The sequence below is a fragment of the Pseudomonas sp. RT6P73 genome, assembly GCF_054897715.1.
The window spans coordinates 6063747-6294432 of the sequence record NZ_JBUBUV010000002.1 but is presented as its reverse complement, the minus strand read 5'-3'; the positions used below and the strand labels follow the sequence as shown (position 1 = coordinate 6294432).

Genomic DNA, 230686 nt, shown 5'->3' with positions numbered 1-230686 from the left:
CTTCCAGGCTCCGCCCTGCCCGCCATTCGCACTACTTTTCCAGGACATTTCAATGGCGTTGTTTGTTCGCAGGTTCTCAATCGTTGGAATGGTTAGAACAACGCCATCGGGATGTCGATCAATCTCCAGAACTCCCTCCGAGACACCCTCAATAGAAATGGGGGCGGTTTGAGTCAGTGCCGGGGCGAACGTCATGAACAACGAAGCGGAAGTTAGCGTGATCTCCCCCCTTTCGATCACAAAAATCACCTCGACGCAGTCCCCTTCAAACTGCCTGGCCGTTTCGTCGGTAACAGTGAAGTGCAGCGAGGTGAAGCTCACTGCGGGCTGGGAGGGTGACCGGTAACTGTTCCCGGTCCCGCCAAACGCCTGCCACTGCACGCGAACTTGATCGCCGATTTGAAATTCTGTTTCGTTGACGGCCACCACCACACGTAGCGAATCAACAAAAATAGGTCCGCCGGTGAAAATCTCCATGGGCACCACGCATCCCCATGGACCGAGGCTCGGAATGAAGTGGAAGAGCCCCGACTGGCTTTCACAGCCAATGAGCGGCACTCCTGTCAATCCGGTAATTAGGTGCTTGGTGCCAAAATGCTTCTCCGAAAAGCCGACAATCCCACCGGCCGCAGTGTTTCTCATGACAAGGCTCCAAGAACAAAAAAGGGTGTTGCTGACCACGGCCTGATGGCCTCGGTGATCAGTCAAACACCCTCTCATTTCTTCGCCTACTGTCAGAAATGACAGTCAGATAGATCTTTTTCTAATAACAACGCCCTACCCGCCAAACGATCAGACCGCCATCGGCGCGGTCATCGGCGCGTGGTGTTGATAACCCTCAAGCGAGAAATCGCCCGGCTCGATCAACTCCAGCCACTCCGGCTGATAAACACCGGTCTTGGCAAACTCCGGCACACGGTCGCTGATCACCAGTTTCGGCATCGGGAACGGCTCGCGAGTGAGCTGTTCGTTCAGCATGTCCAAATGGTTTTCGTAAACGTGGGCATCACCGATGAAATAGGTGAACCAGCGCGGCGTGTAGCCGGTCAGGCGCCCGATCAGGCTCAGCAGAGCCGCACCTTCGGTGAGGTTGAACGGCGTGCCCAGGCCCAGGTCGTTGGAGCGGATGTAGAGGGTCAGGGAGATTTCCTTGGTCTCGACATTCGGGTGGAACTGGTAAAGCAGATGGCACGGCGGCAAGGCCATTTCATCGAGCTGGGCGACGTTCCAGCCGTGGAACAGGATGCGGCGGCTGCCCGGGTCCTTGATGATGGTGTCGACGCACTGGCGGATCTGGTCGATCGCCTTGTACAGAACGACGTAGGCCTGACCGTCTTCTTCGCCTTCGGCGATTTGTCGGTAGCCCTGACTCAGAGTCTGTTCAATGGCAGCTTGGTTGCTGACCGGGATCTGCTTGTACGCTGGCCATTTGCGCCATTGCACACCGTAGATTTCGCCGAGGTCGTCTTCACCCTGACGAAACGGGTTGGCCAGCCACTGCGCGTTTTCGTTGGCGTTCTGGTCCCAGACCTTGCAGCCCAGGGCGCGGAACTCGGCGGCGTTGTTCACGCCACGCAGGAAACCGCACATCTCGCCGATGGCCGACTTGAAGGCCATCTTGCGCGTGGTGATCGCCGGGAAACCTTCTTTCAGGTCATAACGCAGCATCGCGCCCGGAAAGCTGATGGTGTTCACGCCGGTGCGGTTGGCTTGCTTGGTGCCGTTCTTGATGACGTGGGCGACCAGTTCGAGATATTGCTTCATGAGTTACCTGTGTCCTTGAACCCGGGGTCGTCACCCCGGGATTCGAATTTATACGGCGGCCGCTGGAGTTGCCGGCGCGCGGTGATACGCCAGCCAGATCAGGAACAGCCCGCCGACGATCATTGGTACGCAAAGTACCTGGCCCATGGTCAGCCAGTTCCAGGCCAGATAGCCCAGTTGCGCGTCCGGTACGCGGACGAATTCCACAATGAAACGGAAGATGCCGTAGAACAGCGCGAACATCCCGGACACGGCCATGGTCGGCCGCGGCTTGCGCGAGAACAACCAGAGAATGGCGAACAGCGCCACGCCTTCCAGGGCGAACTGATACAACTGCGACGGGTGACGCGGCAGCTGCGCCGGGTCGCTGAACGGCGGGAAAATCATTGCCCACGGCACGTCGGTCGCCTTGCCCCACAACTCGGCGTTGATGAAGTTGCCGATGCGCCCGGCGCCCAGGCCGATTGGCACCATTGGCGCGACGAAGTCCATCAGCTGGAAGAACGACTTGTTGTTCTTCTTGCCGAACCACAATGCCGCCAGCATCACGCCGATAAAGCCACCGTGGAACGACATGCCACCCTTCCACACCTCGAAAATCAGTGTCGGGTTGGCCAGGTAAGCGTGCAGATCGTAGAACAGCACATAGCCCAGGCGTCCGCCGACGATAACGCCCATCGACATCCAGAAGACCATGTCGGAGAGTTTCTCCTTGGTCCAGGTCGGGTCGAAGCGGTTGAGCCGGCGCGATGCCAACAGCCAGGCGCCGCCGATGCCGATCAGGTACATCAGACCGTACCAGTGGATTTTCAGCGGACCGATGGCCAGGGCCACCGGGTCGATCTGCGGGTAAGGCAGCATTGCGACTCCTTGTTAAATTGAAACCAGAATTCCCGGGCGACGCTGCCACCTCAGGATTAAGCCAGCATTGCGAGCTAGAGCAGAAAGCTCAGGCCTACGCAGAACAGCAAAGCGGCGAACAGCCTTTTCAGCAACTTCGGCGACAGCCTGTGGGCCAATCGAGCGCCGATGCGAGCGAAGAACATGCTGGTCAGGGCGATCCCCAGCAGCGCCGGCAAATAAATAAAACCAAGACTATGGGCCGGCAGCAAGGGATCGTGCCAGCCCAGAATCATGAAACTTAATGCACTGGCCAAGGCGATGGGCAGACCGCATGCGGATGACGTCGCCACGGCTTGCTGCATCGGCACGCTGCGCCAGGTCAGGAACGGCACGGTCAACGAGCCGCCGCCAATGCCGAAAATCGCCGAGGCCCAGCCAATCACGCTGCCGGCCACGGTGAGACCGAGTTTACCGGGCACGGTTCGGCTGGCCTTGGGTTTGACGTCCAGCGCCAGTTGCACGGCGATGATCAATGCAAACACACCGATGATTTTCTGCAGGTTCGGGCCGGAGATCGCTTCGGCCGTCAGCGCACCGAAACCGGCGCCCATCAGAATGCCAACGGTCATCCACACGAATATCGGCCAACGCACTGCGCCGCGACGTTGATGCTCACGGACGGCATTGACCGAGGTAAAGATGATCGTCGCCAGGGAGGTGCCGACCGCCAGGTGGGTCAGGATCGAGGCATCGAAGCCCTGCAGGGTGAAACTGAACACCAGCACCGGGACGATGATGATCCCGCCACCAACCCCGAACAGCCCGGCCAGCACGCCTGCGCAGGCGCCCAGCGCCAGATAGAGCAGAAATTCCATGGACGATCCCAATGCTTAGCCAAAACCGGAGCGGCATGGTAACGGATGCGTGGCCTCGGGCTCCACTGCGGATGGCAATGGATCGACAAGCGACGACTGCGTAGAGTGAGCAAAAAAACACACAAGGACCACCTTATGTGCCTGATTGTTTTCGCCTGGCGACCGGGCCACGCCCAGCCGCTGATCGTGGCGGCCAACCGCGACGAATTTTATGCCCGCCCCAGCCTACCCTTGGCGCAATGGCCCGAAGCGCCTCAGGTCCATGCCGGTCGCGACCTGGAAGCCGGCGGCACCTGGCTCGGTATCGGGGCCAACGGGCGCTTCGCTGCGTTGACCAATATCCGTGATCCGCATCAGCCGCCGTCGCGAAAATCGCGAGGTGAACTGGTGGCGGGTTTTCTTCTAGGCAATATGCCGATTGATGATTACTTGAACGACGTTGTCAGACGTTCGCTGGAATATGCCGGGTTCAACCTGCTGATCGGTAATACCAACGAACTGTGGCACTTCAATGCGCGGGCGTCTGAGGCGGTGATGCTGCCACCTGGGGTTTACGGGTTGTCGAACGCCGGTCTGGACACGCCGTGGCCGAAACTGCTCAAGGCGCGGGCGGCGCTGGAGGAAGTGCTGGAGGATCCGCAGCCAGAGGCGTTATTGGCTTTGCTGAACGATCCGCAGACAGCGCCGTTTGCCGAGTTGCCGGATACCGGGGTGGGGTTGGCGACCGAGACGTTGTTGTCGAGTGTATTTATTGCCAGTCCCACGTATGGGACGCGGGCGAGTACGGCGTTGATTGTTCAGGCGGATGGGACGCGGCATATGGTCGAAAGGAGTTTTGGACCGTATGGCGGGCATTTGGGGGAAGTGGAGATCAGACTTTAGATTTGCGGCGTATTTGAGGACGCCTTCGCGGGCAAGCCTCGCTCCTACAGGTGACAGCGTGATCCTGTAGGAGCGAGGCTTGCCCGCGAAGGGGCCATCAGCCTTTTAAAGGGCTTTGACCGCAGCCGGATTGACCATCTTCGCCAACCCAAGGTTCTTCAGCGCCAGTTGCAGCGAGCTGTGGATAACTTGCGGGTTGTCGATGGTCATCAGTTCTGCCAGCAGTTCCTTTGCCATGCTGAGGTTGACCTGACGCAGCATCCACTTCACTTTCGGCAGGTTAGTGGCGTTCATCGACAGGCTGTCGAAGCCCATCGCCATCAACAACACCGCCGCCGCCGGGTCACCGGCCATCTCGCCGCAGATACTCACAGGCTTGCCTTCGGCGTGGGCATCACGCACCACGTTCTGCAAAGCTTGCAGCACCGCCGGGTGCAGGTAGTCGTAGAGGTCGGCCACCCGCGGGTTGTTACGGTCCACCGCCAGCAGGTACTGGGTCAGGTCGTTGGAGCCGACGGACAGGAAGTCCACTTGCCGCGCCAGCTCCTTGGTCTGATAAACAGCCGCCGGAATCTCGATCATCACGCCAATCGGCGGCATCGGCACGTCGGTGCCTTCGTCGCGGACTTCGCCCCAGGCCCGGTGAATCAGGTGCAGGGCTTCTTCGAGTTCGTGGGTGCCGGAGATCATCGGCAGCAGAATCCGCAGGTTGTTCAGGCCTTCGCTGGCCTTGAGCATCGCGCGGGTCTGCACCAGGAAGATTTCCGGGTGGTCGAGAGTGACGCGAATGCCGCGCCAGCCGAGAAACGGGTTGTCTTCCTTGATCGGGAAGTACGACAGCGACTTGTCGCCGCCGATGTCCAGGCTGCGCATGGTCACCGGTTGCGGGTGGAACGCGGCGAGTTGCTCGCGGTAGATCGCCAACTGCTCCTTTTCGCTCGGGAACCTCTGATTGATCATGAACGGCACTTCTGTGCGGTACAAGCCGACGCCTTCGGCGCCACGCTTCTGCGCACGCGCAACGTCCGCCAGCAGGCCGGTGTTGACCCACAGCGGCATGCGGTGGCCATCGAGGGTCACGCACGGCAGGTCGCGCAGGGTATCAAGACCGAGCGCCAGTTGTTTCTCCTCTTCCACCACCTCGGCGAACTGCTTGCGCAGCACGTCGCTGGGGTTGGTGTAGACCTCGCCGCGATTGCCATCGACGATCAATTCGATGCCGTCGACCTTGGCATAGGGCAGGTCGACCAGGCCCATCACCGTCGGAATGCCCATCGCCCGAGCGAGGATCGCGACGTGAGAGTTACCTGAGCCGAGGACCGAGACCAGACCGACCAGCGTGCCTTCCGGCACCTCGCCGAGCATCGCCGGCGTCAGTTCTTCGCTGACCAGAATGGTTTTTTCCGGGTAGACCAGATTCTGCTGGCGCTCTTCCTGCAGATACGCCAGCAAACGCCGGCCAAGGTCCTTGACGTCCGAGGCACGCTCACGCAGGTAGGCGTCGTCCATCAATTCAAAACGGTTGACGTGTTCAGTGACCACCTGGCGCAACGCGCCCTGGGCCCACTGACCGGTCTTGATCACCGTGGTCACTTCGTTGCCCAGCGCCTCGTCGGCGAGCATCATCAGGTAGACGTCGAACAAGGCCCGCTCTTCGGGGCGCAGCTGCGAGGCCAATTTGGCGGACAAGGCGCGCATGTCGGCGCGCACGCCTTCGATGGCGGTCTTGAACAGGCCGAGCTCGGCTTCGATGTCGGTGATGGTCTTGTCGGGCACCACGTCCAGATCGGCCGGCGGCAGCATGACCACCGCGGTACCGACCGCAGCACCCGGCGAGCCCGGTACGCCGACGAACTTGGCTTCCTGGATGCCTTTGCCCTGACGGCCCAGGCCACGGATCGAACCGGTGGCTTCGGCGTGGGCGATGACACCGGCGAGCTGTGCGCTCATGGTCACGAGGAAGGCTTCTTCACCTTCATCGAACTGGCGGCGTTCTTTTTGCTGAATGACCAACACGCCGACGACGCGACGGTGGTGAATGATCGGCGCCCCGAGGAAGGAGGCGTAGCGTTCTTCACCGGTCTCGGCGAAGTAACGGTAGCGCGGGTGATCCGCGGCGTTTTCGAGGTTCAGGGGTTCTTCACGCGTGCCGACCAGGCCGACCAGACCTTCGTTGGGTGCCATGCTGACTTTGCCGATCGAGCGCTTGTTCAAGCCCTCGGTGGCCATCAGCACGAAGCGGTTGGTCTCAGGATCAAGCAGGTAGACCGAGCAGACCTGGCTGCCCATGGCCTCTTTGACGCGCAACACAATAATCCCCAACGCCGCCTTGAGATCCTTGGCGGAGTTAACTTCCTGGACGATCTTGCGCAGCGTATTGAGCATGGCTCGGGGTCGAACTCCGTCGTCAGTCGCGCGTTAAAAGGCGCGGGGCAAGCTCTTTGAGAGCGCGTCGATACACCTCGCGCTTGAATGTCACCACCTGGCCCAACGGATACCAATAACTGACCCAGCGCCAGCCATCGAACTCCGGTTTACCGGTCAAATCCATCCGCACCCGCTGCTCGTTGGAGATCAGGCGCAGGAGAAACCATTTCTGTTTCTGGCCGATGCACAGCGGTTGGCTGTGCGTCCTGACCAGACGTTGCGGCAAACGATAGCGCAACCAGCCCCGGGTGCAGGCGAGAATTTCAACATCTTCGCGCTCAAGACCCACTTCTTCGTTCAACTCGCGATACAAGGCGTCTTCCGGCGTCTCCTGGGGGTTGATCCCGCCCTGTGGAAACTGCCAGGCATCTTGATTGATACGGCGAGCCCATAGCACCTGTCCGGCATCATTCGTGAGAATGATCCCGACATTGGGGCGGAAACCATCGGGGTCGATCACGGCAACAACCTCGCAAACGCATGTCGCCGCATTGTTCCACAAAGGTTGTGAAGGCAGCAACGAGCCGACCTACCTTATGTGCACTCTTGTGAAAAGTCCGTATTCTGGACGCCTTTCTACAGACTTTTCAGTGAGTAACTGCAATGCGGCTGGCTTTATTCGACTTGGACAACACGCTTTTGGGCGGCGACAGTGACCACGCCTGGGGCGATTACCTGTGCGAACGCGGCTTCCTCGACGCCGTCGCCTACAAGGCACGCAACGACGAGTTTTATCAGGACTACCTGGCCGGCAAGCTGGATAACGATGCCTACCTGAACTTCTGCCTGGAGGTCCTCGGCCGCACCGAGATGGCCACGCTGGATCAATGGCACCTGGATTACATGCGCGATTGCATCGAACCGATTGTGTTGCCCAAGGCTATTGAATTGCTGGCCAAGCATCGTGAGGCTGGCGACAAACTGGTGATCATCACCGCGACCAACCGTTTTGTGACCGGGCCGATTGCCGAGCGTTTGGGCGTTGAAACATTGATCGCCACCGAGTGCGAGATGGTCGATGGCCGATATACCGGACGCAGCACCGATGTTCCGTGCTTCCGTGAAGGCAAGGTCTCGCGGTTGAATCGTTGGCTGGAAGAGACTGGGTATTCGCTGGAAGACAGTTACTTCTATAGCGACTCGATGAATGATTTGCCGCTGCTTGAGCAGGTGGCGAATCCGGTGGCGGTCGATCCTGATCCGAATCTGCGCGCTGAAGCCGAGAAGCGTGGTTGGCCGGTAATGTCGTTGCGCGACTGATATCGCCTGTAATTGGATGGACTCGCCCAAGCCGAGGCGTCAATGCGCCACGGTGGCAGTCTAAACAGCCAACGACAGCGAGGGCGAGTCCATGAAAAAGCATACTTCGGTTGATCAATCCCTGTCTTCTTCCGATTTGTCGGCCTGCACAACCGTAGCGGTCGATCTGGCCAAGCAGGTCTTTCAGGTCGCCGGGGAGGATGTCCTCGGCCAGGTGCACTACGAGCAGCGGATCAAGTCGCGCGAGGCGTTTTATGCGTTTCTCCGCCAGTTGCCGCCTCATGTCGTGGTTCTGATGGAGACCGGTCCGGGTGCTCAAGCCTGGGCCCGGCAGCTGCAAGACCAAGGCAATCTGGCGCGGATTCTTCCAGCCCGTTTGGTGGCCACACATCGCAGCGGGCCTAAAAATGATCGCAACGATGCGCTGGCGATTCTGCGGGCTGGTCGCGATGAAAAGATCTACGCAGTGCCGGTCAAAAGCGTTGCGGCGCTGGCAATGCAGGCGTTGCATCGCGCCCGCCAGGGCTATGTGCGTCGACGCACGGCGGTGAGCAATCAGATGCGCGGCCTGCTGCTCGAGCATGGCGTGGCCTTGGCGCAGGGCGATGTTGCGATCAGCCAGAAAATTCCGCGGGTACTGGAAGATGCCACCCAGCCGGTGCCGGGCGTGCTGCGTGAACTGATCGACGAACTGTTGGCCGAGTGGCGCCATTTGGGCGAACGCATCAGCGTGCTGACGGGGCGCCTGGAAGTGGCCGCCAACGCCGACATGACGGCGAAGCGACTGATGACTGTGCGCGGCATCGGCCCAGTCACTGCCACGGCACTGGTGGCCAAGGAAACCAAGCCTGAGCGATTTCCCAATGCCCGCAAGTTTGCCGCGTACTTTGGCATGGTGCCTGACCAGCACAGCAGCGGGCAGACGGTCCGGCTGGGGGACATGACCAAGCGAGGCGATGTTTATTTACGCAGCCTGATGATCCAGGGAGCCCATGCCGTGCTGCAACAACTACGACCTGATTCCCAGCAACCCGATGACCGCCGCTTGTTGCGCTGGATGAGCCGACTGGGCCGTAAGGAGGCTGCGGTCAGGTTGGCCAACCGCAACCTGCGAATCGTCTGGGTGCTTCTACAGAATGACCAGACTTATCGTCGCCAGGCGGGTGATGGCCAGCAAGCGACGATGAGCCACTGAGCGACAGAGTTCTGCCACCGAGGTACTAACTGTCCGGCCCTTTGCTGAAAAAAAATTGACCCCAGGTAAGACCGGCGTGGATTGATGCCTAAGCTGCTACTGGCCTTCGAGGCCTGACTGTAATCGGCATACCACGAGCTCTTCCAATTTTGGCCAGAAGCCGAAGACGGCTTCCTCGAATAGGCCTAATACATAGATGCAACGGGGCGGCGGTTTTTCAAAAGCGGGTAGACAGTGGGGGCGAGTCCATACATAGCAGCTGCCGAGGTACGAGGCTGCGTTGCGGTCCGCAGGACCGCCCATGGGGCCGCTTCGCAGCCCATCGCAGCCTCGTACCTCGGCAGCTGCTACAGATTCTGCGTTAAACAGGCTTGGCGCCCATCAATCCCGCAATCGCGACAAAACAAACAAAGCTGAACAGTGCGAGGGCAAAGGTGAACTTACCGCTGCCTCCCGGCGCCTTGCGCAACTTGTTAAGCCGCACCAACAACCAAAACCACCCCAACGCCGCCACGGTGTAAAGCACACTCGACGCCAGCAACCAGGTCTGCCCCAGCGGCCAGCCCACCAGATGCACCATCCACCAGCCGGTAAACGGCATGCTCAGCAATGCCAGGCCCATCAACAGCCAGACAAACACCCGTGGCCGCTGCAGCGTGCGTACCGCAGCAGTCGCATCGCCACTACGCCGCGTTTGCCAAACCCATATCCCCAAGCCCAGCGCACAGCCCAACAATATGGCCGTCGCCGCAGTGTGCGCCATTTTCAGGGCGGTTAACGTTTCCATGGTTCGATTTCCTTATGACTTGCCCATCAGCGTAGCCGCTCAGCCAAGAAACAACTGATAGGCCGGGTTGTCGCTTTCATCCCAATACGGGTAGCCGATTTCCTCAAGCGCCGCAGGAACCAGATGACGTTCGTCGTGAGGTACTTGCAGCCCCGCGACCACGCGACCATCCGCCGCGCCATGATTGCGGTAGTGGAACATCGAGATGTTCCAGCGCCCGCCGAGCTTGTTGAGGAAGTTGAACAGCGCGCCCGGACGCTCTGGAAATTCGAAGCGCAGAATCACTTCATCGACCACGTGGGCCGCACGACCGCCCACCATGTGGCGAATGTGCAACTTGGCCAGTTCGTTATCGGTCAGGTCCAGCACCGGGAAGCCCTGCTCGCCGAGGCTGGCAATCAGCGCACTGCGCGGGTCGGTTTCCGGATGCGTCTGCACGCCGACGAAGATGTGCGCTTCGCTGCCGGTGTTGTAGCGGTAGTTGAATTCGGTGATCTGGCGCTTGCCGATGGCTTCGCAGAACGCCTTGAAGCTGCCCGGCTTCTCGGGGATGGTCACGGCGATGATCGCCTCGCGACCTTCGCCCAGTTCGGCGCGCTCGGCGACATGGCGCAGGCGATCGAAGTTGACGTTGGCGCCGGAGTCGATGGCCACGAAGGTGTGGCCGGTGACGCCGTTCTGTTCGACGTACTTCTTGATCCCGGCCACGCCCAGGGCGCCGGCAGGTTCAGTGATCGAGCGGGTATCGTCGTAGATGTCCTTGATCGCCGCGCAGATTTCGTCGGTGCTGACGGTGATGACGTCATCGACGTAGTCTTTGCAGATGTCAAAGGTGTGCTGACCGATCTGTGCCACCGCCACGCCGTCGGCGAAGAGGCCCACGGTCGGCAGCACCACGCGCTCGCCGGCCGCCATCGCCACTTGCAGGCAGTTGGAATCGTCCGGCTCGACGCCGATGATTTTGATTTCAGGCCGCAAATACTTAACGTACGCCGCGATCCCGGCGATCAGCCCGCCACCGCCGACCGGGACGAAGATCGCATCCAGACGCCCAGGGTGCTGGCGCAGAATCTCCATCGCCACGGTGCCCTGCCCGGCAATGGTGTGGGGATCATCATAAGGGTGAATGTAGACGTAGCCTTTTTCGTCGACCAGTTTCAGCGAGTAGGCCAGGGCTTCCGGGAACGAATCACCGTGCAGCACCACTTTGCCACCGCGCGAACGCACGCCTTCGACTTTGATTTCCGGGGTGGTCTTGGGCATCACGATGGTGGCCTTCACACCCAACACCTTGGCCGCCAGGGCCAGGCCCTGCGCGTGGTTGCCCGCCGACGCGGTGACGACGCCGCGAGCGCGTTCTTCATCGCTCAGCTGAGTGAGCTTGTTGTAGGCGCCACGAATCTTGAACGAGAACACCGGCTGCAAGTCTTCGCGCTTGAGCCAAATACTGTTGCCCAGCCGCTCGGAGAGCTGGCGGGCCGTCTGCAATGGGGTTTCTACGGCAACGTCATAAACGCGCGAGGTGAGGATCTTTTTGACGTACTGTTCGAGCATCGGAAAGCATCACTGAGCGGGTTGGGCAGGGCCAAGGAGTCTAACCCGGCTTTCGGGCGGACGACCACACTAAACAGGTGGTTTTAAGGTTACCCACGATCCCTGTGGCGAGGGGGCTTGCCCCCGTTCGGCTGCGCAGCAGTCGTATAACCAGTGCATGCGGTGTAACTGAAGGAATGCTGGGGAGTGCTTCGCACTCCAACGGGGGCAAGCCCCCTCGCCACAGGCAAGCCCCCTCGCCACAAAAGCAACCTGCCAATCGGGCAATGACCTTCCCTGCCCCGAGGCCTATAATGCCGGCCTTTCGTTCCCTCCTTCGGCACCTCGGAGCCCGCATGACCCAGGATCAACTCAAACAGGCAGTGGCTCAGGCCGCCGTCGACTTCATCCTCCCGAAGCTCGACGACAAGAGCATCGTCGGGGTCGGCACCGGCTCCACCGCCAACTGCTTTATCGATGCCCTGGCCAAGCACAAAGGCGCGTTCGATGGTGCAGTCGCCAGCTCTGAAGCCACCGCCGCCCGCCTCAAGGGCCACGGTATTCCGGTGTATGAGCTGAACACCGTCAGCGATCTGGAGTTCTACGTCGACGGCGCCGATGAAAGCGACGAGCACCTGAACCTGATCAAGGGCGGCGGCGCAGCCCTGACCCGCGAGAAGATTGTCGCGGCCGTGGCCAAGACCTTCATCTGCATCGCCGATGGCAGCAAACTGGTGCCGGTGCTCGGTGCGTTCCCGCTGCCGGTCGAAGTGATCCCGATGGCCCGCAGCCACGTGGCTCGCGCGCTGGTGAAACTGGGCGGCGACCCGGTTTACCGTGAAGGCGTGCTGACTGACAACGGCAACATCATCCTCGACGTGTTCAACATGCAGATCACCAACCCGGTGGAGCTGGAGACGCAGATCAACGCGATTGTTGGCGTGGTCACCAATGGCTTGTTCGCGGCGCGTCCGGCGGATTTGCTGTTGTTGGGTACCAGCGAAGGCGTGAAAACCCTGCGGGCTCAGTAAGAAATACGCCACTCCTTGTAGGAGCCGGCTTGCTGGCGATGAGGACATAACAGTCAACATCCATGTTGGCTGTTAAACCGCTATCGCCAGCAAGCCGGCTCCTACAGGAGGTTGGGGTGTTGGTCAGGGTTGTGCTGGTTTTTTGAAGACGTAGAACAGGTTCGGCTCGCTCACCAGGTACATCGTGCCGTCGTCATCCATGGCGATGCCTTCTGCTTGCGGGACGGTCTTTTGCAACCCCTGACGCCCTTTACTCAGTGACATGGTGCTCAGTGGTCGCCCGTCCACATCCAGTTCCAGAATCAACCGCGACTCGTCGGACAGCGCCAGCAAATGGCCGCTGCGCTCGTCGTATTGCAGGCTCGACAGGTCACGCACGAACATCCCGGCATCGCGCTTGGGGTTGTTGACCACGTGCACCGCGTAGGATTTCTCCGGGTTGTAATGCGGGAAACCCTGCACTTCGTAGATCAGCATCGGGTCGCGCTCCTTGGCGACAAACAGGCGCTTGCCCACCGAATCGTAGGCCAGGCCTTCGAAACCCTTGTTGCCGCTCATGTGCACACCGAGGGTCATCTGCTCGGCATCCGCCGCGTCGAGGAACGTGGTGTCCTTCTCCAGATGAATCTTGATCAGTCGTTGCTCGCGTTCGTCGGTGATCACGTAAGTGTCGGCGCTGATGAACTCCACCGCCTCAGGGTCACCGAAGCCAACCAGCGAAATGCGTCGAATGATCCGCCCGTCCAGCGACATCTCGATCAGCTCGGCGTTTTTGTTGGTGACGGTGAACAGGCTTTTGCGCACCGGATCGAAGGTCAGCGCCGACACATCGTCGTTCAGCCCGTCGATGACCCGGGCTTCGATCTCAACCCGGTATTGATCCAGGCCGATGGACTCGCTGCTTAACGGTTGCCAGAGGGTGTGCAGGTTGAACCAGGCGCGCTCGAACAGACGCATGTATTGGCCGACCGCAACCAGTGCGGTCAGTGCAATCACTGCCAGGATCAGAATGAGGGGTTTGGGACGGGCAAGTCGGCGCATTCAGGCGAGCTCGGAAACAGAAACAGGCGGATGAAATATCACGCCTGTATGAATTCAAGCTTAATGGCCAGTAGCCTTTGACCACAACTCTTGGATTCGGGCGGCTATTTCTGCTTTTCGAAACGGTAGAACAGGTTCGGCTCACTCACCATGTACAAGTTGCCCGCGTCGTCCATGGTCACGCCTTCGGCACGCGGAATGGTCTTCTTCAGGCCGTTGAAGCCGCCCAGCAAGGTCATGAAGCTGACCTGCTCGCCCTTCTCGTCCAGTTCCAGAAGCAAGTGGGAATCGGCGGACAGCACGAGGGTGTGGCCGGTGCGCGGGTCGATGGCCAGCCCCGACAGGTTGCGGATGTCCAGTTCGTCATTGGCGAGTTTCTGCTTGTCGCCCTTGAGGATCTGGCTGCCGTCGCTTTTCCAGCTGAACAGCGCCGGCGGACGCTCCTCACCCAGCAGAATTTGTTGATTGCGCGGGTCATAGACGATGGCTTCGAAGGCCTTGTTCTGGTCTTTCGAAGGGCCGAGGTCATATTTAGGGAAGTTATCGCGGTTTAGTTCGCGAGTGTCGGCATCGACCTTGACGATGGAGAGCATGTGCTCACGCTCATCGACGATGGCCAGCAGACCGTTGCCCATCACGGTCACGCCTTCCGGGTTGCTCCAGCCCACCAGCGGCATCTTGCGCAGGACGTCGCCCTGCAAGGTCAGCTCAACGAGGAACGGGTTTTTGCCCATGACCGAAAACAGGGTTTTGGTTTGCGGGTCGTAAGCCAGGTCCGACGCTTCATCCTTCTCCATGCCCGGTAGCAGCTTGGCGTCGATCACCGCGCGGTAATCCGGCAGCCAGATACTTTCCTGACGCTCGGCCGGGCTTTCAAAACGCTCATGCAGCCAGAGCACACCGCGATCATCCCAATGCATCGCAAAGGCGAGGCCATATGCGGCGGCAGCCACCAGCAAAAGCCAGGAATACCAACGCATGACAAAGCGCGGGCGGCGGGCGGTTTTGACAGTGGGCAGCGGTCGGGTGGCCATTCAGGATGCGTTCCAGAAATTCAGGCTACGGGTAATAGCACAATTGGGACCGGCTCAGACGCCAGAATCCGCGGAATTATCCAGACAAGATGTGAAAAAAACGGGAAATGGCGGGATTGCCCTGCATGAGTGGCGCTTTGCATGAGACAGATACACAACTCCCTGTAGGAGCCGGCTTGCTGGCGATGGCGGTGTCACATTCAACATCTATATCGAATGTTGTACCGCCATCGCCAGCAAGCCGGCTCCTAAAAGGTTTGCGTTGCGTTAGCGGACGCTGCTGGTGAAGCTGCTGGCGCCCGGCAATTCGATCACCAGTTCATCACCGACATTCAGCGGGCCAACGCCCACCGGCGTGCCGGTCAGGATCACGTCACCGGCCTGCAGCGAGAAGCAGCCGGCCATGTGCTGGATCATCGGCACGATCGGGTTGAGCATCGCGCTGCTGTTGCCATCCTGGCGCACTTCGCCATTGATGGTCAGCCGGATGCCAATGTCAGTCAGATCGGCAAAGGTGCTGCCGGCCACGAACGGCGCAATCACCGCCGCGCCATCGAAAGACTTGGCGATTTCCCACGGCAAGCCCTTGGATTTCAACTCGGCCTGTTTGTCACGCAACGTCAGGTCCAGGGCCGGGGCGAAGCCGGAGATGGCATCCAGCACTTCTTCACGGCTCGGTTTGGTCGACAAAGGCTTGCCGATCAACACCGCGATTTCCGCTTCGTAATGCACCGAGCCACGCTCGGTCGGAATGCTGAAACTTCCTTCCAGCGGCACCACGCAACTGCCCGGCTTGATGAACAGCAGCGGCTCGGTAGGCACCGGGTTGTCCAGTTCCTTGGCGTGTTCGGCGTAGTTGCGGCCGATGCACACCACCTTCCCGAGCGGGAAGTGAATACGCGTACCGTCGACATACTGGTGCTGATAGCTCATTTCCGACTCCTGTTTCGTAGCGCTTAAGTTCGAAAGTCAAACAGCGAAGATTTTGCCCGGGTTCATGATGCCGTTCGGATCGAACACCGCTTTAACCGCTTTCATGTACTCGATCTCAACCGGCGAGCGGCTGTAGGTCAAGTAATCGCGCTTGGTCATGCCCACGCCGTGTTCAGCGGAAATCGAGCCGTTGTACTTCTCGACGGTTTCGAACACCCACTTGTTGACGGTCGCGCACTTGGCGAAGAACTCGTCCTTGCTCAGATTTTCTGGCTTGAGGATGTTCAAGTGCAGGTTGCCGTCACCGATGTGGCCGAACCAGACGATTTCGAAGTCCGGGTAGTGTTCGCCGACGATCGCGTCGATTTCCTTCAGGAAAGCCGGGACTTTCGACACAGTGACCGAAATGTCGTTCTTGTACGGCGTCCAGTGGGAAATGGTTTCGGAGATGTACTCGCGCAGCTTCCACAGGTTTTGCAGTTGGGTTTCGCTCTGGCTCATCACGCCGTCCAGCACCCAGCCCTGCTCGACGCAGTGCTCGAAGGTTTCCAGGGCGTGGTTGGCCACTTCTTCAGTCGTCGCTTCGAATTCCAGCAGCGCGTAGAACGGGCAATCGGTTTCAAACGCCGCCGGCACGTCGCCGCGGGCCATGACCTTGGCCAGGGCTTTATCGGAGAAGAATTCGAAGGCGGTCAGGTCGAGTTTGCTCTGGAACGCGTGCAGTACCGGCATGATCGAGTCGAAATCGGCGGTGCCGAGGACCATCGCGGTGAGGTTTTTCGGCGCACGGTCCAGACGCATGGTTGCCTCGACCACAAATCCGAGGGTGCCTTCGGCGCCGATGAACAGTTGGCGCAGGTCGTAACCGGTGGCGTTCTTGATCAGGTCGCGGTTCAGCTCCAGCAAATCGCCTTTGCCGGTGACGACTTTCATGCCAGCGACCCAATTGCGGGTCATGCCGTAGCGAATCACCTTGATCCCGCCGGCATTGGTGCCGATATTGCCGCCAATCTGACTCGAACCTGCCGAAGCGAAGTCCACCGGGTAGTACAGGCCTTTTTCTTCGGCGACGTTCTGCAAATGCTCGGTGACCACGCCCGGCTGGCACACAGCCGTGCGGTCAGTCATGTTCACGTCGAGAATCTGGTTCATGTAGTCGAACGACACGACCACTTCACCATTCGCGGCCACGGCAGCGGCGGACAGGCCGGTGCGACCGCCAGAAGGCACCAGCGCCACCTTGTGCTCGTTGGCCCAACGCACAATGGCCTGGACCTGCTTGGTGGTCTTGGGAAACACGATGGCCGTCGGGGCCGGGGCGAAATGCTTGGTCCAATCCTTGCCGTAAGCATTCAGGGAGTCGGCGTCGGTCAGCACCTTGCCAGGCTCAACCAGGGTCTTCAGCTCATCAATCAGGGCAGGATTGGTCATCGACAGAACTCTCGAACAATTCATGGTCATCCTGAGAACGCTTCACGTCGCAGGAATGAGTGTTTAGCGGGGTGCGTATGCTAGCATACCGACCCCGCAGCATAGAGCCCAACGGCTATTCTGCGGCGACGGCTTTCTTGCCGTCGGGGTCAGCATCTGTTGACCATTTCCTGCCATTTTTCTCCGGGATACAGGTTTACGCAGATGAGCAAGACTTCTCTCGATAAGAGCAAGATCAAGTTCCTTCTTCTCGAAGGCGTCCACCAATCGGCTGTCGACGTTCTCAAGTCGGCGGGCTACACCAGCATCGAGTACCTCACCGGTTCTCTGCCGGAAGCCCAGCTGAAGGAAAAGATCGCTGATGCGCACTTCATCGGCATTCGCTCCCGCACTCAACTGACCGAAGAGATCTTCGATCAGGCGAAGAAACTGGTGGCTGTCGGCTGTTTCTGCATCGGCACCAACCAGGTCGACCTGAACGCGGCTCGCGAACGCGGCATCGCGGTGTTCAACGCACCGTACTCCAACACTCGCTCCGTTGCCGAGCTGGTGCTGGCAGAAGCGATCCTGTTGCTGCGCGGCATTCCTGAGAAAAACGCTTCCTGCCACCGTGGCGGCTGGATCAAGAGCGCAGCCAACTCCTTCGAGATCCGCGGCAAGAAGCTGGGCATCGTCGGTTACGGCTCGATCGGTACTCAACTGTCGGTCCTGGCTGAAGGCTTAGGGATGCAGGTGTACTTCTACGACACCGTGACCAAGCTGCCACTGGGCAACGCAACCCAGGTCGGCAACCTGCACGATCTGCTGGGCATGTCCGACATCGTCACCCTGCACGTTCCGGAAACCGCTGCGACCCAGTGGATGATCGGCGAGAAGGAAATCCGCGCCATCAAGAAGGGCGGCATCCTGATAAACGCGGCTCGCGGCACGGTCGTTGAACTGCAAGCCCTGGCGGACGCAATCAAGGACAAGCACCTGATCGGCGCGGCCATCGACGTATTCCCGGTGGAGCCTCGCTCCAACGACGAAGAGTTCGAAAGCCCGCTGCGTGGCCTGGACAACGTGATCCTGACCCCGCACATCGGTGGTTCCACCGCTGAAGCGCAGGCCAACATCGGTCTGGAAGTGGCAGAGAAACTGGTCAAGTACAGCGATAACGGTACCTCGGTATCGTCCGTGAACTTCCCGGAAGTGGCCCTGCCGGCTCACCCTGGCAAGCACCGCCTGCTGCACATCCACGAGAACATTCCGGGTGTGATGAGCGAGATCAACAAGGTCTTCGCCGAAAACGGCATCAACATCTCCGGTCAGTTCCTGCAGACCAACGAGAAAGTCGGCTACGTGGTGATCGACGTCGACGCCGATTACTCGGAAATTGCCCAAGAGAAGCTGCAGCACATCAACGGCACCATTCGTTGCCGCGTGTTGTTCTGATAGCGACTTGAGCGACAAAAAAAGGAGCCCTTCGGGGCTCCTTTTTCATGGGTACTACACTGTCATTTAACGTTGACGGTGATTTTCTCTGACACGATCGGTGGATCGAAGGCCATATGGTTCATGTCGCCCAACTCCAACTGCAAGGTGTGCTTGCCTGGTGTCAGCGTCAGCTCGGTTTCTGTCTGCGCCTTGCCGAAATGAACGTGATTGGCATCTGCCGGGATGACTGCCCCTGCTGCCACTACCTCCTTGGCATCGACCAGCAAATGGTGGTGGCCAGTGTTCTTGGTGGTATCGCCCGCTGGCGCCAACGCAACGTTCTCAACAGCGAATTTGATTTTGAAAGTTTGCGGGACAGTTCCACCATCTTCAGGAGAAACGATGGACACTTCGGCGCCTTTGGGGGCCGGTGTTGCAGCACTGGCCAGCACCGAAACGCCCATCAATAGGCCAGCCAATGCTGCTCGTGACATAAACGTTTTCATTCTCTTCTCCAGTTTTTCCGTAAAATCCGCGTGGCCGAGACAACTTCACGGCCATTCGTTGTCGAAGGATCTCGACAACCATAGCAAAGCGAGCCTGAACCAGCGCATCGCAATAATGAATTCAAAGGAGTGACCATGCGCTTTTTGCCTGGCCTGATCTGCCTGCTACCCCTTTTGAGCCCTTTGGCTCATGCCGAACTGATTGACGATGTCTTCGATCGTGGCGAACTGCGCATTGCTATCGAGGCTAATACACCGCCCTTCAATTTCAAGGACGACGGCAAACTCACTGGCTTCGAAGTCGAGTTGGGGCAAATGCTGGCCAACGAACTGGATGTGCGCGCCGACTTTGTCGTCACTGATTCCACCGATCTGTTGCCCGGTGTTGAAACCGGCAAATACGATATCGCCATCAACCACATAGCAATGACCCCGGAACTGAAGGATCGTTTCGACTTCACCGAGCCTTACATTCACACCAATGCGCAATTGATCGCGCAGAAAGAAGAAGAGCCGCGTTCAATCCTGCTGGTGCAGTCGCTGACAGAAGAAAAGCCGAAAGCCGCCCCGGCTGTGGACCTGGCGATTCCGTTTCAGAAGGGTAATCCGGCGTTTCACGCCAGCCTGGAGAGTGCGTTGGCACGGATCAAGGCGGATGGACGACTGGAGGCGCTGGAGCAGAAGTGGTTTGGGGCGGATACGAGTGTGGCGCCCAAGCCTTAGAAGTTGTCGGCCTCTGGATCCACCCCTCACCCTAACCCTCTCCCCAGGGGGGCGAGGGGACTGACTGTGGAAATTTGAAGAAAATTTGCGACCTGAGAGTTTTGTATTGAATCCATAATCGACTCGATCTTTCAGGTCGATGGATAGCGTCTGACACCTCGGTCAGTCCCCTCGCCCCTTGGGAGAGGGTTAGGGTGAGGGGATGAATTCTGGATCAACCCAAAGCCCCCAAAGCCACCGCTGCCTCAACCAACTCCAGCTCACTGAAGACCTGAACCCCATTGCGCTTGAGCAACGCCGCCGTCACCCCTTCACCACTGACCTTCACACCGCTGAAGCTTCCGTCATACGTCAGCACATTCCCGCAGGAAGGGCTGTTGGCCTTGAGCACCGCAATCCGGATACCGTGCTGTCGCACCAACTCCAACGCCTGATAAGCCCCCGACAGAAACTGCGCACTGACATCCTCGCCCTCGGTTGTCATGACCGAAGCCTGGCCATCCAGCACTTCACCACCCTGCCCGCCCGGTATCTCCGCCGCGGCCCTGGGCGTCGGCAAACCACCGGCCACTTCCGGACACAGCGGCACCACCCGGCCTTCATCAAGCCATTGTTGAAGCTGATCGAACGGCCCGCTCGCCCCGCCGTCGTAACGCACGCGGTGGCCGAGCAGGCAGCGGCTTACCAGAATTTTTTGCATGATCAGAACGGCTCGTTACCACGACGCCGGAACCAGCCCGTCAACGACAGGCGATCCCGGGTCGCGGGCAGGACTTCGTGGGGCACCTCGCCCGACAAAAACACCACCAGGCATCCGCCGGTGGGCACCACGTCGTGTTCGATGCCTTCATTCAGGTACATGCGCAACTGGCCACCGTGCTCGGGCAGCCAGGCGTCATTGAGGTAGATCACCGCCGAGACCATGCGCCGGTCGTCGTCACGAAAACGATCGACATGCTTGAGGTAAAAAGCACCGGGCGGGTACAGCGCGAAATGGCTTTCGAAATCTTCCAGGCCCAGATACAAGCCGCGATTCATTGCCTCACGCAGGCTGTCCATCAAACCCAGGTAACTGTCGCACGCCAACGCCTGGCCGGGTTCGATCCACTGGATGTGGTCGCCGCGAATCCCCTCGCGAATCTCCGATGTCGGCCCCCGCCCCACGGCCGCCGGGGCCAATTCGCCCTCGGCTGCACGTTTACGGCACTCAGCCGCCAGTTCCCGGGTCAGACCCAGAGGCAGGAAAATATTCTGCTGCGACCAGCCGCGCTCGGCCAGGTCGTCGACGATACGTAACAGCAGCGGGTGATCAGAGGATATTTGCATGGCGCGCATAGTATGCCTGTGCCTGCAAATCCGACAGAGCCGCGCAGCGGAGGATTTGTCGGATTACTGATACGAATTCTCGACAAGTACGGAAGCCGCACGGAGAATAGTCGCCTGCTGACAGGAGTCCCTATGCGCCGTTTGCTTTTTTCACTGCTGATGCTCTGTGTTTTGCCCGCTTGGGCAGACGGCCACGACCAGTTGTACAAGGTCGCCGGTTGGCCAGATCAGCGCGCGCATTTTAACGACGCCCTTTCAGCCGCCCAGCAGCGCTACCAGAACAGCCTGCCGCCGGCAGTGTTTCAGGCCCTGGTGAACAACAGCAATCAACGTTTTGCCCCCCAGGCCGTGGACCAACGCGCCGAAGCGCAATTGCGCAAAAGCCTCTCCGACCCAAAACCCGCACTGGCCTTCTTTCAATCGCCCCTGGGCAAGAAAATCGTCGCCGCCGAATTGCTGGCGACCCGTCGCGATCAGCTGGCGAAAAACGCCAAGGGTCTGCCGAAGATTCAAGCCAGCGACAGCCGCATGCTGATCATCGGTCATCTGGCCCAGGCCCTGCCCGCTCGCGAGGCTGGCGCGGAAGTCAGCCTGGCGATTGCCGGTGTTGCGGCTGACAGCCTGAGTTCGATGATCCCCGGTTTGCTCGGTGGTGGACAGGCGCAGGGCATGTTGAACGGACAGCGCCAGCGCTTGATGGACCAGATCGGGGCTGATCTGAACAACACGTTGCTGTACGTCTATCGCGACTTGTCGGATGAAGAGCTGGAAGAGTTCGCCACGTTTGCCGAGTCCACCGAGGGCAAGGCGTATTACCAGGCAGCGCTGGCGGCGATTCGGGCGGGGTTGGCAGTGGGGCAAAGCACCTCGAACCTCAGCCAGTAATCTTCGGCGTCTGATACACCGCCATCGCGGGCAAGCCCGCTCCCACATGAAATGCGTCGATCACAAAACCTGTGGGAGCGGGCTTGCCCGCGATGGGGCCCTAACGGTCGCTAAAGATTCCGGCCTTTGATCCGCTTACTCAAAAACCCGAAATACTCCCGCCGCATCTCCACCGTCTCATTCGCCAAATGATGCCGCGCCTCCGGCAACATCAGCACCTGCGGCCGATCGAACTTGGCCTTCAACACCTCAAGGTTATGCTCCCAATCCACCGTCATGTCCGCCTGCCCCTGCACAATCAGCGGTTGCCGTGGACTGTTCGGCGCCGCCTCGATTCGCTTGATCCACCGCGCCAATGCGCCAACCCAGGCCGTCGGTAATCGCAGCGGTTGCAATGGATCGGCTTGCAGGAACGGCAAGAAGTCAGGGTCGTTGGAGTTCTCGCTGAAGCGCCGGGCGATGCCTTTCACGAAGGGCTTGAGCAGGTAATAACTGAGCTGCGACCAGCCCCAGGCGCGCGGCCGCACCAGCGGTGACAACAGAATCACCTGGCCTTGCGCCGGACTGTTCGCGCCTTGATTGAGCACGTGATCGATCACGATTGCTCCGCCGGTACTCTGCCCGCACAGATGCCACGGCTGCGGAAGGTCCAGCGACTGCGCCTCGGCAAGCAACCCTTCCAGCGTGTGCTGATACTCGGCGAAATCCTTGATGCTCGCCCGTTCACCGCTGGACAGACCATGCCCGGGCAAGTCGCAGGCAATCACCGCAAAGCCCTGATCCAGCGCCCACTCGATCACATGCCGGTAGAGCCCGGTGTGGTCGTAGAAGCCGTGGAAAAGAAACAGCGTCGCCTTCGCCTGCTCAGGCCACCAGACCTGACTGACCACTTCATAGCCATCGACCTCGAAACGCCCCAACCCGCTGCGCTGGGTTCGCCCCGGAAAATCCAGCCCGTAAAATCGCTGATAGGCCAGCGCCTCCACCGAAAGCGGCTGCCACTCGGCCAGTGGCCGCAGGCTGGCACGCAAATGATCGGGGTCGAAAGTGGCAGACATGGGCTAATCCAGAGCGCTAAACAGACTTTATGGGCCTGCGATATTCATCTGTCGCGGCAAGCATGGCAAGCTAGCCGACCTTCGAGGATTGAAATCCATGCGTCCGGCCTACCGCACCACACTGCTTGCCAGCCTGCTCGCCCTCGTGTGCGCCGGCGTCTTGTGGGCGGCTTATGACTGGTTTCAGGGGCGCTACCTGCGCGCCTTCAGTTCACACACCGCGGTATTTTCCGGCGATCCGCTGCGCCTGCCCGACGACCTCGCCGGCCCCGGCGCCATTCGCCTGGTGCACTTCTGGGATCCCGCCTGCCCGTGCAATGTCGGCAACCAACAACACCTGACCGAACTGGTTGAGCACTACGTGCCGCAAGGCGTGGAGTTTTACGCGGTACAAAAACCCGGCAGCCACGGTCAGTTGCCCAGCACTTTGAGCAGCCTGAAAACCATCACCGTGCTCCCGGGTTCCGAACAGATCCCCGCCAGCCCGGCTGTGGCGATCTGGGACCGCAGCGGCAAACTGGCGTATTTCGGTCCGTACAGCGAAGGCCTGACCTGCAATTCGAACAACAGCTTTATCGAACCCATCCTGCAAGCACTCAGCGAAGGTCGGGCGGTGGGCGCCACCCATACGCTGGCGGTCGGTTGCTACTGCCCTTGGCCGGAGGAAGTGAAGTAAGGCAATCCTGACTTTTCCAGGACCGCGATGCCCGGCACAGGAGGTCTGTGCTACATGTTTGCAGCCCGCACGGGCGGCAATCCCGAAGAACAAGGAGTCACCATGAAACGCGTCCTGACCGTACTGGTATTGCTGATCGTCACGCTCGTCATCGGGGTCGGCGGGTACGTGTACATCAAGCAGCCGACGCGCCAGGGCCAAGTGGAGTTGCAGCACCTTCAGGGTTCGGTGACCGTGCGCTACGACGAGCGCGGCGTGCCGCATATCCGCGCCGAAAACGAGATCGACCTCTACCGGACCCTCGGCTACGTGCAGGCCCAGGACCGCTTGTTCCAGATGGAAGCCATGCGCCGCCTCGCCCGGGGCGAGCTGGCAGAAATCCTCGGCCCGAAACTGGTCGACACCGACAAACTGTTCCGCAGCCTGCGCATACGCGAACGCGCCGAGAGCTACGTGGCCGCGCTGGATCGTCAGTCACCGGCGTGGAAAGCGCTGGAAGCCTATCTGGATGGCATCAATCAATATCAAGACACTCACGCGGCGCCCATGGAGTTCGACGTGCTGGGCATCCACAAGCGCCCTTTCACCGCCGAAGACAGCATCAGCGTCGCCGGTTACATGGCCTACAGTTTTGCCGCCGCGTTTCGCACCGAACCGTTACTGACGTTTGTGCGCGACCAGTTGGGCGCCGAGTATCTGAACATTTTCGACCTCGACTGGCAGCCCAACGGTGTATTGGCCAAATCCCGTTCAACACCCGGCCCCACCCTCGCCGCCGATGACTGGAAAGACCTGAACGCCCTCGCCCGCCTGAGCGAACAAGCGTTGGCCGACAACGGCCTGCCGCAATTCGAAGGCAGCAACGCCTGGGTGATTTCCGGCAACCGCAGCAAAAGCACCAAACCGTTGCTGGCTGGTGACCCGCACATTCGCTTCTCGGTGCCGTCGGTGTGGTACGAGGCGCAATTGTCGGCGCCGGGCTTCGACCTGTACGGCCATCATCAAGCACTGGTGCCGTTTGCCTTTCTCGGCCACAACCTGGATTTCGGCTGGAGCCTGACGATGTTCCAGAACGACGACCTCGACCTGATCGCCGAGAAGGTCAACCCGGACAACCCGAACCAGGTCTGGTATCGCGGCAATTGGGTCGACATGGTCAACACCGAGCAACAGATCGCGGTGAAGGGCCAGGCGCCGGTCTCCCTGACGCTGCGCCAGTCGCCCCACGGCCCGATCATCAACGATGCACTCGGCACCGCCGCCGGCAAGACGCCGGTGGCCATGTGGTGGGCGTTCCTTGAAACGCCGAACCCGATCCTCGAGGGTTTCTACCAACTCAATCGCGCCGACACTCTGGCCAAGGCTCGCGCCGCAGCGGCCAAGGTTCAGGCACCGGGGTTGAACATCGTTTACGCCAACGCCAAAGGTGACATCGGCTGGTGGGCCTCGGCGCTGCTACCGAAACGCCCCGCCGGAGTGAAACCCGGATTCATCCTCGACGGCAGCACCCATCAGGCGGACAAGGAAGGTTTCTACCCGTTCAGCGCCAACCCGCAGGAAGAGAACCCGGCGCGCGGCTACATCGTCTCGGCCAACTTCCAGCCCGTGTCGCCGACCGGCATGGAGATTCCCGGCTACTACAACCTCGCCGATCGTGGCCAGCAACTCAATCGCCAGCTCAGCGACAAGAACGTGAAGTGGGACAACGAGGCGAACCAGAAGCTGCAACTGGGCACCACCACCGCCTACGGCCCGCGTCTATTGGCGCCGCTACTGCCGGTGCTGCGTGAAGTGGTCAGCGATCCCGCCGAGCTGAAACTGGTGGAGCAACTGGCGCAATGGAAAGGCGACTACCCGCTGGATTCCACCAGCGCCACGCTGTTCAACCAGTTCCTGTTCAACCTGGCCGACGCGACAATGCACGATGAGCTGGGCAATGACTTTTTCGAAATCCTGCTCTCGACCCGCGTGATCGACGCTGCGCTGCCACGCCTGGCCGCGACTGCCGACTCGCCGTGGTGGGACAACCGCAACACCCTCGGCAAGGAAACCCGGGCCGACACGGTGAAGGTGGCCTGGCAAGCGAGCATCGCCCATCTCAAGACCACCCTTGGCGCTGACTTCGCGCAATGGCAGTGGGGCAAGGCGCACACCCTGACCCATGGTCATCCATTGGGCATGCAGAAGCCGCTGGACCGGATCTTCAACGTCGGCCCGTTCGCGGCGCCCGGCACTCACGAGGTGCCGAACAACCTCTCGGCCAAAATCGGCCCGGCACCGTGGCCCGTGACTTATGGTCCGTCGACGCGGCGGCTGATCGACTTCGCCGACCCGGCCCACAGCCTGACTATCAACCCGGTCGGCCAGAGCGGCGTGCCGTTTAACAACCACTACGACGATCAGGCTGAGGCGTATGTCGAAGGGATTTACTACGAGGCGCATTTCAATGACGAAGAAGTCACGGCCAATACGCGCAGTACATTGAAGTTTTTGCCGGCGCGGGCTGCGCCGTAGATTTTGGTTGCCTGGGCTGACGCCTTCGCGGGCAAGCCTCGCTCCTACAGATGACCGCATACCCCTGTAGGAGCGAGGCTTGCCCGCGAAGAGGCCCTCAAGGACAACACAAATTCCTGCTCAAACCATCGCCGCAAAATTCAGCCTGAACTGCTGCGGTGTCACTCCCAACCTGCGATTGAACACCGTGCGCATATGCTGGGCATCGCGAAATCCGCACTGATACGCCACCGTCTTGAGCGGCGAATGGGTGCTTTCAAGCAGCACCCGCGCCGCATCCACCCTCGCCCGCTCGACGAATTCCGCCGGGGTGATTTTCGCTTCCTTGGCGAACACCCGGGAAAAGTTGCGCGCGCTCATGTTGGCCGCGTTCGCCAGATCGGCAATGGCCAAGTCACCGGAGAGGTTGGCCAGGACGTAAAGCTGCACCAGCGCCACCGCCGACGTCGGTTCGGCGTGCGGCGTGAGAAACGGACTGAACTGCGATTGCCCGCCCGAGCGCTGGGTGAACACCACCAGCCGCTTGGCCACGCTCAACGCCACTTCCGGTCCGTGGTCCTGCGCCAGCAAGTACAGCGACAAATCGATCCCTGCCGTCACCCCGGCCGAGGTGAAGAGCTCGTCGTCCTGAACGTAGAGGCGATCGGCTTCAACCTGAGTCGAGGGGCACAACGCGGCCAGCGCCGCTGCATCGCCCCAGTGGGTGGTGACTGTCCGCCCCTCGAGCAATCCGGCGCGGGCCAGCATGAATGCGCCGTTGCAGATCGAGCCAAACCGTTGCGCCAACGCGCTGGCATCACGCAACCAGGCATCGAATGCCGCGCCAAAATCCAGGAACGGCAACTGCGGCCCGCCGGCCACCAGCAGCAAATCATAAGCGTCCAGCGCTTCGCTGAAATGCCGATGGGCATTGAGTGACAAACCGTTGGAGCACGGCATCACCCCGCGCTCGACACCGATCACCTCCAAGCGGTAATGGTCTTGCGGTTCGAGAAAACGGTTGGCTTCGGAAAACACATCCATGGGACCGGTGACGTCCAGCGACTGGACGCCTGCGAACACCACGATGGCAACGGTTTTACTCATGGCAGGAATCGCCTCAAATGTGAGCCATCACACGATCCGTAGCAGCTGCCGAGCCTGCGAGGCTGCGAGGCTGCGTTCGGCTGCGGAGCAGTCGTAAACCCTGTGCATGCGGTTTGTCTGGAATACCGAGGCGTCTGATTTTACGACTGCTCCGCAGCCGAACGCAGCCTCGCAGGCTCGGCAGCTGCTACAGGGCATGCGTACAACCCGGGTTATCTGCGTCAACCCTAGCCAATCCGGGCGCAACAAGCGAGGTTGGCGCGATATGCCTGCTCATTGGCCGGGATCGCAGCCATGGATCGATTGTCCGGTTGGGGAGGCGGGAACAGACTTGCTCCATCAGCGCCGCCACGGCGTTCCCCAAGAGGAAAGCACTATGAGCAGCAACATTGCCGGTATCAAAATCCCCGACAGCGCGTTGGCCAGGGCCACCACTGAATACATTCGCGACGCCGAGTCAGACCTGCTTTTCCACCACTCGCGTCGGGTGTTTCTGTTCGGCGCCCTGAGCGGTGAGCGCAAGCAGTTGGCCTACGATCCGGAAATGCTCTACGTCGGCGCCATGTTCCATGACCTGGGCCTGGTGGAAGGTCATCGCACGGACGCCGAGCGCTTCGAAGTCGATAGCGCCAACGCCGCCAAAGCGTTCCTCAAGCCTTATGGTTTGTCGGATGGCGATATCGAGCAGGTGTGGCTGTCGATTGCCCTGCACACCACGCCGGGCGTGCCGCAACACTTGCGGCCTAACGTTGCGCTGGTCACGGCCGGTGTGGAAATGGATGTGCTGGGCATCGACTACGCCGCGTTTTCCACGGTGCAGCGGGAAGCGGTGGTGCATGCGCATCCACGGGGCGAAGGGTTCAAGGAATGCATTCTGTGTGCGTTCGCCAATGGCTTCAAACACAAGCCGGACACCACGTTCGGCACGGTGAACGCGGATGTGCTGGTGGACAGCGAGCCGGGGTTCAAGCCGATGAACTTTGTCGAGATCATCCGCAAATCTCCCTGGGTTTCCTAAAAACCTGTGGGAGCGAGCCTGCTCGCGATGAGGCCATTACAGCCACCAGTGATGGTGACTGTAATACCGCTATCGCGAGCAGGCTCACTCCCACATTGGTACCGGGTTGATCACGAATCTGTGGCCAACCTTTAAGCCGCTTCCGGCGCCTGCGCGCGACGCACGTCCGGTTGTTTCCAGGAGTCGGCAGCGCTTTCTTCGATCGCTTGCTGGATCGCACGCTTGCGCGCTTCTTCGGCACGGCGGCTGAAGAACCAGACCAGGAAGGTCATCAGCGATACCGCCAGCAGAATCAGGCTGGCCACGGCGTTGATCTCGGGTTTAACCCCCAGACGCACCGCCGAGAACACTTCCATCGGCAGGGTCGTGGAACCCGGGCCCGACACGAAGCTCGCCAACACCAGGTCATCCAGGGACAGGGCGAACGACATCATGCCGCCGGCCCCCAGGGAAGGCGCGATCATCGGGATGGTGATCAGGAAGAACACCTTCCACGGCCGCGCACCGAGGTCCATGGCTGCCTCTTCGATGGACAGGTCCAGCTCACGCAACCGCGCCGACACCACCACCGCCACATACGCCGCACAGAACGTTGTGTGGGCGATCCAGATGGTGACGATGCCGCGCTCCTGTGGCCAACCGATCATCTGCGCCATGGCCACGAACAGCAGCAACAGCGACAGACCGGTAATCACTTCGGGCATTACCAGCGGCGCGGTGACCAGGCCACCGAACAGCGTGCGACCCTTGAAGTGGGTGATACGGGTCAGGACGAAGGCCGCCAATGTACCCAGTGCCACCGCCGCCACCGCCGTGTAGCAGGCGATTTCCAGCGAGCGCACCACCGAGCCCATCAGTTGGGTGTTGTCCATCAACCCGACGTACCACTTGATCGACCAACCGCCCCACACCGTCACCAGTTTCGAGGCGTTGAATGAGTAGATCACCAGGATCAGCATCGGCGCGTAGATGAACAGCAAACCGGCTACCAGCATGAAACTCGAGAAACGGAAGCGCTTCATTCCTTGCCCTCCATTTCTTTGGCCTGACTACGGTTGAACAGGATGATTGGCACAATCAGGATCAGCAACATCACCACTGCCAGGGCAGACGCCACCGGCCAGTCGCGGTTGTTGAAGAACTCTTGCCACAGCACTTTACCGATCATCAGGGTTTCCGGACCGCCGAGCAGTTCCGGGATCACGAACTCACCCACGACCGGAATGAACACCAGCATGCAGCCGGCGACGATACCGTTCTTGGACAGCGGAATGGTGATCTTCCAGAAGCTGTTGAAGGTGCTCGAACCCAGGTCCGATGCGGCTTCCAGCAGACTGTTGTCGTGCTTCACCAGGTTGGCGTAGAGCGGCAGGATCATGAACGGCAGGTACGAATAAACCACGCCGATATACACCGCCAGGTTGGTGTTGAGGATCTGCAACGGCTCGTCGATCCAGCCCATGGTCATCAGGAAACCATTGAGCAGACCGTTGTTGCTGAGGATGCCCATCCACGCATACACGCGGATCAGGATCGCGGTCCAGGTCGGCATCATGATCAGCAGCACCAGCACCGTTTGCATCTCTTTACGGGCACTGGCAATGGCGTAGGCCATCGGGTAGCCGATCAGCAGACAGAGGACGGTGCTGATCAGCGCCATCTTCAGCGAGCCGAGGTAGGCGGCGATGTACAGCTCATCACCGGCCAGCATCGCGTAGTTGCCCAGGTTAAGCAGCACCTGGAGCTTCTGGTCGATGAAGCTGTAGATCTCGGTGTACGGCGGAATGGCCACGTCGGCTTCGGCGAAGCTGATCTTCAGAACGATGAAGAACGGCAACATGAAGAACAGGAACAGCCAGATGAACGGAACCCCGATGACCAGTTGGCGGCCACCGGGAATTATTCGATTGAGGCGGCGTTTGAATTTGCGCATGTTCATGAGCGAAGTACCACGCCGCTGTCGTCTTCCCAGTACACGTAAACCTGGTCACCCCAGGTTGGGCGCTGGCCACGACGTTCGGCGTTGGCGACGAAAGACTGGACGATCTTGCCGCTCGGCAGTTCGACGTAGAACACCGAGTGCCCGCCCAGATAGGCGATGTCGTGCACCTTGCCGCTGGACCAGTTGTATTCGCAGGTCGGCATGGTCGGCGTCACCAGCAGTTTTTCCGGACGGATCGCGTAGGTCACGGATTTGTCCTGCACCGAGGTGCTGATGCCGTGACCGACGTAGATCTGGCGATCCAGGTCCTTGCAGGTAATGGTCGCGTAGCCTTCGGCGTCGTCGATCACTTCACCGTCGAAGATGTTGACGTTGCCGATGAACTCGCAGACCAGCCGGCTGGTCGGGGTTTCGTAGATGTCGATCGGGCTGCCGATCTGGGCGATCCAGCCCAGGTGCATGATCGCGATGCGCTCGGCCATGGTCATGGCTTCTTCCTGGTCGTGGGTCACCATGACGCAGGTAACGCCAACGCGTTCGATGATCTCGACCAGCTCCAGCTGCATTTGCGAGCGCAGTTTCTTGTCCAGCGCACCCATCGGTTCGTCGAGCAGCAACAGCTTCGGCCGCTTGGCCAGGGAACGCGCCAGGGCCACACGCTGACGCTGGCCACCGGACAACTGATGCGGCTTGCGCTTGGCGTACTGGGTCATCTGCACCAGCTTGAGCATGTCGGCCACACGCGCATCGACTTCAGCGGCGGGGATTTTGTCCTGCTTGAGGCCGAAGGCGATGTTCTGCGCCACGGTCATGTGCGGGAACAAGGCGTAGGACTGGAACATCATGTTGATCGGCCGCTCATACGGCGGCATGTCAGTGATGTCTACGCCATCGAGGAAAATGCGCCCCTCCGTGGGCCGTTCGAAGCCTGCGAGCATGCGCAGCAACGTGGATTTGCCCGATCCCGAACCGCCGAGCAGGGCGAAAATCTCGCCTTTCTTGATTTCCAGGGACACATCGTCCACGGCAATCGTCTCGTCGAACTTCTTCGTGACCCGGTCGATTTTGACCAACACCTGTTTAGGTGTCTGGTCGCCCTCGAGGGCTTTCTTATAGGCGCCGGAGGCAACTGCCATTTACGAAACTCCCAGAAAAAAAAGAGTGCAGTTCGCTCAAGGTGAGCGAACTTTGGATAGTTTGAGCCTTGTCGCTATTTACCCGTCTTGACCTTGGTCCAGCTGCGGGTCATCAAACGTTGAATGTTTGGTGGTAACTCAACGGACACGTAAGTCTTGTCGAGGACGGCTTGCGGTGGATAAACCGACTCGTCGGTGCGGATGGACTGTTCCATCAATTTGTCCGAGCCAGGGTTGGGGTTCGCATAGCCAACGGAATCACTGACCTGTGCGATCACCTCGGGCTTCAACAAATAGTTGATGAAGGCGTGGGCCTCTTTGACGTTGGCCGCATCCTTGGGGATCGCCAGCATGTCGAACCAGAGCGCGCCGCCCTCTTTCGGAATCAAGTAGGCGATGTTCATGCCCTTGCCGGCTTCTTCCGCGCGGGCCTTGGCCTGGAACATGTCGCCGGAGAAACCGATGGCGATGCAGATGTCGCCGTTGGCGAGGTCCGCGATGTATTTGGAGGAGTGGAAGTACGTCACGTAAGGGCGCACCGCCAGCAACTTGGCTTCGGCCTTTTTGTAATCTTCGGGGTTGGTGCTGTTGGCGTTGAGGCCCATGTAGTTGAGGACGGTCGGCATCATTTCATCGGCGGAATCGAGAAACGCCACGCCGCAAGCGTGCAGCTTCTTGATGTTCTCCGGTTCGAATACCACAGCCCAGGAATCGATCTTGTCGACGCCCAGTACAGCCTTGATCTTGTCGACGTTGTAACCGATGCCGTTGGTGCCCCACAGATACGGCACGGCGTACAGGTTACCCGGATCGTTTTGCTCAAGACGCTTGAGCAATACCGGGTCGAGGTTGGCATAGTCCGGCAGCTTCGACTTGTCGAGCTTCTGGAAAGCGCCCGCCTTGATCTGCTTGCCGAGGAAGTGGTTGGACGGCACGACCACGTCATATCCGGTACGCCCGGCCAGCAACTTGCCTTCCAGGGTTTCGTTGGAGTCGAAGACGTCATAAACCGGTTTGATGCCGGTCTCTTTCTGGAAGTCGGCCAGGGTGGTCGCACCGATGTAGTCCGACCAGTTATAAATATGCACAGTGCCGGCCGCCTGGACACTGACAGCGAGTGTCAGCCCGGCGCCGACCAGCATGGCATTGCGCAACAAAGAAAAAATAGGCAAGTGGAGGTCCTCAAAAATTAGTTGGGCCCAAGTTGCCCCGCGTTACATGACAGGCATGGCTGCCCAGCAACAAAACCGGCGCGCAACTTACCCTCGAAAAACCGTTCCAGCAAACTTTATGAAGATCTGTAGCAGCTGCCGCAGGCTGCGTTCAACTGCGGAGCAGTTGTGCTGTTGAAAAAGCGGAGGTCCTTCGGACCTCAACGCAGCCTTCGGCAGCTGCTACAGGGTTTTACTTATTTACCCGATTTGATCTTGGTCCAGCTGCGGGTCATGATCCGCTGGGTCGCGGCCGGCAAGTCTGCAATCGCGTACAGCTTGGCCAGCACGTCTGCCGGCGGGTAGATGCCCGGGTCGGCAGTGATTTCTTTATCAACCAATGCAGTGGCGGCCGCGTTACCGTTCGGGAAGCGTACGGCGTTGGTGATTTCGGCCATGATTTCCGGCTTCTGCAGGAAGGTCATGAACTTGTAGGCGCCTTCGACGTTTTCGGCATCTTTAGGGATGGCGACCATGTCGTAGAAGCTGCCGGCACCTTCTTTCGGAATGTTGTAGCTGACTTTTACCTTGTCACCGGCTTCAGCCGCACGGGACTTGGCCTGGTAGATATCACCCGAGTAACCCACGGCCACGCAGATGTTGCCGTTGGCCAGGTCGGAGATGTACTTGGACGAGTGGAAGTAGCCCACCGAAGGACGAATCTTCAGGAACAGTGCTTCAGCTTCGGCCAGTTGTTTTTTGTCCTGGCTGTCGGTTGGATAGCCCAGGTAGTGCAACGCCACCGGAATCATCTCGGTTGGCGAATCGAGGAAACTGATACCGCACGACTTCAACTTGGCGGCGTTTTCAGGTTTGAACAGCAGGTCCCAGGAGTTGGTCGGCGCATCGGCACCCAGTGCAGCCTTGACCTTCTCGGCGTTGAAGCCGATACCGATCGAACCCCACATGTACGGGAAAGCATGCTCGTTGCCCGGGTCGCTCACCGACACCGCTTTGAGCAGGTCAGTGTTCAGGTTCTTCCAGTTAGGCAGCTTGGACTTGTCCAGCTTCTGGTAAACGCCAGCCTTGATCTGCTTGGCCAGGAAGTTGTTCGACGGTACGACGATGTCGTAGCCGGACTTGCCTGCCAGCAACTTGGCTTCCAGGGTTTCATTACTGTCGAATACGTCGTAGACGACTTTGATGCCAGACTCGGTTTCGAACTTCTTGATGGTGTCCGGAGCGATGTAGTCGGACCAGTTATAGACGTGCAACACCTTGTCGTCCGCCTGTACCGCACCCGCCATCATGCCCATCAGGGACATGGCGAGGAGAGTCTTGCCAGCAAGCTTTTTTCCTAATGCCTTCATGCGTAATGCTCCAAATTTTTCTTTTTAGAACCACTTTGTTCAGTGGCCGAACCCGGACAACTGGAACCGCGGCTAGTCTGGCAAGATCCGAGGCGGTCTTTCAAGGAAAGGCCTCCCTTTAGAACTGCTCTGAGCGAAAGTTTCATGACTCCCGCCCAGAGCCTAGCACTTAGCCCTGCAGCGCACTCAGGGTCAGGTCCAGGCACTTGCGTGCCTTGGTCACCAGCTCATCGATTTCAGCCTTGGTAATCACCAGCGGCGGAGCAATGATCATGGTGTCGCCCACGGCGCGCATGATCAGGCCGTTGTCGAAGCAGAACGTGCGGCAGATCATGCCAACGCCCTTGCCTTCGTAACGCTTGCGAGTGGCCTTGTCCTGAACCAGTTCGATGGCCCCCAACAGACCGACACCACGCACTTCCCCCACCAACGGATGATCGTTCAGTTCCCGTAGACGCTTTTGCAAATAGGGTGCCGTTTCTGCATGAACGCGCTCGATAATTTTTTCTTCGCGCAGGATGCGGATGTTTTCCAGTGCCACCGCAGCGGCTACCGGGTGCCCGGAATAAGTGAAACCGTGGTTGAAATCGCCGCCTTCGTTGAGCACCGCGACCACTTCGTCACGCACGATCAGGCCACCCATCGGGATGTAGCCGGAGGTCAGGCCTTTGGCGATGGTCATCATGTCGGGTTTGAGGCCGTAGAAATCGGTACCGAACCACTCACCGGTGCGGCCGAAACCACAGATCACTTCGTCCGCCACGAACAGGATGTCGTACTTGGCGAGGATTTCCTTGATGCGCGGCCAGTAGGTGTCTGGCGGAATGATCACGCCGCCGGCGCCCTGGATCGGCTCGGCAATAAAGGCACCGACGTTGTCCACGCCGATTTCCAGAATCTTTTCTTCCAACTGATTGGCCGCCCACACACCGAACTCTTCCGGTGTCATGTCGCCGCCTTCAGCAAACCAATACGGCTGGGCGATGTGGACGATGCCCGGGATCGGCAAGTCGCCTTGTTCGTGCATGTAGGTCATGCCACCCAGGCTCGCGCCGGCCACGGTGGAACCGTGATAGCCGTTCTTGCGGCTGATGATGACTTTCTTCTTCGGCTGGCCCTTGATCGCCCAATAGTGGCGGACCATCCGCAGCATGGTGTCGTTGCCTTCGGAACCGGAACCGGTGAAGAACACGTGGTTCATGCCTTCAGGCGCGATGTCGGCGATGGCCTTGGCCAGTTCCAGTACCGGCGGGTGAGCGGTCTGGAAGAACAGGTTGTAGTAAGGCAGTTCGCGCATCTGTTTGCTGGCGGCATCGGCCAGTTCATCGCGACCGTAGCCGATCGCTACGCACCACAGGCCGGCCATGCCGTCGAGGATCTTGTTGCCTTCGCTGTCCCAGAGGTAAACGCCCTTGGCGTTGGTGATGATCCGCGGGCCTTTCTCTTTCAGCTGCTTGAAGTCGCTGAACGGGGCCAGGTGGTGATCGTTGCTCAGGGTTTGCCATTCACGGGTTTGCGGGTTGTTGCTGGTCATGCGAATTCTCCTAAAGTTCCAGTGAGGGCGCCGCCAAGAGCAGCAGCGCCCGGCGCATCAGACGGCGAAGAGCAGGAATTCCCGCTCCCACGAACTGATCACGCGCTTGAAGTTTTCATGCTCGGCCCGCTTGACCGCGACGTAGCCAGTGATGAATTTTTTGCCCAGGTATTTCTCGACGGTCGCGCTGTTTTCCATGCGTTCCAGCGCGTCTTCGATGGTCAGCGGCAGGCGCAGGTTGCGGCGTTCATAGCCACGGCCCACCACCGGCGCACTCGGGTTCAGGCCTTCGACCATGCCGATGTAACCGCAGAGCAGGCTCGCGGCGATCGCCAGGTACGGGTTGGCGTCAGCGCCCGGCAGGCGGTTTTCCACCCGACGGTTTTGCGGCCCGGCATCCGGAACCCGCAGGCCCACGGTGCGGTTCTCTTCGCCCCACTCCACGTTCACCGGCGCCGAGGTGTCCGGCAGGAAGCGGCGGAACGAATTGACGTTGGGCGCAAACAGCGGCAACAACTCGGGGATCAGCTTCTGCAAGCCACCGATGTGGTTCAAGAACAACTGACTCATAGTCCCGTCTTCATTGGAGAAGACGTTCTTGCCGGTTTCCATGCAGATGATGCTTTGGTGCAAGTGCATTGCGCTGCCGGGTTCGCCGGTCATGGGCTTGGCCATGAAGGTCGCCGCCACGTTGTGCTTGAGTGCGGCTTCACGCATGGTGCGCTTGAAGATCAGGATCTGGTCGGCCAGGGACAGGGCATCGCCGTGACGGAAGTTGATTTCCATCTGCGCCGTGCCGTCCTCGTGGATCAGCGTGTCGAGGTCCAGCTCCTGCAATTCACACCAGTCGTAAACGTCCTCGAACAGCGGATCGAATTCGTTCGCCGCTTCAATGGAGAACGACTGACGACCAGTTTCCGGGCGCCCGGAACGGCCGATCGGCGGTTGCAGCGGGTAGTCCGGGTCGTCACTGCGCTTGGTCAGGTAAAACTCCATTTCCGGCGCCACGATCGGCTGCCAGCCCCTGTCGGCATAGAGCTTCAGGACCTTTTTGAGCACGTTGCGCGGCGACAGCTCGATCGGGTTGCCTTGCTTGTCGTAGGTGTCGTGGATCACCTGGGCGGTCGGCTCGATGGACCACGGCACCACGTAAACCGCGTTCTGGTCGGGGCGGCAGATCATGTCGATGTCGGCCGGGTCGAGCAGTTCGTAATAGATGTCGTCTTCGACATAGTCGCCGGTCACGGTCTGCAACAGAACGCTCTCGGGTAGACGCATGCCTTTTTCGGCAATGAACTTGTTGGTCGGCGAAATCTTGCCCCGGGTGATCCCGGTCAAGTCGGCGATCATGCATTCGACTTCTGTGATCTTGTGGTCTTTCAACCAATCGGTGAGCTGGTCGAGGTTGTGACTCATAAATGCCTCTTAGGCTGAGTTTCCTGACTCTTATAAGTCAGGCGTTGTTTGACGCATGGGCGTCGCGTGATACAGATTGCCACTGCAATGGCCGCGCGCAAGTACCCACATGGGTAATGGCGTGGGTCAGCGAGAGCGTTGAGGAACGTGCAGAATCACGAGCAGAAGCCGACGCATTGGTCGGGCTGCCAGTGTGAAACGGTTCTATATTGAAGAGAGAGCCAGTAAAGAGAATGTCGCGCAGACCGTCCAGAATATCGGACGGTGACAGCAGATTCGCCGGGGAAGGAAGCGTCGACGCCACGCCTTTGGCAACGCTTGCCTTGGCGTGAACGCAACGATCGCCACTGATGTGATAAGCATGCAGACCGATCTGCCTTGAGCAGATGGCGACGCCGATTAACGGCAGGCGAGACATGAAGCACCCCGGTATTATTGCTGTTATGGGTTTGAATCGAGCTTAGCCTTGTTCATTTTTTTACACAACACCCCCGTAAAAAATACAACACGGCCCGCTCAAGCCCGCGGGCGCTAAAGCGCTCAAAGGCATAAAAACGCCCCAAACTGCCTCAAAAAAGCCCTACGAGCGCTTTTTTAGGGCAAAAAAGGCCTCGCTTGACTTCGGCAGGCCGTTCGGGTTGACTGAAACCCGAAGAGATCAATGATTGATATTTTTAACAACAAAGGTGTTGCATCATGTCGGTACCCCCGCGTGCCGTTCAGCTTAACGAAGCGAACGCGTTCCTTAAGGAACATCCTGAGGTTCTGTACGTTGACCTTCTGATTGCGGATATGAATGGTGTGGTGCGCGGCAAGCGCATTGAACGCACCAGCCTCCACAAGGTTTACGAGAAAGGCATCAACCTGCCGGCCTCTCTATTTGCTCTGGATATCAATGGCTCGACGGTGGAAAGCACCGGCCTGGGCCTGGACATCGGCGATGCTGACCGAATCTGCTATCCAATCCCTGACACCCTGTGCAATGAGCCCTGGCAGAAGCGCCCTACCGCGCAACTGTTGATGACCATGCACGAACTTGAAGGCCAGCCGTTCTTTGCCGACCCGCGAGAAGTGCTGGCTAATGTAGTGCGCAAGTTCGACGACATGGGCCTGACCATCTGCGCCGCGTTCGAACTGGAGTTCTACCTGATTGACCAGGAGAACGTGAACGGCCGTCCGCAACCGCCACGCTCGCCAGTGTCCGGCAAACGCCCGCACTCGACACAGGTCTACCTGATCGACGACCTCGACGAATACGTCGACTGCCTCCAGGACATTCTGGAAGGTGCGAAAGAGCAAGGCATCCCTGCCGACGCGATCGTCAAGGAAAGTGCCCCGGCGCAGTTCGAAGTGAACCTGCACCACGTGGCCGACCCGATCAAGGCCTGCGACTACGCGGTCCTGCTCAAGCGTCTGATCAAGAACATCGCCTACGACCATGAGATGGACACCACCTTCATGGCCAAGCCTTATCCAGGCCAGGCGGGCAACGGTCTGCACGTACACATTTCGATTCTTGATAAAGAAGGCAAAAATATTTTTGCCAGCGAGGATCCCGAGCAGAACGCCGCACTGCGTCACGCGATCGGCGGTGTGCTCGAGACCCTACCGGCGCAGATGGCTTTCCTCTGCCCGAACGTCAACTCCTACCGTCGTTTCGGCGCACAGTTCTACGTGCCGAACTCGCCGTGCTGGGGCCTGGACAACCGTACCGTGGCGATCCGCGTACCGACCGGTTCCTCCGATGCCGTGCGCATCGAACACCGTGTGGCCGGCGCCGACGCCAACCCGTATCTGTTGATGGCTTCGGTTCTGGCAGGCGTGCACCACGGCCTGACCAACAAGATCGAGCCAGGCGCCCCCGTGGAAGGCAACTCCTACGAGCAGAACGAGCAAAGCCTGCCGAACAACCTGCGCGATGCATTGCGCGAGCTGGACGACAGTGAAGTCATGGCCAAGTACATCGATCCAAAATACATCGATATCTTTGTCGCGTGCAAAGAGAGTGAGCTGGAGGAGTTTGAACACTCCATCTCTGACCTTGAGTACAACTGGTACCTGCATACTGTGTAAGTGGTTGCAGTAAAGAAACGCCGCCGGCTTCACAGCCAGCGGCGTTTTTTTATGCCCGCCTGCGGCGGATCGCTAGCAGGCTAGCTCCCACAGTTGATCTCCAGTGAATATAAATTCTGTGTACACCGGAAATCCCTGTGGGAGCTAGCCTGCTAGCGATGGCGTCCTGGCAGACAACACAGATGCCTGCTCGTACAATGCCCCCTGCCCCGCAGGAGGACTCCAATGACGCGCACCGCCACTATTCGCAAACCCCGCGCCCGCAGCCAGGCCCGGATCGATTCGATACTCGATGCCGCCCGCACGCTGCTGGCCGCCGAGGGTGTGGCCAGTCTGTCTATCTACAGCGTCGCCGAACGCGCGGAGATCCCGCCCTCCTCCGTCTACCATTTTTTCGCCAGCGTCCCGGCGCTGCTCGAAGCCCTGACGGCCGACGTCCACGCGGCGTTCCGCGCCTGCCTGCAAGCACCCATCGACCACAAAGCCCTCGGCGGCTGGCGCGACCTGTCGCGGCTGGTTGAACAACGCATGCTCGACATCTACGACGAAGACGCCGCCGCCCGGCAACTGATCCTCGCCCAGCACGGCCTGACCGAAGTCACCCAGGCCGACCGCCAACACGACATCGAACTCGGCGACCTGATGCACAAGCTGTTCGATCATCACTTCGAACTGCCGAAGTTGCCGAGTGATGTCGATGTGTTTGCGCTGGCGATGGAGCTGGGGGATCGGGTGTATGCGCGTTCGGTGCAGCAGCATGGACAGATTACGCCGCGCATGGCTGAAGAAGGGATGCGGGTGTTTGATGCGTATCTGGGGCTGTATTTGCCGCCGTATTTGCCCAAGCGCAGTATCCCTGTCTGAGATCTTTGTTGACCTTACTGGCCTATTCGCGGGCAAGCCCGCTCCCACAGGTTTATTTGTCGCTCAAAAAATCTGCGTTCCCTGGAGATCCTTGTGGGAGCGGGCTTGCCCGCGATGGCCACACCGCAAAATTCACTGATCCACACCCATAAAAAAAAACCCGAAGGGTTCGCACCCTCCGGGGTTGTGCGCAGTGCACGCCCTTACAACTTGGCGATCGACACCTCGGTGGATTTCACAAACGCGATCACTTCGCTGCCGACCACCAGTTCCAGCTCTTTCACTGAGCGGGTGGTGATCACCGAAGTCACGATGCCGGAAGCGGTCTGCACGTCAATTTCCGAGAGCACGTCACCCAATACGATTTCCTTGATCGAGCCTTTGAACTGGTTACGAACGTTGATGGCTTTGATAGTCATACGATTTCTCCTAGGGTCGAAATGAGCTGCAAGCGGCAAGCCTCAAGCTGCAAGTAAAAGCGCTCTGCCTCTTCTTGCCGCTTGCAGCTTGCAACTTGCCGCTGCGTCTATTGCGCCCAACGCAATTGCGTAGGCAAGGGTGAAACAGGTTCCGGTGCCGGCGGTTCGCCGGGCAGTGACAGCACACGATTGAGCACTTCGGTTTCCAGCGCCGCCAGCCGATGGGAGCCACGGACCCGAGGGCGCGGCAGCTCAACGTGCAGGTCGAGGCCGACTTCGCCCTCTTCGATCAGGATCACCCGATCGGCAATCGCCACCGCTTCACTGACGTCGTGGGTGACCAGCAACACAGTGAAGCCGTGCTTCTGCCAGAGCCGTTCGATCAGTTGCTGCATTTCAATTCGGGTCAGGGCGTCCAGCGCACCCAGGGGTTCGTCCAGCAGTAGCAAGCGCGGTTGGTGGATCAGCGCGCGGGCCAGGGCCACCCGTTGCTTCTGGCCACCGGACAGCGCCGCTGGCCACTCATTGGCGCGATCTGCCAGGCCCACCGACTCCAACGCTTCCAGCGCTTGCGGCCGCCAGTTGCCCTTGAGCCCGAGACCGACGTTGTCGATGACCTTTTTCCACGGCAGCAAGCGTGCTTCCTGGAACATCAATCGGGTGTCTTCCCGCGCATCGCTCAGCGGCGCGGAGCCGGCCAGCAATTCACCATCGGTGGGTTTGTCGAGGCCGGCGAGCAACCGCAGCAAGGTACTTTTGCCACAACCACTGCGACCGACCACGGCAACAAACTGACCGGCCGGAATGTGCAGGTCGATCTCACGCAACACCTGTCGCGAACCAAAGGTCTTCTGCAGCTTGCGCACCACCAGCGGAATCCCGCGCAGCAGGCGTGGAGGTTGTTGAGCGGTCATGCGGCACCTCCTTTGGCAACCTGATACGCCGGATGCCAGCGCAGCCAAACACGCTCAAGTCCACGGGCCGCGAGGTCGGCAAGTTTGCCGAGCACGGCGTACATCAGGATCGCCAGCACCACCACGTCCGTCTGCAAAAACTCCCGGGCATTCATCGCCAGGTAGCCTATGCCGGAGCTCGCGGAAATGGTTTCCGCGACGATCAGCGTCAGCCACATGAAGCCAAGGGCGAAGCGCACGCCAACCAGAATCGAAGGTAATGCACCCGGCAGAATCACCTGACGAAACAGGCTGAAACCGGACAAGCCATAACTGCGCGACATTTCCACCAACGCCGGGTCGACGTTGCGAATGCCGTGATAGGTGTTCAGGTAGATCGGGAACAACGTGCCCAACGCCACCAGGAAAATCTTCGCCGACTCATCGATGCCGAACCACAGGATCACCAGTGGAATCAGCGCCAGGTGCGGTACGTTGCGGATCATCTGCACCGAACTGTCGAGCAGGCGTTCGCCCCATTTCGACAGGCCGGTGATGAAGCCCAGAACCAGACCGATGCTGCCGCCAATGGTGAAGCCGAGCGCGGCACGCCAGCCGCTGATTGCCAGGTGCGTCCAGATTTCACCGCTGCGCACCAGGTTCACGCCGGCCTCGATGACGGCGATCGGCGCGGGCAGAATGCGTGTCGACAACCAGCCCGCTGACACCGACAACTGCCATACCGCCAGCAGCAACACCGGCAACGCCCAGGGCGCGAGGCTGTGGATAATTTTCTTCATGGCGCGCCTCAGCTCTGGGACGCGGCTTTGGGAAGAATGTCGTTGGCGACCATTTCACCGAACGGGCTGACGAAGTTCGCGCCTTGAGGTTGCTCCGGACGCTGCACGTCAATGTGCGGGAACAGCAACTCGGCGACGCGATACGCCTCTTCCAAGTGTGGATAACCGGAGAAAATGAAAGTGTCGATGCCCAGGTCCGCGTACTCCTTCACGCGGGCAGCCACGGTTGGACCATCGCCCACCAGCGCCGTACCGGCACCACCACGCACCAGGCCGACGCCGGCCCACAGGTTGGGGCTGACTTCCAGGTTGTCGCGGCTGCCGCCATGCAGCGCGGCCATGCGTTGCTGGCCCACCGAATCGAAACGCGCCAGAGAAGCCTGGGCACGCGCGATGGTTTCGTCATCCACATGAGAGATCAGGCGATCCGCCGCTTGCCAGGCTTCGGCGTTGGTTTCGCGGACGATCACATGCAAGCGAATGCCGAAGCGCACGGTGCGACCCAGCTTCGCGGCTTTGGCGCGCACTTGTTCAATCTTCTCGGCAACGGCTGCCGGCGGTTCGCCCCAGGTCAGGACCATTTCCACCTGCTCGGCCGCGAGGTCTTGCGCCGCTTCCGACGAGCCGCCGAAGTACAGCGGCGGACGCGGTTGCTGGATCGGCGGATAGAGCAATTTGGCGCCCTTCACGCTGATGTGCTGACCGTCGTAATCAACGGTTTCGCCTTCCAGCACGCGGCGCCAGATGCGGGTGAATTCCACCGAGGCTTGATAGCGTTCTTCGTGAGTCAGGAACAAACCGTCGCCGGCCAATTCTTCCGGATCACCACCAGTAACCAGGTTGAACAGCGCACGGCCGCCGGACAGGCGATCCAGTGTCGCCGCCTGACGCGCGGCCACCGTCGGGGAAATGATCCCGGGGCGCAGCGCGACAAGGAATTTCAACCGCTGGGTCACCGGGATCAGCGACGCCGCCACCAGCCACGAGTCTTCGCATGAGCGGCCGGTAGGAATCAACACCCCGCCGAAGCCCAAGCGGTCCGCCGCTTGGGCGATTTGTTGCAGGTAACCGTGGTCGACGGCGCGAGCGCCCTCGGCGGTGCCAAGGTAATGGCCGTCGCCGTGGGTAGGCAGGAACCAGAAAATATTGAGGCTCATGGAGTGGTCTCCTTGGGGAATCGAATTACTGCGCGCTGGCAACGGCTGCCGGTGGCGTCCAGATCACGTCTTTGATGCTCAACTGTTTCGGGATCAGCTTGAGTTGGTAAAAGCTGTCGGCGATTTTCTGTTGGGCGGCGACGACTTCCGGGGTCAGGAACAGCGCACCGTAGCCTTGGCGTTTCATCGAGGTCAGGGTGATGTCCGCCGGCAAGCCGATCAGTGGCGAAACCTGTTGAGTCACGTCTTCAGGGTTGGCTTTGGCCCATTCGCCGACCGCGCGCACTTCTTCCACGAGGGTCTTGATCACCTCAGGATTTTTCTGTGCGTAGGGCTTGGTTGCCAGGTAGAACTGGTGGTTGTCGACGATGCCCTGGCCATCGCGCAGGGTGCGCGCATGCAGTTGCTGTTCAGCGGCGGCCTGGTACGGGTCCCAGATCACCCAGGCATCGACGCTGCCACGTTCGAACGCGGCGCGGGCATCGGCCGGCGGCAGGAAAACGGTCTGGATGTCGGTGTATTTGAGGCCGGCGTCATCCAAAGCACGGACCAGCAAGTAGTGAACGTTGGAGCCTTTGTTCAAGACGACTTTCTTGCCCTTGAGGTCCTGCACCGATTTGATCGGCGAGTCCTTCGGCACCAGGATCGCTTCGCCTTGGGGCGCTGGCGGTTCGTAGGCAACGTAGAGCAGGTCGGCGCCGGCAGCCTGTGCGAAAACCGGGGGCGTTTCGCCGGTGACACCGAAATCGATGGAGCCGACGTTCAGGCCTTCAAGCAGTTGCGGGCCTCCGGGGAATTCAGTCCATTTCACATCAACGCCTTGAGCGGCGAGGCGTTTTTCGAGGGTGCCTTTGGCTTTTAGCAGCACCAAAGTACCGTATTTCTGATAGCCGATTCGTAGAGTCTCGGCTTGAGCTTGAGTAATGGCGCCGAAGGTGACAGCCGCTGCAAACAGAGCGACCAGACCACGACGCAAAATGACAGTGCGCATGGCGCTCTCCTTTTTGCAGTTGGGTTTTGGCTGCACCTGCTTGCCCGTTAGCGGGCGAGTAAGGCCAGTACATCAATTTCGGGTAGGCTCAAATGCTCCAGCGAGCACTCAACAAACGTTCGTTCAACAGGTTCGGATCGATCGGCTTGGGCCGTCGAGCCATGGCGCTGAAAAACAACTCCAGCGACTCGTTCAATCGTTGTTCCAGCTCCGGCGCCAACTGCGCCTGGGCGCTGCCTTCGCCGTAAGCGATCTGGCTGTCTACCGCGAAAATCCCATGCAACATCTCTTGGGCTTTCAACGCGGACAGCACGGGCTTGAGCGCGTAATCCACCGCCAGCATGTGGGCGATGCTGCCGCCAGTGGCCATGGGCAAAACCACTTTGTGGTCCAACGCACGCTCGGGCAGCAGGTCCAGCACGGTTTTCAGCGCGCCGGAAAACGACGCCTTGTAAACCGGGGTGGCGATCAGCAGGCCGTCGGCATTTTCAATCTGTTGCAGCAGGTCGATCACCTTTGGGCTGTCGAAGCGTGCATGCAGCAAGTCTTCGGCCGGGAAGTCCCGTACCTGGTAACTCACCACCTCCACACCTTGCGCTTGCAACCAGCGTTGAGAGCGCTCCAGCAGCACCCCGGAACGGGAGCGTTGGCTGGGACTGCCACCGAGTGAGACGACCAGCATTCAGGCGATTCCTTGAACGGTGTTGGCGATTCGCGGCTTGCGATCTCGCTTTGATGGGAGTGACCTTAACAGGTGATTGTTATATCCATAAATCATATTTATTCATTTGGTTATGCGTTGTAGGTCTATACAAACGGCATTGTCTAGGCAAAAAAATGGGCCGTAAAAACGGCCCGAAATCCCCTGCTTTTTGGAATGCGCATAGCTGTCCTGTAGGAGCGAGGCTTGCCCGCGAAGGCGCTGTCACAGCCACTATCAGTGTTGGATATGATGGCCTCTTCGCGGGCAAGCCTCGCTCCTACAGGGAACAGGTTTCACTCAACGGTTGGGCTGCGGCGTCAGGCGCAGGTACGGCTTCACCGCGCGATAACCCTTGGGAAAGCGTTTCTTGATTTCGTCTTCATCCTTGAGCGACGGCACGATCACCACTTCATCACCGTCCTGCCAGTTGGCCGGGGTGGCCACCTTGTAGTTGTCGGTGAGTTGCAGCGAGTCGATCACCCGCAGGATCTCGTGGAAATTGCGACCGGTACTCGCCGGGTAGGTGATGGTCAGCCGAACCTTTTTGTTGGGGTCGATCACAAACAGCGAGCGCACGGTCAGTGTGTCATTGGCGTTCGGGTGAATCAGGTCGTAGAGGTCCGAGACCTTGCGATCGGCATCCGCCAGAATCGGGAAGTTGACGACTGCGTTCTGGGTTTCATTGATGTCCTCGATCCACTTGTGGTGCGAGTCCACCGGGTCCACGGACAGGGCGATGGCTTTCACACCGCGATTGGCAAACTCTTCCTTGAGCCTGGCGGTAAAGCCCAGTTCGGTGGTGCACACCGGCGTGAAGTCCGCCGGATGGGAAAACAGCACGCCCCAGCTATCGCCCAGCCATTCGTGAAAACGGAGGGTGCCGGCGCTGGAATCCTGTTCGAAGTCGGGGGCGATATCGCCCAGTCTGAGGCTCATGGTGCTGCTCCTGGTGAGTGCTTGTTGAGCTCAACTGTGCCTGCGTTCCTTATGGATTAAAAAGAATAAATATCGATTTATTTAGATCATAAGTGAATATTAAAAATCTGTTCACTGGACCTGCGGTCGCATCCCGTCCAACATCGCCGACAAGGTTCGAGAAGGCCTTGAGTTGCTGCAAAGAGGGAAATATTCAAGGCGGGATTACGGGGGTGACTCCGCCTTGAAAACGCAAAAGCCCCGCCCGGCGAGATGCCGGGCGGGGCTTTTTTTCTTCGGTTACGCGAGCGTTATTACAACAGCGGGATCGAGTAGCTGACGATCAAGCGGTTTTCGTCCTGGTCGCGCTGACCTGGAACGTCGTTGCGCCACATGGCGTTTTTCCACATGAAGCCGAGGTTTTTCAGCGGGCCTTCCTGAACTACGTAAGCCAGGGTCAGGTCACGTTCCCACTCGGAACGGCCGGAGCCGGCCACTGCGGTGCTGGTGCTGCTGATGGTGTCGATGTTGTCACCACGCAGGTAAACGATGCCGGCAGTAGCGCCTGGCAGGCCAACCTTGGCGAAGTCATACGAGTAGCGAGCTTGCCAGGTACGTTCACCGGCGCGGGCGAACTTGGCGATCTGCATGTCGGTAGTGATGTAAGCCGACGAGCCGTCACCCTGGTTCAGCCAAGGGAAGTCGCTGCTGCCGTTGCTGACCTGGTAACCACCACCAAAGGTGTGACCGGCAACGGTGTACAGGAACAGGCCGCTGTACAGGTTGTTGTCGACCTTGCCTTTACCAGCGCGGAAGCCCTGGTAGTTGCCGCTGCTGAAGTAAGACGAGTCGTGACCGTTGGCACCGTCATCGGAGCTGTTGAAGTAACGGAAATCAGACTTCAATACGCCCGGGCCGATTGCCCAGTTGTGTACCAGACCCAGGAAGTGCTGCTTGTAGAAGTCTTCCAGGTTGCCGTAGTAGTACTGGGCAGTCAGGTCTTTGGTGATTTTGTAGTCACCGCCACCGTAGATGAACTTGTTGCTGTCACGGCCAGCAGCCGTGTGAGCGTTCGAACCAGCAATCGACAACTCTTCGTTGTTGCTGGAGTTACGACCCTTGGCGTGCTCGATCTGACCACCGACCAGTGTCAGGTCCTTGACCTCGTTCGAGGTGATCTGGCCACCCTGGAAGGTTTGCGGCAGCAGACGGCCATCGTTGGTCACGATAACCGGCAGTTTTGGCTGCAGGGTGCCCAACTTCAGTTCAGTCTGGGAGATCTTGGCTTTGGCAGTCAGGCCCAGGCTGGAGAAGTTATCAACCGCTTCGCCGTTGGACTTGCTTGGGAAAACAGTGCCGCCGTAAGAAGTCGACGTGGCGCCGTTAGTGCCGCCGCCCGAATCCAGACGCACGCCCAGCAGGCCGATGGCATCGATACCGAAGCCAACAGTGCCTTGGGTGTAGCCGGAGGTGAAGCGCAGATCGAAGCCTTGGCCCCATTCTTCGTTCTTGTTTTGAGCGCCGGCAGCTTTGGTGCCCGAATCACGGTTATCGTTGTTGATGTAGAAGTTGCGCAGCCCCAATGTTGCCTTGCTGTCTTCGATGAAACCGGCGGCGCTTGCCTGCTGCGCCAAAACCCCTACGGCCACAGCCAGGGCCAAGGTGGACTTGTTCATTTGTTTCGCTCCTATCGTTTCTAATTTCTTCGGTCCTGAGTCGAATGCTCTGGATCCTGAATGTGCGGATACCGCCAACCGCAATCCGCGCGCCACTCAACTGATGCATCTAAGTCAAGGGTCTGAGCGCGGCGAATGGGCCGGCATGGTAAACGTAAATACATTTATTTCATTCTTTTTCATGCCGTAAAGGAATAAAAAACGGCATTTTAATCGCTGCAGGACACTAGGTATCGGCCCCGGCGGAATGCACTTTAGGGGTTTATTTTAAAAACAAAAAAGAATAATAAATTCCTAAGTAATGCCTAATTAGAATATGAAAAAAAATGCAAAAAAAACCTCGCCAAACGGCGAGGCTCTTTTGCGAAGCTTGTTACAGGAAGCTGTAGGTGTAGTTGAAGATCAGACGGGTCTGATCCTGATCAAGGGTGCTGGTGTTGCCGCGATACATACCGTGACGCAGCGTCGTGCCAAACCCTTTAAGCGGACCCGTTTGAATCACGTAATCCACACGCAGGTCGGTTTCCCGCTCGTTCAGGTCCTTACCCACACCGTTGGTGGCCTTGATGTCCTGGCCATATAAGTAAGCAGCCGAAGCTTTCAAGCCTGGCACACCCAACGAAGCGAAGTCATAGGAATACTGGCCATACGAGGTATTTTCACCGGCACGGATAAAGCTGCCGACCGTGGCGTCGGTGAACGAGTAGAAGCTGGCGCCGCCAGCACCTTCGTTTCGCCCTCTACCGTCAACCACGTTGCCCTGGTTCAGGAAAACGAAGCCGCCGTCATCGCTGACACGCTGATGCCCGAGCAGAAACGCGCTGCCACCCAGGGTATAGGTGAATGTGGCGCTCCAGGTCTTGTTATCGACCACGCCCCTTTCCTTGGCGTAGCCGCTGTTGTTGTTGAACTGGTAGCCGGCGTCGCCGTTCTTGCCGTCGGAGCTGCTGTCGAAGAAACGAAGATCGGTCTTGAACGACTGGTTTGGGGCGATCGGGTAGACGTGCACCAGGCCGAGGAAGTTCTGCTTGTAGTAGTTTTCCAGGTTCGCGTAGTAGTACTGCAGCGTCAGCTCTTTGGTGACCGCCCAGTCTGCACCGGCGTAGCGGAACTGGTTACTGTCCTCTGTGCCACCCGCCACGGCCAGGCCAGTGCTGTTGGAGGATGCCCGACCTGTCGCGTGCTCCAACTGACCTACGTTAAAGGTGAAGTTGTCAATTTCCTTCGAGGTGATGGTGCCACCTTCAAAGGTCTGTGGCAGCACGCGGCTGTCGTTCGCAATCAGGATCGGCATGTTTGGTTGCAGAGCGCCACCGTAGTGGGCCTCTGTCTTCGAGAATCGTGCCTTGACGTTGCCCGCCACACGGCTCCATGAACTCTCTGCCGAACCATCGGAATCGCTAGGGCTGAAGGAGTTATTGTCCGGGTGATGGCCCTTGCCACCGTCCAGATGGATACCGACCATTGCCTGGGCGTCGAAACCGAAACCTACGACACCTTGAGTGAAGCCCGACCGGTAATCGAACTTCAGACCCTCAGCAGTCTCTCGCTGCCGGTTAGCAGGAATCTTGGCACCTTCACGGTTGTCGGCGTCGAAATAATAGGTACGCGAACTAACGGAAGCCTTGCTGTCTTCGATGAAACCGGCGGCGCCTGCCTGCTGCGCCAAAACCCCTACAGCCACGGCCAAGGCCAAGGTCGACTTGTTCATTGCTTCACTCCTCTCGATTCTAATTCTTGTATTCCTGGCCCGGAGTCAATGCCCCAGATCCTAAGATGCGCGATTAGCGCCAGACCGTGACCCACAAGTCAATCGTAACTATGTGTGTCTACGACCAAGGTCTAATCCCCGTTTTTTGGTCCTTGCGGGGTCATGCGTTCGTCATAAACCCAAAAAGAATTGGTCAGTTCTTTTTTCATACCCTTTAGGAATACGCTCACTGTCCCGCGCCAGAGCGGTCGGCTCATAAGCTAATTCCTAAAAGGTATTTGTTAGCCTTTTTTTAGATCGATTAGCGTTGACGCAATTCGGAAACATTCCCCTACCGAAAGGCGACGCCATGACGACCAAACGCGCACTATCCAGACCATTTATTACAGTTTGTGTATCGCTTGTACTTTCTGTTTCCGCTCACGCGGCGAACCTCACCGTCGGCTATCAAACCGGCATCGACCCCAGCAAAGTCCCCCAGGCCGACGGGGTCTACGAAAAGACCATCGGCGAGAAAATCGACTGGCGTCGTTTCAACAGTGGCCCGGAAGTAGTGACAGCCATTGCGTCCGGCGACGTGCAGATCGGCAACCTCGGCTCAAGCCCGCTGGCGGCGGCCGCTTCGCGCAATCTGCCGATTGTTGCGTTCATAGTTTCTGCACAGATCAACGCTGCCGAAGCGTTGGTGGTGCGTAATGGCAGCGGCATCGATAAACCGGAAGATCTGATCGGCAAGACGATCGCCACCCCGTTCGTTTCAACCTCCCATTACAGTCTGCTCGGCGCGCTGAAGCACTGGGGCCTGGACGCCTCGAAGGTCAAAGTGGTGAACCTGCAACCGGCGGAAATTGCTGCCGCGTGGAAGCGTGGCGACATCGACGGCGCGTTTGTCTGGTCGCCGGCGCTTGGGGAAATTCGCAAGACAGGCAAGACCTTGACCGACGCGGCACAGGTGGGTCAGTGGGGCGCGCCGACGTTCGAGGTGTGGGTTGCGCGTAAGGATTACGCCGAGAGGCATCCGGACGTTGTGGCCAAATTCGCCAAGGTCACCCTGGATTCGTTCGCCGATTATGCCGCGCATAAAGACAGCTGGACCGCGGACTCGGTACCAGTGCAGAAAATCGCCAAATTGACCGGTGCCAATGCGGCTGATGTGCCGGAGTTGCTGGCCGGTTCAGCGTTCCCGGATGCGAAGGCCCAACAGACCACCGCGCTGCTGGACGGCGGCACGGCCAAGGCGATTGGCGAGACGGCGAAGTTCTTGAAGGAGCAAGGGAAGGTAGAGACAGTGCTGCCGGATTATTCGGCGTATGTCAGCGCGAAATTTGTCGCTGAATAACACCGCGCCTTTGTAGGAGCGAGGCTTGCCCGCGAAGGCGTCATCAAGGACAACCGTTAATTCGAGTCGTCTGCTTCGCGGGCAAGCCTCGCTCCTACAGGAGATCTGGGTTACAGGGTTTTTTCGAAGATCTTCGAATTACGCTGATAGTTGTACAGCGACGCCCGCGCCGATGGCAGGCGCTCAACGCTGCTCGGCACAAACCCACGCTCACGGAACCAGTGAGCGGTCCGGGTCGTCAGCACGAACAAGGTGTTCAAGCCCTGGGCCCGGGCGCGGGTTTCGATGCGCTCCAGCAGCTCGTCACCGCGACCGCCATGGCGGTACTCCGGGTTCACCGCCAGACAGGCCAGCTCCCCGGCATCCGAATCGGCAATCTGATACAACGCCGCACAGGCGATGATCATGCCTTCACGCTCGACCACGCTGAACTGCTCGATCTCGCGCTCCAGCACCTCGCGGGAACGACGCACCAGAATCCCCTGCTCTTCCAGCGGGCTGATCAGGTCCAGCAAACCACCGACATCTTCAATGGCCGCTTCGCGCACAATCTCGAATTGTTCCTGGGCCACCAGCGTTCCGCCACCGTCGCGGGTGAACAGTTCGGTCAGTAGCGCGCCGTCTTCGGCGTAGCTGACGATATGGCTGCGTGCGACGCCACCGCGGCAAGCTTCGGCCGCCGCATCCAGCAGCTCCGCCTGATAGTTGCTGCCCAAGCGTTGCAAATGCGCCGGGACTTGTTGCGGACGCAGTTCGCGAACCAGTCGACCGTTTTCATCGATCAAGCCCAGGTCAGCGCCAAACAGAAGAAGCTTATCCGCACCCAGGTCGATGGCCGCGCGCGTGGCGACGTCTTCGCAGGCGAGGTTGAAGATCTCACCGGTCGGCGAGTAGCCCAACGGCGACAACAACACGATGGAGCGCTCATCCAGCAAACGGTTGATGCCCTTGCGGTCGACCCGGCGAACTTCGCCGGTGTGGTGATAGTCGACGCCTTCGAGCACGCCGATCGGCCGTGCCGTCACCAGGTTGCCGCCGGCCACCCGCAGACGCGAGCCCTGCATCGGCGATGAGGCCATGTCCATGGACAGCCGCGCTTCGATGGCGATGCGCAGCTGGCCGACGGCATCGATCACACACTCGAGGGTCGCGGCATCAGTGATGCGCATCCCGTGGTGGTAATGCGGGGTCAGACCACGCGCGGCGAGGCGGGTCTCGATTTGCGGACGGGAACCGTGAACCAGCACCAGTCGCACGCCGAGACTGTGCAGCAGCACCAGGTCGTGGACGATGTTGCCGAAGTTCGGGTGCTCAACGCCGTCGCCGGGCAGCATGACGACAAAGGTGCAATCGCGGTGGGCGTTGATGTACGGCGAAGCGTGACGAAGCCAATTAACGTATTCGGGCATGAACCTGGGCCTGTAATAAATAGCAGCCAAAAAATGGGCGAAACTGAAAACGCACAGCGGGCTGATGGTTATCGTCGGAACAGGCTTGGCGACACGCGCGCTCTCCTCATGAATACGGGTTGGGACACTGGCAATTTAGAGCTGTAGGAGCCGGCTTGCTGCGGGCGGCGTTCCGACGATGAACGATAACGCGGTTCATCTGATGAACCGCAGCGTCCGCATCGCCAGCAAGCCGGCTCCTACACAGGTCACATTTTGGCCGGCGTCAGGCAGTAATGTTCAATCAGTTGTCGTAATAGATGCACCGTAGGCTGCAAACGTGACATTTCGAGGTATTCCCCCGGTTGGTGCGCACAGGCGATATCGCCCGGGCCCAGCACCAGTGTTTCGCAGCCAAGTCGCTGAAGATAAGGCGCTTCGGTGCCGAACGCTACTGCTTCGGCGCGATGGCCAGTCAGCTTTTCGGCGACCCGGACCAATTCGGCGTCCTCGGCCTGCTCGAACGGCGGTACTTCAGGGAACAGCGGCGCGTAATCGATCTTAACCTGATGGCGTTCGGCAACCGGCTTGAGCCTCTGCAGAATCTCCGCTCGCAGGGCTTTGGGGTCCATGCCCGGCAACGGCCGCAAGTCGAATTCCAGCGAGCACTGGCCGCAGATACGGTTGGGGTTGTCGCCGCCATGGATGCAGCCGAAGTTCAGGGTCGGTGTCGGCACACCGAACTGCGGATTACGGAATTCACGCTGCCACAACAGGCGCAAGCCACGCAGTTCACCGATGGCATCGTGCATGGCTTCGAGGGCACTGTGGCCCAGACGCGGGTCCGAGGAATGGCCGCTCTGCCCGAGGATGTCGATGCGCTCCATCATGATGCCTTTGTGCATGCGGATCGGCTTCAGACCGGTCGGTTCGCCAATCACTGCCGCACGCCCCAACGGACGGCCGGCTTCGGCCAGGGCACGCGCACCGGACATGGAGCTTTCTTCATCGCAGGTGGCGAGGATCAGCAGCGGCTGTTTGAACGGCTGATCGAGCAGCGGAATCACCGCTTCGATGGCCAGGGCGAAAAAACCTTTCATGTCGCAACTGCCCAAGCCCACCCAGCGGCCATCGACTTCAGTCAGTTTCAGCGGGTCGGTCTGCCACAACGCGCCATCGAACGGCACCGTATCGCTATGACCGGCCAGCACCAGGCCGCCGGGGCCGGAACCGAAACTGGCCAGCAGGTTGAACTTGCCGGGGCTGACCTGCTGGATGTCGCAGGCGAAACCCAAGTCACCGAGCCACGTCGCCAGCAGGTCGATAACCGGACGATTGGATTGATCAAGGCTGGGCTGGGTACAGCTGACCGACGGCGCGGCAATCAGCGCAGCGAACTGATCTTTCATGGACGGCAAAGGCATCGCAGACTCCAACTCGCGAATTGAAGTCCATCATAGAACCATCTGGCGACAGGAATAAACCGCCGCGGCGCGTAGGATGGACGAGTCCTGTACACTGCACGACCTTGGCAGCCACACATTCCCCCGGCTGCGCTCCCGATCCTGGATTTTCCGGCCATGCAGAAAGAAACCGAAATCAAACTCCGCGTCAGCCGCGAAACCCTCGCTGCTCTGCGCGAGCACCCGCTTCTGAAAAAACGCAACAAAAGTGGCTGGGAACGCCGTGAGTTGATGAACCAGTACTTCGACACGCCTGAGCGCGACTTGGCCCGCGCCAAGGTTGCCCTGCGCCTGCGCAAGGATGGCGAAGAAGTGATTCAAACGCTCAAGACCCGTGGCCAGAGCGTCGCCGGTCTGTCCGAGCGTAACGAATACGACTGGAACCTGCCCAAAGCCAAGCTCGATGTGAAAAAACTCGACGGCGAATGCTGGCCTGAAGAGTTGGCCGAGCTGGACAAGAAAACCCTGAAACCGATCTTCACCACCGATTTCGTTCGCGAACGCGCTGAAATCGCTTGGGGACGTGGCAAGACCAAAGTGGTCATCGAAGCCGCGCTGGACCTGGGCCACGTGGTGGTCGGCAAGCAGAAAGAAGAAATCTGCGAGCTGGAACTGGAACTGCGCGAAGGCGAACCGGCCGCGCTGCTGGAACTGGCCGCCGAACTGGCCGCGACCCTGGCCCTGATGCCGTGTGACATCAGCAAGGCCGAGCGCGGTTATCGTTTGTACGACGCCAACAGCTATTCGCTGAGCCTGCCGGCGCCGCAAATCACGGCTGAAATGCCGCTGGATGATGCGTTCGCCGCGCTGAGCTGGCATTTGCTGAGCAGCAGCCAGCGTCTGGCCGAGCAGTACCGTTTCAACGGTCACTGGCGCCTGTTGCTGGACTGGGTAGAGAACCTCGCTGAATTGCGCGCGTTGCTCAGCAGCCTGGGTCAAGCCGCACCGCGTCAGTCGACGCACGACCTGCGCGTCGCACTGGATACCTTGCTCGAAGACTGGCGTCCACTGGTGCAAGCCGGAATCGACGACGAAGACGTGCGCAAAGCCGCGCCGGAGCAGTTCCTCGAAGAACTGGAAGACCCGCGTTGGGGCCTGTTCTCGCTGAACACTTCGCGTTGGTTGCTGGCTCGCACGTGGGCTGCCGATCGCAACGTCCGTGGCAATCGCCAGGGCGCTGCGCAATTGGGCAGCTGGTTGCCGCGTTTGCTGGGTGAAGAAGCGACGTCCTTGCAATTGCAGCGTTATCAGCAACAGCCGGAAGATTTGGCCGAGCAACTGCCGCGCATAGAACGCATCCAGGCCTGGCTGCACCATGCCCGTGGTGTGCTGGACATCCCGGAAATGGATCGCCTTTACGGTGAGCTGAAACAGCTTGCTCAATTGGCGAATGAGCCGATCACCGATGAATCGCTGGACGCGCGCAAGCAGCAGGCGATTGCGGTTTATCAGAACCGTGCCTGGAAAATGCTGCTGCGTATGTAAGATCGCCTTCGCGGGCAAGCCTCGCTCCTACAGGATTTACGCAACCCCCTGTAGGAGCGAGGCTTGCCCGCGAAGAGGCCCAAACATTCACCACAAAAATTCAAACAGGCAAACTCGTCGTGGATTTGATTTCTGACAACGCCACTATTGAGTTCACTTCCTGAATCCCCGGCACCATCGACAGCTTTTCAAAGAAAAACCGCTCATACGCCTCGATGTCCGCCGTGACAATCCGCAGCAAGAAATCCACCGACCCCATCAACACATAACATTCCAGCACTTCGGGAAAACCGCGAATCGCCTCGGTGAACTCGGTGAAGTTCGAACGCCCATGCGCGTTGAGTTTGATCTCGGCAAAGATCTGCGTGTTAAGCCCGATCTTCTTCCGGTCCAGCAACGTCACCTGCCCCCGAATGATCCCCTCCTCCTTCATCCGCTGAATCCGCCGCCAGCATGGCGACTGTGAAAGCCCTACCTGTTCGGCGATCTGCGCGCTGGAGAGCGAAGCGTCTTCTTGCAGCAACGCGAGAATCTTGCGGTCGTAGCCATCCAGCTCGTTTTGCATAAATAAACCCGTGATTGATAGTCTGCCGAATCAAACAATTCGAAAAATAGGCAATAAGCCCAATCATAGATAAGAAATGCCCCGCACCGAATGTAAAAATTTCTCCATTGATTTGGAGACCGACCATGCCGCACCTGGAAGCTGTAAACACCTCGCCCACCCGCGCCGATGTCTGGAACGCCGGCAACGCTCACTGCCGTGTCCATTACCAACTGCTGGCCGAAGCCGAGCCGGACCTGCTGTGTCGGGCGCTCAACTTTTTCGCTTTACAGTTTCTGACGCCGCAGCAGGTCAATGCGCAGCGAATGGACGATCTGATGTCGATCGACATCGTCATGGACGGACTGAGCTGGCATCGCGCCGAAGTGATTGCGGAAAAATTACGTAACCTGATCAGCGTGTGTTCGGTCGACCTGCAAGCGGCTGATTCCATGCGGGATGCACCGGCTCAGGCGGCGGGCTGACAAACCTCGACACGGCTTCGTCGGGTAGTGGCCCAACGGTCGGCGGGTCCGCGACTATCCTTTGCGGACTGTTGTTCATGAGGAGCCCGCATGTCCGTTCAACTTGCCATTCAGGACCGCTGGCTGGATCTCAATGATTTGCTGCGTGAACTGGTCGCCCAGGGCTTTATCAGCCAGGACTCGGCCGAACACGCGCTCAATGCCCGTCGCCGCCACGCCGCCAATGGCCAGATGCATCCACTGGAATTCATCGCCAGCCAACACCTGGACGACCTCAGCCGTCCGGGTAAACACCTCGACCTGGAAAGCCTGACCCTGTGGCTGTCACAACAGGCCGGTCAGCCTTACTTGCGCATCGATCCACTGAAGATCAATGTGGCGGCCATCACCCCGCTGATGTCTTACGCTTTCGCCCAGCGCCACAAGATTCTGGCGGTGTCCGTCGACCGCGATGCGGTGACCGTGGCCAGCGCCCAGCCCTATGTCACCGGCTGGGAAGCCGACCTGACCCACGTGCTGAAACTGCCGATCAAGCGTGTGGTGGCCAACCCCGTCGACATCCAGCGCTTCAGCGTCGAGTTTTTCCGCCTGGCCAAATCGGTCAGCGGCGCGACCAATGCCGATCAGCAAACCAATACCCTGGGCAACTTCGAACAACTGCTTAACCTCGGTGCCAGCGATCAGGAACCGGACGCCAACGACGCGCACATCGTCAACATCGTCGACTGGCTGTTCCAGTACGCCTTCCAGCAGCGCGCCAGTGATATCCACATCGAACCCCGGCGCGAGCAAGGCACCGTCCGTTTTCGCATCGACGGCGTGCTGCACAACGTCTATCAATTCCCGCCGCAAGTGACCATGGCCATCGTCAGCCGCCTGAAAAGCCTCGGGCGGATGAACGTCGCGGAAAAGCGCAAACCCCAGGACGGCCGGGTGAAAACCAAGACCCCGGACGGCGGCGAAGTCGAGCTGCGGCTGTCGACTTTGCCGACGGCGTTTGGCGAAAAAATGGTCATGCGGATCTTCGACCCGGAAGTGTTGCTCAAGAATTTCGATCAGCTGGGTTTCTCCGCCGAAGACCTGCGCCGCTGGCAGGACATGACGAGCCAGCCGAACGGCATCATTCTGGTCACCGGGCCCACTGGGTCGGGGAAAACCACCACGCTTTACACCACGCTCAAGAAACTGGCGACGCCGGAGGTCAACCTCTGCACCATCGAAGACCCGATTGAAATGGTCGAGCCGGCGTTCAACCAGATGCAGGTCCAGCACAACATCGACCTGACCTTTGCTGCCGGCGTGCGCGCGCTGATGCGGCAGGATCCGGACATCATCATGATCGGCGAGATCCGCGACCTCGAAACCGCGGAAATGGCGATCCAGGCTGCACTGACCGGTCACTTGGTGCTGTCGACGCTGCACACCAACGATGCGCCCAGCGCCATCAGCCGCCTGCTGGAACTCGGCGTGCCGCATTACCTGATCAAAGCCACGGTGCTCGGCGTCATGGCTCAACGACTGGTGCGCACCTTGTGTCCGCACTGCAAGGCACCGCTGACGTTGAGTGAAGAAGACTGGCAAACCCTGACCAAACCCTGGCAAGCGCCGCTGCCCACCAACGCCCAGCGCGCCATCGGCTGCCTGGAATGCCGCGACACCGGCTATCGCGGACGCGCCGGGGTGTACGAAATCATGCAGCTGACCGATGGGGTAAAAGCGCTGATCAATCCCGACACCGATTTGCTGGCGGTAAGGCGTCAGGCGTTCAAGGAAGGCATGCGCAGTTTGCGTTTGTCGGGGGCGCAAAAAGTGGCCGCCGGGTTGACGACGATTGAGGAAGTATTGCGAGTGACGCCGCAGAGCGAACAAAAGTAGGCGCGGACATCACGGAACTGGATTGGGGGAATGGCGATCCAACCCCGTAGTTAATCAGTGGAGTCACCCATCATGCGTCTCAAACTTGCTGTCGCTACCATCGCCTTGTTGTCCCTTCCAGTTGGTTCGGCGATGGCCGATAGCTTTTGGCGTAACGTCATCTCGTCCGGTGCAACCACCGGTTCGACCTACCTGACCTTCAAGGATCACAAGCTGATCGTTGCCGCGCAGGACGATGCCGGCAGCTTCGTCGCCAGCGACGGCGGCATCCGCGGCCCTTATCTGGAGGCCGCAATGCAGAAAGTCCGCGCCGACAACCCGGGCCTGCAGGCGACTGATATGGAACTGGCGAACGCGATCCTGGCGAAGAATGCCGTTGCATCGGAATAAGCTTCTCAGCTGAATGAAAATGCCGCTCACATGAGCGGCATTTTTTTGCCCCGACACAAACCCCTGTAGGAGCGAGCGGGCGGCGATCCGACTTGCCCGCGAAAGCGGTGTATCAGTCAACGTAAATGTTGAATAGTAAATCGCCTTCGCGGGCAAGCCTCGCTCCTACAGGGTACGGGGCTATTAGCGGTAATCGTCGACAGGGACGCACGCACAAAACAGATTACGGTCGCCATACACGTTATCCACCCGATTCACCACCGGCCAATACTTGTGCGCCTTGGTGTGCCCATCCGGCGTCACCGCTTGCTCAATGCTGTAAGGCCGCTCCCAAACCCCGGTGATATCAGCCAAGGTATGCGGCGCTCGCTTCAGCGGATTGTCCTCGGCTGGCCAGTTACCGTTCTGCACCTCGGTGATTTCCGCGCGAATGCTCAGCATCGCCCCGATAAACCGGTCCAGTTCTGCCTTTGACTCACTCTCGGTCGGCTCGACCATCAGCGTTCCCGGCACCGGAAACGACATGGTCGGTGCATGGAAACCGTAATCCATCAGGCGCTTGGCCACATCCTCTTCGCTGATCCCGGTCAGAGCCTTGAGTGGTCGCAAATCCAGGATGCATTCGTGCGCCACCCGCTCGTTGCGCCCGGTATAGAGCACGGGAAACGCGCCGGACAAATGCTGCGCCAGGTAATTCGCGGCGAGGATCGCCACCTCACTGGCATCCGCCAACTGCGGCCCCATCATCGCGATGTACATCCAGCTGATCGGCAGAATGCTTGCACTGCCCCAGGGCGCTGCACTGACCGCGCCGTTCTGGGGCAGCGGTCCTTCAATCGGCACCACCGGGTGATTGGCAACGAACGGCGCCAGGTGCGCGCGCACACCAATCGGCCCCATGCCCGGCCCGCCGCCGCCATGGGGAATGCAGAAGGTCTTGTGCAGGTTCATGTGGGACACGTCGGCGCCAATGTCCGCCGGCCGCGCCAAACCGACTTGCGCGTTAAGGTTGGCCCCATCCATGTACACCTGGCCGCCGTGGCTGTGGATAACTTCACAGATTTCGCTGATGCCTTCCTCGTACACGCCGTGAGTCGATGGATACGTCGCCATCAGGCAGGCGAGTTTGTCCCCCGCCTCCGCGGCCTTGCCCTTGAGGTCATCCAGATCGACGTTACCCGCCTCGTCGCATTCGACAATCACCACGCGCATCCCGGCCATCTGCGCCGACGCCGGGTTAGTGCCGTGGGCCGAGGACGGGATCAGGCAGATGTCTCGCGCCCCTTCATGACGGCTCTCGTTGTATTTGCGGATTGCCAGCAGCCCGGCGTACTCGCCCTGGGCGCCGGAGTTGGGTTGCATGCAGATCGCGTCGAAACCGGTGATCGCGCAGAGCCAGCGCTCCAGCTCCTCGATCATCAGCGAATAACCCACCGCCTGCTCTTTCGGCACAAACGGGTGCAGGTGCGCGAACTGCGGCCAAGTGATGGGGATCATCTCGCTGGTGGCATTGAGTTTCATGGTGCAGGAGCCCAGCGGGATCATCGACTGATTGAGCGCCAGGTCTTTGTTCTCCAGCTGCTTGAGGTAGCGCAGCATCTCGGTTTCGCTGTGATGGGCGCTGAACACCGGATGACGCAGATAAGGCGAGGTGCGCAGCAGGCCTGCGGGAATGCCGGAAGCAAGGACTTCAGCATCCAGTTCATCGACGTTCAGCCCATGATCGGCACCAAGGAATACATCAAACAGTTTCGCTACCGTAGATTCGTCAGAGGTTTCGTCGAGGCTCAGCCCCAACTGCCCGCGCCCGAGAATGCGCAAATTGATCTGTGCAGCCTGGGCGCTTTCGATGATTGCCGTCTGTGTGCCACCGACCTCCAGCGTCAGCGTGTCGAAAAAGTGTGTATTGAGGCGGTTGATGCCGTGGCGCTCCAGGCCAGTGGCGAGGATGCAGGTCAGCCGGTGGACGCGCTGGGCAATCTGCTTCAACCCTTCCGGACCGTGGTAGACCGCATAAAAACTGGCGATGTTGGCCAGCAGCACTTGGGCGGTGCAGATGTTCGAATTGGCCTTCTCCCGGCGAATATGCTGCTCGCGTGTTTGCAGGGCCATGCGCAACGCGACATTGCCGCGAGCATCTTTCGAGACGCCGATGATCCGCCCGGGAATCGCCCGTTTGTACTCATCGCGGCTGGCAAAAAACGCCGCGTGCGGTCCGCCGTAACCCATCGGCACGCCGAACCGCTGGGATGAGCCGAATACCACGTCGGCGCCCAATTCCCCCGGCGGGGTCAGCAACAGCAGGCTCAGCAGATCCGTCGCCACACAGGCCAGCGCCTGCTGAGCATGCAGATGATCGATCAACGGCCGCAGATCGCGGATCTCGCCATGGGTGTCGGGGTATTGCAGCAGCGCGCCAAACACCTGGTGCTGCTTCAAGTTATCCACAGCGTCGATGATCAGCTCGAAACCAAAGCCTTCGGCGCGGGTCTGCACCACGGAGATGGTTTGTGGATGGCAGTTTTCATCGACGAAGAACAGATTGCTTCTGGACTTGGCGACCCGCTTGGCCAGCGCCATGGCTTCCGCCGCCGCCGTGGCTTCATCGAGCAGCGAAGCGTTGGCCAGTTCGAGCCCCGTGAGGTCGATGGTCAATTGCTGGAAATTCAGCAGCGCTTCGAGCCGGCCTTGGGCGATCTCCGGTTGATAAGGCGTGTAGGCGGTGTACCAACCAGGATTTTCCAGCACGTTGCGCAGAATGACTGTCGGTGTAAGGGTGCCGTGGTAGCCCATGCCGATCAGGCTGGTCCAGACCTGGTTCTGCTCGGCGTACCCGCGCAGCTTGGCCAGCGCGGCTTCTTCGTCGAGGGCGGGCGGCAAATCGAGCGGCCGGTTCAGGCGGATTCCCGGCGGCACTGTCTGCTCGATCAGCTCGACCCGGCTGCCGAGGCCGAGGCTGTCGAGCATCGCCTGTTGCTCGGCGGCATCGGGCCCGAGGTGGCGGCGAAGGAAGGCATTGGGGTCGCGTAACTGGCTCAAGGACGGCAACTGGGACATGACGGGCTCTCTCTTGACTGGCGCTCAACGTCGATGCAACACGGTCAAACCAGCATAGCAGCCGATGTCGCTGTGCCCCTGACGATCAAAAGATCGCAGCCTCGTTTCACTCGACAGCTGCTACATCCGAATGCGATCCCCTGTAGCAGCTGTCGAGTGAAACGAGGCTGCGATCTTTTGATCTTGAGAATGAAAAAGCCCCGACAAGTCGGGGCTTTGGGGATGACGCTCAAGGCTTACTCGCCGATGGCGGCCTTGTAACCAGCTGCATCGTGCAGCTTGTCCAGTTCAGCCTTGTCGCTAGGCTTCAGTTTGAAGATCCATGCGCCGTACGGATCGGAGTTGAGCTTTTCAGGTTCACCGTTCAGGTCCTCGTTGATCGCAATCACTTCACCGGATACCGGGGAATAAATGTCAGATGCAGCTTTAACCGACTCAACCACACCGGATTGTTCACCGGCAGCAAAGACTTTTCCGACTTCCGTCAGCTCAACGAACACCACATCGCCCAAAGCTTCCTGAGCGTGATCGCTGATGCCCACGGTGACGGTGCCATCGGCTTCCAGTCGGGCCCATTCGTGACTTTCGGCAAAACGCAGGTCGGCAGGGATATCGCTCATGTTCTGTGTCCTCAAGAAATTGTCAGCGGTCGTTGCCCGCCAAAAAAGGTTAGATCAAGGTTTTGCCATGGCGTACGAAGGTCGGTTTGACCACTCGGACCGGGTACCACTTGCCACGGATTTCCACTTCTGCGCGGTCGGCAGTTGCCATCGGCACGCGCGCCAGTGCTATCGATTTGCTAAGCGTAGGAGAGAAACTACCACTGGTGATCTCTCCTTCGCCAACATTGGCGATACGGACCACTTGATGAGCGCGCAAAACCCCACGCTCCTCAAGGACCAGACCGACCAGTTTGTGCTGCACGCCACCCGCCCGCTCGGCTTCCAGGGCACTGCGACCGATGAACTGGCGAGTGGCCGGTTCCCAGGCAATGCTCCAGGCCATGTTCGAGGCCAGTGGTGAAACGTCTTGATGAATGTCCTGGCCGTACAAATTCATGCCGGCTTCGACACGCAAGGTATCCCGGGCGCCCAGACCGATAGGTGAAATGCCCGCGCCCACCAGGTCGTTGAAAAACCCTGGGGCCTGATTGGCCGGCAGTACGATCTCCAGGCCATCTTCACCGGTATAACCGGTGCGCGCGATAAACCAGTCGCCATCAGGCTGGCCTTCGAAAGGCTTGAGCATCTGGATCAGGTTGCCGCGGGACTGGGTGACCAGTTCGGAGATTTTGTGCCGGGCATGGGGGCCTTGAATCGCCAGCATCGCCAGTTCGCTGCGCTCATTGAGCTGCACATCGAAACCATCGATATGGGCCTGCATCCAGGCAAGATCCTGATTGCGAGTGGAGGCGTTGACCACCAAACGATAACCATCGTCGAGGCGATAGACGATCATGTCGTCGACGATGCCGCCGCGCTCGTTGAGCATGGTGCTGTACAAGGCACGGCCGGGGCTGTGCAGGCGTTCGACGTCATTGGCCAGCAAATGCTGGAGCCAGGCTTTGGCCTGAGGGCCGTCGACATCGATCACGGTCATGTGGGATACATCGAAAACCCCGCAATCGCGGCGCACCTGATGGTGTTCCTCGACCTGCGAGCCGTAATGCAGAGGCATATCCCAACCGCCAAAATCGACCATCTTCGCGCCGAGGGCGAGATGAAGGTCATACAGAGGCGTACGCTGTCCCATGGGTTTCTCCTTCCGGGCGTGGCGAAGGTGCGGGCAAGTGCTTCACGGGCGAAAGCCTTGAAATAGAAGGCTTTCAGCCGATTTCAGCTACCAGGTCCGTAGGACGGACCGCACCGAATGCCGCGCATTGTAGCCTCAAGGTGTAGGACTGACACCTAGGCGTTTCGATGCGCCGAACGTCGAATCAATCCGATGACCGGTAACAACCCGACCAAAACCAGGGTCAGGGCCGGCAACGATGCCCTCGCCCACTCGCCTTCGCTGGTCATTTCAAAGATCCGAACAGCTAACGTATCCCAGCCAAACGGGCGCATCAGAAGGGTCGCGGGCATTTCCTTGAGCACATCGACGAACACCAGCAACGCGGCGCTCAACGTGCCGGGCAGCAATAACGGCAGATACACTTTGAAAAACAGTCGTGGCCCACTCACGCCAAGGCTACGTGCCGCTTCGGGCAAAGATGGCCGTATTCGCGCCAGGCTGCTTTCCAGCGGCCCGTAAGCCACCGCGATGAAACGCACCAGATAGGCCAGCAATAACGCCGACAGACTGCCCAGCAGCAATGGCTTGCCGGCGCCGCCGAGCCACCCCGAAACCGGGATCACCAGCTCGCGATCCAGATAACTGAACGCCAGCATGATCGACACCGCCAGTACCGACCCCGGCAGGGCGTAGCCGAGATTGGCCAGGCTGACACCGGAGCGGATCGCCCGGGTCGGCGCCAGTCGCCGGGCAAAGGCCAGCACCAGAGCAACGCTGACGGTGATCAACGCCGCCATGCCGCCCAGGTACAAGGTGTGGACGATCAGGCCGGCGTAACGTTCATCCAGATCGAAGCGCCCACGCTGCCAGAACCACACCACCAGTTGCAGCATCGGAATGACGAAGGCACAGGCGAACACCAGGCCACACCAACTCATGGCCGCCAATGCCTTGAAACCACGCAGGTGGTACAGCGCCTTGACCCGGGGTCGCTCATTACTCGTGCGGTTGGCCCCGCGAGCACGACGTTCGCCGTACAACACGATCATCACCACCAGCAGTAACAGGCTGGCCAGTTGCGCGGCGGTGGAGAGGCTGAAGAATCCGTACCAGGTTTTGTAGATGGCCGTGGTGAACGTGTCGAAGTTGAACACCGACACCGCACCGAAGTCCGCCAGGGTTTCCATCAGCGCCAACGCCACGCCGGCACCAATGGCCGGCCGCGCCATGGGCAAGGCGACTCGCCAGAACGCCTGCCACGGGGATTGCCCCAGCACACGCGCTGCTTCCATCAAGCCTTTGCCCTGAGCCAGGAACGCGGTGCGCGCCAGCAGGTAAACGTAGGGATAGAAAACCAGTACCAGCACCAGAATGACGCCGCCGGTGGAACGCACTCGCGGCAACCGGAGGCCGGTGCCGAACCATTCGCGCAACAGGGTTTGCACGGGACCGGCGAAATCCAGCAGGCCGACGAAGACGAAGGCCAGTACATAAGCAGGGATCGCAAAAGGCAGCATCAGCGCCCAGTCCAGCCAACGGCGACCCGGGAATTCGCAGAGGCTGGTCAGCCAGGCGAGACTGACGCCCAAGAGCGTGACGCCGATACCGACGCCGAGCACCAACGTCAGCGTGTTGCCTAGCAGGCGCGGCATCTGGGTGTCCCAGAGGTGGGACCAGATTTGGTGATCGATGGTTTGCCAGGAGAAAAGCAGGACGCTCAGGGGCAGCAGGACCAGCGCGGCGATGGCGAAGACCAGGGGATACCAGCGGCGTTGGGCGGGGTGGGCCACGTTAAGGTCTCTGAAACGGTGAGATTTGTGTGTGGTTCAAGATCGACCCCTCACCCTAACCCTCTCCCCAAAGGGGCGAGGGGACTGACTGAGTTGTTGGTTGGAAATACTGCGACTTGAGATATCGAGTCGAACTCAGGATTTGAAAATCATAGAGATCGGCTCCCTTTCCCCCCTCTCTCCCCTGGGGAGAGGGCTGGGGTGAGGGGTGGATCTTGAATCCAACAACGTAATAACGACAGACTCAGTTCCAGCCAGCCCGATCCATCATGCGGATCGCTTCAGCCTGACGCTTGCCGGCAATTTCCACCGGCAGCGTATCTGCCACAAACTTGCCCCAGCTCGCTACTTCAGCAGACGGCTGAACGGCGGGGTTGGCCGGGAATTCCTGGTTCACGTCAGCGAAGATCTTCTGCGCTTCAGCGGTGGTCATCCATTCAACCAATGCCTTGGCCGCTTCCGGGTGCGGTGCATGCTTGGTCAGGCCGATGCCCGACAGGTTGACGTGTACGCCACGATCACTCTGGTTCGGCCAGAACAGCTTCACCGCCAAGTCAGGCTTTTGCTTGTGCAGACGGCCATAGTAGTAAGTGTTGACGATGCCGACGTCGCATTGCCCGGCATTGATCGCTTCCAGCACCGCAATGTCATCGGAGAACACATCGGTGGACAGGTTGTTGACCCAGCCCTTGAGGATCTTCTCGGTTTTGTCAGCGCCGTGCACTTCGATCATGGTGGCCGTCAGGGACTGGTTGTAGACCTTCTTCGCCGTGCGCAGGCACAGGCGACCTTCCCAGTTTTTGTCGGCCAGCCCTTCGTAAGTAGTCAGTTCACCCGGTTTCACCCGATCGGTGGAATAGGCGATGGTCCGCGCCCGCAGGCTCAAACCAGTCCAGGCGTGAGCGGAGGAGCGGTATTGCAGCGGGATGTTGGCGTCGATCACCTTGGAGGTGAACGGCTGCAGGATGCCCATTTGCTCGGCCTGCCAGAGGTTGCCGGCATCGACGGTCAGCAGCAGGTCGGCGGTAGCGTTCTCGCCCTCGGCCTTGATCCGCTGCATCAACGGCGCTTCCTTGTCGGTGATGAACTTCACCTGCACACCGGTTTTCGCGGTGTAGGCATCGAAGACCGGCTTGATCAGCTCGTCGATACGCGAGGAGTAAACCACCACCTCGTCAGCGGCCTGAGCAGCGGTGCTGCCGATCAGGGTCAGGGCGAGTGCGGTCAGTAGACGCTTCGATGCCAACATGGGAGCGATCTCTCGATTGGAAAAAGTGAGGCCAAATGATAAAGACTCACATTTACCATCTCAATCGATCAGTTGGCGGAGGCGTTACCAGATGTTGCACAGGCAAGGATTTATGGTGAACGTACCGACGCCTTCGCGGGCAAGCCTCGCTCCTACAGGATTCAGCGTGGACATGTAGGAGCGAGCGATGCGGCGACCCGACTTGCCCGCGAAGAGGCCATTAGCCTCACCGCAAAATTCAGGCCTTGGCAAGCGCCGGCAAATCCCCGATCAACCCCAGTGCTTCTCGCACGAACAACGCCTTGGCTTCCGGCATCTGGTCGACCATCTTCAACCCGGCATTGCGCAACCAGCGAACCGGCAACGGATCCGCCTGGAATAAACGCTCAAAGCCTTCCATCGCCGCCATCAACGCCAGGTTGTGCGGCATGCGCCGACGCTCATAACGACTGAGCACCTTCACGTCCGCCAACCGCTCACCGCGCTCCGCCGCTTGCAGCAACACTTCGGCCAGCACGGCGGCATCGAGGAACCCCAGGTTCACGCCCTGCCCGGCCAATGGGTGAATGGTGTGCGCCGCATCGCCGATCAGCGCCAGGCCTTCAGCCACGTAACGCTTGGCGTGGCGCTGACGCAGCGGTACGCACAGACGCGGGTCGGCACTGAGCACCGTGCCGAGTCGGCCTTCAAAGGCGCGTTCCAATTCGAGACAAAATTCTGCGTCACCCAGTGCCATCAGCCGTTCGGCTTCGCTCGGCGTGGTCGACCAGACAATCGAACACCAATCCTGCTGACCGTCTCGCTCCAGCGGCAGGAACGCCAGCGGACCGTTGTCGGTGAAGCGCTGCCAAGCGGTCATTTGATGGGGTTTTGCGCTGCGCACGCTGGTGACGATCGCGTGATGCAGGTAATCCCACTCCCGCGTTGCCACCCCGGTCAGACGCCGAACCGCCGAATTGGCGCCATCCGCGGCAATCACCAGCGGCGCACGCAAGGTGCGGCCATCGGCCAGGGTCAGCAGCCAGTCATCGCCGGAGCGGCGCATCTGCTCCAGGCGTGCATTGGCGAGCATCCCGAGGTCGCAGTCGTGCAGACGATCCAGCAAGGCATCCTGAACCACGCGGTTCTCGACGATATGCCCGAGTACTTCGGAGTGCACACTGGTCGCCGAAAAATGAATTTGCCCGGTGCCGCTGCCGTCCCAGACGTGCATGTCGGTATACGGGCTGCTGCGCCGGCTGGCGATGCCGTCCCAGACTCCGAGGCGTTCGAGAATCCGATGGCTGGCCGTCGACAAGGCGCTCACTCGCGGTTCGAACGGCGCTTGTTCGTCGAAAGGCTTGACGCTCATCGGGCTGCCGTCCAGCAGCAGGACTTCCAGCCCGCTGTCCTGCAACGCCAGCGCCAGGGCGCTACCGACCATTCCAGCCCCGACAATCAGCAGATCTGCGCGCATTTCCATGCTTTAAGCCTGTCTCGCTTGCGGCTTGAGCCGCACATAAAGGGTTTTCTGCACCCGCGCCACCAAGGCGCCGGCGCCGTCGTGAATATCGACCTGCAACTGCGGCAGGTATTTTTCGCCGCTCGCCGTCTGCCGGCGGATCTCGTCGAGCAAGGTCTCGTCGATGCTGAACCGGGCGAACACCGGGCCTTTGCCCGGCGCGATGAAATCGATGTCGGCGGCTTTGTCCCAGACGATGTACCGGTGACCGAGGTTTTCCAGCAGCATCAGCATGAAAAACGGATCGACCATCGAATACAGACTGCCGCCAAACTGGGTGCCGACGTAATTGCGGTTGTACCAGCTCAGGCCCATGGACACTTGAACGTCCCGGAAGTCATCGCTGATGTGCCGCACCCGAACCCCGGCGCCCAGGTACGGCGGGTAGAAGCTCATGAACCAACGCATCAATCGCGCTTTGCCGAACTTGCCAACCAGCCACTTAAGCATCGGGACGCGTACCCAGGCCCATGGCTTGCCGGGCGAACCAGCGCTTGGCCGGCGGCAGCAGATCGAGGCCGAGCAGCCCAATGTTACGGCCCAACGAAACCAATGGCTGGGTGCTGCCGAACAAGCGGGTCACCTGATCGGAGAAGCCCACGGTCAGGTTCTGATCCATGCGCTGACGCTCGCGATAGGCCTGCAAGGTCGCGAAATCGCCGGGCGAGGTCTCGCTCGCCAGCAGCGCATCGGCCAAAGCCTGTGCATCACGCAGCGACAGGTTGAAACCCTGGCCGGCAATCGGGTGCAGGCTGTGGGCAGCGTTGCCGAGGATCGCCAGATGCGGTCGCACCTGTTCTTCGGCTTCGATCAGCGTCAACGGGTAAAGATGCCGCGCGCCGACCTGCTTCAATGTGCCGAGGCGATAACCGAACACGCCCTGCAATTCGCTGAGGAAACTGCGTTCATCCAGCGCCGCCAGTCGTTGCGCGTCCATGCCCAATCGGGTCCAGACCAGGGCGCAGCGGTTTTCCGGCAGCGGCAACAACGCCATCGGGCCGTCATCGGTAAAGCGCTCGAAGGCCATGCCGTTGTGCGCTTCGCTCGGCGTGATGTTGGCGATCAGCGCGCTCTGGTTGTACGGACGCTTTTTGATGCCGACCCCCAGTTGCTCGCGCAGGCCCGAACGGCCGCCATCAGCAAGCACCGCAAGGTCGCATTCCAGCGTGATTTCATCGTTGAGGGTCAGGCGATAGCCATCGGTCAACGGCTCCATGCGCGTGACTTCCGCTGGGCAGCGCCAAGTGACCACGTCCTTGTCCAGGCCTTGCCAGAGGCATTGGCCGAGCCAGGCGTTTTCCACCACATAACCCAGCGCCGGAACGCCCTCTTCCATCGCCGACAGCCGTGCCGTGGAAAAACGCCCACGGTCGGAGACATGAATCTGTTTGATCGGCTCGGCGCGGCGGGAGATTTCCTGCCATACGCCCAACCGTTGATAAATCTGCTTGGCACCGTAGGACAACGCCGAAGAACGGGCGTCGTAGCTCGGTTGATAGGTGTGGCCCGGCGCGAATGGCTCGATCAATACGATCTTCCAGCCCCGGGCCTTGGCCCCGGCCTGCAACGCCAATGCGAGGCTGGCGCCAACCAGACCGCCACCGATGATTGCCAGATTGACTCGACTCATGCGGCTTGTGCCCGCGCGGCGGCCATCAAGGCCTCAATCTCGGCGACCGTTTTCGGCACGCCTTGGGTCAGGATTTCACAGCCGTTTTTGGTGACCACCACGTCGTCCTCGATGCGCACGCCAATGCCGCGCCATTTCTTCGCTACGTTCTGGTTGTCCGGGGCGATGTAGATGCCCGGTTCCACAGTCAGCGCCATGCCGACTTCCAGCACGCGCCACTCGCCGCCAACCTTGTATTCGCCGACGTCATGCACATCCATGCCCAGCCAATGGCCGGCGCGGTGCATGTAAAACGCCTTATAGGCTTCGTTGGCGATCAACTCGTCGACGTCGCCCTGCAACAGGCCCAATTTCACCAGCCCGGTGGTAATCACCCGGACCGTGGCTTCGTGCGCCTGATTCCAGTGTTTGTTCGGGGCGATTTCTGCAAATGCGGCTTCTTGCGACGCCAGCACCAACTCGTAGATCGCCTTCTGTTCCGCTGAATACTTTCCATTGACCGGCCAGGTGCGGGTGATGTCGCTGGCGTAGCAGTCGATCTCGCAACCGGCGTCGATCAGCACCAGGTCGCCATCCTTGAGCACCGCGTCATTCTGCTGGTAATGCAGGATGCAGCTGTTGCGTCCGGCGGCGACGATCGAGCCGTAAGCCGGCATCTTCGCCCCGCCCTTGCGGAACTCGTAATCGAGTTCGGCTTCGAGGCTGAACTCGTGCAGCCCGGCCCGGCTGGCCTGCATCGCCCGGATATGCGCCTGGGCGGAAATCCGTGCGGCTTCGCGCATCACCTTCACTTCTGCCGCCGATTTATACAGGCGCATGTCGTGCAGCAGATGATCCAGGGCAACGTATTCGTTCGGCGGCTGGGCGCCGAGGTGCGCTTTAGAGCGGATCACGTTGATCCACTCCATCAGGTGCCGGTCGAATTCCGGGTTACTGCCCATGGCCGAATACACCCGGTCGCGCCCTTCGATCAGGCCCGGCAGAATGTCGTCGATGTCGGTGATGGGAAACGCATCGTCGGCGCCGAAGTCGCGGATCGCGCCTTCCTGGCCGGCGCGCAGGCCGTCCCACAGTTCTCGTTCGGCGTTGCGTTCACGGCAGAACAGAATGTATTCGCCGTGTTCGCGACCGGGCATCAGGACGATGACGGCCTGAGGCTCGGGGAAGCCGCTGAGGTACTGGAAGTCGCTGTCCTGCCGGTAAACGTGCTCGACGTCACGGTTGCGAATGGCCACTGCGGCGGCGGGCAGGATGGCGATGCTGTTGGGTTCCATCTGCGCCATCAGGGCCTTACGGCGACGGCTGTATTCCGATTTCGGGATATGAATCATGGGCAGATGGCTTTTCCTGGCTCGCGATTAATGCAACGACGGCTTGGCCGCAGCCGGCGCATCTGCTTTTTTGGTTTCGGAGAACAGCAGCAGCGGCGCAACCCGCAGGTATTCCATGACTTCCATATAGTCGCTTTCGCCGTCTTCGGACTCTTCCAGGGCGTCTTGCACCTGAGAAATGGCGGCCAGATCCTGCAACACTTCGGTGGCTTCAGTGCTGAGCATGCTGCTGTCACGGCAGTTCAGGCCGAAACCGCTGAGGAAGCCCTGGCACCATTCGCCCAGTGCAGCGGCACGGTCAGCCAGCGGCTCGTCATCGGTCGGCAGCAGCAGAACGACGGTCACGTCGTCGCCGGTGAGTTCGCCTTTGACCATCTCCTGCAGGCCGATCAGGGCATTGCGGACATTGTCCTGTGGCTCGCTTTCGAGCAGCTCGGCGGCATCGATCAACCATTCTTCTGCAGTGAAGCCGGCACCGGCGCAACTGCGGCCGAGCAACAGGCCATGCAGTTCGGCAGGCGAGACGTTATGACCGCTGGAAGTCAGCAGCGTGGCGAAGGCTTGGTACGGGGAATTCTGAATGGGCATGGGCAGCTAGGCGCCAGACGGCGCTATGTCTAGAATGAAGGCCTTGTATCCTACATCGACAGACTCGCCAAGACTATTAAAGGCTGTCCGCCCGTTACCACCCATCAGACTATTCAGTGGACACAATGGAAGACACCGACCTGCAAGCGCTGATGGCCAGACTCGAACTGCTAATTAATCGGGTCGAGCAACTTAAGAGTCAAAACGGACTCCTATTAGCTCAGGAAAAAACCTGGCGCGAGGAACGCGCTCACCTCATTGAAAAGAACGAAATCGCCCGGCGTAAGGTCGAATCAATGATTTCGCGCCTCAAGGCCCTGGAGCAAGACTCATGAGTTCAAGCAATAGCGTTACCGTGCAGATTCTCGATAAAGAGTATTCGATCATTTGCCCCCAGGAAGAGCGCAGCAATCTGGTGAGCGCCGCCCGTTACCTGGACGGCAAGATGCGCGAAATCCGCAGCAGCGGCAAAGTCATCGGTGCCGATCGCATCGCCGTGATGGCCGCGCTGAACATCACCCACGATCTTCTGCACAAGGAAGAACGCCCGGATGTGCAGGCCAGCGGCTCGACTCGCGAGCAGGTTCGCGACCTGCTGGATCGCGTCGATCTGGTGCTCGCCACCGACCCGGACGTCACCAAGGGCTGAAACACGAAACCGCTTGGGGTATACTCGCAACACTCCCTGGGGTGCTTGCCAGTTGACCACGTCCCTGAGCCGATTCGCACTACCCTGGAGGCTGCACGTTGGGCTGGTGTGCATGTCCGCTAGACGGAAAGCCTTAAAGCCTACTGCATCTTCCACCTTGAACTTTCGGGTTCAAGGGCTAAGTCAGCAGCGGTTCATCCGGGGAGCCTGATTCCAGTCCGATGCCGGTTTAAATACCGGCATCGGCTTTTTTACGGGTACGCTTTATGTATCCGCCCTGTCGAAGCCTGAATCCATGACCGAACCTGCGTTGCTGCCCCGCCCGCAACTTCGACGCATGCTGCGCAAGGCCCGCCGCGCACTGACAGCCAGTCAGCAGCGCCAGGCTGCTCGCGGGCTGTACAAGCAATTGGCCCAGCACCCGCTGTTCCGCCGCGCAAAACACATCTCCCTGTATCTGCCCACTGACGGTGAAATCGATCCGCGTGTTTTGCTGCGTGCAGCTCAACGTCGGGGAAAAGCGACTTATCTACCGGTGCTCAGTGCCTGGCCGCGAACCAAGATGGTGTTCCAGCGGATTCGTCCGGGTGAAAAACTGAAACCCAACCGCTTTCGTATTCTCGAACCCCGGCACAATCTCGCCCGCCAACGCAAAGTCTGGGCGCTGGACTTGGTGCTGATGCCATTGGTGGGGTTTGATGACGTTGGCGGCCGCCTGGGAATGGGCGGTGGCTTCTACGATCGAAGCCTCGCTTACCTGGCGCGGCGAAAAAACTGGCGCAAGCCGACGCTGCTGGGGCTGGCCCATGAATGTCAGAAAGTAGAACGATTGGCTCAGGCGAGCTGGGATGTGCCGTTGCAAGGAACGGTTACAGACAAGGCGGGGTATTTCGCCGGCTAGACGCCACTGGAATCAGCGGCGTCCAGAAAACAGGCTCAGCGCTTGAAGGCCGACGGCTGTTGTTGCTGCGCGATTTCGATCGGTGCATCGGTCTTGTTGGCCCACAGGCTTTGGGCATAGCCGGTGGTCACGACGCCGAGGCCGAACAAAATAACCAAAATCCATAGTAAATCCGGTTTGCGTTTCATCGATTGCCCCCCAAAGGCACATCAACACGATGACAGCAGCGGTTTCCGTTGTAGGTGTAGGCCGTGCAGCAGCGTCAAGCTTAGAAGGCCGGCATTTTGCGACAACGTGAACTGACACGCAAACGCTGGCGTCAACCGACTGTCGGTTTGTCATCAAATTGCCCGACAACTTGCCCACTCACCTCGCAAGGAGCAAAAACCATGGCCTATTGGCTGATGAAATCCGAGCCCGATGAACTCTCGATCAAAGACCTCGCGAAGCTTGGCAAAGCGCGCTGGGATGGGGTTCGCAACTATCAGGCGCGTAACTTTTTGCGGGCGATGGCGGTGGGCGACGAGTTTTTCTTCTATCACTCCAGTTGCCCGGAGCCCGGAATTGCCGGCATCGGAAAGATAGTTGAAGCGGCGTATCCGGACCCGACGGCGCTGGAGCCGGAAAGTCATTACTACGATCCAAAGGCCACGGCAGAGAAAAACGCCTGGAGCGCGATTGATGTGGCGCATGTCGAGACGTTTGCGAAGGTGTTGAAGCTGGATTATTTGAAGCAGCAGACGGCGTTGGCCGAGATGCCTTTGGTGCAGAAGGGGTCGCGGCTTTCGGTGATGCCTGTTACCGCTGAGCAATGGGCGGCGGTGATGGCACTCAAACCGTAAAATTTCCAGCGCTACTCCGAATGTCATCGCGGGCAAGCCCGCTCCCACAGGGATCCGGGGTGGATGCAAAAGCTGCATTCACTGGAGATCATTGTGGGAGCGGGCTTGCTCCGGGCGGCGTTCCGACGATGGGGCCAGCCCAAGCAGCGAGAGACTTACTGGATGATGAGGTTGTTGAACAACAAATCCTCAACCACCGGCTTGCCGGTCTCATCGTTCATCACTTGCTGGGTCTGCTTCAAGGCTTCCTGACGCAGCTTTTCCTTGGCTTCAACATTGCTCATCGCTTCGGTTGTCTGCTGCGCAAACAACGCCACCAGCTGATTACGGATCAACGGCTCATTGGCCTTCACCGCTTTGGTCGCCTCGTCGCCGGTCACCCGCAATGCCACATCGGCCTTGTAGACTTTGAGCTTCGGCGTACCGTCCAGCCCATAGTTGCCCACGAACGGCGGGCTCAGGGTGATGTAATTGACCTTCGGAGCTTCACCTTCTTTGGCTTCTTCGGCCATCGCTGCAACGGGCAGAGAGAGGGCCAGCAACAACATGATCCACGCTTTCACAATTCGCTCCTTATCCGGTTTGCGGCCTAGCATAACGACCCGCCGCTCAAGCACAAGCTTATGGCTGGCTATCAGGGTCGGGCATGCTCGTTGACCCATCGACTCACACACCTACACTTATCGGCCATCACTCCCAAAGGAATAGCCCTGATGAAAGCCGTGCTGTGCAAAGCCTTCGGCCCTGCCGAATCGCTGGTGCTGGAAGACGTCGCCAGTCCTGTCGCGAAGAAGAACGAAATCCTGCTGGACGTGCATGCCGCCGGGGTGAATTTCCCGGACACGCTGATCATCGAGGGCAAATATCAGTTCAAGCCGCCCTTCCCGTTTTCCCCGGGTGGCGAAGCGGCTGGTGTAGTCAGCGAAGTAGGCGAAAAGGTCAGCCACCTCAAGGTCGGTGACCGGGTCATGGCCCTGACCGGCTGGGGCAGCTTCGCCGAACAGGTCGCCGTGCCGGGTTACAACGTGCTGCCGATCCCGCCATCGATGGACTTCAACACCGCCGCTGCTTTCAGCATGACCTACGGCACCTCGATGCACGCACTCAAGCAACGGGCCAACCTGCAACCGGGTGAAACCCTGCTGGTGCTCGGCGCTTCCGGCGGTGTTGGCCTGGCCGCCGTGGAAATCGGCAAAGCCATGGGCGCCCGCGTGATCGCCGCCGCCAGCAGCGCCGAAAAACTCGCGGTGGCCAAGGCTGCCGGTGCCGATGAGCTGATCAACTACAGCGAAACCAGCCTCAAGGACGAAATCAAACGCCTGACCGACGGCCAGGGCGCGGACGTGATCTACGACCCGGTCGGCGGTGACCTGTTCGACCAGGCCATCCGCGCTATCGCCTGGAATGGACGACTGCTGGTCGTCGGTTTCGCCAGCGGACGCATCCCGGAACTGCCGGTGAACCTAGCGCTGCTCAAGGGCGCGGCCGTGGTCGGCGTGTTCTGGGGTTCGTTTGCCCAACGTCAGCCGCAGGACAACGCGGCTAACTTCCAGCAATTGTTTGGCTGGTTTGCCGAGGGCAAATTGAAACCGTTGGTGTCGCAGGTGTATCCACTGAGTAATGCGGCGCAGGCGATCAATGATCTAGGCCAGCGCAAGGCGGTCGGGAAGGTGGTGGTTCAGGTTCGCTGAGCCTGAAAAAAGCGGTCTGGATAGTCCAGGCCGCTTTTTTATTGCGTTGGGCTAAAGCAACTTCTGAATATCCTCCGGCAGCAAGCTCATGTACTTGCGAACCGGACTCGCCCGACAATCCCTGACAATTTTCGGTACGCGCTTATTCAACTTGGCAATCAATGCCAGGCGCTCCTCGTTTTGTAACTGCGTCGTATAAATCACGTTCGACAAATAGGCACGCGTGTAATCAAACACGGCTGAATCAACCCACGCGTACTCCGGAAAATCGTTCAACGCTTCATTGATGTCACGGCACCTCAACTGCTTGAGCCGCTTGTTAGTGTGAATGGGCGTGTCCAGGTCCAGTCGGAAAACCATTGGCGCAGTCACTTCCTGCTCAGAAGGTATGTCGCCTTCGACCGTCCACGGCTTGAAGCGCCACTGCGCAATCGCCTTGCGGGCCGCTTCAGCGAGATCGGGATGGTCGCTTTGCAAAATGCTCAATTTGTTGACCGAGCCATCGGCATACACCGTGAACCTGACCCTGACTTCACCCGTAATCCCGGCTCTGAACAGCTCTCTCGGGTAAATCGGCTTCGGATTGTTTTCAGGAATCAGAAACACCTCCCCAGCCCAAACGCCCACCGACCCAATCAACAACAGCACAAACGCCAACCACCGCATAACCCCTCCCCTTCACCACTGAAATGCCAATCCCGGCACCAGCACAAAGGTTAAGACCCGGCGACCCGAAACAGAACGCCGCGACTTCCTGTTCGGTCGCAGGACATTTCCCAAAGCCCCGTCCTACCCAAGACCGAAATGCGTCATCAACGGCCACTCGGGACGTTTCCCACAACGCCCTTCACTTATACCTGTGCGACATGTTCATAAAGGAACACGCGATCTCCCACATTTCCGCTGTTTAGGCGATGCGAACCGGTGCTATTTTCGGTAACGAAACTGTAACATTCGCATCCGCAGTCAAAACAAGAAATCTGGAGCTCTTGAATGTTTGCTTTCTTTCGTCCTGCCGCACATCAGGCTCCATTGCCTGAAGAAAAAATCGATGACACGTACAAGCGCCTTCGCTGGCAGATCTTCGCCGGTATCTTCATTGGCTACGCGGGTTACTACCTGCTGCGCAAAAACTTTTCCCTGGCCATGCCCTACCTGATCGAAGAGGGCTATACCCGCGGCGAGCTGGGCCTGGCGTTGTCAGCGATTGCCATCGCCTACGGCTTGTCCAAGTTCCTGATGGGCATTGTTTCCGACCGCTCCAACCCGCGCTTCTTCCTGCCATTCGGGCTGCTGGTATCGGCCGGCGTGATGTTCATTTTCGGATTTGCGCCTTGGGCGACGTCCAGCGTGACCATCATGTTCATCCTGCTGTTTATCAACGGCTGGGCCCAGGGCATGGGTTGGCCGCCAAGTGGACGGACCATGGTCCACTGGTGGTCGCAAAAGGAACGCGGCGGCGTAGTGTCCCTGTGGAACGTCGCGCATAACGTTGGCGGTGGCCTGATCGGCCCGCTGTTCCTGCTGGGCATGGGCTTGTTCAATGACTGGCACGCGGCGTTCTATGTGCCGGCGGCCGTTGCCATGGCGGTGGCGGTATTTGCCTTCGTCACCATGCGCGACACACCGCAATCGGTTGGCCTGCCGCCAATCGAGAAGTACAAGAACGACTACCCGGAAGGCTACGACGCCAGTCACGAAGAAGAATTCAGCGCCAAGGAAATCTTCGTCAAATACGTGCTGCGCAACAAAATGCTCTGGTACATCGCAATGGCCAACGTCTTTGTCTACCTGCTGCGCTACGGCGTGCTGGACTGGGCACCGACCTACCTTAAGGAAGCCAAAGGCTTCAGCGTGGACAAAACGTCGTGGGCGTATTTCCTCTACGAGTGGGCAGGTATTCCCGGGACACTGTTGTGCGGTTGGATGTCGGACAAGATCTTCCGTGGCAACCGCGGCCTGACCGGCATGGTGTTCATGGCGTTGGTAACCGTGGCGACGCTGGTCTATTGGCTCAACCCGGCCGGCAACCCGACTGTCGACATGATCGCGCTGATCTCAATTGGTTTCCTGATCTACGGTCCGGTGATGCTGATCGGCCTGCAAGCGCTGGAACTGGCACCGAAAAAAGCCGCCGGTACGGCAGCGGGTTTCACGGGTCTGTTCGGGTATCTGGGTGGTTCGGTCGCGGCCAGTGCAGCGATGGGCTACACCGTGGACCACTTTGGCTGGGACGGCGGTTTTGTACTACTGATCGGCGCGTGCCTGCTGGCGATGGCCTTCCTTGCACCGACGCTGTGGCACAAGCAAGTCGCCAGTCAGAGCCGCGAAGCGATCGCCTGATCAGCTTTTGATTTGCAGCGCTTGAGTCGCGCCTCCAGATTCCGGTCTGGCATGGCGTGACTGCGCAGGGCGTTGGCGGTCTGCTCGACATAATCGCGAGTAGTGCCGTAACGCCCGCAAGCGTTTTCGAACACGTGGCTCAGCACATGATCCGGTAAGTTGCCGGCATAACTGGGCAGGTGTCGCTCCAAGACAAATCCCAATGCCTGAACCTGGCTTCCGTCTTCGAGACGGCAGTTGAGCCAGTGTGGGCGATAGGACGGGAACGGCATTTCGCGCTGCCAAAGCGCATAAAGGGATGCTTCCAGTTGTTCTTCGGGCAAACGATAAGCGAAGCCGCTGCACGAGCCGCCGCGATCCAGGCCAAACACTAGCCCTGGGACTTCCGGCGTGCCGCGGTGTTCGTGGGACCACAGGTACAAGCCGCGATGGTAGCCATGCACTCGACCGCGCACTCGCTCCACCGCCGCGCATTCAGGGCGCCAGATCAGCGAACCATAAGCGAACAACCAGACCGGCCCGCCCTTGTGACGTGCCATAGTCGACTGCATCGAGCTGAGCAATTGTTCGTGCGTAAGCTGCGGCCCCAGATCGAGCCGCGGAGGGTAAGCCAGATTCAAAAATGAAGATTCAATGGCGCTCATGGCGAATAGCGTTCAGCTCCCCGCGGATAATGAATTACTTAATAGAACGCACCGCTGTAACAATAAGGCACATATGTTTTAAGGCAATTTAAGTGCCATGGCACAGTTCTTAAATAATTGCCTTACTGAGATATAACCTACCGGCATTTATATAAAGTTATAAATACCGATCGGCTATATGGGAAGTTATAACGATCAGGATGCGGCTCAAGAGCGCGGCGCGTACGCAAACACATCCGCGCGCATCTGATGAGCATCCATTCCCGCGTCAACCAAAGCATCCAGCGTGCCGTACACCATGGCCGGTGAGCCGCTGGCATACACATGCAAGGATTTCAGATCAGGGAAATCCTCACACACCGCCTCATGCAGCATCCCGCAGCGCCCCTGCCAGCCGCATTGATCGCTGACGACTTTATGCAGGAACAAATTCGGCAGTTTCAGCCACTCATCCCAATGCTCGATCTCATAAAAGTCTTCAGGCCGACGCACGCCCCAATACAGATGCACCGGGTGCTTGAAGCCCGCAGCCCGGCAATGTTCGATCAGGCTGTGGATCTGGCCCATACCGGTGCCAGCGGCGATCAGCACCAGCGGACCGTCCGGCAGTTCCGCCAGATGGGTATCGCCGAACGGCATCTCGACCCGCACCAGCGGGTTGCGCTGCAGTTGTTCGATCAGGTTCTGCGCACTGCTTTCGCGCGCCAGCACATGGATTTCCAGGTCTCGCCCGGCATGGGGTGCCGAGGCAAGGGAAAAGGCGGATTTCTCGCCGTTCTCACGCTCGATCATCAAATACTGGCCGGCGTGATAACGCGGCGGTTTGCCGGCCGGCGCTCGCAGGTGCACGCGAAAGGTATCGCCGCCAACATCCCTGCACTCAATGACCTGACACGACAAGCTGCGCACCGGCAATTCTCCCAGCGCGAGCACGCCATCCCACAGCACGATGCAGTCTTCCAGCGGCTCTGCTATGCAAGTGTAGAACTCGCCGTGGTCGCGCACATGGCCTGCCTGTTCGACCCGACCTTCCACCAGCAACGCCGCGCACACGTGGCAATTACCGTTGCGGCAGCTTTGCGGGCAGTCAAAGCCCAGGCGCCGCGCGCCATCGAGAATCCGCTCGCCGGGCAGAATCTCTAGCACTGCTCCGGAGGGCTGCAAGGTTACACGCATCAATCTATTCCTAATTGATTCCAGATGGCATCGATCCGCTGGGTTACGGCGTCGTCCTTGACGATTACCCGGCCCCACTCGCGAGTGGTTTCGCCCGGCCATTTATGCGTGGCATCGAGCCCCATCTTCGAGCCTAAGCCTGAGACCGGCGAGGCGAAGTCGAGGTAGTCGATCGGCGTGTTGTCGATCATCACCGTGTCGCGCTTGGGGTCCATGCGCGTGGTGATGGCCCAGATCACGTCATTCCAGTCCCGCGCATTGATGTCGTCATCAGTGACGATAACGAACTTGGTGTACATGAACTGTCGTAAAAACGACCAGACACCGAGCATTACCCGCTTGGCGTGGCCCGGATACGACTTCTTCATGGTCACGATGGCCATGCGGTACGAGCAACCTTCCGGCGGCAGGTAGAAGTCGGTGATTTCCGGGAACTGCTTCTGCAGGATCGGCACGAACACTTCGTTCAGCGCCACGCCGAGAATCGCCGGCTCATCCGGCGGACGGCCGGTGTAAGTGCTGTGGTAGATCGGTTTGATCCGGTGGGTGATGCGTTCGACGGTAAACACCGGGAAGCTGTCGACTTCGTTGTAGTAACCGGTGTGGTCGCCGTACGGGCCTTCGTCGGCCATCTCGCCTGGATGGATCACGCCTTCAAGGATGATCTCGGCGGTGGCCGGCACTTGCAGGTCGTTGCCGCGGCATTTCACCAGTTCGGTGCGGTTGCCGCGCAGCAGTCCGGCGAAGGCGTATTCGGAGAGGCTGTCCGGTACCGGCGTTACGGCGCCGAGGATGGTCGCCGGGTCAGCGCCCAATGCCACGGAGACCGGGAACGGCTGGCCGGGATGCTTCTCGCACCACTCGCGGTAATCCAGCGCGCCGCCACGGTGGCTCAGCCAGCGCATGATGACTTTGTTGCGGCCAATGACTTGCTGGCGGTAGATGCCGAGGTTCTGGCGGTCCTTGTTCGGACCTTTGGTGACCGTCAGGCCCCAGGTGATCAGCGGGCCGACGTCGCCCGGCCAGCAGGTCTGCACCGGCAGCATCGCCAGGTCGACATCGTCGCCTTCGATGACCACTTCCTGGCACACCGCGTCCTTGACGACTTTCGGCGCCATCGCAATGATCTTGCGGAAGATCGGCAGCTTGGACCAGGCGTCCTTCAAGCCCTTTGGCGGTTCAGGCTCTTTGAGGAAGGCCAGCAGCTTGCCGATCTCGCGCAGTTCGCTGACCGCCTCGGCGCCCATGCCCATGGCGACCCGCTCGGGGGTGCCGAACAGGTTGCCGAGCACCGGAATGTCGTAGCCGGTCGGGTTTTCGAACAACAGCGCCGGGCCTTTTGCCCGCAGCGTACGATCACAGACTTCGGTCATCTCCAGCACTGGAGAGACGGGGATCTGGATGCGTTTCAACTCTCCGCGCTGCTCAAGCTGCTGCACGAAATCCCGAAGATCCTTGAATTTCATTGACGATGGCACCCCTAAAATAGGCGTACATCCTACCTGCTCTGCCGTCCGCTGGCAGCTTATCGCTGCTTACCTGGCCGCATTTGCGTTGCCATCGCCGGTGGTGTCTGGGTTTGCAACCGCTTGAACAGTGGCTCAAGCACCGGCGCGATGAAACATGCACCGACCTCCGACAGGTGATTGTCATCGGTATACAGCGAATGGCCGTCGAGCTCGACACGGCACAGGCCCGCCTGATCACACAGCAACGGTGCCGGATCCACCACGGTCACGTCCGAGTTGGCCGCCGCAATGCTCGCGAACAGCTGGCTGATGAAGGCTTGACGCTTGTAGTGCCTGGCCACTGCCAGCCCGACATCATCGGTCGGACGATGCAGCATGGCCAGGCGGCTGAGGCGGTAAGGCGGGCTGAATTGTTGCAGCGGCGCTTCCTTGATCAGCCACACGCGATGCCCGCCATTGCGCAATTGCCGGACGGTCGCCTGTAATCCATCGGCCAGTTGCTGCTCGGCATTGGCCCGGTCGTAACGACCACGGGAATTTTTCAGTGCATGCCCGAGATCGCCTTTCGCGTCGCCATAGAGATACAGGCTCCAGCGCGCGACCAGCACCACGTCGCTCACTGATTGCGGCTTCAAGGCCTGCTCGACCCGGCGATTGAAACGGGCACATCGCTGATCGTGCTCAAGCCCTTCAACCGGAATGCAGCCCGGGGAACTGGTGAGAATCACGCTGATGCCATGCTGTTGCGCCCCCTCATCGAACACCGGAATCAGCGCGGTCGCGTGACTGTCGCCCCAGACCAGCACCCGTGAGGACAGCGCTGACGCCCCGTAGTGACAGAAGAGCTTGTCGTCAGGGGTTTTGTCGTCGGCCAGGCACCGCATCAGTTCCGGTCGCCATTCCTTCGCTGTGGCGTACTGCAACGCTTGATCGGACAGGCGTGAGGGCAAGCCATCGGTCCAGCGCAACGTTTGACCGACCAGGCCCAGCACCACCACACCGACGCCCGCCGCCAGCAGAATCTGCCGACGCCCCGCCAACAACCGTCGCTCACGGAACGGCGTCTCGACGAAACGCCACGACAAGTAACCCAGCACCAGGCTGAGCAAAATCAATCCAGCGACATCAAACGGACCGGGCTCATCGACACTGGCGTAGCTGGAGAACACAAACACTGGCCAATGCCACAGGTACCAGGAATAGGAGATCAGCCCGAGGCCGACCAGCACCCGACTGGCCAGCAACCCACCCACCAAGGTCTGCCGATGGCCGTTGGCCCAGATCAACGCAACCACGCCCAATGTCGGCAACAACCCCGCTACACCAGGGAATGGCGTGGTTCTGTCGTAGCACGCTACCGCCAGCAGAATCAGCCCGAACCCGCCCAGGCTGACCACTTGAGCCCCGACGGTTGTCAGGCGCCATTGGCTTCTGGGGGCAACGGCCAGCATGGCGCCGGCCAATAACTCCCAGGCACGCATCGGCAACAGGAAAAACGCTTTTTCAGGGTGATGCGCAACGGCCCAGACACTGAGCCCGAAGGACACCAGCAACACGGAGAACAGCGCCAGACGCCAATGCTTGAGACGACTCGACAACAGCGTCAGCAACAGCGGGAAGACAATATAGAACTGCTCTTCAACCGCCAGCGACCACGTGTGCAGTAACGGTTTGAGATCGGAAGCAGCGTCAAAGTAGCCGTCCTGACGCATGAACAGGATGTTGGAAACGAACATCACCTGGTAGCGCACCGAGCGCCCCAGTTCTTCATAGTCCTTGGGGGCCAGCAGGAACCAGCCCACCGCCAGCACGGCAATGATCATCGCAAACAGCGCAGGGAGAATCCGTCGGGCGCGACGGGCCCAGAAATCGACGAAGCTGAAGCGCCCGGCCTGACGCTGGTTCCAGATGATCGAGGTGATCAGGTAGCCGGAAATCACAAAGAAGACGTCAACGCCGACGAATCCGCCGGTAAACCCTGGGACACCAAAATGGAAAAGCACCACAGCAATCACGGCGATTGCACGTAAGCCGTCGATATCCCTTCGGTAAGCAAGCGTACTCATAAACAGTAAGGCCAGTCAGTTGATTGTTTTTTTGTTTTCTAACTGACTGAAGTTAGTCACAAACCTCCCATTTTTCGAGCAAAAAAAATGGCGCCCCGAAGGACGCCATCTTTAGCGGATGTAAAACCGCCTTACTTACGCTTCATCGACAAGAAGAACTCGTCGTTGGTCTTGGTCGTTTTCAGCTTGTCGACCAGGAACTCGATGGCAGCGATTTCGTCCATCGGGTGCAGCAGCTTGCGCAGGATCCACATGCGCTGCAACTCGTCGTCGGCCGTCAGCAACTCTTCGCGGCGGGTACCGGAACGGTTGATGTTGATGGCCGGGAAGACGCGTTTTTCAGCGATACGACGGTCCAGAGGCAGTTCCATGTTGCCGGTGCCTTTGAATTCTTCGTAGATCACTTCGTCCATCTTCGAGCCGGTTTCAACCAGCGCGGTGGCGATGATGGTCAGCGAACCGCCTTCTTCGATGTTCCGCGCGGCGCCGAAGAAACGTTTCGGTTTCTCCAGGGCGTGGGCATCGACACCACCGGTGAGCACTTTGCCGGAGCTCGGGATCACGGTGTTGTAGGCGCGAGCCAGACGGGTGATGGAGTCGAGCAGGATCACCACGTCCTTCTTGTGTTCGACCAGGCGCTTGGCCTTCTCGATCACCATTTCGGCAACCTGAACGTGGCGGGTTGGCGGCTCGTCGAACGTCGAGGCAACCACTTCGCCGCGCACGGTGCGCTGCATTTCGGTTACTTCTTCCGGACGTTCGTCGATCAGCAATACGATCAGATGAACTTCAGGGTTGTTACGAGCGATGTTTGCCGCGATGTTCTGCAGCATGATCGTTTTACCGGCTTTCGGCGGTGCAACGATCAGACCGCGCTGGCCTTTGCCGATCGGGGCGCACAGGTCGATGACACGACCGGTCAAGTCTTCGGTGGAACCGTTGCCGGCTTCCATCTTCATGCGCACAGTCGGGAACAGCGGAGTCAGGTTCTCGAAGAGAATCTTGTTTTTCGCATTCTCGGGACGATCGTAGTTGATCGTGTCGACCTTGAGCAGCGCGAAATAACGCTCGCCTTCCTTGGGAGGGCGGATCTTGCCAACGATGGTGTCACCGGTGCGCAAGTTGAAGCGACGGATCTGGCTCGGCGAGACGTAAATGTCATCCGGGCCGGCGAGATAGGAAGCGTCAGCGGAGCGCAGGAAGCCGAAGCCGTCCTGGAGAATCTCCAGCACGCCATCACCGGAGATTTCCTCGCCGCTTTTAGCGTGCTTTTTGAGCAGGGAGAAAATCACGTCCTGCTTGCGCGAACGGGCCATATTTTCTATGCCCATCTGTTCGGCCAATTCGAGCAGTTCGGTAATCGGCTTTTGCTTGAGTTCAGTCAGATTCATATAGGAATGACGTAATCATTTATGGAGGGGGGGAAATTAAGCTTTTGGCTTAATGAGGCCGCGCCGCAGAGAAGGCGACAGGATCGCGTACTTATTCGAAAAGGAGTGCGTCGGCGACGGCTAGCAGGGGGCAATGGAGAAACCAGTGCGGGGCCGAATGTACCACCTGAGTTTCAGAGCGTCTAGCCCTCAATAACGAAAAGGCCCCGCAATATGCGGGGCCTTTTCCTGACGCTTTATAACAACGCTTAGATGTTGGCGTCGAGGAAGGCAGCCAGTTGCGACTTCGACAGTGCGCCGACCTTGGTCGCTTCAACGTTGCCGTTCTTGAACAGCATCAGCGTCGGGATACCACGCACGCCATGCTTGGCCGGGGTTTCCTGGTTCTCGTCGATGTTCAGCTTGGCAACGGTCAGTTTGCCTTTGTAGGTTTCAGCAATCTCGTCCAGAACAGGAGCGATCATTTTGCAAGGGCCGCACCATTCAGCCCAGTAGTCGACCAGTACAGCGCCTTCGGCCTTGAGGACGTCGACGTCGAAGCTAGCGTCGGTGACGTGTTTGATAAGATCGCTGCTCATGGAAGTCTCCAGGTTGTAAGCAAAAAAACGTGGCCCATCATAGCCGCCCTTCCCTCGTTCAGGAAGGTGCAGTTGATTGAGTCTCGCTATGGTGCCGCATGACTTTGGGTATAGCTCAAGTCACGGGGTGGCGGGAGCGACGAAGGCAATTCCGGTGCGCAGGCTGGCATTGCGCACATGTTCCTGCATGGCCTTCTGCGCCGCGCCGGACGAGCGCCGGGCCAGTGCGCGGAGGATTTTGCGGTGCTCCTGCCAGGTTTCCATGGCCCGTTCGGCCCGGATGAACGGTAGCTTCTGGCTCTCCAGAAAAATGTCGGCGCTGGCCGTAAGGATGCTCAGCATCGCCTGATTGCCGCTGGCCAGCAGAATGCGTCGGTGAAAATCGAAATCAAGTCGCGCCGCTGCTTCGAAGTCGCCGGCCTTCAATTCGTTGCGCATGGCGGCAACATTGTCTTCCAGCGTATCGAGCTCGTGCGTGCTCAGGGTCACCGCGGCCAAACCGGCGGCAAAGCCTTCCAGGGCATAGCGCAACTGGAAAATATCCAACGGCGATGCCTGGGCCGCGAATGGCCAGCTCAGCGCCGCATCACCGCGCGGCAAATCGACCGGCGACTGCACGAATACGCCCTTGCCCGGCTGGATGCTGATCACGCCCAACGCACTCAGCGACGATAACGCCTCACGCAGCGACGCCCGACTGACCCCCAACTGCACCGCCAGGTCCCGCTGCGAGGGCAAGGCATCACCCGGCGTGAAACCCTGTTCGGTAATCAGTTTCCGGATGGCTTGCAGCGCCACTTCAGGTACGGCTCGGGAAATCGAATTCATGGTTTTTCAGACGAACCAGGACAATGAGCGGCTAGTTGTAAAGCTATTCGCAGAGTCCGGCAAGTCGTGCCCCATGGGGGTTCGGCACGTTTCACGGATGCGCTATGAGGGTGCGAAACGCCGCCGCACTGTTCAGACCAGTAAGACCGAATGAATCCAGCAAAACCGTGGCCTGGGGCACCCAAAATCGCTTCTTGGCATGGCCCATGCTCTGTCGATCCGCAGAAATCACTTCTCGCCGATCCGGAGATTTGCCATGACCCTGCGTTACAGCGCCCTGCTCACCGCCCTGTTTGCCAGCCTGATGTTGAGCCAGGCGCCCGCTCACGCCGACGGTCTGGAGGATGTGGTCAAACGCGGCGTCCTCAAGGTGGCCGTGCCTCAGGACTTTCCACCGTTCGGCTCGGTCGGCCCGGACATGAAACCTCGCGGCCTCGATATCGACACCGCCAAACTGCTGGCCGACCAACTCAAGGTCAAACTCGAACTGACCCCGGTCAACAGCACCAACCGCATCCCGTTCCTGACCACCGGCAAGGTCGATCTGGTGATCTCCAGCCTGGGCAAGAACCCCGAGCGCGAGAAGGTCATCGATTTCTCCAGCGCCTATGCGCCGTTCTACCTCGCCGTATTCGGCCCGCCAGATGCCGACATCAAAAGCCTGGACGACCTCAAGGGCAAAACCATCAGCGTGACCCGTGGCGCCATCGAAGACATCGAACTGACCAAAGTCGCTCCCGAAGGCGTGACCATCAAACGCTTTGAAGACAACAACTCGACCATCGCCGCTTACCTCGCCGGGCAAGTCGACCTGATCGCCAGCGGCAACGTGGTGATGGTGGCGATCAGCGAGAAAAACCCGAAACGCGTACCAGCGCTGAAAGTGAAGCTCAAGGACTCGCCGGTCTATGTCGGCGTTAACAAGAACGAGCCGGCGCTGCTGGGCAAGGTCAATCAGATCCTCGCCACCGCCAAGACCGACGGCGCGCTGGAGAAGAACTCCCGGACCTGGCTGAAAGAGCCGTTGCCGGCCGATCTCTGATCGTCGCTCGGGAGATTTGATATGGCCTATCAGTTCGACTTTCTGCCGGTGGTGCAAAACACCGACCTGCTGCTGCGCGGTGCGCTGTTCACCCTTGAACTGACGGCCATTGGCGCAGTGCTTGGGGTGGGGCTGGGCATTGTCGGGGCGTTGGTGCGGGCGTGGAATATCCGCCCGTTCTCGACGATCTTCGGGGTCTACGTCGAGTTGATCCGCAACACGCCGTTTCTGGTGCAGCTGTTTTTCATCTTCTTCGGTTTGCCGTCGCTGGGCGTGCAGATTTCCGAATGGCAGGCAGCGGTGCTGGCGATGGTGATCAACCTCGGGGCCTACTCGACCGAGATCATCCGCGCCGGCATCCAGGCAATCCCCCGAGGACAGCTGGAAGCCGCTGCTGCCTTGGCGATGAGCCGATTCGAAGCGTTCCGCCACGTGATCCTGCAGCCAGCGCTGGGCAAAGTCTGGCCGGCCCTGAGCAGCCAGATCATCATCGTCATGCTCGGCTCGGCGGTTTGCTCGCAGATCGCCACCGAGGAGCTGAGCTTTGCCGCCAACTTCATTCAATCGCGCAATTTCCGCGCCTTTGAAACCTATGCCCTGACCACGCTGCTCTACCTGTGCATGGCGCTGTTGATCCGTCAGTTGCTGAACTGGATCGGCCGTCGTTACATATCGAGGAGCAGCCAATGAGCGATTTCACGTTCTGGGACGTCGTGCGCAACCTGCTCACCGGCCTGCAATGGACCTTGGCGCTGTCGCTGGTGGCATTTATCGGCGGCGGACTCATCGGATTGCTGATCATGGTCATGCGCATCTCGAAAAAACCCCTGCCGCGCAACGTTGCCCGCACCTACATCGAGCTGTTCCAGGGCACGCCGCTGTTGATGCAGCTGTTTTTGGTGTTTTTCGGCGTGTCGCTGGCTGGCGTGGAGATTTCGCCGTGGATGGCCGCGGCGCTGGCCCTGACGCTGTTCACCAGCGCGTATCTGGCAGAGATCTGGCGCGGTTGCGTCGAATCGATACCCAACGGTCAGTGGGAAGCTTCGTCGAGCCTGGCGCTCAATCCGCTGGAGCAACTGCGCTACGTGATTCTGCCGCAAGCGTTGCGGATTGCAGTGGCACCGACCGTGGGCTTCTCGGTGCAAGTGGTCAAAGGCACCGCCGTGACCTCGATCATCGGCTTCACCGAATTGACCAAGACCGGCGGCATGCTCGCCAACGCGACCTTCGAGCCCTTCATGGTCTACGGCCTCGTGGCCCTCGGTTACTTCCTGCTTTGCTACCCCTTGTCCCTCAGTGCGCGCTACCTGGAAAGGAGACTGCATGCCTCTGCTTAGAATTTCCGCCCTGCATAAATATTACGGCGACCACCATGTGCTCAAAGGCATCGACCTGAGCGTCGAGGAAGGCCAGGTGGTGGCGATCATCGGTCGCAGCGGCTCGGGCAAATCCACCTTGCTGCGCACCCTCAATGGCCTGGAATCGATCAACGACGGCGTGATCGAAGTCGACGGCGAATACCTCGACGCCGCCCGTGCCGATCTGCGCAGCCTGCGGCAGAAAGTCGGGATGGTGTTTCAGCAATTCAACCTGTTCCCGCACCTGACCGTGGGCGAGAACGTGATGCTCGCGCCGCAAGTGGTGCAGAAAGTGCCGAAGGCCAAGGCTGTCGAACTGGCGCGGGAAATGCTGGAACGGGTCGGGCTGGGGGAGAAATTCGATGCCTTCCCGGATCGGTTGTCTGGCGGGCAGCAACAGCGCGTGGCGATTGCCCGGGCGCTGGCGATGTCGCCAAAGGTGCTGCTGTGCGACGAGATCACCTCGGCGCTGGATCCGGAATTGGTTAATGAAGTGCTGAGCGTGGTCCGGCAACTGGCTAAAGAAGGGATGACGTTGATCATGGTCACCCACGAAATGCGTTTTGCCCGGGAGGTGGGGGATAAGTTGGTGTTCATGCATCAGGGTAAGGTGCATGAGGTGGGGGATCCGAGGGTGCTGTTTGCGAACCCGCAGACGGCGGAGTTGGCGAATTTCATTGGGACGGTTGAAGCGACAGCCTGAAAGAACCTCAGTGTCCTTAATGCCTTCATCGCTAGCAGGCTAGCTCCCACAGGGGGTACGCATTCCAATGTGGGAGCTAGCCTGCTAGCGATTGACCGCGCAGCGGTCACCTGCAGGACTGCGCTGGATCAAGGCTTTGAACGCTGCGCGTTGGCGTCAGCCTTTGATCGTGGCACGATGTCGAGGTTATCGACCGAGACCCCATGACCATGCCGCAATCCCAAGCCAAGAATCTGTCCCTGATCGCCGCAATCGACCTGGGCTCCAACAGCTTTCACATGGTCGTGGCCAAGGCCCAGAACGGCGAAATCCGTATTCTCGAACGTCTCGGGGAGAAGGTTCAGCTGGCCGCCGGCATCGACGAAGAGCGCCACCTCAACGAAGAATCCATGCAGCGCGGGCTCGATTGCCTGAAGCGTTTTGCCCAACTGATCAACGGTATGCCCCCTGGCGCCGTGCGGATCGTCGGCACCAACGCCCTGCGTGAAGCCCGCAACCGTGGCGAATTCATCCGCCGCGCCGAAGAAATCCTCGGGCATTCGGTGGAAGTCATCTCCGGTCGTGAAGAAGCGCGCCTGATTTACCTCGGCGTGTCCCACACCCTAGCTGACACCCCGGGTAAACGCCTGGTCGCCGACATCGGCGGCGGCAGTACCGAATTCATTATCGGCCAGCGCTTCGAACCGCTGCTGCGCGAAAGCCTGCAAATGGGCTGCGTCAGTTATACCCAGCGCTACTTCAAGGACGGCAAGATCACCCCGGCCCGCTACGCCCAGGCGTACACCGCAGCGCGGCTGGAGATCATGAGCATCGAACACGCCCTGCACCGCCTGACCTGGGATGAAGCCATCGGCTCCTCAGGCACCATCCGCGCTATCGGCCTGGCGCTGAAGGCCGGCGGTCATGGCACGGGCGAGGTCAATGCCGAAGGCCTGGCCTGGCTCAAGCGCAAACTGATCAAGCTGGGCGATGTCGAGAAAATCGATTTCGAAGGCATCAAGCCCGACCGCCGAGCGATCTTTCCTGCGGGTCTGGCGATTCTCGAAGCGATCTTCGACGCCCTCGAACTGCAACGCATGGACCACTGCGAAGGCGCCCTGCGCGAAGGCGTGCTCTATGACCTGCTGGGCCGTCATCACCACGAAGACGTCCGTGAGCGCACCCTCAGTTCGCTGATGGAGCGTTATCACGTCGATCTGGAACAAGCGGCGCGGGTCGAACGCAAAGCCCTGCATGCCTTCGATCAAGTGGCCAAGGATTGGGACCTGGACGACGGCGTCTGGCGCGAACTGCTCGGCTGGGCCGCCAAGGTCCATGAAGTGGGCCTGGACATCGCTCACTATCAGTACCACAAGCACGGCGCCTACCTGATCGAGCACTCGGACCTGGCCGGGTTCTCCCGCGAAGACCAACTGATGCTCGCGCTACTGGTGCGTGGCCACCGCCGCAATATTCCCCGGGACCGATTTGCCGATTTTGGCGATGACGGCATCAAGCTGATTCGCCTGTGCGTGCTGCTGCGCTTTGCGATCCTGTTTCATCACATCCGCGGCACCCAGGAAATGCCGCAGGTGGTATTGCACGCCAACCGCGACAGCCTCGATGTGTTGTTCCCGGAAAACTGGCTGGACGAAAACCAACTGACCCAGGCCGACTTCGCCCTGGAAGCGGAATGGCTGACCCGGGTCAGCTTTACCCTGAACGTGCGCTAAACCTGAAACTGGAAAAGGCCTTCTTCAAGAAGGCCTTTTTTGTGCCTGCAATTCAGCAGACCACACAATTCCCATGTGGGAGCGAGCCTTTGTGGCGAGGGGGCTTGCCCCCGTTCGGCTGCGAAGCAGTCGTAAAGAATGCTACTCGGTATGACTGAAGATCGCAGGGGGCCGCTTCGCGACCCAACGGGGGCAAGCCCCCTCGCCACAAGAGCCCGCTCCCACAGGTCTTGCGTGTTATCGGACGGTCAGGATCGGGCTACCCAAACGCTCCAGCAGCGTCGCCTGCGCACTGCGCGGGTTCTGGTTGCCGGTCGGCGTGTTGCGGATGTAGCGACCGTCCGCCTGCAGGCTCCAGCTGTGGGTGTTGTCGGTGAGATAAAGCTCCAGCTCTTTCTTGACCCGCATGATCAGCTTCTTGCCCTCGACCGGGAAGCAAGTCTCGACGCGCTTGTCGAGGTTGCGCTCCATCCAGTCGGCGCTCGACAGGAACATCTGCTCTTCGCCGCCATTGAGGAAGTAGAAGACCCGGGTGTGTTCCAGGAAACGGCCGATGATCGAGCGCACGTGGATGTTGTGCGAAACCCCGGCGATGCCCGGCCGCAGGCAGCACATGCCGCGCACCACTAGGTCGATACGCACACCGGACTGACTGGCCTTGTACAACGCGCGAATGATCTTCGGATCGGTCAGCGAGTTGAACTTTGCGATGATGTGCGCCGGTTTGCCGTCGAGGGCGAACTGGGTTTCGCGGGCAATCATGTCGAGCATGCCCTTCTTCAACGTGAACGGCGCGTGCAGAAGCTTCTTCATGCGCAGGGTTTTGCCCATGCCGATCAGCTGGCTGAACAGTTTGCCCACGTCTTCGCACAGAGCATCGTCGGAGGTCAGCAAGCTGTAGTCGGTATACAGACGGGCGTTGGCCGCGTGGTAGTTGCCCGTACCCAAATGCGCGTAACGCACGATCTCGCCGGCCTCGCGACGCAGAATCAGCATCATCTTGGCGTGGGTCTTGAAGCCGACCACGCCGTAAATCACTACCGCACCGGCCGCTTGCAGACGGCTGGCCAGTTGCAGGTTGGACTCTTCATCGAACCGCGCGCGCAATTCGATCACCGCCGTGACCTCTTTGCCGTTACGCGCCGCATCCACCAGCGCATCGACGATTTCCGAGTTGGCGCCGGAGCGATACAGGGTCTGACGGACCGCCAATACATGCGGGTCCTTGGCAGCCTGACGCAGCAGGTCGACCACCGGGGTAAACGACTCGAACGGGTGCAGCAACAGGATGTCCTGCTTGCTGATCACGCTGAAGATGTTCTCGCTGTTCTGCAGCAGTTTCGGGATCTGCGGGGTGAACGGCATGTATTGCAGCTCACGCTGACTGTCCAGACCGGTGATGCTGAACAGGCGGGTCAGGTTGACCGGACCGTTGACCTGATACAGCTCGGTCTCGTGCAGGTTGAACTGCTTGAGCAAGTAGTCGGACAACTGTTTCGGGCAGGTATCGGCCACTTCAAGACGCACCGCGTCGCCGTAGCGACGGGAGAACAACTCGCCGCGCAGGGCGCGGGCCAGGTCTTCTACATCTTCGGTGTCGACGGAAAGGTCGGCGTTCCGGGTCAGGCGGAACTGGTAGCAGCCCTTGACCTTCATGCCCTGGAACAGGTCATCGGCGTGCGCGTGGATCATCGACGACAGGAACACATAGTTGTCGCCCGCGCCGCCCACTTCTTCCGGCAACTTGATGACGCGCGGCAACAGGCGTGGCGCCGGGATGATCGCCAGACCGGAATCGCGACCGAAGGCGTCGATGCCTTCGAGCTCGACGATGAAGTTCAGGCTCTTGTTCACCAGCAACGGGAACGGGTGCGTCGGGTCGAGGCCGATCGGGGTAATGATCGGCGCGATCTCGTCGCGGAAATAGCGGCGCACCCAGGTTTTGATCTTGGTGGTCCAGTGGCGCCGACGGATGAAGCGGACCTGATGTTTTTCCAGTTCCGGCAACAGAATATCGTTGAGGATCGCGTACTGGCGGTCAACGTGACCGTGCACCAGCTCACTGATGCGGGCCAGGGCCTGGTGCGGTTGCAGGCCATCGGCGCCGGCCTGTTCACGGGCGAAGGTGATCTGCTTCTTCAGACCGGCCACGCGAATCTCGAAGAACTCGTCCAGGTTGCTGGAGAAGATCAGCAGAAACTTCAGCCGCTCCAGCAACGGGTAGGACTCATCCAGCGCCTGTTCCAGCACGCGGATGTTGAACTGCAGTTGCGAGAGCTCGCGATGGATATACAGGCTGCTGTCATCCAGACCGGGAATGGCAATCGCCGGTGCCGCTGTCGCGGTTTCGGTCACCGCCACGGGCGGAGCGGTCTCCAGCTCCGGCGGTGTCTCGGCGATTTGCTCGACCACGGGTTGAGCTTCTTTTACGGCAACTTCAGTGAGTCCTTCGGTATTCATGGAATGTTCCTGGGAGGGCTATTTCTGCTCTCGTAACAATTGAGCGGCACGCACGGCAAAGTAAGTCAGGATGCCATCAGCACCTGCACGTTTGAAAGCGGTCAGGGATTCGAGGATAACCCCTTCACTCAACCAGCCATTCTGGATTGCCGCCATGTGCATGGCGTATTCACCGCTGACCTGATAAACAAAGGTCGGCACTTTAAATTCTTCTTTGACCCGGTAAAGGATGTCCAGATACGGCATGCCTGGCTTGACCATGACCATGTCCGCGCCTTCTGACAAGTCGGCCGCCACTTCGTGCAGGGCTTCGTTGCTGTTGGCCGGGTCCATCTGATAAGAGGCCTTGTTGGCCTTGCCCAGGTTCAGCGCCGAACCCACCGCATCACGGAAAGGGCCGTAATAGGCGCTGGCGTATTTGGCAGAGTAGGCCATGATCCGCACGTTGACGTGATCGGCCAGTTCCAGCGCTTCTCGGATCGCCTGGATGCGACCGTCCATCATATCCGACGGGGCCACCACCTGAGCGCCAGCCTCGGCGTGGGACAGGGCCTGCTTGACCAGTGCGTCGACGGTAATGTCGTTCTGCACGTAGCCTTCTTCATCGAGGATGCCATCCTGACCGTGGGTGGTAAACGGGTCGAGCGCAACGTCGGTGATCACCCCCAGCTCCGGGAACTGCGCACGCAAGGCGCGAGTGGCGCGTTGTGCAATGCCGTTCGGATTCCAGGCTTCGGCGGCGTCCAGCGACTTGAGCTCCGGAGGCGTGACCGGGAACAGCGCCAGCGCCGGAATCCCCAGCTCGACCCACTTGGCCGCTTCTTCCAGCAACAGATCGATAGTCAGGCGCTCGACGCCCGGCATCGACGCCACCGCTTCGCGACGGTTTTCACCGTCCAGCACGAACACCGGCAGGATCAGGTCATCGACGGTCAGAACGTTTTCACGGACCAGTCGACGCGAGAAATCATCACGACGGTTGCGACGCAGGCGGGTTGCAGGGAACAAACGGTTGGCGGGGGTAAAGCTCACGGCAGACTCCTGAGCCCGCGCTGGGGGCGAGCGTGACAGTTATAAGCGGCCATTATGACCAACGTATGACAGTTATGTGCATCCCTGCGTCACGTAGCCGCATTCCATTGTCCTTGTAGGAAATGTTCACGTCGAGACACATTTGGACACTTTCATGAATGTGCACGAAGGGTTAGGCTGCGCGTTCATTTCGCCAGCATCCAGACAATGCTCCAACAATTTCTTCAGGAATTCGGCTACTTCGCCCTCTTTCTCGGCACGTTCTTCGAAGGCGAAACCATCCTGGTGCTCGCAGGCTTCCTCGCGTTCCGCGGATACATGGACATCAAGATCGTCACGATCGTGGCGTTCTGTGGCAGTTATGCCGGCGATCAGCTGTGGTACTTCCTCGGGCGCAAACACGGCCGCAAATTGCTCGCGCGCAAACCGCGCTGGCAAATGATGGGTGACCGGGCGCTGGAACACATCCGCAAACACCCGGACATCTGGGTGCTGAGCTTCCGCTTCGTCTATGGTCTGCGCACGGTGATGCCGGTGGCGATCGGCCTGTCGGGTTATCCGCCGGGACGTTATCTGCTGCTCAACGGGATTGGTGCTGCGATCTGGGCTGCCGCACTGGCCGCAGCGGCTTATCACTTCGGCGCGGTGCTCGAGGGCATGCTGGGCAGCGTCAAGAAGTACGAGCTATGGGTGCTTGGCGCTCTGCTGTTGCTGGGTCTGGGCCTGTGGCTGCGCCGGCGCTTCAAGAATGCCCGTCTGGCGAAGAAGATCTACGCCGACGAGCAAGCCGAGCTGGCCAAGGCCGCCGAGACTAAGACGCCAATCGAGTGAAGCGGTCTCTGCAGCAGTAGAGACCGATGCCACTGAGCAGGCTGTAGCTGAGCAGGCCGATCCAGCCCACCGCGCCGGCCGGCCACAGCCCGACCACCGGCGCCAGCCACACCAGCGGCACATTCGATGCCAGCCGCAACAGCTCCAGCTTCAATGCCTGCGGGCGATTCTCCAGGGCCATGCCCAACGTAAACAAGCCCAATGCCACCGCGCTCCAGCCCAACACCAGCGCTGCGGTCGGCAAACGCGGCTCCAGGTTCATCAAGTAGCTGCCCAGCGCAATGTAGACGCAGAACTGCAGCGCCACATACAGCTGCTGACGCCCGTCCAGCGGCACTTCGAATTTGCGGAACTGGCTCAGGTCCGGCTTGTTCATCGGGTATTTGGCCGCCACGTCCGCCGGCCGCCAACCGGTGCGCATGAACCAGATCCGCAGCTTGTCCCACTTGCTTTCAGCCCGCCGCGCGTCATCCCAGAGCTGCGCGTAAAACTGCACGTTCGCCCACAGCGGATTCCAGCTCGCCAACGGCGTGGTCACGCCGAAAATCACAGGCTCGTTGTCGTCCTCTTCCTGGAACGAGCCGAATAGACGGTCCCAAATAATGAACACCCCGCCGTAGTTGCGATCCATGTAGAGAGCGTTCTGTGCATGGTGTGCCCGATGATTGGACGGCGTGACAAAGAACCACTCGAACCAGCCGAGCTTGGGAATGTGTTTGGTATGCACCCAGAATTGATACAGCAGGTTCAGCGCGGCGACGCTGATGAACACCAGCAGCGGCACGCCGAACACCGCCATCGGCAGATAGAAAATCCAGCTCAGCAGGAAGCCGGTACTGGTCTGGCGCAGGGCCGTGGAGAGGTTGTAGTCCTCGCTCTGGTGATGCACCGAATGCGCGGCCCAGAGGATGTTGCGCTCATGGCCCATGCGATGCAGCCAGTAGTAGCAGAAGTCGTAAAGGACGAAGGCAAACACCCAGACCCAGACACTGTCGGCGGAGAGTTCGAACAGCGCCAGATGCTTGAGGGCAAACGCATAAGTCACCAGGCCGACGCCTTTGGTCAACAGGCCCGTGGTGGTCGACAACACCCCGGTGCTGATGCTGTTGATCGCATCCGCCAGCCGATAATTGCTTAACCCGCGCCAACGATCCGCCAGCAGCTCGACGGCAATCAGCACAAAGAAAAACGGCACCGCATACAGAATGAAGTCCATTGACGCGCCCTGATCGGAATCTTGAGGACAGATGCTAGGTGTAGCCGCGAATTAACCCTATGGCAACGAGTGACAAATTAGTGGACATTTAACGCCATGAATCTGGAGAAAAACCCATGAGCAAAAAAATTGCAGTGATCCTTTCCGGCTGTGGCGTGTACGACGGCGCCGAGATCCACGAAAGTGTGATTACCTTGCTGCGCCTGGACCAGCGTGGCGCTCAGGTGCAGTGCTTTGCCCCCAATATCTCGCAATTGCATGTGATCAATCACCTGACTGGCGACGAAATGCCCGAGTCGCGTAACGTGCTGGTGGAATCGGCGCGGATCGCCCGGGGCGACATCAAGGATATTCGTGAGGCCAGCGTCGAAGACTTCGACGCGCTGATCGTGCCCGGCGGTTTCGGCGCGGCCAAGAACCTGTCGAACTTCGCCATCGAAGGCGCCGGCTGCACGGTTCAACCGGACGTCCTGGCGTTGACCGAAGCGTTTGCCGAAGCGGGCAAACCGGTGGGGTTGATCTGCATTTCACCGGCGCTGGCGGCGAAAATCTATGGACCGGGCGTGACCTGCACCATCGGCAACGACGCCGAAACGGCCGCCGCCATGAACAAGATGGGCGCCACCCACCAGGAATGCGCGGTGAGCGACATCGTCGAAGACAAGGCCCGCAAACTGGTGTGCACCCCGGCGTACATGCTGGCGCAGAGCATCAGTGAAGCGGCATCGGGGATCAACAAACTGGTCGACCGCGTCCTCGAATTGACCCACGAAAACGACGCCTGAACCGATTCAAATGTGGGAGCGAGCCTGCTCGCGATGAGGCCATAAGATTCAACGCATATGTTGACTGTTAAACCGCCATCGCGAGCAGGCTCGCTCCCACAGGGTTCTTTGTAAGGCTCAGGTTTTGCGGGTCAGCCGCGTGAGTATCCGGTCCAGCGCATTGGCAAATGCCTGCTTCTCGCGCTCGCCAAACGGCGCCGGTCCGCCGTTCATCTGGCCCTGTTCACGCAGATCGGTGAACAGGTTACGCACCGCCAACCGATCGCCCATGTTCTGCGCATCGAACTCCTTGCCCCGCGGATCCAGCGCGGCAACGCCCTTTTTCACCAGCCGATCGGCCAGCGGCACGTCGCTGCAAATCACCAGCTCACCCGGCACCGCGTGTTCCACCAGATAGTCATCGGCGGCATCCGGGCCGCTTGGCACCACGATCAGCTTCACCAGGGTCAGCCCCGGTTTGATCTGCGGCTGCCCGGCCACCAGCACCACTTCGAACTGACGCTTGAGGGCAAACTTCACCACCAGATCCTTGGCCGCCCGAGGGCAGGCGTCGGCATCGATCCAGACACGCATAGACTTTTTCCTCTTCTAAAAGCTTCGCGGGCAAGTCGGGTCGCCGCATCGCTCGCCCCTACAGATATCACAATCCGTAGGAGCGAGGCTTGCCCACGAATATGAGCGAAGCGAATGCCTTTTAAGAAACCTGCACCCGCCGCTTCTCCGCCACCCAGCTACGGCCATACAGCACGATAATCGCAACGATCGCCACCGCCTGAGCACTCAGCGAATACGCATCCGCGTGAATCCCCAGCCAGTCGAAGTCAAAGAACGGCACCGGCCGCGTGCCGAAGATCCCGGCTTCCTGCAACGCCTTCACGCCATGCCCGGCAAACACCACCGACAACGCGCACAGCAGACCGGCGTTGATGCTGAAGAACAACGACAGCGGCAGTTTCTGCGAGCCGCGCAGGATCACCCACGCCAGCCCGACCAGCAACACCAGCGCCGTCGCACCACCGGCCAGCACCGCGTTATGCCCCGCAGGACCCGCCTGCAACCACAGGGTTTCGTAGAACAGAATCACTTCAAACAGCTCGCGATACACCGAGAAAAACGCCAGGGTCGCAAAGCCGAAGCGTCCACCGCCGCCCACCAGGCTGCTCTTGATGTAGTCCTGCCACGCCGCCGCGTGGCGACGGTCGTGCATCCACACGCCGAGCCAGAGCACCATCACGGCAGCGAACAACGCCGTCGTACCTTCCAGCAACTCGCGCTGCGAACCGCTGACATCGATCACGTACGCCGCCAGTGCCCAGGTAGCCAGACCAGCGACCAACGCCAGGCCCCAACCAACGTTGACGCTGCGCACCGCCGACTGCTGGCCGGTATTGCGCAGGAACGCCAGAATCGCTGCCAGCACCAGAATCGCTTCCAGGCCTTCGCGCAGCAGAATCAGCAAACCGGAGATGTAGCTCAGGGACCAGCTCAAGCCGTCGCTGCCCAGCAACCCGGCGGACTCCTTCAACTTGGCCTTGGCCGCGTCCAGACGCTGCTGGGCCTGAGCCACCGGCAAACCGTCCTGCAACGACTGACGGTAAGCCATCAGGGATTTTTCGGTGTCCTTGCGCACGTTGGCGTCGACGTTGTCCAGCGAGCTTTCGACCAACTCGAAGCCTTCCAGATAGGCCGCTACCGACAAGTCATAGGCTTGATCGTGATCGCCGGCACGGTAGGCCGCGATGCTTTTATCCAGGGTTGCCGCGGTGTAGTCGAGCAACTGCGCCGGGCCCCGCTTGACCTGCGGCGGCTGCGCTCGCTGCGCACGGAAAGTCGCGGCGGCTTGTGGACCATCGGCGGCTTGCACTTCGGCCGGCGTCTGACGTGACAGGTCGGCGATGTTGTAGGTCTTTTCGGATTTTGCTGCGGCCGGATCGGCGCTGAAACTGGCGATGTAGGTCGCCAGGTCCCAACGCTGGCGATCGTCCAGCTGATCGGCGAAGGCCGGCATGTCCGTGCCTTCGACGCCCAGGCCCAAGGTGCTGTAAATCGCGTAGAGGCTCAGGTGGTCCAGGCGCGCCGTGTCACGCAGATTAGCTGGCGGCGGCGTCAGGCCAACACCCGCCGGACCGTCGCCGGCACCCGTATCGCCGTGGCAGACCGAGCAATGCTGGGCGTACAGCGGCGCACCACGAGTCGGATCCGGGGTAATGATCGGCGCCTGGCTGACTTCATAGGTTACGGCCAGTTTCGCGCCGAGTTGCCGAGCCTGACGGGCCACGTCTGCGCCGTCCTGACGGGCAGCGATGGCGTTGCGCAGCGCACTGACGCCCTGCTCCAGCCCGGCTTTTTCGGGTTTGGCAGGCAACGCGGCGATCAAGCCTTGCAACACCTTGATGAATTCCAGCTGCTCGCGGTATTCGGACTCGTCGGTGACGTTGCCCCCTTGCACCGTCTGCGGGTAATCCGCGCCGATGTAATCAAGCAAATGCAGGGCTTGCGGCGCGCCTTCCACGGTGTCGGCCAGCAGATTGAAACTGCACAAGGCAAACAGCGGCAACACCAGCCAGGCCAGGAAACGGGACGGGGCAGTCATGAATGAATCTCAATTGGAAATACGAAGTAACACATTGTTCACTTCCAATGACTTTCACTCAAGCTTTGTTAGCAAGTGCCGGTGTTTCTCAGCGGATTCGGGGCATGAAAAAGGCGACCTCAAGAGTCGCCTTTTTCGTACCTGAGCGTTTTACACCGCAGCTTTGCGCAGCGTCGCCATAAACGCCGCAGCACCGATGAACAGCCCCGCAAAGGTCCGGTTCATGCGTTTTTGCTGCTTGGGCGTGCGCAACAGGCGCAGCACCTTCGATGCCAACCCGGTGTAACCGGCCATGACGATCAGGTCGACGCAGACCATGGTCACGCCGATGATCAGGTACTGGGCCAGCAGCGGCGCGTGGGGATCAATGAACTGCGGCAGCACCGCCAGCATGAACACCAGCGCCTTGGGGTTGCTGATGTTGACCAGGAAACCGCGGAACACCAGGGCCAGCGGCTTGCCGATCTGACGCACTGCGGCGTCGTCACTCATGTCGCTGGGCAGCGCGCGCCATTGCTTGATCGCAAGGTAAACCAGGTACGCCACGCCGAACCATTTGATCGCATAGAAAGCCGTGGCCGATGCCGTGAGAATCGCGCCAACCCCGGCGCCGACAATCGCGATCTGTACCGCCAGGCCAAGCTGCAAGCCCAAAGCATTCCAGTAACCGCGCCAGAAACCGTATTGCAGACCGCTGGACATCGACGCAATGGCGCCGGCACCGGGAGACAGACTGATCACCCAGCAGGCGGCAAAAAACGCCAGCCATGTTTGAAGCTCCATTGCACACCTCGACTCAGACTCGTGACAGACGTCTAAGCTAATGCGGCTTTGGGCGCATGACTACCGATTTTTTGTCGGACAGAGCGCCTGCCGACCAGCGTTTTCGGCTTTAGGGCCCCATCGCGAGCAGGCTCGCTCCCACAGATGACCGCGTACTTGTTTAGCTACGCGGTCTAATGTGGGAGCGAGCCTGCTCGCGATGGCGGTGTTTCATGCGAAAGAAGGTTTACTTTTCGATCCCGCTCAACGAAAACACATCCGTACCGCGCCAGCGTCGAACCGAACGCTGGAAGAACAAGCTGTTGGGCACTTGGACCATGGCGCTGCCGGTGCCAAGTTCTTCGGCTTCGATCAACGTGGTGTAAAGCAGATTGATCGCCACCACCCGACCTTTGACGCCGGGCTTGTCGGTGGTGTCCACCAACTCAACAACATCACCGATACGGAACGGGCCGACGGTGAAGATCAGGATCGCGCAGAGCAGGTTGGAGAGCACGCTCCACATGGCGAAGAACGCCACCGCCGCGACCGCTACAAACCCGGACAACGCGGTCCAGAGTACGGTGGCCGAGACCCCGAGGCGTTCCAGCACGAAAATCAGCGCACTGCCCATGATCAGCCAGCGCAAACCGCCGCGCAGCGGCATCAGCAACTGCGGCGGAAACGGATAGCGCTCGCTCAGGCGAGTCAGGCATTTGGCGATGAAGCGTTGGGCGAAGTAACCCGCCAACAGGATCAGCAGGATTTGCGCGGCGAACCAGATCGGCTCGCCCCACCCCGCCGGCAGCGGCAGCTTGAAGGCTTCCATCAGGACAGCGCCTCCAGCTCCGCCTGCATGCTTTCGAGCAGTTCCAGGGCTTCCATCCAGGCTTCTTCGAGTTCGGCTTCACGTACCTTAAGCTTGGCCTGTTCAGCCAGCAGATCGCGCAAATCGTTCTTGCGCATCGGTTCGTAAATGTCGCTGTCGCCGAGGCTGGTATCGATCTTCGCCAGTTTCTCGTGCAGCTTGCCCAACTCGGCTTCCAGCTTGTCAGCCTCACGCTTGTGCGGTGCCAGTTGCTGACGCAACGCAGCAGCGGCCTGGCGCTGGGCTTTCTTGTCGGTCTTGTCCGGATTGACCGGGGTGTTGCTGACCGGGGCATTGCGCTGACGGTAGTCGACCAGCCAACGGGCATAGTCTTCCAGGTCGCCGTCGAACTCCTCGACCTTGCCGTCAGCCACCAGATAGAAATTGTCGGTGGTGCTTTTGAGCAGATGACGATCGTGGGAAACCACCAGCACTGCGCCACTGAATTCCTGCAGGGCCATGGTCAGCGCCAGGCGCATTTCCAGGTCCAGGTGGTTGGTCGGTTCGTCGAGCAGCAACAGGTTCGGCCGATCCCAGGCGATCAATGCCAGGGCCAGACGGGCCTTTTCGCCACCGGAGAAATTCAGCACCGGCTCATCGATGCGCGCGCCACGGAAGTCGAAACCACCGAGGAAGTCGCGCAGAGTCTGTTCACGCTCGGTGGGCGCCAGACGCTGCAAGTGCAGCAACGGGCTGGCCTTGGCATCCAGCGAATCCAGCTGATGCTGGGCGAAGTAGCCCACGACGGTGTTCTCGCCACGGGTCAAGCGACCGGCCAACGGCGAGAGTTCACCGGCAAGGTTTTTGATCAGGGTCGATTTACCGGCGCCGTTCGGGCCGAGCAAACCGATCCGCGCGCCGGGGGTCAGTTGCAGCTTGACCTTCTCCAGCACGGCTTTGTCGCCATAACCCAGGCGAGCATCCGACAGATCGATCAGCGGGCTGGAGATTTTCTGTGATTCGCGGAAGACGAAGTCAAACGGCGAGTCGACGTGGGCGGCGGACAACTCTTCCATCCGCTCCAGCGCCTTGATCCGGCTTTGGGCCTGACGGGCCTTGGTGGCCTGGGCCTTGAAGCGGGCGATGTAGCTTTCCATGTGCGCACGTTGCACCTGCTGCTTCTCGTAGGCCTGCTGTTGCTGGGCCAGGCGTTCGGCACGGGCGCGTTCAAACGCGCTATAGCCACCGCGATACAGGGTGATCTTGCGCTGATCGACGTGGGCCACGTGATCGACCACGGCATCGAGGAAGTCCCGGTCGTGGGAAATCAGGAGCAAGGTGCCGGGATAGCTTTTGAGCCATTCTTCGAGCCAGATGATGGCGTCGAGGTCCAGGTGGTTGGTCGGTTCGTCGAGCAGCAGAAGGTCTGAGGGGCACATCAAAGCCTGCGCCAGGTTCAGACGCATCCGCCAACCACCAGAGAAATCTCCTACCGGGCGATCCATCTGCTCGTTAGTAAACCCAAGACCGGCCAGCAGCTTGCGGGCCCGGGCGTCGGCGGTGTACCCGTCGGCGCTGTCGAGTTCCGCGTGCAGGCGGGCCTGAGCCGCGCCGTCATGCGATGCTTCGGCCGCCGCGAGGTCACGTTGCACCTCACGCAGGCGCAGGTCGCCATCGAGCACGTAGTCGACCGCCAGGCGTTCGAGGGTCTCGATTTCCTGACGCATGTGGGCGATGCGCCAGTCGGCCGGCAGGAAGCAGTCACCCGAGTCCGGGTGCAGCTCACCCCGGATCAAGGCGAACAGGCTCGATTTGCCGGCGCCGTTGGCACCGATGAGGCCGGCTTTGTGGCCGGCGTGCAGGGTCAGCTCGGCGTCTTCTAGCAGACGTTGCGGGCCACGCTGTAAAGTCAGGTTCTGAAGTCGAATCATAATGGCGGCGGAGTCTACCAGCTTCGCTCGCAACTGGCGCGAGTAGCACTATGTCCTCTGACCTGTGGAGCTTTTCCCTTACCACTTATGCCCGTCCCGGCGTTGAAGACGCGTGCCTGCAATTGCAGTCGGCAGGCGTGAATGTGTGCCTGCTGCTCTGTGGGGTATGGCTGGGAGACCGAGGTGTCACCTGCAATGAGCAACGATTGCAGCAACTTCGCGACGTGACCGAGCCCTGGGACGCCGATGTCGTGCGGCCGCTGCGAGCATTGCGCCTGCAATGGAAAACCGTCGCGACTGAGGACGCCGAGCTGAATACCTTGCGCGAACAAGTGAAGACAATGGAACTGGAAGCCGAGCGACATCTGTTGTTGCGACTGGAGCGATCGGCCCAGAGTTGGCCGCAGTGTGAGGCGACCGATCTAACGGCCTGGCTGGAAGGTGTGACGGCGAGCGCCGCCCACCTGGACCGCGACGCGCTGCATCAGCTGCGCGTCGCGGTAACCGGCGCTTAGGAAGCGCTGGTTGGGGTGGTTGCTGCGATCGATGCGGCGGCCGGCGTTGGCGCTGGCGTAGCTGTCGAGGTGGCTGCTGCTAAAGCAGACGTCGCTGCCGGAGCCGGGTTGGCTGGCTTGGCAACTGGCGCGGCGGCCGGCTTGGCGGCAACAGGTTTTTTCACTGCTGGTGTTGCAGCTGGCTTCGCCGCCGCTGGCTTGGCAGCGGGTTTGGCGGTGGCCGGTTTGGCAGCAGCGGCAGGTTTAGCCGCAGCAGGTTTGGCTGCGGGTTTCGCTGCAGCAGGTTTTGCGGCAGCCGTTTTGGCAGCGGGTTTAGCCGCTGCTTTTACAGCGGGTTTCGCAGCCGGTTTTGCCGCAGCTTTTGCTGCAGGTTTCGCCGCTGGTTTTGCGGCTGGCTTGGCTGCAGCGGTTCTAGCCGCGACAGGTTTTGCGGCAGCCTTGGCAGCAGGTTTGGCAGCGGCAGTTTTGGCAGCCGGTTTTGCTGTCGATTTTGCAGCTGGTTTTGCAGCTGGTTTTGCAGCTGCGGTTCTTGCAGCAGGTTTAGCGGCTGCTGTTTTTGCAGCGACTGGCTTGGCGGCAGTTTTGGCAGCCGTCGTTTTAGCAGCCGGTTTTGCAGCACTGGCAGCGACTGGTTTTTTCGCCGCAGGTTTTGCGACAGGTTTGGCTGCGGCTTTCACCGGTGCCTTGGCAGCAGGTTTGGCCGGTGCTTTTGCAGCAGCCGGTTTGGCAGCGGCTTTCTTGGCAGGTGCCGCAGCAGGCTTGGCCGAACGCAGGGACAACGCCTTGCCGACAGCCTCTTGTACACGACCGACACCCTGGGCCAGTTTCAGGCTTTCTTGAGCATCGCGCTTGAGTTGCAGAATGTAGCTGCGAGTTTCGGATTGACGATCCTTGAGGGCATCGAGCAAGTCCTCAAGTTCTTTCACCGCACCCTTCGCCTTGGTTTGTGCCTTGGCTTTACCGGCTGCCGCAGCGTCCTGCAATTTGGTACGGGACTTGTGCAATTTTTCCTGCGCTTTTCCGCGCTGCTTTTCCAGTTTGGCGAGCAGTTTTTCAGCATCAGCCAAGGCTTGGGAACAAGCGTTTTCCAAATGCTCGAGCAGGCTGCCCGAGAGTTGTTGGAGTAAGTGCAACGGGGTATTTACAGGCTTCTTGGTGGCCGACATGGTTTACCTCCTGGCTGACGTGGGTGCGGCTCATACTAGACCTCTGATGACACCGCCGCTAGGGCATGTTGACAGTATCGAAAGCGCTGCGTTGCAACAGATTGAAATTCTTCTGCGCTGGTGCAAAACCAGTTCACCTTTGAGCGCATTCACACTGGCATAATCCACCGCATCTCAGATCGGAGTGTGCCCATGTCGCGCTACTTTTTTTTATCGTTGTGTGTGTGTTTTTCCGTGGCTCAGGCCGCCGAAAAAACCACCCCAAATGAGGCTCACGATCTTGCTTACAGCCTGGGTGCGAGCCTGGGCGAGCGCTTGCGCCAAGAGGTGCCGGATCTGCAACTCCAGGCATTGCTAGAAGGTCTGCAACAAGCCTATCAAGGCAAGCCGCTGGCATTGAAAGACGAGCAGATCGAACAGATTCTGGCCGAGCACGAAGCCCAGGTCGCCGAGCAACCCGCCCTCCCGCAAAGTGAAGTCGCACTCGAAAAAGAGCAACGTTTTCTCACCGAGGAAAAAGCCAAGCCAGGTGTTCGTGAATTGGCGGATGGAATTCTGCTGACCGAGTTGGCACCGGGTACGGGCGCCAAAGCTGGCCCTAACGGCAAGGTCGAAGTTTTATACATCGGACGCCTTCCCGACGGCACGGTGTTCGACCAGAACAGCAAGCCGCAGTGGTTCAGTCTCGATAGCGTAATCAGCGGCTGGCGCAGCGCATTGCAAAACATGCCGGTCGGTGCCAAATGGCGCCTGGTGATTCCTTCTTCGCAAGCCTATGGCGCGGACGGTGCCGGCGACCTGATCGCCCCATTCACGCCGCTGGTGTTCGAAGTTGAATTGCGCGGTGCCACAAGCTGAAAACCGGAAACGAAAAACGGCGCGCATAGCGCACCGTTTTTAGTTTCTCGCTGGAGACGAGGGTCTTGCAGGAAGAGGTTCAGGCCTGAACCGGGTCCTCTTCCTTGTGAGCCGTATGCAGCACTTCGATCAGGCAATCTTCCAGTTCGAAGCGTTCGTGCAACAGCCCGCCCAGCTCCTTGAATTTCTCCGCGACACACTTGCCTGCGTCACACAGGTCATTGAACGCCAGCAGCTTCTCGGTGATGACGTCGATGCGCGGGTAAATCGTCTCGGCCAACTCCAGCCCGCGAGTATCACCAAATGCCTTGGCTTCGCCGGTCAGTTGTTCGTAGATCTCGAAGTGCCCGGCAGATACGTAATCAACCAGCACGCCGCAGAATTCCTGCAACGGCTTACGGTTCTCGCCCAGAGACTCGGGCTTGGCACCGAGAGCATCGTAGGCCCGAACCAGTTCGTGACGCTCCTGCAACCAGCGATCGATCAGCAGATGCACTCCACCCCAACGTTCCTGAGCATTCTGACAACTTTCGAGCATGGTGATCTCTCTTCCCTTATGGGTCATGCTGCCCTACACCTGTCGCAGACTTGAAAATCAAGAATCGGCCAGGCAGAGCGTCATCGAGCAACATAATTCCAATGACACGTGCGGGCCAGATTATGCCCGCGCGACAATGGCTTCAAGGTACGCAGGAGATAAAGTTCATACAAGTGTTTAATCACCCGTCAATCCCCGGTGCGACGACATGCCGCTGAGCGGTCGTTCGCAGGCAAGCCAGACAACGCGCAGCAGCTGATAAACACCCAGAATCGACAACGCCACGAAGAGCAGCAAACTCCACTCCGGGATGCTCAGGTCGAACAGCGTCCAGGAAATTTCTGCGCAATCTTCGTCCCCTTTGAACATCCGCGTCACCTGACACAACCAGGGCAAGTTCTCGTAAAGGGCTTCTGGATGGGCTGAGCAAGTCGATAGCTGATGCGCCGGATCGCTTTGCAACAACACCTGCCGCGACGCCGTGACCATGCCCGCCAGACTGCATGACAGACCGAGCAGCCAATAAAGAAAAGTCCCGAAGCGGCCGGGGCCATGCACCGAAGCCACCAGACAGACACCGGTAAACAATGCCAGGCAGACTCGCTGCAACAGGCATAACCCGCAAGGCTTGAGGCCGATTGCATATTCCAGGTAATAGGAAACGCCCAGGGCCAGGGCACCTGCAATAAAAGCCATGAAAAACAAGGAGCGTGAGCAGGCCAAAAACATGGCTTATCCGTAACAGTAGAGACAGGCGGTTACGGTAGAGGAAAGCGCGCCAGCCTTTCAAGGCAGACCAGCACGGACACTTCACCAGAAGTGTAGGGAATTCCCGACAGTGTCGAGAGGACTTGATGTAGTCCTTTGTAGGACGATGCCGATCAGGGACCACAATGCTAAACATTCAAGCATCAAACAACGGCTCCCGCCCCTGTAGCAGCTGGCGCAGCCTGCGTCCGGCTGCGGAGCAGTCGTCATAAATTTACACGCGATTTGCCGATGCATCCGTGGCGCCTGTTTTACGACTGCTTCGCAGCCGGACGCAGGCTGCGCCAGCTGCTATGTATGGACTCGCCCCCACTGTCTACCCGCTTTTGAAAAACCGCCGCCCCGTTGCATCTATGTATAAGGCCTATTCGAGGAAGCCGTCTTCGGCTTCTGGCCAAAATTGGAAGAGCTCGTGGTATGCCGATTACAGTCAGGCCTCGAAGGCCAGTAGCAGCTTAGGCATCAATCCACGCCGGTCTTACCTGGGGTCAATTTTTTTTCAGCAAAGGGCCGGACAGTTAGTACCTCGGTGGCAGAACTCTGTCGCTCAGTGGCTCATCGTCGCTTGCTGGCCATCACCCGCCTGGCGACGATAAGTCTGGTCATTCTGTAGAAGCACCCAGACGATTCGCAGGTTGCGGTTGGCCAACCTGATCGCAGCCTCCTTACGGCCCAGTCGGCTCATCCAGCGCAACAAGCGGCGGTCATCGGGTTGCTGGGAATCAGGTCGTAGTTGTTGCAGTACGGCATGGGCTCCCTGGATCATCAGGCTGCGTAAATAAACATCGCCTCGCTTGGTCATGTCCCCCAGCCGGACCGTCTGCCCGCTGCTGTGCTGGTCAGGCACCATGCCAAAGTACGCGGCAAACTTGCGGGCATTGGGAAATCGCTCAGGCTTGGTTTCCTTGGCCACCAGTGCCGTGGCAGTGACTGGGCCGATGCCGCGCACAGTCATCAGTCGCTTCGCCGTCATGTCGGCGTTGGCGGCCACTTCCAGGCGCCCCGTCAGCACGCTGATGCGCTCGCCCAAATGGCGCCACTCGGCCAACAGTTCGTCGATCAGTTCACGCAGCACGCCCGGCACCGGCTGGGTGGCATCTTCCAGTACCCGCGGAATTTTCTGGCTGATCGCAACATCGCCCTGCGCCAAGGCCACGCCATGCTCGAGCAGCAGGCCGCGCATCTGATTGCTCACCGCCGTGCGTCGACGCACATAGCCCTGGCGGGCGCGATGCAACGCCTGCATTGCCAGCGCCGCAACGCTTTTGACCGGCACTGCGTAGATCTTTTCATCGCGACCAGCCCGCAGAATCGCCAGCGCATCGTTGCGATCATTTTTAGGCCCGCTGCGATGTGTGGCCACCAAACGGGCTGGAAGAATCCGCGCCAGATTGCCTTGGTCTTGCAGCTGCCGGGCCCAGGCTTGAGCACCCGGACCGGTCTCCATCAGAACCACGACATGAGGTGGCAACTGGCGGAGAAACGCATAAAACGCCTCGCGCGACTTGATCCGCTGCTCGTAGTGCACCTGGCCGAGGACATCTTCCCCGGCGACCTGAAAGACCTGCTTGGCCAGATCGACCGCCACGGTTGTGCAGGCCGACAAATCGGAAGAAGACAGGGATTGATCAACCGAAGTATGCTTTTTCATGGACTCGCCCTCGCTGTCGTTGGCTGTTTAGACTGCCACCGTGGCGCATTGACGCCTCGGCTTGGGCGAGTCCATCCAATTACAGGGGACCACAGTGTTTGTGACAATAAGGCAAACTGGCGGCCTCTGCAGCAGGAAGCTTCCCATGCTTAAAACCCTCGCGGTGGCCAATTACCGCTCGATCAACAAATTGGTGATTCCGCTGGGCCGGTTGAACCTGATCACCGGCCCCAACGGCAGCGGCAAATCCAACCTCTACCGCGCGTTGCGGCTGCTGGCGGAAACTGCTCAGGGCGGCGTCGTCAATGCCTTGGCCCGTGAGGGCGGGCTGGATTCGACGTTCTGGGCCGGGCCGGAAACCATCACCCGGCGCATGCGCAACGGTGAAGTCCCGATCGAGGCCACCGTGCGCCACGGCGTAAAACGGCTGCGCCTGGGGTTTGCCGGTGAGGATTTCAGCTATTCGATCGCGCTGGGCTTGCCGGAGCCGAGCCTGTCCGCGTTTTCCCTGGACCCGGAAATCAAAAAGGAATGCATCTGGAACGGCCCGGTTTACCGCCCGGCCAGTCTCATGGTGGAACGTAACGGCCCGATGATCCGCGTCCGGGTCGGTCGAGACTGGGATGTGCTGGCCCAGCACACACCGAATTTCGACAGCCTGTTCGATCAGGTCGGCAGCTTCCGCACCTCGCCGGAAGTCATGCAATTACGTGAGTTCATCCGCCGCTGGCGCTTTTACGATCACTTTCGCAGCGATGCCGATGCACCGGTGCGCCAACCGCAACTGGGTACTCGCACGCCGGTGTTGCACCACGACGGTCGCGACCTCGCCGCCGCATTGCAGACGATTCGTGAAATCGGCGACCCCGAGGCGTTGCAGTCGGCGATCAGTGACGCGTTCCCCGGTGCGCGACTGAATATCGCGCCGTTGCAGGGCGGGCGGTTTGCGATTGAGTTTTTCCAGGAAGGGCTGCTGCGACCGTTGTCCGCAGCCGAACTGTCAGACGGGACGTTGCGTTATTTGCTGCTGGTGGCGGCGCTGCTGACGCCTCGGCCGCCGACGCTGATGGTGCTGAACGAGCCGGAAACCAGTTTGCACCCGGACCTGTTGCCGGCGTTGGCGCGGTTGATTATCCGGGCGTCGGAGCAGTGCCAGGTATGGGTGGTTTCCCATGCGCGGCGGTTGATCTCGGCGTTGCAGGAAGATCCGGAATGCAATTGCATTGTGCTGGAGAAGAACCTCGGCCAGACCGGGATTGTGGGGCAGCGGTTGCTGGATGAGCCGGCGTGGCATTGGCCGGACTAGTCGGCGCCTGAGAAACCGAATCGCGGGCAAGCCCGCTCCCACAATGATCTTCAGTGGACATATATTCTGTGTCCAGACCCAAATCCTGTGGGAGCGGGCTTGCCCGCGATGAGGACCGAAAGATCGATGAAAAAGTTAGAGTCTCACCCCTGCCACTTCCCACCCTCAACAATCACACTCTCAGGCTTGGTGTCATCGCTCAGCTCTTTACGCACATATTGGTCATACAGCTTCAGCAAATACTTCTCCTCACCCAGTTTCGCCAACTCGGCATTCACCCAATCACGCAGTTCGATATTGCCCTTCTTCACCGCCGGTGCAATCGGTGCTTCTGCGCCCAGTGTCTGGGTCAGCACGCGGTAGCCAGGGTTTTGCTTGGCCCAGCTGAACAGCACCAGATTGTCCTGTGCATAAGCATCGCCGCGCCCATTGGCCAGCGCTTGCAGAGACTCGGAGTTTTTCTCGAACTTCAGCAGTTTCCAGTCCGGGTGATTCTTGGTCAGCCAGATATCGGCCGTGGTGCCCGTGGTCACGATGGTGGTGCGAGTCGCCAGGTCATCGAGGTTTTTCACCGTGCTGGCTTGCGGAACCAGTGCCTGCACCGCGACCTTGAGGTTCGGGTTGGTGAATTCCACCGCTTCCTTGCGCTCCGGGGTGACGGTCATGTTGGCCAGGATCAGGTCGACCTTGTCGCTTTGCAGGAACGGAATCCGGCTGGCAGGTTCCACTGCGACGAACTCGACTTTGTTCTCGTCGCCCAACAGGTCTTTGGCGAATTGACGGCCGATGTCGGTATCGAAACCCACATAGCGCCCGGCCTCATTGACGAAGCCGAAGGGCGGTTTGTCGGTGAAGACGCCGACGATCAGCTTATCCCGCGCCTTGATTTTTTCCAGGTAGCTGGCGGTGGCCGCAGGCTTGGCGGGTTCATCGGTTTTGTTGCAACCGGCCAGCAACGCGAGGCCGAGCAGCGGGAGTAGCAGCAGTGAAGTCTTGGCAGTTTTCATAGCGGTTCCAGTTCCTTTGTTTGAGTCGTTTTGGGTAGTGCGGCGACGTAGGAGAACTTCTCCAGGAACTGCTGCGCTCGTGCGGTTTGCGGGTTCGTAAAGAAAATCTCGGGTGGGTTTTGTTCGAGGATTCGCCCGGCATCCATGAACACAATTCGGTCCGCCACGGCGCGGGCAAAGGCCATTTCGTGGGTGACGATCAGCAGGGTCATGCCCTCGCGGGCCAGGCCTTGAATGACTTCCAGCACTTCCTTGACCATTTCGGGGTCAAGGGCGGCGGTGACTTCGTCGAAGAGCATGACTTTGGGGTTCATGCACAACGAACGGACGATGGCTATGCGTTGCTGCTGGCCACCGGAGAGCTGACGCGGGAAGGCGTCGCGCTTGTCCAGCAAGCCCACGCGCGCCAACAAGGCTTCGGCCTGATCCCGGGCTTCGCGGCGGTCGCGTTTCTGCACTTTGACCGGGCCGAGCAGCAAGTTGTCGAGCACGCTCATGTGCGGGAACAGGTGATAACTCTGGAACACCATGCCGATCTGCTGCCGCACTTCGCGCCAGTCGGTGCCCTTGTTCAGCAACTCGCGCCCGTTGAATTTCAAGCTGCCGCTGTGCGCCACTTCCAGGCCGTTGAGGCAGCGCAGCAAGGTGCTCTTGCCACAGCCGCTGGGGCCGAGGATGACGATCACTTCGCCTGACTTCACTTGCAGGTCGATACCGTCTAGCACTTGCTGCTCGCCGAAAAACTTGTTGAAACCCTTGAACTCGATCAATGCGCTCATGCTTGCGTCCAGCGCCGCTCCAGCACGCGCGAGGCGGCCGACAGCGGGTAGCAGATGAAAAAGAAAAACAGGAACAGCGCGCCGTAGATCAGCACGGACTCGTAGGTGCGCTCGATGATTTGCTGGCCGACCTTGATCACGTCCACCACGCCGATCAGCACCGCGAGGGAGCTGGTCTTGATGATTCGCGTGTAGACGTTGATGGTCGGCGGCGTCATGCGTTTCAACGCCTGGGGCAGCAGCACGTAGCCGTAGAGTTGCGGGCCATCCAAGCCAATCGACAACCCAGCCTCACGCTGCCCGCGCGGCAACGAATGCAACGCGCCACGCACCACTTCGCCGACTTCGCTGGCGCCCCACAGCGACAGCACCAGCACCGCGCACCAGAAGCTCGGAATGCTCAGGCCGAAAAAGATCGGCAGGCCAAAAAACAGCAGGTACAGCCACACCAGCACCGGAATCGCCCGGAACAATTCCAGGTAGACCCGCAGGATCGCGTTCAGCCATTTGATGCTCAGTGTGCGCAGCACACCATAAAGCACGCCGCCAACGGTGCTGATGGCGATGCTCAGAAAAGAGATCGACAGGGTTTGCGCCGCACCCTTGCCCAGTTGCGGCAACGACACCCAGAGCAATTCAAGACCCGAACTGGCCATGCTGGAGCCTCCTTTCCAGACGGCTGAGCAGCAGCGACAGCGGCAAGAACAACAGCACGCAAATCAGCGTCAGCACGGCGAGCATTTCGTAGGTTTTGTAATAGAGCGCGATGTAGCTTTTGGTGGTGTAGAGAATCTCCGGCACCGCCACCGCCGAGACCACGGTGGTCTCCTTGAGCAGGAAGATGAAATTGGCGAACAGCGACGGCAGGCTGAGGATCCCGGCTTGCGGCAGGATCACGTAGCGCAGCAATTGCCCGTGGGACAAGCCGATGGAGCGGCCGGATTCGAGTTGTGCCTGGGGCACCGCATCGACGCCGGCGCGCAGCACTTCGGTCAGGTAAGCGCCGCCGAGAAAGGTCATGGTGATGATCGCCGCGGCAAACCCCGAGACCTTGATACCCAGCGCCGGCAAGGCGAAGTACACGAAGAACAGCTGGATCAGCAGCGGCGTGTTGCGCGCCAGTTCGACATAGAGGCCGACCAGCCGCTGCAGGTAGGGCGTGCGAAACACCAGAATCGTTGCGTTGATCAGGGCCACCAGCAGCGAGGTGCCGATGGCGATAAAGCCGACCTGCAGCGTCACGCCCACGGCTTTGAGAAACGCCGGCAGGGTGCTGAGGATGAAAGCGTAATCGAAGTTCATTGACCATCCTGGACGTCGCGGGGGTAAGCGACGGTGGTGCAGTCCATGGGCAGTGGATAACCGCCCGGCAGGCATCGACTTTAAAGGTATAAAAAGAAGAATTTAAATACCGTTAAAGCATATTGATATCACGCAAGAAACTATCCACCGGATTTGCTCAGGCGAAGGAAGACGACTATTTTCCTTGCAGCTGTAGGAGGGATCTTTTTTTCAAAAAGCCCCTCCAAGGACGCACAGCTTTTGGCCAGACTCCCTGGCCGAACCATCACAAGGAAGAGAAAAATGGCTGACGAGAAAGTGCCACAGCGGCTGGATCCGCAAGAAATCGTGAAATTGTTGGTGGCGTTGCGCCGGGCGCTGGAGGCCAGGGTGGCCTAAAGCCCCGAGGCGCGCAGTTTCACCTGTGGCGAGGGAGCTTGCCCCCGTTGGGCTGCGAAGCAGCCCCAAAATCTGCCAACCTGGTTTGCCTGACACACCTCTTGGAATGGATTGGGGGCTGCTTCGCAGCCCAACGGGGGCAAGCCCCCTCGCCACAAAAGCTCCCTCGCCACAGGTTTCTCGAACGCAAAAAAACGCCGACGCTATTGCTAGCCGTCGGCGCTCGAAACCTTGAAGGGGTTTACCTCGCGCATCAGAACGCCGGCAGTACCGCGCCGCTGTACTTCTTCTCGATGAATGCTTTCACTTCCGGGCTGGTCAAGGCTTTGGCCAGTTTCTGGATGGCAACGCTGTCCTTGTTGTCCGGACGAGCCACCAGGAAGTTCACGTAAGGCGAATCTGCACCTTCGATCACCAGCGCGTCTTTAGCCGGGTTCAGACCCGCTTCCAGCGCGTAGTTGGTGTTGATCATGTCCAGGTCGACCTGGTCCAGAACACGCGGCAGCATCGCGGACTCAAGCTCCTTGAACTTGAAGTTGTGCGGGTTCTTGGCGATGTCTTTCGGGGTGGCCAGAGCGTTTTTCGGGTCTTTCAACTCGATCAGGCCAGCCTTCTGCAGCAGGATCAGGGCACGGCCGCTGTTGCTGCCTTCGTTAGGGATGGCAATGGTCGCGCCGTCTTTGAGCTCAGCCAGGGATTTGACTTTCTTCGAGTAGCCGCCGAACGGTTCGACGTGAACGCCGATCACGGTCACCAGGTTAGTGCCTTTGCCTTCGTTGAAGCTTTTCAGGTACGGCAGGGTCTGGAAGTAGTTGGCGTCCAGACGCTTCTGGTCAACCTGTACGTTTGGCTGAACGTAGTCGGTGAACACTTTGATTTCCAGGTCCACGCCTTCTTTGGCGAGGGTTGGCTTGATCAGTTCAAGAATCTCGGCGTGTGGAACAGGGGTCGCCGCAACCACCAGTTTCTCGCCAGCCTGTGCCAGGCCCGCAGTCAGGGCAGCCGCCAGTGCGGTGAACAACAGAACCTTTTTCATGCAGTGTCCTTATCGAAAATCACGGTCGTCATCGACGACGGCTTGTTTAGTACGAGTGCCAGTGAAGTGCTATCGCTGGCGTGACGCGGACAATACCGGGATTTTTTATTCCCGAACAATATCTTTTATTCACTTTCATATTCCATTTTGTTCATACAGCTCTAGCCCGCGTTCTTTACCTGTAGGAGCGAAGCTTGCTCGCGAAAGCGTCTTTCCTGACACACCGCATCGCCTGCTTCGCGAGCAAGCATCGCTCCTACAAAAGCCCGGTCTGTTTGAGCAGTTGTTTCAAGGCTTCTTTCTCGGCGGCGGAACCGCTTCCGATAATCCGTTGAAGTTGCTGCTCGATCTGCACCCACGACACAGGCACTTCCGGCAGATTCAGATGCTCCGGCAAAATTTCGTCCCCGGTGCTGACCAGCAGCGCGAAGTGAATGACGTTTTCCAGCTCCCGGGTGTTGCCCGGCCAACTGTGCCGCTCCAGCACCATCTGCGCTGCCTCGCTGATCAGCGGCACCGGCAGGTCGAGACGCTGGCTGTAGATACCGAGGAAATACTCGGACAGCGACAGAATATCGCCGACCCGCTCGCGCAACGCCGGCAGTTCGAGCTGGCCTTCGCTGAGGTAGTGATAAAGCCGTTCATGGAATTTTCCAGCCGCCACCGCTTGCGCCAGATCGATGCTGGTGGCGGCGACGAGGCGCACATCCACCGGGCTCGGCTGAGGCGCGCCAACGCGGGTGACTTCGTGATTTTCCAGGGCGGCGAGCAATTTGATCTGGATCGGCAGCGGCAAGTCGCCGATCTCATCCAGATAGAGCGTTCCACCGTTGGCCGAACCGAACCAGCCCGCGCGGCTGCTGGCCGCACCGCTGTAACTGCCGGCGGCATAACCGAAGAGTTCAGCGTCGGCATAGGTCGGGCTGATGGCACCGCAATTGACCGAGACGAACAACCCGCCGCGATCACTCGCACGATGGATGTGCCGCGCGAGCAATTCCTTGCCGCTGCCGGTCTCGCCACGGATTAACACCGAGATCGAACGCGGCGCCAGTTGCTCCAGCTCCTGGCGCAATTGACGGGAGCGTGGATCGACAAACACCAGCGCCTTGGCGCGAATGCTGAGGGGGCTTTTTTCTGCGTCGGGAAAGGTCAGCAGTGGCTGACCAAAGGCTTCAAAACTCATGGCAGACTCCCGCCCCAAACCGCCGGGAGACGGGGGCGTTGTTTTAAAAAACAAAAACAAAAAAGAAAAGGTTTAAGCACGTCGCAGGGCGTGGTGTTCCATTCGGTTTTGCAGGCGGTAGAGATAGGCAAAACCCTGCTCCCAGCGCTGGTGTCCGGACTTCACATTGATGTGTCCGGCACCCGCCAGAATCCCCGCCTCGGCGCCCCAGTTGCGGGCCAGCTCAAGGGCTCGCGGCGCACTCACGGCGCTATCGTTGTCGGAGCTGACAACCTGGCTTGGGAAGGGCAACAAGTGGCTCGGGATCGGTGCGAAGTTACGCAGCGCCGGCGAGCAGGCCGGGCGCTCGACGTCCGCGGGTGCGACCAGCAAGGCCCCGCGAACCTGACGCAAAAAATGCAGCGGTGCAGTGGCGGCCCAATGGGCGACCGTAATGCAGCCCAGGCTGTGCGCAATCAAGATCACTGGCGTGCTGTCGGCGGCAATCGCTTCAGCCAGCGCCGCGACCCAGTCTTCACGACGGGGCGTCAGCCAATCGGCCTGCTCCACCCGCGCGCTGTTCGGCAGGCTGTTCTGCCAGTGGCTTTGCCAATGATCTTCCGGCGATCCTTGCCAGCCCGGCACAATCAGGTAGCGAATTGATTCGTTGCGCATGGGGGAACTCTCCTGCTGCGTGTCTGTTCCCGATCGAGTATAGGGAGGAGAGTTATATTCGTTAAGGAATAAGAAGCTATTTATTAAGACTCAAAAAGAATATATGAGCCGTTTCAAGCAACAGAAGTTCAAGCTGATCATCCTCAGATTAATACGCCAGGAAAGGCCCCGAATCAGGAGGACGCAACACGCTTATCCAGTTGGCTCGTCTCTTTTGAACAGCACGCTCCGGGTTTTGGTTTTACCGTTCGCGAAGGTCTGTGTGCATTTCCCGACAAGCGAAATGCACCTGGTATCGAACATGAGTGACCACAACTCCCTGACCTGACGGGTACCATCCAACGTCACAAATTCAATGCTTCGCCCACACCGATAGCGGACCTTCCCGTCGCTGATGTCTCGATGAGACTGAGGACAATCAGGCGCTCCTTGCACATTCTCAAAATCTAAATACCCCGCTATCGAGTCCTCGTCTTCTATCACCAAATGAGTCCCTGACTTGTCCATCGTGTAATGGCCGGCGAAATAGTTCATACGATTTCTCCCTGAAAACGTTTCCTGGCCCACCAAGGTTGCCCGCAAGGACAACATCATCAGTTTAGAATCGCGCCTCAACCTGTCTACTGTCAGAAATAACAGGTCTCTAGAGAGATCAGCGATTAGTCCTATAACGCCAGGAAAAACAGAGGACAAAAAAAGGGACCGCACCCTGCCAAGGAGACGGCCCCGGAAACTCAAAATCTGTTAGCGCTGATCAACCTCGCTGGAATGTGATGATTGGCTGAAACGGTTATCTATTAAAGGAATATTTAATTACTTTATTAGGCCGAAATTGCATATGCCAATCACTCCTTGCTTCACAACGTAACGTCCCTTTGGGTCAAATTGATGACCAGCGTTTGAGTTTCCGAGTGCATCGATCAAGCCTGAGCGGCACGAACCTCCTGCGCCTCTGTTGTATCCTCACGCACAAACCGGTTCGCCCGCCCAAACGTCCCGAAATCATTAAACCGCACGCCCATCTCGCGCATCACTTCATGCGCCACCGGCACGGTCATCTGGCGAATGTAAAACGGTTCCTTCACCACAAAGTGATGAATCCCGTGACTGCTGCCGAAGTTGAAGCAGAACGCCTGCATCGGCCACATCCACCAAGGGTTCAGCACTTGGGTTTGCTGAATCACATTGCCCGGCTCCACATCTCCGTAGTAGTGCATGTTGGAGCTGACAAAGTGCAGGCAAAACGTACGCAACACGTTCGGGCCGATGATCACCACCGCCGCGATGTCGATCACCTGCATCACCGCCAATGTCGTTGCCGACCATTCGATCGGTGTACCCAGCAGATAGGCGACACCATTCGCCGCATGGAAACCGAGGAACACATACCACGCCCCCCAATGCACCAGCGCCAGCGGCGCGTAGACCTTCAGTGCGCGCTTGATGATGCTGATCTTATGAGTCCAGGTCTTGGCCCGCAGCATGCGAATGAACGCCGACATCACGTTATCGCCGACCATCAGCAGCCGCGCAAAACCCCAAGGCTCGCCATTGGTGATCGCGCGTTCTTCCATGTCGGCTTCCGTACCGGACACCTTGTGGTGATTGAGGTGCAGATGCCGGCGAATCCACGGATTGATCGTGCTCGGCCGCGCCAGCCACACCAGGCCCATCATCAGGTTGTGCGGCACGCGCTGCTTGCGAAAGTACATGCTATGAATCAGGTCGTGTTCCAGCTCGTGGGTCAACGAGGCGAAAAACGCATTGAGCAACAGGCACGCCCACCAGGCCATGTGCCCGGTCATGTAGAGCGCCGCCGAACCGATCATTCCAGCCAACGCGAAGGCCAGAATGCCCGCGCCCAAGGCGTCTTGATGGTTGAGAATCGGGTAGCGTTTGCGCAGTTCAACCCCTCTGGCCAGCACCACTTCGCGAATATGGGCTGATCGTTGCGCTGCATTCAGTCGCTGGGGACTTGCAGAAGTACCGTCCATGCTTCCATCCTCTGGTTATTGATGTTCGCATCCTGCCTTGTGAACCCTCACAACGCGGTAGCCGTGAACGCCAACCTGTTGACCGGAAGCGCCAATCAGCATGACTGAACCGACCTCCCTCGCCAGCTGGACCCGCGCCCTGCGCAAGCAACTCGATGCGCTGGGCCTCGACAGCACCGCCCTGTGCCAACAGGCGGGGCTCGACCCGCAATTGATGGACGACCCGAACGCCCGTTACCCGTTGTCGGGCACCACGCGCCTGTGGGAAATCGCGGTGCAGGTCAGCGGCGACCCGGCGATCGGCCTGCGGGTGTCGCGCTTTGTCAGCCCGACCACGTTTCATGCGCTCGGCTATGCGCTGGTGGCCAGCGGCAGTCTGCGCGAAGTGTTCGAGCGCATCGTGCGTTATCACCAGGTGGTCAGCGATGCGCTGGAACTGGAGCTGACCCGCGCCGAGGATCGCTACCGTTTCCGCCTCAAAATCCCCGCAGGCAACCCCGCGCCGGCGCTGGAGGCTATCGACGCGTTCGCAGCGATTTATGTGCGCACCTGCCGCAATCGCCTGGGCCGCGACTATGCACCACTGGCGGTGTACCTGCGCCGCCCCGAACCTGCGGACCCGCATCAATGGCACAAAGTCTTTCGTTCGCCGGTGTATTTCGCCGCCGACGAAGACCGACTGGAATTTGCGCTCGTGGACTTCGACAGTCACCTGGACGATGCCAACCCGGAACTGGCCGAACACAACGAAGCGGTGCTCAAACGCACCCTTGCCCAACTCAAACCGCTGACCTGGGAGCGCAAGGTCCGCGATGCCATTGAGGAGCAGTTGCCCGAAGGCGAACCCAGCGCCGAACACATCGCCAAGGCCTTGCACCTGAGCTTGCGCAGCCTGCAACGGCACCTGGCGGACGAAGGCTGTCGATTCGACACGCTGCTCAATGAAAGCCGCGAAAACCTGGCGCTGCTGCACCTGCGTGATCCGCAATGCTCGTTGAGCGAAATCAGCTATTTGTTGGGATTCGCCGATACGAGCAGCTTCAGCCGCGCGTTCAAACGCTGGACCGGGATGACGCCAGGGCAGTTTCGGGATGGGTTGCGGTGACAGGATCCTGAAGGTGTGCCGAATGTTCCGGCCTCATCGCGAGCAGGCTCGCTCCCACAATTGATCTCAGCTTTTGACCAGACTTCGTGCAACACCTGATGTCCACTGTTCTATCATCGCGTTGCCAACCTCGGCAAAACCGTTGTTGGCCCGAATGTAGTGAGCCATCTCACCCATCGCCACATCCATCCCATGAGCAACCTGTTGCAGCAGCTCATTGCAGCGCCCTTCCGTCAGGTTGCAGGCCGAACGACCAAATCGCATCAACATTTTGTACTTGGGCCAAGCCTTTGATCCACCTAACAGCAATGCCATGCTGTCGGACTTGATATAGACCGATGTCGTGACGATGTCGTAGGCCGGAGCAAGGCTGATCTGTGCATCGTTGGCGCAATGTTCGTACAGCACGCCGAAGTTCTTGAGGTGAGCGTCGCCATTCTTCACACCGGACGAGAGCGCGACGATCTTGAAAAAAGATTCAAGCGCCTGGTTGAGCATTGGCGGGGAAACGAATTCTTTGATTTGCTTCGCAGCACCTTCATACGAGCCATCGTATTTAGCCTTCGACGGCCAGGCATTGAGGACACAAAAATCCTCAAACCCCAAATACCCTTGATCATTGAGATCGAAACGTTCGACGACCAGAAATTTGCCGTGTTCACTGAGTTCAAATGTCGGCACTTCAAGTCCGCAATGCAACGCGGCACGCATGCAGAAATATTCGTTGGCCGCGAGTTCGGGGTATTCCTCTGGACGAAAGGATTTGACCAGGTGGGTTGCGCCTCGATGGGTCAGCCGGTCGACCGTTGTCGCACTGTCCCGGACAAGTACTTTCGGCTGCACACCCGAAACACCCGAATACTGGCCATAAGTGTGCAACAGATCATCGAACAAACCTTGCGCGCCGTCATGCACCAGAAGATCCGCGAGGCTGGTTTCAGGGGGACGGTCACTCGCCTCTTGCGCGTTCGCAATGCCCACTCGTCCAAGCTGGTACGGGCCGACTATCGCCAGCATCGCGAAATCATCAAACCCGCGGACCGCTTTGCTGAAACGACGAACCAATTCATCGCGCAGAGCACCCTCTGGCAGGTTCATTTCGAAAATGGGCGGTACACCTTGCTCCCACGTGTAACTCTCAAGACGAGTCGGCATGGTCAGCGAGACTGCGTTTTCCTCATGCGCGTTTTCGGCGTAGGTAAAAACCGAATCGCCGCGAGGCTGACCACGACCGAGAGTGCCGACTGCCACTCCGGAAACACTAATGTGCAGCCTGTCCTTTTCCTGCTGCTCACTCATGGAAGTTAACCTTCTTCAGAGAATCCAGGGTTGGACGCTTCGACTGACGGGGTACGGCGGTCAGCTCGTATCCGAAGCCGTTCAGGATCGCCTCAACCTTGCGCAGACCGATTTCCGAGATGGTGTTGTTCTCGATACCTGAAATTGTGGAACGGCTCATACCGTACTGTTTTGCCAGTGCATCCTGAGAAAGCTTTCGCTCTTTGCGTAAAGATCGGATGAGTTCGCCAAGGTTTTCCATTGCTTTACCTGCATCGTATACCGTGCAATTTTCCACAAACTGTGGATGTGCATTGTATTTAGTGCAGATTTAAGAAGATGTCCAGCTCATTTTTTAACCAGCTTAGAGAAACTACCGCCCCCGATCCCGCCGCAACAACTTGCGCACCCGCTTCACCAGATCACTCATGTCAAACGGCTTGAGCAAGTAATCATCCTCATGCAGCTCCAACCCGCGCAGGCGATCTTCGATGCCGTCCTTGGTGGTTAGCAACAGCACTGGCGTGTCCCCAAGCTTGCGAATCTGCTGCAGCAACTGCCAGCCGTTGAGCCCCGGCAGCATCACGTCGAGGATGATCAGTTCGTAATGGCCGGACTCGATAAAGCGCCGGCCGTCCATTCCATTAAGCGCCACGTCGACCGTATAACTCGCCTCGTTCAGGCCGTTGGCCAGGCGTTTGGCGATCTCCGGTTCGTCTTCTACTAACAGCACACGCATGGCACACCTCGATTGTCGTCGTCACAGGCTAGGCGCGTTCGCGGACAAAGCCCATCATTAACGCTGTGTTTTAAAGAATCGCCAGTGCCCGCAACCGCTCGGCATCGACAATCTCGATCTCGCCGTACTTCAAATTCAGAATGCCCTGCCCTTGCAAGTCCTTGAGGATCTGGTTGGTGGTCTGGCGCGACAGCGACAACATCGACGCCAATTGTTCCTGGGGCAGTTGCAGCACCCGGCGCGGCGGATCGAATTCGCCGTAACCCTTGGCAATCATCAGCAAGCGATGAGCCAACCGTGCCGGGGCGGGCATCAGGCTCAGCTGTTCGAGGCTGATGAAGGTCAGGCGCAGCTTGTGGCTCATCAGCAGCGCCAGTTGCCGCCAGTACACCGGTTGTTCATCGAGCAACGCCAGCAGCGCAGCCTGCGGGATGTGCAGCAGGGTGCACTGGCCCACGCCAAAGGCATCGTGGGTGCGTGGCTGGCCGTCGAACAGACATATTTCGCCGAACCAATGGGGCGATTCCACGAGGCTCAACAACGCTTCCTTGCCCTGCTCGCTGACCGCGCCGATGCGCACCGAGCCTTCGAGCACCGCGTACAACCCGCACGGCGGATCACCGCGTTTAAACAGCAGTTGCCCCGTCGACAACCGCCGCACCCGGGCCGCAGCCAGCAGACTATTCTGTAAGGGAACAGGTAAATGACTGAACCACTGCCCCGACTCCAGGCGCGCACGCCAAACCTGCATGTCCATGAAAACTCCTGGAGATTGTCGCCTGCCTGACAGAGCGAAAAGTGAACCCGAGGCATGATCAATCACCCTACAGGAGGAATAACAATGAAAAGCCTCGTTGACCATCTCAGTCAATACGCCGCTTACCACCGTGACCCGCGCAATATTGCCAGCCACTTTATCGGGATTCCGCTGATTGTGGTGGCGGTGGCGGTTCTGCTGTCGCGGCCGCAATGGGCCGGAGGCTTGGTTTCGCCGGCGGTGCTGGTCGCGCTGGCATCGGCGTGGTTTTACCTGCGCCTGGAGGTGCGGCTTGGGGTGTTGATGACGGTGTTGCTGGGGCTGTGTGTTTGGGCGGGCCAGGTTCTTGCGCAGCAAAGTACGCTGGTGTGGCTGGCGAGCGGGATCGGGATGTTTGTGGTGGGCTGGGCGATTCAGTTTGTCGGTCATCATTACGAAGGGCGCAAACCGGCGTTCGTCGATGATGTGACGGGGTTGATTGTCGGGCCGTTGTTTGTGGTGGTTGAACTAGCGTTTTGGCTGGGGATGCGGCGGGATCTTAAAGAGCAGATCGAGGCGCGGGTTGGAGGAGTGCGGATCAATCCGAATCGCGCTGCGGCATAAGACGCCTTCGCGGGCAAGCCTCGCTCCTACAGGGGTCGATGTACGCCATAGATTCCCTGTAGGAGCGAAGCTTGCTCGCGAAGCTTTTGCTCTTAGATGTTGGCGAGTTTCTGCCAGACCTTGGGTTTGAAGAACAACGTCTCGCCCTTCGCCAAACCGATCAGGCTGTCGTGATCCTTCACCACTTCAGCTTCGATCAACTCGCTCTGGCCTTCGACCTTCAACGTCACTCGAGTCGTCGCGCCCAATGGACGGATATCCCGCACTTCCGCCGCGTGATGGTCTTCCAGCTCATGCCGCGACAGCGACACTTCGTGCGGGCGGAACAGCACGTGGTTGTCTTCACCCAAATGCAGACGGTTCGAATCACCAAGGAAGTGATAAACGAAATCGCTGGCCGGGTTTTCGTAGACATCGCCCGGTGAGCCGATCTGTTCGATCACGCCTTTGTTCATCACCACGATACGGTCGGCGACTTCCATGGCCTCTTCCTGGTCGTGGGTCACGAATACCGAGGTCAGGTTGATGTCTTCGTGCAGCCGCGCCAACCAGCGACGCAGCTCCTTGCGGACCTTGGCGTCGAGTGCACCGAACGGTTCGTCGAGCAGCAGAACTTTCGGTTCAACCGCCAGGGCACGGGCCAACGCGATGCGCTGCCGCTGACCACCGGAAAGTTGCTCCGGGTAGCGATCCGACAGCCAGTCCAGCTGCACCATATTCAGCAGTTCATGAACCTTCACCGCGATCTGGCTTTCGCTAGGGCGCTGGTTTTTTGGCTTCATGCGTAGACCGAACGCGACGTTGTCGAACACGGTCATGTGGCGGAACAGCGCGTAGTGCTGGAACACGAAACCGACGTTGCGATCACGCACGTCATGTCCGGAAACGTCTTCACCGTGGAACACGATGTTGCCCTTATCCGGGGTTTCCAGGCCGGCGATGATCCGCAGCAGCGTGGTTTTGCCGCAACCCGACGGGCCGAGCAGCGCCACGAGCTCGCCGCTTTGAATGTCCAGGCTGATGTTGTCCAGCGCCTTGAACGCATTGAAATTCTTGCTGACGTTACGCACTTCGATCGACATGAATTATTCCTCCGCGGCGCTGGTGCGCAGGCGGTTAATACGGTTTTCGCTCCACTGCTTAAGCAGCAGGATGAAGAGCGCCATGATCAGCAACAGGCTCGCTACCGCGAACGCGGCCACGTGGTTGTATTCGTTGTAGAGGATCTCGACGTGCAGCGGCAAGGTGTTGGTCACCCCGCGAATGTGCCCGGAAACCACCGACACCGCACCGAATTCACCCATCGCCCGCGCAGTACACAACACCACGCCGTAGATCAGGCCCCATTTGATATTGGGAACGGTGACGTGCCAGAACATCTGCCAGCCATTAGCCCCGAGCAAGCGCGCGGCCTCTTCTTCCTGGGTGCCTTGTTCCTGCATCAGCGGGATCAGCTCACGCGCCACGAACGGTACGGTGACGAAGATCGTCGCCAATACGATGCCCGGCAAGGCGAAGACGATCTGGATGTCGTGATCCTGCAGCCACGGCCCGAAAAGACCTTGGGCGCCGAACATCAGCACGTAGACCAGACCGGCAATAACCGGCGAGACCGAGAACGGCAAGTCGATCAGAGTCACCAAAATGCTTTTACCGCGGAACGAGTACTTGCTCACGCACCACGCGGCGCTGACGCCGAACACGAGGTTCAGCGGGACCGAAATCAACACGGCGATGACCGTGAGTTTCAGCGCCGACAGCGCGTCGGGTTCAAGGATCGCGGTGAAGAACGAACCCAGACCATTCTTCAAACCCTGGGACACCACGATCACTAGCGGCAGCAACAGGAAAAGGGCAAACACCAGCCAGCCAAGACCGATCAGGATCCGCCGTGAATTGGCACTGCCACGGCGGGCAGCGTTCGAGGAAGCAGCAGCAATAGATGATTGGGACATTTCTGCGCCTCCTTATGGGGTTTCAATACGGCGTTGCAGCAAGTTGATCAGCAGCAACAGGACGAAGGAAACCACCAGCATCAGTACACCAATGGACGTAGCGCCGGTGTAATCGTACTGGTCAAGCTTGACCATGATCAGCAGCGGCAGAATTTCTGTTTTCATCGGCATGTTGCCGGCGATGAAAATCACCGAACCGTACTCGCCGACCCCGCGGGCAAAGGCCAACGCGAAACCGGTCAACCACGCTGGCAGAAGCGCAGGCACCAGAATATGGCGGAAAACCTGCAAGGGTTTGGCACCCAGACAAGCCGCCGCCTCTTCCACTTCACGGGGGATATCGGCCAGTACTGGCTGTACGGTACGTACTACGAATGGAAGCGTCACAAAAGTGAGGGCAAGCGTGATGCCGAGGGGGGTATACGCGATCTTGAAACCCAGGTCCGCAGCAAATTGACCCACCCAACCATTCGGCGCGTACAGCGCAGTCAGCGCGATACCGGCCACGGCAGTGGGCAATGCGAACGGTAGGTCGATCATCGCGTCGATGATCTTGCGACCCGGGAAGGAGTAGCGCACCAGCACCCAGGCCAGCAGCGTGCCGATGATGCCGTTGATGATCGCGGCATAGAGCGCGGTGCCGAAGCTCAGCTTCAACGCCGCCAGCACCCGTGGTGCCGAGATAATCGCCCAGAACTGATCCCAGGTGAGTTGAGCGGCATGCACGAACATCGCCGCCAGTGGAATGAGCACAATCAGGCTGAGGTACACCAAGGTGTAGCCCAGCGTCAGCCCGAAGCCGGGTATGACGGGGGAGATACGACGCGACATAAAAGTCCTTGGTTGAGAACGCGCAAAGCCCCGAATGTAAATCCGGGGCTCGTTGATGGCTATTTAAAACTATTGCGCCTGGTAGATCTGGTCGAACACGCCTCCATCGTTGAAGAATTTCGGCTGCGCGGATTTCCAGCCGCCGAAGTCCTTGTCGATGGTCACCAGGTCCAGTGTCGGGAACTGTTTGGCGTACTTGGCGGCCACATCCTTGTCACGTGGACGATAGAAGTTTTTCGCCGCAATTTCCTGGCCGGCCGGGCTGTACAGGTGCTTGAGGTACGCTTCGGCGATCTGCTCGTTGCCCTTTTTCTCGGCGTTCTTGTCGACCACAGCCACCGGTGGTTCTGCGAGAATCGACAGCGAAGGCACGACGATTTCGAACTTGTCAGCGCCGCCATCTTCTTTCAGCGCCAGGAAGGCTTCGTTTTCCCAGGCCAGCAACACGTCGCCCTGACCGTTGTTGACGAAGGTGATGGTCGAACCGCGAGCACCTGTATCCAGCACCGGAACGTGTTTGAACAGGGTCTGCACGTATTCCTTGGCCTTGGCTTCGTCACCGCCGTTGGCTTTCAGGCCATAAGCCCAGGCCGCGAGGAAGTTCCAGCGCGCACCGCCGGAGGTTTTCGGGTTCGGCGTGATCACCGACACGTCATTCTTGACCAGATCGCCCCAGTCCTTGATGCCTTTAGGGTTGCCCTTGCGCACCAGGAACACGATGGTCGAGGTGTAAGGCGTGCTCGCCTCGGGAAGACGCTTCTGCCAGTCGGCCGGCAGGGTCTTGCCGAGTTTGGCGATTTCGTCGATGTCACCGGCCAGGGCCAGGGTCACCACGTCGGCGCGCAGACCGTCGATCACCGCCCGGCCTTGCTTGCCCGAACCACCGTGGGATTGCTGGATTTTCACGTTGTCGCCAGCGTGGTCTTTCTTCCAGAAGTTGACGAACTCGGCGTTGTAGTCCTGGTACAGCTCGCGAGTCGGGTCATACGACACGTTAAGCAGCTCGTAATCCTTGGCAACCGCGGAACCAGCAAAAAGGGCACTGGCCAGGGCGGCCAAAGCGAAATGACGAATCGACGACATGGTGAAAGCTCCTGGAATTCTTGGTGTGTTGGCTTTTTTTTATGGTGTGCTGGAATCGGGTTGCCGGTTTTTAGCTCGGTTTGTTGCTCGGGTTCTGCAAACGGAATTTCTCTTTACGTTCGATCTGCACCACCTGGGCGTTATGCACGGTGATTTCCACGGCGCCAAAACGCAGATCGCGCAATGCGCTCTGGATCTCACGCAAGATGGTGGCTTCGTCTTGACCGTCAACACTACGTAGGGATGCGCTCATGGTGCTGCTCCTTCAACTGAGAGGTTGCCTGGCAGTGGCGGCACTGCTTGCGGCGTGAGAGCAATAGTAGAGACGCGCAGATATTCTTAAAAAGACTATTTAAGAATGTTTATATAACCAAAGGTGATTATTTGACGAAGCGTGGTTTGGCAGGGAGGTTAATGGCTTGTACATCAAAAGATTGCCTGAGCGCGGTCCAAATCTGGTGCCGCATCTGCTCAGGACTTCAGGGGGGCTGGTAATGCGCCAATAACGGCGTTAAACGTTCCTTTCGGTAGAACGCAAACGCTTTTCCAGTCGTTCCAACTCTACAATTTCTTCGGCATCACAGGCTTCAGATTCGGCTCTTTTACGCTCCTGATCGAATTGCCCATAGCGCTCATGAACTATCTGCGTCATTTGGCTTCGGCTGATTTTGCCGGATGACTCCAACAATGGCTGCTCATTGAATGCCATGAAACTGTCCACATATTGGCGCCACGCATCGAGTGTCAGATGCTTTTTTTGTTTGACCCTCAATTCAGCAAACTCGAAAAACATGCTGACTAGCCGATTCAGGTGATCCAGCTCTTCACCATTCAAATAGTTTTTGGCAATGACTACATCAGCTTTGCGGACCCTCCCCCCTTTAAAACTCAACAAATTCATGTTTGGTTGACCCGCATCCGAGCGACTGACAATCAGCTCGGCTGCGGTATGCCCCGTCACGGCAAAAAACAGTTTGTTCTGGACTTCGGCAAACAGCAGACCTGTTTCCTCGGCATTGGCCCGATAGTCTTCAGCCAATACAAAGAGCTCTCGAACCTTCTGGTAAAACCGCTTCTCCGAGGACCGGATGTCGCGGATGCGCTCCAGAAGCTCATCGAAGTAATCCCACCGAGGATCCTTCAATCGCACGTCATCCATCACAAACCCCTTGAGCATGAACTCACCCAGGGTTCGTGTTGCCCACTGCCGGAATTGTGTCCCTCGCGTCGAACGCACTCGATAACCCACTGCGATTATCATGGGGAGAGCGTAAAGCTGGGTCAGGTACTCCTTGCCGTCGGCGGCAGTTGTAAACTTCTGGTTTACAACTGCCACTTCAGCCAGCTCCCCGTCGGCGAGAACACCTTTAATATGCTTGCCGATATTTTGCTTCGAGCTCTGGTAAAGCTCAGCCATTTCAAGCTGTGTAAGCCATACCTGACCACCCAATTCGCGCAATACGAATTGCGAAAGACCGTCGTCAGTCAGGTACAGAATCAGGTCGTTATCAGTCATTTTCGGCAGCAAGCCTCAACAATCGTTTTATTTTCACCGTTGGCCAGCTTTGAAGCTGAGCTCAACATCACCATCCATTTGTGAGGCGCATTATGTTGCAAATCCGGGAGGCATAGCCGCCCCGACACATCACTGAACATTTCAGTTACCAATACATAAACGAAGGTCACTGTCGCTCAATCACCGGAGCGTGTACCCAATCCAGCAGCACGGCCGGAACTGGTCGACCAAACCAGTAGCCCTGCCCCAGATCGCAGTCCTGTTCGAGCAGGAAACGCGCCTGGTCGACCTGCTCGATCCCTTCGGCATGCACTTGCATCCCCATGCTTTGCGCCAGCGCGATAATCACTCGCACGATCGCCGCGTCATCCTCGTCCCACGGCAAGCCTGCGACAAAACCCTGATCGATCTTGAGCTTCTGCACCGGCAGACGCTTGAGCCGCAGCAACGACGAATAGCCTGTGCCGAAATCATCGATGGCCAGCCGCACACCCAACTCGCGCAGACGATGCATCTGCTCCAGCGCCACCTCAGGGTCTTCCATCACCGCGCTTTCAGTGACTTCCAGCTCCAGATACGCCGGATCCAGGCCGGTTTCGTGCAGCACCTGAGCCACCTGTTGATACAGCTCGCGACGGGCGAACAACCGCGATGAAACATTCACCGCGACGAATGACAACGCCACGCCGACGGCTTGCCACTGGCACATCTGCTGGCAGGCCTGGCGCATGACCCAGGCATCGATCTCGGCAATCAGCCCGGTGCGCTCGGCGATGGGGATGAACTCTGCCGGCGATACCAAACCGCGCTGCGGATGCTCCCAACGCACCAGCGCCTCAACGCCGATCAGTCGGCTGGTCTTGAGGTCATGCACAGGTTGGTAATGAACCCGCAATTCCTGCTTTTCCAGAGCGCGGCGCAGCTCGAATCCGATCTCTACCCGTTGCTGGGCATGCGCAGTCAATTCTTCGGTGTACAGGGCGTAGCCGTCGCGGCCGGCGCTCTTGGCCTTGAACAGTGCCGAATCGGCGTTGCGCAACAACTGCTCGGCGCTCAAGGCATCGCTGGGAAACAGGCTGATGCCGATACTGGCGTTAATAAAAAGCCGATGCCCCTCGATATGCAGGGGCTCGCGCAGGCCATCGATGATCCGCTGGGCCAGCGCCCCGGCGTGCACCAGTTGCGGACAGCTTTCAGCGAGCACCGCAAATTCGTCACCGCCCAGACGGGCCAACGTGATACCTGGGCCAAACATGGCTTTCAACCGTCCGGCCACGGCTTTGAGCAGTTGATCACCGATCGTGTGCCCGAGGCTGTCGTTGATCATCTTGAAGTGATCCAAATCGACCAGCAGCAACGCGCAGCCGCGTTTGTGGAGTTGCGCCGACGCCAGGGCCTGTTCGGCGCGGTCGGTGAATAGCAGACGGTTTGGCAGCGTGGTCAGCGGATCGTGGTGGGCCAGGTGCTTGAGTTCATTCTCCGAGTTCTTGATCGCGCTGATGTCGGAAAACACTGCAACGTATTGGCTGACCTGCCTCTGATCATCGTGAATGATCCGGATGGTCTGCCACTGCGGGTAGATCTCGCCACTTTTGCGCCGGTTCCAGATTTCCCCGCTCCACTCGCCGGTACTGTCCAGCGTGGCGAACATCGACTGATAGAACGCCGGGGGATGATGACCGGACTTGAACAGGCTCGGCCGCTGCCCGAGCACTTCCTCGCGCTGGTAGCCGGTAATTTCCATGAACGCACGGTTTACATGGACGATCAGCCCTTTATTGTCAGTGACCAGCACGCCTTCACGGGTGCAATCGAACACCGCGGCCGCCTGACGCAAGCGCTCCCGATCTTCACTGCGCTCGCGCAGCTTGGCGCCAATCCCCAGACACCGGAACAATCGTGCTCGGGCGATGAAGATCAACCCGGCACTAAACGTGACCCAGACGTAACCGTTGATCAGTTGCCATCGCAGTAACTCAGAGGAGTTATCGAAGAACCTGTTCAATAAGTAGCCGCTAAACTGCAGCCAGACTGCAGAAAGCAACAGGTAAAGCAGCGCTGCACGCAAGGCATCGCGATAGGTGGCAGACATTCGGCCGTCCATGTCCCTACAAAATGGTTGGGATTATAGGTTAAAGAAACATCCGGGCACTCTTATCTGAAAGGGCGACTGGTTTTATCTGTGGGCTTAGTGATAATGCAACGGCTGTTTTTTTCTTTTTCGAGGGCCCTATAGCCTATGTGGTACGAAGGTTTTCTCGGCTTGTCGCCCTGGTCACTGGTGGCAGTCACCCTGCTGATGACCCACGTCACGATTATCGGCGTCACGGTCTATCTGCATCGTTATTCAGCCCATCGCTCGCTTGAGCTCAATGCCGGCTTGAAACATTTCTTCCGCTTCTGGCTGTGGTTGACCACGGCGCAGAACACCCGCGAGTGGACCGCTATCCACCGCAAGCATCACGCCAAATGCGAAACCGTCGATGACCCGCACAGCCCGGTCATCAAGGGCCTGTCCACCGTTCTGCGCAAAGGTGCCGAGCTGTACCGCGCCGAAGCGGAAAACCCGGAGACCCTGCGCATCTACGGCAAGAACTGCCCCGAAGACTGGATCGAACGCAACCTCTACAGCCGCTACCCGCTGCTGGGTGTGGCGATCATGGCTGTCATCGACCTGCTGCTGTTCGGCACCATCGGCATCACCATCTGGGCCATCCAGATGATGTGGATCCCGGTGTGGGCCGCCGGCGTGGTCAATGGCCTGGGCCATGCCATCGGTTACCGCAACTTCGAATGCCGCGACGCGGCAACCAATCTGGTGCCTTGGGGCATCCTGATCGGCGGTGAAGAACTGCATAACAACCATCACACCTACCCGAACTCGGCAAAATTGTCGGTGAAGAAGTGGGAGTTCGACCTTGGTTGGGCCTGGATCCAGGTCTTCAGTTTCTTCCGTCTGGCCAAGGTCCAGCGGGTTGCGCCGATCGCCCACCGCGTCGAAGGCAAAGGCAGCCTGGACATGGACACTGCCATGGCGATCCTCAACAACCGTTTCCAGATCATGGCCCAGTACCGCAAATTGGTGATCGCGCCGCTGGTCCAGCAAGAGCTGGAAAAAGTCGATCACTCGGTCCGTCACCAGTTTCACCGGGCCAAGCGCCTGCTTTCCCGGGAAACCAGCCTGCTGGACGAAAAACACCACGTTCGCATCCAGACCATGCTCGAGCACAGCCAGGCGCTGAAGGTAATTTACGAGAAACGCCTGGCCTTGCAGCAGATCTGGGTCAAGACCAGCTCAAATGGTCACGACATGCTGGCCGCCATCAAGGATTGGGTTCACGAAGCAGAAGCCAGCGGAATTCAATCCCTGCGCGACTTCGCCGACCAGCTGAAAACCTACTCCTTGCGCCCTGCCGCTGTCTGACCCTGCTGATCAGCCTCCCTGTGGCAATGGGGCTTACCTGTGGCGAGGGGATTTATCCCCGTTCGGTTGCGAAGCAACCGCAAAACCGGCGACGCGTTTTAACTGACTGAACGCGTCGCCTATACCGCCCGGCGGGAGCCAGCTACCACGCCCCAAAGGCCGGGAACCAATCTCCAAATCCCCTATCTCAAAGACACTTCGCCACCCGGCGGGCTTTGCTGTAGCCGCTTTCGAAACTCAAGCGGCGCACGCCCTTTGAGATTTGTCCCAATGGTCCCCAAAACCCCTCAAGACTCAACCCTTCCTCAGTGGCCGGATGCCGCTCAAACCCTGATGGCACTCATGCATGCCCAGGGCGAAGTGGCACGCCTGAGCGAACGCGAGCAGCTGTTCAGCTCCCTGCTGGTGAGCGTCAACGCGGTGCTTTGGGCATTCAATTGGGAAACCCGTCAGGTGCTCTACGTCAGCCCGGCCTATGAACGGATTTTTGGCCGTTCCGCAGGCCTGTTGCTGTCCGACTACAACGAATGGCGCGACAGCATTTACCCAGACGACCTGGACTATGCCGAGCACAGCCTGGCCGAAGTCCTGGTCAAAGGCGCCGTTGAAGACCGCGAATACCGCATCATCGCCGCCGACGGCCAGGTGCGATGGCTCAGCGACAAATGCTTCATCAACCGTCAGGCCGAGCCGGGCCAACCGGTGATCATCGTCGGCATTGCCGAAGACATCACCGAAAAGAAACGGATGGAGGCCGAGCTGCAGCGCCTGGCGACCACCGACGTGCTGACGCAAAGCAGCAATCGCCGACACTTCTTCGAATGCGCCCAGCGCGAGTTTGCGCAAGCGCGCAAGCAAGGCGCACCGATGGCGTTCCTATTGCTGGACATCGATGACTTCAAAGTGGTCAACGACACCTACGGTCATCAAGCCGGCGACAACGTACTGCAACGAATCGCCGAGAGCGGTCGTGCCGCCTTACGCCGGGGGGATTTTTTCGGACGGATCGGTGGCGAGGAATTCGCAGCGGTGTTCCCGGGATGCGCACCCGACATGGCCATGCAAGTCGCCGAACGCCTGCAACGGCAGATTCAGCAATTGAGCTTCAGCCATGACGACCAGACGTTCGGCATAACCATCAGCCAAGGCTTGACCAGCCTGACCCCGGAGGACGATTCCCTCGACAGCGTGTTCGCCCGCGCGGATGCCGCGATGTATGAAGCCAAGCGCCAGGGCAAAAACCGCATTATCTCCGGCTGACCCAAAACCCGAATCGACACGTCACCCCTGTAGGAGCGAGCCTGCTCGCGATAGCGGTGTATCAGTCAACCTCTACGCTGGCTGACACGCCGCTATCGCCGGCAAGCCGGTCTCACTCCTACAGGGGGTTCGTGTGAAGTTCATTTTTTGCGCAAACGCATCAATTCCGGCAACCCAATCTTGAGCAACCGCGCGGTCCGGCACTTGGCCAATTCCTCAATGCCCTCATGCTCGGTCAGACGCGCCAGTTGCGCAGCAATGTTCATCACCAGCGCTTCGCGAGAGTAAACCCCGCCACCGAGCTGGTAGACCGCTGCAATCAGCTCTCGCAACTCCAGCGGCAGGCGCCAGCGGGTGCGCAGCGCCGAACCGTAAGCCGCGCCGAAGTCGGCCAAGGCCTCTCCCACCTCCTCCCATTCATCCAGCTCGCCGCCGGCCTGCTTCCATTCCTGCAAACACCTCAGCAAAGCGAGGTCGCCGAGGCAATGCAGCATGCCCGCGCAATAGCAGCGCTCCTGATCCAGGTCCAGCAAGCGCGCCAGTGTGCGGGCGTATTCGGCGGTGTGCAGCGACAACTCCCAGAAACGCTCGGCGTAGTCCGCCAGGTACGGATCGCTGAGCCGGGCGCTGCGCTTGAGCGCCAGCCCCAGAATCAGGTTCATGCTTTGCCCGGTGCCCAAGCGATGCAATGCCTGGGACAAGGTTTGTACGGCGTCACCCAGGTGATGAGCCGCGCTGTTGGCAGCGGCGATCAGCACGGCGGTGACCTGCGGATCGGTGCGGATTTCGTCTCCCAGCCGGGTCAGATCAAGGCCATTGGGATTAAGGCTGCGCTTGATCGCCACCTGCACATCGGTCATCAACGGCGCACCCTCTGCCAGTTCACGGCGACGCTCCAGGTACACCGACAAGGTCATGCCGGGTGCCAGCGTTGGCACCTCGCAGGCAACCTCCTCTCCGGCGTTCACCAGCAATTCCTGCAGGCGATGGGTCAGGCCTTCCATGTCCAGGGGTTTGGTCAGGTACGCCGTGGGCGCCAGAGGCAAGGCTTCGCGCACGCTGGCGCTGTCGTTGCGGCTGCTCATCAGAATGAACGGCAGCGGCGGATTGCGCTTGCGTTGACGCACGTTGCGCAAAACATTTAGGCCATCAACGCCTGGCAGTTCCCAGTCGACGATCACCAAGTCGTAGGGATTTTCCGCCAACAACTCCAGCGCCTGCTGGCCATCGGCACACACATCCAGCCGTGCGTCGCAACGCACATTCAACAACACATGCTTGAGCAGGTCGCGAGACCAGGGGTCGGCCTCGGCAATCAAGACTCTCGGTACAGCGGGTAAATCAACGGCAGTCATGCAACACGCTCCCTCGCAATGCTTGAACCTTAGCCAACGCTTGCCGTTCGATACAGCGCCAATGCCTCAATGTGTTTCAAGAGGCGAAAAAAAACCCGCCGAAGCGGGTTTTTGTCGATCAGATCACACATCGATCAGTGCCCGGACATCACAGTTCCGAGAAGCACTCTTCGATGATTGCCAGACCTTGGTCCAGTTGCTCATCCGGCGAAGTCAGCGGTACCAGGACGCGCAGAACGTTGCCGTAAGTGCCGCAAGACAGCAGGATCAGGCCCTTGTCGCGAGCCTTGGCCACAACCGATGCCACAGCGGCAGCGTTTGGCTTGTGGCTGTCGCCGTCGACGAACAGCTCGACCGCAATCATCGCGCCCAGGGCACGGACTTCGCCGATCACCGGGTATTTGGCCTGGATGGCTTTCAGGCCAGTGACCAGACGCTCGCCGACAGCCTTGCAGCGATCCAGCAGGTGCTCTTCTTCGAACACTTCCATCACGGCCAGGGCCGCGGCGCAAGCGATCGGGCTACCGGCGTAAGTGCCGCCCAGGCCGCCTGGAGCAATGGCGTCCATGTATTCGGCTTTACCGCACACACCGGCCAACGGGAAACCGCCAGCGATGGATTTGGCGAAAGTGGTCAGGTCGGCAGCAACGCCCATCTGTTCCATGGCGAAGAACGTGCCGGTACGGCCAGCGCCAGTCTGCACTTCATCAGCGATCAGCAGGATGCCGTGCTGGTCGCACAGGGCACGCAGACGCTTCATGAACTCTTTCGGCGCGACGTAGAAACCACCTTCGCCCTGAACCGGCTCGATGATGATGGCAGCGATGTCACGCGGCTCGGCGTCGTTCTTGAAGATGCGTTCGATGCTGGCGATCGAATCGTCGATGCTCACACCGTGCAGTTCGTTCGGGTACAGCGCGCGGAACACGCCGCCTGGCATCAGGCCCATGCCGGCCGAGTAAGGCACGACTTTACCGGTCAGGCCCAGGGTCATCATGGTGCGACCGTGGTAAGCGCCGGTGAAAGCGATCACACCGGCACGGCCAGTGGCGGCACGGGCGATTTTCACGGCGTTTTCTACGGCTTCGGAACCGGTGGTCACTAGCAGGGTTTTCTTGGCGAAATCACCTGGCACCTTGGCGTTGATTTTTTCGCACACTTCAACGTACGGCTCGTAAGCCAGTACCTGGAAGCAGGTGTGAGTCAGCTTGTTCAGTTGCTCGGTCACGGCGGCGATGATTTTCGGGTGCACATGGCCGGTGTTCAGCACGGCGATACCGCCGGCGAAGTCGATGAACTCGCGACCTTCAACGTCGGTCACGGTGGCGTTCTTCGCGGACTCGGCGAAGATCGGGTGAATCTGGCCAACACCGCGCGGTACAGCGGCTTCGCGGCGTTTCATCAGGGATGCGTTAGTCTTGCTCATAAAGTCCTCATTCACCGCTCATCGGGCGGCGTGGTTCAAGGAAAATGCGGCGGGGAGGCAACTACGGCAGCATGCGATGATCGACTGCCACAGCGTTCCCGGCCACAGAGAAAATTCCGTTTGAAGCGCAGAAAGGGACAGCGCTCTCGTGCCCTTTCCGCTTGTTGCATTTCCGTCTGCCAGGCTTAGATGCCCAGGCAGAGGTATTTGATTTCCAGGTAATCTTCGATGCCGTACTTGGAGCCTTCACGGCCCAGGCCCGACGCCTTGATGCCGCCGAACGGCGCGACTTCGTTGGAGATCAACCCGGTGTTGACGCCGACCATGCCGTATTCCAGGGCTTCCGCCACACGGAACACACGACCCAGGTCGCGGGCATAGAAGTACGAAGCCAGGCCGAACTCGGTGTCGTTGGACATCGCGATCACTTCGGCTTCGTCTTTGAAGCGGAACAGCGGCGCCAATGGACCGAAGGTTTCTTCCTTGGCCACGGCAGCGTTTTTCGGCACGTTGGTCAGAATGGTCGGCTCGAAGAAGTTACCTTCCATAACCTTGCCACCCGCCAGAACGGTCGCACCTTTGCTGATCGCATCAGCAATGTGTTCTTGAACCTTGGCCACGGCTTTTTCGTCGATCAGCGGACCCGTGGTGGTGCCTTCTTCCAGGCCGTTGCCGATCTTGAGTTTGGCCACGGCCACTTTCAGCTTCTCGGCGAACGCGTCATAGACCGAATCCTGAATGTACAGACGGTTGGCGCAGACGCAGGTCTGGCCGTTGTTGCGGTACTTGGAAATGATCGCGCCTTCTACGGCCTTATCCAGGTCCGCGTCGTCGAACACGATGAACGGCGCGTTGCCGCCCAATTCCAGGGACACTTTCTTGATGTCCTTGGCGCATTCAGCCATCAGCTGACGACCGATTTCGGTCGAGCCAGTGAAGGACAATTTACGCACGATCGGGTTGCTGGTCAGCTCGCTGCCGATGTCGCCGGCGCTGCCGGTCACAACGCTGAACACACCGGCAGGAATGCCGGCACGCTGGGCCAGTTCAGCCAAAGCGAATGCGGAGAATGGGGTTTGCGAAGCAGGCTTGAGCACCATGGTGCAACCAGCGGCGAGTGCCGGGCCGGCTTTACGGGTGATCATCGCGGCAGGGAAGTTCCACGGGGTGATGGCAGCGGTCACGCCGATCGGCTGCTTGATCACGATCAGGCGCTTGTCTGGCTGGTGGCCCGGAATCACGTCACCGTAGATGCGCTTGGCTTCTTCGGCGAACCACTCGATAAAGGAAGCCGCGTAAACGATTTCGCCCTTGGCTTCGGCCAATGGCTTGCCCTGTTCCAGGGTCATCAGGCGAGCCAGGTCATCCTGGTTTTCGATGATCAGTTCGAACCAGCGACGCAGCTTGTTCGCGCGGTCCTTGGCGGTCAGGGCACGCCAGGCCGGCAGCGCTTTGTCAGCGGCTTCGATTGCACGGCGGGTTTCGGCAGCGCCCATTTTCGGCACAGTGCCCAGAATTTCGCCCGTTGCCGGGTTGTTGACCTTGATCGTCAGACCATTGTCCGCATCAACCCAAGTGCCATCGATAAAGGCTTGCTGGCGGAACAACTGGGTGTCTTTAAGCTGCATGTCGGCTTTCCTTAACAGCACCGCGACCAGCGCGGAGCGAATTATGATTGTAGAAAGGCGCCTCGTAGGCTGCCGTCAGGGAAATCATTCACCGGGCTGAAGCACATAAATAGCGCACTGTTCGAAACTCGTGCGGTTCAGCACCCAGACAAGAGCGTTTGAAATCTCAAACGGATCGTAGGATCAAAGCGCCTAAAGGACAATACTCTGTTCGAAAAAAAGAACGAAAACGGCGCATTTGCCTAATTTTTCTGATCAACGTAGCAAACGGTTGTTACGGTTGCGAAAACCACAGTCGATTCAGCAGCATGGACGCCTGCAGTGCATATGAGTATCATGGCGCCCGCTTGCACCAGTAGCTCAGCTGGATAGAGTACTGCCCTCCGAAGGCAGGGGTCGTGGGTTCGAATCCCGCCTGGTGCACCATATTAGTAGAAACGAGAAAGCCTCAGATCTTAGGGTCTGGGGCTTTTTTGTGGGTCACCCACACTCCAATGCTACCAGCGCTGCTTGGAACCACTGGTAGCTAACGTACTCCTGCTCCAACCGCAAGCCATTCTGGATTCGGTTATCCCTCAGCTCATCGAAAAGAGCCCCTTCTTTTTCGGTGAGGTTCGGCAGGTCATGTAAAATCTGATCGGCCTCCTCTCCCCATAGATCTTTATGGGCCACCAGCGTGTTGTGGTCCATCAGAAAAGACTCAACATGATCAAAGCGGCGGCGCAGTTGGTCCAGAATAGCGAACCCATGCGTGTCGATGTCCCCCCAATAATGAATGGAGCAGCGCGAGAGCCAACGCGCTCGCCCCAGTGATTCCCAGCCATAACCCGCTCCAAAAATCACAATGGAGTTCGATATGGGAGGGAAAGCCAGAAAGTTGGTTTCGTTCTCAGTAATGAACACATGTTCCACGGATAAATCCAGCCTGGCAAAATTATCCGAGTCCAACGTAATGTCGGGCAATATTGAGCCGCGCATTAAAGCAACCCGATCATCCAGCACTCGAAAGCGTATTCGTACCGGCTTACCTAGAAAGCCATAGCGAGCGGAAAATTTCCCGATACCCGCTTGCTCAAGTGAGACGGCTTCCTCCGGCAACACCAAATCGAATAGCTCACAAAGCACTCCCCTGTACCTTTCGATGAATTTGCTATGAATACCCGGAATGTCCACCTGCCTCAGGTAAATTCCCGGACGTGGATGCTCGGTGATCCAGTTAACTACTTTCAGAAAATGAGGCCACTGCGCTGCAAGCTCGATAGCGAGCAACGGCCGCGCGCTCAGCCATTTGACCAATGAAGGTTGTTCTTGGCGTGTAAGAGCGAGCACCTCCGCAAAACGCCTCAAATCTTCGCTCTTTCCAATCAGCGCAGTTGCAGCTTCTAGCGTGTCCACCCAGATGGTGTTTGGCAGGCGTTGAGCACCTAAAACCCGGTGATTGACGTCACGCCATTCAATTCGGATATAGGGAATGGTGGTGATACTGGTAAGCCATAACCTTACCGAGTCGAATTGTCGGCTTAACTCCCCAGAGCTTGGTACTTTCAGCGTTAATCGTCGTGGTATCCATGCATCACCCATTACAAGGGAACGCAGCAAATCACCGCGCTCCCAATGACGTCGAAGTTGATCCTCAAAATCCTTTGCTTTTGACCAGCTCATGATGAGAAGTCTGCCTTGTTCAACCGATACTCTTCGATTGATAGGTTGCGCAGTTTGGATGCCCGACCACCGTCGTTCTGAACAAAACCCACACTGGAGACGAAAGGTTCGATGATGTGGATTTTCTGCAAGGGTGTGACGATGAGTAGTTGCAAGTTGAGTTGCTGAAAGAGCCTCAAACCGTACTGTGCAGACTCGTCAGAACCACGCCCAAAGGCTTCATCGATAACGACAAAGCGGAACGAGCGCGAACGCACGGCTCCCCACTCCAAACCGAACTGATACGCAAGGCTTGCCGCTAGGATGGTATAGGCAAGCTTTTCCTTTTGACCTCCGGACTTGCCGCCAGAATCGGAGTAGTGCTCATGCTCTCGGTGGTCCTCGCGCCAACGTTCGCTGGCGGCAAACAGAAACCAATTTCGCACGTCAGTGACTTTCGTCGTCCAGCGCCGATCCTGCTCAGAAAGACCCTCTCGACCACGAAATCGATCGATGATGGTTTTGACCTGCAGAAATTTAACCTCAGAGTACTGAGCGTCGTCGGAACCAGTTAGAGCTCCTTCGGTGCAAGCCCGCAGCTCAGTCTGGAAGTCTCGAATCTCGGCATCTGGACTGACCTGCGACTCAAGTACGATATAGCGTCCTGGGTTGTAGTCGATCTGCCCTAAAGACTCGTTGATTCTCGCAATGCGCTCTTTGATGGTTTCACGTTCGCGCGCGAGCTGACCATTGAAATTAGCGATTTCATTTATCGTATTGACGTTAAGCAATTCCTTGAAACGCAACTCGAAGCGCGGCAGATCGTCTCGGTTCAGTTGATCAAGAAGATCTCGATATTCAGGAGCAGCGCTCAAGTCTGCATCAAACTCACTCGTCTCAAGTTTGTAGGCCTCTTTGAAGGCCGCCATCGCCTTGATGATCTTATCTCTAAGCCGTTCCAGCACCTTTGCTTCGGCGTCTATCCTTTCCTGCAGTGCCTTGCGCATCTCGCTTTCACGATTGTCACAGGACTCAACAGATAGCTGGTGATCGCCCAGTACGTCCGTACGCAGCTCATCTAACCGAGAGCGGGTTTCGGTCAAGATGTCAGTCAGTAGATTGCTCGTTTCGAGGTGCAGTGCCGTAGCAGACTCATGTTTCGACTCGACGCTACCGAGCTCCTTGTCCAGATTCGACAAGTCGCTCTCGATGACACTCAACTCAGCTTGCACCTTTACGAGCTGGGCACTAAGTTGCAACAAGGTGTCACTGGCAGCTTCCAGCTGCGCCTTCTCATCCTGTAATCGCGCGACGACGGCAGCGCAGCTAGCCCAGTCGAGATCCCGGTAATCATTGAACTCGTTAAGCGCGGCCAATGCTTCCAGTTGCTGACGCCATTGCCCTCGACGCTTTTCGCCCTCAGCTATGTCTGAGCCGATTTTGCTCAACCGTAGTTCAAGCGTGCCTTTCGTAGTCTCCAGCGCGGCTATTTTGGCGGCGTTGCTCCAACCCAGGACGAAGCGACTACGGTCATCCAGTCGATGACGGTCATCTTTTTCATGACGTTCACCAGGCGTCTTGATCTGGCCAGACTTGGAGATAGCTCGAGTTTCTCGGCGAAATTGCTCTGATGTCTCACAGCAGGCATAGTTGAAGCGATAAGCGAGTTCACGCTCCAACCAGTGATAAAAAGTCGAAGCGGGTTTGACGCTTAATTTCCTGACCAATGATTCCGGGTGTAAATCTGGCGTATCAGCCTGACGTGGCGACCGAACCCTAAAGTACACCAGCCGACCCCCCAAATGAGTTCGGTCGACCCATTCTGCTACTTGGGCGTAGTACTCGTCCGGGACCAATAAGGCCAAACCGAAGTTATGCAGGACGCGCTCAATAGCACCCTCCCAGCCAAAATGCTCCTCTCGAACCTGAAGCAATTCACCGACGAAGGGCATAGATTCTTCATCGAATCCCAGCGTATTGCACATGGATGCGCGCATGTTGATCTGGGCCGACGGGATATTGCTGCGCCTTGCCTTGAGGCTGTTGATTTCGCGGAGCAACAGATCATGCTCACGCTTGCCCTCACGCAGTGATACACCCCATTCAGTGATCTGATTCTGTAGATCGGCTTCCTGCTGACCGATCTCTTCGCGGTGAACCGATGTACGCAGCCTCAGTCGGATGAATTCATTTTCATCATTGCCGGGAGACTCGCCCAATGCGGAAAGTAGTTGTGCATAACGCTTTGCACGTTGTTGTCGCCGACCACGTTCGCTTTCCTGCTCGTGTATTTCCGCAGCTAACTCCTCCAGCCGCGCACCGCCGTGATCTGCCACCGCACGCTTGAGAGACTCCACCTCTTTACGCCGCCCGTCTCGTTGTTCAGTGCCACGCTCTTTTTTCTTGGCCAACCGCACCAAATCCTCAGCCAACGATTGCAACCGCTTATCTAACAAACTGAGTTTGAGCTCCGAGAACCATGGCTTAAGGGCCTCGCGGCATTTACGTAAGCTTTCATGTTCCGCTGCTTGCATTCGGTGTCGGTCGCAATCAGTCACCAAAGGCACAAGCAACTCCACTTGATGCTTAGCTTTAAGCACGGCCTCATGGGCCCGGCTCAAGTCATCGAAGTGAGTGATCAAGGCACTGATACGTTGCGCCGCATCGAACGGTTCAAGCATATGACTACGCACGAAGTCGGTAAGATTGCCTACTGACTTCATCGACACCGTTTGATGGAAGAGCTCTAACGCCTGATCATTATCTATACCAAGGCGGCGCCGAAACCAGGCGCCATACTTGGGAAAACTGTCCTCGATATCGGCGCCCAGAGTTCGAAGTCTTTTACGTAGCAGCGCGAAATCCGAATCGAAATTGGCAAAGTCCTTGGCGATAGACAGATCTCTTTCGGCTCCAACAAAGAAGCGAGCTGGCTGGCCTTGGGCTTCCTTCATCCAAAATACTTGGGCTAAGGTGACCGTCTGGTCATACCCAGTGTTGTGGAATACGCCAAGAATCACCGAATAGTTATTGTGATTGCGCAAGGCAACAGGTTTGGCCGTACCCGTCACTTCATTGCGTTCTGACTTATAATGCCCAAGGACGTAAGAGCGCAGCGTTCGCTCCTTGTTATCGGCACCTGCAGCTTTGTTGTAGGCGATACGATGGGCAGGTACCAGCAATGTAGTGATCGCATCCACCAGGGTGGATTTTCCGGAACCTATATCACCTGTGAGCAAACTGTTTTTGCCATCGGGCGATAACGTCCAGACCCGGTTGTCGAAAGTGCCCCAGTTGAACACTTCCAGCCGCTGCAGACGAAAGCCTGACAACGTGTCATCGCCGACAAAGTCCAACCCTAACGGTTGCGGTTCATTCATTGTGTATCTCCTTAAGTATGTACAGCTATCCGCAGATGCACTTCCATGTCCTTCTGCACTCCCGCTTTTCTAATCCTTACCACCCTCCAACCCCACGAACTCACTCGCGAGGCGGGTTTGATACTGCGCCAACCGAGCGTCGAATTCCGCCAACCATTGAGCATCGACGAAAGCCTTGAGAATGCGTCGTACCTCATAGCTGGCCGATCCACTTGCCGTCTTAAGACGACGCAAAAAGCCCAGTTCAACAATCTTGGTGATGTGAGTGTCAATCTGGTCGATAAGCTTTGTCTCGTTACTGCTCTCAGGCAGGAATACTCGTATCAGCTCGACAATGTCGTCACGCGTCAGGACTAGCCGTGTATCACCGCCACTGGCATCGAACTCGGCAAGCTTCTTGCGCAGTAGGGCCAATAGCAGGCTGACAGGGAAAGACAAGGGGCGACGGGCGACCAGTCGGGGAATCTTCAGAGCAACGTCTTCTTCGCAGAGTTCGGGGCGGCTCTTGAGGAAAGCGTAGCCCTCAGCCTCATCGAGCATCAGGTCAAGTCCCAAAACAGCTACGTAATCACGAATACGAGCCTGCAATTCGAGAAGCCTCCCCCACAAACGCTCATCGCCTTCACGGTAAATAACTCCCTTTAGCAGCGAAACTACCAGTGTAGAAAGGTCCATCTGAGCAGGGTGTACAGGAGCGCCAAGAGCGGTTTGCTCTTCGTTCATTCTCACCTCACAAAAATAATGCGTGGCAGCAGAGCCTGCTTGCTCACTAATGCGCCATCGCGGGCCGTCGCATGCCAATCAATAGACTCAGGTGTAGTTTCGTCCACTACCGTTTTGAACGAATCAGTGCCTAACTGGAGATAAGCAATCAGCTCTGCCAACCCCTGCTGTAAGGGCTGTAACTCGGTCAGCTCACGCAGTGTGATTTGTGAACGATCCTGCAATGCGTGACGGATATGGCTTGCCAACCGTGCAGCATCAACCACCACTTGTGAATACAATGCATCCGCATCCAGATCCTCTTCTCCAGTTTGCAAAGCAATTTCAGCAAACACCGGTTTGAGGGATGGCGTATACAGGGGCCGCTCCATGGTCAGCTCAATATCGGCAGCCAATTCGGCGATGGTCATGAACTCGGCCAAGGGTGGGTCATCACGTGCATTCAAGGCTTTGGCTTCAATGCCACGCAGGATGTCCATAATCCGACGGTTTTCCAACCAAACCTGATCGTCCAGAAAACGCCGCAGTTGTTGTGAAAGTTGAGCGACCGTTCGTTGCGTGTGCTCGCCCGCCTCTAGCCAGTCGTAATGTACTCGTCGAGTGCGGATGTCTGGGTTTAGCTCGGCTACGGGCGCCAACGCAAGAACACGATCAAGCAGTTCAGTCAATTCCTCCTGACGACGGCTTGACATCAGAAAACCCCAAAAAGCTCTAAAGCTGCGTCCTTGATCAGAGTCCGAGATCGCGTCTCGCTCACCCATTATTTCTTCCAACAGGGCACCCTTGGCTCCATCCCACAGTGCTATCCGCTCGCGCACATGCCGATCAAGCAAACGGAAGTTATGCTCGACCTCTCGGAAATCGGAGAGTAACTCTCGTGCCAACTGAGTGAACTGCTGAAACCGATCCTTTAATGCAGTGTCATCCAGAAACGGGATGTTGCCTGCCAGGATTTGTGCAATTTCTACATCGAGGTCATCACGCCGCTTTTGCAATTCGGTGATGCGTTTGCCAGGATCGGCTTCGCTGCCTTCGCTCATTTGCTTCAGCAGCTCGAACAAGGTTAATAGTCGTGACTCAGTACCGACGAAGCCACGCTCAGTCAGGGTGTCCAACCACGAAATGGCTTTCTCGGTTGAGGGTGTCAGATCGAATTGCGGCTCGTCAGACCCCTGACGATAGAACTTGCGTAACCAACCCTTCTCCGGGCTAGCCCATTCATTCAGGTAGTACAGTGCCGGCTTGGGAAAGGCATCGTCGTCCAACCGTCGGCGCAATACGTACAGCTCATCCTCCAACGCTTCAGCCAAGTCGGTAGCGGATATGACACGTACATTAGTAGTTACAAACACTCTATGCAGAAAGCTGACCACCAGCGGCGCATGATCCGAACGCAATAACCGCCACGCTGGATGGTGCGCTCGCATGGCATCTAGGGTGGCGTAATCGATCACTGATTGATTCCTGAGCGGCAGTCGGCGACTCGACAATGTCCCCCCTCTGCTGAATTTGCCAGCGCTGAATTGTTTCACCATCCGTATAGACAATTACAGAATGGTGAACAGATTTATGTCGGTTATCTTTGAGCCTAGGCCATCCCAAACACCTTTCAACAAGCGCCAGTTGCGGATGATGGAATACTTCTGAAACATGTGTTTCAAGCAGACTGGCGTTCATTGTCCAGCCTTTGAGGCACCATGATCTGCTGAGCCGCGCCAGCAAATTGATGAATCTTATCGAGTCCATACACCCAAGGGTAAAGCTAAAACAAGGACGTTTTGCCACGCTCCAGTGTGCGTGGAATGACTTATTAATTGAGGCTCGGGGGAGCAGCGAAGCTGCCATTCTTCAGGAGGTGTTGCATTGGGTGGCACAAAAGCAAAAACGCAACATATGAAGCCCGGTGGCGAGCCGAATTGGCAGAACATGCGCTAGCACAGTTTCCTTACCCCTATTGGCTTCGGCAATCTGACCAGCGGAGGCCAATTGAAAATTCCACGTTTCAACCATCGATTTAACAAAAAACATAATGCGCCACTGGCGATAAGGATGATGACCACATGACGCACGGCTATCCCAAACCGTGGCAGAGCTATAAAGAGCAACTTGAATTGCTACTGGCTCGCGGGATGGTGGTGACGGATCAACCCAAAGCGCTGGAATATCTGGAGCGTATTGGTTACTACCGCCTCAGTGGCTATTGGTTTGCCTTTCGCGAGCGGACTGAACTCTGCTGTCCACTCGATCCGCAGGGCAGTAAAAAGCCATCCAAAACGAAGCCGACTCGCCTACCGCTCGATGATTTCAAGCCTGGGACTACCTTCCAGAATGCGGTCGACCTGTACGTGTTCGATAAGAAGCTGCGGCTATTGATACTGGATGCCCTGGAGCGCATCGAAATTGCATTACGAGTGGACATTTCCCACGGGCTTGGCAAACACGAAAAGTTTGCCTACCTGCGGCCTGAGTTGTTCCATGAAAGCTTTTCAACCCGCCTGGATAGCCAAACAGGCCTGACTAAACATCATGTCTGGCTCGGTAAACACGCCGCGTTGATCAATCGCTCGAACGAAGACTTTATTCGCCACAACAAGGAAAAGTACGGACTTCCGTTGGCGGTCTGGGTGGCGTGTGAGGTTTGGGATTTCGGTACGCTTTCGACCCTTTATGCCGGCATGACAGAGGCTGATCAAGACGCTATTTCGCAGGAATACGGCGTCAGCAACGGCAGGATCTTCGCCAGTTGGCTCCGAAGCCTGAACTATCTACGCAACGTGTGCGCCCATCACAGTCGCCTGTGGAATCGAAACATCGTAGATCAACCGAAACTGCCCCCAGCAGAGCAGGCCCCGGCATTATCTACCTTCCATGACGAAGTACATCGTCGAGCTCGTCCGTTCATGCTTTTGTGCATCACCCAGCACCTGATGAAGGTCATAAACCCATCATCGAGCTGGGGTAAACGCTTGAAAGCACTGCTAGAAGATGATTTCCCGGATTTGACTCATCTGGATCTCAGCCTGGACGGTATGGGGATCGATCAAGACTGGCAGCAACGCGACTGGTAAGGCGGAAAAATTCAGGCAAAAAAAACCCCTGAGCAGTCTCAGCGCCGAAGCGCATCAACCGACAGGGGCCGTGTTGTGGGCGATTATAAGGGTTGAAGAGGTCTCGTCAACTACAGATAAGCAGTGGTGCCCCTATGAACGCAGAGGCAACAATCAAGGAATACTTGACAGTTCAGTTCGACGTCTCGTGCCAAGTTCGCCCCATTTCTTGGGTAGTTCCAGGGTGGTTCTAGGGTAGTTTTCTTGGGTGGTTTCTTGGGTGGTTTCTTGGGTAGTGCGCAAGAATTGCTGCTGAAATCTTAAATTCGACCTCCCCCCTGCGCAATTTCGAATCGATGGAGATATCTACGTAACGTTTTGCTCAGCTTCGATGCCATCAATGAGCGCATAAAGCTCCGCAAACACTATTTCGGCAGCAAAATCTGGTCGCGGATCACTACGACAAGCTGCAATGGGCTCAGCTTGAGCCCGACCAAGCACCTGCTGCGAGTCCGTGTATGACGCGCGCTTAGCCTCCAAGCCGTCATGATCGGGAAGGTGCTTAATGCGGCTTTTCATTCAGTCGTCCAATCAAACTCGTCGTACTCATCATCCTCTTCGTCCTCAACCTCTTCCTCATCAAGAACGTCTTCCTCCAGCGCTTCCTCTGCCTGCTTCGCCAGAAGAAACTCCTTTCGACTCTCCGTCACTGCTCGCCGCAATTCCTCACCCTTCACAGGGCAGTTGAGCATTTGGGCGATGCGATCGATTTTTTTCGCCACGGCATCCTCCAACGCATCGGCTATGGCCCGATAGTGCGCGCTTTCGGGTGTTGATGCCAAATCGCTGACCGCTTTGCCTCTCAGTTTTTCTGCAGATTCTTGAGTCGGGCGGCGAGGTCTTCCTTGGGAAAGCGTTTGTGCAACGTCGCCATCAGGTCGTCGGCCGCTTTAGTTTGACCGGCATTTTGCAGGCGTATGACTTCCCGTAATTGATCGTCGAGAAACTTCGGTGGGGCCGCGAAGCGTTTGCTGACCTGCGCTTCTTCAGCCATATCAGCGCTGATCGATTCGTTCTGTGCGGGCGCGGCAAAATCGGCCATTGGCGCCACAGGCGCAGGCGCGGACATCGCGCCAGCCGGGGCAGCCATTGAACGGGCAACCGATTCCGGCGCTTCTGCGGCTTCTTTCTTGGCCGCAAAAGATGAGGTTTTGGGTGCAGGGCTGGAATCGTAGGTCGGCACTTGCTCTGGCGTACGTTGCACCAGCGCCAACATCAGCGCGACACCAACGAGGCTGGCGAACGCGACTTGCCAACGGGGTTTCTGGCAAGCCTGGACCCAGCGTTGCCAAAGGTTCAGTTTCGGCGCGGGCGCTTCACGGTGCGCGGCGGCCAGAATGAAAGCGTCGAGATGGGCCGGTGGTTCGCCAGCCGCGTGTTCACGAAAATGCTTCACCACATCGTCATCCGGTGTTTTGCGGGCGTCAGTCATGTCAGTACCTCCTCGGCCAGCAGCCGACGCAGTTTTTGCTGGGCGTAGCGCAAGCGACTCTTGACGGTTTCCAGGGGTGTTTCGGTGAGGGTGGCAATCTGCGGCAGGTCGAGATCGCCGTGGGCGCGCAGCAGGAAGACTTCGCGCTGGTCGGCGGGCAGGTTTTGCAGGGCGGCTTCGAGGCGCTGGCTGTCGCGGCTCAGGCTCAGCAGTTGCTCCGGATCGGTCGCCTCATCAATCACGGCGTGGGTCTGTTCGTCATAGCTGTCGTGCAAGGGATTGTGGATTCCATGTTTGCGCCAGTGGTCGATCAATCGATTGCGGGCAATTTGAAACAGCCACGTACGAAAATTCGCCCGGCCTTGTGGCTGACTGGTGCTGCGGATCAGGCTCAACCAGGTTTCCTGGTAGACCTCTTCGGCCAGTTCCGGTTTGCCGCTCAAACCGAAGAGGAATCGGTAGAGGCCCTGGCGATGACGGGCGTACAAGATCTCGAACGCTGGCCCGTCGCCTGCGCGATACCGGGCCAGCAGCGATTCGTCGCTCGGTTCAGGCGCTGACATGTCAGTTGTAATCTCCTTTATGCGGCTGACTGTTGGAGGCGGTGGTGGTGGTCCGCAGGCTCTGCGCCAACTCGACTAACTGCACGAACTCTGCCCGCAGACCGAATCGGTCGTCACCCCGTGCACCGCGTGCCAATGCCTCGGTGTCCTTCAGGCTGAAATCACCGGTATAGCGCCCATCCTTCAATTGCTGGGAAAACGCTGCCACGGCCGCCGCAAATCGCAGGTCATCACTGGCTTTGTCGACCGAACCACCCGCGATCGGCCGCTCGATCAAGCGACTGTTCCCACCTTCAGGCAACTGATAACGCACACGCAGCATCGCTAATTCCCCGCTTGTACCGGAAGCAGCCGACTCAGACTTGCCATACCGCAGCGGCTCCAACCAGCCCTTCTCGCCCTTGGGCACAATTTCATACAGTGCTGTCACCGTGTGTCCTGCACCGATTTCACCGGCATCGACTTTGTCATTGCTGAAATCCTCACGCTTCAACGCACGATTCTCATACCCCAGCAGCCGATATTCGCTGACCTGCGCCGGGTTGAACTCCACTTGCAGCTTCACGTTTTTCGCCACCACCGCGAGGGTCGAACCGAGTTGATCCACCAGCACCTTGCGCGCCTCGCGCAGGTTGTCGATGTAGGCGTAATTGCCATCGCCGGCATCGGCCAGTTGTTCCATCAGGTGTTCATTGTAGTTATCCACACCAAAACCCAGTGTGGTCAGGGAAACGCCGGTCTTGCGTTTATCCACAGCCATTTGCTTGAGGCTGTCGAAGTCGCTGATGCCAACGTTGAAGTCACCATCAGTGGCCAACAGGATGCGGTTGATGCCTTTAGCGATGAAGGCCTGCTGTGCCATCTGATAAGCCAGTTCAATGCCCGAGGCTCCCGCCGTCGAGCCACCGGCGGTTAATTGATCGATCGCTGTACGAATTTTCGCTTTTTCCCGTCCGGAAGTCGGCTCGAGTACCACACGCGAATCGCCGGCATAGACCACCAGCGACACCCGGTCCTGCTCGCGCAGTTGATCGACCAGCAGTTTCAGCGTGCTTTTGACCAACGGCAGACCTTCGCGACGGTCCATCGAGCCGGAGACGTCCACCAGAAACACCAGGTTCGCCGGGGCCAGATCCGCGGCCGCACGGTCCGAAGCCTTGATGCCGATGCGCAGCAAACGGGTATGCGGGTTCCACGGCGAGGGTGCGAGCTCGGTGGTCACGCCAAACGGCGAGCCATCGGTGGGCAACGCGTAGTCGTAGGGAAAATAATTGACCATTTCCTCCAGCCGCACCGCGCCTTCGGGCGGCAGGCGTCCCTGATTCAGCAAGCGACGGACATTGGCGTAAGCGCCGGTATCGACGTCGGCACTGAAGGTCGAGACCGGCGCCTCGGCCACGCTGTGAATCGGGTTATCCGCCAGCGCCTGATATTGCTCGCGCTGCTCATCCCGATAACCCGGCGCAGCCATTTCAGGTGCAAAACCCGCTATGGGTGCCGGACGCACACTACGCTTGGCCATCGAGGCATCCGCCGCAACGGACTCATTGCGCACCAGCGCCTCAGTCTTGATTGCACCTTGAGCCGGAGGCGACACCACAGCGGAATCAGGTTTAGAGGAAACACCGCAACCGGCAACGGCCAGCAGCAACCCGACTGTGAAACCCTGGGCGGCCGGGTGGAGGAAGTGCAGAGGGAGGGACATGGGGGCTGACCTCAGGAGGAAATTGATCCATTCATCCTCTGAGACGAGCCCCCCTTCAGGTTCGGGTTAAACCGGCCGGAAATTAATTTCAGCGGTGATAACGCCGCACCACGCTGCTGTTTTTCAGCACATGGCCTTTGATTTTTTCCAGCAATTGCGCGCGTGTCAGGCCGGCGGGCAAGACGTCCGGAGCGAGGTCCAGGGCGTAGAGCTGAATAATGTAGTGATGCGCACTGTCGCCAACCGGCGGGCAAGGACCGACGTAACCCGTGGAACCTTTGCTGTTGGTGCCACCAACGCCTTCAAGGGCAGATTTTGCGCCGACACCGGCCGCAATCTGGTGCGTCGTGGCTTTGATGCCGTAATGCACCCAGTGATCGACACCTTGACCTCTCTGGCCGTCCGGATCGTGCATGACGATGGCATAGCTCAAGGTGCCTGCCGGGCCAGTGTTCCAGTTCAGCGCCGGTGACGCGTTGTGCCCGCCGCAACCCGGGGCATCGCTGGCGGCGGCCGAGGTGAATAGCCGGTCATCCGTGACACCCGGGATATTCAGGGTGAAACGCTCCTGGGCCTGTGCCGGAAATTGCACGCAAAAGGCGACTGCAACGGCCGCCAGCCAAGGGTTCAGAGAGGTCAATCGGGTCATTCCGGAGCACCTTGTGCGGAGGGGGACTTTTTCGGCTTGCGAACTATAGCTGTACCGTTCGTGCGGTGGCAGTGGGAATTGGCTGAACCTCGGGTTACGCGCCAAACTCTTAAGTGAATCGCCTGCCTGGAGAGTGATCATGGCCCTGCACCGCGTCGCCCGTTTCGCCGATGTGCCCGAAAACCGAGGCCTGGAAGTGCGAATCGCGGACACCAAAATCGTTTTGCTGCGGGTCGGCGATCAATTGCGCGCCTATCAAGGCGAATGCCCCCACGCCGGGGCGCCGCTGGCCGAGGGTGCGCTGTGTCATGGACGCCTGATCTGCCCGTGGCACAAGGCCGCGTATCGGATCGAGGATGGCGGGTTGTGTGAACCGCCGGCACTGGACAGTCTCAAGCGCTATCCCCTGGAAATGCGCGATGACGAGGTCTGGGTCGACGATCAGCCGCTGTCCGACCCACACACCCCGCCGGCCGATGACGAGCGCACGTTTGTGATCGTCGGTGCCGGTGCCGCCGGCACGGCCGGTGCGGCGGCATTGCGCGAGAAAGGCTTCGGCGGCCGCGTCGTGTTGATCGACCGTGAAGCCGATGCCGGTTACGACCGGACGGTGCTGAGCAAATTCGTAATTGCCGGGGAAATGCCGCCAGAAGAAGTCCCGCCGCTACGAGAAGAAAGCTTTTACCGAGAGCAGCGGATCGAACGCATCAACGGTGAAGTGGCAAACCTGGATGCAGCCAACAAAACACTGCGCCTGGCCGACGGTCAGTCGCTGACGTATGACGCGGCATTGCTCGCAACCGGCGGCACACCCAACCCCCTCACGCTGCCCGGCGCCGACTTGCAGCAAGTCTTTTTGCTGCGCTCCAAGGATCAGGCGGCGCGGATTCTGAGCGCTGCGAAACCAGGCCAGCGGGTGGTGATCATCGGCGACAGCTTCATTGCCCTGGAGTCCGCATCGGCCCTGCGCCAATACGGTCTGGAGGTTACCGTTCTGGCCCGCCACGCGGTGCCGTTCGCCAAGCAGTTCGGCGAGGCGGTCGGCAAGGCGATTCGTGCCCTGCATGAAGCGAACGGCGTGGTGTTCCATACCGACAGCGAAGCCGCCCAGATCGAAGGCACGGACAAGGTCGAAGCGGTGAAACTGGAAAACGGTCAACGTTTGCCGGCAGACCTGGTGCTGGTCGGCATCGGCGTCAGCCCGGCAACGGAACCGTTTGCCGATTTGCCCAAAGAAAAAGATCGCTCACTGCAGGCAGACGGCGGCATGCGCGTGGCCGAAGGGCTCTGGGCGGCGGGTGATATCGCGACCTTCCCGCTTAACGGCCAGCCGCAACGGATCGAGCACTGGCGCCTGGCCCAGCAACAGGCGCGGATCGCCGCAGCGAACATGCTGAGCGGCGACGAACACTACCTCGACGTACCGTATTTCTGGACCTGGCACTTCGGAAAAAACTACGACTACCTCGGCCATGCCGAAACCTGGGACGAAGTCGAGTTCAAGGGCAACCCGGACCATCCTCCTTTTATTGGCCTGTTCAGCAGGAACGGCGTGGTCGCGGCGGCTGTCGCCTGCGACAAAGAGCGAGCGATGGCGATGCTCGCTGAACGGATGAAACAACCGTTGCCGGTGGATGAGGCGTGGCGGCTGATTCGGGACGAGGATTAGATTTTAGACGCCACACAGCAAAACGCCCGGCGTCTGCATAGCGCAGAGGCCGGGCGTTACGTTGAAGCGAGCGGTTTTACTGAATCGGTGCAACGCCGCCGAGCTTGCTCATCACGAAGCCGACAAATTGCTCAACGGTCATTTTCTGGCCATTGAATTCCACCTGATTGTTGGCGTAGTGCAATTGGGTGACGATGTCGTTGCCTTCCAGTTTGGCCAATTGCGTACCAACGGCCATGCTGCTGAACATGTCCGCGGTCGCCGTCGCCTGATCGGCAACGAGCTTGACGTCGGTCTGACCCTCGATCTGCGACTGCACGGTGAGCAGGTCAACGAGCATTGGCTTGGACACTTTCAGGTTGAAATCCAGCAGCGCAATCAACTGTTGGGTCAGCTGGTCTGGCGGCAGGTCCATGGACTGCGGCTTGGTCAGGTCGAGTACCAAATTGGCGCGGCTTTCACCGTTGGTGGATTTGAACGACAGATTTTCCAGAGCCACTTGCGGGCCTGCCGCGAGCAGTTTTTCCAAGCCGGTTTTGACCTGCGCCTCTTCGGCCGGGGTCAACACCAGTTCCGGGGCCGGTTCACCGGCGGCAGCGGCTTCAGCGGCGGCTTTCTCGTACGGCTGCAGTTTGGTCTGGTAGACCTGCATCAGCGACATAGTCGCCGGGATGTCGAGGTTTTTCAGGCTCATGGCCATTTGCGCAGAGCCGACAGTCTTGCCATTCAACGACACTTCGCCAACCTTGTAATCGGCACGCCCCGAAGCGTTGGTGCCCGATTCTTCGGTCTGGTTCTTCATTTCAAATTTCTTGAAACCCAATACCGATTGCTTGGCGCCGAAGGTGGTTTTGCTGTCGGTCAGCTCGACGGTGTTCTCGCCGGTGTAGTAGCCGTAGGTACTTTTTGTCAGGTTGCTGGCCAGGGTCAGGCCGTTCAGTTCTACCTTCACTGGCGTCTGGTCTTCGGCGACCGTGCTCAGGGTCAGGCTGTCCATGTAACCGTCGGCCTTGACCTTCTGCGCTTGAGCGCTGGCGGCGACATCGAGGTTCAACCCGGAGAATTTGAGGCTGGACTTGTCGTCCAGCGCCACGTCCAGCGGCAGCAATTGCAGGGTGCCGTTGGTGGCATTGTCGTAACCGATGTTGACCACGCCCGTGAGTGGGGACTTGTCCTTGGCAGCGGCGAACCATTTCTCGGTGGTCGGGGTTCTTTCCAGTTCGTAGTGACTGGTGGCCATGACCGGCAGCCATTTCAGCGACACCAGGCGCGAGAACGGCAGCGGACCGTGTTCGAGACGGTCGACAAACAGCAACTCGACCGGCGCTTCGCCGAACATTTCACCTTCGCCCTTGAGGCGGTAGTGCGCGGTGCTGCTGAAAATGTGACGCTCCAGCGACACCAGTTCCAGCGTCGCTGTGCCGTTGGAACCGACCAGCGCGGCTTTCAGCTCTTTGTTGGCGTCGGCGATCGAAGTGTTTAGCACGCCTTCGATTTTGGTGCCGGTATACCAGGCACCACCGGCGCTGATTGCACCGATGGCAACGACGATTCCAAGAAGCACGCCTGCTGATTTATTCATGAATTACCCGATCAATGTCCGTTGTTGAAAATGTGGTCGTCTTCCCTGAACCCATGACGGGTTGCGGTCGCGACTGCGCTGAAAGTGCGAGGCAGATTAGCATCAGGCGCACCGGGCGACCCAATGTTTAAAGGTTAAAGAGTGTCTATGGACCGCGTGCAAGGGTCGAGAGTTTCGGCGCTCATGAAATCGCCTTCGCGGGCAAGCCTCGCTCCTACAGGGTCAGCGCAATCCTTGTAGGAGCGAGGCTTGCCCGCGAAGGCGTCGGCCGAGGCAACATCAATTCAGGAATACTGCACTTCCATCTCATCCAGCTGATGATCAAAGCTCTTGAGCCGCGCCGTCCACGTATACACCAGCACTTCAAAATCGCGATTGATCACCGCCCCGCCCGTCACTTCCGCACGCGGATCGCAGAAGTCCAGCTGATAGCGTTCACGGGCCATGGCAGTGGCAACATCGGAGAGTTCACGGGCATTGTTGAGCCAGTGCCTATCGTCGTCGGAGACTTGTTTGTCCAGTTCAAGGCACTGTTTTTTCAGGGTCTCGAGGCTTTTTTCCAGCGGCGTGCCGGTAAGTTCGCCCATGACTTCCTGGAACGTGCGCCCCGGTTGCCAGTAACTGCCCCAGAAATACCGGTCAAACACCGTTTCGACCCGACGCAAAGCCACCTTGGTGTCCCAGATCCGCACCAGGGTCTTGCCTTGTTCGAGTTGTCTTTTTTTGATGCGCTGGCCCTGGACTGAAGCCCAGGCCACGACGACGATTGCCATCACGGCAATCAGCGCGGCAGCGCTGTCCAGGAACACCAGCGCCTTGTCGATCTGGTGGGCCAGCATGATGCCGTAGAAATAGGTGGCCGACAGCAGAACCAATGCTGCGATAGCGCACCAGAAGCCGGGAGCATAAGGGTTTTTCATTATTAGATCCCCATGACCAACGCGAGCCTTGATCGATGAAATCGACGCGCGACTTCATCAAATCAAAGCATAGCAACGGCCTCAGGGTTTGCCGGGCTGTGACGCTTGCGTTCGTCCGCTTTCCCAACCACCGCCCAAGGCGAGGAACAAATCGATCTGGCTCATGGCAACTTGGGTGTTGGCGGCAGCCAATTGGGCCCGCACATCGGTGTAAGTGCGGGTGGCTTGCAGGTCCGCCAGGAACGACGCGCGACCGGCCTGAAAGAAGCGGTGGGTCTGGTCGGCGGCCAGTTGCGCCGATTGTTCGGCGTCGGCCAACGCATCGCGGCGTTGCAGCAGCGCGGAGTACTGCGCCAGGCTGGTCTGGGTCTCGCGGATGGCGTTGAGCACCACGCCATCGAAATGCGCCAGCGTGCCTTGGGTCGTCGCTTCAGCCTCGCGGATTCGCGCCCGAGAGCCGTTGGACGGCACGGTCCAGGTCAGCAGCGGACCGAAGCCCCAGCGGTTGGTCGCCGGTTTGCCGAGGTTTTCCAGGATACCGACGGTGCCGACGGTCGCGCCGATGCTGATGTCCGGGTACAACTCGCCCGTGGCGATGCCGATGCCGGCGGTCGCGGCGGCCAGTCGGCGTTCGGCCTGGCGCACATCGGGTCGGCGCTTGAGCAAGGTGGCGCCGTCACCGACCGGCAACAATTGGGTGATTTTCGGCAATTCGGCGCAAGTGGCAGTCCCGACAGGCAACTGCTCGACCGGTTTGGCCAACAGCATCGACAAGCGGAACAACCCGGCCTGACGCGCGGCTTCATAACGCGGCATGTCGGCGCGCAAGGATTTGAATTGGGTTTGCGAGCGAGTGACCTGAGTTTCATCGCCGCGCCCGGCGTCGCGCAAACGCTGTATCAGCGTGGTGCCTTGGGCTTGCAGGTCGAGGGAATGCTGGGCGATTTCCTGCTCTTCATTGGCCGCGCAGACTTGGGTATAAGCCCGAACCACATCGGCCACCAGGGTGATGCGTGCGGTATCGGCGGCGGCCTGAGTCGCATCGGCATTGGCCTTGGCCGCTTCGATACCGCGCTGCAAGGTGCCGAACAAATCGAACTGATAGGACGTGGTAATGCCGATGTCGCCGACGTTGGCCACCGGCACTTTCTCTGGTAACAGGAAGGCTTCGCCGGACTCCTGCAAACGCTGGGCCCCCATCTTCACACCGCCGCTCCAGCCGCCTGCCGCCTGCGCTTCGTCAACCTGAGCACGGGCCCGGGAAAGACTCGCCGCCGCCACGCGCAAATCGGTGTTGCTGGCCATGGCCTGCTGCACCAATTGGTCCAGGCGCGGATCCTGATACAAGCGCCACCAATCGGCGGGCACCGGGGCTGAAACAACATTTTTACCGTTGACTGCCAGGTCGCCCTGCAAGTCTTCACGGTGGATGGCGGCCTCGTCCGGCAGGCGATAATCCGGCCCGACCACCTGACAGGCCGACAGCAACAGGCCTAATCCGGCGACGGCCAAACCCGAGGCCCTGCTCATTTCGCCGGCTCCTGCGGTTGGTCATCCATGATCGACACCGTCGCGGTCCGTCCGGCGATCATGCGAAAGTCCGCCGGCACGTCATCGAAGGCAATCCGCACCGGAATCCGCTGGGCCAGCCGCACCCAGCTGAACGCCGGATTGACGTTGGGCAGCAGGTTGCTGCCGCTGCTGCGGTCGCGGTCTTCGATGCCGGCGACGATGCTTTCCACATGGCCGCGCAAACGCGCGCGGTCGCCGACCACCCGGATGTCGACCGACTGGCCGACATGAATGCCGTCGAGCTTGGTTTCTTCGAAATAGCCGTCGATGTGGAACGAATTGCTATCCACCACCGACAGTACCGGGCGCCCGGCGGTGACGAATTCCTGTGCTCGCGGCGCACGGTCGTTGACGTAACCGTCCACGGGGCTGCGGATGGTCGAGCGGTCGAGGTTGAGCTGGGCGCTGTCCACCGCCACCTGAGCTTCCATCAAGGCCACTTCGGCGCGGGCCACCCGCGACTGGCTTTCTTCCAATTGCTCGCCCGGCACCAGATTGCCGAGGCCACGGTTACGCTTGGCTTCGCGTTGCGCCTGAGCCAGGGTTTCCTGACGGTCGGCGACCGCGGCCTTGGCCTGACGCAAGGCCAGTTTGAAACGGTCCTGGTCGATGCTGAACAGCACCTGGCCGCGTTTCACCAACTGGTTGTCGCGCACTTCCACTTGCTGGATCAGCCCGGACACGTCCGGGGCGATCTGCACGATGTCGGCACGGATGTGCCCGTCCCGGGTCCAGGGCGCGAACATGTAATACATCACCATGCGCCAGACCACGACGACGGCGAAGGTCACGATCAGCAGGGTCAGGACCACGCGACCGAGGGTCAAAAAAGGTTTTTTCATGTCATCAGGTATCGACTGAGTGAGTCCACGGCGCCGAGCAGCAAGGCGTAGAGAGCCACGTTAAACAATGCCCGGTGCCAGACCAGACGGTAAAAGTGCAGGCGCGTCAGCAACCCGTGCACCAACAGGAACAGCACGTACGTAATGCCCATCAGCACCAGCAGCGTGGGCAGGAATACCCCGCTGATATCCAGATCACCGATCATAAAGGCGCTCCATCGATGCCATGGGGAAGCGGTTCTTCGAGTTCACCCGAGGCGACGAATTCCACCCCTGGCAGCAGCGACAGACGCAGACCGCTCAAGGCATGCAACAAGTGCAGACGCGCGCCGTCATCGCACTCGGTGTTGAGGGCGCGACGGGTGCGGTCGAGGGTCATCAGCAGCGGGCTCGGTGCCGGCAATCGCTCGCCTGCCTTGAGGCAGGCTTTGAAATACTCACCGACTTCGGCCACCACTTGCTGCAGCAGCATTCGCGGTATGCCTTGTACTCGCGGCGTGTAAGCCAGCAGATCGAGCAAGTTCAGCGCTACACGCACTTCCCGCAGCGCGATGCCGGTGTCTTGCCCGGTCATGGCCAATCGCGGCAGATGCTGCATCAAGCGGTCGAGCATCTGCACGCCGAGGTGGCGGTGTTCGGCCAACGTGGCTGGCTCGGTCAGGCTGACAATGTCGCGCCAGCTGAAACGGGTCAGGCGCTTGGCCGCCAGTTCCGCACCGAACGGCCGGGCGATCAGCGTCCAGACAAAAGCGAACAGCAAGCCGACGGGGCCGGCCAGGTTGGAGTTGGCGAAGCTGAGGAAGTCCGCGTCGTAAGCGCCCTGAATACTGATGAACGACGAGGTGTTGACCAGGGTCAGCAGCATGCCCAGGTAAAACTGCGGCTTGACCGTCAGGGTGCCGATGCAAATGAACGGCACGGCAAACGCCAGCACCAGCATCGGGAAGTCATGCAGGTTGGGCAGGACCAAAAACAGATAAAGACTGGCGAACAGCACCGACATCGCGGTCCAGAAAAAGAACCGGAAAATCTGCGGCGCCGGGTCGTCCATCGAGGCGAAGAAGCTGCACGCCACTGCGGCCAGAATTACTGCGGCACCACCGTCGGTCCAGCCGAGCAGAATCCACAGCACTGACGCGACGATGATTGCGGTCACCGTGGACGCCGCCGAATAAAGCATGAGCCCACGGTCGAGAAACGGCGACAGGCGACCCAGACGCCAATGCCGGTACACCGCACGCCAGCTGTCCTGGCTTTCGCACTGAATGGCGAATTGCAGGCTGCGGCAGTCTTGCCACACATCGATCCACTCGCCGAGGCGATACAAGGCGTTGGAGAACAGCAGCTGTTTGCGGTCATCCAGCGCTTCGGCGGACGGTTGCAAAGCCTCAAGTTGATCTTTCAGCGCCTGCCAGCGACCGAGGTCGGCATCTTTGTGATCCAGCCATTCGGCGGTCGCGGTCAGCAGCGGCGCGAACTTATCCACAAGCTCGGGGGTTCTTCGCTCAAGGGCATAAAGCGCGTCGTCGAGCGCGTCGATCACCGGCAACAGGTGAATCATCCGCCCGCGCAGTTCCTTGGTGTTGCGCACCGTCTTCGGCCGCGCACCCTCGTGGGGCAACTGACCGATCATCAGTTCCAGACTGTTAAAGGTCGCCACCATCGCCGAGCGCAGGGCACTGACTTCATCAGGTTGCACGTTGCGGCTGAGGAAACGCAGGCTGTACGTCGAGGCATCGGCGAACCATTTATTCACCGAATCGTTGAACACCGGCGCCAGCCGCCGTGGCCAGAACATCGCACCGACCACCGCCGCAACGGCGATGCCGAGGAAGATTTCTTCGGTTCGCGCTTCCGCCACATCCCACACCGCCAGCGGGTTATCCACCACTGGCAAGGCGATCAGCGGCAAGGTGTAGCCGGCGAGCATCAGCGCGTAACTGTTGGCCGTGCGCAGATGCAGGGACAGAAACAGCAGCGTTCCGGTCCACAGCGCGATCACCACCACCAGCACATACGGGCTCTGGACAAACATCGGCACGAAAAAAACCGCTGCCGCCGCACCGAGAAAGGTGCCGACCGCGCGGTATAAAGCCTTGGAACTGGTAGGGCCGACAAACGGGCTGGAAACGATATACACCGTGGCCATCGCCCAATACGGACGCGGCATTTGCATGAGCATGGCGATGTACAGCGCAATCATCGACGCCGCGAACGTGCGCACCCCATAGAACCAGTCCCGCGCCGGAGGAACGCCGGTAAAAAATCCGCTCAAGGGTTAGCCACCGACGGCGCGTTGGCCGCTTCAAAGGCTCTCAGCACCCGCAACGTCGCTTCAAGATCACTGCGGTCGATGCCTTCGAGCACTTCATTGCGCAACCGCACCAATTCGACCTCGACAGCCTGCACCAACTCCCGACCGGTATCCGTCAGGCTCAGGCATTTGGCGCGCCGGTCATGGGCGTCTTCGGTGCGACGAACGTAGCCGGCATGACACAACTGATCGAGCAGCCGCACCAGCGACGGACTCTCCATCCCCGCCGCCTGGGCTACCGTCACCTGCCGCACACCCTCGCCCAGACGCCCGATCATCAACAACGGGACGGCGCAGGCTTCGGAGATTCCATAGTTGACCAGCGTGGTCTGGCAGATCTTCCGCCAATGCCTGGCGGCCACCACCATGGAGCTGCTGATGTTCATCTGGAGAGCGTCGAGGTTTTTCGGCACGAGGGGAAACACACACTGTTAGTTTGCTAACTATCAATATGGCATTGGAGGGGAAAGTTGGTCAAGTTTTGAAACAATTCTGTGACCGGAGGGATGCCTCCCCTTAGTCATCACCCAACAATCTTCTCGCTTCTCTCTCAATAAAATCCAAAACCTCCTCCGACACGCTGTACTGAAATTGCTTGCGTCGGTGTTTTGAAACCTTGCCGTCGTTGTCCAGGCACATCATCACCAGCTTCGACAGATCGCTACCCCGTACATCGAAACGCTGATTGACCGCTTTGACCACACGGTCGTAACGGTCCAGAAACTCGGTCTCCTCCCGCAGTTCGATTTCCAGCGCACGGCGTGCCATCTGCAACGTGAATTCGACGCAACGGGTGGCGTCCCAGAAGCGATAAATGGACGGGTGGCCGATGAATTCGAAGGCCATTTGATCGGCGTCCAGCCAGGTGACGTTCCAGAAGTCGCGAGCAGGTTTTGAGAATTCCTTCAGCGCTTCCAAGTAGTTCGCCTCCTCGTGTTTCATGGCTACGGAGACGGGTAACAGCAAACCATTTTCCAAGGCCCCGGAATGGCAAAGGGTTTGATGAATCAGGAAACGTGAAAGTCGACCATTACCATCCATGAACGGATGAAGGAAGACAAATCCGAACGCGGTCACGGCAGCCGCTACCAGTGGGTCGACTTGCCTTGATGACTGATTGGCGAAGGTCATCAACTCATCCATCAGTTCACGGCACAGGTCCGGGGCGGGTGGGACATAGCTGACGCCAGCAGCGCCCCGCAAACCGTTATGCAAGTGATTCTGTTCATGACGAAACAGGACGGCTTTGTCGAAAGGATTGGAAACGGTGCTGTTCTGCAACTCGACCAGATAGTCTTCACTCAACTCGCGCCCTTCATGGGCCTGGCGCAGCAGTTGAACAAAGCGACGTGATTTTTCTTCGCTGGGTTCTTCTTTCTCGATGGCGAAGGAATCGCGGGTTTCGTGCAGGTAAGCCCAGTTAATGGTTCGGTCCATCATTGCGGGCGGTAATGTCGCCATAAAGGCTTTAGCTCGGCCGAGAATGTCGAGACTGAGCAAGGCTTCGAGTTCAGGCGTTCGTTCTACGGTGGCGCAGTAACGCAGAGAGCCAAGCCCATTGAACTCAATACGCCAACGCGTGTTTCTAATAATCGGGCCAGTTACATAACGTGCGGGGTCGAAAAGCGGCGCAAACCTGCTGTTTATCGGGATTGCATAATCGAGTCGCCGATTCGTCAACTCTTCCCAGAGAAAGCAAGCCTTTCGAACAAAGACGCCATTCGGTGCTTTTGCCAGTTCTTGAAGCAATTGCCCGGCAGCAACAGCTTCAAGCGCGGCGGCCAGAATTCCGAGATTGATGCCTTCGTGTTTCAGCGCAAAAAAAATGTGTTCAAGAGTCGAATCGGTTGACGGTGCTACCGATTGAGGAACAGCCAGGCATTCCCCAATCATCGAGATGCGCGTGACAGGTTTGACCATAGCCACACGCGTCGGCGCGATAACTTTGAGTTTTAAAGCATCATGGAGGTGTGCGTATCCAACCAGGGGCATTGTGCGCGTCCACAGAAAAAGTTCACAAACGCGATTAAAGCCCAGATTTCTGCAACGCCTGTAAGTTTTTTGCACATTTCAGTCGTTTCGCTAAGATTTTTACACCCCGCCAGCGTTTTTTGGCACGCGTAAATGGTTCGATCTTAGAGATCATCCAGATTTACTGAAATCGGTTTTTCATGCCGGCGTGAACGAATAATTTCCAACAACTCACGGTCATCGAGGCGTTCCATCGCGCACTCGAAAACATCGGCCGGAACCAATGTCACAGGCTCGCCAGGTGAACATTTCAGTACCGCTGATGGATTTTTCTTCACTTCAGACATTATTTTTTAACCCCCGATGCTGACCGGTTCGGTGCCTGGGCCAAATTGGTTTTGAACAGAAAAGGCAGGCTGCGGGCACCGCGCGTCGCGTCGATTCCCCTCAGGCTATGGTTTGTACTGACGACGTATATACTTCGTCAGTACATCAGTCGAGGATGCAAACCATGTCAAAACAAGCCGTCTTTACAATGAAACTCGAACCGGAATTGCGCGAGCAGTTCATGGCCGAAGCCGAAGCGTCGCATCGCCCTGCTTCGCAGATTGTTCGTGACATGATGCGGCAATTCGTTCAAAAACAGCGCGAGTCGCGTGAGTACGAAGCGTTTTTACAACGCAAAGTAGACAGCGCGCGATTGTCCATGAATGCAGGTGAAGGCCTGCCGAATGATGAAGTTGAGGCAGAATTCGCCGCCAGGCGTGCGAGGGCTGCTAAAGGATGAGGATTATTTGGACGCCTGCTGCAGCACAGGATCGTGCAGAAATTTGGGATTATCTCCATGCCGTCAATCCAAAAGCAGCCATCGACATGGACACCCGTTTCACTCACTCAATATCTCAGCTGTCCCAATACCCTGAAAGCGGCCCCGCCGGAATCATTGCCGGCACACGAGAGCTGATTCCGCACCAGAGTTATCGCATCGTCTATGAAATGGGACAGGACGCGATCTGGATACTCGCGCTGGTTCACACTTCTCGACAGTGGCCGCTGGAGAGTTGAAGTACTCCTCAGATTTATACCCCACGCCCCTTCCTCATCAACACATCCAGTTGATCCACCACCTCTGCCCAATCTGCATCATCCAGAATTTCCTCCCGCAATAACTGCGCTTGGCCCTCGCTCCAGAAAAATGCATCGGCCAAATGCAATTCGGGCTTGAGCGGTGAATGGGTGGCGATGAATTTATCGATGCTTTCGGCGTCGTCCGGCAGGCCGAGTTGTTTGAACAGGGAAGGAAGGCTGTGGGTTGGGGATTCCATGTCGGGCTCCTTTTTATGGCAGACGATTGGGTGACTGCTTTGCAGTCAATCGCGGGCAAGCCACGCTCCTACAGGATTGCGAGAACCCAGTGGGAGCGTGGCTTGCCCGCGATGACGGTATCACTGACGGCGCAAAACTCACTGGCTCAACTCTCGCACCTCGGCATGCGGCACCATTTTCAGAAACTCCGGCATGTTCATGTGCAACAGATTGTTGTGGTTGCCGGCTTCGAGGTAGATGTCTTTCTGCCGGGTCAGCAGTGGGTCGATGACCATGTCCAGGCCATAGGATTCACCGAGCGCGGGCACGGCGCCCCGTTCGCAGTCCTCGAACAGATGCGCCAGGGTGCTTTCCCGGGTGATCTGCCATTCGCCGCTGGCGCGAACTTTACTCAGGTCAAGGTGACGGCTCGCTGGCAGCACAGCCATCAGGAAATGACCGTGGTGGTCGTCGAGGATCACCGATTTGGCCACCCGTTCGGCAGGAATGCCCGCGACCCGCGCCGTTTCAAGGCTGCTGGCCGAGTGTGGGTGGGTGACAACGTCATATTCGCAGTGCGCCTTGTCCAGGCTGCTCTGCAGGGTTCTTGCCATACGCATGATGCACCTCGGTGTCCGCAAACACTGTTTGGCGGACGATGGTTAACACTTTTCTTCGTACTGAAAGTCTAGGCCTGCTGGCGCGTTCCGGAGTGAAATCCGCCCGCCGGGCCAGCGTCAACAACTGGTCAAAATTCGTACAATCCACAGCTCAGCTAGACTGTATAAAGAACGATCAATGACTCTCCCGGAGGGTCACGTGAACACTCGTTGCTGGGTAATTGCGCTGTTGTTGGCCTTGAGCGGATCGGTCTTCGCGGCGGACACCGTCGTCCTGCTGGCTCCCAACCCCATGGGGATCTGGCTGATCACGTTCGGCATCGCCTTTCTGATCGCCGAGGCAGCGCTGCCCAATTACGGTGTGATCGGGCTGGGCGGCATTGTGATGTTCGTGATCGGTGCGGTGATCATGACTAACACCGAGGTGCCTGTGCCGTTGATGATCGGCCTGGGATTGATCAGTGCGCTGCTGCTGGTTTTCCTGCTGATCCACGCCCTGAAAACCCGACCGCGCGAAAACGTCAGTGGGGATGCAGGACTGGTGGGCAGCGTCACCCCGGTGATGTCGCTGGCCGGTAATGACTACAACGGCTGGGTACACCTGCAAGGAGAAAAGTGGCAAGTCCTCAGCACCACGCCGTTGCAACCCGGGCAAAGGGTCCGGGTGGTGGCGCGCAAGGGATTACTGCTGGAAGTGGCCGCGGCTGATGCGGCGTCGAAGGGAGAATAGACATGGGCCTGCAACTGGGTTTTGCCGCGCTGCTGTTACTGCTGATCGCACTGGCGGGGTCGACCTTCCGCATCCTGCGCGAATACGAGCGCGGGGTGGTGTTCCAGCTCGGGCGCTTCTGGCAGGTCAAGGGCCCTGGCCTGATCCTGCTGATTCCGGTGGTCCAGCAAATGGTCCGCGTCGACCTGCGGACCGTGGTCCTCGATGTACCGCCACAAGACGTGATCACCCGCGACAACGTCTCGGTCAAGGTCAACGCCGTGCTGTATTTCCGCGTGCTCGACCCTCAGAAAGCCATCATCCAGGTCGAAGACTTCCTCATGGCCACCAGCCAACTGGCCCAGACCACGCTGCGGGCGGTGCTCGGGAAACATGAACTCGATGAACTGCTGGCCGAACGGGAACGGCTGAACATCGACATCCAGCAAGTCCTCGACGCCCAGACCGATGCCTGGGGCATCAAGGTGGCGAACGTCGAGATCAAGCACGTGGACCTCAACGAATCGATGGTCCGCGCCATCGCCAAACAGGCCGAAGCCGAACGGGAACGCCGGGCTAAGGTGATTCACGCCGAAGGTGAATTGCAGGCCTCGGAAAAACTCATGCAAGCGGCCGAGATGTTGGGGCGTCAGCCGGGGGCGATGCAGTTGCGGTACATGCAGACGCTGAGTTCGATTGCCGGAGACAAGACATCGACGATTGTCTTTCCGCTGCCGATCGAGCTGCTCAAGGGGATGGCGGATTTGTCGTCCAGACCCTGACCTTCCGCGAAAACACCAACGTCTGGTAACTCCGTCGGAGATTTCCTTCAAGTTGTAGTGGTGTTGGTGAACTTGTTCCGGCCTGAACCCAGGTCTAGTCTGGGTTTGTCACTGAATAAACGGTGACACGGACGTGCAAGTCCGACGAAACTGTTTAGGTCGCAATTGCCATATCTCTCATTGAGCATTTAAGTGCTCACTGTTTTATGGCGGCTGCGCGCAGGAGATCCTCGGATCTGCTGGGTGTCCTAAACAGTCCCGGTCTTGCACACCTGCGCACGGCCGCCACCCCATTCGCGTGCAAGCGAACGGTGACGGCTCTCACATACTGTTTAGGATTTTTTATATATGCACAAAATTACGCCGAATCCGCCAGGTAACCCTGGCACCGATTCCGAAGATTCTCTCGAAACTGAAAAACTCAAAGAAGCCGCTGACCGCGCCTTTGCCCACTACTTTCCCCCGGCTGACGGAAAACCAGCCAGGCGCCGCAAAGGCGCGCTCTTCTCAGTTTCCCCCGACATCGACACCGAGGCTCTTCTGGCCAACGCCTCCGAAGACCTGCTGTCCATCAGCGCCATTGCGGCCGATCTGGCAGACGACGTGGACGGGACACGGCGCTCGGTAGCCCTGGCACTCAGCCGTATGGCCGATGGTGTGCAGTTACTCGTAGAGCGGGCGCTGGATCATTGGGAGGCGGTGCAGATCCAGCAGGCTCAGGCCAAGGTTTAGCCGGGTAGTTTTGTGGTGAGTTGAAGATCGTCATCGCGGGCAAGCCCGCTCCCACAGGGATCGCAGTCGTACAAAAATCTTGTGTTCACTGAAGATCACCTGTGGGAGCGGGCTTGCCCGCGATGGCGTCAGTACTGTCAATGCATGACTTGGCAACTAGCGCGTCATAAGGCACCCGCGCCCAACGCTCCACCCGCTCACACAAAAGCGTCGAAGCCTCACGACGCTTCTCATCACCGTCCCCGACAAACACCGCTGAAGGCTGTTTGGCATGCTGCCCCACCGCCGCAAACACTTGCTCACGCTGCACATCATCCAACCCGAAAAACCCAGCCAACCGCCCCGCCATTGCGCCCGGCAATTCACTGTAGTTCACCGCCACCCCGCCAAACGCCCGACATTGCGCCAACCCCAATTCCAGCAACCGCCCCAACCGCCGCGCTATGAAATCCTCGCGGCTGTCGAACGGCAATTCGTCATCCAATCCACTCACCCCGATCATCCCCGGCACCATGTGCATGCCCGGGCGGCGTAGGTGGGAAACGGCGATTTCCAGCGGATTGCGGTACACAAACAACCAAGGCGTGTCGGGAAAACAATCGCGCAACAGGGGCAATTCAGCGATGTTCCAGGCATCGAGCTTGATCACCAACCGTTGCTCCGAACCGAGCCGACGCTGCCCGTAGGCAGACAACAACCCTTTGATGGCGGCACGCCGTTCGACGACTGGCAAACCACTGCGCAACAAGGCATCCAGCGGCGGCGGTTCGCTGATGACGATGTGGTTATCAAGTTGCGCGAGCATCTGGCTGATGAGGGTCGAGCCGCAACGGGAAGCATGAAAAATAAATGCACTCGGCGCCAAACCGGGACTGCTGGTCTGCCAGTCGCCGAGAACAGCCAACGGCGTTTGCCGACGAAACGCCTGGTTGAAGGACAGTCGCAGCGCCTCTTCCACGGCATCGCGAAAAAACGGCTGATGCAGCGGCGTGTCGCCGAACCAGCACCAATCGACCTGCCACTCGCCGGCCTGCTGCCAGACCCGAATCGGCAGCCAACCTTCCAGGCTCAGGCGCTCCATTGTTCATTCCAGCGGCGACGGCCGTTGCGCATGGCCGCAAGCAGTTCTTCCCGGGAGAAAAACAGGCCTCGCTCAGCCGCCAGTTCCAGAGTACGGGTGATGAAAACCTCAGTGTCCGGCAAGCCCTGCAACATCTTCGACAGCTGCAAATCACTGGCCACCAGACGCTGAAACTGCAGCAAGGCGCCGTCACCCACGCCAGGCGACGGCGTGGTCGATACGCCGTCAACAATCGCCTGCTCCAGCCAGACACCCGGTCGGCAATCGAGCACCAGATGAACCCGCGCCTGAGTACCACGATTGTCCACACGATGCGGCCGCGACAGGTCGAGAAACCAGCACTCGCCCGCCGCCATTGGCATGCGCTGGCCGTCGAGCATGAAGTCCACTCGAGGCGGGCTGAGCAGCGGGATGTGCAGGCGCAGATCGGCGTCTGGCTCGCCAAGGTCGTAGTCACGATGTTCATGAATCTGCCCACCCGGACCGAGGCGCAGCAGGCGCGCACTGACGATCTCCAGCGGCAGTTCTCGCAAGCCTTGCTGCCATCGCAAATCCCGCAACCAAGGCCCGCGCAACAGCGGCTCGCCGCGCCCCGGTGACAGTTCCGTCAACGCATCCGCCGCCGACACCAGCGCCACACCACTCCAATCCCCGGCGTAGTAATCGCTGTTGAAATGCGCGTGCCAGGCATCCTCGTCGATGGCCGCGAGCGCCTGCAACAACAGCGGCAAATCCACCGTCACCGGCAAGCGAGAGAAGGCCGGTCGGCTCATCGTTTCGGCAGCACTGCACACTCGCCGAGCCAGGTCAGCAACCGGTCGAGGCAGGCCTCAACCGACTGCACACCGGTGTCGAGCACCAAGGACGCCGACGGCGGCGGTTCATAGGGCGCGGACACACCGGTAAACCCGGCCAGATCACCGCGACGGGCCCGTGCGTAATGACCTTTGGGATCACGTTGCTCGCACACCGCCAACGAAGCGCTGCACCAGACCTCACGGTAATCCTCACCCAAGCGCCGAGCGAACACCTCACGCAACTCCACCAGCGGCGCGATCATCGCGAGGATGACAATCTGCCCGTTCTCCACTAACAGCGCCGCGAGTTCGCTGGCGCGGCGGATGTTCTCCAGGCGATCGCTGTCGGAAAAACCGAGGTCGCGATTGAGCCCGACCCGAAGCCCATCGCCATCGAGCACCACACTTTGCACGCCGTGTTCGAACAGCTCGGCGTGCAGCGCCTGGGCCAGCGTCGATTTGCCCGCCGCCGGTAAACCGGTCAGCAGGATCGCCGCGCCGTGGTGACCGTTGCGGGCCTCCCGTTGTTCGCGATTGATGCTCGCGGTCGGCACCCGCAGATTATTGGACTGGGGCATGGGTCACCGGCACGGCGATGTTGCCCGACGCCCACGCCGCTTCGCGGTTGGCCAAGGCGGTGGCGATGGACTGGACTTCAGTGGATTGCACCTCATCCGGCATCGGGTCGAGGCCGGCGCTGGCGAAAATCTGACCGTAAGCGTTACGCAGATCGGCGTAGGACAGGTCGCGGCGCAAATCCGCCTGCAAGGTGTTCAGTTCACCTTGGATCAGGTCCAGCTCACCGAGGCCCGCGGCCTGATGTCGGTTACGCAACTGCCCGAGAATCTGCCCGTCGATGCTCGACAACTCCTGGTTGGTCTGGAACTGATGCAGTGCTTCCTGATAGTTGGCGTTGGCCACGTAGAGCTGGGCCAGCACCGCAATCGACATGGCCTGACGCCGTGCCTTGGCGACTTCTTCGCCAGCCTTGGCCACGTTGATCGCGGCCGGTGCGGAAATCACGTTGAACAGGTTCCAGGTCAATTTCACCCCGTAGTCGGCCCACTTGTCGTTGACCAGAAACGAGTTGCTGTCGTAATGCCCGCCCGCCGAAAACTCCAACCCCGGCAACAGTCGCAGCATGGCTTTACGGGTTTCGGCGGTGCTGATGCGGGTCTGGTAATCCTGCTCGCGCAGTTCCGGACGGCTGGCCAGGGCTTCATGCTCGAGGCTGGCCATGCCGACTTTCAACTGCGGAATCGAGTAGTCATCCGGGGTCGCCAGTTTCAGATCGGTGCCCATCGGCAGATTGATCAGGGTCGCCAGTTCGGTTTTGGCCAACGACAAGGCGCGGCGCTGCTCTTGCAACTGGCGGGTCGCCTCGATCAGTGAGCGCTGATAACCCAACGCCTGGATCGGATCGCCGATGCGTTGTGTGCTCATGCTTTGGCTGTTGCTGCGCGCCGTATCGACCCGCGCCATCAGGCTATCGATCTGCGTGAGCAAGCGTTCGGCAGCCACCGCTCGCCAATAGGCCGAGCGCACGTCCTGGACGATGGTGTTGATCACCTTGCGCCGACGCTCCTGAACGATCAATCGCTGGTCGCCCTGCTGCTTGGCACTGATGTAACTGACGCCGAAGTCGAGGACGTTCCACACCATGGTCAGGTCGGCAACCCGGCGGTCGCGGTCCTGGGAGGTCGACGGTTCCAGGGACTGGGTGTCGGTCAGCACGCTCTGGCTGCTGGAGGCGCTGACGTTGCTACGCCCGGCATAGCCTGCCGCCAGGGCCATGCGCGGCAGCATGTCGAAACTGGCGAGGTCGAGTTGGCGTTTGGCCAACGCCTCTTCCATGATCTTGAGCCGGCCTTCGAGGTTGTATTTCACCGCGCGGGCCATGGCCTGGTGCAAGGTCAGCGGACCACTGAGGGGCTCCTGACCGGTGTACATATTCTGCAGATCGCTCTTGGCGCGCTGTTCGCTGACGCTGCGCTCGATCGGTTCACTTTTGACGGCACATCCGCTTATCGCAAGCGCCAGCAGGCTGGCGCCGAACAACATGTGACTTCTATTCATCCTTGACTGCCCCTGGGTGCTGCACTGTTTTAAGGCTTTTTCAGGCCTGCATTTCGCTGATGCCGACCTGTTTCAACGCCGCGGCCAGGCTGTCGACCTGCCGTTGCTCGGTGTCTTTGATTTGTTGCAATTGCTGGTTGAGCGTTAGCGCGCCAAACACGCCGCGCAGTCCTTGGGAAACATCCCCGCCCCTGATCGAATGACTGCCGAAAGAGTTCTGCGACCCGCGTTCGCTGCCGGTGTCCTGATTGAACAGGCTCGACAGCGTACTGGTGCTGAACACCCCGCCATCGCCACCACCAAAGCCGAGGAAACCCTGGCCCGAGCCTTCGCCACCGCTGTCACTGCTGCCGAATACCTGGGCGATGAAGCTTGGCGCCAGCGCGCCGCGGTTGATGAAAATATCGCCCAGCGGCCGAATGCCGTCGCCGATCACCCGCTGTTCGAACAACGGCGCAAAAGTCAGCGGCGAGCCAAGCGTGCCCGTTGGCGGGGTGAAAATGATCGGCTGCAGCGGCACGTTCGGTTGATCAGGAACGATCACGGGTTGCGGGGCGCGGAACTCCGGATCCGCCGGCACCAGCACAATCGGCGACGATGGCACCGGCACGGTGTTGATCGCATAACTGTTCGACTGGCTAGAGCCGCTGCCGGCATTGCCCGAACCGTCACTGACGCCCGTAATGTTCAAGCTGATCGCGTTGTTGCCGTTGCTGGTATTGCTGGTGGGCGTCAGCGTCGCGGTCCAGGTGGTGCCGCCGTCGCTGCTGGACAGGTTGGACAACGTGCCGTTGGCCACACTGATGTCGGACAGGTCGAAACCGGTCACCGTCTCATTGAAGGTGAAGGTCACCAGCGAAGTCTGGCCGACGCCAATGTTCGGGTTGGCGACGACGATGGTGGCGGTCGGCGGTTCGCCGTCGATGGCGTAATTGTTGGAAACCGCCACACCATTGCCGGTATTGCCGGCAAGGTCCGAGACGTTGCTGGTGTCGAGGGCGATGAAGTTGCTCGGGTCGGACAGGTTCGCGGTCGGTGTGAAGGTCGCGGTCCAAGTCTTGCCGCCATCGCTGCTGGCCAGATTGGTCAACTCGCCGTTGGTCACGCTCAAATCCGACAGGTCGAAATCGCTCACCGCCTCACTGAAGGTGAAGGTCACGAGCGTCGTCTGGCCGATGCCCAAATGCGGATTGGCGACCACGATGGTGGCGGTCGGGCGCGTGGCATCGAGGGCATAGTTGTTGGAGATCGCAATCGCGGCACCGGCGTTGCCCGCAGCGTCGACCACGTTGCCGGTGTCGAGCAGGATCAGGTTGGTGGTGTCGTTGATGTTCGCCGTCGGCGTCAGGGTCGCCGTCCAGGTCACGCCACCGTTGCTGCTGACCAGGTTGGACAGCACACCGTTAGCCACGCTGAGGTCTGACAAGTCGAAACCGGACACTGCCTCGTTGAAGGTGATCGTAACGGTGGTGGTCTCGCCGATACCGAGGCGATTGTCCGCGACCACAATGGTCGCAGTCGGCCGCGCCGTGTCGATGGCGTAGTTGTTCGAATCGGTCACGCCAACGCCGCTGTTGCCCGAGGCGTTTTGCACACCGCCGTTGTCGAGGCGGATCAGGTTGGTGCTGTCCGTTACGTCGACCGTTGGCGTGAACGTCGCGGTCCAGGTGATGCCGCCGTCGCTGGACGACACATTGCTCAACGTGCCGTTGGCGATGGTCAGGTCGGCGTTGGTGAAACCGCTCACCGCTTCACTGAAGGTGATGATCACGCCTGAGGTTTCACCGGCCTTGAGGGCGTTGTCGGCGATCACAATGGTCGCGGTCGGCACCTGGGTTTCCACCACGTAGTTGGCGGAGTTGGTTGTGCCGGTACCGGCGTTACCGGCCAGGTCCGCGATACCGGAGTTGTTCAGGGTGATGAGGTTAGTCGCATCGGTTACACCGAGGGTCGGGGTGAAAGTCGCGGTCCAGGTGATCCCGCCGTCGCTGCTGCTGACCGCGCTCAACGTGCCGTTGGCAATGCTCAGATCGCTGTTGTCGAAACCGCTGACGGCCTCGCTGAAGGTGATAGTCACCAACGCGGTTTCGCCCGGTTTCAGGGTCGTATCGCTCAACACGATGGTGGCGGTCGGGCGTTGGCTGTCGATCACGTAGTTATTGGAATCGGTGGTGCCGCTGCCAGTGTTGCCGGCCAGATCCTGAACCCCGGCGTTGTCCAGCCGGACAATGTTGCTGGTGTCGGTCATGCCAGCCAACGGTGTCAATGTGGCCGTCCAGGTGATTCCGCCGTCGCTGCTGCTGACATTGCTCAGGGTGGCGTTGTCGATGGTCAGGTCGGCGTTGGTAAAACCACTGACCGCCTCGCTGAACGTGATGGTCACCAGCGTGGTCTGGCCAACGCCCAGCGCCGCGTCAGTCACCACAATCGTCGCGGTTGGACGCTGGGTGTCGATGGCGTAGTTGTTGGAATCGGTGCTGCCACTGCCGACGTTGCCCGAGGCGTTTTGCACACCAGTGTTGTCCAGGGTGATCAGGTTGGTCGTGTCGGTAATAGCGTTGGTCGGCGTAAAGGTCGCCGTCCAGGTGATACCGCCATCGCTACTGCTCACCGCGCTCAACGTACCGTTGGCAATCGTCAGGTCGGCGTTGCTGAAACCGGTCACCGCCTCGGAGAAGGTAATCGTCACCAGGGAGGTTTCACCGATTTTCAGGGCATTGTCGGCCACCACGATGGTGGCCGTCGGCAGCACCGTATCAATCGTGTAGTTCGCCGAACTGGTGGTGCCGCTGCCCGCGTTGCCGGCAATGTCCGCCACCCCGGTGTTGTTCAGAGTGATGACGTTGCTGGTGTCCCTGACGCCGACCGTTGGTGTGAACGTCGCGGTCCAGGTGATGCCGCCATCGCTGCTGCTGACCGCGCTCAACGTACCGTTAGGGATGCTCAGGTCACTGTTGTCGAACCCGCTGACCGCCTCGCTGAAGGTGATGGTCACCAACGAGGTTTCGCCCGCGCTGAGCGTGCTGTCGGCGACCACGATGGTGGCGGTCGGACGCAGGCTGTCGATCACGTAGTTGTTCGAATCGGTGGTGCCCGCACCCGCGTTGCCGGCCAGGTCAGCAATCCCGGTGTTGTCCAGCGTGATGAGGTTGGTCGCATCGTTGACGCTCACGGTCGGCGTGAACGTCGCCGTCCAGGTGATGCCGCCATCGCTGCTGCTCACCGCGCTCAGTGTGCCGTTGGCGATGGTCAAATCCGCGTTGGTGAAACCGCTGACCGCCTCGGAGAAGGTGATGGTCACCAGAGAGGTTTGGCCCAGCGCCAGCGTGGTGTCCGCCACGACGATAGTGGCCGTCGGGCGCACGGTGTCGATGGCGTAATTGTTGGAGTCGGTGGTGCCGCTGCCAACGTTGCCCGAGGCGTTTTGCACACCGGTGTTGTCCAGGGTGATCAGGTTGCTGGCGTCGGTGATGGTGTTGGTCGGCGTGAAGGTCGCGGTCCATGTCACGCCGCCGTCGCTGCTGCTCACCGCGCTGAGCGTGCCGTTGGCGATGGTCAGGTCGGCGTTGGTGAGACCGGTTACCGCCTCGGAGAAGGTAATGGTGACGAGGGACGTCTCGCCAACTCTCAGCGCGTTGTCGGCGACCACGATAGTCGCGGTAGGAATCACGGTATCGATCGTGTAATTGCCGGAATTGGTGGTGCCGCTGCCCGTATTGCCGGCAAGGTCGGCCACCCCGGTATTGGCCAGGGTGATGACGTTGGTCACGTCATTCACGCCCACCGTCGGCGTGAAGGTCGCGGTCCAGGTGATGCCGCCATCGCTGCTGCTGACGGCGCTCAACGTGCCATTGGCAATCGCCAGGTCAGCGTTGGTGAAACCGCTCACCGCTTCGGAGAAGGTAATGGTTACCAGCGACGTTTCGCCGGCACTCAGGGTCGGGTCGGCCAGGACGATGGTCGCGGTGGGGCGAAGCGTATCGATGGCATAGTTATTGGAATCGGTGGTGCCGCTGCCGGCGTTGCCCGACACGTCGCTGATGCCGGAGTTGTCCAGGGTGATCAGGTTGGTCGTGTCGTTGATGCTGGCGCTCGGGGTGAAGGTCGCGGTCCAGGTGATACCACCGTCGCTGCTGCTCACCGCGCTCAATGTGCCGTTGGCAATCGTCAGGTCCGCATTGGTGAAACCGCTGACCGCTTCACTGAAAGTGATCGTGACCAGCGAGGTCTCGCCGATTCTCAGTGCAGTGTCCGCCACCACGACTGTTGCCGTCGGGCGCACGGTGTCGATGGCGTAGTTGTTGGAATTGCTGGTGCCGCTGCCGACGTTGCCGCTGCTGGCTGCCTGCACGCCGCTGTTGTCGAGGATGATCAGGTTGGTCGCATCGGTAATGCTGGCGGTCGGTGTGAACGTGGCCGTCCAGGTGATGCCGCCGTCGCTGCTGCTCACCGCACTGAGTGTGCCGTTGGCAATCGTTAGATCGGCGTTGGTGAAACCGGTCACTGCTTCAGAGAACGTAATGGTCACAAGGGACGTTTCGCCAATTCTCAGCGCATTGTCGGCGACCACGATGGTGGCCGTCGGCGCCACAGTGTCGATCGTGTAGTTGCCGGAATTGGTGGTGCCGCTGCCCGTATTGCCGGACAAATCGGCCACCCCGGTGTTGGCCAGGGTGATGACGTTGGTCAGGTCATTCACGCCAACGGTTGGGGTGAAGGTTGCGGTCCAGGTAATGCCGCCATCGCTGCTGCTCACCGCGCTCAAGGTCCCATTGGCAATCGCCAGGTCGGCGTTGCTGAAACCGCTCACCGCCTCGGAGAACGTAATGGTCACCAGCGACGTTTCGCCCGCGGTCAGCGTGGGGTCGGCCAGCACAATCGTGGCGGTCGGACGCACCGTGTCGATGACGTAGTTGTTAGAGTCAGTGGTGCCGCTACCCGCGTTGCCCGACAGGTCACTGACTCCGGTGTTGTTCAGGGTGATCAGGTTGGTCGTGTCGTTGATGCTGGCGCTCGGGGTAAAGGTCGCGGTCCAGGTGATGCCGCCGTCGCTGCTGCTCACGGCCGTTAACGTGCCGTTGGCAATCGTCAGGTCGGCATTGGTGAAACCGCTGACCGCTTCGCTGAAGGTGATCGTGACCAGCGAGGTTTCACCGATTCTCAGTGCTGTGTCCGTCACGACGATGGATGCCGTTGGCCGCACCGTGTCGATGGCGTAGTTGTTTGAGTCGGTGGTGCCGCTGCCGGCGTTGCCCGACAGGTCACTGACTCCGGTGTTGTCGAGGGTGATCAGGTTGGTCGTGTCAGTAATGCTGGCGGTCGGCGTGAACGTCGCGGTCCAGGTGATGCCGCCGTCGCTGCTGCTCACGGCCGTCAAGGTGCCGTTGGCAATGGTCAGGTCCGCGTTGGTGAATCCGCTGACCGCTTCGCTGAGGGTGATCGTCACCAGCGAGGTTTCGCCGATTCTCAACGCAGTATCCGCCACCACGATGGTTGCCGTCGGCCGCACCGTGTCGATGGCGTAGTTGTTTGAATCGGTGGTGCCGCTGCCGGCGTTACCCGCCAAGTCAGCAACCCCGGTGTTGTTCAGGGTGATCAGGTTGGTCGTGTCATTGATGCTCGCGTTCGGGGTGAAGGTCGCCGTCCAGGTGATGCCGCCATCGCTGCTGCTCACGGCGGTTAACGTGCCGTTGGCAATCGTCAGGTCCGCGTTGGTGAAACCGCTGACGGCTTCACTGAAGGTGATGGTGACCAGCGAGGTTTCGCCGATTCTCAGCGCCGTGTCGGTCACGACAATGGTCGCGGTCGGGCGCACGGTGTCGATGGCGTAGTTGTTCGAGTTGGTGGTGCCGCTCCCGGCGTTGCCGGCCAGGTCGCTGAGCCCTGTGTTGTCCAGGGTGATCAGGTTGGTCGCGTCAGTAATGCTGGCGGTCGGCGTGAAGGTTGCCGTCCAGGTGATGCCGCCATCGCTGCTGCTCACCGCGCTCAACGTGCCGTTGGCGATCGTCAGGTCGGCGTTGGTGAAACCGCTCACGGCTTCGTTGAAGGTGAACGTCACCACCGAGGTTTCGCCAACCTTCAGCGCGGTGTCGGTGAACACGATGCCGACGGTCGGGCGTGCGGTGTCGACGACGTAGTTATTGGAGTTGGTGGTACCGACGCCGGCAGTGCCCAGGCCGTTGATCACCCCGGTGTTGTCCAGGGTGATGAGGTTGGTCGTATCGGAAATACTGGCGGTCGGCGTGAACGTTGCCGTCCAGGTGATGCCGCCGTCGCTGCTGCTGACGGCGCTCAGGGTGCCATTGGCGATGGTCAGGTCGGCATTGGTGAAACCGGTCACGGCCTCGGAAAAGGTGAACGTCACCAAGGACGTTTCGCCGATGCTCAGCGCGGTGTCAGCGACCACAATGGTCGCGGTCGGCGGTGGCGCATACGCGGTGTTGAGTACGCCGCCGTCGTTGTAGATGGTCGCGACCGCGGTGGGCGAGGTGCCGGTTGTCCCGCCACCCAACGCGGCACCACCTGAACCACTGCCCGCCGCATTGCCGGCCAGTGCCGCGAAATTGGCGGCCGTGATCAGCAGCGTGCCTTTGTTCCAGATCGCGCCGACGCCCCGGCCGCCGATACCGCCATTGGAGGCATTGCTGCCGTAACCACCACCACCGCCGCCACCACCGCCGGCGCCGATGTTGTTGGTGATGCTCGACGTGCCGATGATGGTCATCGTGCCGGTAGAGGCGTTGTAGATCCCGCCCGCCGCGTTGCCACCGGCGCCACCGACCTTGTCCCAGCCGGCGCCGCCGCCCCCGCCGCCAATGGAAATCGTGCCATTGGTGGCCGTCGAGCCGTTACCGCCGTTGCTGTAATAGGAAACGCCCAGACCGCCCGTGCCGCCGGTGCTGGTACCGCCGCGACCGCCCATGTGGGTCGCGTCATAACCGCCGCCGTAACCACCAGCATTCGCGCTGCCCGCCTGGCCGCCCAATGTGCCTGTGCCCGGTCCGGCCGAGCCACCATGCCCGCCGTTCTGGCCGCCCAGACCGCCGCCGCCACCACCGCCACCGCCGTAAAAAGCGCCCGTGACACCGCCACCACCGCCGCCGCCGGATGCGGCATTGGAGGTCACGCTGACGTTGTTCAGGGTCAGGATCCCTGCGTTGAAAATCCCCCCGGCCATCGCCCCCGTGGCGCCGTAGCCACCGTTACCGCCCGTTCCCGCCACCAGGCCACGGGTAATCACCAGGCCATCAAGGGTCACGGTTCTGCCCGCCGCAATTTCAATCACCCGCGTCCTGTACTGACCATCGAGAATCACGTCAGCCGCGCCGTCGTTGTTCAGGTCGCCATCAACGGTGATGTTCTTGTTGATCAGCAATTCGGACGTCAACTGCACCGTCATGCTGCTGTTGAAGGTGACGATATCGCCGTTCTGCGCCGAGGCGATGGCGGCACGCAACGAGCCGACACCGGTGTTGGCGTTGTTGGTGGCGGTCCAGGTCGCCAGGCCCCACTGATACTCGCTCATGGCCGTGGTCGACAGCACGTTGGCGCTTTCGATGTTGCCGGTGACAATTTCCAGATTCCAGTCGCCGCCGATCCCGGTGCGGTTGCTGGACGCGGCCACATCACGGTCGGTCATTTGCGCCAGCGAGTCGACGAAACTCAAGCCGCGCTGGCCTTCGGCGGTGTAACAGCCGTAGATCATGATGTCGCCGCCGACATTCATGTCCTTGCCGATTTCTGCCAGCACCGTGCTGCGGGCTGCGACGTTGTCGGCCGACAGATAGCTGTCGCCCAGCCACAGATCGCCCGCGTTGCCGTGGGCAATGATTTGTACCGAACTGGTGCCCTGATGGGTGTCCAGATAATCGGCAATCTGCTGCAAGCCATCCCGGCTCGCATCCAGCTGAACCACCTGAGTGCCGGGCGTCACACCTTTGAGCAGGCTGTCGGCATCCTTGACCCGGGAATCGACGAACACCACGCTCTGGCCCGGCACCGCAGCTGGAGTTGTCGCTGGCGTGGCATCGGCCTGGCCGTGGGTGTCTTTGCTGGCGACCGGCTGATCGGTCACGGGTGCTTTCGCGGCGTCGGCCGTGGGATGGCTCTCAGGCTGGGCGGCATCCGCCACCGTGGCGGCGACCGCGCCGTCGAACAGCATGCGCGGCTCCAAGGACATGATCATTGGCGAGGCCAGCGCCCGTGCGCCTTGGGTAACCCGTGACTTGCCTTTGCTCCACCACATGCTGCTCACCCGGACTCGAACTTTCGTGACGCGAAAATGAAAATGCCGCGATCAACTGATCGCGGCATCGGCTTTCATGCGAATGACATTGGCGGCGCTGGCTGAGCCATCGAGCCAAAAGGACAATTCCGAGTACTGCTTGAACAAGTCTGGCGGCAGGATTGTGCGCCGCGATTGCAGTTCGACCCTCGGCTTGACCTTGTGCAGGCCCGAGACCCCAAGAGCCTGGTCGAACTCCGGCGCGTCGTAGGCGAGGTTGTCAAAGTCATGCGCGAACCAGGGTTCGCCGATGAAATCGTAGACCAGCCGCATCACCCGGTCAGGCGCCTGGGTCAGCAGGTCGTAGTCGACGATCAGTAGCGAGTCGGCGTGCTCGCCGTAATAGGCTTCCTTGAGCGCCGCCCAGGCAAAACCCACCAGGCGATTACGCTGAGCGAGGGTTTCGCAACGGCTGTAAACCGTGTTGCGCTCGACCGCGTCGCCGAACAGCTTGGTGTTTTCAAAGGGGTTGGCGCGATACAAACGCTCGATGCTGTCCATGACCCAGGCGACATTGCGCACACAGGCAATGACCTTGGCTTGCGGGAACAGATCGCTGATGGCCGGCAGGCGCGAACTCCATAACCGATTGGTGTCGAACACCACCGGTTTGTCGGCCTTGTCGGCGTAGAAGGAATCGAACAGACCGCGCAGCAAACGGCGGCGCAGATCGGTATCGATCACCGCGCCAAACTCGCTGCCGGCGCTGCACTGTTCCAGAACTCCGGAAAACAGCGCGCCAACGGGGCTGGTCATGCCGGCATGAAAGCGCGGGTTCTGCAAAAGGATTGCAGAAAGCAGGGTCGAGCCTGAGCGCGGCAAGCCGGAGATAAAGTGGTACTGCTGCATCCCTTCACCTGGTCATAAGTCCTTTATGTATGACGGAGCGTAGACTATGAATGGCCGTACCAGTAGTAGTGTTTTGATATCAAATCGAAGCTAAATCATCTGAAAAGGATGATTTTTGTTACTGATTCAATGCATCACGAACAAGCGCGCATTGGCGCCGCCTGCCTGGGTTTCACCGACGCTCTGCCAGCCTGCGGGCAACGGCGCGAACTCGTCCGGCACACCGACGGTACCGACCAACCACACGCGTCCTGTGCCTTTGGGCAAGCTGCCAAGGCTGTCGAGGTAAATGTCCTGGGCCACCAACGTGCCGAAGCCATAGGCATTCGGCCGGCTCGAAGCACCACCGGGCAACGGTGGCGTGTACAGCAGCGGCTTGGCGTCGGTGCGGTTGTAGTAGACGTAGCTGAGGTACCAGAGCATGTCGCTGGTGAGGATCCGGTCACCGGCAACGAAGTGCTGGTTGACGTAGTTGACCATGACGTTGAACTGATCGTTGCTATCGACCGTGGCGTTGTTATTCAGGCCAACCAATTCGACACCGACAAACAACACCAGCACCGTCAGGGCCAACACCCGGAAGCCCGAGTACAGGCGATCAATAGCCAGTGCGGCAATCATCGGCAGTCCAAGAGCGTAGGCGGTGAAGTAACGTTCGATAAACACCGGCGAGATCAACGACACCGAAAACACCAGCAGCAACGGCAAAACGGTGTAGATCACCACCAGCGCACTGCCACGAATGACACTGCGATCACGCACCAGCGCCACCCACACCAAGGCCAGCAATGCCAAGGGCAACGCGATGAAAATCGTCTTCGGCAGGTTCTCACCATCGTCCTGGATCAGAAACGACCAGATCATCGATGGCAACGAGCCGAGCGTGACCGGCGCCTCCCACCCGACATCGCCATTGGCTTTGAGCTGATCCATGTGCTGGATCAGATCGATCAGGCTCGGCACCCAAGGCAAGTACAACAACACGATGGCCACGTTCGCCAGCCACCAGCCGGGGCGTTGAATATGCCGCAAGCGGTAGCCAGGCTGCAGGCGGATCACGCCCAGATACAGCCAGTGGCAAAGCACGCACAGGGCGGTGAAGTAATGGGTGTAGAACGCCGCACTCATGAGCAGCACATACGCCACCAGATAACGTGTGCGCCGGGGGTATTTGATCCAGTAGACCAGGGCAATCGTGGCGCCGATCAGCCACAGGCCCAGCAGCGAGTACATCCGCACTTCCTGGCTGTAACGCACCGCGGTGGGCAGCAGCGCCAGTAGCAAACCGGTCAGCAACGCGGCGCGCCGGGTGGCAATCAAGTCCATCAGCCAGACACCGAGCCACACCGTGGCAATCCCGGGCAACGCGCTGAGCGTGCGGATGGAAAATATACCGTCGCCGAACAGCTCGACCCAACCATGCAGCAGCATGAAATACAGCGGCGGGTGGACATCGTGGGCAGCGTGCACCCAGATCCTGCCGAGAGAATATTGGCTGAGCAGCAGGCTTGAGCCTTCGTCGCCCCAAATCGCCGCCGCCGTCAGGTCGTAGAAACGTACCAGCGCAGCCAAGGCCAGGATCGGCAACAGCCAATGCTCGTGTGCCCATCGAAGCAGACGCAAAACAGCCGCCCAGGCGCCGGGGGCTGCGTGCGGGCCTTGGGTGCCGTCAAGCGACAATTCTCTGTGCGCCTCCATTGCCTCCCCCTCAGGATTGCCGGAAAAAAACATGAAGCTCGCAATCAATGTAAGACAGCGGCAGCGCCGTCGTCGATGCTGGCTTTGCGACCAACGACATTCGGCAATCTTGCGGATCTACTACGCTCTGGCTTGGCGTGACCCAGCCACGGAGATGAATGGAGTCGGCTGTTCGCAACGATGTGCCCGGAGGTCCGGGCCACCTGCGTGGCGCGCCAGACAACTAACCTGAGGGATGAGGAACTATGGAAGTATTCATGGGCACTATTCAGCCTTTCGCCTTTAACTTCGCCCCCAACGGCTGGGCACTGTGCAACGGCCAGACGCTGGCGGTCCAACAATACAACGCGCTATTCGCCCTGCTGGGCGTCAACTTCGGAGGCAATGGCTCCACCAACTTCATGCTACCCAACCTGCAAGGCCGAATGCCGGTCTGCATGGGTAACGGCCTGAACCTGACTCCGCGCGTCATCGGCGAATTCTCCGGGACCGAGAACGTCACCGCGACCATCACCAACCTGCCTAATCACACCCACGCCTTGTCCGGGCTCACGGCCACCACCACCCTGCAACTGGCCAGCCCGGCGAGCAACCCGGTCACCACGCCAACCGCCACCAACTCGTACATCGGCGCTTCGGGCGGCGGCCCGGGTTCGGCGAGCATCTTCTCCGACGCACAAGGCGCTGCGGCCGTACCGCTCAAGGGCGTGGCGACCGCCGTGACGGGTGAAATCTCGTCTGCGGGTAACGGCTTGCCCATGGAAACGATGAACCCGTTTCTGGTGCTCAACTTCAGCATAGCCTTGAACGGGTTGTTCCCTTCGCGCAACTGAGGTCTGGCCGGGGGATGCCAATCCCCCGGCCACTTTTGAATTTTGGAGTGACGCCATGCTGCATCAGGTTCAAAGCCAACACTTTCAGGCTCTGCTGGGCAAGACGCGGGTGCTGCGGCTGCCGGATGGCAGTGAATTGCCGATCCACATCGACACGCTTGAAGAAACGCCCCGTTCGCGGATGCCGAACAGCGAGCGTGTGCCGTTCAGTGTCGAGTTCAATAGCCTGGAACCCACAGCGTTTGTTGATGGGTTGTGCGCGTTGGAGTTGCCCGAGCTGGGTCCGGTGGAAGACATTTTTGTCTCCCGAGTGCCGGCCATGGGACGTGACCCGGGCGTGGGGTATTTCTACATCGCCTTCAACTGAACACACCGAATCCTAATGTAGGAGTGAGCCTGCTCGCGATAGCGGAGTGTCAGTCACCATAAATGTGAATGAACCACCGCCATCGCGAGCAGGCTCGCTCCCACAGGGGTTGGTGGTGGTTTCAAACTTGTGGGTACCACACCAACCGCTCCGCCGCCGGGTTTTGCTCTTCAACCTGAAACCCCAGCGCCAGGTAATGCTGGCGTGCATGGGGATTGTTGGCCCAGACCACCGTGGCCACCGGGCAGCGAATCTGTTGCGCGGCTTTCTGCACGCCTTGCAGCACCGTGCGGCCATAACCCTGGCCGCGGGCCTGCGGAATGAACGCCAGGTACAACACACGAATTTCATTGGGGCCAAAATCAGTGGTCAGCGCACCGATGGCCGTGTCGAGCTTTTCAATCACGTAATGCATTGCGTTGGGAAAACGCTCGCCCAAACCCTGTTCCTGCACCTGAAACTGCAGGGCGACTACCTGCTCCACCACTTCCTGCTCACCGTCGATCCACTGCAGATCCGGCCGCGCTGCCTGGTAAAGACGCTGCAGAAAAGGTCCATCACTGGTCCGCGAGGGCCGAACCACCAAGCCATCGGCCGCCACTGAATCGGTATTCGCCATCGCTGCTCTCCTTAGAAACCACTTTCCCTGACACCCAGCGCAGCCATGCGTCGCCAGGCCACGCCCAACAACGACTCGCCACTGCCCTGCAACACCACCACGCCGCGCAAGGGCTGCCTCGGCGTCGGTGCGTCTTCGAGGGTGCTCAACCGCGCCCCGTATTGTCCCTGCACCGGCTCAGCCCGTTGATGCGCATCCCGGCGGACGGCAATCGGCCCGTGGTGATCGGACGTCAGCGCCTCCTGATCGACATAGGCCGCGCCATTGGTATCGATTTCGGTCAATTGCACGGCGATCGCCGGGTGCATCGGATCATCGGCGATGAACCGCCCGGTGGCCCCCGGCGCAACGCGCCACAGTTCAGCTTCGGCCAGATAGCCGCGCAACCGCGCCCCGTCTTCGACGACCCGCGCCAGGGGATCTTTGGTCGACAGCCAGCGACCGACCATCAATTGGGGCAACAGATCGCGCACGGTGCCGGCATGGGGCGCGCGTAGCAGCAGACGTTCACGCTGGGCGGCCAGCCCGCGATAGTCGGCCACCGCCTCAGCCAGGCGTTGCTCGACGATACCGGCGTCCGCCGCGGTTTCGGTACGACTGGCCTGACGGCGCATCTGCAACTGCTGGATCTGGATTTCGCGACGTACGATGGCCTGGCGCGAGTCCAGATCCGGTGACTCCAGCTCGATCAGCACCTCGCCCTGCGCAACCACCTGGCCGTCATGCACATTCACCGTTTTGACTCGCGCCGCGACCGGCGCGTGCAATGCACTGGCGCGTCCCGCTTCCAGCATCGTCGGCAGCTCCACCGCGCTGCGCCACGGCAATACCAGCAGTAACATCAGCCCGAGCAAGGCCAGACCACTGAGCAACACGCGGGAGGCATGCGCCTGCTCCCGTCGGCTCCACCATTGCCGCCACTCGCTGAAGATCGGCAGGAAGATGAACCACACCAGCTCCACCAGCATCAGGAAAATCCCCAACACCTTGAAGAACAGGTGATAGACCGCAAGGGCAATCCCGAAAAACAACGCCGCACGCCACAGCCACGCGCCATAGCCCCAGATCAGCAATCGGCGCTGCATCTTCGGCGACCACGGCTCCGGCGCGGCGACTCCATAACCAAACAAAAACTCACGCAGCCGCCAGCGACACAAGGCAAAGGCTCGCCCTTGAAGGTTGTCCACTTCCCAGAAGTCACTGAGCAAAAAATAGCCATCGAAACGCATGAACGGGTTGAGGTTGATCACCAGCGTGGTGATCCAGGTCGCACTGGCGAGCATGAACGCGGCGGTACGTCCGGGGCCGTCCGGCAGCAGTGACCAGATCAGCAGCGCGATGCTGGCCAGCAGCAATTCCGCCAACACCCCGCCGGCGCCGATCAGCAACCGCGCGCGGCGATCATTGACCCGCCAGGCGTCGCTGACGTCGGTGTAAAACATCGGCAGCAACACCATGAACGCCACGCCCATGCTCTGCACCCGACAACCCGCGCGCTTGGCCATGAAGGCGTGGCCGAACTCGTGACAGAGCTTGGCGAAAAACAGCGCCACACCGAACGCTAGCGCGCCGCCGAGGCTGAACAGATGCGGGAAGGTGGCGATAAACCGCTGCCAGTCCTGGGACACAAGAAACACTCCGAGCACCAACGTCGCCGGCAGCCCATAGCGCAGCGCTCGCGGGCCGAAGCGTTCCAGCCACGGCCAGGCACGATTGAGAAAAGCGTCGGGGCGCCACAGCGGAATGCGGAAAAACAGGTACTGGTGCAGCAGAATCTGCCACAACGTCTGACGCTGGGCCGCCGCCTTCAGGCTGTAACTGGCACGCTGTTGCGGATCGAGCGCGCTGATCAGATCGTGGCCACGCAAAAAGCCCAGCAACTGCTCAAGCTCCGCGCCATCCAGCGGCAACCCGGGCTCGCGGTTGGCGGCGCGCAGCACTTGCTCGGGATCACCCAACGACCAATGACGCAGCAAACGCATCGCGGCGGCGCCGAGTTTGAAATAACGCCCGCACACCGGGTCGGCCAGGGTCCAGCGGGGCGAACCATCGAGGGCCGGGGTCGCCACGGACAATTGCAAGTCGGCCCGCAGGCTCGGCAGGCTCATCTAAAGCCCCACACTCTGGCGTAACCCGGCCAGTGGTCGACGCAACAGGTACAACGCGAGCGGTGCACGGTCACCGAAAATCTTCGCGGTTCCGCGCAGGCCGATACGCGGCGGTGCGCCCTCGAAATTCGCATCCAGACGATAAGCCAATTGTCCGGCAGCGGTAGGTTGCGCCTCATAGGCCGAGCGTTCGAGTTTGGCCAGGTGCCGTTGCAAAGGATCACTGTCGAGAAACAATGCGACTTGTGCGCCCGGTTCAAGGGCAATCGCATCGCCCACCGCCAGCTCGATGCGCAACTCGGCTTGGGTCGGGTCAGCAATTTCCATCAGCCGCTCTCCGGTCTGCACCGGTTTACCGGTCCAGCGCTCGGCGTCGGCGAACACCGCGATACCGCCCCGCTCGGCGCGGACTTCACTGCGTTTGAGCAGTTCGCGGGCGTAATCCCGTTCGGCGCGTTTTTGCTCGACTCGCGCAGCCAACAGATCGATTTTCGAGCTGGATTCGGCGTCTGCGAACGAGCGTTGGGAATTGGCTTTCAACTCAGCTTCAGCCACACCCAAGGCGCGCTCGGCCACGTCGGCCTGGGCCTTGAGCGTCGTGCTTTCGAAGCGCAGCAACAGGTCGCCGGCTTTTACCGTCTGATTGGGTTTGACCAGGAACTCGGCAATCACTCCATCCAGTGGCGCAGCCACCACGCGGCCACCCAACGGAACAACTTCCGCCGGCGCCAGCACCGATTGGCGTACCGGGATCAGCAACGCGAGCAACAGCGCTGCGACCAGTGCTACCTGACGTTTGCGGGTCCAGCGCAGCCGCCACGGTTTGCGCGGTTGCAGCGCCAGCCAGGCGTGGCTGTAGGTGTCGCCCAGTTGCGACAGCAGCACTTGCTCGGAAGGATTCCACGGCAGATCCCGCGCCAGCCACAGACCGCCAAACATCTCGCCCTGGTGATCGATCAGCGGCAGCCAAAACACCTGAGCTGCGGAAAGACTTTGCCAATCGGCTTGAATAGCTTCGCTGAGCCCACTCGCTGGAATCACCCGTGCCTGCTTCAGCACACCGGACTTGAACAGTTGCGCCACGGCCTGCTCGACGAACGCCACGAACGGCGCATTCGGGTCCACCGCACTGACACCCGTCACCGCTTGCACTTTGCCGGCAATCAGAAGCGCCGCGTGACGAAAACCAAACAACGCCTGCCCGTCATTGACCAGGCTGTAGGCCAATTGTGCAGGCGTGCGAGCGGCGCGGGTCAGGTGTTCGAGATCAAGAAACCTGGCGAAGACTTGTTCAGCACCGCCCGTAACGGGCGCGTTCATTTAAGCTCCGCGAAACGCGCCGTGCCGCTCATGCCGGCCAGCAAACCGTTGGCATTGGGCAGCGTCGCGACCAGCAGCAAGGTCTGGCTGCCTTCGTCAATTCGAGCACCAAGGCGCTTGACCGTGGCATCCAGCGGCTGACCGGTTTCATCGGGGACAAAGCTGAAAGTCTCGCCAGGCTTGAGCCGGGCCATCCAGCGTGACGGCACCAGCAGATGAATTTCCAGGGTGCGGTTGTCGACCACGTCCAGCAACGGCGTACCGGCAGCCACGCTTTCATAGCGCTTGACCTTGCGCTCGACGACCTGGCCATCGAACGGCGCCAGCACGCTGCAGCGTTTGACCTGAACCTGATAAACCTGAGACTGCGCCTGGGTCTCGCTGACCTTGGCTTCGGCCCGCGCCACTTCAAAACGCCCAACCGAATTCAACGCCGCCAGCTGTTTGTTGTGGGACAACTCTTCACCCGCGCCACGGCTGGCCGCCTGCGCCGCATTGAGCTGGGCCTGATAAGCCGAGCAATCGAAACGCGCCAGCGTATCGCCCTTCTTGAACGACTCGCCCTCACTGAACGGCAACTCGACAAGACGCCCGGATAACTCGCTGGCAAGCACCGCCTGATCCCGGGCACGCAACACACCACGGGCTTCGCTGCTGGCCGTCGCATTGCTGCCAGTGGCGCTGTTGTCCAACAGCGGATCCTCTGACGCGGGCGTTTGCGCTTGAACGGCGCATGCAACCAAGGTCAATCCAATAACCCAAAAACGAACACGCCGCATAACCGTATCTCCCTGACGGATGAGCGGAGTCTATGACAGGGTGGGTGGGCGTCAAGTGGATAGATGGCATTGGATGGAAATGTGCTGTTTCAAAATAGCCAGATTTCTCAGCACAGATACTTGGGCTTTCCTTTAGTACCCCTCGGTAATAAATCCCACATCAAATTGGGAACATACATTCAGTCGTTACGGAGAGCAGCGGTCGACAATTCAAACTTATATCGAAATGCAGCACATCATCACTTTTCCTGTAGCAATCACTAACAACTCAGGCCAACAACGCCTTGACCATCGCCTAGGCCGGTGATCAAAACTGACTCGCCGGCGTTGGAGCGCATGCCGTCGTGTAGCGCCTGGTCAATCGGTGATTGACGTGCGTGGCGAGCACCACTTAGGATTGCTCCAACTCAACCCCGTACGCAGAGATTCAGTTCTCTGGCCGTTGGGGTGAAAAAACCGGCTTAGGCCGGTTTTTTCGTTTTTGAGGATTAAGTTTGTGCGCACCGCTTTTTTTGTTGATGGCTACAATCTGTTTTACGGGTTGCTCGCCGGCACTCCCTATAAGTGGCTAAACCTCAAAGGCCTGCTGGCCCATGTCGCACATATCGAAAACCCGCAAAGCTCAATCATCTCCGTTGATTACTTCACTTCCTCCGTCAAACCGATACTCGCCACTCGAGGCAGAATCTCGAAAGAGGCTCAAGACTCCTATGTGCGAGCACTGAAAGCGACCAAAGTAGTAGTGCACTATGGCCGGCACTCGCTCGAACCGGCGAAAGCTCCGCGCTTCATAGACAGGAAAACAGGTGCTTCCCGTCAAGACAAGGTCGACATTTGGAAGCTTGAAGAGAAAGAAACGGATGTTCACATCGCGATCAGTATGTACCGCACTGCTACCAAGCAAGCCGCTCTTGAAGTGCATGACCGTATTGAACAACTCGTACTGGTTTCCAGCGACACAGACATGACTCCAGCCCTTAAAGCTATTCGCGAAGATTTTCCTGACATAACTATCGGGGTCATTCTTCCGCATCGAGCTGAATTGAACTGTCCTTCACCAGGTTCGCTAAAGGAACATTCCCATTGGATGCGTCGAGTCATCTCTGCAGAAGAGTTGCAGTCACACCAGTTCCCGGGACGCGTGCCAACCCGTAAAACACCTGCCATCAAACCGGATTACTGGTAACGACGCCAGCCAACGGATACACCGACTCCCATCCCCCGCCCAACGCCTTATACAAACCCACCATCGCCAGCGAAACCCCGGTCGAGCTCTCCACAAACTGCTCCTGAGTCGCCAATAACGCGCCCTGAACGGTCAGCACGTTGACGAAATCCACCACCCCTTCCACATATTGCTGCTGCGCAGTGCGCAGGGCGATCTGGTTCTGGCGGACGGCTTCGGCGAGGCTGTCGCGGCGCAGTTGGCTGGCGTTGTAGGCGGTCAGTTGATCGTCGATTTCATGCCATGCGCGTAGTACGGTTTGCTGGTAGGCGATGGCGGCCTCCTGTTGCTGAGCTTCGCGCAGATTCAGGACCCCGCGCAAACGGCCGCCGTCGAACAGCGGCAGACTGAATTGCGGGCCAATGCCAAACGCGCGCGAGCCCCAGGAGCCGAAATCGCTCAGCTGCATGGCTTGTGAACCGATGTTGCCGGACAGGGTAATCCGCGGATAGAAGTCACCCTTGGCCACGCCAATGCTCGCGGTGGCGGCATGCAAGCGGGCTTCGGCCTGACGGATATCCGGGCGGCGCTCGGCCAGCTGCGACGGCAGCCCGATGGCGACCTGACGCGGGGTTGGCGGCACGGGAGTGTCTGTGGATAACTCGGCGTGCAGCGCTTGCGGCGGTTCGCCCATCAGCAAGCTCAGGGCGTTGATCAGTTGCGACTGACGCTGTTCCAACGCGGGCAGGCGCGATTCGATGGCGGCGACTTGGGCGGCCGCTTCGGCGACGTCCAGGTCAGTGGCGACGCCGTCGGCCAGACGCAGTTGCGAGAGTTTCAGGCTGTGGCGGGCGACGTCGAGGTTTTGTTCGGTGACAGCCCGGGTGCTTTGTACGCCGCGCAGTTGTATGTAGTCCTGAGCGGTTTCGGCGAGCACCGACAGCAGCACACCGCGGCGATCGTTTTCCGCGACTTCCAGGGTCGCATCGGCGGCTTCGGTTTCGCGGCGCACGCGGCCCCAAAAATCCAGTTCCCAGGACGCGGAGAAACCTGCGTCCCAGAGGTTGAACGCCGAGTCGCCGTTGTGGCCCGATGGGTCGTTCAGGCCTTCGCCACTGTTGCGTTTGCGCCCGTAACTGCCGGTGGCGGCGGTGTTCGGATAACGGTCGGCGGTGATCACCTGACGTGCGGCGCGACTTTGCTGCAAGCGGCTGCTGGCGAGTTTCAGGTCGAGGTTGTCGGTCAGGGCACGCTGGGTCAGGGCCGAGAGTTTCGGGTCGTTGAAGACTTCCCACCAGCGCTCGTTCATGTCGGTGGGTACGGCTTCACTGGCGGCGGTTTTGGACGGTTTTGACCACTCGGCGATTTGTTGGGGTTGAGGTTTCTGGAAGTCGGGGCCCACGGTGCAGGCTGTAAGGCTCATGACCAGCAAGGCGCACAAGGTGAGTTGAGGCCACCGGCCTCTTCGCGAGCAGGCTCGCTCCCACATTGGATCTGTGTAATGCAAAAAATCTCTGGTCAAAAGGAGATCTCCTGTGGGAGCGAGCCTGCTCGCGATGACGTCAGCCCAGTCAACAAAGACCTTCATCGCTTAGTCACCTCACGCGACACCACGCTCGCCGTATCAATCCTCGCCTCCACCGACATCCCCACCCGCAACCGCTCGGCCAATGCCTGACCCGGTTCCAGAACAATCTTCACCGGAATCCGCTGCACAACCTTGGTGAAGTTGCCTGTGGCGTTGTCCGGTTTGATCGAAGCAAAGGTCACCCCGGTGGCCGGCGCGATGCTCTCGACGCGCCCCGTCAAAACCTCTCCACCGAGGCTGTCGACATGCACCTGCACGTCCTGTCCCGGCTTCACGTCAGTCAATTGTGTTTCCTGGAAATTGGCCACCACGTAAGCCTGCGCCAGCGGCACCACCGCCAGAATCTTGCTGCCCGGCGTCACGTAGGCGCCGACCCGCACCGCCCGCTCGCCCACCATGCCGTCCTGAGGGGCAACGATGCGCGTGTAAGACAGCTCGTAGCTGGCCATTTCCAGCGCCGCTTGCGCCCGCTTCAATCCGCCGTCAGCCGCATCGCGCTGAGCCGTGAGGATCTCCACCTGCTTGCGCTCCGCTGCCAGCACCGCCGTGACGTTGGCCAACCGCGCGGCGGCCTGATCGATGCGCGTGCGCGCTTGCTGAGCATTCTGCACCGTGCCGGCACCGACCCCGGCGAGGTGGTTGTAGCGGTTCAATTCATGCTCGGCAAAGGCCATTTCAGCCTTGGCCGACACCACCGTGGCCTGGGCCTGGGCGATCACCGAAGCCTGGCGCTCAAGGGTCGCCCGAGCGTTTTGCAATTGCGCCCTGGCCACCAGTGTCTCGGCGTCGGCGGCTTGGGCGGCGGCGCGCAGGTCGCGGTCATCGATCAATGCCAGCAACTGCCCGGCTTTGACCTGCTGGTTGTCTTCCACCAGCACCTCCTTGATGAACCCGGCTACGCGAGGCACCACCAGGGTGAAGTCCGCCGAGACAAACGCATCGTTGGTGTTCTGCTGCGTGCGTTTGCCGAAAAGGCCTGGCGCCAGCAGATAAATCAGCACGCCGACCGCCACCACTGCGGCGACGCCGACAGTCACTTTTTGCTTTGTTTGAGTCGTCATAAAAACCTTCTGTTTCAGTGAAGCGTTCATGTCGGTGCGCGCGGTGGATAAATCCGCGTCGGCAGCCAGAAAATCAGCAGGATCAGCGCCAGCGCGACGCCGGTCATGCACAGATAAAGATCTGATGAAGTCAGCACCACCGCTTGCTCATGCAGACGATGGGCAAGGCCAGCGCTGTCGCTGTCGGCCAGAGGGGAGTTGCCGAGGTTGTCCACCAGCATGGTCGAATGGAAATGCAGTCTCGATGTGGTCAACGCCTCAATCACCCCGGTGGCCACCACCGCGGACAGGCCTTTCACGGTGTTGAACCAAGCCGAGGCGTACGGGCCTTCCATCGGTGTGATGCTGCCGGTGGAGAGCATCAACAGCGGCAGCACGGCCATGGGCTGACCGAAGATTTGCAGCCATTGCAGCGCGTAAAAATCATCACGAATCCACACCGACGTCAGCTGTGAACCACCGATGCACGACAGCGCCAACATGCTCAGACCAAGCCCCAGTACCCAACGGCAATCGACCCAGCGCAGGTTGCACAACGCCGCCACCAACGGCAGCGCAATCAACTGTGGCAGGGCTGCCAACAACATGATCGGCGCGGTCTGGACCGGGCGATAACCCTGGACCTGCGCCAGGTAGCTGGACGGAATAATGATCACCGCCAGCAACACCACCAACACCCCGGCCAATGTCAGCAAGGCGAACGCCAGGTTGCGGATGCCGAGCATCTGCATCTTGAAAAACGGGATCGGCTGCGACCATTCGTTGATCAGGAAAAGCACCAGCATCAACAGCCCGCCGCCGAGCAATGCGCAGATCAGGCTCGACTCGAACCAATCCAGCGGATTGCCTTGCAGAATGCCGATTACCAGCATGCAGATCGCCGGAAACCCCAGCAGCAAACCGCGCCAGTTGAACTGCTTGAAGCGCTCCAGACGCAGTGGGTCCTGCGGCAAGCCGTAGGCCACGGCCGCCATGGCAATCAGGCACGGAGCGATGATTTGCCAGAAGGTCCATTGCCAGCCGACGTACTCGGTCCACAAACCGGCCAGAGGGGTGCCGAGCCCTGGGCCGAAGGTGGCCGTCAGCGCATAGCCCGCCAGACCGTAAAGTTTCACGTTGGCCGGTAAAAAGCGCAGCGCGACAGTCATCAGCATCGGCGGAAGTGCGCCGCCGGCCAAGCCTTGCAAGGTACGTAAAAGCAGCAGGCTTTCGTAATTCGGGGCGAACGGGCACAACACGCCCAACAGGGTGAAGGCGCTGATGGCGCAGAGGGTGAAGCGCCGCAGCGAGAACGTCACCGAGCACCATGGCGCAAAGGCCATGGCCGCTACCGAGGTCGCCGTGTAGCTGGCGACCAGCCAGGTGCCTTCGTCATAGCCGATGGCCAATGCGCCGCGAATGTCCGCCAGCGCGACCTTGGTCACCATCTCGTTGAGGCCCGACACCAGCACTGCCAGCAACACGCCTACCAAACCGATGATGATCCGCGGGCCGAAGACGGGCGGCGTAACGGCGGCTGGACTGGCCGCGGCGAGAGGTGCCGTGACCGTGAGGGAAATCATTGACTGCAAGCTCCGGGGGTTGAATACCGGAGCATTTTAAGAAGCGCGGGACCTTACGAAAATTGACTTATTGGCAGGTTATAAGTGCGCCCGACGCAGCAATACAGAACCCTCTGTAGGAGCGAGCCTGCTCGCGATAGCGGTGGATCAGTCAACATCCATGTTGAATGTGATGGCCCTATCGCGAGCAGGCTCACTCCCACAGGGATTGGGGGTGAACTTCAAGATGGTTGTGCGGCCAGCCAGGTCTCGTCGCAGCAGGCTTTGAGCGTTTCACGCAGCCAGCGATGCGCCGGGTCCTTGTCGAAGCGCGGGTGCCAGGCCTGGGTCAGCATCAGGGTGGGCAGGGGAATCGGCAGGGTAAACGAGCGCAGCTTCAAACCCAGACGTCGCACACTCAACAACGCTTCCTTGGGCACCGGCAAAATCAGGTCGGAATCCGGCAACGCAAACATCGCTGCGTGGAAACTCGGCGCAATCACCGCCACCCGCCGCTCCAGCCCAAGGGCATTGAGTGCGGCATCGATCGGCCCGCGAGCAATGCCGCGACGGGACATGCTGATGTGGGAGAAACCAGCGAAGCGCTCGGCTGTAATCTCTTCGTCGAACAGCGGATGGTCCTCGCGAACCAGACCAACGAAATGAGTGGAGAACAGATTCTGAACCTTCACTTCCGGGGTCAGCGGCCGGGTATTGCTGATGCTCAGGTCGATCCGCCCTTCGCGCAGCGCTTCATCGTCGCCATCGCCTTCGGGGACGAAGCGCAACTCGCAATGCGGCGCCTGGCGGTCCAGGGTGTCAAACAGCTTGCCGCCGTAGACGCCGACGAAAAAGTCATTGGCCCGTATGCTGAACCGACGGCGCAACGAACCCAACTCCACCGCATCGGCCGAGCGGAACAGCAACGCGGCCTGCTCCACGACCTCGCGTACTTGCTCGCGAAGCTCCAGCGCCTTGGGCGTCGGGACTAAACCACGACCGGCGCGCACCAGAATCGGGTCACCGATGGCCTCTCGGATACGCGTGAGTGTCCGGCTCATGGCCGCCGGGCTGAGGTTCATCCGCCGCGCGGCGCCCACCACACTGCCCTCATCGAGCAAGGCGTCGAGGGCGACTAACAGGTTCATGTCCGGGAGTTGCATGCTGAGCACTCGTGTCTGGGCTGGGTTGATTCAGACGCAATGCTAGCAAACAACCCTCAAGTGATGTGTTGGTAGTACCGGCCCCATCGCGGGCAAGCCCGCTCCCACAGTGATCTCCGATGGATGCAGACTTTGGGTTCGACACAGAACCCTGTGGGAGCGGGCTTGCCCGCGATGGGGCCGGTTCAGACGCTGCGAAACTTAGCGCTGCATTCCCCAGCGCTTAACGGTCACTCGCTCCAGCGTGTCAAACACTAGGTTCTCCACCAGCAACCCAATCAAAATCACCACCGCCAACCCGGCAAACACCTTGTCGGTGTACAGCTCATTACGATTCTGAAAGATGTACCAGCCCAACCCACCCTTGCCGCTGGTAGCGCCAAACACCAGTTCAGCGGCAATCAGCGTACGCCACGCAAACGCCCAGCCGATTTTCAACCCGGCAAGGATCGACGGCAGCGCCGCCGGGATCAGGATGAACAGCACGAAGCGCATGCCCTTGAGGCCGTAGTTGCGCCCGGCCATGCGCAGGGTTTCCGAGACGCCGAGAAACCCGGCATAGGTATTCAGCGCCAGGGCCCAAAGTACTGAATGCACCAACACGAAAATCAGGCTGTTCTGCCCCAGCCCAAACCACAGCAGCGCCAACGGCAACAACGCAATCGCCGGCAGCGGATTGAACATCGAGGTCAACGTGCTCAGCAGATCGCGCCCGAACTGCGTCGACACCGCCAACGTGGTCAGGGCAAACGCCAGGACGATGCCGATCAAGTAACCCTTGAGCAACACCACCAGCGAAATCCAGACCTTGCCCAGCAACTCGCCGCTGAGCAAACCGTCATACAGCGCGCTGCCGGTTTGCAGAAAACTCGGCAGCAGCAGGTCGTTGTTCTGAACGCGGGCAACCACCTCCCACAGCACTGCGAGCAAAATCAGGATCAGGCTTTTGCGCAGCCAGGCCTGTTGCCAGAGGCGCTGGCCGAGGGGCAATTCCCGCTCCACCGGCACACTGGTCAATGGCTGCAAAACGGTTTCGAATTCTTCACGCACAGATGATAAATGGCTCATCGGGCAATCCTCTCAAAGGCTCAATAAGCGATGCGAATGTCGGAAAAATCCAGCTCACGCTCGGTTTCCGGCGACTGGCCTTCATCGAACAACAAGCGATGAATCCGTCGCGCCGATTCCTGAAACGCCACGCCGCCGAGACTGTGCAAATCGTATTGATGGCTGTGGACTTCCGCGCGCACCCGCCCCGGATGCGGCGACAGCAACAGAATGCGATTGCCCACCACCAGCGCTTCTTCGATGGAGTGCGTGACGAACAGCAGCGTGAAGCGCACCTCTTCCCAGAGCAGCAGCAATTCTTCCTGCATCTTGCGCCGGGTCAGCGCATCGAGGGCGGCGAAGGGTTCGTCCATCAGGAGGATTTTCGGCTGCATCGCCAACGCCCGGGCGATCGCCACGCGCGCCTTCATGCCGCCGGACAAGGTGTGCGGATAGGCATCGGCAAACGCCGCCAGACCGACCTTGTCCAGGTAGTGCAGCGCCCGTTCTTCGGCCTCTTTGCGCTTGAGGGTTTTCGAGGCCAGCAGCGGAAACATGACGTTCTGTTTGACGGTCTTCCAGGGCGGTAGTTGATCGAATTCCTGGAACACCACAATCCGGTCGGGCCCCGGCGCATGAACGGTTTGCCCTTGCAGCCGAATCTCGCCCTCGCACGGTTGAATGAATCCGGCGACCGCTTTGAGCAGTGTCGATTTACCGCAACCCGACGGCCCCAGCAACACAAAACGGTCCGCCGGATCGATTTCAAAACTCACTTGATGCGTCGCCCGAACCACACGTTGCGGCGTGCGGTATTCCAGGCTGACATGGTCGACGGACAGCAGCGCCTCGGCTGCTGCGATCGGGTTGCTGGCCGTGTAGCCTGGCAAAGGGGCGTTCATCTCGATCAGCTCCCTTGCAACGGTTTGGCGTCCTGGAAGAAGTAATCCTTCCACGAATCCGGTTTGGTTTTGATTGCGCCGACGCGGTACAGGAATTCGGCCAATGGGTAAGTATTTTTCGGCGTGACGCTGAATTCGAACTGCGGGTTATCGATGATTTTCAGCAACGCGGCACGGTCAATTTTTGCCTTGGTGACGCGGATGTAGGTGTCGGCTGCGGCGCCTTTATCGTTCTGGGCAAACTGCGCCGCTTCGGTCAGTGCTTCGACGAACGCCTTGTAGGTTTTCGGGTTCTCATCGCGGAATTTCTCGGTGGCGAAAAGCACCGTAGGCGAGTTCGGGCCGAGCAGGTCATAGGTGTTGAGCACAACATGAACGTTGGGGTTGGCCAGCGCCTGATCCTGGAATGGCGGATTGGAGAAGTGCCCGCTCAACTCGGTGCCGCCGGCGATGAGCGCGGCCGTGGCGTCTGGATGCGGTACGGCAATGGTGTACTTGTCGAGGCGATTGAACTCCTTGTCACCCCACTGCTTGGCGGCCGCGTATTGCAGGAAGCGCGACTGCACCGAAACGCCGACCGCCGGTACCGCGATGCGGTCCTTTTCGGTGAAGTCGGCGATGGTTTTAACCTTTGGATTGTTGCTCACCAGGTAGTACGGGAAGTTGCCGAGGGAGGCGACGGCTTTGACGTTTTGCTTGCCGTGAGTGCGATCCCAGATGGTCAACAGCGGACCGACGCCTGCACCAGCAATATCAATCGAGCCTGAGAGCAGCGCGTCGTTGACCGCCGCGCCACCGGACAACTGGGTCCAGTCGACTTTGATATCGATGCCTTCCTGCTTGCCGTACTTCTCGATCAGGTTCTGATCACGCACCACATTGAGCAACAAATAGACGATGCCGAACTGCTCGGCGATGCGGATTTCACCCTCGGCGTGGGCCACGGTCGGCGCCACCAGACTGCCAGCGATCAGGCTGAATCCCAAACCGATGGCAGCGGCCAGCGGCGCGAAAGGAAGACGTTTGGACATGGGAGTTCTCCGACAAATCAGAAAGGCGCGTCGCCCTGGATGGTGGTGCGATACAGCTTGCGGCGCAGATGGCTTGGGCATCCGGCGGCGAGGTGGATCAGCGAGCGGTTGTCCCAGAACACCAGGTCGTGGGCCTGCCATTGATGGCGGTAGATGTTTTGCGGCAGCACGCTGTGGGCATAGAGTTCTTCCAGCAGTTGCTTGCTCTCGTCTTCCGGCAAACCAACGATGCGGGTGGTGAAACCTTCGCTGACGAACAACGCCTTGCGGCCGTTTTCCGGATGCGTGCGGACGATCGGGTGGACCACTTCGGCCACTTGAGCCAGTTGCTCCGGCGTAAGGGTCGGGCGCCAGTTGCCTTCGAATTTGGTCTCGCTGTAGCGCGCCGTGTAGGAATGCGCCGCCGAACGACCTTCAACGGCTTTGCGCAGCGCGTCGGGCAGGTTGTCCCAGGCTTTGTGCATGTCGGCGAACAACGTGTCACCGCCTTCGGAGGGCAGTTCCTGGGCGTGCAGCATCGAACCCAGGCTCGGCAATTCTTTATAGGAAAGATCGGAGTGCCAGAACTTGCCGGCGTCACCGAGGCCAATGGATTGGCCGTTTTCGATGATGTTGGAAACGATGAGGATTTCCGGGTGGCCGGCCAGCAGGAACTGCTTGAGCACATGGATCTGCAATACGCCGAATCGACGGCTGAAAGCAATTTGCTGCTCGGGGGTTATGCGCTGGTCGCGGAACACCACGACATGATGATCAAGATGCGCGCGGTGGATACGGGCGAAATCCTGATCATTGATCTGGCGGGACAGGTCCAGACCGATGATTTCGGCACCGACAGCGCCGCTGAACGGGCGAATATCGAAGGTTTGTGGCGCGATTGCGGGTGACGCAGAGACGGCTGACATAAAAATCACTCCCACGCACGGCACGCTTCAAAGCGCGCACGTCGATCAAGAAACTCACGGAGGCCCCGTGTTGGTTCGTGTCGTGCGGCGCGCCGATTGGTCGGCAGGTACGCAGGAGAGTGACTTTATAGGTATAAGAATTGAAATTTAAATACCGTTAGCGAATAACGATATGGCAGAACAGGCAATGAATCACCTGTGGCGAGGGAGCTTGCTCCCGTTTGACTGCGAAGCAGTCCCTTTTTTGGGATCAAGAGGGGGCCGCTTCGCGTCCCAGCGGGAGCAAGCTCCCTCGCCACTGGTTTGTTTTCTTACCGCTCGTGCAGTGCTTCAGCCCGAGCCCGGATAATCGGCTTGAGCAGATAGCTCAGCACGGTCTTCTTGCCAGTAATGATATCCACCGAAGCCACCATCCCCGGGATGATCAGCAAAGGCTGTTCATCCGTCCCCAGGTGACTGCGATCCGTGCGCAGCTTGATGATGTAGTACGTGGTCTTCTTGTCTTCATCGGTGATGGTGTCAGCACCAATCTGTTCAAGCCTGGCCTTCAACCCACCATAAATGGTGTAGTCGTACGCCGTGAACTTCACCGTCGCTTCCTGGCCCGGATGCAGGAACGCGATGTCTTGCGGGCGAATTTTCGCTTCCACCAGCAAGGTGTCGTCCAGCGGTACGATTTCCACCAGGTCGCTGCCCGGTTGGATCACGCCGCCAATGGTATTCACCAAAAGCTTGTTGACGATGCCGCGCACTGGCGAAGTGACCAGCGTCCGGCTGACCCGGTCTTCCAGCGCTTTGCCGGTGGCCTGGGCCTTGTTCAGGTCGGTGCGGGCTTCGTTGAGTTGGGTCAGGGCTTCGCTGCGAAACTTGCCGCGCGTCTCGTCGATCTTGCGCTGCACTTCCTTGATCGCCGATTCGGCACGAGGGATCGCCAGTGTCGTGGCGTCCAGTTGCCCACGGGTTTCGACCTCGGCACGCTTGAGCCGCAACACCTCAACCGGCGACACCGCGCCCTGGGCCACCAGCGGCTCGGACATGGCGATTTCCTGACGCTGCAACGACAGCCCATTACGGTACTGCGATTGTTTGGAGGTGAATTCGCGCAGCTCTTGCTGACGCTGGATCAACTGTTCCTGCAAACCACCGATCTCATCGTGCAGTTGCTGACGACGGCTGATGTACAGCGACTCTTCACTGGCCGCTTGACCGGGAACTGCCTTCAGCACATCGGCGGGGAAGTTCAGCGGACGGTCATCGACCTCGGCGCTCAAGCGCTCCACGCGCAGCAGCATCGACAGCCGATCGGCTTCGGTCTCGCCAACGTTGGAGGCAAAGCGTGTGTCGTCTAGACGAATCAGCGGCGCGCCGGCGTCGACAATCTGCCCTTCGGTGACGTACAGCTCCGAAACGATACCGCCCTCAAGGTTCTGGATTTTCTGGATCTTCGACGACGGAATCGCCTTGCCGTCGCCCTTGGTGACTTCGTCGATCACCGCGTAATTGGCCCAGAGCATCAGGAACACGAAGAAACCGATGATCGCCCAGATCGTCAGCCGCACTACACGCGGAGCGTCTTCGATAAGGGCTTTATTGACCTCGGGAAGAGGCTGGCCATGCAGCGACTCGGAGCCTTTGAAATAACGGCGGATCGAATCCTTGAAACCCGACTTAAGCAACACTGATCTGCCCCTTTTTCAACGCTTCCATCACGGCGGCTTTCGGGCCATCGGCGAGAATTTGTCCACGGTCGATGACGATCAAGCGATCCACCAGCGACAGCAGCGATGCCCGGTGCGTCACCAGCACCACGGTCTTGTTTTCGATCACTGCGGCGAGGCGTTGCTTGAGACGTTCTTCGCCGGTGTTATCCATGGCGCTGGTCGGTTCATCGAGTAGCAGGATCGGTGGATTGAGCAGCAACGCACGGGCCAGGGCGACGTTCTGGCGTTGACCGCCGGACAGGTTCTGCCCGCGCTCACCGACTTGCAGTTCATAGCCTTGGGGGTGCAGACGGGCGAACTCGTGCACGCCGGCCAGTTCGGCGGCTTGCAGCACCATTTCATCCTCTACATAGCGCGCACCCGAGACCAGGTTGTCGCGCAGGGTGCCGGCCAGCAGCTGGATGTCCTGCGCCACGTAGCCGATGTTGTGGCGCAATTCGCTGACGTCGATCTGACGGATGTCGACGCCGTCCACCAGCAAGGCGCCATCGTCCGGTTGATAGAGACCCACCAGCAGTTTGGCCAGGGAGCTTTTGCCCGAGCCGCTGCGACCGATGATGCCGATTTTCTCGCCCGGCTTGATGCTCAGGTTGATGTTGTTCAGCGCCGCGTTCTGCTGGTTCGGGTAAGTGAAGTTCATCTGCCGGCATTCGATGGCGCCTTGCAGCACCTTGCGGCTCAACGGGCGCTCTTCGAAGTTGCGCTCTTGCGGCAGCTCCATCATTTGATCGACCGAGGTCATGGTCACCCGGGCTTGCTGGTAGCGGGTCAGCAGGCCGGACAACGAAGCCAGCGGGCTGAGCGCGCGACCACTGAGCATGTAGCAGGCAATCAGACCGCCCATGCTCAGGTTGCCGGCGATGATCTGGTACACGCCGAAGACAATCATGATCACCCCGGCCAGTTGCTGGATCAGCAAGGTGATGTTCATCGCCAACCCGGAGAGCATTTTCACCCGCAGCTCGAGGCGGCTGAGGGTGCCGATGGTCTGTTCCCACTGATACTGGCGTTCGCTTTCGGCGTTGTTGACCTTCACCGCATCGAGGCCGGCGAGGGTTTCGATCAGGCTCGACTGGCGCTCGGCGCCCAGGGCCATGGTTCGCTCCATGGTCGCCACCAACGGCTTCTGCAGCGCATAGCCGATCAGCAAGGCAATCGGGAACGCCAGCACCGGAATCCACACCAAGTGCCCGCCGAGAATGGCGATGACCATGAAGATCAGCAGCGTAAACGGCAGGTCGATCAGGCTGGTCAGGGTCAGCGAGGCGAGGAAGTCGCGCAGGCTCTGAAACTCATGGATGTTCTGGGCGAAGCTGCCGACCCGGGCCGGGCGGTACTTCATGGCCATGCCGACGATGCGTTCGAACAACGTCGCCGAGATGATCAGGTCGGTTTTCTTCCCGGCCAGGTCGAGGCACAAACTGCGCAGGCTCTTGAGGATCAGGTCGAACAGGTAAGCGCCAGTGATGCCGATGGCCAGCACCCACAGCGTCGATTCAGCCTGGTTCGGCACCACGCGGTCGTAGACGTTCATCACGAACAGCGGCGCGGCCATGGCGATGATGTTGATCAGGAAACTGGCGGCGATGGCGTCGGCATACAGCCAGCGCGAACGCTTGAGGGTATCGCGGAACCACGAGCGCGCGCGCGGGATCAGCGTGCCGTGATTGACGTCGAATTTGTGCTGGGGTTGAGCGAAGAACACCTTGCCGATGTAATCGTCGGCCAGCAGTTCGCGACTGACGAGGCTTTCGCCACCGTCGCTTTCGCTGATCAGCAGGCGGGCCTGGTCTTCACCGTGCCAGCCAAGCAGCACGGCACTGCGACCATCCTTGAGCAGCAACAGCGCCGGCATCGCTATCGCCGGAATCTGCTCCAGCTTGCGCACCAGCACGCGCCCTTGCAGGCCGGCGCGAGCGGCGGCGCGGGGCAGCAGTTCAACGCTCAGGCGCTGCTTGGGCAACGGCAGGCCGGTGGTCAACATCGCGGCGCTGGCCGGCTTTTGGTGCAGGGTGCAAAGGGCTAGCAGACCATCCAGTAGCGGATCGTCGTGCAGCGCGCGTGGATCATGAATGAGTTGAACTCGACTGACTTCTGATTCCACGCTCGGCACTCTTGGCTAACAGTAAAAAAGGGAAGACTCAATTCATCCCGGGTAGCTGGACCCTGGGCTTCACGTCGTTTTGCACAACGGATGCCAACGGTGCGACCACTCCCTGGCTCCTGAGCAACTCGCCCATGGTCGCCTTGATTCGGTACTGAGTAAATAACTGAATGTTTTTGATCTCCGCCAGGCGACGGGCAGCGGTAAACAGTTCGTTTTCACTGTCGAGCAGGTCGAGCAAAGTGCGCTCGCCAAGGCTGAACTGCTTCTGGTACGCAGTGCGCACGCTGGTGCTGTGATCGACATATTGCTGAGCGATCGGCACTTGAGCGTTGGCGTTGTTCAACGCGTTCCAGGCCAGGCCCAGCTCTTCGTTCAATACGCGCAGGGCGTTATTACGGATATCCAGCGCCTGGTTGGACAGGTAGGACTTGGATTCCAGATCAGCCTTGTTGCTGCCGCCGGCATACAGGTTGAAGCGCATGCGCAACATGGCCTGCCATTCGTTGCTGTGACCGTTCTGACCGTCGAGATCGTTGTCGGCGGAGCGACCCAGTTCAGCATCGAAGCGCGGATAGAAGGACGATTTGGCAGCGTCGTACTGTTTCTCCGCTGCGGCGATGTCGGACTCGGCAGAACGCAGGATCGGGCTGTTTTCCAGCATTTGCGCGCGGGCTTCATTCAAGTTGGCCGGCAACAGCGCGAGGAAATCCGCAGGACGCTCCAGTTGATCGGGCATCTGGCCCACGGCACTGAGGAAGTTGGTCTCGGCGTCCGCCAGGTTGGTCTGTTCGGTGATCAGGTTGTTGCGAGCCTGGGCCATACGCGCTTCGGCCTGATCGAGGTCGGCACCGCTGCCGACGCCGCGCTGGGTGCGCAATTTGATCTGGTCGAAAATGCGTTCGTGGCTTTTCAGGTTGTCTGTGGCCAGGCGCACGAATTCGCGACGGGTCAGTACATCCAGATAAACCTGAGCCACGGTCAGCGCGGTGCGTTCGGATGTGCCCAGCAGGGAATATGCGCGAGAATTAACGGTGGCTTGTTGACGCCCCACTTCACTGGACGTCGCAAAACCGTCAAAGACCATTTGCGACAGACGCAAACTTGACTCGCTACGGTTCAAGGTTTCCCAGTGATTGTCGTTACCGGCAGCGCGCGTGGTGACGCTGTCAGTGCCTTCGCGACCATAACCGCCCAGCAGATCGACCCGCGGAAGGTATCCACCTTTTGCTGCCTTTAACTGATAATCCGCGGCCAATCGACTATTAACACCTGCCTGGATTTCCGGATGGACATCCAACGCCTGCTGCATGGCCTCCGGAAGTGACTGCGCCTGAACAAAACTGGCGGCAAGGGCGAAGGGTAAAGCCTTGAACAGGTGCAAACGCATGGTTGGAATTTCCCGGAATTACTTGTCTTGAATCACTGCAGAACGTGCCGCTGCATCGGATGATGACCATCGGAATGACCGTGTGTCGGAAAGTTTGAATTTGTAGCTGAGTCACACTCTGTGGTGCAGGTAGTTACCTAAATATCAATGTGACATTACGGGGGCGAGTGTTTAGGATGACAACACTAAGGTCAATAGTTTGGCATATAGTTTATAGCGAAAAAATATAGCCAATTTGTTGACGATTAATCGCGTCAAGGTTGTGCCTCTTATATTTTGAAAGAACGTCCAGACTGATGTGGCGAACACGCCATCAGGTTCATGGAAGTCAACTGAACGTGACACCCGGAGAGTCTTCAATGAGCAGTGTTGTTGCCATCGTCAAAAGCATTGTTGGTCAAGTTTTCGCGGTGTCCCCAGAGGGCATTCGCCGCGTACTCGTTGAAGGCGACCGGTTGTTTGTCGGCGATCAGGTAGACACTGGCGCGGCGGGCGCCGTTACGCTCGAACTGGCTGACGGCCGGACCCTGGACCTGGGCCGCGACACTCAATGGAGTGCCAGCGACCCGGATTCCAGCACTGACTTGTCAGAAGCCACTGCACAAGCCGCGCCATCGGTTGAAGAGCTGCAGCAAGCCATCGCTGCGGGTGCCGACCCGACCACTGAACTCGAAGCCACCGCAGCCGGCCCGACAGCTGCGGGCTCGGGTGGCGCGGCAGGTGGCGGTCACAGCTTCGTGATGCTGGATGCAACTGCTGGCCGGGTCGACCCGACCATTGGTTTCCCGACTGCGGGCCTCAGCACTGCGGCACAGGCTGCACAGCTCACCACCGGTGGCCTGACGGCCGACACCAGCGCCAACGTTCAGCGTGATTCGACCCTGAGCCTGAGCGCCACGCCGACCATTACCGAAGCGGGCGGCGTACTGGTTTACACCGCGACCCTGACCCAGGCACCGCTGACCGACCTGACCATCACGCTGTCCAATGGCTCGGTGATCGTGATTCAGGCTGGCCAGTTGACCGGCACCGTCAACGTCCCGCTCGCGCCTAACGACACCGTCTATAACGACTCGACCCAGATCAACGTGACCGTCACCGGCACCACGGGCGGCAACGGCATCACCGTTACCCCGCCGACGACTCCGGCCGTGACCCAGGTTACCGACACCGTCGACACCACCACCGTCACCTTGACCGCTGGCGCGAACGTCACCGAAGGCGGCCAGATTACCTACACCGCCACATTGACCAACCCGACGCAGACACCGGTTACCATCACCCTGTCCAACGGTTCGACCATCACCATCGAAGCCGGCAAAACCACTGGCAGCGTTGACGTGTCGACACCGGCCAACGACGTCTATAACAACGGCAGCACGGTCACCACCACCATTACCGGCGCCAGCGGCGGCAATTTTGAGAACCTGGTGCCAAACCCGGCCCCGGCCGTGACCACCATTACCGACTCGCCGGACACCACCACCCTCACACTGACAGCGGGTTCGACGGTCACCGAAGGCGGGCAGATCACGTACACCGCCACTCTGAACAACCCGGCTCAAACGCCGGTCACTGTCACCCTGTCCAACGGCTCGACCATCACCATCGAAGCCGGCAAAACCACCGGCACCGTGAACGTCGACACCGCGGCGAATGACGTTTATCAGAACGGCAGCACCGTCAGCACCACGATCACTGGCGCTACCGGCGGCAACTTCGAGAACCTGGTCCCGAGCACCACGCCAGCAGTCACCACCATTACCGACTCGGTCGACAACACCGGCCTGAGCCTCACCGCCACTGGTACCGTCGTCGAAGGTGGCCAGATCACCTACACCGCGACACTGACCAACCCGGCCGGCACGCCGATGACCGTGACCTTGAGCAATGGCTCGGTCATCACCATCGAAGCGGGCAAGACCACCGGCAGTGTGATCGTCGATACCGCGGACAATGACGTCTACAACAACGGCAGCACCGTCAGCACCACCATCACCGGGACCACCGGTGGTAATTTCGAGCAGCTGACCCCGAGCACCACGCCAGCAGTCACCACCATTACCGACTCGGTCGACAACACCGGCCTGAGTCTCACCGCCACTGGCACCGTCGTCGAAGGCGGCCAGATCACTTACACCGCCACGTTGACGAACCCGGCCGGCACGCCGATGACCGTGACCTTGAGCAATGGCTCGGTCATTACCATCGAAGCGGGCAAGACCACCGGCAGCGTGACCGTCGATACCGCCGCCAATGATGTCTACAACAACGGCAGCACCGTCAGCACCACCATCACCGGGACCACCGGCGGAAATTTCGAGCAGCTGACCCCGAGCACCGAGCCGGCGCTGACCACCATTACCGACTCCAGGGACGACACCGGCCTGAGCCTGTCGGCGTCCACCGAAGTGGCCGAGGGCGGCCAGATTCTGTACACCGCGACCCTGACCAATCCGGCTGGCACGCCGGTCACCGTGACCCTTTCGAACGGCGCGGTGATCACCATCGCGGCTGGCGCGACCACTGGCAGCGTGAGCGTCCCGGCACCAGCCGATGACGTCTACAAAGATGCCGGCAAGGTTGAAGCAACCATCAAGGACGCGGCTGGTGGCAACTTCGAGAACCTGGTGCCGAGCACTGTTCCGGCAGTGACTGACATCTCCGACACCCTCGATACCTCGACCGTCAGCCTGACCGCGACTTCTTCCGTGGCTGAAGGCGGCACCGTGGTTTACACCGCGTCCGTCACTGCTCCGGTGACCGGTTCGCCGGTCGTCGTGACGCTGTCCAACGGCCAGACGATCACCATCCCGGTTGGATCGAGCTCCGGCAGCGTGAATTTCGTTGCACCGAACGACGCCTTGGCGGGCGGCGCTTCGCTGAGCGTCAAAATCGACGATGCGAAGGGCGGTAATTACGAGAAGCTGGACGTCGATGGTAAGTCGGCTGACACCTCGGTGACTGATTCTGCGGACACCACCACTCTTAGCCTGACAGCAACCGATTCGGTCGCTGAAGGCGGTTCCATCGTCTACACCGCCAACCTGACCAACGCTGCCGGCACGCCTGTAACCGTGACCCTGAGCAACGGCGCCGTAATCACCATTGCCGCCGGCGCCACCAGCGGTTCCGTAAGCGTCAAGGCACCCGCCGATGACGTTTACAAAGACGCCGGTAAGGTAGAAGCGACCATCAAGGACGCGACTGGCGGCAACTTCGAGAACCTGGTCAAAGACCCGGCGGCGGCGGTTACCGATGTGACCGACACCGTCGACACTTCGACGGTCAGCCTCACCGCGACTTCCTCTGTCGCCGAAGGCGGCACCGTGGTGTATACCGCGTCCGTTACTGCGCCTGTGACCGGCTCGCCAGTTGTGGTGACCCTGTCCAACGGCCAGACCATCACCATTCCAGTCGGTGCGAGCACCGGTAGCGTGAACTTCGTTGCACCGAACGACGCCTTGGCGGGCGGCGGTTCCCTGAGCGTCAAAATCGACGACGCCAAGGGCGGTAACTACGAGAAGCTGGACGTTGATGGCAAGCCGGCGGACACCTCGGTTACCGACTCGGCGGATACCACGACTATCAGCCTGACTGCTACAGACTCCGTAGCTGAAGGCGGTTCCATCGTCTACACCGCCAACCTGACCAACGCTGCCGGCACGCCTGTAACCGTGACCCTGAGCAACGGCGCCGTAATCACCATTGCCGCCGGCGCCACCAGCGGTTCCGTAAGCGTCAAGGCACCCGCCGATGACGTTTACAAAGACGCCGGTAAGGTCGAAGCGACCATCAAGGACGCGACTGGCGGCAACTTCGAAAACCTGGTCAAAGACCCGGCTGCGGCCGTGACTGATGTGACCGACACCGTCGATACTTCAACGGTCAGCCTGACCGCGACTTCTTCCGTGGCTGAAGGCGGCACCGTGGTTTACACCGCGTCCGTCACTGCTCCGGTGACCGGTTCGCCGGTCGTCGTGACGCTGTCCAACGGCCAGACGATCACCATCCCGATTGGCGCCAGCAGCGCCAGCGTTAACTTCGTTGCACCGAACGATGCCTTGGCTGGCGGCGCTTCGTTGAGCGTCAAAATCGACGATGCGAAGGGCGGTAATTACGAGAAGCTGGATGTCGACGGCAAGTCGGCGGATACCTCAGTGACTGACTCGGCGGACACCACCACTGTTAGCCTGACGGCAACCGATTCGGTCGCTGAAGGCGGTTCCATCGTCTACACCGCGAACCTGACCAACGCTGCCGGCACGCCTGTGACCGTGACCGTGAGCAACGGCGCCGTAATCACCATTGCCGCCGGCGCCACCAGCGGTTCCGTGACCGTCAAGGCACCCGCCGATGACGTCTACAAAGACGCCGGCAAAGTCGAAGCGACCATCAAGGACGCGACTGGCGGCAACTTCGAAAACCTGGTCAAAGACCCGGCAGCCGCCGTGACCAGCGTCACCGACACCCTCGACACGTCGACCGTCACCCTGACCGCCACAAGCACTGTGGCTGAAGGCGGCACCGTGGTTTACACCGCCTCGGTCGGTGCACCTGTCACCGGTTCGCCTGTGATCGTGACGCTGGCCAACGGTCAGACCATCACCATTGCGGTCGGCGCCAGCAGCGGCACCGTCAATGCCGTCGTCTCCAACGATGTGCTGAGCGGCCACGCACCGGTGAGTAATTCGATCACCAACGTCAGCGGCGGCAACTACGAAAACCTGGTCGCCGATAAAACCCCGGTCAGCACCAGCGTGACCGACACCGTCGACACCACCACCCTGTCGCTGACCGCCACTGGCAACGTCAACGAGGGTGGCTCGATCGTTTACACCGCGACCCTGACCAATCCGGCCGGCACCCCGGTCACCGTGACCCTGAGCAACGGCGCCGTGATCACCATCGCGGCCGGCAAAACTACCGGTACCGTGACCGTCGACGCACCGAAAGACGACGTCTACAAAGACGCTGGCAAACTGGAAGTCACCATCAAGGACGCCGCTGGCGGCAACTTTGAAAACCTGGTCACCAGCCCGAATCCGGCCGTGACCAACGTCGCCGACACCACTAACACCACACAACTGACCCTAAGCGCTGACAAGTCTGTGCTCGAAGGTTCGCACATCACCTATACCGCGACCCTGACCAACGCCGCGCAAACCCCGGTGACCGTCAAGCTGAGCAACGGCGAGACCATCACCATCGCGGCCGGCAAGACCAGCGGTTCGGTGACCATCGCGGCGCCAAGCGACGACGTCTATAAGGATGCCGGCAAGCTCACCGTCAAGATGACTGACGCCAGCGGCGGCAACTTCGAAAAACTCGACATCAGCAAGGCGTCCGTGAGCACCACCGTCAAAGACACGGTGGACACGACGTCCCTGTCTCTGTCGGCCAGCCATACCGTGAGCGAAGGTAGCCAGATCACCTACACCGCCACCCTGAGCAACCCGACGGACACGGCAATGACCGTGAAGTTGAGCAACGGCGCGGTGATCAACATCGCCGCCGGCGCCACCACCGGCTCGGTCAACTTCGCCGCACCGGCCAACACGCCGTACATCGACAGCGGCAAAGTCCAGGCAACGATTGCCAGCCACAACGGCGGCAACTTCGAAAAAGTCGTCACGAACCATTCGCCGGCGGTCACCACCGTTACCGATTCGGCCGACACCACCGGCCTGAGCCTGAGCGCCACCGGCTCGGTCGCCGAGGGCGGCTCGATTGTCTACACCGCGACCCTGACCAACGCCGCTGGCACTGCCATGACCGTGACGTTGAGCAACGGTGCGGTGATCAACATTGCCAAGGGCGCCACCACCGGCTCGGTGAACTTCGCCGCGCCAAAGGATGACGTCTACAAAGACGCGGGCAAAGTCGACGCCAGCATCACCAAGACAACCGGTGGCAACTTCGAAAACCTGGTGGCCGACAAGACCCCAGCGGTCACCGACGTGACCGACACCATCAACAACAGCACCGTGTCCCTGACTGCCACGGCCAGCACGGTCGAAGGCGGCACGGTGGTTTACACCGCTTCGGTCAATGCGCCAGTGACCGGCTCACCGGTTGTTGTGGTCCTGTCCAACGGCCAGTTCATCACCATCCCGGTCGGCGCAAGTTCGGCTAGCGTGAACTTCGTTGCACCCAACGATGCCCTGGCCGGCGGCAGTTCGCTGAGCGTGAAAATCGACGGCACCACCGGCGGCAACTACGAAAACCTGGTGGCGAATCAAACCCCGGCGGTCACTTCGGTAAGCGACGTCAAAGACACCACCACCCTGAGCCTGAGCGCAACGGATTCGGTCGCTGAAGGCGGTTCGATTGTCTACACCGCGACCCTGACCAACGCCGCCGGCACGCCGGTGACCGTGAACCTGTCGAACGGCGCCGTGATTACCATCGCGGCCGGCGCGACTGTCGGCTCTGTGACGGTCAAGGCGCCAGCAGACGACGTCTACAAAGATGCCGGCAAAGTCGAAGCGACCATCAAGGACGCGACTGGCGGCAATTTCGAGAACCTGGTGCCGAGCACTGTTCCGGCTGTCAGTGACGTTACCGACACCGTCGACACTTCGACGGTCAGCCTGACCGCGACTTCCTCTGTCGCTGAAGGCGGCACCGTGGTTTACACCGCATCCGTCACTGCTCCAGTGACCGGCTCGCCGGTGGTTGTGACCTTGTCCAACGGCCAGACCATCACCATTCCAGTTGGTGCCAGCAGCGCCAGCGTGAACTTCACCGCGCCGAACGATGCATTGGCCGGCGGCGGATCCCTGAGCGTCAAAATCGATGATGCGAAGGGCGGCAACTACGAGAAGCTGGACGTCGACGGCAAGTCGGCTGACACCTCGATTACTGATACAGCAGACACCACCACCGTTAGCCTTAGCGCTACTGACTCGGTCGCTGAAGGCGGTTCCATCGTCTACACCGCAACCCTGACTAACGCCGCCGGCACGCCGGTCACCGTGAACCTGTCGAACGGTGCGGTGATCACCATCGCGGCTGGCGCGACTGTCGGCTCCGTGACCATCAAGGCACCGGCCGATGACGTCTACAAAGACGCCGGCAAAGTCGAAGCGACCATCAAGGACGCGAGCGGCGGCAACTTCGAAAACCTCGTGACTAGCCCGGCAGCAGCCATCACTGAAGTGACTGACACGATCAATACATCGACGGTCAGTCTGACGGCAACGCCTGCCACGGCCGAAGGCGGCAACGTGGTGTACACCGCTTCCGTCACCGCGCCGGTCACTGGCAAGGACGTGGTTGTCACGTTGGCCAATGGTGAAAAAATCACCATCGCGGTCGGTGAAAGCAATGCTTCGATCACCGTTAAAGCACCGAACAACGCATTGGTCGGCCACGAGCCGCTGACCAATGCCATCAAGGATGTCGCCGGCGGCAACTACGAGAATCTGGTCGCCGACAAGACCCCGACCTCGACCGCCATCAGCGACACCCTGGACACCACCAAAGTGACCATGACCGCCAGCGACTACGTGGTCGAGGGTGGCACCATCACTTACACCGTCAAACTCAGCAATGCCGCCGGCACTGACATGACGGTCAAACTGAGCAACGGCGAGAGTGTCGTGATCAAGGCCGGCGACAAGTCGGGTTTCATCACCGTCCCGGCGCCGGCCGATGACGTCTACAAGGACGGCAGCAAGATCACCGTCGGCATCACCAGCACCGACGGCGGCAACTTCGAAAAACTCGACGTCAGCAAGACCACGCACACCACGACCGTCAACGACACCATCGACACCACCACGCTAAAACTCAGTGCCGATGTGAGTACCGTCGGCGAAGGTGGCCAGATCACCTACACCGCCACGCTGAGCCATCCGGCCGGCACGGCCATGACCGTGACCCTGAACAACGGCCTGGTGATCAACATCAAGGCCGGCGAGTCCAGCGGCTCGGCGCCGTACACCGTGCCGAATGACGTCTACACCGGTGCCTCGCCCGTCAGGGCAGCGATTGCAGACAGCTCTGGTGGCAACTTCGAAAAACTCGACACCGACCGCTCGGCCGTCGTCACCAAAGTGACCGACAGCGCGGACACCACGACGCTGAGCTTGAGCGCGACTGACTCCGTAGCTGAAGGCGGTTCGATCGTCTACACGGCGAACCTGACCCATGCGGCCGGCACGCCGGTGACCGTGACGTTGAGCAACGGTGCGGTGATCACCATCGCCGCGGGTGCGACTGCCGGCTCCGTGACCGTCAAGGCACCGGCCGATGACGTCTACAAAGACGCCGGCAAAGTCGAAGCGACCATCAAGGATGCTACTGGCGGCAACTTCGAGAACCTGGTGAAAGACCCGGCTGCAGCCGTGACCAGCGTCACCGACACCATCGACACCTCGACGGTCAGCCTGACCGCGACTTCGTCCGTGGCCGAAGGCGGCACCGTGGTTTACACCGCTTCCGTCACCGCGCCTGTGACCGGTTCGCCGGTTGTGGTGACACTGTCCAACGGCCAGACGATCACCATCCCGGTCGGTTCGAGCTCCGGTAGCGTGAATTTCGTTGCACCGAACGATGCCCTGGCTGGCGGCGCTTCATTGAGCGTCAAAATCGACGATGCGAAGGGTGGCAATTACGAGAAGCTGGAAGTCGACGGCAAATCGGCGGACACCTCGGTGACTGATACGGCTGACACTACAACCCTTAGCCTGACAGCAACCGATTCGGTCGCTGAAGGCGGCTCGATCGTCTACACCGCGAACCTGACCAACGCTGCCGGCACGCCTGTAACCGTGACCCTGAGCAACGGCGCCATAATCACCATCGCCGCCGGCGCCACCAGCGGTTCCGTGACCGTCAAGGCACCTGCCGATGACGTCTACAAAGACGCCGGCAAGGTCGAAGCGACCATCAAGGACGCGACTGGCGGCAACTTCGAAAACCTGGTCAAAGACCCGGCAGCGGCGGTGACTGATGTGACCGACACCGTCGACACATCGACCGTCAACCTGACGGCCACGTCCACCGTGGCTGAAGGCGGCACCGTGGTTTACACCGCGTCCGTCACCGCGCCAGTGACCGGTTCGCCGGTCGTTGTGACCTTGTCCAACGGCCAGACCATCACCATCCCGATTGGCGCCAGCAGCGCCAGCGTTAACTTCGTTGCACCGAACGATGCCTTGGCTGGCGGCGCTTCGTTGAGCGTCAAAATCGACGATGCGAAGGGTGGCAATTACGAGAAGTTGGATGTTGACGGCAAGTCGGCGGATACCTCGGTTACCGATAAAGCTGACACTACGACTCTTAGCCTGAGCGCGACTGATTCGGTGGCTGAAGGTGGCTCGATCGTTTACACCGCCAACCTGACAAATGCGGCCGGCACGCCAGTAACCGTGACCCTGAGCAACGGAGCGGTGATCACCATAGCCGCTGGTGCGACTGCCGGCTCCGTGACCGTCAAGGCGCCAGCCGATGACGTCTACAAAGACGCCGGTAAAGTCGAAGCGACCATCAAGGACGCGACTGGCGGCAACTTCGAAAACCTGGTCAAAGACCCGGCTGCGGCCGTGACTGATGTGACTGACACCGTCGATACGTCGACGGTCAGCCTGACCGCCACGTCCTCTGTCGCGGAAGGCGGCACCGTGGTGTACACCGCGTCCGTCACTGCGCCTGTGACCGGTTCGCCGGTCGTTGTGACCTTGTCCAACGGCCAGACCATCACCATCCCGATTGGCGCCAGCAGCGCCAGCGTTAACTTCGTTGCACCGAACGATGCCTTGGCTGGCGGCGCTTCGTTGAGCGTCAAAATCGACGATGCGAAGGGTGGCAATTACGAGAAGTTGGATGTTGACGGCAAGTCGGCGGATACCTCGGTTACCGATAAAGCTGACACTACGACTCTTAGCCTGAGCGCGACTGATTCGGTGGCTGAAGGTGGCTCGATCGTTTACACCGCCAACCTGACAAATGCGGCCGGCACGCCAGTAACCGTGACCCTGAGCAACGGAGCGGTGATCACCATAGCCGCTGGTGCGACTGCCGGCTCCGTGACCGTCAAGGCGCCAGCCGATGACGTCTACAAAGACGCCGGTAAAGTCGAAGCGACCATCAAGGACGCGACTGGCGGCAACTTCGAAAACCTGGTCAAAGACCCGGCTGCGGCCGTGACTGATGTGACTGACACCGTCGATACGTCGACGGTCAGCCTGACCGCCACGTCCTCTGTCGCGGAAGGCGGCACCGTGGTGTACACCGCGTCCGTCACTGCGCCTGTGACCGGTTCGCCAGTTGTCGTGACGCTGACCAACGGCCAGACCATCACCATTCCGGTTGGCGCCAGTTCTGCCAGCGTGAACTTCGTTGCACCGAACGACGCCTTGGCTGGCGGCGGTTCATTGAGCGTCAAAATTGATGATGCCAAGGGCGGTAACTACGAGAAGCTGGACGTAGACGGCAAGTCGGCGGACACCTCGGTTACCGACTCGGCGGATACCACGACTATCAGCCTGACTGCTACAGACTCCGTAGCCGAAGGCGGTTCGATTGTCTACACCGCGAACCTGACCAACGCTGCTGGTACGCCAGTGACCGTGACCCTGAGCAACGGCGCGGTGATCACCATCGCCGCCGGCGCCACCAGCGGTTCCGTGACCGTAAAAGCACCTGCCGATGACGTCTACAAAGATGCCGGTAAGGTAGAAGCGACCATCAAGGACGCGACTGGCGGCAACTTCGAAAACCTGGTCAAAGACCCGGCAGCGGCGGTTACCGATGTAACCGACACCATCAACACTTCGACCGTCAGCCTGACCGCGACTTCTTCCGCGGCTGAAGGCGGCACCGTCACCTACACCGCCACTGTCGGTGCGCCGGTAACCGTTTCGCCAGTGACCGTGTCGTTGGCCAACGGTCAAACGATCACCATCGACATCGGCAAAACCACCGGCTTCGTGACCACCCTCGCGCCAAACGATGTCTTGACCGGCCACACGCCACTGACCAACTCGATCACCAACGTCAGCGGCGGCAACTACGAAAATCTGGTCGCCGACAAAACCCCGGTCAGCACCACCGTGACCGACACCACCGACACGACCAATCTGTCGCTGAGCGCGACAAACTCGGTGGCTGAAGGCGGTTCGATCGTTTACACCGCCACCCTGACCAACGCGGCCGGCACACCTGTGACCGTGACGCTGAGCAATGGCGCGGTGATCACCATCGACGCCGGCAAAACCACCGGCACCGTGACCGTTGATGCGCCGAAAGACGACGTCTACATCGACGCCGGCAAGGTCAGCACTACGATCGCCACCGCGACCGGCGGTAACTTCGAAAGCCTGGTGCCGAGCACGGTTCCAGCAGTGACCAGCGTCACCGACACCATCGATACCTCGACGGTCAAACTCACCGCTACCGGCACTGCGGCTGAAGGCGGCACCGTCATCTACACCGCCACTGTCGGTGCGCCGGTAACCGTTTCGCCAGTGACCGTGTCGTTGGCCAACGGTCAAACGATCACCATCGACATCGGCAAAACCACCGGCTTCGTGACCACCCTCGCGCCAAACGATGTCTTGACCGGCCACACGCCACTGACCAACTCGATCACCAACGTCAGCGGCGGCAACTACGAAAATCTGGTCGCCGACAAAACCCCGGTCAGCACCACCGTGACCGACACCACCGACACGACCAATCTGTCGCTGAGCGCGACAAACTCGGTGGCTGAAGGCGGTTCGATCGTTTACACCGCCACCCTGACCAACGCGGCCGGCACACCTGTGACCGTGACGTTGAGCAATGGCGCGGTGATCACCATCGATGCCGGCAAAACCACCGGCACCGTGACCGTTGATGCGCCAAAAGACGACGTCTACATCGACGCTGGCAGGGTCCAGGCGAGCATCACTACCGCGACCGGTGGCAACTTCGAGAACCTGGTCCCGAACAAAACCGCGGTCGTTACCAGTGTCACCGACACCATCGACACTTCAACCGTGACCCTGAAAGCCACCGCCTCGGCAGCTGAAGGCGGCACCGTCACTTACACCGCCACGGTTGGCGCAGCAGTGACTGGCGTCCCGGTCACCGTGTCGTTGGCCAACGGCCAAACGATCACCATCGACATCGGCAAAACCACAGGCTTCGTGACCACGCTCGCACCAAACGATGCCTTGACCGGCCACACGCCACTGACCAACGCCATCACCAACGTCAGCGGCGGTAACTACGAAAACCTGGTTGCCGACAAAACCCCGGTCAGCACCACCGTGACCGACACCACTGACACGACCACTCTGTCGCTGAGTGCGAGTAACTCGGTGGCCGAAGGTGGCCAGATCATCTACACCGCCACCCTGACCAACGCCGCCGGCACACCGGTGACCGTGACGCTGAGCAACGGCGCAGTGATCACCATCGACGCTGGCAAAACCACCGGCACCGTGAGCTTTGATGCACCGAAAGACGACGTTTACAAAGACGCAGGCACGGTCCAGGCGACCATCAGCAACGCCACCGGTGGCAATTTCGAGAACCTGGTCAAAAGCCCGGCGGCAGCCGTCACCAACGTCACCGACACTCTCGACAGGACTGAAGTCAGCATCACCGGCAGCACTTCGGTGACCGAAGGCCAGACCGCCAGTTACACCGTCAGCCTGACGAACCCGGCGCAGACCGAAGTCACCCTGAAAATCACCTACAGCGGCACCGCCGCCGACGGTGCGGACTTCACCGGTGTGTACACCGTGAAAATTCCGGCGGGCGCCAGCACGGCGAGCTTCAACGTCGCGACACTGGACAACAGGATCACCGAAGGCACCGAAAACTTCGTGGTCAAGATCGACTCGGCTACCGGCGGCAACTTCGAGAACCTGGCGATCAGCGCGACCAACGGCAGCATCAGCACCTCGATCATCGACAACGATGCACCGCCCGTGCTCGACCTGGATGCCAACAACTCCAGCGGCGCCACGGGTGCCAACTACAACGTGACCTTCACCGAAGGCACCACGGGCCAAGGCGTATCGATCGGCGACACCGACCTGAAAATCACCGACCCGGACAGCACGATGCTGACCGGCGCGACCATCGTGCTGACCAACCGTCAGGACGGCGATGCGCTGAACCTGGGCAACAGCGTCAACGGCATCACCATCAATGCCAACAGCAAGGAGGGCACCGTCACGCTGACGTTGTCCGGCAACGCGACGCTGGCCGACTACATGCAACAGATCAAAAACATCAGTTTCACCAACAGCAGCGAAGACCCGAGCACCGTGCCGCGGATCATCACTGTGACGGTGACCGATGGCAGCAACTACTCCAACACCGCGACCACCACCGTCAACGTCGTGGCCGTGAACGATGTACCGACCGCCGCGCCGGTTAACGTCACCGGCACCGAGGACACCCCGCTGATCCTCGGCTGGTCGACCTTCGGCGTCACCGATGTCGACAGCCCTGCCGCCAGCCTCGGCGTGAAAATCACCGGCCTGCCGGGCGAAGGCAAGTTGCAGTACCTGAACGGCTCGACCTGGACCGACGTGACGACCAACCAGACCCTGTCCAAGGCTGACATCGACGCGGGCAAAGTGCGCTTCCTGCCGGATGCCAACGAGTCCGGCGCCAATGGCTACGGCGGCACCGGCACGGGCAACAATCTGGCGGACTACGCACAGATCAAGTTCCAGCCAACCGACGGTTCGCTGCTGGGCAACACTGGCACGATCAAAATCGACATCACGCCGGTTGCCGATGCGCCGTCCCTGAGCGTTGCCGACAACGGCGTCAGATCTACCGGGCTGATCAAGGAAGTCTGGACCGGCCTGTCGGGCCTCGGCACCGATGGCAGCGGCGCGGCGTCGAACACGCTGAAGTCGGTGATTGATGCCGCGGGTAAACCGAACAGCAGCACCACCGTGACCAACGTACAGTCCGACGGCGTGACCGCGGGCACCGCATCAAAAACGTCCGGCCTGATCTACCTCGAAGCCGGCAAGACTTACAGCTTCAGCGGCACCGGCGATGACAGCTTGCTCGTGACCATCGGCGGTAAAACCGTGGCCAGCGCGCTCTGGGGCGCGGGCGGCAGTCTGAGCGGTTCGTTCACCCCGACCGCCAGCGGCTACTACACCCTGGATATCTACCACCACAACCAGAGCGGCCCGGGCAGCTATGACGTCAACCTGTCGGTCAACGGCGCTGCAGCGGTCGACCTGAGCAGCGCTGGCGTGCCGCTGTACACCGGCATTGCAGATCTGGCCGCTTCCGGCGTGACGGTTTCCGATTTGCACGGCACCAACGGCGAAGGCTACTACGACGGCTACAAGCTCAACGAAGCGGCCGAAGGCACCAGCGTTCACCTGTCTGCGATCAAGACTGCGCTCACGGACACCGACGGTTCCGAAAGCCTGGTCGTGAAGATCAGCGGCATCCCGGCGGGCTCGGTGCTCACCGATGGCGCCGGCCACACCTTCACCGCCAGCACCACGTCGGGTGAAGCCAACGTCACCGGCTGGAACCTCGGCACCCTGACCGTGACCCCGCCGCCGTACTACAACGGCCAGTTCAACCTGACCGTGACCTCGACTTCCACCGAGGTTCTCGGCGGCTCGGCGGCAAGCACCGCGACGATTCCGGTCACCGTTTACCCGGCGGTCTACAACGCCGTCACCGCCACGGCGGCCGATGACACCATCACCGGCACCGACGGCAACGACATCATGGTCGCCGACATCGGCGGGCTGACCGTGGTGCCAGGTACCAACTACAACATTGCGTTCATGGTCGACAGTTCGGGCAGCATGAGCGCGTCGTCGATCAACGCCGCCAAGGACTCGCTGACCGCGGTGTTCAACACCCTCAAGCAAAGCATGGGTGGCAACTCCGGCACCGTGAACATCTTCCTCGCGGACTTCGATAACCAGGTCAACAAGTCTGCCTCGGTGAACCTGAACGATCCGAATGCGCTGATCCTGCTCAAAGCCGTGCTCGATTCCATGGCTTCCGGCGGCGGCACCAACTACGAAGACGTGTTCAAAACCACGGCGAACTGGTTCCAGAGTGCCGACGCCATCGCGAACACTGGGGCGAAGAACCTCACGTACTTCATCACCGACGGCAAGCCGACCTATTACCAGAGCGGTGAGCAGACCAACCCGACCCTGTTCGGCAACGTGAAGCTCGATGACGTCATCACCACCACCAATTACAAGTTGGGGCAGACCTACTCCGGTTACCTGGACAGTACTCACTACCTGACCATCGATAACTCCGGCACCGTCACGCTGCAGACGTACAAAAACTCGTGGGGCGGTTACTGGAGCAGCTCAGAACTGGGCACTATTCGCGCCGAGGGTAACGGCACGTACGAGCTGTCTTATCGCGACGGTAACGGCAGCACCACCGGCTCCAGCGCCATCGACAACTCCACCAGCGGTTTCGCGCTGCTGGACAAGGTGTCGACGGTCGAAGCCATCGGCCTGAACAAAGACGTGACCCTCAGCGACCTGAAACCGTACGACTCGGACAAGACGCCGCAAACCAACATCGATCCGAAAGACTTGGCCAACTCGATCATCGGTCACACCGAAGCGACGATGCCGGGTGCCGACACGGTCAGCGGCGGCAATGGTAACGACCTCCTGTTCGGCGACCTGGTGAGCTTCAACGGCATCGCCGGCGAGGGCTATCAGGCGATGCAGGCGTTCGTCGCCAAAGAAACCGGCGTGGACGTCAGCAAAGTCACCACCAGCAACGTGCACCAGTTCATTACCGAGCACTACAGCGCATTCGACGTGTCGGGTGCCCATGACGGCAACGACACGCTGTTGGGCGGTGCGGGCAATGACATTCTCTTCGGCCAGGGAGGCAATGACCTGCTCGACGGCGGCAAGGGCAATGACATTCTGCTCGGCGGCAAGGGTAACGACTCGCTGATGGGCGGTCAGGGCAACGACATCCTGATTGGCGGCTCGGGTGCCGACACCTTCGTCTGGAAGGCTGGCGACACCGGCAGCGACGTGATCAAGGACTTCAAGGCCAGCGAAGGTGATCGCATCGACTTGCGCGATCTGCTGCAAGGCGAAACCGGCAGCACCATCGACAACTTCCTGAAGATCAGCACTGTGGACGGCGTGTCATCGTTGCAAGTCAGTTCCGGCGGCAAGTTCAACTCGGGCGATGCGGCCGCCGCAACGCCGGATGTGACGATCAAACTGGAAGGCAACAACTGGTCCAGCGCCAACATTCACACGTTGATTGCTGGCAGCGACCCGACCATCAAAGTCGATCACAACAACAGCTGACCCAACGAAAAACGGCCGCCCTGATGGGGCGGCCGTTGCGTTTGTGCCCATCCCCCGGTGACGATTTCGTCGCCGCACCGCATACTCGCGTCCAGTTGGCCTATGCTGCTGACAGCATGACGCTGGTCCATTTCTGAGGGATGCTCAATGTTCTACGTGCAACGCGATGCGCAAGGTCAGTTAGTGCGCGTGGAAGCCGCGGCCTACGCCGAGGCCACGGAAACGCTGCCGGCTGATAATCACGAGATTCAGGCCTGGTACGCCAACGAAGTGATGGAAACCAGCCTCAAACAGCTTAAGCAGAGCGACCTGGAAATGATCCGGGTACTCGACGACTTGATTCAGGTGCTGACCAGCAAAGGTGTGATCCGCGTCACCGACCTGCCGGCCGCCGCCCAAGCCAAACTGATGGACCGGACCCAGGCCCGTGAGGCGTTGGGTGGGTTGAGTCATTTGATTGATGATGATGAGACGGGGTTGATTTAAGGTCCCGTCATTGTTGTTGTCTGTACTGGCGCTATCGCGAGCAGGCTCGCTCCCACAGGGTTTTGGGTCTGCCCGGATTTAGTGGTCGACAAAGATCCACTGTGGGAGCGAGCCTGCTCGCGATAGCGGCATCAGCCTCACTGCCAAGGCTTCGGCTCACCAAACAACTGCCCCTGAACCCCATACAACCCCATCTCCCGAATCACCAGCAACTCCCCTTCAGTCTCGACCCGCTCGGCAATCAGCGGCAAATCAATGCTATGTGCCGCCCGCTGGATCGCCTCGATAAACAAGCGTTTGTCGCTTTCCTGATCAATTGCCCGGATGTAACTGCCGTCGATCTTCAGATACGCCAACCCCAGCCGCGCCAGGTTGCCGATCATGCTGAAGCGCCCGCCAAACCGTTGCAGGCTCAAGGAGAACCCAAGCTCACGCAGACGCCGCGTCAGCTCTTCCAGCATCGATTGCTCCGGCAGTTGCTCCTCGCCGATTTCCAGCGTCAGCCTCGGTCCGAGATCGGAATGAACACGCAAAATCTCGAAGATTTTACTCAGCGCCTGCGGATCGGCCAATGTCGCCGAAGACAGGTTCAGCGCCAGCGACTCTTCATGCTCGGCCATCTGCTCAAGCACCAGCTCCAACATCAGCCGGTCGAGGCGCGCGGTCCAGCCAAAGCGCTCGAGCCACGGCAGGAAGCGTCCGGCGGGAATGGTCTGGCCGTCGTCGTCGATCAACCGCGACAGCACCTTGTAATGCAGCACCAGTTGCGTGTCCTGGCTGGCCACCACCGGTTGGAAATACAACTGGAAACGCTGCTGATTCAACGCCTGATCCAGCAAGTTGTTCCAGGCGTGATGGTCATCCCCGACGCTGGCCGAGGCGCTGTGATCCAGGCATGCCCAACTCTGCTCACCCTGGCCTTCAGCCTGAGCCAACGCTTGATCGCCCAACCCGAGCACCGCTTGCGGTGAGTCGCCATGAATGAACGGTGCGAGCCCGATCGACGCCACCGAAGCCACATCAGTGGCGCCGGTCGCATGCAGGCTTGCCAAGGCACTGTCGAGGTTCTGCGCCAGTTGCAGCGCCTCTTCGCGCACCAGCCCCGGCGCCAGCACGGCGAACTCACCCCCACGTATCCGCGTGACGAGGTTCTGGGTTTCCGGGTATTTGGCGCACTCGCGGGACAGTTGCTCGCCCACCGCTTGCAGCAATTGGTCGGTGCGTTGACCGCCCAGCCGCTGGTTCAAACCGGCCAGGTCCTTGACCCGCAACAACAGCAGATAACCAGAGCTCGCCTGCTCCGGATTGCTCACCCGGGCGTTCAACTGCATCTCGAAATAGCGACGGTTAGCCAGGCCCGTGAGGTTGTCCTGATAGGACTCGACCCGCAATTTTTCACTGCGCTCGGCCTGTTCCTGAAACAGCGCCTTGAGCTTCTCGACCATCTGATTCATCGCCTGCACCACACGGCGCAGTTCCGGTGTGCGCGGCAGTTCAGGCAGGCTGAGGAATTCGCGGCGAGCAATGGCGTGGGATTGCTTGACCATGTAGTCCAGCGGTTTCAGTTGTCGGCGCAGCAACAGTGCGCCCAACACCGCGCTAACGGCGCCGCAGATCAGCAACCAGCCGAGGCTGCCCAGTGCGCTCTGCCACAGTTTGGCCAACGCGAACATTGGATGGCTGACCACCTCGACCCGCGCAGCCTGTTCCCAGCCACGGCTGACCAGCGCATCGCCGCCGGCCGGCTCCAGGCCAATCATTTTGACGAACCAGTCCGGCACGTTGTTCACCGCTGGAATGCCGCTACGCTCGACGATGGTCTGGTCAGTCTTGAGGTCGACCACACGGATACTCGCGTAATAGCCGCTGTCGAAGATCGAACTGACCAGCAACTCGACCATCGCCGGATCGTCGATATTCGGCGTCAGGGACAGCGCCAATGCCGTCGCGGCATCCTGGGCGTGGGAGCGCAACTGGTTGACGTACTGGGTGCGCGAGCTTTCCAGACTGACCATGAAGCTGCCGGTGAAGGCGACCACCAGGAACAGACAGATAGCGATCAACAGCTGTTTGAACAAAGACATCTGAGCGCGTGCTCCTAGTTAGTCGTCTCGACCGGGAAACCTTCGGCCTGCATTTTCTTCAACACGTCCTGCCAGCGAGACAGGCGTTTGGTATCACCGACTTTCTTGTTGCCCTTGGCGCCCGGCAACCACAACCCTTCGGCATTGAAAGAGTAGACCGGCAACAGGTCGGTTCGTTGGCTGGCCGGTTTAATCGCATCGATCAGGCTGTCGAGTACCAGCGGCATGGCCTCGGGGCTCGAGTAGTAAGTCAGCACCATGTGCGCCCGGTTCTGGCGCAAAGCCTTAACGTAGGTGATGCGCAGCTTGTCACTGGAAACGCCGAGATGGCGCAGGCTGAAGTATTTGGCGATCGCGTAGTCTTCGCAGTCGCCGGCGCCCTTCCACAGGGCTTCGATGGGTGTTTCCCAATAATCGACCTCGTGCCACAGGTCGATGTCCTCGACGTAACGCACCTGTTTGTTGAAAAACTGATTGACCACGTTGAGCTGTTCCAGCTCGTTGACCTGCTTTTGCGTGGCCAGCAACTGCTGCCAGGCATCGATGCGCGGCTTCCCGTCACCCAACGGCCCGTACAAGGCCTGCGCCTTGCGGCTGATCAGCGAAAAATCCCAATCGGCATGCAGCCCGCCCAGCATGACGCCGGCCAGCAGCAACGCGCAGCACAGCCAGCGCAAAGTCCGAGGGATCGCGAAACGTACCGCCAATGCGAGGCATCCAGGTCAGGCAGGTGGAATTCGGTTGATGGTGCAGGTTAGCCCGGTAAAAGACAATGGCACGGTGCAATCACTGGCGACGGGCTAGACTTTGAATGGTGGATGACATGAAAAGTCGCGGACTGCGATCTTTTGTCCGTTTGACAAGCTGCATGCCAGTCACTAGTGTCCATTTGGATCCAAATATTTCAGCCAGACAGGGTGCGTAGTAGTGACACAGAAGCCCAACCCCCTCAGCAGTATCAAGGTCAACGGGCCGATTCCCGCTCACCTGGCACGTTCGGTAATCGAAGAAACCCTGCGTTCGGCCATTCTTGACGGCCGCATTCCCTGCGGCACCGCGTTGCGCCAGCAAGATCTGGCCGACCTGTTCGGCGTCAGCCGCATGCCGGTGCGCGAAGCCTTGCGCCAGCTAGAAGCCCAGGCCCTGCTCAACGTTATCGCCCACAAAGGCGCAGTGGTTGCACCGCTGGTTCAAGGCGATGCCGTCGAAACCTATGCGTTACGGATCCTGCTGGAATCCGAGGCACTGCGCCTGTCGATTCCCTTGTTGGAGAAGGACGACTTCGAAAGGGCAGCCAAGCATGTCGACGACATGGAAACGGAGCACGATTACAGCGAGATCGGCCGCCTCAATCGCCTCTTCCACATGGCGCTTTATTGCAAGGCGCCTAACGGCCGGCTGTTGCGGCTGGTCGAAGAAGGGTTGAACGAAGAGGAGCGCTTCCTGCGCTTCAACCTGGAAGCCATGGGCCTGGGCAAGTTATCCCAGGAAGACCACCGAGCGCTGTTGCTGGCGGTCGAAGACCGCGACATCGAGCGCTCGGTGAAGCTGCTCGAAAACCACCTCAATCGCGGTGTCGAGGTCATCACGCGTTACCTCAACAGTCCTGAAGCGCTGAACAAGAAAACCTCCAGGTAAAACCCCTGCGCCAAGCCGGGCGCGCAGTTCGAACTGCGCGCCGCGTTTACCGTGAATAATCTCCTTACACATCCCCTCTGCTCACACCAAGTCACTCTGCGACCCCTCTTCCATTCCCCAAAGCCTTGCCATCGATCGACCTCCCTCAGTTCCATCAATACGCCAGCAAAGATGACGTCCGGGTGATAGCGGCGGCCGTGATTTACGCTCACTCTTGGGCTGCCAACGAATAATGAACGGGTGACGCACCGCATTGGCGGCGCAGTCCCCGCACCAAGAACCTACGGAAGGAGTCTTGTCACGGGAAAGGAAGCACCGGCGTCAATCCCAGCCAACTTCCACCCCTTGAAGCATTCAACGGAACAACTTTGAAAGTTGCTTTGAGTGAGGCATTCACTCTTTATTTGAATTTTGACGATACTTCGTCGAAAGGAGCAACTACGCCAAAATAAAACTGACACTTAAAGTTTTATCGGAACTTGTCGTGCGCGAGAAAACACAACTTGCAAATAATATAAAAATAACTTGCCCGACACTTTATTCGTGTATTAGTTTTTCTCCGCCGCCAATAAACACGGCACCGAAACACATTTATCACACTTGATTAGATCAATTTAATTGAGGCATCCGCTCGCCAATAAAAAACGTTAAACGACCGTCACTTATTGATCACAACACCCTTATCGGCATTTCAGATCACTTATAGGCTCGCTCATGAAAACGAATAAAGACCGCCTCATCCAGAAGAAAGCAGAACTTAGTGCGCACCCGATCTTCTCTGAAATACATTCGCTGTCGGTACTTCAACGTTTCATGGAAACCCATGTCTTTGCGGTGTGGGATTTCATGTCGCTGACCAAACGCCTGCAACAGGAACTGACCTGCGTTCAATTGCCCTGGCTGCCGCCGCGAGATCCGCAGGCCGCGCGCCTGATCAACGAGATCGTGCTGGGTGAAGAGTCCGATGATCGTCCGGCCCAGGGTCATTACAGTCATTTTGAGTTGTACCTGGATGCGATGCGCGAAGTCGGTGCCAGCACAGTCGCCGTTGAACGCTTCGTGGCGCTGCAACAAGAAGGTGTGAGTTACGACGTGGCACTGCAAAGCGTTGACGTCGATCCGGCGGCCGCGCAGTTCGTGCGGCACACCTTGCACACCGCGCTGCATGCACCGGGACACAGCGTTGCCGCTGCGTTTTTGCATGGTCGTGAGAGTGTTATTCCGCAGATGTTCCAGCGGATTCTCGACGACTGGGGCATCGGCATCGAACAAGCGCCGACCTTCCGGTATTACCTGGAGCGGCACATAGAAGTCGACTCCGAGGACCATGGCCCGGCAGCAGAAAAACTTCTCGCACGACTGGTCGATGGCGATTCACAACGCGAAGAGGACGTCTACGCCAGCGCCATTGCCGCTGTGGAAAGCCGCATCGCCCTGTGGGACGGCTTGCGCCTGAGCATGAGCGAACCTATGCCTGAGGTGAACGCATGAACGCCGCCGACTACCAATCCTTCGCCGACGCCTGGGAGAGCCGCGCCACCATCCGCACGCGGCCCCGGCGGGTGCTGGAGAACGATGACAAGCTGATCTATCCGTTAAGCCGCCAGCCACTGGTACTGAGTGAAACCTTCCTGCGTGAATGCCCGGAACAACGGGACTTCGCGCTGGTGCAGACGCTCTACAAATTCATCAACGACGTGGTGATTTTCGAAACCGAGATCGTCGACAAGACCGCCCGCAGCATCGCCAAGAATCGCTTCGCCGTGGCGTTTCCGTTTGCCTGTCGCTATGACGCCATGACCGTGGTGGTGGACGAGGATTACCACGCGTTGGTGGCGATGGATTTCATGCAGCAGACCGTTGCCATGACCGGCATCACGCCGATCCTGCTGCCGGATGAAATCGAGCTGAGCCGGGCGATTCCGGCCGCCGTGGCCCTCGCACCGGAACACCTGCGCAGCGCCGTTGAACTGATCTGCGTGGCCATCGCCGAGAACACCGTGACCGGCGATGTGGCGGCGTTTGCCAAGGACGACACGGTCAAGCAATCGATCAAGGGCCTGATGGCCGATCACTTGCTCGATGAGGGCCGCCACTCAGGGTTCTGGTCGCGGATGGTGCGCATCTATTGGCACACCGCGAGCGAAGACGACCGCCAACAGATCGCACAGATTTTGCCGGTGTTCATCGGCCATTACCTGACCAACGAAATCCAGAAGTCATTCGACTTCCGCTTGATCGAATCCTTGCAGATCAGCGACGCGGCACGGAAGGCACTCAAGAACGAAATCTCGGGGATGGCCTTCCCGATCAATCGTCATCACCCGCTGGTCGCCAACATCGTGCGGTTTTTTCGCAGCAGTTCGCTGCTCGATTCGCCGTGCGTGCAAGACGCCCTCAGCGACTACCTGGTTTAACGAGGAGAACATCATGAGACGTCTCGACATTCTACTCATTGGGCAAAGCCAGGCCTTGACCGACCTGGCGCTGGAACTTGAACAACAGGGTCATTCGCTGGTGCGGCTCGAGGCGTTCGAGGAGGCGCCGTCGTTCGATCTGCTGATTGACGACGCCAGCCTGGCGTTTTCAGTCCCAGGCGATGCGCCGCATCTGACGCTGCAACTGGGTGTCGGCGTGCCAGGCGCAACCGGGCTGCCACCGATGGACCTGCTGTGCATGCAGGGATCGAAATTGATCACACGCGTGCCGATTGCCGACGAACCCTCTGGAAATGGCCAGGCGTTGCGCCTGCGAGCAGTGGCCGAACTGGTGGACCATGTCTCGCTGCTGGTCAGCCGATTCTCCCGGGATGCCGAGTACTTTTTTCAGGTCGAACCGGCAGCGGCAGTCCATTGTGACCACTTGGAAAATCTGCTGTTTTTAGAACGCCTGGCGTTCGTCCATCAACTCAACAACACGGCTCAACCGTGGCTGCAGCAACTCGCCCGGATCCCGATGATCGAGCGCCTCGAACAACGCTTCATCGAGTCCGCCGAACGACCCGCGCTTAACATCGACGGTACCTCGGTCAGCTATCGGCAATTGCACGCCCAAAGCCGCGCTATCCAGCAGCGCTTGTTGCCATTGCTCGCTCAGCATCAAGGGCCGCTGGTGGTCGGGATTTGCCTGCCGAAATGCGGTGCGTTGTATGCGGGGATTCTGGCGATTCTGGGCAGCGGCGCGGTGTACTTGCCGCTGGAGCCGAGCCATCCGCTGCAACGTCAGCAGTACATTCTTTCGAATGCCGGGGCTGTGTTGCTGCTGCATGACGGCCAGCATCCCCTCGCCGACGAAATGCCGGGGCTGAACATCAGCCGCATCAACTGCGCAAACGTTGACCTCAGCCAACCCTTGATGCGCCAGCGACCCGACCTCGATGCGCCCTGCATGGCGCTCTACACCTCGGGCACCACCGGGCATCCCAAAGGTGTACTGCTCAGCCAAGCCAACCTCGCGCACTTCACCGCGTGGTACGCCGACTATGTGCAGTTGACCGAGCACAGTCGGGCCTTGCAGTTTTCGTCGTTGAGTTTCGATTCGTCGCTGATCGATATTTTCCCGACCCTGCTTCAGGGTGCCGAGCTGATCGTGCCGAGCGACGACCAGCGCCGCGATCCCTTGCAACTGGTCGAGCTGATCCGCCATCAACGCCTCAGCCATGCATTTTTACCGCCGGCACTGTTGAGCATTCTGCCGCTGGATCAGTTGCAGGTTCTGGATCATGTGATGACCGGCGGCGATGTCTGCGAGCCCTATGTCATCGAGCAGCTCACCCGTCAGGGCAACCTCTACAACCTCTATGGCCCGACCGAAGCCACGGTGCTGATCACCGCGCGTCAGCTGCGCGCCGGCGACAGCAACCGCACCCTCGGGGCGCCAATTGCCAACAGCCAGGTGCTGATTCTCGACGAAGCGTTTCAACCGGTGGTCGAACAGACCGTCGGTGAGTTGTACATCGTCGGGCCGGGAGTGTGTCTGGGTTATCTGAACAACCCGCAGCAGACCGCCGAGCGTTACCTTGACTTGAATCTGCCGGACGGCCAGAGCCTGCGCGCCTACCGGACGGGAGACATGGCGAAATGGACCCGCGACGGTATCGAGCTGTGCGGGCGGCGGGACAATCAGGTGAAGATTCGCGGCTTTCGGGTGGAGCCGGAAGAGATCGAACGCTGCCTGCGCGACAGTCAGTTGTACCGTCAGGTGGCGGTGGTCATCGACAGTCAGCGGCGGATTCTGGCCTTCCTCGCGCAATCTCAAGAGAAACAACCGGGCATAGCCCGCGAGGCCTTGAAGGCTCATGCGATGCAGTTCTTGCCGGACTACATGCAACCCATCGCCTGGACCGAGCTGCCGAGTATGCCGTTCGCCAGCAACGGCAAAGTCGACCGCAAAGCCCTGCTGGCAATGCCGGTGAATGTTGCCGAAAACACGACGCGGCGCTTGCCCGCCAGTGCCGACGAAGCGCTGTTGCTGGAGATCTGGGCCGAGCTGCTGGAGCTGCCGGCCAGCGATATTTCGACCGACGAAAGCTTCTTCAATCTGGGCGGCCATTCAATTTTGTTGTCACGGATGCTGCTGCGATTGCGTGAGGAATTCGGCCGCAGCATCTCGATCAACCGCTTCATTGAATTGCCGACCATTGCGAAGCTGGCGACCCTGGTGCGCGGCTCCGGCACCGAGGAAGTCCTGAGCGCGCAGGCGCTGGCGGATGCCTTCCGCGAGCTGGATATTAAGCCGCTGCCCATCAGCCGCATGGGCGATGTGCACAAGGTGATCGTCACCGGCGCCAACAGTTTTGTCGGTGTGCACATCGTCGAGGCGTTGCTGGCGTGGGGCGTCAGTGAAGTCGCCTGTCTGGTGCGCGATGGCGGCGGGCAATCGGCGGCGGAGCGCTTCGCTCACGCGTTGCGGGAAAACCGTTTGGAGCATCTGGACCTGAGCCGGGTGCAGGTTTACGCGGCAGACATTACGCGCCCGGCATTGGGTCTCGATGCGGACGTTTACGAGCGTCTCGACCGGGAGTTCGGCGCGTTGGTGCACAACGCCGCTAACGTCAATCATGTGCTCGATTATGAGTCGCTGGCGCGGGACAACGTCGAGCCGATTTTCGAATGCCTTCGACTGTGCGAGGGGCGCAGCAAGAAGATCTTCAATTTCGTCTCCACGTTGTCGGCGTCCAGCACGATTGCCGACGATGGCCGGGTGCTGGAGTTGCCCGCCGCGCAGACCCCACCGATCTACATCAAGAACGGCTACAACCTGTCCAAGTGGGTCGGCGAACGGATCCTCGAACGGGCGCGCGAGCTTGGGGTCCGGGTCAATCTTTATCGCCCCGGCAACATCAGTTTCAACAGCCTGACCGGCGTCTGTCAGCCGCATAAAAATCGCTTGATGCTGATGCTCAAGGGCTCGATTCAGCTCGGCCAGGTGCCGGAGTTCGCGCTGAACTTTGATTTGATGCCGGTGGACTTTCTCGCCCGCTTTATCGCCTTCCACGCCAGCCGTTATTCGCCTGAAAAAGCGGTGTTCAACCTGCACAACCCCGAACCTTTGAGCTGGGACGATTACGTCGCGTCATTCCGCGAGGCTGGCCGGGAGTTTTCCATGGTCAGCGTCGCTGACTGGCAGCAGCAACTGGGCCGGGTCGACAGCGACAACGCGCTGTTCGGCGTGCTCGGTTTCTACCTCAACGGCTTCGAAGAAGACATCGGCGACATCTCGATGATCGGCCACGCCAACGCTCAGGCCGGCGTGCGGCAGATGGGCGCGCACTACCCGGAAAAATCCCCGGCGCTGCTGCGTCGCGGCTGCGACTACCTCAAAGAAATCAATTTCATCTGATTCACTCAAACCCAATGGAGCAACACCATGAGCACTCTGCAACCCGATACCCTGATCAAAAACCCTCAAGGCTGCCACGTCGTGTCTTCTGTGGAAGTGCCGGCTGACGCTGCGAAGGTCTGGGCGGTGGTCGGCAACTTTGCCGGCTTCGATCAATTCATTCCGGCGCTGTCGCACATCGAGATGACGGGCGAAGGCGTGTCGTCGCTGCGCAAGAAATTCTTCAAGGACGGCAACCTGGTGGTCGAGCAACTCAACTCCCGGGATGACCAGGCGATGAACATGACGTGGACCACGATTTACAACACGCTGGGCGTGGCCAATCTGTGGGCGGCGATGAGTGTTGAACCGTTTGGCGCGGGCCAGTCGCGGGCGACCTGGACCATCATTGCCGAACCGGCGCAGGGGGGTGATGAGGCATTGCCGGGGTTCAAGGATTTTGTGCAGGGGTTTGCGGATGATGCGATGAATAATGTGTTGAAGCTGTTTGCTTAAGGCTTTGGTTCAGCGGTGACTGGTCTACCGCTTTCGCGGGCAAGCCCGCTCCCACAGTATTCCGGTCGTACACAAATCTTGTGTTCGCCAAAAATCCTGTGGGAGCGGGCTTGCCCGCGATTGACCCATAACGCGATCAGATCTTGAAGCTATCCACCAACTGCTTCAACCGGTTCGCCTGCAACGACAACGCATCACAATCCTTCAACGTTTCATTGAGGTTGGCCACGCTCTGCTGGTTCAGCAGGTTGATCTGGTTGACGTCGACGTTGAGGGTTTCCACCACCGCTGTCTGCTCTTCCGTCGCCGCGGCCACCGACTGGTTCATGCCGTCGATTTCGCCGATGCGCTGGGTCACGCTGACCAGTCGCAGACCTGCCTGGTTTGCCACTTCGACAGTCTCTTCGCTGGAGACCTGACTGGCGTTCATGGTCGTCACTGCTTCGCGAGAACCGATCTGCAGCGAGGTGATCATCTTGTGGATCTCTTCCGCCGACTCCTGCGTGCGATGCGCCAGATTACGTACTTCGTCCGCCACCACCGCAAAACCGCGGCCGGCTTCACCGGCACGCGCCGCTTCGATGGCGGCGTTGAGCGCGAGCAAGTTGGTCTGCTGAGAGATGCCTTTGATCACATCCAGAATGTGCCCGATGTTGTCAGTGCTGGCGTTCAGGGTTTCGATCTGGGTGCAGGACAGGCTGATTTTCTGCGACAGCTCGGTCATGGCCAGAATGGTTTTCTCCACCACCTGACGACCGTCGTCCGCCTGTTCGCTCGCGCCGCTGGCGTGCTGCGAAGCATCGGCGGCATTGCGGGCGATTTCCTGAGTAGCGGCGCCCAGTTGGTTGATCGCCGCCGCCACGCTGTTGGTGCGCGCGCTTTGTTCGTCGGAACCGACGATCGAGGCGTTGGACGATGCCATCACACGCTGCGACAAATCGTGAACCTGACGGGTCGCCGAGGACACTTCGGAAATCGACGCGTGAATCCGCTCCACGAACTGGTTGAACGAACCGCCCAACTCGCCGAACTCGTCTTTGCTTTCCACGGCCAGGCGACGGGTCAGGTCTCCCTCGCCCTGGGCGATGTCCTGCATCGCGCGGCCCATGGTGGTCAGCGGGCGCATCAGCACGTTGATCAGCAGGCTCAGCAGCACTGCGATAACGCTCACGGCGATAAACATTGCGATCAGCGCCGAGGTACGGAATTGGCTCAGTGGCGCGTAGGCCTTGTCCTTGTCGATCGACAGACCGATGTACCACTCGGCATTCGGCAAACCGCTCACCGGGGTGAACGAGAGAATGCGGTCCTGCTTGTTCAGGGTGACGTCCTGATTGCCCTTCTCGATGCGCACGCCGGAGTTTGGATAAATGTCTTTCAGGTTTTTCATCACCTGGTCTTTGTCCGGGCTGACGATCACCTGACCGTCGTCGCTGACCAGGAACGCGTGGCCGATGCCACCGAAGTCCACCGAGTTGATGATCTTCACCAGGGTTTCCAGGCTCAGGTCACCGCCGACCACGCCCAGCAACTCACCGTTCTTTTTCACCGGCATCGCGATGGTCACCACCAAACCACCGACGGCGGCCATATACGGCGGCGTCAGCATGGTTTTGTCGGCAGCCACGGCTTGTTTGTACCAGGGACGCTGACGCGGATCGTAACCGTCTGGCATCTTCGCGTCGGGGCGTTGCGTGAACACGCCAGTGGCTTGGCCAACGTAGGTGAACTGGAAGTTCGAGGTGAAGGCCGGTTGATCAACCAGGCCTGGCAGGTCCGCGTTGGCGCCTTGATGAGCGACGTTCTGCGCGAGGTTTTCCAGCACCAGCACACGGCCGCTCATCCAGTTCTGCACGCTGCTGGCGGTCAGATCGCCGGCTTGCTGGACGGAGGATTCGAGGTTTTGCCGGATGGTGCTTCGCTGCAGATAGTCGTTGTACAAAGTGAACAACGCAAAAGCCAGCACCACGACGCCAGAGGCGGCCAGAAGGATTTTATGGCTGAATTTGAGATTCATTTCATGTGACTTCTTATGCAAAAAGTGGGGATGCGTTCCAGGTGCAACATTCCATGTAACAGCGCAGGCGGCATTCTTCGTCCGCTCTACTTTGGTGCACGCATGTCTCACCAGTCTGTCGGCACGAGTCGTAGAAATCTTAGGGGATTGTATGAAATGCCCGGCATTCCCGCCGAACGGCGTGCTAGAGCGGTTGAATAGCACTTTTGTGACGACGGTTGTTCGACCGGCAGTTGCAAATTCCGTGACCCTTGATGACAATGCGACTAATTATCATTTGTGATGTTCGGGCTGTCGCGTTCATGTACACACCTGGGTTTGCCGTTCAGACGCTTTACCGTAGCCATCACGGTTGGCTCAACGCGTGGCTGCGCGCTCGGCTGGGCAATGCCGCCGATGCGGCAGACCTGGCGCAGGACACCTTCGT

192 protein-coding genes, 1 tRNA gene, 1 other RNA gene and 1 pseudogene (2 of these 195 only partly in view) are annotated in these 230686 nt (G+C 59.5%); 58 read left to right on the top strand and 137 right to left on the bottom strand.

Going from position 1 to position 230686, the window contains the following annotated elements:
- The 4 genes from ACYZT6_RS28940 to ACYZT6_RS28925 form a co-directional block, all read right to left on the bottom strand.
- Positions 1-642: the 5' portion of a hypothetical protein gene (locus ACYZT6_RS28940; protein WP_462029602.1), read on the bottom strand. Its footprint begins 189 nt before the window's first position; the window shows 642 of its 831 coding nt (coding positions 1-642); its start codon is at positions 640-642; its stop codon lies beyond the left edge, outside the window.
- Positions 643-792: 150 nt separating this feature from the next.
- Positions 793-1764 (bottom strand): thymidylate synthase, encoded by a 972-nt coding sequence (locus tag ACYZT6_RS28935; protein ID WP_462029601.1) that lies wholly within the window; start codon positions 1762-1764, stop codon positions 793-795.
- A gap of 48 nt (positions 1765-1812) precedes the next feature.
- Positions 1813-2625 carry a prolipoprotein diacylglyceryl transferase gene (lgt, locus tag ACYZT6_RS28930; protein WP_109635668.1) on the bottom strand — a complete coding sequence of 271 codons (813 nt, stop codon included), beginning with the start codon at positions 2623-2625 and terminating at the stop codon, positions 1813-1815.
- A 74-nt stretch (positions 2626-2699) separates the two neighbouring features.
- Positions 2700-3482: a sulfite exporter TauE/SafE family protein gene (locus ACYZT6_RS28925; RefSeq protein ID WP_462029600.1), complete on the bottom strand. Its 783-nt coding sequence runs from the start codon at positions 3480-3482 to the stop codon at positions 2700-2702.
- A 135-nt stretch (positions 3483-3617) separates the two neighbouring features.
- Between ACYZT6_RS28925 and ACYZT6_RS28920 the strand changes: the two genes are divergently transcribed.
- On the top strand, positions 3618-4364 hold the full coding sequence (locus ACYZT6_RS28920; RefSeq protein ID WP_462029599.1) for an NRDE family protein: 747 nt from the start codon (positions 3618-3620) through the stop codon (positions 4362-4364).
- 105 nt (positions 4365-4469) lie between these two features.
- On the opposite strand, the gene ptsP is transcribed toward ACYZT6_RS28920, so the two are convergent.
- Positions 4470-6749, bottom strand: a complete 2280-nt coding sequence (gene ptsP / locus ACYZT6_RS28915) for a phosphoenolpyruvate--protein phosphotransferase (protein ID WP_462029598.1) — start codon at positions 6747-6749, stop codon at positions 4470-4472.
- Between the two features lie 22 nt (positions 6750-6771).
- Entirely contained in the window at positions 6772-7251 is a 480-nt protein-coding gene (locus ACYZT6_RS28910) for an RNA pyrophosphohydrolase (protein WP_007945562.1), read from the bottom strand.
- Positions 7252-7394: 143 nt separating this feature from the next.
- On the opposite strand from ACYZT6_RS28910, the gene ACYZT6_RS28905 reads away from it, so the two are divergent.
- Together ACYZT6_RS28905 and ACYZT6_RS28900 are read left to right on the top strand one after the other, a co-directional pair.
- Entirely contained in the window at positions 7395-8051 is a 657-nt protein-coding gene (locus ACYZT6_RS28905) for a histidinol-phosphatase (protein ID WP_462029597.1), read from the top strand.
- Between the two features lie 136 nt (positions 8052-8187).
- The gene (locus tag ACYZT6_RS28900) at positions 8188-9246 is read left to right on the top strand and encodes an IS110 family RNA-guided transposase (protein ID WP_462029945.1); all 1059 of its coding nucleotides are present in this window, start codon (positions 8188-8190) and stop codon (positions 9244-9246) included.
- A 361-nt stretch (positions 9247-9607) separates the two neighbouring features.
- On the opposite strand, the gene ACYZT6_RS28895 is transcribed toward ACYZT6_RS28900, so the two are convergent.
- Complete coding sequence (locus ACYZT6_RS28895; RefSeq protein WP_462029596.1) at positions 9608-10033, bottom strand: DUF2269 domain-containing protein; 426 nt, start codon at positions 10031-10033, stop codon at positions 9608-9610.
- Positions 10034-10072: 39 nt separating this feature from the next.
- Positions 10073-11587 (bottom strand): threonine ammonia-lyase, biosynthetic, encoded by a 1515-nt coding sequence (gene ilvA, locus ACYZT6_RS28890; protein WP_462029595.1) that lies wholly within the window; start codon positions 11585-11587, stop codon positions 10073-10075.
- A 335-nt stretch (positions 11588-11922) separates the two neighbouring features.
- Between ilvA and rpiA the strand changes: the two genes are divergently transcribed.
- On the top strand, positions 11923-12597 hold the full coding sequence (rpiA, locus tag ACYZT6_RS28885; RefSeq protein ID WP_462029594.1) for a ribose-5-phosphate isomerase RpiA: 675 nt from the start codon (positions 11923-11925) through the stop codon (positions 12595-12597).
- Positions 12598-12720: 123 nt separating this feature from the next.
- On the opposite strand, the gene ACYZT6_RS28880 is transcribed toward rpiA, so the two are convergent.
- From ACYZT6_RS28880 to ACYZT6_RS28865, 4 genes are all read right to left on the bottom strand, one after another.
- The gene (locus ACYZT6_RS28880; protein WP_462029593.1) at positions 12721-13638 is read right to left on the bottom strand and encodes an SdiA-regulated domain-containing protein; all 918 of its coding nucleotides are present in this window, start codon (positions 13636-13638) and stop codon (positions 12721-12723) included.
- Between the two features lie 104 nt (positions 13639-13742).
- Entirely contained in the window at positions 13743-14672 is a 930-nt protein-coding gene (locus ACYZT6_RS28875; protein WP_462029592.1) for an SdiA-regulated domain-containing protein, read from the bottom strand.
- Positions 14673-14939: 267 nt separating this feature from the next.
- Complete coding sequence (locus ACYZT6_RS28870) at positions 14940-15605, bottom strand: fumarylacetoacetate hydrolase family protein (RefSeq protein WP_253433409.1); 666 nt, start codon at positions 15603-15605, stop codon at positions 14940-14942.
- Between the two features lie 36 nt (positions 15606-15641).
- Entirely contained in the window at positions 15642-17036 is a 1395-nt protein-coding gene (locus ACYZT6_RS28865) for an FAD-binding oxidoreductase (protein ID WP_462029591.1), read from the bottom strand.
- 204 nt (positions 17037-17240) lie between these two features.
- On the opposite strand from ACYZT6_RS28865, the gene serA reads away from it, so the two are divergent.
- Complete coding sequence (gene serA / locus ACYZT6_RS28860) at positions 17241-18470, top strand: phosphoglycerate dehydrogenase (RefSeq protein ID WP_462029590.1); 1230 nt, start codon at positions 17241-17243, stop codon at positions 18468-18470.
- A gap of 62 nt (positions 18471-18532) precedes the next feature.
- Here serA and ACYZT6_RS28855 read toward each other — a convergent pair whose 3' ends face one another.
- Entirely contained in the window at positions 18533-18958 is a 426-nt protein-coding gene (locus tag ACYZT6_RS28855; protein WP_462029589.1) for a DUF4399 domain-containing protein, read from the bottom strand.
- A gap of 135 nt (positions 18959-19093) precedes the next feature.
- Between ACYZT6_RS28855 and ACYZT6_RS28850 the strand changes: the two genes are divergently transcribed.
- The gene (locus tag ACYZT6_RS28850; protein WP_462029588.1) at positions 19094-19681 is read left to right on the top strand and encodes a transporter substrate-binding domain-containing protein; all 588 of its coding nucleotides are present in this window, start codon (positions 19094-19096) and stop codon (positions 19679-19681) included.
- A gap of 214 nt (positions 19682-19895) precedes the next feature.
- On the opposite strand, the gene ACYZT6_RS28845 is transcribed toward ACYZT6_RS28850, so the two are convergent.
- Both ACYZT6_RS28845 and ACYZT6_RS28840 read right to left on the bottom strand, forming a co-directional pair.
- Positions 19896-20381, bottom strand: coding sequence for a 2-thiouracil desulfurase family protein (locus tag ACYZT6_RS28845; protein WP_462029587.1), 486 nt, complete (start codon positions 20379-20381; stop codon positions 19896-19898).
- A gap of 2 nt (positions 20382-20383) precedes the next feature.
- Positions 20384-21016: a 2OG-Fe(II) oxygenase gene (locus tag ACYZT6_RS28840; protein WP_462029586.1), complete on the bottom strand. Its 633-nt coding sequence runs from the start codon at positions 21014-21016 to the stop codon at positions 20384-20386.
- Between the two features lie 123 nt (positions 21017-21139).
- On the opposite strand from ACYZT6_RS28840, the gene ACYZT6_RS28835 reads away from it, so the two are divergent.
- A complete protein-coding gene (locus tag ACYZT6_RS28835) occupies positions 21140-21892 on the top strand; it encodes a DUF2059 domain-containing protein (RefSeq protein WP_462029585.1) in 753 nt (250 codons plus the stop codon).
- A gap of 110 nt (positions 21893-22002) precedes the next feature.
- Here the strand turns inward: ACYZT6_RS28835 and bipL are convergent, their stop codons facing one another.
- Complete coding sequence (gene bipL, locus ACYZT6_RS28830; RefSeq protein WP_462029584.1) at positions 22003-22950, bottom strand: phospholipase BipL; 948 nt, start codon at positions 22948-22950, stop codon at positions 22003-22005.
- A gap of 97 nt (positions 22951-23047) precedes the next feature.
- Here bipL and ACYZT6_RS28825 point away from each other — a divergent pair, with 97 nt between their 5' ends.
- Both ACYZT6_RS28825 and ACYZT6_RS28820 read left to right on the top strand, forming a co-directional pair.
- Positions 23048-23626: a DUF6436 domain-containing protein gene (locus ACYZT6_RS28825; protein ID WP_462029583.1), complete on the top strand. Its 579-nt coding sequence runs from the start codon at positions 23048-23050 to the stop codon at positions 23624-23626.
- A gap of 102 nt (positions 23627-23728) precedes the next feature.
- Positions 23729-26140, top strand: coding sequence for a penicillin acylase family protein (locus tag ACYZT6_RS28820; protein ID WP_462029582.1), 2412 nt, complete (start codon positions 23729-23731; stop codon positions 26138-26140).
- 120 nt (positions 26141-26260) lie between these two features.
- On the opposite strand, the gene ACYZT6_RS28815 is transcribed toward ACYZT6_RS28820, so the two are convergent.
- Complete coding sequence (locus ACYZT6_RS28815) at positions 26261-27226, bottom strand: GlxA family transcriptional regulator (protein ID WP_462029581.1); 966 nt, start codon at positions 27224-27226, stop codon at positions 26261-26263.
- Positions 27227-27602: 376 nt separating this feature from the next.
- Here ACYZT6_RS28815 and ACYZT6_RS28810 point away from each other — a divergent pair, with 376 nt between their 5' ends.
- Positions 27603-28244 carry an HD domain-containing protein gene (locus ACYZT6_RS28810; protein WP_462029580.1) on the top strand — a complete coding sequence of 214 codons (642 nt, stop codon included), beginning with the start codon at positions 27603-27605 and terminating at the stop codon, positions 28242-28244.
- 131 nt (positions 28245-28375) lie between these two features.
- Here ACYZT6_RS28810 and ACYZT6_RS28805 read toward each other — a convergent pair whose 3' ends face one another.
- From ACYZT6_RS28805 to ACYZT6_RS28770, 8 genes are all read right to left on the bottom strand, one after another.
- On the bottom strand, positions 28376-29266 hold the full coding sequence (locus ACYZT6_RS28805) for an ABC transporter permease subunit (RefSeq protein ID WP_131061052.1): 891 nt from the start codon (positions 29264-29266) through the stop codon (positions 28376-28378).
- Positions 29263-30144: an ABC transporter permease subunit gene (locus ACYZT6_RS28800; protein WP_178082364.1), complete on the bottom strand. Its 882-nt coding sequence runs from the start codon at positions 30142-30144 to the stop codon at positions 29263-29265. The genes ACYZT6_RS28805 and ACYZT6_RS28800 overlap by 4 nt, the downstream gene beginning before the upstream one ends.
- A 35-nt stretch (positions 30145-30179) precedes the next feature.
- Positions 30180-31322 carry an ABC transporter ATP-binding protein gene (locus tag ACYZT6_RS28795; RefSeq protein WP_462029579.1) on the bottom strand — a complete coding sequence of 381 codons (1143 nt, stop codon included), beginning with the start codon at positions 31320-31322 and terminating at the stop codon, positions 30180-30182.
- A gap of 74 nt (positions 31323-31396) precedes the next feature.
- Entirely contained in the window at positions 31397-32494 is a 1098-nt protein-coding gene (locus tag ACYZT6_RS28790; protein WP_462029578.1) for a polyamine ABC transporter substrate-binding protein, read from the bottom strand.
- Between the two features lie 236 nt (positions 32495-32730).
- A complete protein-coding gene (locus tag ACYZT6_RS28785; protein WP_462029577.1) occupies positions 32731-33843 on the bottom strand; it encodes a polyamine ABC transporter substrate-binding protein in 1113 nt (370 codons plus the stop codon).
- Positions 33844-34012: 169 nt separating this feature from the next.
- Positions 34013-35377, bottom strand: coding sequence for an aspartate aminotransferase family protein (locus ACYZT6_RS28780; RefSeq protein ID WP_462029576.1), 1365 nt, complete (start codon positions 35375-35377; stop codon positions 34013-34015).
- A gap of 57 nt (positions 35378-35434) precedes the next feature.
- Positions 35435-36793, bottom strand: coding sequence for a glutamine synthetase family protein (locus tag ACYZT6_RS28775; protein WP_462029575.1), 1359 nt, complete (start codon positions 36791-36793; stop codon positions 35435-35437).
- 37 nt (positions 36794-36830) lie between these two features.
- Entirely contained in the window at positions 36831-37211 is a 381-nt protein-coding gene (locus ACYZT6_RS28770; RefSeq protein WP_462029574.1) for a gamma-glutamyl-gamma-aminobutyrate hydrolase family protein, read from the bottom strand.
- A 278-nt stretch (positions 37212-37489) separates the two neighbouring features.
- On the opposite strand from ACYZT6_RS28770, the gene ACYZT6_RS28765 reads away from it, so the two are divergent.
- Both ACYZT6_RS28765 and ACYZT6_RS28760 read left to right on the top strand, forming a co-directional pair.
- Positions 37490-38866, top strand: coding sequence for a glutamine synthetase family protein (locus ACYZT6_RS28765; protein WP_131061044.1), 1377 nt, complete (start codon positions 37490-37492; stop codon positions 38864-38866).
- A 225-nt stretch (positions 38867-39091) separates the two neighbouring features.
- Positions 39092-39730: a TetR/AcrR family transcriptional regulator gene (locus ACYZT6_RS28760; protein ID WP_462029573.1), complete on the top strand. Its 639-nt coding sequence runs from the start codon at positions 39092-39094 to the stop codon at positions 39728-39730.
- A 203-nt stretch (positions 39731-39933) separates the two neighbouring features.
- On the opposite strand, the gene ACYZT6_RS28755 is transcribed toward ACYZT6_RS28760, so the two are convergent.
- The 9 genes from ACYZT6_RS28755 to ACYZT6_RS28715 form a co-directional block, all read right to left on the bottom strand.
- A complete protein-coding gene (locus tag ACYZT6_RS28755) occupies positions 39934-40149 on the bottom strand; it encodes a TOBE domain-containing protein (RefSeq protein WP_003229256.1) in 216 nt (71 codons plus the stop codon).
- A gap of 107 nt (positions 40150-40256) precedes the next feature.
- Positions 40257-41063, bottom strand: a complete 807-nt coding sequence (ssuB, locus tag ACYZT6_RS28750; protein WP_462029572.1) for an aliphatic sulfonates ABC transporter ATP-binding protein — start codon at positions 41061-41063, stop codon at positions 40257-40259.
- Complete coding sequence (ssuC, locus tag ACYZT6_RS28745; RefSeq protein ID WP_462029571.1) at positions 41060-41842, bottom strand: aliphatic sulfonate ABC transporter permease SsuC; 783 nt, start codon at positions 41840-41842, stop codon at positions 41060-41062. Before ssuC ends, ssuB begins: the two co-directional genes overlap by 4 nt.
- Positions 41843-41850: 8 nt before the next feature.
- Complete coding sequence (gene ssuD, locus ACYZT6_RS28740) at positions 41851-42999, bottom strand: FMNH2-dependent alkanesulfonate monooxygenase (protein WP_462029570.1); 1149 nt, start codon at positions 42997-42999, stop codon at positions 41851-41853.
- 25 nt (positions 43000-43024) lie between these two features.
- Positions 43025-43990, bottom strand: coding sequence for a sulfonate ABC transporter substrate-binding protein (locus ACYZT6_RS28735; RefSeq protein WP_462029569.1), 966 nt, complete (start codon positions 43988-43990; stop codon positions 43025-43027).
- An 88-nt stretch (positions 43991-44078) separates the two neighbouring features.
- Positions 44079-44672, bottom strand: a complete 594-nt coding sequence (gene ssuE, locus ACYZT6_RS28730; RefSeq protein WP_462029568.1) for an NADPH-dependent FMN reductase — start codon at positions 44670-44672, stop codon at positions 44079-44081.
- Positions 44673-44990: 318 nt separating this feature from the next.
- Complete coding sequence (locus tag ACYZT6_RS28725; protein ID WP_462029567.1) at positions 44991-45629, bottom strand: peroxiredoxin; 639 nt, start codon at positions 45627-45629, stop codon at positions 44991-44993.
- 293 nt (positions 45630-45922) lie between these two features.
- Positions 45923-47284, bottom strand: a complete 1362-nt coding sequence (locus ACYZT6_RS28720) for an OprD family porin (protein WP_462029566.1) — start codon at positions 47282-47284, stop codon at positions 45923-45925.
- 373 nt (positions 47285-47657) lie between these two features.
- Entirely contained in the window at positions 47658-48995 is a 1338-nt protein-coding gene (locus ACYZT6_RS28715) for an OprD family outer membrane porin (protein ID WP_462029565.1), read from the bottom strand.
- A 349-nt stretch (positions 48996-49344) separates the two neighbouring features.
- On the opposite strand from ACYZT6_RS28715, the gene tauA reads away from it, so the two are divergent.
- The gene (gene tauA / locus ACYZT6_RS28710; protein ID WP_462029564.1) at positions 49345-50334 is read left to right on the top strand and encodes a taurine ABC transporter substrate-binding protein; all 990 of its coding nucleotides are present in this window, start codon (positions 49345-49347) and stop codon (positions 50332-50334) included.
- A 110-nt stretch (positions 50335-50444) separates the two neighbouring features.
- Here the strand turns inward: tauA and argA are convergent, their stop codons facing one another.
- Both argA and argE read right to left on the bottom strand, forming a co-directional pair.
- Positions 50445-51743, bottom strand: a complete 1299-nt coding sequence (argA, locus tag ACYZT6_RS28705; protein ID WP_438658244.1) for an amino-acid N-acetyltransferase — start codon at positions 51741-51743, stop codon at positions 50445-50447.
- 248 nt (positions 51744-51991) lie between these two features.
- Positions 51992-53146: an acetylornithine deacetylase gene (gene argE, locus ACYZT6_RS28700; RefSeq protein ID WP_462029563.1), complete on the bottom strand. Its 1155-nt coding sequence runs from the start codon at positions 53144-53146 to the stop codon at positions 51992-51994.
- Between the two features lie 156 nt (positions 53147-53302).
- Between argE and ACYZT6_RS28695 the strand changes: the two genes are divergently transcribed.
- Complete coding sequence (locus tag ACYZT6_RS28695) at positions 53303-54670, top strand: CYTH domain-containing protein (RefSeq protein ID WP_462029562.1); 1368 nt, start codon at positions 53303-53305, stop codon at positions 54668-54670.
- 100 nt (positions 54671-54770) lie between these two features.
- Here ACYZT6_RS28695 and ACYZT6_RS28690 read toward each other — a convergent pair whose 3' ends face one another.
- The gene (locus ACYZT6_RS28690) at positions 54771-55235 is read right to left on the bottom strand and encodes an Lrp/AsnC family transcriptional regulator (protein ID WP_131061030.1); all 465 of its coding nucleotides are present in this window, start codon (positions 55233-55235) and stop codon (positions 54771-54773) included.
- 125 nt (positions 55236-55360) lie between these two features.
- Between ACYZT6_RS28690 and ACYZT6_RS28685 the strand changes: the two genes are divergently transcribed.
- The 3 genes from ACYZT6_RS28685 (at position 55361) to ACYZT6_RS28675 (ending at position 57964) form a co-directional block, all read left to right on the top strand.
- On the top strand, positions 55361-55699 hold the full coding sequence (locus ACYZT6_RS28685; protein WP_462029561.1) for a hypothetical protein: 339 nt from the start codon (positions 55361-55363) through the stop codon (positions 55697-55699).
- Positions 55700-55789: 90 nt separating this feature from the next.
- On the top strand, positions 55790-57574 hold the full coding sequence (locus ACYZT6_RS28680) for a GspE/PulE family protein (protein ID WP_462029560.1): 1785 nt from the start codon (positions 55790-55792) through the stop codon (positions 57572-57574).
- 69 nt (positions 57575-57643) lie between these two features.
- A complete protein-coding gene (locus ACYZT6_RS28675; RefSeq protein WP_169857239.1) occupies positions 57644-57964 on the top strand; it encodes a DUF2388 domain-containing protein in 321 nt (106 codons plus the stop codon).
- A 183-nt stretch (positions 57965-58147) separates the two neighbouring features.
- On the opposite strand, the gene gcvP is transcribed toward ACYZT6_RS28675, so the two are convergent.
- From gcvP to ACYZT6_RS28625, 10 genes are all read right to left on the bottom strand, one after another.
- Positions 58148-61021 carry an aminomethyl-transferring glycine dehydrogenase gene (gene gcvP / locus ACYZT6_RS28670; RefSeq protein WP_462029559.1) on the bottom strand — a complete coding sequence of 958 codons (2874 nt, stop codon included), beginning with the start codon at positions 61019-61021 and terminating at the stop codon, positions 58148-58150.
- Positions 61022-61257: 236 nt separating this feature from the next.
- Positions 61258-61641, bottom strand: a complete 384-nt coding sequence (gcvH, locus tag ACYZT6_RS28665; RefSeq protein WP_462029558.1) for a glycine cleavage system protein GcvH — start codon at positions 61639-61641, stop codon at positions 61258-61260.
- A 49-nt stretch (positions 61642-61690) separates the two neighbouring features.
- Complete coding sequence (gene gcvT / locus ACYZT6_RS28660) at positions 61691-62773, bottom strand: glycine cleavage system aminomethyltransferase GcvT (RefSeq protein WP_462029557.1); 1083 nt, start codon at positions 62771-62773, stop codon at positions 61691-61693.
- A 155-nt stretch (positions 62774-62928) separates the two neighbouring features.
- Positions 62929-64545, bottom strand: coding sequence for an ABC transporter permease (locus tag ACYZT6_RS28655; RefSeq protein WP_462029556.1), 1617 nt, complete (start codon positions 64543-64545; stop codon positions 62929-62931).
- Between the two features lie 244 nt (positions 64546-64789).
- On the bottom strand, positions 64790-65794 hold the full coding sequence (locus ACYZT6_RS28650; RefSeq protein WP_462029555.1) for an extracellular solute-binding protein: 1005 nt from the start codon (positions 65792-65794) through the stop codon (positions 64790-64792).
- A gap of 238 nt (positions 65795-66032) precedes the next feature.
- On the bottom strand, positions 66033-67250 hold the full coding sequence (locus ACYZT6_RS28645) for a 2-octaprenyl-3-methyl-6-methoxy-1,4-benzoquinol hydroxylase (RefSeq protein WP_462030029.1): 1218 nt from the start codon (positions 67248-67250) through the stop codon (positions 66033-66035).
- A 9-nt stretch (positions 67251-67259) separates the two neighbouring features.
- Positions 67260-67745 (bottom strand): DUF4442 domain-containing protein, encoded by a 486-nt coding sequence (locus tag ACYZT6_RS28640; RefSeq protein ID WP_462029554.1) that lies wholly within the window; start codon positions 67743-67745, stop codon positions 67260-67262.
- On the bottom strand, positions 67738-68925 hold the full coding sequence (ubiH, locus tag ACYZT6_RS28635; protein WP_462029553.1) for a 2-octaprenyl-6-methoxyphenyl hydroxylase: 1188 nt from the start codon (positions 68923-68925) through the stop codon (positions 67738-67740). Before ubiH ends, ACYZT6_RS28640 begins: the two co-directional genes overlap by 8 nt.
- Complete coding sequence (pepP, locus tag ACYZT6_RS28630; protein ID WP_461956223.1) at positions 68922-70256, bottom strand: Xaa-Pro aminopeptidase; 1335 nt, start codon at positions 70254-70256, stop codon at positions 68922-68924. The genes ubiH and pepP overlap by 4 nt, the downstream gene beginning before the upstream one ends.
- A 27-nt stretch (positions 70257-70283) precedes the next feature.
- Positions 70284-70844, bottom strand: a complete 561-nt coding sequence (locus ACYZT6_RS28625) for a YecA/YgfB family protein (protein WP_438658229.1) — start codon at positions 70842-70844, stop codon at positions 70284-70286.
- Positions 70845-70969: 125 nt separating this feature from the next.
- On the opposite strand from ACYZT6_RS28625, the gene ACYZT6_RS28620 reads away from it, so the two are divergent.
- From ACYZT6_RS28620 to ACYZT6_RS28605, 4 genes are all read left to right on the top strand, one after another.
- Positions 70970-71179: a TIGR02449 family protein gene (locus tag ACYZT6_RS28620; RefSeq protein WP_003213954.1), complete on the top strand. Its 210-nt coding sequence runs from the start codon at positions 70970-70972 to the stop codon at positions 71177-71179.
- Positions 71176-71493, top strand: a complete 318-nt coding sequence (locus tag ACYZT6_RS28615; protein ID WP_007942435.1) for a cell division protein ZapA — start codon at positions 71176-71178, stop codon at positions 71491-71493. Before ACYZT6_RS28620 ends, ACYZT6_RS28615 begins: the two co-directional genes overlap by 4 nt.
- 30 nt (positions 71494-71523) lie before the next feature.
- Positions 71524-71702, top strand: a non-coding RNA gene (gene ssrS, locus ACYZT6_RS28610) — 6S RNA.
- Positions 71703-71788: 86 nt separating this feature from the next.
- Positions 71789-72394 (top strand): 5-formyltetrahydrofolate cyclo-ligase, encoded by a 606-nt coding sequence (locus ACYZT6_RS28605; protein ID WP_462029552.1) that lies wholly within the window; start codon positions 71789-71791, stop codon positions 72392-72394.
- Between the two features lie 35 nt (positions 72395-72429).
- Here ACYZT6_RS28605 and ACYZT6_RS28600 read toward each other — a convergent pair whose 3' ends face one another.
- Complete coding sequence (locus ACYZT6_RS28600; RefSeq protein ID WP_462029551.1) at positions 72430-72582, bottom strand: hypothetical protein; 153 nt, start codon at positions 72580-72582, stop codon at positions 72430-72432.
- A 201-nt stretch (positions 72583-72783) separates the two neighbouring features.
- Between ACYZT6_RS28600 and ACYZT6_RS28595 the strand changes: the two genes are divergently transcribed.
- The gene (locus ACYZT6_RS28595; protein ID WP_462029550.1) at positions 72784-73236 is read left to right on the top strand and encodes an EVE domain-containing protein; all 453 of its coding nucleotides are present in this window, start codon (positions 72784-72786) and stop codon (positions 73234-73236) included.
- Positions 73237-73391: 155 nt separating this feature from the next.
- Here the strand turns inward: ACYZT6_RS28595 and ACYZT6_RS28590 are convergent, their stop codons facing one another.
- Positions 73392-73799: a flagellar basal body-associated protein FliL gene (locus ACYZT6_RS28590; RefSeq protein ID WP_109635761.1), complete on the bottom strand. Its 408-nt coding sequence runs from the start codon at positions 73797-73799 to the stop codon at positions 73392-73394.
- A gap of 150 nt (positions 73800-73949) precedes the next feature.
- Between ACYZT6_RS28590 and ACYZT6_RS28585 the strand changes: the two genes are divergently transcribed.
- On the top strand, positions 73950-74927 hold the full coding sequence (locus tag ACYZT6_RS28585; protein WP_462029549.1) for an NADPH:quinone oxidoreductase family protein: 978 nt from the start codon (positions 73950-73952) through the stop codon (positions 74925-74927).
- Positions 74928-74978: 51 nt separating this feature from the next.
- Here the strand turns inward: ACYZT6_RS28585 and ACYZT6_RS28580 are convergent, their stop codons facing one another.
- Complete coding sequence (locus ACYZT6_RS28580) at positions 74979-75593, bottom strand: energy transducer TonB (RefSeq protein ID WP_462029548.1); 615 nt, start codon at positions 75591-75593, stop codon at positions 74979-74981.
- A gap of 327 nt (positions 75594-75920) precedes the next feature.
- On the opposite strand from ACYZT6_RS28580, the gene glpT reads away from it, so the two are divergent.
- On the top strand, positions 75921-77270 hold the full coding sequence (gene glpT / locus ACYZT6_RS28575) for a glycerol-3-phosphate transporter (RefSeq protein ID WP_109635765.1): 1350 nt from the start codon (positions 75921-75923) through the stop codon (positions 77268-77270).
- Here the strand turns inward: glpT and ACYZT6_RS28570 are convergent.
- From ACYZT6_RS28570 to ACYZT6_RS28540, 7 genes are all read right to left on the bottom strand, one after another.
- The gene (locus tag ACYZT6_RS28570) at positions 77246-77914 is read right to left on the bottom strand and encodes a gamma-glutamylcyclotransferase (protein ID WP_109635766.1); all 669 of its coding nucleotides are present in this window, start codon (positions 77912-77914) and stop codon (positions 77246-77248) included. The genes glpT and ACYZT6_RS28570 overlap by 25 nt on opposite strands.
- 207 nt (positions 77915-78121) lie before the next feature.
- A complete protein-coding gene (locus tag ACYZT6_RS28565) occupies positions 78122-79090 on the bottom strand; it encodes a CDP-6-deoxy-delta-3,4-glucoseen reductase (RefSeq protein ID WP_462029547.1) in 969 nt (322 codons plus the stop codon).
- Positions 79090-80556 carry a 4-hydroxy-3-polyprenylbenzoate decarboxylase gene (gene ubiD / locus ACYZT6_RS28560; protein ID WP_007942423.1) on the bottom strand — a complete coding sequence of 489 codons (1467 nt, stop codon included), beginning with the start codon at positions 80554-80556 and terminating at the stop codon, positions 79090-79092. The genes ACYZT6_RS28565 and ubiD overlap by 1 nt, the downstream gene beginning before the upstream one ends.
- Positions 80557-80615: 59 nt before the next feature.
- The gene (locus ACYZT6_RS28555; protein WP_462029546.1) at positions 80616-82625 is read right to left on the bottom strand and encodes an acyltransferase family protein; all 2010 of its coding nucleotides are present in this window, start codon (positions 82623-82625) and stop codon (positions 80616-80618) included.
- A 131-nt stretch (positions 82626-82756) separates the two neighbouring features.
- Positions 82757-84016 carry a transcription termination factor Rho gene (gene rho, locus ACYZT6_RS28550; protein WP_007942421.1) on the bottom strand — a complete coding sequence of 420 codons (1260 nt, stop codon included), beginning with the start codon at positions 84014-84016 and terminating at the stop codon, positions 82757-82759.
- Positions 84017-84264: 248 nt separating this feature from the next.
- The gene (gene trxA / locus ACYZT6_RS28545) at positions 84265-84594 is read right to left on the bottom strand and encodes a thioredoxin TrxA (RefSeq protein ID WP_008150340.1); all 330 of its coding nucleotides are present in this window, start codon (positions 84592-84594) and stop codon (positions 84265-84267) included.
- A gap of 120 nt (positions 84595-84714) precedes the next feature.
- The gene (locus tag ACYZT6_RS28540) at positions 84715-85422 is read right to left on the bottom strand and encodes a FadR/GntR family transcriptional regulator (protein ID WP_462029545.1); all 708 of its coding nucleotides are present in this window, start codon (positions 85420-85422) and stop codon (positions 84715-84717) included.
- Positions 85423-85678: 256 nt separating this feature from the next.
- On the opposite strand from ACYZT6_RS28540, the gene ACYZT6_RS28535 reads away from it, so the two are divergent.
- The 5 genes from ACYZT6_RS28535 to ppx all read left to right on the top strand — a co-directional run bounded on the left by ACYZT6_RS28535 (position 85679) and on the right by ppx (position 90237).
- The gene (locus ACYZT6_RS28535; RefSeq protein ID WP_462029544.1) at positions 85679-86464 is read left to right on the top strand and encodes a transporter substrate-binding domain-containing protein; all 786 of its coding nucleotides are present in this window, start codon (positions 85679-85681) and stop codon (positions 86462-86464) included.
- Positions 86465-86485: 21 nt separating this feature from the next.
- Entirely contained in the window at positions 86486-87154 is a 669-nt protein-coding gene (locus ACYZT6_RS28530; RefSeq protein WP_462029543.1) for an amino acid ABC transporter permease, read from the top strand.
- Positions 87151-87801, top strand: coding sequence for an amino acid ABC transporter permease (locus tag ACYZT6_RS28525; RefSeq protein WP_462029542.1), 651 nt, complete (start codon positions 87151-87153; stop codon positions 87799-87801). Before ACYZT6_RS28530 ends, ACYZT6_RS28525 begins: the two co-directional genes overlap by 4 nt.
- Positions 87788-88525 carry an amino acid ABC transporter ATP-binding protein gene (locus ACYZT6_RS28520; protein ID WP_438658217.1) on the top strand — a complete coding sequence of 246 codons (738 nt, stop codon included), beginning with the start codon at positions 87788-87790 and terminating at the stop codon, positions 88523-88525. Before ACYZT6_RS28525 ends, ACYZT6_RS28520 begins: the two co-directional genes overlap by 14 nt.
- A 209-nt stretch (positions 88526-88734) precedes the next feature.
- Positions 88735-90237: an exopolyphosphatase gene (gene ppx, locus ACYZT6_RS28515; RefSeq protein WP_462030028.1), complete on the top strand. Its 1503-nt coding sequence runs from the start codon at positions 88735-88737 to the stop codon at positions 90235-90237.
- 237 nt (positions 90238-90474) lie between these two features.
- On the opposite strand, the gene ppk1 is transcribed toward ppx, so the two are convergent.
- Both ppk1 and hemB read right to left on the bottom strand, forming a co-directional pair.
- The gene (gene ppk1, locus ACYZT6_RS28510; protein ID WP_462029541.1) at positions 90475-92697 is read right to left on the bottom strand and encodes a polyphosphate kinase 1; all 2223 of its coding nucleotides are present in this window, start codon (positions 92695-92697) and stop codon (positions 90475-90477) included.
- Between the two features lie 18 nt (positions 92698-92715).
- Positions 92716-93729, bottom strand: a complete 1014-nt coding sequence (gene hemB, locus ACYZT6_RS28505; RefSeq protein ID WP_008150323.1) for a porphobilinogen synthase — start codon at positions 93727-93729, stop codon at positions 92716-92718.
- 207 nt (positions 93730-93936) lie between these two features.
- Between hemB and ACYZT6_RS28500 the strand changes: the two genes are divergently transcribed.
- Positions 93937-94560 (top strand): DedA family protein, encoded by a 624-nt coding sequence (locus ACYZT6_RS28500; protein ID WP_131060758.1) that lies wholly within the window; start codon positions 93937-93939, stop codon positions 94558-94560.
- Here ACYZT6_RS28500 and ACYZT6_RS28495 read toward each other — a convergent pair.
- Positions 94541-95776, bottom strand: coding sequence for a sterol desaturase family protein (locus tag ACYZT6_RS28495; RefSeq protein ID WP_462029540.1), 1236 nt, complete (start codon positions 95774-95776; stop codon positions 94541-94543). The genes ACYZT6_RS28500 and ACYZT6_RS28495 overlap by 20 nt on opposite strands.
- Positions 95777-95892: 116 nt before the next feature.
- On the opposite strand from ACYZT6_RS28495, the gene elbB reads away from it, so the two are divergent.
- Positions 95893-96561 (top strand): isoprenoid biosynthesis glyoxalase ElbB, encoded by a 669-nt coding sequence (gene elbB, locus ACYZT6_RS28490; protein WP_462029539.1) that lies wholly within the window; start codon positions 95893-95895, stop codon positions 96559-96561.
- Positions 96562-96678: 117 nt separating this feature from the next.
- Here the strand turns inward: elbB and ACYZT6_RS28485 are convergent, their stop codons facing one another.
- The 5 genes from ACYZT6_RS28485 to ACYZT6_RS28465 all read right to left on the bottom strand — a co-directional run bounded on the left by ACYZT6_RS28485 (position 96679) and on the right by ACYZT6_RS28465 (position 102655).
- The gene (locus tag ACYZT6_RS28485) at positions 96679-97134 is read right to left on the bottom strand and encodes a YaiI/YqxD family protein (RefSeq protein ID WP_462029538.1); all 456 of its coding nucleotides are present in this window, start codon (positions 97132-97134) and stop codon (positions 96679-96681) included.
- A 121-nt stretch (positions 97135-97255) separates the two neighbouring features.
- Complete coding sequence (locus tag ACYZT6_RS28480) at positions 97256-99154, bottom strand: FTR1 family protein (protein ID WP_462029537.1); 1899 nt, start codon at positions 99152-99154, stop codon at positions 97256-97258.
- Positions 99155-99304: 150 nt separating this feature from the next.
- Positions 99305-99937, bottom strand: a complete 633-nt coding sequence (rhtB, locus tag ACYZT6_RS28475) for a homoserine/homoserine lactone efflux protein (RefSeq protein WP_403099641.1) — start codon at positions 99935-99937, stop codon at positions 99305-99307.
- A 226-nt stretch (positions 99938-100163) separates the two neighbouring features.
- Positions 100164-100745, bottom strand: a complete 582-nt coding sequence (locus ACYZT6_RS28470; RefSeq protein ID WP_462029536.1) for a mechanosensitive ion channel domain-containing protein — start codon at positions 100743-100745, stop codon at positions 100164-100166.
- Positions 100745-102655, bottom strand: coding sequence for an ATP-binding cassette domain-containing protein (locus tag ACYZT6_RS28465; protein WP_462029535.1), 1911 nt, complete (start codon positions 102653-102655; stop codon positions 100745-100747). Before ACYZT6_RS28465 ends, ACYZT6_RS28470 begins: the two co-directional genes overlap by 1 nt.
- Before the next feature lie 50 nt (positions 102656-102705).
- Between ACYZT6_RS28465 and ACYZT6_RS28460 the strand changes: the two genes are divergently transcribed.
- Positions 102706-103170 carry a TIGR02444 family protein gene (locus tag ACYZT6_RS28460; protein ID WP_462029534.1) on the top strand — a complete coding sequence of 155 codons (465 nt, stop codon included), beginning with the start codon at positions 102706-102708 and terminating at the stop codon, positions 103168-103170.
- On the opposite strand, the gene ACYZT6_RS28455 is transcribed toward ACYZT6_RS28460, so the two are convergent.
- Complete coding sequence (locus ACYZT6_RS28455) at positions 103167-104336, bottom strand: AlgP family protein (protein WP_462029533.1); 1170 nt, start codon at positions 104334-104336, stop codon at positions 103167-103169. The genes ACYZT6_RS28460 and ACYZT6_RS28455 overlap by 4 nt on opposite strands.
- Positions 104337-104528: 192 nt before the next feature.
- Here ACYZT6_RS28455 and ACYZT6_RS28450 point away from each other — a divergent pair, with 192 nt between their 5' ends.
- The gene (locus ACYZT6_RS28450) at positions 104529-105194 is read left to right on the top strand and encodes an FKBP-type peptidyl-prolyl cis-trans isomerase (RefSeq protein ID WP_462029532.1); all 666 of its coding nucleotides are present in this window, start codon (positions 104529-104531) and stop codon (positions 105192-105194) included.
- A gap of 79 nt (positions 105195-105273) precedes the next feature.
- Here ACYZT6_RS28450 and rsd read toward each other — a convergent pair whose 3' ends face one another.
- From rsd to ACYZT6_RS28435, 3 genes are all read right to left on the bottom strand, one after another.
- The gene (rsd, locus tag ACYZT6_RS28445) at positions 105274-105732 is read right to left on the bottom strand and encodes a sigma D regulator (RefSeq protein WP_462030027.1); all 459 of its coding nucleotides are present in this window, start codon (positions 105730-105732) and stop codon (positions 105274-105276) included.
- Positions 105733-105909: 177 nt separating this feature from the next.
- The gene (locus ACYZT6_RS28440) at positions 105910-106461 is read right to left on the bottom strand and encodes a disulfide bond formation protein B (RefSeq protein WP_462029531.1); all 552 of its coding nucleotides are present in this window, start codon (positions 106459-106461) and stop codon (positions 105910-105912) included.
- A 586-nt stretch (positions 106462-107047) separates the two neighbouring features.
- Positions 107048-108106 carry an IS110 family RNA-guided transposase gene (locus ACYZT6_RS28435; protein WP_462030010.1) on the bottom strand — a complete coding sequence of 353 codons (1059 nt, stop codon included), beginning with the start codon at positions 108104-108106 and terminating at the stop codon, positions 107048-107050.
- Between the two features lie 190 nt (positions 108107-108296).
- Here ACYZT6_RS28435 and ACYZT6_RS28430 point away from each other — a divergent pair, with 190 nt between their 5' ends.
- A complete protein-coding gene (locus tag ACYZT6_RS28430) occupies positions 108297-109457 on the top strand; it encodes an AAA family ATPase (RefSeq protein WP_462029530.1) in 1161 nt (386 codons plus the stop codon).
- A 143-nt stretch (positions 109458-109600) separates the two neighbouring features.
- On the opposite strand, the gene ACYZT6_RS28425 is transcribed toward ACYZT6_RS28430, so the two are convergent.
- The 8 genes from ACYZT6_RS28425 to ACYZT6_RS28390 all read right to left on the bottom strand — a co-directional run bounded on the left by ACYZT6_RS28425 (position 109601) and on the right by ACYZT6_RS28390 (position 117793).
- Positions 109601-110464 (bottom strand): transporter substrate-binding domain-containing protein, encoded by an 864-nt coding sequence (locus tag ACYZT6_RS28425; RefSeq protein WP_461978424.1) that lies wholly within the window; start codon positions 110462-110464, stop codon positions 109601-109603.
- Complete coding sequence (locus tag ACYZT6_RS28420) at positions 110461-111243, bottom strand: amino acid ABC transporter ATP-binding protein (protein ID WP_462029529.1); 783 nt, start codon at positions 111241-111243, stop codon at positions 110461-110463. The genes ACYZT6_RS28425 and ACYZT6_RS28420 overlap by 4 nt, the downstream gene beginning before the upstream one ends.
- On the bottom strand, positions 111240-111899 hold the full coding sequence (locus ACYZT6_RS28415) for an amino acid ABC transporter permease (protein WP_462029528.1): 660 nt from the start codon (positions 111897-111899) through the stop codon (positions 111240-111242). Before ACYZT6_RS28415 ends, ACYZT6_RS28420 begins: the two co-directional genes overlap by 4 nt.
- Positions 111880-112545, bottom strand: a complete 666-nt coding sequence (locus ACYZT6_RS28410) for an amino acid ABC transporter permease (protein WP_008148239.1) — start codon at positions 112543-112545, stop codon at positions 111880-111882. The genes ACYZT6_RS28415 and ACYZT6_RS28410 overlap by 20 nt, the downstream gene beginning before the upstream one ends.
- A 631-nt stretch (positions 112546-113176) precedes the next feature.
- A complete protein-coding gene (locus ACYZT6_RS28405; protein ID WP_064675356.1) occupies positions 113177-113959 on the bottom strand; it encodes a MetQ/NlpA family ABC transporter substrate-binding protein in 783 nt (260 codons plus the stop codon).
- Between the two features lie 256 nt (positions 113960-114215).
- Entirely contained in the window at positions 114216-115145 is a 930-nt protein-coding gene (locus ACYZT6_RS28400) for a sigma 54-interacting transcriptional regulator (RefSeq protein WP_462029527.1), read from the bottom strand.
- A 72-nt stretch (positions 115146-115217) separates the two neighbouring features.
- Positions 115218-115799 (bottom strand): alpha/beta hydrolase, encoded by a 582-nt coding sequence (locus ACYZT6_RS28395; protein WP_462029526.1) that lies wholly within the window; start codon positions 115797-115799, stop codon positions 115218-115220.
- Positions 115800-116719: 920 nt separating this feature from the next.
- Positions 116720-117793 carry a fatty acid desaturase gene (locus ACYZT6_RS28390; protein WP_462029525.1) on the bottom strand — a complete coding sequence of 358 codons (1074 nt, stop codon included), beginning with the start codon at positions 117791-117793 and terminating at the stop codon, positions 116720-116722.
- A gap of 100 nt (positions 117794-117893) precedes the next feature.
- Between ACYZT6_RS28390 and ACYZT6_RS28385 the strand changes: the two genes are divergently transcribed.
- Positions 117894-118898 (top strand): AraC family transcriptional regulator, encoded by a 1005-nt coding sequence (locus ACYZT6_RS28385; protein WP_462029524.1) that lies wholly within the window; start codon positions 117894-117896, stop codon positions 118896-118898.
- Positions 118899-118964: 66 nt separating this feature from the next.
- On the opposite strand, the gene ACYZT6_RS28380 is transcribed toward ACYZT6_RS28385, so the two are convergent.
- The 4 genes from ACYZT6_RS28380 to ACYZT6_RS28365 form a co-directional block, all read right to left on the bottom strand.
- Positions 118965-120197, bottom strand: a complete 1233-nt coding sequence (locus tag ACYZT6_RS28380) for a type II toxin-antitoxin system HipA family toxin (RefSeq protein WP_462029523.1) — start codon at positions 120195-120197, stop codon at positions 118965-118967.
- Complete coding sequence (locus tag ACYZT6_RS28375; protein WP_462029522.1) at positions 120190-120438, bottom strand: helix-turn-helix domain-containing protein; 249 nt, start codon at positions 120436-120438, stop codon at positions 120190-120192. The genes ACYZT6_RS28380 and ACYZT6_RS28375 overlap by 8 nt, the downstream gene beginning before the upstream one ends.
- A 111-nt stretch (positions 120439-120549) precedes the next feature.
- A complete protein-coding gene (locus tag ACYZT6_RS28370; protein WP_462029521.1) occupies positions 120550-120915 on the bottom strand; it encodes a response regulator in 366 nt (121 codons plus the stop codon).
- Between the two features lie 70 nt (positions 120916-120985).
- Positions 120986-121672, bottom strand: a complete 687-nt coding sequence (locus ACYZT6_RS28365) for a Crp/Fnr family transcriptional regulator (protein ID WP_462029520.1) — start codon at positions 121670-121672, stop codon at positions 120986-120988.
- 84 nt (positions 121673-121756) lie between these two features.
- Between ACYZT6_RS28365 and ACYZT6_RS28360 the strand changes: the two genes are divergently transcribed.
- Positions 121757-122275 carry an Mpo1 family 2-hydroxy fatty acid dioxygenase gene (locus ACYZT6_RS28360; protein ID WP_462029519.1) on the top strand — a complete coding sequence of 173 codons (519 nt, stop codon included), beginning with the start codon at positions 121757-121759 and terminating at the stop codon, positions 122273-122275.
- 92 nt (positions 122276-122367) lie between these two features.
- On the opposite strand, the gene ACYZT6_RS28355 is transcribed toward ACYZT6_RS28360, so the two are convergent.
- The 7 genes from ACYZT6_RS28355 to dibA form a co-directional block, all read right to left on the bottom strand.
- Positions 122368-123357 (bottom strand): sulfate/molybdate ABC transporter ATP-binding protein, encoded by a 990-nt coding sequence (locus tag ACYZT6_RS28355; RefSeq protein WP_131060526.1) that lies wholly within the window; start codon positions 123355-123357, stop codon positions 122368-122370.
- A 3-nt stretch (positions 123358-123360) separates the two neighbouring features.
- Complete coding sequence (gene cysW, locus ACYZT6_RS28350) at positions 123361-124230, bottom strand: sulfate ABC transporter permease subunit CysW (protein ID WP_462029518.1); 870 nt, start codon at positions 124228-124230, stop codon at positions 123361-123363.
- Between the two features lie 12 nt (positions 124231-124242).
- Positions 124243-125061, bottom strand: coding sequence for a sulfate ABC transporter permease subunit CysT (cysT, locus tag ACYZT6_RS28345; RefSeq protein ID WP_131060524.1), 819 nt, complete (start codon positions 125059-125061; stop codon positions 124243-124245).
- A 69-nt stretch (positions 125062-125130) separates the two neighbouring features.
- The gene (locus ACYZT6_RS28340; protein ID WP_462029517.1) at positions 125131-126144 is read right to left on the bottom strand and encodes a sulfate ABC transporter substrate-binding protein; all 1014 of its coding nucleotides are present in this window, start codon (positions 126142-126144) and stop codon (positions 125131-125133) included.
- A 70-nt stretch (positions 126145-126214) separates the two neighbouring features.
- Positions 126215-126397 (bottom strand): sulfur starvation response protein OscA, encoded by a 183-nt coding sequence (gene oscA / locus ACYZT6_RS28335; protein WP_007945260.1) that lies wholly within the window; start codon positions 126395-126397, stop codon positions 126215-126217.
- A 258-nt stretch (positions 126398-126655) separates the two neighbouring features.
- Entirely contained in the window at positions 126656-127660 is a 1005-nt protein-coding gene (gene rhuM, locus ACYZT6_RS28330; protein ID WP_462029516.1) for a RhuM family protein, read from the bottom strand.
- A 166-nt stretch (positions 127661-127826) separates the two neighbouring features.
- On the bottom strand, positions 127827-129752 hold the full coding sequence (gene dibA, locus ACYZT6_RS28325) for a phosphodiesterase DibA (RefSeq protein WP_462029515.1): 1926 nt from the start codon (positions 129750-129752) through the stop codon (positions 127827-127829).
- Between the two features lie 147 nt (positions 129753-129899).
- Here dibA and desA point away from each other — a divergent pair, with 147 nt between their 5' ends.
- Positions 129900-131084: a delta-9 fatty acid desaturase DesA gene (desA, locus tag ACYZT6_RS28320; protein WP_462029514.1), complete on the top strand. Its 1185-nt coding sequence runs from the start codon at positions 129900-129902 to the stop codon at positions 131082-131084.
- Between the two features lie 270 nt (positions 131085-131354).
- The gene (locus tag ACYZT6_RS28315) at positions 131355-132344 is read left to right on the top strand and encodes a GGDEF domain-containing protein (RefSeq protein ID WP_462029513.1); all 990 of its coding nucleotides are present in this window, start codon (positions 131355-131357) and stop codon (positions 132342-132344) included.
- 140 nt (positions 132345-132484) lie between these two features.
- Here ACYZT6_RS28315 and ACYZT6_RS28310 read toward each other — a convergent pair whose 3' ends face one another.
- The 3 genes from ACYZT6_RS28310 to gabD all read right to left on the bottom strand — a co-directional run bounded on the left by ACYZT6_RS28310 (position 132485) and on the right by gabD (position 136753).
- Positions 132485-133699, bottom strand: a complete 1215-nt coding sequence (locus ACYZT6_RS28310; RefSeq protein ID WP_462029512.1) for an HDOD domain-containing protein — start codon at positions 133697-133699, stop codon at positions 132485-132487.
- Positions 133700-133847: 148 nt separating this feature from the next.
- Positions 133848-135125: a 4-aminobutyrate--2-oxoglutarate transaminase gene (gene gabT, locus ACYZT6_RS28305; protein WP_462029511.1), complete on the bottom strand. Its 1278-nt coding sequence runs from the start codon at positions 135123-135125 to the stop codon at positions 133848-133850.
- A gap of 185 nt (positions 135126-135310) precedes the next feature.
- The gene (gabD, locus tag ACYZT6_RS28300) at positions 135311-136753 is read right to left on the bottom strand and encodes an NADP-dependent succinate-semialdehyde dehydrogenase (RefSeq protein ID WP_462029510.1); all 1443 of its coding nucleotides are present in this window, start codon (positions 136751-136753) and stop codon (positions 135311-135313) included.
- Positions 136754-137102: 349 nt separating this feature from the next.
- On the opposite strand from gabD, the gene ACYZT6_RS28295 reads away from it, so the two are divergent.
- A tRNA-Arg gene (locus tag ACYZT6_RS28295) sits at positions 137103-137179 on the top strand.
- 54 nt (positions 137180-137233) lie between these two features.
- Here ACYZT6_RS28295 and ACYZT6_RS28290 read toward each other — a convergent pair.
- The 4 genes from ACYZT6_RS28290 to ACYZT6_RS28275 form a co-directional block, all read right to left on the bottom strand.
- On the bottom strand, positions 137234-138415 hold the full coding sequence (locus ACYZT6_RS28290; RefSeq protein ID WP_462029509.1) for a Wadjet anti-phage system protein JetD domain-containing protein: 1182 nt from the start codon (positions 138413-138415) through the stop codon (positions 137234-137236).
- The gene (locus ACYZT6_RS28285) at positions 138412-141774 is read right to left on the bottom strand and encodes an ATP-binding protein (protein WP_462029508.1); all 3363 of its coding nucleotides are present in this window, start codon (positions 141772-141774) and stop codon (positions 138412-138414) included. The genes ACYZT6_RS28290 and ACYZT6_RS28285 overlap by 4 nt, the downstream gene beginning before the upstream one ends.
- A gap of 69 nt (positions 141775-141843) precedes the next feature.
- The gene (locus tag ACYZT6_RS28280; protein ID WP_462029507.1) at positions 141844-142497 is read right to left on the bottom strand and encodes a DUF4194 domain-containing protein; all 654 of its coding nucleotides are present in this window, start codon (positions 142495-142497) and stop codon (positions 141844-141846) included.
- 2 nt (positions 142498-142499) lie between these two features.
- A complete protein-coding gene (locus ACYZT6_RS28275; protein WP_462029506.1) occupies positions 142500-143951 on the bottom strand; it encodes a DUF3375 domain-containing protein in 1452 nt (483 codons plus the stop codon).
- Between the two features lie 606 nt (positions 143952-144557).
- Here ACYZT6_RS28275 and ACYZT6_RS28270 point away from each other — a divergent pair.
- Positions 144558-145565, top strand: a complete 1008-nt coding sequence (locus ACYZT6_RS28270; protein WP_462029505.1) for an Abi family protein — start codon at positions 144558-144560, stop codon at positions 145563-145565.
- Positions 145566-145910: 345 nt separating this feature from the next.
- Here the strand turns inward: ACYZT6_RS28270 and ACYZT6_RS28265 are convergent, their stop codons facing one another.
- The 6 genes from ACYZT6_RS28265 to ACYZT6_RS28240 all read right to left on the bottom strand — a co-directional run bounded on the left by ACYZT6_RS28265 (position 145911) and on the right by ACYZT6_RS28240 (position 149953).
- Positions 145911-146123 carry a hypothetical protein gene (locus tag ACYZT6_RS28265; protein WP_462029504.1) on the bottom strand — a complete coding sequence of 71 codons (213 nt, stop codon included), beginning with the start codon at positions 146121-146123 and terminating at the stop codon, positions 145911-145913.
- Positions 146120-146386 carry a hypothetical protein gene (locus ACYZT6_RS28260; RefSeq protein ID WP_462029503.1) on the bottom strand — a complete coding sequence of 89 codons (267 nt, stop codon included), beginning with the start codon at positions 146384-146386 and terminating at the stop codon, positions 146120-146122. Before ACYZT6_RS28260 ends, ACYZT6_RS28265 begins: the two co-directional genes overlap by 4 nt.
- 20 nt (positions 146387-146406) lie before the next feature.
- Complete coding sequence (locus ACYZT6_RS28255) at positions 146407-147036, bottom strand: hypothetical protein (protein WP_462029502.1); 630 nt, start codon at positions 147034-147036, stop codon at positions 146407-146409.
- Positions 147033-147599, bottom strand: coding sequence for an RNA polymerase sigma factor (locus ACYZT6_RS28250; protein WP_462029501.1), 567 nt, complete (start codon positions 147597-147599; stop codon positions 147033-147035). The genes ACYZT6_RS28255 and ACYZT6_RS28250 overlap by 4 nt, the downstream gene beginning before the upstream one ends.
- 1 nt (position 147600) lies before the next feature.
- Positions 147601-149304: a vWA domain-containing protein gene (locus tag ACYZT6_RS28245; protein ID WP_462029500.1), complete on the bottom strand. Its 1704-nt coding sequence runs from the start codon at positions 149302-149304 to the stop codon at positions 147601-147603.
- An 88-nt stretch (positions 149305-149392) separates the two neighbouring features.
- Positions 149393-149953 carry a YbhB/YbcL family Raf kinase inhibitor-like protein gene (locus ACYZT6_RS28240; RefSeq protein ID WP_462029499.1) on the bottom strand — a complete coding sequence of 187 codons (561 nt, stop codon included), beginning with the start codon at positions 149951-149953 and terminating at the stop codon, positions 149393-149395.
- 139 nt (positions 149954-150092) lie between these two features.
- On the opposite strand from ACYZT6_RS28240, the gene ACYZT6_RS28235 reads away from it, so the two are divergent.
- Entirely contained in the window at positions 150093-151622 is a 1530-nt protein-coding gene (locus ACYZT6_RS28235) for an FAD-dependent oxidoreductase (protein WP_462029498.1), read from the top strand.
- 76 nt (positions 151623-151698) lie between these two features.
- Here the strand turns inward: ACYZT6_RS28235 and ACYZT6_RS28230 are convergent, their stop codons facing one another.
- The 9 genes from ACYZT6_RS28230 to ACYZT6_RS28190 form a co-directional block, all read right to left on the bottom strand.
- Positions 151699-153204 (bottom strand): YdgA family protein, encoded by a 1506-nt coding sequence (locus tag ACYZT6_RS28230; protein ID WP_462029497.1) that lies wholly within the window; start codon positions 153202-153204, stop codon positions 151699-151701.
- 284 nt (positions 153205-153488) lie between these two features.
- Entirely contained in the window at positions 153489-154124 is a 636-nt protein-coding gene (locus ACYZT6_RS28225; protein ID WP_462029496.1) for an NADH:ubiquinone oxidoreductase subunit N, read from the bottom strand.
- Positions 154125-154205: 81 nt separating this feature from the next.
- Positions 154206-155654, bottom strand: a complete 1449-nt coding sequence (locus ACYZT6_RS28220) for an efflux transporter outer membrane subunit (RefSeq protein WP_462029495.1) — start codon at positions 155652-155654, stop codon at positions 154206-154208.
- Entirely contained in the window at positions 155651-156538 is an 888-nt protein-coding gene (locus ACYZT6_RS28215; RefSeq protein ID WP_131060490.1) for an efflux RND transporter periplasmic adaptor subunit, read from the bottom strand. The genes ACYZT6_RS28220 and ACYZT6_RS28215 overlap by 4 nt, the downstream gene beginning before the upstream one ends.
- Positions 156535-156744, bottom strand: a complete 210-nt coding sequence (locus ACYZT6_RS28210; RefSeq protein ID WP_008148151.1) for a DUF1656 domain-containing protein — start codon at positions 156742-156744, stop codon at positions 156535-156537. Before ACYZT6_RS28210 ends, ACYZT6_RS28215 begins: the two co-directional genes overlap by 4 nt.
- Positions 156741-158813: an FUSC family protein gene (locus ACYZT6_RS28205; protein ID WP_462029494.1), complete on the bottom strand. Its 2073-nt coding sequence runs from the start codon at positions 158811-158813 to the stop codon at positions 156741-156743. Before ACYZT6_RS28205 ends, ACYZT6_RS28210 begins: the two co-directional genes overlap by 4 nt.
- Complete coding sequence (locus ACYZT6_RS28200; protein WP_462029493.1) at positions 158810-159238, bottom strand: MarR family winged helix-turn-helix transcriptional regulator; 429 nt, start codon at positions 159236-159238, stop codon at positions 158810-158812. Before ACYZT6_RS28200 ends, ACYZT6_RS28205 begins: the two co-directional genes overlap by 4 nt.
- Positions 159239-159368: 130 nt before the next feature.
- Positions 159369-160844, bottom strand: a complete 1476-nt coding sequence (locus ACYZT6_RS28195; protein ID WP_462029492.1) for a Fic family protein — start codon at positions 160842-160844, stop codon at positions 159369-159371.
- Positions 160845-160987: 143 nt separating this feature from the next.
- Complete coding sequence (locus ACYZT6_RS28190) at positions 160988-161170, bottom strand: antitoxin (protein ID WP_131060486.1); 183 nt, start codon at positions 161168-161170, stop codon at positions 160988-160990.
- 164 nt (positions 161171-161334) lie between these two features.
- Between ACYZT6_RS28190 and ACYZT6_RS28185 the strand changes: the two genes are divergently transcribed.
- Positions 161335-161610: an antitoxin of toxin-antitoxin stability system gene (locus tag ACYZT6_RS28185; RefSeq protein ID WP_462029491.1), complete on the top strand. Its 276-nt coding sequence runs from the start codon at positions 161335-161337 to the stop codon at positions 161608-161610.
- A complete protein-coding gene (locus ACYZT6_RS28180) occupies positions 161607-161888 on the top strand; it encodes a type II toxin-antitoxin system RelE/ParE family toxin (protein WP_462029490.1) in 282 nt (93 codons plus the stop codon). The genes ACYZT6_RS28185 and ACYZT6_RS28180 overlap by 4 nt, the downstream gene beginning before the upstream one ends.
- A 14-nt stretch (positions 161889-161902) precedes the next feature.
- On the opposite strand, the gene ACYZT6_RS28175 is transcribed toward ACYZT6_RS28180, so the two are convergent.
- Together ACYZT6_RS28175 and ACYZT6_RS28170 are read right to left on the bottom strand one after the other, a co-directional pair.
- Entirely contained in the window at positions 161903-162148 is a 246-nt protein-coding gene (locus ACYZT6_RS28175) for a DUF2789 domain-containing protein (protein WP_131060483.1), read from the bottom strand.
- Between the two features lie 138 nt (positions 162149-162286).
- A complete protein-coding gene (locus ACYZT6_RS28170; RefSeq protein WP_462029489.1) occupies positions 162287-162748 on the bottom strand; it encodes an aminoacyl-tRNA deacylase in 462 nt (153 codons plus the stop codon).
- Between the two features lie 199 nt (positions 162749-162947).
- Between ACYZT6_RS28170 and ACYZT6_RS28165 the strand changes: the two genes are divergently transcribed.
- The 3 genes from ACYZT6_RS28165 (at position 162948) to ACYZT6_RS28155 (ending at position 164971) form a co-directional block, all read left to right on the top strand.
- Positions 162948-163478 (top strand): NfeD family protein, encoded by a 531-nt coding sequence (locus ACYZT6_RS28165; protein WP_462029488.1) that lies wholly within the window; start codon positions 162948-162950, stop codon positions 163476-163478.
- A 2-nt stretch (positions 163479-163480) separates the two neighbouring features.
- On the top strand, positions 163481-164239 hold the full coding sequence (locus tag ACYZT6_RS28160) for a slipin family protein (RefSeq protein WP_462029487.1): 759 nt from the start codon (positions 163481-163483) through the stop codon (positions 164237-164239).
- 348 nt (positions 164240-164587) lie between these two features.
- Complete coding sequence (locus tag ACYZT6_RS28155) at positions 164588-164971, top strand: DUF6124 family protein (protein WP_461978352.1); 384 nt, start codon at positions 164588-164590, stop codon at positions 164969-164971.
- Positions 164972-165056: 85 nt separating this feature from the next.
- Here the strand turns inward: ACYZT6_RS28155 and ACYZT6_RS28150 are convergent, their stop codons facing one another.
- The 7 genes from ACYZT6_RS28150 to ACYZT6_RS28120 all read right to left on the bottom strand — a co-directional run bounded on the left by ACYZT6_RS28150 (position 165057) and on the right by ACYZT6_RS28120 (position 179756).
- Positions 165057-166052 (bottom strand): sulfotransferase family protein, encoded by a 996-nt coding sequence (locus ACYZT6_RS28150; RefSeq protein ID WP_462029486.1) that lies wholly within the window; start codon positions 166050-166052, stop codon positions 165057-165059.
- Positions 166040-166825 (bottom strand): aspartyl/asparaginyl beta-hydroxylase domain-containing protein, encoded by a 786-nt coding sequence (locus ACYZT6_RS28145; RefSeq protein WP_462029485.1) that lies wholly within the window; start codon positions 166823-166825, stop codon positions 166040-166042. Before ACYZT6_RS28145 ends, ACYZT6_RS28150 begins: the two co-directional genes overlap by 13 nt.
- The gene (gene cysC / locus ACYZT6_RS28140; RefSeq protein ID WP_462029484.1) at positions 166822-167427 is read right to left on the bottom strand and encodes an adenylyl-sulfate kinase; all 606 of its coding nucleotides are present in this window, start codon (positions 167425-167427) and stop codon (positions 166822-166824) included. Before cysC ends, ACYZT6_RS28145 begins: the two co-directional genes overlap by 4 nt.
- The gene (locus ACYZT6_RS28135) at positions 167411-168925 is read right to left on the bottom strand and encodes a TolC family protein (RefSeq protein ID WP_462029483.1); all 1515 of its coding nucleotides are present in this window, start codon (positions 168923-168925) and stop codon (positions 167411-167413) included. Before ACYZT6_RS28135 ends, cysC begins: the two co-directional genes overlap by 17 nt.
- A gap of 40 nt (positions 168926-168965) precedes the next feature.
- On the bottom strand, positions 168966-177170 hold the full coding sequence (locus ACYZT6_RS28130) for an Ig-like domain-containing protein (RefSeq protein ID WP_462029482.1): 8205 nt from the start codon (positions 177168-177170) through the stop codon (positions 168966-168968).
- A 51-nt stretch (positions 177171-177221) separates the two neighbouring features.
- Positions 177222-178058, bottom strand: a complete 837-nt coding sequence (locus tag ACYZT6_RS28125) for a sulfotransferase family protein (protein ID WP_462029481.1) — start codon at positions 178056-178058, stop codon at positions 177222-177224.
- A gap of 126 nt (positions 178059-178184) precedes the next feature.
- The gene (locus tag ACYZT6_RS28120) at positions 178185-179756 is read right to left on the bottom strand and encodes a glycosyltransferase family 39 protein (protein WP_462029480.1); all 1572 of its coding nucleotides are present in this window, start codon (positions 179754-179756) and stop codon (positions 178185-178187) included.
- A gap of 245 nt (positions 179757-180001) precedes the next feature.
- On the opposite strand from ACYZT6_RS28120, the gene ACYZT6_RS28115 reads away from it, so the two are divergent.
- Positions 180002-180589 carry a phage tail protein gene (locus tag ACYZT6_RS28115; RefSeq protein ID WP_077750389.1) on the top strand — a complete coding sequence of 196 codons (588 nt, stop codon included), beginning with the start codon at positions 180002-180004 and terminating at the stop codon, positions 180587-180589.
- Between the two features lie 55 nt (positions 180590-180644).
- Positions 180645-180956, top strand: coding sequence for a DUF6916 family protein (locus ACYZT6_RS28110; protein WP_462029479.1), 312 nt, complete (start codon positions 180645-180647; stop codon positions 180954-180956).
- 121 nt (positions 180957-181077) lie between these two features.
- Here ACYZT6_RS28110 and ACYZT6_RS28105 read toward each other — a convergent pair whose 3' ends face one another.
- Genes ACYZT6_RS28105 through ACYZT6_RS28090 form a run of 4 tightly spaced genes read right to left on the bottom strand, consistent with a single transcriptional unit; the run spans position 181078 to position 185782 of the window.
- Entirely contained in the window at positions 181078-181575 is a 498-nt protein-coding gene (locus ACYZT6_RS28105) for a GNAT family N-acetyltransferase (protein ID WP_462029478.1), read from the bottom strand.
- A gap of 11 nt (positions 181576-181586) precedes the next feature.
- A complete protein-coding gene (locus ACYZT6_RS28100) occupies positions 181587-183683 on the bottom strand; it encodes an efflux RND transporter periplasmic adaptor subunit (protein ID WP_462029477.1) in 2097 nt (698 codons plus the stop codon).
- Positions 183684-185003: an efflux RND transporter periplasmic adaptor subunit gene (locus ACYZT6_RS28095; protein WP_462029476.1), complete on the bottom strand. Its 1320-nt coding sequence runs from the start codon at positions 185001-185003 to the stop codon at positions 183684-183686.
- Positions 185000-185782 carry an efflux RND transporter periplasmic adaptor subunit gene (locus tag ACYZT6_RS28090; protein ID WP_462029475.1) on the bottom strand — a complete coding sequence of 261 codons (783 nt, stop codon included), beginning with the start codon at positions 185780-185782 and terminating at the stop codon, positions 185000-185002. Before ACYZT6_RS28090 ends, ACYZT6_RS28095 begins: the two co-directional genes overlap by 4 nt.
- Positions 185783-186278: 496 nt before the next feature.
- Between ACYZT6_RS28090 and ACYZT6_RS28085 the strand changes: the two genes are divergently transcribed.
- Positions 186279-186968: an NYN domain-containing protein gene (locus ACYZT6_RS28085; RefSeq protein WP_462029474.1), complete on the top strand. Its 690-nt coding sequence runs from the start codon at positions 186279-186281 to the stop codon at positions 186966-186968.
- Here the strand turns inward: ACYZT6_RS28085 and ACYZT6_RS28080 are convergent.
- From ACYZT6_RS28080 to ACYZT6_RS28030, 11 genes are all read right to left on the bottom strand, one after another.
- Positions 186949-188535 carry an efflux transporter outer membrane subunit gene (locus ACYZT6_RS28080; RefSeq protein WP_462029473.1) on the bottom strand — a complete coding sequence of 529 codons (1587 nt, stop codon included), beginning with the start codon at positions 188533-188535 and terminating at the stop codon, positions 186949-186951. The two genes, ACYZT6_RS28085 and ACYZT6_RS28080, sit on opposite strands and share 20 nt — an antisense overlap.
- On the bottom strand, positions 188532-189596 hold the full coding sequence (locus tag ACYZT6_RS28075; RefSeq protein WP_462029472.1) for an HlyD family secretion protein: 1065 nt from the start codon (positions 189594-189596) through the stop codon (positions 188532-188534). The genes ACYZT6_RS28080 and ACYZT6_RS28075 overlap by 4 nt, the downstream gene beginning before the upstream one ends.
- Before the next feature lie 26 nt (positions 189597-189622).
- A complete protein-coding gene (locus tag ACYZT6_RS28070) occupies positions 189623-191158 on the bottom strand; it encodes an MFS transporter (protein WP_462029471.1) in 1536 nt (511 codons plus the stop codon).
- Positions 191159-191379: 221 nt separating this feature from the next.
- Complete coding sequence (locus ACYZT6_RS28065) at positions 191380-192300, bottom strand: LysR family transcriptional regulator (RefSeq protein WP_462029470.1); 921 nt, start codon at positions 192298-192300, stop codon at positions 191380-191382.
- A 201-nt stretch (positions 192301-192501) separates the two neighbouring features.
- A complete protein-coding gene (locus tag ACYZT6_RS28060; protein ID WP_462029469.1) occupies positions 192502-193368 on the bottom strand; it encodes an ABC transporter permease in 867 nt (288 codons plus the stop codon).
- A gap of 20 nt (positions 193369-193388) precedes the next feature.
- The gene (locus ACYZT6_RS28055) at positions 193389-194249 is read right to left on the bottom strand and encodes an ABC transporter ATP-binding protein (protein WP_462029468.1); all 861 of its coding nucleotides are present in this window, start codon (positions 194247-194249) and stop codon (positions 193389-193391) included.
- A gap of 5 nt (positions 194250-194254) precedes the next feature.
- The gene (locus ACYZT6_RS28050; RefSeq protein WP_462029467.1) at positions 194255-195280 is read right to left on the bottom strand and encodes an ABC transporter substrate-binding protein; all 1026 of its coding nucleotides are present in this window, start codon (positions 195278-195280) and stop codon (positions 194255-194257) included.
- A gap of 17 nt (positions 195281-195297) precedes the next feature.
- Entirely contained in the window at positions 195298-196185 is an 888-nt protein-coding gene (locus tag ACYZT6_RS28045) for a TauD/TfdA dioxygenase family protein (RefSeq protein WP_462029466.1), read from the bottom strand.
- Between the two features lie 311 nt (positions 196186-196496).
- Positions 196497-197864, bottom strand: coding sequence for an HlyD family type I secretion periplasmic adaptor subunit (locus ACYZT6_RS28040; protein ID WP_462029465.1), 1368 nt, complete (start codon positions 197862-197864; stop codon positions 196497-196499).
- Positions 197854-200010 (bottom strand): type I secretion system permease/ATPase, encoded by a 2157-nt coding sequence (locus ACYZT6_RS28035; RefSeq protein ID WP_462029464.1) that lies wholly within the window; start codon positions 200008-200010, stop codon positions 197854-197856. The genes ACYZT6_RS28040 and ACYZT6_RS28035 overlap by 11 nt, the downstream gene beginning before the upstream one ends.
- A 37-nt stretch (positions 200011-200047) precedes the next feature.
- Entirely contained in the window at positions 200048-201400 is a 1353-nt protein-coding gene (locus ACYZT6_RS28030) for a TolC family outer membrane protein (protein WP_462029463.1), read from the bottom strand.
- A 359-nt stretch (positions 201401-201759) separates the two neighbouring features.
- Between ACYZT6_RS28030 and ACYZT6_RS28025 the strand changes: the two are divergent.
- From ACYZT6_RS28025 to ACYZT6_RS28015, 3 genes and pseudogenes are all read left to right on the top strand, one after another.
- Positions 201760-206787, top strand: a pseudogene (locus tag ACYZT6_RS28025) (retention module-containing protein); the annotation flags it as partial.
- Positions 206773-217698 carry an immunoglobulin-like domain-containing protein gene (locus tag ACYZT6_RS28020; protein WP_462030026.1) on the top strand — a complete coding sequence of 3642 codons (10926 nt, stop codon included), beginning with the start codon at positions 206773-206775 and terminating at the stop codon, positions 217696-217698. The pseudogene ACYZT6_RS28025 and the gene ACYZT6_RS28020, both read left to right, overlap by 15 nt.
- 147 nt (positions 217699-217845) lie before the next feature.
- The gene (locus ACYZT6_RS28015; RefSeq protein WP_054050336.1) at positions 217846-218184 is read left to right on the top strand and encodes a hypothetical protein; all 339 of its coding nucleotides are present in this window, start codon (positions 217846-217848) and stop codon (positions 218182-218184) included.
- 137 nt (positions 218185-218321) lie between these two features.
- Here ACYZT6_RS28015 and lapD read toward each other — a convergent pair whose 3' ends face one another.
- Together lapD and lapG are read right to left on the bottom strand one after the other, a co-directional pair.
- Positions 218322-220268, bottom strand: a complete 1947-nt coding sequence (gene lapD / locus ACYZT6_RS28010; RefSeq protein WP_462029462.1) for a cyclic di-GMP receptor LapD — start codon at positions 220266-220268, stop codon at positions 218322-218324.
- Positions 220269-220282: 14 nt separating this feature from the next.
- A complete protein-coding gene (gene lapG, locus ACYZT6_RS28005; RefSeq protein ID WP_462029461.1) occupies positions 220283-220975 on the bottom strand; it encodes a cysteine protease LapG in 693 nt (230 codons plus the stop codon).
- A gap of 220 nt (positions 220976-221195) precedes the next feature.
- On the opposite strand from lapG, the gene ACYZT6_RS28000 reads away from it, so the two are divergent.
- From ACYZT6_RS28000 to ACYZT6_RS27980, 5 genes are all read left to right on the top strand, one after another.
- Positions 221196-221906 (top strand): GntR family transcriptional regulator, encoded by a 711-nt coding sequence (locus tag ACYZT6_RS28000; RefSeq protein WP_462029460.1) that lies wholly within the window; start codon positions 221196-221198, stop codon positions 221904-221906.
- A gap of 714 nt (positions 221907-222620) precedes the next feature.
- Entirely contained in the window at positions 222621-223397 is a 777-nt protein-coding gene (locus tag ACYZT6_RS27995) for a DUF3050 domain-containing protein (protein WP_462029459.1), read from the top strand.
- On the top strand, positions 223394-224323 hold the full coding sequence (locus ACYZT6_RS27990) for a diiron oxygenase (protein WP_462029458.1): 930 nt from the start codon (positions 223394-223396) through the stop codon (positions 224321-224323). The genes ACYZT6_RS27995 and ACYZT6_RS27990 overlap by 4 nt, the downstream gene beginning before the upstream one ends.
- A 13-nt stretch (positions 224324-224336) precedes the next feature.
- Positions 224337-227747, top strand: coding sequence for an amino acid adenylation domain-containing protein (locus ACYZT6_RS27985; RefSeq protein ID WP_462029457.1), 3411 nt, complete (start codon positions 224337-224339; stop codon positions 227745-227747).
- A gap of 27 nt (positions 227748-227774) precedes the next feature.
- On the top strand, positions 227775-228242 hold the full coding sequence (locus tag ACYZT6_RS27980) for an SRPBCC family protein (RefSeq protein ID WP_462029456.1): 468 nt from the start codon (positions 227775-227777) through the stop codon (positions 228240-228242).
- A 136-nt stretch (positions 228243-228378) separates the two neighbouring features.
- On the opposite strand, the gene ACYZT6_RS27975 is transcribed toward ACYZT6_RS27980, so the two are convergent.
- Complete coding sequence (locus tag ACYZT6_RS27975; protein WP_462029455.1) at positions 228379-230259, bottom strand: methyl-accepting chemotaxis protein; 1881 nt, start codon at positions 230257-230259, stop codon at positions 228379-228381.
- 302 nt (positions 230260-230561) lie between these two features.
- On the opposite strand from ACYZT6_RS27975, the gene ACYZT6_RS27970 reads away from it, so the two are divergent.
- Positions 230562-230686 carry the start of a sigma-70 family RNA polymerase sigma factor gene (locus ACYZT6_RS27970; protein ID WP_462029454.1) on the top strand. Its footprint extends 376 nt past the window's final position, so 125 of the gene's 501 nt are visible here — the first part of the coding sequence; the start codon lies at positions 230562-230564; its stop codon lies beyond the right edge, outside the window.

Excerpts from the sequence above, each read along its gene's own strand:
- ACYZT6_RS28645 (WP_462030029.1), bottom strand. The coding sequence starts at position 67,250 with ATGCGCGCAGATCTGCTGATTGTCGGGGCTGGAATGGTCGGTAGCGCC.
- ACYZT6_RS28155 (WP_461978352.1), top strand. The coding sequence starts at position 164,588 with ATGCACAAAATTACGCCGAATCCGCCAGGTAACCCTGGCACCGATTCC.
- rpiA (WP_462029594.1), top strand. The coding sequence starts at position 11,923 with ATGACCCAGGATCAACTCAAACAGGCAGTGGCTCAGGCCGCCGTCGAC.
- ACYZT6_RS28060 (WP_462029469.1), bottom strand. The coding sequence starts at position 193,368 with ATGAGCCATTTATCATCTGTGCGTGAAGAATTCGAAACCGTTTTGCAG.
- gabT (WP_462029511.1), bottom strand. The coding sequence starts at position 135,125 with ATGAGCAAGACTAACGCATCCCTGATGAAACGCCGCGAAGCCGCTGTA.
- ACYZT6_RS28070 (WP_462029471.1), bottom strand. The coding sequence starts at position 191,158 with ATGATTTCCCTCACGGTCACGGCACCTCTCGCCGCGGCCAGTCCAGCC.
- ACYZT6_RS27985 (WP_462029457.1), top strand. The coding sequence starts at position 224,337 with ATGAGACGTCTCGACATTCTACTCATTGGGCAAAGCCAGGCCTTGACC.
- ACYZT6_RS28120 (WP_462029480.1), bottom strand. The coding sequence starts at position 179,756 with ATGGAGGCGCACAGAGAATTGTCGCTTGACGGCACCCAAGGCCCGCAC.
- ACYZT6_RS28935 (WP_462029601.1), bottom strand. The coding sequence starts at position 1,764 with ATGAAGCAATATCTCGAACTGGTCGCCCACGTCATCAAGAACGGCACC.
- ssuE (WP_462029568.1), bottom strand. The coding sequence starts at position 44,672 with ATGCTGGTCGTCTCACTCGGTGGCAGTCCCAGCCAACGCTCCCGTTCC.
- ppx (WP_462030028.1), top strand. The coding sequence starts at position 88,735 with ATGCCGCAATCCCAAGCCAAGAATCTGTCCCTGATCGCCGCAATCGAC.
- ACYZT6_RS28850 (WP_462029588.1), top strand. The coding sequence starts at position 19,094 with ATGCGCTTTTTGCCTGGCCTGATCTGCCTGCTACCCCTTTTGAGCCCT.
- ACYZT6_RS28115 (WP_077750389.1), top strand. The coding sequence starts at position 180,002 with ATGGAAGTATTCATGGGCACTATTCAGCCTTTCGCCTTTAACTTCGCC.
- cysC (WP_462029484.1), bottom strand. The coding sequence starts at position 167,427 with ATGCCCCAGTCCAATAATCTGCGGGTGCCGACCGCGAGCATCAATCGC.
- tauA (WP_462029564.1), top strand. The coding sequence starts at position 49,345 with ATGACGACCAAACGCGCACTATCCAGACCATTTATTACAGTTTGTGTA.
- ACYZT6_RS28650 (WP_462029555.1), bottom strand. The coding sequence starts at position 65,794 with ATGTTGGCATCGAAGCGTCTACTGACCGCACTCGCCCTGACCCTGATC.
- ACYZT6_RS28135 (WP_462029483.1), bottom strand. The coding sequence starts at position 168,925 with ATGAATAGAAGTCACATGTTGTTCGGCGCCAGCCTGCTGGCGCTTGCG.
- elbB (WP_462029539.1), top strand. The coding sequence starts at position 95,893 with ATGAGCAAAAAAATTGCAGTGATCCTTTCCGGCTGTGGCGTGTACGAC.
- ACYZT6_RS28905 (WP_462029597.1), top strand. The coding sequence starts at position 7,395 with ATGCGGCTGGCTTTATTCGACTTGGACAACACGCTTTTGGGCGGCGAC.
- ACYZT6_RS28410 (WP_008148239.1), bottom strand. The coding sequence starts at position 112,545 with ATGAACTTCGATTACGCTTTCATCCTCAGCACCCTGCCGGCGTTTCTC.
- ACYZT6_RS28815 (WP_462029581.1), bottom strand. The coding sequence starts at position 27,226 with ATGAGTAAAACCGTTGCCATCGTGGTGTTCGCAGGCGTCCAGTCGCTG.
- ACYZT6_RS28605 (WP_462029552.1), top strand. The coding sequence starts at position 71,789 with ATGACCGAACCTGCGTTGCTGCCCCGCCCGCAACTTCGACGCATGCTG.
- ACYZT6_RS28780 (WP_462029576.1), bottom strand. The coding sequence starts at position 35,377 with ATGACCAGCAACAACCCGCAAACCCGTGAATGGCAAACCCTGAGCAAC.
- ACYZT6_RS28265 (WP_462029504.1), bottom strand. The coding sequence starts at position 146,123 with ATGAAAAGCCGCATTAAGCACCTTCCCGATCATGACGGCTTGGAGGCT.
- argE (WP_462029563.1), bottom strand. The coding sequence starts at position 53,146 with ATGCCTTTGCCGTCCATGAAAGATCAGTTCGCTGCGCTGATTGCCGCG.
- lgt (WP_109635668.1), bottom strand. The coding sequence starts at position 2,625 with ATGCTGCCTTACCCGCAGATCGACCCGGTGGCCCTGGCCATCGGTCCG.
- ACYZT6_RS28225 (WP_462029496.1), bottom strand. The coding sequence starts at position 154,124 with ATGAAAAACCCTTATGCTCCCGGCTTCTGGTGCGCTATCGCAGCATTG.
- ACYZT6_RS28785 (WP_462029577.1), bottom strand. The coding sequence starts at position 33,843 with ATGAAGGCATTAGGAAAAAAGCTTGCTGGCAAGACTCTCCTCGCCATG.
- rsd (WP_462030027.1), bottom strand. The coding sequence starts at position 105,732 with ATGCTCGAAAGTTGTCAGAATGCTCAGGAACGTTGGGGTGGAGTGCAT.
- ACYZT6_RS28540 (WP_462029545.1), bottom strand. The coding sequence starts at position 85,422 with ATGAATTCGATTTCCCGAGCCGTACCTGAAGTGGCGCTGCAAGCCATC.
- ACYZT6_RS28825 (WP_462029583.1), top strand. The coding sequence starts at position 23,048 with ATGCGTCCGGCCTACCGCACCACACTGCTTGCCAGCCTGCTCGCCCTC.
- ACYZT6_RS28310 (WP_462029512.1), bottom strand. The coding sequence starts at position 133,699 with ATGACTGCCGTTGATTTACCCGCTGTACCGAGAGTCTTGATTGCCGAG.
- ACYZT6_RS28235 (WP_462029498.1), top strand. The coding sequence starts at position 150,093 with ATGGCCCTGCACCGCGTCGCCCGTTTCGCCGATGTGCCCGAAAACCGA.
- ACYZT6_RS28555 (WP_462029546.1), bottom strand. The coding sequence starts at position 82,625 with ATGAGTACGCTTGCTTACCGAAGGGATATCGACGGCTTACGTGCAATC.
- desA (WP_462029514.1), top strand. The coding sequence starts at position 129,900 with ATGTGGTACGAAGGTTTTCTCGGCTTGTCGCCCTGGTCACTGGTGGCA.
- ACYZT6_RS28065 (WP_462029470.1), bottom strand. The coding sequence starts at position 192,300 with ATGCAACTCCCGGACATGAACCTGTTAGTCGCCCTCGACGCCTTGCTC.
- ACYZT6_RS28195 (WP_462029492.1), bottom strand. The coding sequence starts at position 160,844 with ATGCCCCTGGTTGGATACGCACACCTCCATGATGCTTTAAAACTCAAA.
- lapD (WP_462029462.1), bottom strand. The coding sequence starts at position 220,268 with ATGTCTTTGTTCAAACAGCTGTTGATCGCTATCTGTCTGTTCCTGGTG.
- ACYZT6_RS28865 (WP_462029591.1), bottom strand. The coding sequence starts at position 17,036 with ATGACCAATCCTGCCCTGATTGATGAGCTGAAGACCCTGGTTGAGCCT.
- ACYZT6_RS28725 (WP_462029567.1), bottom strand. The coding sequence starts at position 45,629 with ATGAGCCTCAGACTGGGCGATATCGCCCCCGACTTCGAACAGGATTCC.
- ACYZT6_RS28810 (WP_462029580.1), top strand. The coding sequence starts at position 27,603 with ATGAGCAGCAACATTGCCGGTATCAAAATCCCCGACAGCGCGTTGGCC.
- ACYZT6_RS28075 (WP_462029472.1), bottom strand. The coding sequence starts at position 189,596 with ATGACGACTCAAACAAAGCAAAAAGTGACTGTCGGCGTCGCCGCAGTG.
- argA (WP_438658244.1), bottom strand. The coding sequence starts at position 51,743 with ATGCCCGAATACGTTAATTGGCTTCGTCACGCTTCGCCGTACATCAAC.
- ssuB (WP_462029572.1), bottom strand. The coding sequence starts at position 41,063 with ATGACCGCTCAACAACCTCCACGCCTGCTGCGCGGGATTCCGCTGGTG.
- ACYZT6_RS27980 (WP_462029456.1), top strand. The coding sequence starts at position 227,775 with ATGAGCACTCTGCAACCCGATACCCTGATCAAAAACCCTCAAGGCTGC.
- pepP (WP_461956223.1), bottom strand. The coding sequence starts at position 70,256 with ATGATTCATATCCCGAAATCGGAATACAGCCGTCGCCGTAAGGCCCTG.
- ACYZT6_RS28855 (WP_462029589.1), bottom strand. The coding sequence starts at position 18,958 with ATGAAAACGTTTATGTCACGAGCAGCATTGGCTGGCCTATTGATGGGC.
- dibA (WP_462029515.1), bottom strand. The coding sequence starts at position 129,752 with ATGTCTGCCACCTATCGCGATGCCTTGCGTGCAGCGCTGCTTTACCTG.
- ACYZT6_RS28215 (WP_131060490.1), bottom strand. The coding sequence starts at position 156,538 with ATGAAAAAACCTTTTTTGACCCTCGGTCGCGTGGTCCTGACCCTGCTG.
- ACYZT6_RS28425 (WP_461978424.1), bottom strand. The coding sequence starts at position 110,464 with ATGAAAACTGCCAAGACTTCACTGCTGCTACTCCCGCTGCTCGGCCTC.
- ACYZT6_RS28170 (WP_462029489.1), bottom strand. The coding sequence starts at position 162,748 with ATGCGTATGGCAAGAACCCTGCAGAGCAGCCTGGACAAGGCGCACTGC.
- ACYZT6_RS28440 (WP_462029531.1), bottom strand. The coding sequence starts at position 106,461 with ATGTTTTTGGCCTGCTCACGCTCCTTGTTTTTCATGGCTTTTATTGCA.
- ACYZT6_RS28045 (WP_462029466.1), bottom strand. The coding sequence starts at position 196,185 with ATGTCAGCCGTCTCTGCGTCACCCGCAATCGCGCCACAAACCTTCGAT.
- ACYZT6_RS28465 (WP_462029535.1), bottom strand. The coding sequence starts at position 102,655 with ATGATTCGACTTCAGAACCTGACTTTACAGCGTGGCCCGCAACGTCTG.
- ACYZT6_RS28130 (WP_462029482.1), bottom strand. The coding sequence starts at position 177,170 with ATGTGGTGGAGCAAAGGCAAGTCACGGGTTACCCAAGGCGCACGGGCG.
- ACYZT6_RS28765 (WP_131061044.1), top strand. The coding sequence starts at position 37,490 with ATGTCGGTACCCCCGCGTGCCGTTCAGCTTAACGAAGCGAACGCGTTC.
- ACYZT6_RS28620 (WP_003213954.1), top strand. The coding sequence starts at position 70,970 with ATGGAAGACACCGACCTGCAAGCGCTGATGGCCAGACTCGAACTGCTA.
- oscA (WP_007945260.1), bottom strand. The coding sequence starts at position 126,397 with ATGAGCGCATCCCTACGTAGTGTTGACGGTCAAGACGAAGCCACCATC.
- ACYZT6_RS28285 (WP_462029508.1), bottom strand. The coding sequence starts at position 141,774 with ATGAATGAACCGCAACCGTTAGGGTTGGACTTTGTCGGCGATGACACG.
- gcvT (WP_462029557.1), bottom strand. The coding sequence starts at position 62,773 with ATGGGACAGCGTACGCCTCTGTATGACCTTCATCTCGCCCTCGGCGCG.
- ACYZT6_RS28880 (WP_462029593.1), bottom strand. The coding sequence starts at position 13,638 with ATGCGCCGACTTGCCCGTCCCAAACCCCTCATTCTGATCCTGGCAGTG.
- ACYZT6_RS28160 (WP_462029487.1), top strand. The coding sequence starts at position 163,481 with ATGGGCCTGCAACTGGGTTTTGCCGCGCTGCTGTTACTGCTGATCGCA.
- ACYZT6_RS28415 (WP_462029528.1), bottom strand. The coding sequence starts at position 111,899 with ATGGCCAGTTCGGGTCTTGAATTGCTCTGGGTGTCGTTGCCGCAACTG.
- cysT (WP_131060524.1), bottom strand. The coding sequence starts at position 125,061 with ATGTCGCGTCGTATCTCCCCCGTCATACCCGGCTTCGGGCTGACGCTG.
- ACYZT6_RS28220 (WP_462029495.1), bottom strand. The coding sequence starts at position 155,654 with ATGAGCAGGGCCTCGGGTTTGGCCGTCGCCGGATTAGGCCTGTTGCTG.
- ptsP (WP_462029598.1), bottom strand. The coding sequence starts at position 6,749 with ATGCTCAATACGCTGCGCAAGATCGTCCAGGAAGTTAACTCCGCCAAG.
- ACYZT6_RS28230 (WP_462029497.1), bottom strand. The coding sequence starts at position 153,204 with ATGAATAAATCAGCAGGCGTGCTTCTTGGAATCGTCGTTGCCATCGGT.
- ACYZT6_RS28360 (WP_462029519.1), top strand. The coding sequence starts at position 121,757 with ATGAAAAGCCTCGTTGACCATCTCAGTCAATACGCCGCTTACCACCGT.
- ACYZT6_RS28185 (WP_462029491.1), top strand. The coding sequence starts at position 161,335 with ATGTCAAAACAAGCCGTCTTTACAATGAAACTCGAACCGGAATTGCGC.
- bipL (WP_462029584.1), bottom strand. The coding sequence starts at position 22,950 with ATGTCTGCCACTTTCGACCCCGATCATTTGCGTGCCAGCCTGCGGCCA.
- ubiH (WP_462029553.1), bottom strand. The coding sequence starts at position 68,925 with ATGAGTCGAGTCAATCTGGCAATCATCGGTGGCGGTCTGGTTGGCGCC.
- ACYZT6_RS28600 (WP_462029551.1), bottom strand. The coding sequence starts at position 72,582 with ATGAAACGCAAACCGGATTTACTATGGATTTTGGTTATTTTGTTCGGC.
- ACYZT6_RS28875 (WP_462029592.1), bottom strand. The coding sequence starts at position 14,672 with ATGGCCACCCGACCGCTGCCCACTGTCAAAACCGCCCGCCGCCCGCGC.
- ACYZT6_RS28050 (WP_462029467.1), bottom strand. The coding sequence starts at position 195,280 with ATGTCCAAACGTCTTCCTTTCGCGCCGCTGGCCGCTGCCATCGGTTTG.
- ACYZT6_RS28755 (WP_003229256.1), bottom strand. The coding sequence starts at position 40,149 with ATGACTATCAAAGCCATCAACGTTCGTAACCAGTTCAAAGGCTCGATC.
- ACYZT6_RS28080 (WP_462029473.1), bottom strand. The coding sequence starts at position 188,535 with ATGAAGGTCTTTGTTGACTGGGCTGACGTCATCGCGAGCAGGCTCGCT.
- trxA (WP_008150340.1), bottom strand. The coding sequence starts at position 84,594 with ATGAGCAGCGATCTTATCAAACACGTCACCGACGCTAGCTTCGACGTC.
- ACYZT6_RS28585 (WP_462029549.1), top strand. The coding sequence starts at position 73,950 with ATGAAAGCCGTGCTGTGCAAAGCCTTCGGCCCTGCCGAATCGCTGGTG.
- ACYZT6_RS28835 (WP_462029585.1), top strand. The coding sequence starts at position 21,140 with ATGCGCCGTTTGCTTTTTTCACTGCTGATGCTCTGTGTTTTGCCCGCT.
- ACYZT6_RS28280 (WP_462029507.1), bottom strand. The coding sequence starts at position 142,497 with ATGAACGAAGAGCAAACCGCTCTTGGCGCTCCTGTACACCCTGCTCAG.
- ACYZT6_RS28190 (WP_131060486.1), bottom strand. The coding sequence starts at position 161,170 with ATGTCTGAAGTGAAGAAAAATCCATCAGCGGTACTGAAATGTTCACCT.
- ACYZT6_RS28685 (WP_462029561.1), top strand. The coding sequence starts at position 55,361 with ATGCCGCACCTGGAAGCTGTAAACACCTCGCCCACCCGCGCCGATGTC.
- ACYZT6_RS28715 (WP_462029565.1), bottom strand. The coding sequence starts at position 48,995 with ATGAACAAGTCGACCTTGGCCTTGGCCGTGGCTGTAGGGGTTTTGGCG.
- ACYZT6_RS28680 (WP_462029560.1), top strand. The coding sequence starts at position 55,790 with ATGTCCGTTCAACTTGCCATTCAGGACCGCTGGCTGGATCTCAATGAT.
- ACYZT6_RS28470 (WP_462029536.1), bottom strand. The coding sequence starts at position 100,745 with ATGGAAGCCTTCAAGCTGCCGCTGCCGGCGGGGTGGGGCGAGCCGATC.
- ACYZT6_RS27990 (WP_462029458.1), top strand. The coding sequence starts at position 223,394 with ATGAACGCCGCCGACTACCAATCCTTCGCCGACGCCTGGGAGAGCCGC.
- ilvA (WP_462029595.1), bottom strand. The coding sequence starts at position 11,587 with ATGCTCGAACAGTACGTCAAAAAGATCCTCACCTCGCGCGTTTATGAC.
- ssuC (WP_462029571.1), bottom strand. The coding sequence starts at position 41,842 with ATGAAGAAAATTATCCACAGCCTCGCGCCCTGGGCGTTGCCGGTGTTG.
- ACYZT6_RS28500 (WP_131060758.1), top strand. The coding sequence starts at position 93,937 with ATGCTCCAACAATTTCTTCAGGAATTCGGCTACTTCGCCCTCTTTCTC.
- ACYZT6_RS28380 (WP_462029523.1), bottom strand. The coding sequence starts at position 120,197 with ATGAGTGAGCAGCAGGAAAAGGACAGGCTGCACATTAGTGTTTCCGGA.
- ACYZT6_RS28370 (WP_462029521.1), bottom strand. The coding sequence starts at position 120,915 with ATGCGTGTGCTGTTAGTAGAAGACGAACCGGAGATCGCCAAACGCCTG.
- serA (WP_462029590.1), top strand. The coding sequence starts at position 17,241 with ATGAGCAAGACTTCTCTCGATAAGAGCAAGATCAAGTTCCTTCTTCTC.
- ACYZT6_RS28450 (WP_462029532.1), top strand. The coding sequence starts at position 104,529 with ATGTCGCGCTACTTTTTTTTATCGTTGTGTGTGTGTTTTTCCGTGGCT.
- ACYZT6_RS28520 (WP_438658217.1), top strand. The coding sequence starts at position 87,788 with ATGCCTCTGCTTAGAATTTCCGCCCTGCATAAATATTACGGCGACCAC.
- ACYZT6_RS28770 (WP_462029574.1), bottom strand. The coding sequence starts at position 37,211 with ATGTCTCGCCTGCCGTTAATCGGCGTCGCCATCTGCTCAAGGCAGATC.
- ACYZT6_RS28495 (WP_462029540.1), bottom strand. The coding sequence starts at position 95,776 with ATGGACTTCATTCTGTATGCGGTGCCGTTTTTCTTTGTGCTGATTGCC.
- ACYZT6_RS28255 (WP_462029502.1), bottom strand. The coding sequence starts at position 147,036 with ATGACTGACGCCCGCAAAACACCGGATGACGATGTGGTGAAGCATTTT.
- ACYZT6_RS28105 (WP_462029478.1), bottom strand. The coding sequence starts at position 181,575 with ATGGCGAATACCGATTCAGTGGCGGCCGATGGCTTGGTGGTTCGGCCC.
- ACYZT6_RS28895 (WP_462029596.1), bottom strand. The coding sequence starts at position 10,033 with ATGGAAACGTTAACCGCCCTGAAAATGGCGCACACTGCGGCGACGGCC.
- ACYZT6_RS28245 (WP_462029500.1), bottom strand. The coding sequence starts at position 149,304 with ATGTCCCTCCCTCTGCACTTCCTCCACCCGGCCGCCCAGGGTTTCACA.
- ACYZT6_RS28055 (WP_462029468.1), bottom strand. The coding sequence starts at position 194,249 with ATGAACGCCCCTTTGCCAGGCTACACGGCCAGCAACCCGATCGCAGCA.
- ACYZT6_RS28920 (WP_462029599.1), top strand. The coding sequence starts at position 3,618 with ATGTGCCTGATTGTTTTCGCCTGGCGACCGGGCCACGCCCAGCCGCTG.
- ACYZT6_RS28375 (WP_462029522.1), bottom strand. The coding sequence starts at position 120,438 with ATGGAAAACCTTGGCGAACTCATCCGATCTTTACGCAAAGAGCGAAAG.
- ubiD (WP_007942423.1), bottom strand. The coding sequence starts at position 80,556 with ATGAAATTCAAGGATCTTCGGGATTTCGTGCAGCAGCTTGAGCAGCGC.
- ACYZT6_RS28270 (WP_462029505.1), top strand. The coding sequence starts at position 144,558 with ATGACGCACGGCTATCCCAAACCGTGGCAGAGCTATAAAGAGCAACTT.
- ACYZT6_RS28210 (WP_008148151.1), bottom strand. The coding sequence starts at position 156,744 with ATGATCGGTGATCTGGATATCAGCGGGGTATTCCTGCCCACGCTGCTG.
- ACYZT6_RS28175 (WP_131060483.1), bottom strand. The coding sequence starts at position 162,148 with ATGGAATCCCCAACCCACAGCCTTCCTTCCCTGTTCAAACAACTCGGC.
- ACYZT6_RS28365 (WP_462029520.1), bottom strand. The coding sequence starts at position 121,672 with ATGGACATGCAGGTTTGGCGTGCGCGCCTGGAGTCGGGGCAGTGGTTC.
- ACYZT6_RS28030 (WP_462029463.1), bottom strand. The coding sequence starts at position 201,400 with ATGCGTTTGCACCTGTTCAAGGCTTTACCCTTCGCCCTTGCCGCCAGT.
- ACYZT6_RS27975 (WP_462029455.1), bottom strand. The coding sequence starts at position 230,259 with ATGAATCTCAAATTCAGCCATAAAATCCTTCTGGCCGCCTCTGGCGTC.
- ACYZT6_RS28315 (WP_462029513.1), top strand. The coding sequence starts at position 131,355 with ATGGTCCCCAAAACCCCTCAAGACTCAACCCTTCCTCAGTGGCCGGAT.
- ACYZT6_RS28180 (WP_462029490.1), top strand. The coding sequence starts at position 161,607 with ATGAGGATTATTTGGACGCCTGCTGCAGCACAGGATCGTGCAGAAATT.
- ACYZT6_RS28580 (WP_462029548.1), bottom strand. The coding sequence starts at position 75,593 with ATGCGGTGGTTGGCGTTTGTGCTGTTGTTGATTGGGTCGGTGGGCGTT.
- ACYZT6_RS28455 (WP_462029533.1), bottom strand. The coding sequence starts at position 104,336 with ATGTCGGCCACCAAGAAGCCTGTAAATACCCCGTTGCACTTACTCCAA.
- ACYZT6_RS28530 (WP_462029543.1), top strand. The coding sequence starts at position 86,486 with ATGGCCTATCAGTTCGACTTTCTGCCGGTGGTGCAAAACACCGACCTG.
- rho (WP_007942421.1), bottom strand. The coding sequence starts at position 84,016 with ATGAATCTGACTGAACTCAAGCAAAAGCCGATTACCGAACTGCTCGAA.
- ACYZT6_RS28615 (WP_007942435.1), top strand. The coding sequence starts at position 71,176 with ATGAGTTCAAGCAATAGCGTTACCGTGCAGATTCTCGATAAAGAGTAT.
- ACYZT6_RS28720 (WP_462029566.1), bottom strand. The coding sequence starts at position 47,284 with ATGAACAAGTCCACCTTGGCCCTGGCTGTGGCCGTAGGGGTTTTGGCG.
- ACYZT6_RS28460 (WP_462029534.1), top strand. The coding sequence starts at position 102,706 with ATGTCCTCTGACCTGTGGAGCTTTTCCCTTACCACTTATGCCCGTCCC.
- ACYZT6_RS28100 (WP_462029477.1), bottom strand. The coding sequence starts at position 183,683 with ATGAGCCTGCCGAGCCTGCGGGCCGACTTGCAATTGTCCGTGGCGACC.
- ACYZT6_RS28400 (WP_462029527.1), bottom strand. The coding sequence starts at position 115,145 with ATGAGTTTTGAAGCCTTTGGTCAGCCACTGCTGACCTTTCCCGACGCA.
- ACYZT6_RS28340 (WP_462029517.1), bottom strand. The coding sequence starts at position 126,144 with ATGTCGTCGATTCGTCATTTCGCTTTGGCCGCCCTGGCCAGTGCCCTT.
- gcvP (WP_462029559.1), bottom strand. The coding sequence starts at position 61,021 with ATGTCCCAGTTGCCGTCCTTGAGCCAGTTACGCGACCCCAATGCCTTC.
- rhtB (WP_403099641.1), bottom strand. The coding sequence starts at position 99,937 with ATGGAGCTTCAAACATGGCTGGCGTTTTTTGCCGCCTGCTGGGTGATC.
- ACYZT6_RS28760 (WP_462029573.1), top strand. The coding sequence starts at position 39,092 with ATGACGCGCACCGCCACTATTCGCAAACCCCGCGCCCGCAGCCAGGCC.
- ACYZT6_RS28110 (WP_462029479.1), top strand. The coding sequence starts at position 180,645 with ATGCTGCATCAGGTTCAAAGCCAACACTTTCAGGCTCTGCTGGGCAAG.
- ACYZT6_RS28735 (WP_462029569.1), bottom strand. The coding sequence starts at position 43,990 with ATGCGCACTGTCATTTTGCGTCGTGGTCTGGTCGCTCTGTTTGCAGCG.
- ACYZT6_RS28775 (WP_462029575.1), bottom strand. The coding sequence starts at position 36,793 with ATGAGTCACAACCTCGACCAGCTCACCGATTGGTTGAAAGACCACAAG.
- ACYZT6_RS28420 (WP_462029529.1), bottom strand. The coding sequence starts at position 111,243 with ATGAGCGCATTGATCGAGTTCAAGGGTTTCAACAAGTTTTTCGGCGAG.
- rhuM (WP_462029516.1), bottom strand. The coding sequence starts at position 127,660 with ATGACTGATAACGACCTGATTCTGTACCTGACTGACGACGGTCTTTCG.
- ACYZT6_RS28145 (WP_462029485.1), bottom strand. The coding sequence starts at position 166,825 with ATGAGCCGACCGGCCTTCTCTCGCTTGCCGGTGACGGTGGATTTGCCG.
- ACYZT6_RS28095 (WP_462029476.1), bottom strand. The coding sequence starts at position 185,003 with ATGAACGCGCCCGTTACGGGCGGTGCTGAACAAGTCTTCGCCAGGTTT.
- ACYZT6_RS28535 (WP_462029544.1), top strand. The coding sequence starts at position 85,679 with ATGACCCTGCGTTACAGCGCCCTGCTCACCGCCCTGTTTGCCAGCCTG.
- glpT (WP_109635765.1), top strand. The coding sequence starts at position 75,921 with ATGTTTGCTTTCTTTCGTCCTGCCGCACATCAGGCTCCATTGCCTGAA.
- ACYZT6_RS28870 (WP_253433409.1), bottom strand. The coding sequence starts at position 15,605 with ATGAGCTATCAGCACCAGTATGTCGACGGTACGCGTATTCACTTCCCG.
- ACYZT6_RS28595 (WP_462029550.1), top strand. The coding sequence starts at position 72,784 with ATGGCCTATTGGCTGATGAAATCCGAGCCCGATGAACTCTCGATCAAA.
- ACYZT6_RS28150 (WP_462029486.1), bottom strand. The coding sequence starts at position 166,052 with ATGGAGCGCCTGAGCCTGGAAGGTTGGCTGCCGATTCGGGTCTGGCAG.
- ACYZT6_RS28200 (WP_462029493.1), bottom strand. The coding sequence starts at position 159,238 with ATGAACATCAGCAGCTCCATGGTGGTGGCCGCCAGGCATTGGCGGAAG.
- ACYZT6_RS27995 (WP_462029459.1), top strand. The coding sequence starts at position 222,621 with ATGAAAACGAATAAAGACCGCCTCATCCAGAAGAAAGCAGAACTTAGT.
- ACYZT6_RS28480 (WP_462029537.1), bottom strand. The coding sequence starts at position 99,154 with ATGACTGCCCCGTCCCGTTTCCTGGCCTGGCTGGTGTTGCCGCTGTTT.
- ACYZT6_RS28690 (WP_131061030.1), bottom strand. The coding sequence starts at position 55,235 with ATGCAAAACGAGCTGGATGGCTACGACCGCAAGATTCTCGCGTTGCTG.
- ppk1 (WP_462029541.1), bottom strand. The coding sequence starts at position 92,697 with ATGAATACCGAAGGACTCACTGAAGTTGCCGTAAAAGAAGCTCAACCC.
- ACYZT6_RS28250 (WP_462029501.1), bottom strand. The coding sequence starts at position 147,599 with ATGTCAGCGCCTGAACCGAGCGACGAATCGCTGCTGGCCCGGTATCGC.
- ACYZT6_RS28405 (WP_064675356.1), bottom strand. The coding sequence starts at position 113,959 with ATGAAAAAGGTTCTGTTGTTCACCGCACTGGCGGCTGCCCTGACTGCG.
- ACYZT6_RS28695 (WP_462029562.1), top strand. The coding sequence starts at position 53,303 with ATGCAGAAAGAAACCGAAATCAAACTCCGCGTCAGCCGCGAAACCCTC.
- ACYZT6_RS28485 (WP_462029538.1), bottom strand. The coding sequence starts at position 97,134 with ATGCGTGTCTGGATCGATGCCGACGCCTGCCCTCGGGCGGCCAAGGAT.
- ACYZT6_RS28290 (WP_462029509.1), bottom strand. The coding sequence starts at position 138,415 with ATGAGCTGGTCAAAAGCAAAGGATTTTGAGGATCAACTTCGACGTCAT.
- ACYZT6_RS28805 (WP_131061052.1), bottom strand. The coding sequence starts at position 29,266 with ATGAAGCGCTTCCGTTTCTCGAGTTTCATGCTGGTAGCCGGTTTGCTG.
- ACYZT6_RS28795 (WP_462029579.1), bottom strand. The coding sequence starts at position 31,322 with ATGGCAGTTGCCTCCGGCGCCTATAAGAAAGCCCTCGAGGGCGACCAG.
- ACYZT6_RS28640 (WP_462029554.1), bottom strand. The coding sequence starts at position 67,745 with ATGCTTAAGTGGCTGGTTGGCAAGTTCGGCAAAGCGCGATTGATGCGT.
- ACYZT6_RS28625 (WP_438658229.1), bottom strand. The coding sequence starts at position 70,844 with ATGCCCATTCAGAATTCCCCGTACCAAGCCTTCGCCACGCTGCTGACT.
- ACYZT6_RS28125 (WP_462029481.1), bottom strand. The coding sequence starts at position 178,058 with ATGCAGCAGTACCACTTTATCTCCGGCTTGCCGCGCTCAGGCTCGACC.
- ACYZT6_RS28240 (WP_462029499.1), bottom strand. The coding sequence starts at position 149,953 with ATGACCCGATTGACCTCTCTGAACCCTTGGCTGGCGGCCGTTGCAGTC.
- ACYZT6_RS28090 (WP_462029475.1), bottom strand. The coding sequence starts at position 185,782 with ATGCGGCGTGTTCGTTTTTGGGTTATTGGATTGACCTTGGTTGCATGC.
- ACYZT6_RS28820 (WP_462029582.1), top strand. The coding sequence starts at position 23,729 with ATGAAACGCGTCCTGACCGTACTGGTATTGCTGATCGTCACGCTCGTC.
- ACYZT6_RS28845 (WP_462029587.1), bottom strand. The coding sequence starts at position 20,381 with ATGCAAAAAATTCTGGTAAGCCGCTGCCTGCTCGGCCACCGCGTGCGT.
- cysW (WP_462029518.1), bottom strand. The coding sequence starts at position 124,230 with ATGTCCCAATCATCTATTGCTGCTGCTTCCTCGAACGCTGCCCGCCGT.
- ACYZT6_RS28355 (WP_131060526.1), bottom strand. The coding sequence starts at position 123,357 with ATGTCGATCGAAGTGCGTAACGTCAGCAAGAATTTCAATGCGTTCAAG.
- ACYZT6_RS28925 (WP_462029600.1), bottom strand. The coding sequence starts at position 3,482 with ATGGAATTTCTGCTCTATCTGGCGCTGGGCGCCTGCGCAGGCGTGCTG.
- ACYZT6_RS28390 (WP_462029525.1), bottom strand. The coding sequence starts at position 117,793 with ATGGACGGTACTTCTGCAAGTCCCCAGCGACTGAATGCAGCGCAACGA.
- gcvH (WP_462029558.1), bottom strand. The coding sequence starts at position 61,641 with ATGAGCGATATCCCTGCCGACCTGCGTTTTGCCGAAAGTCACGAATGG.
- ACYZT6_RS28015 (WP_054050336.1), top strand. The coding sequence starts at position 217,846 with ATGTTCTACGTGCAACGCGATGCGCAAGGTCAGTTAGTGCGCGTGGAA.
- ACYZT6_RS28840 (WP_462029586.1), bottom strand. The coding sequence starts at position 21,016 with ATGCGCGCCATGCAAATATCCTCTGATCACCCGCTGCTGTTACGTATC.
- ACYZT6_RS28430 (WP_462029530.1), top strand. The coding sequence starts at position 108,297 with ATGCTTAAAACCCTCGCGGTGGCCAATTACCGCTCGATCAACAAATTG.
- ACYZT6_RS28570 (WP_109635766.1), bottom strand. The coding sequence starts at position 77,914 with ATGAGCGCCATTGAATCTTCATTTTTGAATCTGGCTTACCCTCCGCGG.
- gabD (WP_462029510.1), bottom strand. The coding sequence starts at position 136,753 with ATGCAGCTTAAAGACACCCAGTTGTTCCGCCAGCAAGCCTTTATCGAT.
- ACYZT6_RS28395 (WP_462029526.1), bottom strand. The coding sequence starts at position 115,799 with ATGCGCAACGAATCAATTCGCTACCTGATTGTGCCGGGCTGGCAAGGA.
- ACYZT6_RS28385 (WP_462029524.1), top strand. The coding sequence starts at position 117,894 with ATGACTGAACCGACCTCCCTCGCCAGCTGGACCCGCGCCCTGCGCAAG.
- ssuD (WP_462029570.1), bottom strand. The coding sequence starts at position 42,999 with ATGAGCCTCAATATTTTCTGGTTCCTGCCTACCCACGGCGACGGCCAT.
- ACYZT6_RS28565 (WP_462029547.1), bottom strand. The coding sequence starts at position 79,090 with ATGCGTGTAACCTTGCAGCCCTCCGGAGCAGTGCTAGAGATTCTGCCC.
- ACYZT6_RS28525 (WP_462029542.1), top strand. The coding sequence starts at position 87,151 with ATGAGCGATTTCACGTTCTGGGACGTCGTGCGCAACCTGCTCACCGGC.